142 protein-coding genes, 1 tRNA gene and 4 pseudogenes are annotated in these 164,398 nt (G+C 41.7%); 107 read left to right on the plus strand and 40 right to left on the minus strand.

All coding sequences use genetic code 11. From position 1 onward, the window contains the following. Nucleotides 1-267: 267 nt before the first annotated feature. Together HA044_RS06615 and HA044_RS06620 are read left to right on the plus strand one after the other, a co-directional pair. Entirely contained in the window at nt 268-837 is a 570-nt protein-coding gene (locus HA044_RS06615; RefSeq protein WP_187540382.1) for a GNAT family N-acetyltransferase, read from the plus strand. Nucleotides 838-887: 50 nt separating this feature from the next. After that, a tRNA-Thr gene (locus HA044_RS06620) sits at nt 888-960 on the plus strand. A 794-nt stretch (nt 961-1,754) separates the two neighbouring features. Here the strand turns inward: HA044_RS06620 and HA044_RS06625 are convergent. Further along, entirely contained in the window at nt 1,755-2,600 is an 846-nt protein-coding gene (locus tag HA044_RS06625) for a helix-turn-helix domain-containing protein (protein WP_187540384.1), read from the minus strand. A gap of 281 nt (nt 2,601-2,881) precedes the next feature. On the opposite strand from HA044_RS06625, the gene HA044_RS06630 reads away from it, so the two are divergent. The 14 genes and pseudogenes from HA044_RS06630 (at nt 2,882) to tehB (ending at nt 16,900) form a co-directional block, all read left to right on the plus strand. After that, entirely contained in the window at nt 2,882-4,096 is a 1,215-nt protein-coding gene (locus HA044_RS06630) for an MFS transporter (protein WP_187540386.1), read from the plus strand. A 455-nt stretch (nt 4,097-4,551) separates the two neighbouring features. Beyond that, nucleotides 4,552-6,276: pseudogene (gene tetA(46), locus HA044_RS06635) on the plus strand (tetracycline efflux ABC transporter Tet(46) subunit A). 1 nt (nt 6,277) lies between these two features. Continuing rightward, nucleotides 6,278-8,014: a tetracycline efflux ABC transporter Tet(46) subunit B gene (tetB(46), locus tag HA044_RS06640; RefSeq protein ID WP_187540388.1), complete on the plus strand. Its 1,737-nt coding sequence runs from the start codon at nt 6,278-6,280 to the stop codon at nt 8,012-8,014. Between the two features lie 97 nt (nt 8,015-8,111). Further along, the gene (ybeY, locus tag HA044_RS06645; RefSeq protein ID WP_187540391.1) at nt 8,112-8,609 is read left to right on the plus strand and encodes an rRNA maturation RNase YbeY; all 498 of its coding nucleotides are present in this window, start codon (nt 8,112-8,114) and stop codon (nt 8,607-8,609) included. Beyond that, nucleotides 8,590-8,988 (plus strand): diacylglycerol kinase family protein, encoded by a 399-nt coding sequence (locus tag HA044_RS06650; protein WP_187540392.1) that lies wholly within the window; start codon nt 8,590-8,592, stop codon nt 8,986-8,988. Before ybeY ends, HA044_RS06650 begins: the two co-directional genes overlap by 20 nt. A gap of 29 nt (nt 8,989-9,017) precedes the next feature. Further along, nucleotides 9,018-9,917: a GTPase Era gene (gene era, locus HA044_RS06655; protein WP_187540394.1), complete on the plus strand. Its 900-nt coding sequence runs from the start codon at nt 9,018-9,020 to the stop codon at nt 9,915-9,917. Nucleotides 9,918-9,962: 45 nt separating this feature from the next. Next, nucleotides 9,963-10,787 carry a DNA-formamidopyrimidine glycosylase gene (gene mutM / locus HA044_RS06660; RefSeq protein ID WP_187540396.1) on the plus strand — a complete coding sequence of 275 codons (825 nt, stop codon included), beginning with the start codon at nt 9,963-9,965 and terminating at the stop codon, nt 10,785-10,787. After that, complete coding sequence (gene coaE, locus HA044_RS06665) at nt 10,788-11,384, plus strand: dephospho-CoA kinase (RefSeq protein WP_187540398.1); 597 nt, start codon at nt 10,788-10,790, stop codon at nt 11,382-11,384. Nucleotides 11,385-11,481: 97 nt separating this feature from the next. Next, the gene (locus HA044_RS06670) at nt 11,482-12,600 is read left to right on the plus strand and encodes a multidrug efflux MFS transporter (RefSeq protein ID WP_222935346.1); all 1,119 of its coding nucleotides are present in this window, start codon (nt 11,482-11,484) and stop codon (nt 12,598-12,600) included. Then, nucleotides 12,590-12,739 (plus strand): 50S ribosomal protein L33, encoded by a 150-nt coding sequence (gene rpmG / locus HA044_RS06675; protein WP_003005699.1) that lies wholly within the window; start codon nt 12,590-12,592, stop codon nt 12,737-12,739. Before HA044_RS06670 ends, rpmG begins: the two co-directional genes overlap by 11 nt. A 41-nt stretch (nt 12,740-12,780) precedes the next feature. Further along, nucleotides 12,781-13,014 carry a preprotein translocase subunit SecG gene (gene secG, locus HA044_RS06680; RefSeq protein ID WP_187540399.1) on the plus strand — a complete coding sequence of 78 codons (234 nt, stop codon included), beginning with the start codon at nt 12,781-12,783 and terminating at the stop codon, nt 13,012-13,014. 116 nt (nt 13,015-13,130) lie between these two features. After that, nucleotides 13,131-15,482: a ribonuclease R gene (rnr, locus tag HA044_RS06685; protein ID WP_187540401.1), complete on the plus strand. Its 2,352-nt coding sequence runs from the start codon at nt 13,131-13,133 to the stop codon at nt 15,480-15,482. Beyond that, nucleotides 15,445-15,912, plus strand: a complete 468-nt coding sequence (gene smpB / locus HA044_RS06690) for an SsrA-binding protein SmpB (RefSeq protein ID WP_187540403.1) — start codon at nt 15,445-15,447, stop codon at nt 15,910-15,912. Before rnr ends, smpB begins: the two co-directional genes overlap by 38 nt. A gap of 127 nt (nt 15,913-16,039) precedes the next feature. After that, nucleotides 16,040-16,900 carry an SAM-dependent methyltransferase TehB gene (gene tehB, locus HA044_RS06695; RefSeq protein WP_187540405.1) on the plus strand — a complete coding sequence of 287 codons (861 nt, stop codon included), beginning with the start codon at nt 16,040-16,042 and terminating at the stop codon, nt 16,898-16,900. Between the two features lie 67 nt (nt 16,901-16,967). On the opposite strand, the gene HA044_RS06700 is transcribed toward tehB, so the two are convergent. Continuing rightward, nucleotides 16,968-17,510: a TetR/AcrR family transcriptional regulator gene (locus HA044_RS06700; protein ID WP_187540407.1), complete on the minus strand. Its 543-nt coding sequence runs from the start codon at nt 17,508-17,510 to the stop codon at nt 16,968-16,970. A gap of 329 nt (nt 17,511-17,839) precedes the next feature. Beyond that, nucleotides 17,840-19,186, minus strand: a complete 1,347-nt coding sequence (locus tag HA044_RS06705; RefSeq protein WP_187540409.1) for an Nramp family divalent metal transporter — start codon at nt 19,184-19,186, stop codon at nt 17,840-17,842. A 233-nt stretch (nt 19,187-19,419) separates the two neighbouring features. On the opposite strand from HA044_RS06705, the gene HA044_RS06710 reads away from it, so the two are divergent. Both HA044_RS06710 and HA044_RS06715 read left to right on the plus strand, forming a co-directional pair. Beyond that, the gene (locus tag HA044_RS06710) at nt 19,420-20,262 is read left to right on the plus strand and encodes a metallophosphoesterase (protein WP_187540411.1); all 843 of its coding nucleotides are present in this window, start codon (nt 19,420-19,422) and stop codon (nt 20,260-20,262) included. Between the two features lie 82 nt (nt 20,263-20,344). Further along, nucleotides 20,345-20,794 (plus strand): Rrf2 family transcriptional regulator, encoded by a 450-nt coding sequence (locus HA044_RS06715; protein ID WP_187540413.1) that lies wholly within the window; start codon nt 20,345-20,347, stop codon nt 20,792-20,794. Between the two features lie 227 nt (nt 20,795-21,021). On the opposite strand, the gene HA044_RS06720 is transcribed toward HA044_RS06715, so the two are convergent. The 5 genes from HA044_RS06720 to HA044_RS06740 form a co-directional block, all read right to left on the minus strand. After that, on the minus strand, nt 21,022-21,681 hold the full coding sequence (locus HA044_RS06720) for an amino acid ABC transporter permease (RefSeq protein WP_187540415.1): 660 nt from the start codon (nt 21,679-21,681) through the stop codon (nt 21,022-21,024). An 11-nt stretch (nt 21,682-21,692) separates the two neighbouring features. Beyond that, nucleotides 21,693-22,367: an amino acid ABC transporter permease gene (locus tag HA044_RS06725; protein WP_187540417.1), complete on the minus strand. Its 675-nt coding sequence runs from the start codon at nt 22,365-22,367 to the stop codon at nt 21,693-21,695. 15 nt (nt 22,368-22,382) lie between these two features. After that, a complete protein-coding gene (locus tag HA044_RS06730; RefSeq protein WP_187540419.1) occupies nt 22,383-23,177 on the minus strand; it encodes a transporter substrate-binding domain-containing protein in 795 nt (264 codons plus the stop codon). Nucleotides 23,178-23,188: 11 nt separating this feature from the next. After that, on the minus strand, nt 23,189-23,947 hold the full coding sequence (locus HA044_RS06735) for an amino acid ABC transporter ATP-binding protein (RefSeq protein ID WP_187540421.1): 759 nt from the start codon (nt 23,945-23,947) through the stop codon (nt 23,189-23,191). A gap of 152 nt (nt 23,948-24,099) precedes the next feature. After that, entirely contained in the window at nt 24,100-25,182 is a 1,083-nt protein-coding gene (locus HA044_RS06740) for a Xaa-Pro peptidase family protein (RefSeq protein WP_187540423.1), read from the minus strand. Between the two features lie 160 nt (nt 25,183-25,342). On the opposite strand from HA044_RS06740, the gene ccpA reads away from it, so the two are divergent. From ccpA to thrS, 5 genes and pseudogenes are all read left to right on the plus strand, one after another. Then, complete coding sequence (ccpA, locus tag HA044_RS06745; RefSeq protein WP_187540425.1) at nt 25,343-26,347, plus strand: catabolite control protein A; 1,005 nt, start codon at nt 25,343-25,345, stop codon at nt 26,345-26,347. 293 nt (nt 26,348-26,640) lie between these two features. Continuing rightward, nucleotides 26,641-27,639 carry a glycosyltransferase family 4 protein gene (locus HA044_RS06750; protein WP_187540427.1) on the plus strand — a complete coding sequence of 333 codons (999 nt, stop codon included), beginning with the start codon at nt 26,641-26,643 and terminating at the stop codon, nt 27,637-27,639. 1 nt (nt 27,640) lies between these two features. Further along, the gene (locus tag HA044_RS06755; protein WP_187540429.1) at nt 27,641-28,963 is read left to right on the plus strand and encodes a glycosyltransferase family 4 protein; all 1,323 of its coding nucleotides are present in this window, start codon (nt 27,641-27,643) and stop codon (nt 28,961-28,963) included. Nucleotides 28,964-29,075: 112 nt separating this feature from the next. Further along, nucleotides 29,076-29,221 (plus strand): annotated as a pseudogene (locus HA044_RS06760) (AAA family ATPase); the annotation flags it as partial. A 68-nt stretch (nt 29,222-29,289) separates the two neighbouring features. Beyond that, nucleotides 29,290-31,233 carry a threonine--tRNA ligase gene (gene thrS, locus HA044_RS06765; protein ID WP_187540431.1) on the plus strand — a complete coding sequence of 648 codons (1,944 nt, stop codon included), beginning with the start codon at nt 29,290-29,292 and terminating at the stop codon, nt 31,231-31,233. 213 nt (nt 31,234-31,446) lie between these two features. Here thrS and HA044_RS06770 read toward each other — a convergent pair whose 3' ends face one another. Beyond that, complete coding sequence (locus HA044_RS06770; protein ID WP_187540433.1) at nt 31,447-32,496, minus strand: DUF389 domain-containing protein; 1,050 nt, start codon at nt 32,494-32,496, stop codon at nt 31,447-31,449. Nucleotides 32,497-33,000: 504 nt separating this feature from the next. Here HA044_RS06770 and yycF point away from each other — a divergent pair. From yycF to HA044_RS06785, 3 genes are read left to right on the plus strand one after another with little or no spacing between them, the layout of a single operon-like run. Continuing rightward, nucleotides 33,001-33,702 (plus strand): response regulator YycF, encoded by a 702-nt coding sequence (gene yycF, locus HA044_RS06775; RefSeq protein ID WP_187540435.1) that lies wholly within the window; start codon nt 33,001-33,003, stop codon nt 33,700-33,702. Continuing rightward, complete coding sequence (gene vicK, locus HA044_RS06780; RefSeq protein WP_187540437.1) at nt 33,695-35,050, plus strand: cell wall metabolism sensor histidine kinase VicK; 1,356 nt, start codon at nt 33,695-33,697, stop codon at nt 35,048-35,050. The genes yycF and vicK overlap by 8 nt, the downstream gene beginning before the upstream one ends. A 7-nt stretch (nt 35,051-35,057) precedes the next feature. Then, nucleotides 35,058-35,867 carry an MBL fold metallo-hydrolase gene (locus HA044_RS06785; RefSeq protein ID WP_187540439.1) on the plus strand — a complete coding sequence of 270 codons (810 nt, stop codon included), beginning with the start codon at nt 35,058-35,060 and terminating at the stop codon, nt 35,865-35,867. A gap of 104 nt (nt 35,868-35,971) precedes the next feature. Here HA044_RS06785 and HA044_RS06790 read toward each other — a convergent pair. Both HA044_RS06790 and HA044_RS10175 read right to left on the minus strand, forming a co-directional pair. Continuing rightward, nucleotides 35,972-36,959: pseudogene (locus HA044_RS06790) on the minus strand (IS30 family transposase). Nucleotides 36,960-37,241: 282 nt separating this feature from the next. Beyond that, nucleotides 37,242-37,703: a hypothetical protein gene (locus HA044_RS10175; RefSeq protein ID WP_262407548.1), complete on the minus strand. Its 462-nt coding sequence runs from the start codon at nt 37,701-37,703 to the stop codon at nt 37,242-37,244. 330 nt (nt 37,704-38,033) lie between these two features. Here HA044_RS10175 and rnc point away from each other — a divergent pair, with 330 nt between their 5' ends. From rnc to ftsY, 5 genes are read left to right on the plus strand one after another with little or no spacing between them, the layout of a single operon-like run. Then, nucleotides 38,034-38,735 (plus strand): ribonuclease III, encoded by a 702-nt coding sequence (rnc, locus tag HA044_RS06800; protein WP_187540441.1) that lies wholly within the window; start codon nt 38,034-38,036, stop codon nt 38,733-38,735. Then, nucleotides 38,726-42,262 (plus strand): chromosome segregation protein SMC, encoded by a 3,537-nt coding sequence (smc, locus tag HA044_RS06805; RefSeq protein WP_187540443.1) that lies wholly within the window; start codon nt 38,726-38,728, stop codon nt 42,260-42,262. The genes rnc and smc overlap by 10 nt, the downstream gene beginning before the upstream one ends. Next, nucleotides 42,252-43,058 (plus strand): Cof-type HAD-IIB family hydrolase, encoded by an 807-nt coding sequence (locus HA044_RS06810; RefSeq protein ID WP_187540446.1) that lies wholly within the window; start codon nt 42,252-42,254, stop codon nt 43,056-43,058. The genes smc and HA044_RS06810 overlap by 11 nt, the downstream gene beginning before the upstream one ends. Then, the gene (locus tag HA044_RS06815; RefSeq protein WP_187540447.1) at nt 43,055-43,876 is read left to right on the plus strand and encodes a Cof-type HAD-IIB family hydrolase; all 822 of its coding nucleotides are present in this window, start codon (nt 43,055-43,057) and stop codon (nt 43,874-43,876) included. The genes HA044_RS06810 and HA044_RS06815 overlap by 4 nt, the downstream gene beginning before the upstream one ends. Then, nucleotides 43,877-45,466: a signal recognition particle-docking protein FtsY gene (ftsY, locus tag HA044_RS06820; protein ID WP_187540449.1), complete on the plus strand. Its 1,590-nt coding sequence runs from the start codon at nt 43,877-43,879 to the stop codon at nt 45,464-45,466. A gap of 87 nt (nt 45,467-45,553) precedes the next feature. On the opposite strand, the gene zwf is transcribed toward ftsY, so the two are convergent. From zwf to HA044_RS06840, 4 genes are all read right to left on the minus strand, one after another. Next, nucleotides 45,554-47,020 carry a glucose-6-phosphate dehydrogenase gene (gene zwf / locus HA044_RS06825; protein WP_187540451.1) on the minus strand — a complete coding sequence of 489 codons (1,467 nt, stop codon included), beginning with the start codon at nt 47,018-47,020 and terminating at the stop codon, nt 45,554-45,556. A gap of 439 nt (nt 47,021-47,459) precedes the next feature. Then, a complete protein-coding gene (locus HA044_RS06830; RefSeq protein ID WP_187540453.1) occupies nt 47,460-48,275 on the minus strand; it encodes a TIGR03943 family putative permease subunit in 816 nt (271 codons plus the stop codon). Then, nucleotides 48,272-49,177, minus strand: coding sequence for a permease (locus tag HA044_RS06835; protein WP_187540455.1), 906 nt, complete (start codon nt 49,175-49,177; stop codon nt 48,272-48,274). Before HA044_RS06835 ends, HA044_RS06830 begins: the two co-directional genes overlap by 4 nt. Before the next feature lie 2 nt (nt 49,178-49,179). Next, nucleotides 49,180-49,329: an SPJ_0845 family protein gene (locus HA044_RS06840; RefSeq protein ID WP_187540457.1), complete on the minus strand. Its 150-nt coding sequence runs from the start codon at nt 49,327-49,329 to the stop codon at nt 49,180-49,182. Nucleotides 49,330-49,478: 149 nt separating this feature from the next. Here HA044_RS06840 and HA044_RS06845 point away from each other — a divergent pair, with 149 nt between their 5' ends. The 8 genes from HA044_RS06845 to HA044_RS06880 all read left to right on the plus strand — a co-directional run bounded on the left by HA044_RS06845 (nt 49,479) and on the right by HA044_RS06880 (nt 55,837). Beyond that, nucleotides 49,479-51,635: a Tex family protein gene (locus tag HA044_RS06845; protein ID WP_398588486.1), complete on the plus strand. Its 2,157-nt coding sequence runs from the start codon at nt 49,479-49,481 to the stop codon at nt 51,633-51,635. Beyond that, nucleotides 51,622-52,077 (plus strand): SprT family protein, encoded by a 456-nt coding sequence (locus tag HA044_RS06850; protein ID WP_187540461.1) that lies wholly within the window; start codon nt 51,622-51,624, stop codon nt 52,075-52,077. Before HA044_RS06845 ends, HA044_RS06850 begins: the two co-directional genes overlap by 14 nt. A 74-nt stretch (nt 52,078-52,151) precedes the next feature. Next, nucleotides 52,152-52,427 (plus strand): PspC domain-containing protein, encoded by a 276-nt coding sequence (locus HA044_RS06855; protein ID WP_187540463.1) that lies wholly within the window; start codon nt 52,152-52,154, stop codon nt 52,425-52,427. A 12-nt stretch (nt 52,428-52,439) separates the two neighbouring features. Next, complete coding sequence (locus tag HA044_RS06860) at nt 52,440-52,838, plus strand: hypothetical protein (protein ID WP_187540464.1); 399 nt, start codon at nt 52,440-52,442, stop codon at nt 52,836-52,838. Nucleotides 52,839-53,270: 432 nt separating this feature from the next. Then, complete coding sequence (gene hprK, locus HA044_RS06865) at nt 53,271-54,203, plus strand: HPr(Ser) kinase/phosphatase (RefSeq protein WP_187540465.1); 933 nt, start codon at nt 53,271-53,273, stop codon at nt 54,201-54,203. Then, complete coding sequence (lgt, locus tag HA044_RS06870) at nt 54,200-54,982, plus strand: prolipoprotein diacylglyceryl transferase (protein ID WP_187540466.1); 783 nt, start codon at nt 54,200-54,202, stop codon at nt 54,980-54,982. The genes hprK and lgt overlap by 4 nt, the downstream gene beginning before the upstream one ends. 3 nt (nt 54,983-54,985) lie before the next feature. Further along, nucleotides 54,986-55,369 (plus strand): DUF948 domain-containing protein, encoded by a 384-nt coding sequence (locus tag HA044_RS06875; RefSeq protein WP_187540467.1) that lies wholly within the window; start codon nt 54,986-54,988, stop codon nt 55,367-55,369. 18 nt (nt 55,370-55,387) lie between these two features. Continuing rightward, nucleotides 55,388-55,837 (plus strand): YtxH domain-containing protein, encoded by a 450-nt coding sequence (locus HA044_RS06880; protein WP_187540468.1) that lies wholly within the window; start codon nt 55,388-55,390, stop codon nt 55,835-55,837. Nucleotides 55,838-56,255: 418 nt separating this feature from the next. Here the strand turns inward: HA044_RS06880 and HA044_RS06885 are convergent, their stop codons facing one another. Continuing rightward, entirely contained in the window at nt 56,256-56,549 is a 294-nt protein-coding gene (locus tag HA044_RS06885) for a DUF3270 family protein (protein WP_187540469.1), read from the minus strand. Between the two features lie 129 nt (nt 56,550-56,678). Between HA044_RS06885 and HA044_RS06890 the strand changes: the two genes are divergently transcribed. Both HA044_RS06890 and HA044_RS06895 read left to right on the plus strand, forming a co-directional pair. Further along, entirely contained in the window at nt 56,679-57,608 is a 930-nt protein-coding gene (locus HA044_RS06890) for a peptidase U32 family protein (protein WP_187540470.1), read from the plus strand. A gap of 95 nt (nt 57,609-57,703) precedes the next feature. Then, complete coding sequence (locus tag HA044_RS06895; protein ID WP_187540471.1) at nt 57,704-58,990, plus strand: U32 family peptidase; 1,287 nt, start codon at nt 57,704-57,706, stop codon at nt 58,988-58,990. Between the two features lie 242 nt (nt 58,991-59,232). On the opposite strand, the gene HA044_RS06900 is transcribed toward HA044_RS06895, so the two are convergent. Then, nucleotides 59,233-60,603 carry a DHA2 family efflux MFS transporter permease subunit gene (locus HA044_RS06900; RefSeq protein ID WP_187540472.1) on the minus strand — a complete coding sequence of 457 codons (1,371 nt, stop codon included), beginning with the start codon at nt 60,601-60,603 and terminating at the stop codon, nt 59,233-59,235. 40 nt (nt 60,604-60,643) lie between these two features. Further along, nucleotides 60,644-60,769, minus strand: coding sequence for a 3-hydroxyacyl-ACP dehydratase (locus HA044_RS06905; RefSeq protein ID WP_187540473.1), 126 nt, complete (start codon nt 60,767-60,769; stop codon nt 60,644-60,646). Nucleotides 60,770-60,871: 102 nt separating this feature from the next. Here HA044_RS06905 and HA044_RS06910 point away from each other — a divergent pair, with 102 nt between their 5' ends. Then, a complete protein-coding gene (locus tag HA044_RS06910) occupies nt 60,872-61,201 on the plus strand; it encodes a helix-turn-helix domain-containing protein (protein ID WP_187540474.1) in 330 nt (109 codons plus the stop codon). Between the two features lie 252 nt (nt 61,202-61,453). Here HA044_RS06910 and HA044_RS06915 read toward each other — a convergent pair whose 3' ends face one another. After that, a complete protein-coding gene (locus HA044_RS06915) occupies nt 61,454-61,786 on the minus strand; it encodes a hypothetical protein (RefSeq protein WP_187540475.1) in 333 nt (110 codons plus the stop codon). An 89-nt stretch (nt 61,787-61,875) separates the two neighbouring features. Between HA044_RS06915 and HA044_RS06920 the strand changes: the two genes are divergently transcribed. Beyond that, nucleotides 61,876-62,091, plus strand: coding sequence for a YdbC family protein (locus tag HA044_RS06920; RefSeq protein ID WP_187540476.1), 216 nt, complete (start codon nt 61,876-61,878; stop codon nt 62,089-62,091). 172 nt (nt 62,092-62,263) lie between these two features. After that, nucleotides 62,264-62,995: a cyclase family protein gene (locus HA044_RS06925; RefSeq protein WP_187540477.1), complete on the plus strand. Its 732-nt coding sequence runs from the start codon at nt 62,264-62,266 to the stop codon at nt 62,993-62,995. A 350-nt stretch (nt 62,996-63,345) separates the two neighbouring features. Here the strand turns inward: HA044_RS06925 and HA044_RS06930 are convergent, their stop codons facing one another. Beyond that, complete coding sequence (locus HA044_RS06930) at nt 63,346-65,112, minus strand: LPXTG cell wall anchor domain-containing protein (protein ID WP_187540478.1); 1,767 nt, start codon at nt 65,110-65,112, stop codon at nt 63,346-63,348. Nucleotides 65,113-65,560: 448 nt separating this feature from the next. Further along, the gene (gene gorA / locus HA044_RS06935; RefSeq protein ID WP_187540479.1) at nt 65,561-66,910 is read right to left on the minus strand and encodes a glutathione-disulfide reductase; all 1,350 of its coding nucleotides are present in this window, start codon (nt 66,908-66,910) and stop codon (nt 65,561-65,563) included. Between the two features lie 174 nt (nt 66,911-67,084). Between gorA and HA044_RS06940 the strand changes: the two genes are divergently transcribed. The 6 genes from HA044_RS06940 (at nt 67,085) to lysS (ending at nt 75,269) form a co-directional block, all read left to right on the plus strand. Beyond that, nucleotides 67,085-68,242 (plus strand): efflux RND transporter periplasmic adaptor subunit, encoded by a 1,158-nt coding sequence (locus tag HA044_RS06940; RefSeq protein ID WP_187540480.1) that lies wholly within the window; start codon nt 67,085-67,087, stop codon nt 68,240-68,242. Beyond that, nucleotides 68,226-68,921, plus strand: a complete 696-nt coding sequence (locus HA044_RS06945) for an ABC transporter ATP-binding protein (RefSeq protein ID WP_187540481.1) — start codon at nt 68,226-68,228, stop codon at nt 68,919-68,921. Before HA044_RS06940 ends, HA044_RS06945 begins: the two co-directional genes overlap by 17 nt. After that, complete coding sequence (locus HA044_RS06950; protein ID WP_187540482.1) at nt 68,921-70,264, plus strand: ABC transporter permease; 1,344 nt, start codon at nt 68,921-68,923, stop codon at nt 70,262-70,264. Before HA044_RS06945 ends, HA044_RS06950 begins: the two co-directional genes overlap by 1 nt. Nucleotides 70,265-70,503: 239 nt before the next feature. After that, nucleotides 70,504-71,879, plus strand: a protein-coding gene (locus HA044_RS06955) for an IS3 family transposase (RefSeq protein ID WP_398588493.1) whose coding sequence is annotated in 2 segments (ribosomal slippage) — nt 70,504-70,966 and nt 70,966-71,879 — 1,377 coding nt in all. Because the reading frame shifts where the segments join, the coding sequence is not laid out codon by codon here. A 173-nt stretch (nt 71,880-72,052) separates the two neighbouring features. Next, nucleotides 72,053-73,255, plus strand: coding sequence for an IS110 family transposase (locus tag HA044_RS06960; RefSeq protein ID WP_316250441.1), 1,203 nt, complete (start codon nt 72,053-72,055; stop codon nt 73,253-73,255). Nucleotides 73,256-73,778: 523 nt separating this feature from the next. After that, nucleotides 73,779-75,269 (plus strand): lysine--tRNA ligase, encoded by a 1,491-nt coding sequence (gene lysS, locus HA044_RS06965; RefSeq protein WP_187540484.1) that lies wholly within the window; start codon nt 73,779-73,781, stop codon nt 75,267-75,269. Between the two features lie 190 nt (nt 75,270-75,459). Here the strand turns inward: lysS and HA044_RS06970 are convergent, their stop codons facing one another. From HA044_RS06970 to HA044_RS06980, 3 genes are all read right to left on the minus strand, one after another. Continuing rightward, nucleotides 75,460-76,083, minus strand: coding sequence for a histidine phosphatase family protein (locus HA044_RS06970; RefSeq protein ID WP_187540485.1), 624 nt, complete (start codon nt 76,081-76,083; stop codon nt 75,460-75,462). A gap of 23 nt (nt 76,084-76,106) precedes the next feature. After that, nucleotides 76,107-76,580: an aminoacyl-tRNA deacylase gene (locus tag HA044_RS06975; protein ID WP_187540486.1), complete on the minus strand. Its 474-nt coding sequence runs from the start codon at nt 76,578-76,580 to the stop codon at nt 76,107-76,109. Nucleotides 76,581-76,733: 153 nt separating this feature from the next. Continuing rightward, a complete protein-coding gene (locus HA044_RS06980; RefSeq protein WP_187540487.1) occupies nt 76,734-77,597 on the minus strand; it encodes a GH25 family lysozyme in 864 nt (287 codons plus the stop codon). A 246-nt stretch (nt 77,598-77,843) separates the two neighbouring features. Between HA044_RS06980 and ftsW the strand changes: the two genes are divergently transcribed. From ftsW to tpiA, 4 genes are all read left to right on the plus strand, one after another. Then, nucleotides 77,844-79,085 (plus strand): cell division peptidoglycan polymerase FtsW, encoded by a 1,242-nt coding sequence (gene ftsW / locus HA044_RS06985; protein WP_187540488.1) that lies wholly within the window; start codon nt 77,844-77,846, stop codon nt 79,083-79,085. Nucleotides 79,086-79,123: 38 nt separating this feature from the next. Next, nucleotides 79,124-81,949, plus strand: coding sequence for a phosphoenolpyruvate carboxylase (gene ppc, locus HA044_RS06990; protein WP_187540489.1), 2,826 nt, complete (start codon nt 79,124-79,126; stop codon nt 81,947-81,949). 433 nt (nt 81,950-82,382) lie between these two features. Further along, nucleotides 82,383-83,579 (plus strand): elongation factor Tu, encoded by a 1,197-nt coding sequence (gene tuf, locus HA044_RS06995; protein ID WP_187540490.1) that lies wholly within the window; start codon nt 82,383-82,385, stop codon nt 83,577-83,579. A gap of 166 nt (nt 83,580-83,745) precedes the next feature. Then, nucleotides 83,746-84,504 (plus strand): triose-phosphate isomerase, encoded by a 759-nt coding sequence (gene tpiA, locus HA044_RS07000; protein ID WP_187540491.1) that lies wholly within the window; start codon nt 83,746-83,748, stop codon nt 84,502-84,504. A 233-nt stretch (nt 84,505-84,737) separates the two neighbouring features. Here the strand turns inward: tpiA and HA044_RS07005 are convergent, their stop codons facing one another. From HA044_RS07005 to HA044_RS07015, 3 genes are all read right to left on the minus strand, one after another. Continuing rightward, nucleotides 84,738-85,973, minus strand: a complete 1,236-nt coding sequence (locus HA044_RS07005) for an aminoacyltransferase (RefSeq protein ID WP_187540492.1) — start codon at nt 85,971-85,973, stop codon at nt 84,738-84,740. A 6-nt stretch (nt 85,974-85,979) separates the two neighbouring features. Further along, nucleotides 85,980-87,191, minus strand: a complete 1,212-nt coding sequence (locus HA044_RS07010; RefSeq protein ID WP_187540493.1) for an aminoacyltransferase — start codon at nt 87,189-87,191, stop codon at nt 85,980-85,982. Nucleotides 87,192-87,289: 98 nt separating this feature from the next. Continuing rightward, nucleotides 87,290-88,603, minus strand: a complete 1,314-nt coding sequence (locus tag HA044_RS07015) for an HD domain-containing protein (protein WP_187540494.1) — start codon at nt 88,601-88,603, stop codon at nt 87,290-87,292. A 115-nt stretch (nt 88,604-88,718) separates the two neighbouring features. Between HA044_RS07015 and HA044_RS07020 the strand changes: the two genes are divergently transcribed. The 3 genes from HA044_RS07020 to HA044_RS07030 all read left to right on the plus strand — a co-directional run bounded on the left by HA044_RS07020 (nt 88,719) and on the right by HA044_RS07030 (nt 92,789). Continuing rightward, entirely contained in the window at nt 88,719-89,102 is a 384-nt protein-coding gene (locus HA044_RS07020; RefSeq protein ID WP_187540495.1) for a DUF1934 domain-containing protein, read from the plus strand. Between the two features lie 212 nt (nt 89,103-89,314). After that, the gene (locus HA044_RS07025) at nt 89,315-91,999 is read left to right on the plus strand and encodes a cation-translocating P-type ATPase (protein ID WP_187540496.1); all 2,685 of its coding nucleotides are present in this window, start codon (nt 89,315-89,317) and stop codon (nt 91,997-91,999) included. A gap of 121 nt (nt 92,000-92,120) precedes the next feature. Further along, complete coding sequence (locus HA044_RS07030) at nt 92,121-92,789, plus strand: MIP/aquaporin family protein (RefSeq protein ID WP_187540497.1); 669 nt, start codon at nt 92,121-92,123, stop codon at nt 92,787-92,789. A gap of 34 nt (nt 92,790-92,823) precedes the next feature. On the opposite strand, the gene HA044_RS07035 is transcribed toward HA044_RS07030, so the two are convergent. Then, complete coding sequence (locus HA044_RS07035) at nt 92,824-93,681, minus strand: metallophosphoesterase (RefSeq protein ID WP_187540498.1); 858 nt, start codon at nt 93,679-93,681, stop codon at nt 92,824-92,826. 174 nt (nt 93,682-93,855) lie between these two features. On the opposite strand from HA044_RS07035, the gene prfB reads away from it, so the two are divergent. The 3 genes from prfB to ftsX all read left to right on the plus strand — a co-directional run bounded on the left by prfB (nt 93,856) and on the right by ftsX (nt 96,607). Continuing rightward, nucleotides 93,856-94,951 (plus strand): peptide chain release factor 2 gene (gene prfB / locus HA044_RS07040; protein ID WP_187540499.1). Its coding sequence is split into 2 segments (ribosomal slippage): nt 93,856-93,927 and nt 93,929-94,951, totalling 1,095 coding nucleotides; the frame shifts between segments, so codons are not numbered across the junction. A gap of 44 nt (nt 94,952-94,995) precedes the next feature. Then, nucleotides 94,996-95,688 carry a cell division ATP-binding protein FtsE gene (gene ftsE / locus HA044_RS07045; RefSeq protein WP_187540500.1) on the plus strand — a complete coding sequence of 231 codons (693 nt, stop codon included), beginning with the start codon at nt 94,996-94,998 and terminating at the stop codon, nt 95,686-95,688. Then, complete coding sequence (gene ftsX / locus HA044_RS07050) at nt 95,681-96,607, plus strand: permease-like cell division protein FtsX (protein WP_187540501.1); 927 nt, start codon at nt 95,681-95,683, stop codon at nt 96,605-96,607. Before ftsE ends, ftsX begins: the two co-directional genes overlap by 8 nt. Before the next feature lie 365 nt (nt 96,608-96,972). Here ftsX and HA044_RS07055 read toward each other — a convergent pair whose 3' ends face one another. Continuing rightward, the gene (locus HA044_RS07055; protein WP_187540502.1) at nt 96,973-97,614 is read right to left on the minus strand and encodes an MBL fold metallo-hydrolase; all 642 of its coding nucleotides are present in this window, start codon (nt 97,612-97,614) and stop codon (nt 96,973-96,975) included. A 118-nt stretch (nt 97,615-97,732) separates the two neighbouring features. On the opposite strand from HA044_RS07055, the gene HA044_RS07060 reads away from it, so the two are divergent. From HA044_RS07060 to HA044_RS07100, 9 genes are all read left to right on the plus strand, one after another. Then, the gene (locus HA044_RS07060) at nt 97,733-100,195 is read left to right on the plus strand and encodes a bifunctional DnaQ family exonuclease/ATP-dependent helicase (protein ID WP_187540503.1); all 2,463 of its coding nucleotides are present in this window, start codon (nt 97,733-97,735) and stop codon (nt 100,193-100,195) included. Then, entirely contained in the window at nt 100,192-101,172 is a 981-nt protein-coding gene (locus HA044_RS07065) for a YeiH family protein (RefSeq protein WP_187540504.1), read from the plus strand. The genes HA044_RS07060 and HA044_RS07065 overlap by 4 nt, the downstream gene beginning before the upstream one ends. A 37-nt stretch (nt 101,173-101,209) precedes the next feature. Then, on the plus strand, nt 101,210-102,439 hold the full coding sequence (locus tag HA044_RS07070) for an FtsW/RodA/SpoVE family cell cycle protein (RefSeq protein WP_187540505.1): 1,230 nt from the start codon (nt 101,210-101,212) through the stop codon (nt 102,437-102,439). A gap of 15 nt (nt 102,440-102,454) precedes the next feature. Then, nucleotides 102,455-103,006 carry a DJ-1 family glyoxalase III gene (locus HA044_RS07075; protein ID WP_187540506.1) on the plus strand — a complete coding sequence of 184 codons (552 nt, stop codon included), beginning with the start codon at nt 102,455-102,457 and terminating at the stop codon, nt 103,004-103,006. 166 nt (nt 103,007-103,172) lie between these two features. Continuing rightward, the gene (locus tag HA044_RS07080; protein ID WP_187540507.1) at nt 103,173-103,736 is read left to right on the plus strand and encodes an HAD-IA family hydrolase; all 564 of its coding nucleotides are present in this window, start codon (nt 103,173-103,175) and stop codon (nt 103,734-103,736) included. Nucleotides 103,737-103,748: 12 nt separating this feature from the next. Continuing rightward, nucleotides 103,749-105,698 (plus strand): DNA topoisomerase (ATP-hydrolyzing) subunit B, encoded by a 1,950-nt coding sequence (gyrB, locus tag HA044_RS07085; RefSeq protein WP_187540508.1) that lies wholly within the window; start codon nt 103,749-103,751, stop codon nt 105,696-105,698. An 87-nt stretch (nt 105,699-105,785) separates the two neighbouring features. Next, on the plus strand, nt 105,786-107,510 hold the full coding sequence (gene ezrA / locus HA044_RS07090; RefSeq protein WP_187540509.1) for a septation ring formation regulator EzrA: 1,725 nt from the start codon (nt 105,786-105,788) through the stop codon (nt 107,508-107,510). Between the two features lie 56 nt (nt 107,511-107,566). Then, nucleotides 107,567-108,283 carry a phosphoserine phosphatase SerB gene (gene serB, locus HA044_RS07095; RefSeq protein WP_187540510.1) on the plus strand — a complete coding sequence of 239 codons (717 nt, stop codon included), beginning with the start codon at nt 107,567-107,569 and terminating at the stop codon, nt 108,281-108,283. Further along, nucleotides 108,268-109,377: a glycerate kinase gene (locus HA044_RS07100; RefSeq protein ID WP_187540511.1), complete on the plus strand. Its 1,110-nt coding sequence runs from the start codon at nt 108,268-108,270 to the stop codon at nt 109,375-109,377. The genes serB and HA044_RS07100 overlap by 16 nt, the downstream gene beginning before the upstream one ends. 40 nt (nt 109,378-109,417) lie before the next feature. On the opposite strand, the gene HA044_RS07105 is transcribed toward HA044_RS07100, so the two are convergent. Further along, entirely contained in the window at nt 109,418-109,870 is a 453-nt protein-coding gene (locus HA044_RS07105) for a DUF1694 domain-containing protein (protein WP_187540512.1), read from the minus strand. A gap of 210 nt (nt 109,871-110,080) precedes the next feature. Here HA044_RS07105 and eno point away from each other — a divergent pair, with 210 nt between their 5' ends. Continuing rightward, complete coding sequence (gene eno, locus HA044_RS07110; protein ID WP_187540513.1) at nt 110,081-111,385, plus strand: surface-displayed alpha-enolase; 1,305 nt, start codon at nt 110,081-110,083, stop codon at nt 111,383-111,385. A 420-nt stretch (nt 111,386-111,805) separates the two neighbouring features. Here the strand turns inward: eno and gap are convergent, their stop codons facing one another. From gap to HA044_RS07130, 4 genes are all read right to left on the minus strand, one after another. Next, nucleotides 111,806-112,822, minus strand: a complete 1,017-nt coding sequence (gene gap, locus HA044_RS07115; RefSeq protein WP_187540514.1) for a type I glyceraldehyde-3-phosphate dehydrogenase — start codon at nt 112,820-112,822, stop codon at nt 111,806-111,808. Between the two features lie 62 nt (nt 112,823-112,884). Continuing rightward, nucleotides 112,885-113,403, minus strand: coding sequence for a galactose-6-phosphate isomerase subunit LacB (gene lacB / locus HA044_RS07120; protein ID WP_187540515.1), 519 nt, complete (start codon nt 113,401-113,403; stop codon nt 112,885-112,887). A gap of 11 nt (nt 113,404-113,414) precedes the next feature. Beyond that, nucleotides 113,415-113,843 carry a galactose-6-phosphate isomerase subunit LacA gene (gene lacA, locus HA044_RS07125; protein ID WP_187540516.1) on the minus strand — a complete coding sequence of 143 codons (429 nt, stop codon included), beginning with the start codon at nt 113,841-113,843 and terminating at the stop codon, nt 113,415-113,417. A 153-nt stretch (nt 113,844-113,996) separates the two neighbouring features. Further along, nucleotides 113,997-114,473 (minus strand): Rrf2 family transcriptional regulator, encoded by a 477-nt coding sequence (locus HA044_RS07130; RefSeq protein WP_187540517.1) that lies wholly within the window; start codon nt 114,471-114,473, stop codon nt 113,997-113,999. 185 nt (nt 114,474-114,658) lie between these two features. Between HA044_RS07130 and HA044_RS07135 the strand changes: the two genes are divergently transcribed. Then, entirely contained in the window at nt 114,659-115,561 is a 903-nt protein-coding gene (locus tag HA044_RS07135) for a DMT family transporter (protein ID WP_187540518.1), read from the plus strand. A 256-nt stretch (nt 115,562-115,817) separates the two neighbouring features. Here HA044_RS07135 and HA044_RS07140 read toward each other — a convergent pair whose 3' ends face one another. Both HA044_RS07140 and HA044_RS07145 read right to left on the minus strand, forming a co-directional pair. After that, the gene (locus HA044_RS07140; protein WP_187540519.1) at nt 115,818-116,003 is read right to left on the minus strand and encodes a hypothetical protein; all 186 of its coding nucleotides are present in this window, start codon (nt 116,001-116,003) and stop codon (nt 115,818-115,820) included. 95 nt (nt 116,004-116,098) lie between these two features. Further along, nucleotides 116,099-117,109: a lactonase family protein gene (locus HA044_RS07145; protein ID WP_187540520.1), complete on the minus strand. Its 1,011-nt coding sequence runs from the start codon at nt 117,107-117,109 to the stop codon at nt 116,099-116,101. Nucleotides 117,110-117,283: 174 nt separating this feature from the next. Here HA044_RS07145 and HA044_RS07150 point away from each other — a divergent pair, with 174 nt between their 5' ends. The 3 genes from HA044_RS07150 to budA all read left to right on the plus strand — a co-directional run bounded on the left by HA044_RS07150 (nt 117,284) and on the right by budA (nt 120,465). Then, nucleotides 117,284-118,459: an AI-2E family transporter gene (locus tag HA044_RS07150; RefSeq protein ID WP_187540521.1), complete on the plus strand. Its 1,176-nt coding sequence runs from the start codon at nt 117,284-117,286 to the stop codon at nt 118,457-118,459. Continuing rightward, the gene (locus HA044_RS07155) at nt 118,449-119,678 is read left to right on the plus strand and encodes a tetratricopeptide repeat protein (RefSeq protein WP_187540522.1); all 1,230 of its coding nucleotides are present in this window, start codon (nt 118,449-118,451) and stop codon (nt 119,676-119,678) included. Before HA044_RS07150 ends, HA044_RS07155 begins: the two co-directional genes overlap by 11 nt. Before the next feature lie 70 nt (nt 119,679-119,748). Then, nucleotides 119,749-120,465 (plus strand): acetolactate decarboxylase, encoded by a 717-nt coding sequence (budA, locus tag HA044_RS07160; protein ID WP_187540523.1) that lies wholly within the window; start codon nt 119,749-119,751, stop codon nt 120,463-120,465. 36 nt (nt 120,466-120,501) lie between these two features. Here the strand turns inward: budA and HA044_RS07165 are convergent, their stop codons facing one another. Then, entirely contained in the window at nt 120,502-122,163 is a 1,662-nt protein-coding gene (locus HA044_RS07165; protein WP_187540524.1) for an NFACT family protein, read from the minus strand. A gap of 520 nt (nt 122,164-122,683) precedes the next feature. On the opposite strand from HA044_RS07165, the gene trpX reads away from it, so the two are divergent. From trpX to HA044_RS07245, 16 genes are all read left to right on the plus strand, one after another. Continuing rightward, a complete protein-coding gene (gene trpX / locus HA044_RS07170) occupies nt 122,684-123,685 on the plus strand; it encodes a tryptophan ABC transporter substrate-binding protein (protein WP_187540525.1) in 1,002 nt (333 codons plus the stop codon). Nucleotides 123,686-123,763: 78 nt separating this feature from the next. Continuing rightward, nucleotides 123,764-124,168, plus strand: coding sequence for a chromosome partitioning protein ParB (locus tag HA044_RS07175; RefSeq protein ID WP_187540526.1), 405 nt, complete (start codon nt 123,764-123,766; stop codon nt 124,166-124,168). Between the two features lie 315 nt (nt 124,169-124,483). Beyond that, entirely contained in the window at nt 124,484-125,530 is a 1,047-nt protein-coding gene (pheS, locus tag HA044_RS07180; RefSeq protein WP_187540527.1) for a phenylalanine--tRNA ligase subunit alpha, read from the plus strand. Between the two features lie 2 nt (nt 125,531-125,532). After that, complete coding sequence (locus HA044_RS07185; protein ID WP_187540528.1) at nt 125,533-126,063, plus strand: GNAT family N-acetyltransferase; 531 nt, start codon at nt 125,533-125,535, stop codon at nt 126,061-126,063. A gap of 67 nt (nt 126,064-126,130) precedes the next feature. Further along, nucleotides 126,131-128,536, plus strand: coding sequence for a phenylalanine--tRNA ligase subunit beta (gene pheT, locus HA044_RS07190; protein ID WP_187540529.1), 2,406 nt, complete (start codon nt 126,131-126,133; stop codon nt 128,534-128,536). A gap of 473 nt (nt 128,537-129,009) precedes the next feature. Then, nucleotides 129,010-129,318 (plus strand): hypothetical protein, encoded by a 309-nt coding sequence (locus HA044_RS07195; protein WP_187540687.1) that lies wholly within the window; start codon nt 129,010-129,012, stop codon nt 129,316-129,318. 12 nt (nt 129,319-129,330) lie between these two features. Next, entirely contained in the window at nt 129,331-129,540 is a 210-nt protein-coding gene (locus HA044_RS07200) for a helix-turn-helix transcriptional regulator (protein WP_003002675.1), read from the plus strand. Beyond that, nucleotides 129,537-130,316 carry a DUF3169 family protein gene (locus HA044_RS07205; RefSeq protein WP_187540530.1) on the plus strand — a complete coding sequence of 260 codons (780 nt, stop codon included), beginning with the start codon at nt 129,537-129,539 and terminating at the stop codon, nt 130,314-130,316. The genes HA044_RS07200 and HA044_RS07205 overlap by 4 nt, the downstream gene beginning before the upstream one ends. An 11-nt stretch (nt 130,317-130,327) precedes the next feature. Further along, nucleotides 130,328-131,221 carry an ABC transporter ATP-binding protein gene (locus tag HA044_RS07210; protein ID WP_187540531.1) on the plus strand — a complete coding sequence of 298 codons (894 nt, stop codon included), beginning with the start codon at nt 130,328-130,330 and terminating at the stop codon, nt 131,219-131,221. After that, entirely contained in the window at nt 131,218-132,432 is a 1,215-nt protein-coding gene (locus HA044_RS07215; protein ID WP_187540532.1) for an ABC transporter permease, read from the plus strand. Before HA044_RS07210 ends, HA044_RS07215 begins: the two co-directional genes overlap by 4 nt. A 97-nt stretch (nt 132,433-132,529) precedes the next feature. After that, nucleotides 132,530-133,453, plus strand: coding sequence for an aldo/keto reductase family oxidoreductase (locus tag HA044_RS07220; RefSeq protein ID WP_187540533.1), 924 nt, complete (start codon nt 132,530-132,532; stop codon nt 133,451-133,453). Nucleotides 133,454-133,601: 148 nt separating this feature from the next. Next, on the plus strand, nt 133,602-134,177 hold the full coding sequence (locus tag HA044_RS07225) for a TetR/AcrR family transcriptional regulator (protein ID WP_187540534.1): 576 nt from the start codon (nt 133,602-133,604) through the stop codon (nt 134,175-134,177). Next, nucleotides 134,174-134,854 (plus strand): ABC transporter ATP-binding protein, encoded by a 681-nt coding sequence (locus tag HA044_RS07230; RefSeq protein ID WP_187540535.1) that lies wholly within the window; start codon nt 134,174-134,176, stop codon nt 134,852-134,854. Before HA044_RS07225 ends, HA044_RS07230 begins: the two co-directional genes overlap by 4 nt. Nucleotides 134,855-134,857: 3 nt before the next feature. Continuing rightward, complete coding sequence (locus HA044_RS07235; RefSeq protein WP_187540536.1) at nt 134,858-136,003, plus strand: FtsX-like permease family protein; 1,146 nt, start codon at nt 134,858-134,860, stop codon at nt 136,001-136,003. A 484-nt stretch (nt 136,004-136,487) separates the two neighbouring features. Next, entirely contained in the window at nt 136,488-138,233 is a 1,746-nt protein-coding gene (locus tag HA044_RS07240) for an ABC transporter ATP-binding protein (RefSeq protein WP_187540537.1), read from the plus strand. Continuing rightward, nucleotides 138,223-140,091, plus strand: a complete 1,869-nt coding sequence (locus tag HA044_RS07245) for an ABC transporter ATP-binding protein (RefSeq protein ID WP_187540538.1) — start codon at nt 138,223-138,225, stop codon at nt 140,089-140,091. Before HA044_RS07240 ends, HA044_RS07245 begins: the two co-directional genes overlap by 11 nt. 169 nt (nt 140,092-140,260) lie before the next feature. Here HA044_RS07245 and HA044_RS07250 read toward each other — a convergent pair whose 3' ends face one another. Beyond that, nucleotides 140,261-141,613 (minus strand): MFS transporter, encoded by a 1,353-nt coding sequence (locus tag HA044_RS07250; protein ID WP_187540539.1) that lies wholly within the window; start codon nt 141,611-141,613, stop codon nt 140,261-140,263. Between the two features lie 157 nt (nt 141,614-141,770). Here HA044_RS07250 and HA044_RS07255 point away from each other — a divergent pair, with 157 nt between their 5' ends. Continuing rightward, the gene (locus HA044_RS07255) at nt 141,771-142,868 is read left to right on the plus strand and encodes a DUF5937 family protein (RefSeq protein WP_187540540.1); all 1,098 of its coding nucleotides are present in this window, start codon (nt 141,771-141,773) and stop codon (nt 142,866-142,868) included. Nucleotides 142,869-143,230: 362 nt separating this feature from the next. Next, on the plus strand, nt 143,231-143,488 hold the full coding sequence (locus HA044_RS07260) for a transcriptional regulator (RefSeq protein WP_187540688.1): 258 nt from the start codon (nt 143,231-143,233) through the stop codon (nt 143,486-143,488). Between the two features lie 110 nt (nt 143,489-143,598). Here HA044_RS07260 and HA044_RS07265 read toward each other — a convergent pair whose 3' ends face one another. Then, entirely contained in the window at nt 143,599-144,081 is a 483-nt protein-coding gene (locus tag HA044_RS07265) for a glutathione peroxidase (protein WP_187540541.1), read from the minus strand. A 159-nt stretch (nt 144,082-144,240) separates the two neighbouring features. On the opposite strand from HA044_RS07265, the gene rexB reads away from it, so the two are divergent. The 3 genes from rexB to HA044_RS07280 are packed head-to-tail and all read left to right on the plus strand — an operon-like array spanning nt 144,241 to nt 151,490. Continuing rightward, a complete protein-coding gene (rexB, locus tag HA044_RS07270; protein WP_187540542.1) occupies nt 144,241-147,507 on the plus strand; it encodes an ATP-dependent nuclease subunit B in 3,267 nt (1,088 codons plus the stop codon). Then, the gene (gene addA / locus HA044_RS07275; RefSeq protein ID WP_187540543.1) at nt 147,504-151,169 is read left to right on the plus strand and encodes a helicase-exonuclease AddAB subunit AddA; all 3,666 of its coding nucleotides are present in this window, start codon (nt 147,504-147,506) and stop codon (nt 151,167-151,169) included. The genes rexB and addA overlap by 4 nt, the downstream gene beginning before the upstream one ends. Nucleotides 151,170-151,172: 3 nt before the next feature. After that, entirely contained in the window at nt 151,173-151,490 is a 318-nt protein-coding gene (locus HA044_RS07280; protein ID WP_187540689.1) for a DUF4298 domain-containing protein, read from the plus strand. 313 nt (nt 151,491-151,803) lie between these two features. Here the strand turns inward: HA044_RS07280 and HA044_RS07285 are convergent, their stop codons facing one another. After that, nucleotides 151,804-151,974 carry a DUF3042 family protein gene (locus HA044_RS07285; protein ID WP_003014881.1) on the minus strand — a complete coding sequence of 57 codons (171 nt, stop codon included), beginning with the start codon at nt 151,972-151,974 and terminating at the stop codon, nt 151,804-151,806. 83 nt (nt 151,975-152,057) lie between these two features. Here HA044_RS07285 and miaA point away from each other — a divergent pair, with 83 nt between their 5' ends. The 12 genes and pseudogenes from miaA to HA044_RS10020 all read left to right on the plus strand — a co-directional run. Beyond that, complete coding sequence (gene miaA, locus HA044_RS07290; RefSeq protein WP_187540544.1) at nt 152,058-152,945, plus strand: tRNA (adenosine(37)-N6)-dimethylallyltransferase MiaA; 888 nt, start codon at nt 152,058-152,060, stop codon at nt 152,943-152,945. Continuing rightward, nucleotides 152,938-154,185, plus strand: coding sequence for a GTPase HflX (gene hflX, locus HA044_RS07295; RefSeq protein ID WP_187540545.1), 1,248 nt, complete (start codon nt 152,938-152,940; stop codon nt 154,183-154,185). The genes miaA and hflX overlap by 8 nt, the downstream gene beginning before the upstream one ends. Beyond that, complete coding sequence (locus HA044_RS07300) at nt 154,169-154,798, plus strand: cystathionine beta-lyase (RefSeq protein WP_187540546.1); 630 nt, start codon at nt 154,169-154,171, stop codon at nt 154,796-154,798. The genes hflX and HA044_RS07300 overlap by 17 nt, the downstream gene beginning before the upstream one ends. A 3-nt stretch (nt 154,799-154,801) precedes the next feature. Continuing rightward, complete coding sequence (gene rnz / locus HA044_RS07305) at nt 154,802-155,731, plus strand: ribonuclease Z (protein ID WP_187540547.1); 930 nt, start codon at nt 154,802-154,804, stop codon at nt 155,729-155,731. 1 nt (nt 155,732) lies between these two features. Next, nucleotides 155,733-156,488 (plus strand): SDR family oxidoreductase, encoded by a 756-nt coding sequence (locus HA044_RS07310; protein WP_187540548.1) that lies wholly within the window; start codon nt 155,733-155,735, stop codon nt 156,486-156,488. 10 nt (nt 156,489-156,498) lie between these two features. Continuing rightward, a complete protein-coding gene (locus tag HA044_RS07315) occupies nt 156,499-157,209 on the plus strand; it encodes a bifunctional 2-polyprenyl-6-hydroxyphenol methylase/3-demethylubiquinol 3-O-methyltransferase UbiG (protein WP_187540549.1) in 711 nt (236 codons plus the stop codon). Between the two features lies 1 nt (nt 157,210). Beyond that, on the plus strand, nt 157,211-157,615 hold the full coding sequence (locus HA044_RS07320; protein ID WP_187540550.1) for a GNAT family N-acetyltransferase: 405 nt from the start codon (nt 157,211-157,213) through the stop codon (nt 157,613-157,615). A gap of 789 nt (nt 157,616-158,404) precedes the next feature. Beyond that, on the plus strand, nt 158,405-158,608 hold the full coding sequence (locus tag HA044_RS10015; RefSeq protein WP_262407550.1) for a transposase: 204 nt from the start codon (nt 158,405-158,407) through the stop codon (nt 158,606-158,608). A 158-nt stretch (nt 158,609-158,766) separates the two neighbouring features. Beyond that, a complete protein-coding gene (locus tag HA044_RS07330; RefSeq protein WP_187540551.1) occupies nt 158,767-160,554 on the plus strand; it encodes an LPXTG cell wall anchor domain-containing protein in 1,788 nt (595 codons plus the stop codon). Between the two features lie 116 nt (nt 160,555-160,670). Continuing rightward, nucleotides 160,671-162,143 (plus strand): DUF4352 domain-containing protein, encoded by a 1,473-nt coding sequence (locus tag HA044_RS07335; RefSeq protein WP_262407551.1) that lies wholly within the window; start codon nt 160,671-160,673, stop codon nt 162,141-162,143. A 187-nt stretch (nt 162,144-162,330) separates the two neighbouring features. Then, the gene (locus HA044_RS07340; protein ID WP_187540553.1) at nt 162,331-163,716 is read left to right on the plus strand and encodes a hypothetical protein; all 1,386 of its coding nucleotides are present in this window, start codon (nt 162,331-162,333) and stop codon (nt 163,714-163,716) included. A 149-nt stretch (nt 163,717-163,865) separates the two neighbouring features. Further along, a pseudogene (locus tag HA044_RS10020) lies at nt 163,866-164,398 on the plus strand (hypothetical protein); the annotation flags it as partial.

A 164,398-nucleotide genomic window follows, 5' to 3' on the forward strand; every position in this document is an offset into this window, starting at 1 on the left:
GGCCCACTCAACCACTGCGTCTTGCTCGACAATCCAAAGACAATTGAGAGGCTAGGACTTTTGTCCCAGCCTCTTTTAATGTTTGAAATTAAAGCAATTCATCAATTGGTGTGAGATTTCTCTCTTGACTCAATGACCTTTTTACTCCTTATCCGATTGTTTTAATTGATTTTATTGTATAGAAAAGTTGGTTAAAAAGCAGGAAAAATTTGAGCTTGCATTCCTTTAGGTTATTTGCTAAACTAATCCCTAAAGAAGGAGTGTCAAATGGAAAATTTATATGTGAAGTTAGCGGCTTATCGTGAAGTGGAGACAGAGCGTTTGCACTTGCGTCCGGTCACTCTTGAGGATGCACCGGCTATGTTTGAGTATGCTTCTGATGAAGCTGTTACGCGCTATACTTTTCCAACCAATCAAAGTCTTGAAGAGACGCGTAATAATATTGCCCTATTTTACCTGGCCAGTCCACTTGGAAGATGGGGGATCGAGCTCAAAGAAAATGGAAAATTTATTGGGACGATTGATTTACTGGACTTGGATCTTCGTCTGAAAAAGGGGAGTATCGGCTATGTTCTCAACAAAGACTATTGGAACCAAGGTCTTGCGACAGAAGCTACCAAGGCAGTCATTGCCCTAGCTTTTGAACAGTTAGGAATGAACAAGCTCATTACCGTTCATGACAAGGACAACCCAGCTTCTGGCCGAGTGATGGCCAAATCAGGGATGCAATTTTCCCATGAAGAAGCTTATGCGATGCTAGACCTGCATGAAGAGGGACGAATGGTGACGAGAGTCCACTATATCCTCACAAAGGAAGAATATTTGGCAGAAAAATGAGTCAAGATATTGACAAAAGGCCTATCTCCATGATATAGTAGATAGGTACTGCTGGTTTAGCTCAGTCGGTAGAGCGCATCCATGGTAAGGATGAGGTCGCCGGTTCAATCCCGGCAACTAGCATAGTAGAAGAGAGAAGCTTAGAGAAGATCTAAGCTTCTTTTTCTTGTCTTTAAATGTTCAAAAAACTTAATGGCTACTTTAAACGTCTTTATAGGCTATCGAATTAAGGGTTAGTTAATAGGTTTTAAATTTGCTATATCAGAACCAATTCCCATACCGTATTTATCAAATTTTTTGGAAACAGTACAATGATACAATTCACAATTTAATTTACCCGAAGTGAGTCTTGAAAAGATTATGACTTATTTTTAAGTGATAAAAGTCATATGGATATTAAACTTATTAAGATCAGTTATTTATTGGACAAAGGAATCTATATTATCAGATTGAAGAAAAGGTCTTCTTAAAAACTTTCCTTAGGTGAGTACGGACGTCAGCGAACTTCTACGAAGTTCCATGACTAATTATTGAGCCTAAGGTCTCAATAATTCCGAGTGAGGCTGGGACAAAAGTCCTAGCCTCTCAATTGTCTTTGGATTTTTGAGCAAGACGCAGTGGTTGAGTGGGCTCTATTACGCTGATTTCATCATCTTATACAGCCCTACTCAACTGTGCGGAGGTGGGACGACGAAATCGAATTCTAACGAATTAGCGATTTCTGTCCCACTCTCACTTTTCTCACGGCGGAAAGTTTCAGTAGAAGATTGAATAATTCTAACAAATTAATTCTTTTATTTTGATAGAATTTATTAGATTTGTAAAACAGAACAGTTTTTCTACGCCCTATATTATACATCCTGTTTTAAGATATGAGTACAGAATTTTTGTGCGAACCATTTAATTTATAAGAGTTATTATTCCACATGCTCATTGTAATGTTGCTGATACTGTGACCTGATACTATTTTCTCCCAAAATTTCAAACACTTCAATAGCTTGTTGCATTTTTTCTAGCCCACCTCTGTTATTTATTTTAAATTCATAATAGCCCGTAGCATATAGAAATACAGTTTGTTCATAGTAGTTGAACTCATTATTTAATAATTTTTTTATCTCATAAATTAGATAAGAACAATTTTGAAATTTTCCTTTGTCAATACTTACAATTAGGCAGTTAATTGCCAGTTGAGTAACAAGTTTTTTATTAGTCTTGTTCGATGTTGAGTAAATAAAATTTTTAATCATTTCCTTTGTTAATAAAAAAGCAGAATTATATTGAATGGTTCGGATACAATTTGCTAATAGTATAATTTCGTAGTATCCCCAAGTTTCAACTTTAAACAAATAATCAGTCAAAGATTCTAATTCTGCCTCGGATGGTGAAATCGTATTATCCAATGTGTAGATGATTGATTTTACCATAATTCGTTCCAATGAATTGAGTTGATAAATTGTAGAATTAGTGAGTAAGGCTTTAATGTTCTCAACATTTTGTAGGGAATACTCTTTACGGATATATTGCATTAAGTTACTAAATGATATCGTTTGGGTGTATTCAGTGTCATGAAGAATAAGAAATTCATCCAATGAGATATGTAATTTATCTAAAATATTGATAAGTCGAATACAAGATATTTCAGATTCCCCACGTTCGAATCTGGAAATCTGTGATTTAGAGAGATGTTTATCTGCGATAGCACAGATGCTTACTTGTTTACTCTTTCGTATTTTTCTAAGTGTTTGACCAAGTTTAGATTTCATTTTTCCCACTTTCACAACAAAAGTCTAAATAGTTTTTATTTATTATACAATACTTAACAGAGAAAAGGAAAATGGATATGAAAATTTGTATAAATTTATTCCAATTACAAATCGATAGTTTAATACTGTCTAATGTAGAATTAGTATTTAATAATATAAAATCAAATAAGCCAAATTAAAAATATCTTTGTTGTAGAAAAAGTTTTTTTTTCAAAAGTAATCAAATTTTTTAAGTACACTAGATCTTTATTAATCAAATTTTGAAGGGAGATTGTAGAGTTATGAGTAAAAAAAATATAATATTACTTATTTCTAGGGGACAAACTAATAATTTTGGAAATAGAGTATATGACTACGCAAATAAAATATTCATTGCTGCATTACCAAAATCGTCAGTATTTTTTATGTCAGTTTATCAATCAACAGAGGTAATAGCACAAATATTTTTTAATTTAATAGGAGGTTTTATTGCAGATTTCGGAAATAGGAAAAAAATACTTATTTTAACGGATATCATTGCTGCTATTTCAACATTTGTTGCTTTTTTATTTCTAGATATTCCTAATAGTACAATAGTGTTAATAATAGTCAATATCATATTAGCTATTCTAAATTCTTTTAATAATCCTGCATACAAAGCAATAGTTAGAGACTTATTGGATAAAAACTCGATATACATATATAATTCATACAGTAGGAGTATAGCAGAGATTTTTAATATAATAGTTCCATTTTTTGGAATTTGGATTATTTCTCTATTTGGTTTCAAAGTTTCAATGTTACTAAATTCATTAAGTTTTGTCATCTCTGCGATTATAGAATCGAAATTTGTTATTAAAAGACAAGGTATTAAAGATCAGAAAACTGCTAAAAAAGCAGATATAATGAAAAGTATTATTGAGGGATTTTGTTATATCCTTCAAAGAAAAGAGTTCTTTATTATTTTGATATTGGTATCTGTATTAAATTTTTTCGTCGCGGGCATAGAACTTTATTTGCCATTTATAAATAAATTTTTAAATGTTTCCTATATGTATGGATATATATTAGCGGTTCAAACTATTGGGAAAATACTTGGAGCGTACATCAATAAGTTTTTTAAGAATGATTTCACAATGTCTGAATGTTGTAACTTTTTACTTATGTATTCAATTGCATTGGTTCCAATTGCTTTTATTAATAATATTTATTTAATAATATTGCTTTTTGGAATTAGCTCTTTGTTCATTATGATATTCGATGTTCAAATATTTTCAAAAATTCAATCAGAGATCTCAGAAGAATTTTTAGGTAGAGTTTTTAGTACTGTTTCATTACTATCCTTGGTCTTATCTCCAGTTGGAACTTTCGTTTTTTCTATTTTGAAATTTCATTCAGCTGTGATTTTTTCTATTATTGCATTATTCCAAGTTTTGTTCTGTATTTTTATAAAAATATTGCTTTCTTTTGTTAATTCTAAACTGTCATCAGAAAATGAACCTAATGGTTTGAAATGAAAATTAAATATAGTCTCACAAATAGTTCAGAAATATTTAATTTATCAAAAAAATAATCACGATAGCAAAACAAGAATTATTTAAAGTCGAATATAAGAAGAACCCATCATGATTTGATGTAATAGTTTTGCCTTTTTCAACAATTTTCAAAAAAACGTTGACAAGCACGGAAATAAGTGGTAAAGTTAGAACAACAAAGAGAAAGGAGAAAACCATCATGAACAAAGTAGATGTTTTGATGACACAATTGAATACACAACTTCTCCAATCTCAGTTGAGTTCCATTTAAAAAATGAATGAAACCCAAGATGGAGGAGTCTGTCTTGGGTTTTTTGTGTGCATTTTTGCCTGCCTTAACTGAATTGGTGATAGGCATCAGAAGGCCCAAGTGTGGACTGAGACTGCTCTCAGCTCCTTACTTGGGTTTTTCTGTGTCGTTTTGAAAAGGAGAGTAGATGATAAGAGCTATTTGGGAGTATATCAGAGAGCGCAAGTGGCGCTATATTAGCATTGCTGTGGTCCTGATTCTTTATGATTATACCTTATTGATCCCGACGCAAGTTATCCAGCGTTTAGTGGATCATTTGAGTCAGCAAACGCTGACGCAATCCAACTTTGTATGGGATATGGTCCTCTTGGTAGGATCAGCCATCCTCAATTACCTGACGGCTTTTTATTAGCAGTTGCGCCTCTTTCAGTCGTCCATCCATTTTAAGTCGATCCTTCAGGGACAAGCTTTTCGTAAACTAGTAGCTATGCGGCGTCCCTTTTTTGAGAAATTCCGTTCAGGAGATCTCTTGACGCGCTTTACGACAGATGTCGATGGCATGGCCGATATGGCTGGTTACGGAATGATGATCATCCTTTATGGTGGCGGTTTATTTACCTTTATTATATTGGCCATGTTTTTCCTTTCTTGGCAATTGACCTTGATTTGTTTTATCCCCATGATATTTCTTCTCGTATCCACCTATTTTTTGAGTAAAAAGCAGGAGGACTACATTGAGCAAAACCGGGAAGCGGTCGCTCAGTTAAACGATGAGGTCTTGGAGTCTATCGAAGGGATTCGGGTCATGCGTGCCTATAGCAGACGGGACCAGCAGGTCAAACAGTTCCAAACAAAAACAGCTAGTCTTGCAAAAACAGGAGATAGAATCGCCTCTATTCAATATTCTTTTGGTCCCTTAGCCCTTTTGTTTATTGGTTTTTCGACTGTCTTACTCTTAGTATTTGGAGGTCAGTCATTAGCAAGTGGGCAATTGAGCTTAGGAAAACTCTTGGCCTTGCAACTGTATTTGGTCTTCTTGGTTGAGCCTATGTGGATGCTATCAGATTTTATCTTGGTCTATCAGACAGGGCAAATGTCCTTTAAGAAGTTAAAAGAAGTGATTGATGAAACAGATGATTTAGAGCCAGATGGTCCGCATTTCTTGGAACAAATTGATTCGGTAGAGTTTAAGGATTATTCCTTCTGCTATCCTGGTGCTGAGCGAAAGAGCCTGTCAGGTATTGATTGGACCGTTCAGAAAGGTCAAACAGTAGGGATTGTTGGTCGTACTGGATCAGGAAAGACTACCCTGGTACGGCAATTCTTGCGGCAGTACCCAGTTGGTGAGGGGGAATTCTTGATCAACCAGCAACCGATTGTAGCCTACAACCGGCGCTCCATTGAAGACAAAATTGGTTACGTTTCCCAAGAACATATTTTATTCTCAAAATCCATTCGTGACAATATCGCTCTGGGTAAAAATGGTGCTAGTGAAGAGGATTTAGTGGAAGCTGTAGCCCAAGCTGCTTTTGCGGATGATCTCGAGCGGATGTCTCAGGGAATGGACACCATGATCGGTGAGAAAGGGGTCTCTGTATCAGGAGGTCAAAAACAACGGATCTCTCTGGCGCGTGCCTTTTTAAGGGATGCAGAGCTCTTGCTGTTAGATGATTCCCTTTCGGCGGTAGATGCCAAGACCGAACAGGCCATTATTGACACCATTCAAACAGAACGAAAAGGCAAGACGACCCTCATTGTTTCTCATCGCTTGTCTGCGGTTCATCAGGCGGATTGGATCATTGTCTTGGATCAAGGACAGATTGTCGAAGAAGGCAGAGCTAGTGATCTGCTGGCTCAAGAGGGTTGGTACTACGAACAATACCAACGGCAACAAAAACAGGAAGGAGAATAAGATGAAAGTATTGAAACGATTATTATCTAGGATCACGCTTTTTCCTACAGTCTTTCTTGTTGGCTTTATTTGTCTCTTATTAGCGACCATCTTTTCTGAGTTGTCTCCATTCATTCTTCAAAAGATGATTGATGGGCCTTTGACCGCACTGACCCATGGTGGAGAGCAAGGTCAGCTACTCCAGATGGGAGGTTTTTATCTCTTGGTCTTAAGCATTGGGCAGCTGATTAGCTACCTAGGGAATCGGATCTTGCTACATGGAAGCAATCAAGTGACGGCTAACCTAAGAGACCAAGCCTTTCAAGTCATGCAAGGTCTACCGATCTCTTATTTTGATGATAAGCCGGCTGGAAAGATCGCGACAAGAATTGTCAATGATACGGAAACCTTGCGGACCCAGTTTTATAACTCCTGTATGGTGTTGATTATCTTTTTAGTACGTTTTCTCTTTGTTCTAGGGATTCTCTTTTACCTGAGCCCTATGATGGGCCTTCTCTTGTGTTTGGTCTTTCCGATTTTCTACGGGATCCAGTATCTCTACAAGGTCATGACGGACCAGCCGATGAAGGATTTCTTTGATGCGCGAAGCGAGGTCAATACCCAGGTCAATGAACTCTTGCATGGTGCCAGCATGATCCAACTCTACGGGCAAGAGCCCCATGTTATCGAGGAGTTTGAAGCCACTACACAGAAGATGCTAGGGGCTAATGACCGGATCCTTTTAGCTGATTCAATCGCTTCTTGGACCTTGACGGAATTGCTCAAGTATTTGGTCATTGCAGGTATTTTGACCATCGCTGGCATGTCTTACTTAAAAGGGAATATTGGTGTGACGGCTGGTTTCTTGTTTATTAATATCAACTATGTCATGAACCTCTTTGAACTAATGGCTGCCCTTAGTCGTCAATTTCCCAATATTCGGCGATCACTAGAGACGGGGAGTCGTGTCCTTGCCTTCTTAGATCAACCCTTAGAGGCCGATGGTGTATCGGAACTGAAGATAGAAAAGGCCCAAGTCGTGTTTGACGACGTTCAATTTGCCTATGAAGAAGGCAAGCCAGTTCTGCGGGATATTGCCTTTCAGGCTAGCCCTGGGGAAACCATCGCCCTTGTGGGCCATACTGGATCGGGTAAGTCTTCGATTATGAACCTGCTCTATCGTTTCTACGATCCTCAAGAAGGAGCAATATTGATCGATGGGCAAGATATTCGCCAAGTCTCTCGTGAGAGCCTACGAAGCCACATGGGAATTGTCTTGCAAGATCCTTATCTATTTACAGGAACCATTGCGAGTAATGTGGCTATGAGCCAGGATCACATTGATCGGGATGCGGTCAAAGAGGCGCTGAAAAAAGTCGGAGCATGGCCCTTTGTAGAGCGCCTTGAAAAGGGCATCGACCATCCAGTCGTAGAAAAGGGATCCGCTTTTTCAAGTGGCGAGCGACAGTTGATTTCCTTTGCGCGGACGCTCTATATGAATCCGAACATCCTAATTTTAGATGAGGCGACCTCTCACATCGATACAGAGACGGAAGAAGTCATCCAGAAGGCCATGGCAGTCCTGCAAAAAGGACGGACGACCTTTATCATTGCCCATCGCTTATCGACCATTCAAGATGCAGATCAGATCTTAGTCTTATCTGAAGGACGCATTGTAGAGCGTGGTCGACATGAGGATTTGATCGCACAAGGTGGAATCTATGCCCAGATGAATGCCATCCAGCAAACGGTAGTGTAAGATGATCGTGCAAAGAAAAAGTTTGAAAACCAGCCTGTATCTAGTCTATAGGCTGGTTTTTGTGATATAATAAAGTGATAATAGTGAGGTGATCCAGATGTATATTGAAATGGTCGATGAGACGGGCCAAGTCTCTGACGAAATCTTAAAACAAACACGAGAAATTTTGGAATTTGCGGCCCAAAAGATTGGGAAAGAAGACAAGGAGATGGCGGTAACGTTTGTGACCAACGAACGTAGCCATGAACTCAATCTTGAATACCGTGATACGGATCGTCCGACAGATGTCATCAGTTTAGAATACAAGCCAGAGATGGAGATTTCTTTTGATGAGGAAGACCTTGCAGAAAATCCAGAATTGGCAGAGATGATGGCAGAATTTGATACCTATATCGGTGAGCTCTTTATTTCAATTGACAAGGCGCGGGAGCAGGCGGAAGAATATGGCCATAGCTTTGAGCGCGAAATGGGATTTTTGGCAGTACATGGTTTTCTTCACATCAATGGCTATGATCACTATACGCCGGAGGAAGAAAAGGAAATGTTTGGCTTACAGGAAGAGATTTTGACAGCCTATGGACTCACACGACAATAAACGAAAATGGAAAAACCGGGACTTCACTTCTAGTTTGGAGTTCGCAATTACAGGGATTTTTACTGCCATTAAAGAGGAGCGCAATATGCGCAAGCATGCTCTTTCTTCATTAGGAGCCCTTCTTGCGGGTTTGCTTTTTCGGATTTCTGCAACAGAATGGCTCTTTTTATTGCTCAGCATCACCTTGGTCATTGCTTTTGAGATTGTGAATTCGGCTATTGAAAATGTGGTGGATCTGGCCAGTGACTATCATTTTTCAATGCTAGCAAAGAATGCCAAAGACATGGCGGCTGGGGCTGTTCTGGTCGTATCAGGTTTTGCCTTGGTGACAGGATTGATCATTTTTGTGCCCAAATTCTGGGCCTTGGTATTTGGATAAGAGGGAGCATGCCCTCGTGAAAGGATAATATGACATTTAAATCAGGCTTTGTAGCCATTTTAGGACGTCCCAATGTCGGGAAGTCAACATTTTTGAACCACGTCATGGGTCAAAAGATTGCCATCATGAGTGATAAGGCGCAGACAACGCGCAACAAGATTATGGGGATCTACACTACCGATAAAGAGCAAATCGTCTTTATCGATACTCCGGGGATTCACAAACCCAAGACAGCTCTCGGGGACTTCATGGTGGAATCAGCCTACAGCACTCTTCGAGAAGTCGATACGGTCCTCTTTATGGTGCCAGCGGATGAAGCGCGTGGCAAAGGCGATAACATGATTATGGAGCGCTTAAAAGAGGCTAAAGTACCTGTCATTCTTGTGGTCAATAAGATCGACAAAGTCCATCCAGATCAACTCTTAGCACAAATTGATGATTTTAGAAATCAAATGGATTTCAAGGAAATTGTGCCGATTTCAGCCCTTCAAGGCAATAATGTCTCGCGATTAGTGGATATCTTAAGTGAAAATTTGGAAGAAGGCTTCCAATATTTCCCAGAAGACCAAATCACCGATCACCCAGAGCGTTTCTTGGTTTCTGAGATGATTCGTGAAAAGGTGCTTCAATTGACCCGCGAAGAAATTCCGCATTCGGTAGCGGTCGTGATTGATTCCATGAAGCGAGACGAAGAAACGGACAAGGTTCATATCCGTGCGACCATTATGGTCGAGCGGGATAGCCAAAAAGGAATTGTCATTGGAAAGCAAGGTTCCATGCTTAAGAAAATCGGAACCCTTGCGCGGAAGGATATCGAGCTGATGCTAGGGGACAAGGTCTTTCTTGAAACCTGGGTCAAGGTCAAGAAAAATTGGCGGGATAAGAAATTAGACCTTGCTGATTTCGGATACAACGAAAAAGAATATTGAGAAGAGGTGGGCAGGGGCCTGCTTCTTGTTTTTGAAAGGAGCCCTATGCCGGAATTACCAGAAGTAGAGACCGTTCGACGAGGTCTTGAGAAATTAATTCTTGGAAAAACTATCCAGTCAGTGGAAGTAAAGTATCCAAAGATGATCCATACAGATCTAGATGCCTTCCTTCATGATCTACCGGGGCAAGCGGTTCGCGCCATGGGACGACGGGGCAAATACCTTTTGTTTTATCTGACGGATCTGGCCCTCATCTCGCATTTGCGGATGGAAGGCAAGTATTTCTTTTATCCAGAGGAAGTCCCTCTTCGCAAACACGCCCATGTCTTCTTTCATTTTACAGATGGCAGCACCCTGGTCTATGAAGATGTCCGCAAGTTTGGGACCATGGAAGTCCTAGCACCTGAGCTTCTAGACAGCTATTTTTTGAATAAAAAACTTGGCCCAGAACCTACGGAAGAGGATTTTAAAGAACCAGCCTTCCAAGCAGCCCTTAAACAGTCCAAGAAACCTATTAAATCAGCTCTTTTAGACCAAAAAATGGTGGCTGGGTTGGGCAATATTTACGTGGATGAGGTCCTCTATCGAGCCAAGGTTCATCCGGCCCGTTTAGGTCAAAGTTTGACGGCTAGAGAAGTCAAAGCCATTCGCAAAGAAACGATTGCTGTGCTAGCTCAGGCCGTCGAAAAGGGAGGATCCACCATTCGCTCCTACAGCAATGCTTTTGGAGAGGATGGCACCATGCAGGAAGAGCATCAAGTCTATGGCAAGACAGGTCAGCCTTGTCTTCGCTGTGGGACACCGATTGAGAAAATCCAGCTGGGGGGACGCGGGACCCATTTTTGCCCCCACTGCCAAAAGGAGAACTAGATGGCGAGAATCATCGGATTAACAGGAGGGATTGCTTCAGGAAAGTCCACTGTCACCTCCTATCTAAGAGATAAAGGTTATATGGTCATCGATGCTGATCGAGTAGTTCATGACTTACAAGCACCAGGAGGAGCCCTTTACCGTGTCCTAGTAGACCATTTTGGGAAGGAGATTCTCACAGAAAATGGAGAACTGGATCGCGTCGCTCTCGGCCAACGGATTTTTTCAGATCCTAGTGAACGAGACTGGTCCAATCGCGTCCAAGGCCAGCTGATTCGTGAGGCTCTGGCAGAGGCAAGAGACAGGCAAGCAGCTCAATCCGGCCTCTTTTTTATGGACATTCCGCTCTTAATCGAGCAGCATTATGAAGAGTGGTTTGAGGCCGTGTGGTTGGTTACAGTATCGAAAGAAATCCAGATCAAACGCCTGATGGAACGCAACCACTTATCAGAAAAACAGGCTCAAGAGCGCATTGCAGCTCAAATGCCGTTAGACGAAAAAAGAGCCCATGCAGATCTGGTTCTAGACAACAATGGAGATCTAGCTGTTCTCTATACTCAGTTAGATGTAGCTCTACAACAATTAGAAAGAAGATGATTTTATCACAAGAGAAGTCAATTGGCGTAAAAATTTATGGATCGCTTGGATTGGTTGTTTTTTCATCGGAGCTAGCCTTTCCTTAGTTGTACCGTTTATGGCCCTTTTTGTGGAAGAGCTGGGCGTTACGGGGAAGGCTGTTCCTTTTTATGCAGGGATTGCTGTTGCGAGTTCTTCTGTCACCTCTGCGATCATGTCTCCTATCTGGGGAAGCCTGGCTGACCGCTTTGGTCGCAAACCCATGATGCTTAGAGCTTCTATTGCCATGACCCTGACCATGGGCGGGATCGCCTTTGTGCCGTCGGTCTTTTGGCTTTTGGTTTTGCGCTTACTCAATGGTGTCTTTTCAGGCTTTGTTCCTAATAGTACAGCCTTGATCGCAAGCCAAGTCCCCAAGGACCAATCGGGCTATGCACTAGGGACCTTATCGACCGGTGTCGTGGCGGGTACCCTGATGGGACCCTTGATCGGGGGCTTCATTGCGGAGAATTTGGGAATGCGTAATGTCTTTCTTTTAGTAGGACTCTTCTTATTTCTGGTTTCCCTTTTGACCTTCTGGGGGATCGAGGAAGACTACGAGCCCCTTCCAAAAGAAGAACAAAAATCCAGCTGGGAATTGGTAAAATCTATTCAGCAAAAAGATATCCTCTTGGGCCTCTTTTTAACCAGCATGACGATTCAAATGATCGCCCAATCTATCTCACCAGTCCTGCCACTCTATGTGAGGGCTTTAGGGCAAAAAAACAATCTCATTTTCGTGTCGGGGATGATCGTTTCAGCCATGGGAGTCTCTAGCATGCTCTTTGCAGGTTGGATGGGGAAATTAGGAGATCGCATAGGAAATCACAGGCTTTTATTGATTGCTCTTTTTTATAGTGGTTGTCTTTATATGCTGTGCGCCCAAGCACAAAATCCACTACAATTGGGGATTTTACGCTTTCTCTTTGGGATTGGAACCGGAGCCTTATTGCCAGGCGTTTCCGCTTTGTTAAATCGCTTAACTCCTCCAGAGGGCATCTCACGGATCTTTAGCTACAACCAACTCTTTTACTATCTAGGAGGCGTATTAGGACCTATGATGGGATCTGGAATTTTCATGCATTTTGGTTACCATTGGGTCTTCTATGGAACGGCGCTCCTGGCCTTTACAGACTTATTGTTCCTCTTGTTCTTATTTAGAAAGTATTTGAAAGTGAGAGAAATTCGTGCGAATTAAAGTTCAATTGACTTGCACCAGCTGTGGCAGTCAGAATTATTTAACTAGTAAAAATACCAAAACCCATCCCGAAAAGATTGAGGTTCTGAAATACTGTCCTAAGGAAAGAAAAGTAACCTTACATATTGAATCGAAATGAATTTCATGGTATAATAGTAAGGATTTTAAGGAGTTTTGAATATGAGCGGAGTATTAACAACTATTTTACTAGTATTATCAGTATTGATTATTATCGCAATTTTTATGCAGCCAACTAAAAACCAATCGAGCAACGTCTTTGACGCCAGCTCAAATGACTTGTTTGAACGTTCAAAAGCACGTGGCTTTGAAGCCGTGATGCAGCGTTTGACAGGAGTCATGATTTTCTTCTGGCTGTTGATCGCGATGATCTTGATGGCACTTTCTAGTAAATAATATAGGCTCAGACAAGTTCTTTGCCTATTTTTATTTTGCAAAAGTTCCCTTTAATCAGTAAAGTACGAGATCAGAAACGTTAGAAAGAGGAGGCTGGCTAGCCAGCAAGAACCAAAATGAAAACAAAGATTATAGACTATTTACAAGAGCACGGCAAGGTCCAGATCAATGACCTAGCAGTGGCTCTACAAAAAGAAAGCTCCAAGGACTTCCGTGAGTTGGTGAAGACCATTTCTTTGATGGAACGCCGCCATGAGTTGAAGTTTGAGGACGATGGTTCGCTGAGTCTGTCCAAAAAGAAGGCAGCAACCATCACACTCAAGGGAATCTTTCATGCCCATAAAAATGGCTTTGGTTTTGTCAGTTTAGAAGGCGAAGAAGACGACCTCTTTGTCGGTCGAAATGATGTCTCCTATGCCATTGATGGGGATACCGTTGAGTTTGTCATTACCAAGGTTGCAGACCGAAACAAGGGAGCTGCAGCAGAAGCCAAGATTATCGATGTCTTGGAGCATAGCATCAAAACGGTGGTCGGGCAAATTGTTCTAGATGAGGAAAAACCTAAATATGCCGGCTACATTCGGTCCAAAAATCAAAAGATCAGCCAGCTGATCTATGTGAAGAAACCGGCGCTTCAATTGGAAGGAACTGAAATCCTTAAGGTCGAAATTGACCAATATCCGAACCGCAAGCACAATTATTTTGTAGCGACAGTACGGGATGTGGTCGGTCACGTGACAGATCCGGGGATCGATGTCTTAGAAGTCTTGGAATCCATGGATATCGTCTCAGAATTTCCAGAAGAAGTGCTGAAAGAGGCTGAGCAGGTTCCAGATGCACCGTCTGAAAAGGATCTAGAAGGACGGTTGGATCTGCGAGAGGAGATTACCTTTACGATCGATGGGGCAGATGCCAAAGACTTGGATGATGCTGTCCATATCAAGCTACTGAAGAATGGCAATTTTGAGCTGGGGGTTCACATCGCAGATGTCTCTTATTATGTTACAGAAGGCTCAGCACTCGACAAGGAAGCTTTAAATCGTGCAACCTCTGTCTATGTGACTGACCGGGTAGTCCCTATGCTTCCAGAACGCTTGTCCAATGGGATCTGTTCTTTGAATCCCAATGTGGACCGCCTGACCCAGTCTGCCATTATGGAGATTGATCCTCATGGCAAGGTCGTCAAGCATACCATTACCCAAACAGTGATCAATACGACCTTCCGAATGACCTATAGCGACGTCAATGATATCTTAGAGGGAGACGAAGAAAAGGCTCAAGCGTTTAAGAAAATTGTTCCAAGTATTCATCAAATGGCCACCTTGCACGGTATTCTAGAAAGCATGCGGATTCGCCGTGGAGCCCTCAATTTTGATACCAATGAGGCTAAAATCTTAGTCAATAAAGAAGGAAAGCCGGTCGACATTGTCCTCCGTCAAAGAGGAATTGCGGAGCGGATGATTGAGTCCTTTATGCTGATTGCCAATGAGACCGTGGCGGAGCACTTTACGCGACTGAAATTGCCCTTCATCTACCGGATCCACGAAGATCCAAAAGCTGAAAAAGTACAGAAGTTTATCGATTATGCTTCCAGCTTTGGGATCCAAATCTACGGAACGGCTAGTGAGATGAGCCAAGAAGCCCTGCAAGAAATTATGCGCAAGGTTGAAGGAGAACCCTATGCAGATGTCCTTTCGATGATGTTGTTGCGCTCGATGCAACAGGCCCGTTACTCAGAGCACAACCATGGCCACTATGGGCTTGCTGCGGAATATTATACCCATTTTACTAGTCCCATTCGCCGGTATCCGGACCTGATGGTTCATCGAATGGTGCGCGAATACAGTAAATCCCAAGAAGTGGCAGAACACTTTGAACAAGTCCTTCCAGACATTGCCAGTCAATCCTCTAGTAGGGAGCGCCGGGCTATTGATGCCGAGCGTGAAGTCGAAGCTATGAAAAAAGCCGAATACATGGAAGACTATGTTGGGGAAGAGTACGATGCCGTGGTTTCGAGCGTTGTGAAATTTGGCCTCTTTGTGGAGCTACCCAATACGGTCGAAGGTTTGATCCATATTACCAATCTTCCTGAATTCTACCATTTTAACGAACGAGATCTCACCCTTCGTGGGGAAAAATCGGGAGTGACTTTCCGTGTTGGTCAGCAAATCCGGATCAAGGTGGAAAGAGCTGACAAGATGACAGGAGAGATCGACTTCTCCTACATTCCAAGTGAGTTGGATGTCGTCGAAAAAGGCCTCAAGTCTAAAGGCCGTGACCGAGATGGCAATCGCCGGGATCGCAGACGCAAAGACAAAAAAGTTTCTAAGGGTTCGACCGTTAAAAGAGATGCAAAAGGAAAAGAATCCTCCAAAAAGAAAAAAGGAAAGAAACCATTTTACAAGGAAGTAGCAAAGAAAGGAGCCAACCATGGCAAAGGGCGAAGGAAAGGTCGTCGCGCAAAATAAAAAGGCGAGACATGACTATACAATTGTAGAAACCATTGAAACAGGAATGGTGCTAACAGGGACCGAAATCAAAAGTGTCCGTGCTGCACGGATCAACCTAAAAGACGGTTTTGCACAAGTAAAAAATGGCGAAGTTTGGCTCAGCAACGTCCATATTGCCCCTTATGAGGAAGGCAATATCTGGAACCAAGATCCAGACCGTCGTCGCAAGCTTCTTCTTCATAAAAAGCAAATCCAAAAGCTGGACCAAGAAACAAAAGGAACTGGGATGACCCTGGTACCTTTAAAGGTCTATCTCAAGGATGGCTATGCCAAATTGCTTTTGGGACTCGCTAAAGGGAAACATGATTATGACAAGCGTGAATCCATCAAACGTCGGGAACAAAACCGGGATGTCGCACGGGTCATGAAACAATACAATACACGTTAAACTAAAAAGGCAATTCTGAAACTTGTTTCAGAATTGCCTTTTTCTCGGAGAGGGGCCTTTTTTCTAACTTGTAAAAAGGGGCTTTTTCTTGTATGATAAGAGTACTGAAAGAATAAGGAGAAGCCACATGACACAAAAATTGATCGCATACAAGCGCATGCCTATCTGGACCAAGGATACCATGCCAGAAGCTCTTCAAAGAAAGCACAATACCAAGGTAGGAACCTGGGGGAAGATTACGGTTCTAAAAGGTCAGTTAAGATTTATTGAATTGACAGAAGATGGGGAAGAAATCGCGAGCCACATCTTTGAAGCAGGTGCAGAGAATCCCATGGCAGAGCCCCAGGCCTGGCATCGGGTCGAAGCTGTGACAGATGATGTGGAGTGGTACTTGGAATTTTACTGTGAACCCAAAGATTATTTTCCAAAAAAATACAAGACCAATCCTGTTCATTCAGAAGTGTTAGAAGCGGTAGGAATCGTTCCAGCCGGAAAGGCCTTGGATCTTGGATGTGGTCAAGGACGTAATGCCCTCTTTTTAGCCCAACATGGTTTTGATGTGACAGCCGTGGATCAAAATGAGCTGGCCTTAGAGATACTCCAAAGTATTGTTGCCGAAGAAGATTTAGAGATGCCAGTCGGGCTTTATGATATCAATGCTGCTGCACTCACTCAAGACTATGACTTGATTGTGTCCACAGTCGTATTCATGTTTCTAGAAGCCGATCGGATTCCAGCCATCATCCGCAATATGCAAGAGCACACCACTCCAGGTGGCTATAACCTCATTGTCTGTGCCATGGATACAGAAGATTATCCTTGTCAGATGCCCTTCTCGTTTACCTTTAAAGAAGGCGAATTGGCAGACTATTACAAGGATTGGGAATTGGTCAAATACAATGAAAATCCTGGCCACCTCCATCGTCGAGATGAAAATGGAAATCGGATTCAACTACGCTTTGCGACTATGTTAGCAAGAAAACCCTAATCAAATAAGAAAAAGCTGGTTCTTTTGTCTGTAGGACAATTGAGCCAGCTTTTTTGAAATGAACTGTTTAGTTCCAGCTTGCAAAGTCTGAGATACTGAGAATAATGGTTGCAATCTCAATCGGGTCTTCCTTGGCTCCAGATTCCAGCCAAGTCACAATGACGGATTCGATGGTCGCAATGAAGATCTCAAGACCATATTTATATGGAACTTGAAAATCAGCGATGATATGCTCCTTAGCATGAGGAGTATCTTCCAAGGCATGAAGGGTAAAACTTCTGACAAGTTTACGGAAATCTGGACAGCTAGATTGTGAAAGGGCATAGATAAAATCATAATTCTCTTTTATCGCTGCCAAAACATTAAGGAAATTGACCTTGACGGGGCTGCCTTCAATAAAGAGACTGTCCAATTCCTGCATCATTTCCAATTTCATTTGATTAAACATGTCGTTTTTATCGACATAATGCAGGTAGAAGGTTCCTCGGTTTATCCCAGCTGTTTCCGTCAATTGGCGAATGGTAATCGTATCAAAAGGTTGCTCTAACAACAATTTAGAGAGTGCATTTCGTAAGTCTAGCTTGGTAGTTGTTTGTCTTTGTCGTGCCATAAATTCCTTTCTATTTTTTTATGAATCAGTTTCATTCTATTTATTTGAAGATGAAATCATTTCATCTTACCAACTAGTACATTATACGCTAGTTAGAGGAAATGAACAACAAAACCCTTTTTTGTACAAATAAGGAAAACTGTATAAAAATTTTACAAGGTTAGAAAGGACAAGTGTTTACAGAATTTTGGACAAATTTGGAAATTCTTTTTTATTTAAAATAATTCCCTCCTCAAAAAATGGTCAGGAAATTTTTAGGAACACAATAGAAGGCAAGAAAAAAGGAGTGGGACAGCAGCGCTTTGCTGACTGTTCCACTCCGCCTTATTTTATTTGATAAAGGTGGTGTAGATCAAATTGAAATTTAAGACCGTTAAGACGATGGCGACCAGATAGCCTAATAAGGTATTCCATTTGGCGTTGACATGTTCTCCCATGATTTCTTTATTAGAGGTAAAGTATACCAGAGGAAAGATGGAGAAGGGTAGGGCAAGCGATAGGAAGACTTGGGAATAGACCAAGAGGTCATCCAAGACATGCTCTTGATCTCCAAATAAAATAGCTACAATAATCACAGGAATAACAGCAAAAATCCGGGTTATAAGCCGTCTCATCCACTGCGGTATACGGAATTTCAAGAAGCCTTCCATAACGATTTGACCGGTCAACGTTCCCGTAATGGTCGAGTTTTGACCACTAGCCAACAAGGCTATGGCAAAGAGGGTCGACAAGAATGGACTGGCAATTGCCCCTGCGATTTGGTTGTCCTTGAGAGCATTGTACATGCTGGAGAAGGCATCGATCTTATCACCATGTCCAAAGAAGAGAGCAGCCCCAAGGATGAGGAGTAGAGAATTGACGACAAAGGCCAAGCCCAACTCAATATTGGAGTCCCAGGTCATAAAGCGTACGGCACGCTTGATATCAGCCTGGTCCTTGTAGTCCACTCGACGGGTTTGAGAGATGGATGAGTGAAGGTAGAGATTGTGGGGCATGACAGTAGCTCCGATAATCCCAAGAGCCAAGGTCAAGGCTTCATTTCCTTTTGGAAGCCCGATCCCTAGTACTTCTTTTTGAGGTAGATAGCCGGAAAAGATCCCACCGATATCTGGTTTCGATAGAAAGACCAGATAGGCAAAGATGACTAGAATCGTTAAGATCAGAGTCAAAACGATGGCTTCAATTTTCCGAAAACCAAGGTGCATCAATCCCAATAAGAGGAAGACGTCAAAAATGGTGATCAGAATGGAAAAGAGCAAGGGCCATCCAAAAAGGAGGTGGAGAGCGATCCCAGATCCGATAACTTCGGCTAAGTCTGTAGCCATAAGGGCTAATTCAATAACGACCCATAAGGTATAGCGAAGCCATTTAGAGAGGTGATGAGCGGTTGTTTGAGCTAGATCCTTACGATGAACAATCCCTAATTTTCCAGCCATTTGTTGCAATTGCATGGCAATCAAAGAAGAGAGGAGAACGATCGATAAGAGAAGGTAGCGATATTGGGCACCGCCGACCACACTGGTAATCCAGTTACCAGGGTCCATATAGCCAACGGCCACCAGACCACCTGGTCCTGAAAAGAGAAGAAGGGTTTTCCAAAAAGAGATTCCTTTTGGCACCTTGATGGATTGATTGATTTCTTGAAGAGATTTCCTTTCAATATGTTGTGAACTCATAATGAGCCTTCTTTCTAAGAAATAATTTAATTTCACTTAAGAAATAATTTAATTTCACTTTAATTATAGCATAAAATTTATAATTTTCCATTAGAATTAGAAGTTTTCTTGCCCTTTTTAGTGAAAAATCCTTTGAAACTCAAAGAAATAGAAAGAAAAGAACTTCCTATAAATCGTTGCTTCAGGCTGAAAGATTTTTGAGGCTCTGTTATAATGGAAGAAAGGAGTAGATTATGACGAAAATTGCTTTACTTTCGGATATCCATGGGAATATGACTGCTTTGGAGGCAGTCCTTGCGGATAGCCAAAGAGCCAAGGTGGACGAATACTGGCTTTTAGGAGATACCTTAATGCCTGGTACAGGTAGACGTGCGCTGTTGGACTTGCTGGAGGAACTACCGATTACGGTTAAAGTCCTCGGTAACTGGGAAGATAGTATGTGGCGGGCCATGAAGGGAATGCTAGACCCTAAGAGATCGAGCCATCGCTACCTCATGCGCCAGTGTCAATATATTCTCGAAGAAATCAATCCCCAAGAAATCGAAGCCATGCAGGAGATGCCTATGCAGGTCCACCGAGAAATGAGTGGCTTGAAAATCGGGATTACCCACCATTTGCCGGATAAGAATTGGGGGCGTGAACTGATCCATATTGGAGAGCAGAAAGATTTCGACCGTTTGGTGACCAATCCTGCCTGTGATATCGCAGTCTATGGCCACATTCACCAGCAGTTTTTCCGCTATGGTTCAGGTGGAGAACTCATCCTCAATCCTGGCTCGATTGGCCAACCTTTCTTCTTAGAAAAGAACTTGCGCAAGGATCTTCGGGCTATGTACGCTATTCTTGAATTGGATGAAGTAGGGCTTAAGGATGTTGATTTTAGACGGGTAGATTATGACGTCGCTAGGGAACTCCAACTCGCCAAAGACTTGCATCTGCCATACTACCAAGTTTATTATGAAAGTTTGGTCAATGGCATTCACCATACGCACAACCATGAGCTTCTTCATGAGATCGAACACAGAGAAGGTCATGATCTCGAAATCGATGCTTGGTTACAGACCTTCTTTTCATAGTGTAACTATTGACATTACATCTAAAAAGAGTATAATGAAGAGAAAGAAAATGCTTTGCTGACTAGATTGAGAGGAATGAAGGATGCAAATTTCGAGTCGGTTTACCATCGGGACCCATGTCATGATCATGATTGCCCTTCGAGGGGATAAAACCAAAGTAACCAGCGATTTTTTAGCAGAAAGCGTTGGGGTGAACCCTGTGATTATTCGGAAAACCTTGTCTCAGCTAAAGAAGGCAGGCTTGATTCATGTAGCGCGTGGGACAGGTGGAGCAGCCCTAGCAAAAACAGTCGACGAGATTAGCTTATTGGATATCTATCGGGCTGTAGAATGTTTAGGAACGACAGGTCAGTTATTCGGCTTTCATGACCATCCCAATCCAGACTGTCCGATTGGTCACAACATCCACGACATCTTAGACGGCAAGCTCGCAGCTATTCAAATCGCCATGGAAAAAGAAATGGCTCGGACCAGCCTGAAAGAAGTTGTCATCACGACCCAGAAAAAAATAGACCAGGTATCAGTATCTTAAAAAAATAGAGAGTGGGACAGAAATTGGTCATTCGTTAGAATTCGATTTCGTTGTCCCACCTCCGCACAGTTGAGTAGGGCTGTAAAAGCTGATGAAATCAGCGTAGTAGCGCCCACTCAACCACTGCTTCTTGCTCGACAATCTAAAAACAAGAAGAGGCTAGGACTTTTGTCCCAGCCTCTTCTTGTTTTTAGATATGGGCACGCTGCAAGAGCAATCGTTTTCTATCAGTCTGTCGCATTTTCCCATTTTTTAGCTAAATGGTGAGAGAAACTGGAGAGTGCGAAGTTGAAGAGAAAATAAACCGCAGCGATTAATAGATAAAGGGTAAAGACCTGAGAGGGTTCAAAATAGCGTCCCATCAGAATTTGGCTACTTCCAAATAATTCTTGTAAGGCAATGACCGAATAGAGCAAACTAGTATCTTTAATGACGGTCACAAACTGAGAAATGATCGCTGGAAGCATCTTACGAATAGCTTGTGGCAAGATAATATAATACAGAATTTGGAAGGAAGTAAAGCCTTGAGACATCCCTGCTTCGACCTGATTGTGGTGAACTGCATTGAGACCACCACGAATAATTTCCGCGAGAGCTGCAGAAGTAAAAAGGGTAAAGGCGATGATCCCTGCAGGAATCGATTTTATTTGAAAGACAAGAAAAATGGTGAAAATCCACAAGAGATTGGGAACGTTTCGAACAAACTCAATGTAAATGCTAGCAATAAGTTTGAAAAAGCGATTTTTCCCGTTGCGCATAATTGCTAAAATAGTCCCAAAAATCATCGATAAGACAATCGAAATGAGTGAAATAAATAGGGTTAACTCGAAGCCTTGCAATAGAAAGAGAAGGTTTGTGGGAGTTAAAACTGTTAAGATATCGTCCATGAAAATCCTCCTTACATTGTGTAGGCTTTTTTATTGGCTTCTTCCATTTTGCGGCCAAACTGAGCGACAGGGTAGCAAAGTAGGAAGTAGAGAAGGGCTGCTCCTAAAAAGGATGGGATATAGTTTGCGTTCAAGGCAGACCAAGATTTCGTCACAAACATCAAATCTACCCCTGAAATAATTGCCACAGTGGACGTGTTTTTAATGAGATTTACGATTTGATTGGTGAGTGGGGGGAGGATAATGCGGAAGGCTTGTGGAAGAATAATCAAGCGCATGGTTTCAAGGTAGGTAAATCCTTGGGACAAGGCAGCTTCCATTTGACCATTGGGAATCGCTTGAATACCAGATCGAAAAACTTCAGCGATATAAGCCCCATGATAGAGACCGACGCATAAGACCCCTGTCCAATAGATCGGAATCATGACCACATAGTTTGTAATCAAGGGGAAACCATAAAAAATAATCATGAATTGAACGAGAAGGGGTGTATTTTGATAAAACTCAACGAAAATTCGAGCAATCAAGCGGTAGACCTTCTTCTTACTGGTTGATAAGGCTCCAAAGAAGATCCCAAGTATCATGGCAAGGATAAAAGCTCCGATAGAAAGAGCAATGGTAAATAGAAAGCCATTCAAAAATTGAGGAAAATCTTTGAAATAAGCGGACCAAGATGAGAGATTCATGTTGAGGGCTCCTTTCTATTCTGTCGTTGTGGAAGGCTTCAGACCGTAGCGGTCATAGAGTTTTTGAAGGGTTCCATCTTTTTGCCATTTTTGAATCAACTGATTGACATAGGTGTTTAGTTCGGTATTCTTTTTGTTGGTCACAATCCCGTATTCAGCCCGCTTGAAGCTATCATTCAGCAGTGTAGTTCGTTTGCTGGTATAGCCGGATAGGATGGAGCGATCGACCGAAAAGGCATCGATACGATGGGCATGAAGAGAGGTAATCAACTCAGGGTAAGATCCCAATTCGACAAATTTGAAGGACAATCCCTTTTCTTTTGCAATCGACTTGAGCAATAATTCGGTAATCGATCCTTGAGCCACCCCAATGGTTTTCCCATCGAGATCCTCAATGGTTGAAATATTGGCTGAACGGTTCACCAAAAATCCGGAAGCATCTACATAGTATGGGTCTGTAAAGTTGTAGATTTTTTTTCGTTCATCTGTGATGGTGAAAGTCGCAATGTCCATATCTACCTGCTCATTGTCCAAAAGTGGACCACGTGTTTGCGCAGTGACAGGAACGTAGGTGACCTTGACATGTAACTCTTTGGCAATTAATTTTGCAATGTCAACTTCAAGACCGGTGTAACGTCCGGTCTTAGGATCTTTGTAACCAAAGTTGGGAACATCTTGCTTGACCCCAACAATGAGTTCGCCTCGTTTTTGGATATCCTTAACGGTTGTTTGAGCCAAGGCCATCTTTGAAAATGCCAGGCTACAAAATAGAATGAGGGCTAATAGCCATGCTTTTTTATGTCGTTTCATTGTTTCCTTCCTTAATGAACAGTATCACTTTCGTGGTTGATAATTTTACTAAGGAATTGTTTGGCACGAGACTCTGTAGGATGATCGAAGAACCCAGCAACATCTGTGGTATCGACCAAGACTTGGCCTTCTGCCATAAAGATAATACGGTCAGCAACTTCTCTGGCAAAGCCCATTTCATGAGTGACGACAATCATATTCATCCCTTCTTGGGCCAATTTTTGCATAACAGTTAGCACATCTCCGATGGTTTCAGGGTCTAAAGCAGAAGTGGGTTCATCAAAGAGCAAGAGTTCAGGATGCATGGCCAAACCGCGTGCAATGGCAATCCGTTGCTTTTGACCACCCGAAAGCATACTGGGATAAGAGTCTTTCTTGTCCCACATATTTACAAATTCTAAGTATTTTTGAGCCGTTTCTTTGGCTTCTTTCTTATCAATTCCAAGAACTTTCACTGGGGCAAGTGTTACGTTTTCTAACACTGTTTTGTGAGGATAAAGGTTAAAATGTTGGAAGACCATCCCGACCTTTTTACGCAAGGGAACCAAATCCTTTTGACTGGCGCCAGCAACTTGGTGTCCATCGACCACAAGACTGCCTTTGTCGATAGCCTCTAGTCCATTGATGGTCCGGATAAGGGTTGACTTACCAGATCCTGAAGGTCCAAGTAAAACAACAACCTGCCCTTTTTCAAATGTTAGATTGATGTCGCGAAGGGCGTGGTAGTCTCCATAATATTTTTCGACATGTTTAAATTCTACAAGTGGCATAAGGTTCTCCTTTTCGTCAATTGATTTTTTCTATTATAATCGCTAAGAGAAAAAAAGTCAAGTGTTTATGTTAGGTTTTCTAACATGAAAAGGAAATAAAAAAACTCAGAACGAGCCTGTTCTGAGTTTCTAGTATATGACTGGCAAAGTGTTTAGTCGAAGTAGAGTAAGTCTTTGCTAGTTTCGGTGAAGAGTCCAAATCCGTCTTTGGTAACGTGGCCACAGTCTTCGATACGGACACCGACTTTTCCTGGAATATAGATCCCTGGTTCGACAGAGAAACACATTCCTTCTTCAAGGACAAGATCGTTTCCTTCCATAATAGAAGGGAATTCATGTACATCCATTCCGATACCATGTCCAAGACGGTGATTGAAGTATTCTCCATATCCGGCTTTTTCAATGACGCTTCGAGCAGCTCGGTCCACTTCATGAGCTGTCACGCCTGGTTTGATCATAGAGATAGCTGCTTGTTGCGCTTCGAGAGTCAGGTGGTAGATTTCTTTTTTGAAGTCATCTGGTTTCCCAACAGCCACTGTACGCGTCATATCAGAGGCGTAGCCATTGACCATACAACCAAGGTCAAAGAGGAGAAGCGCATCGTTTTCGAGCTTGTTACTTCCAGGAATTCCATGAGGATTTGCAGCATTGTTTCCTGTCAATACCATGGTCTCAAAACTCATTTCTTGGCCGAGGCGTTTAATGCCAAAGTCAATTTCAGCGACGATATCTGTTTCGGTTTTATCAAGAGAAATGGCGTCAAAACCAAGATGAACCGCCTTGTCTGCATATTGACCAGCGACCAACATTTTTTGGATTTCATCTGCTGATTTGATCAAGCGCATACGGTTGATTCGTGGGGTCAGGTTAGTGAATTGGGCTTTTTCAAAGACGGTTTGCAACCCATGGTATTTGGTAAGGATCAAGTTATCAAACTCAAGGGCAACTGTTTTGGCATCTGGTTTTGCAATGGCTCCTTTGATCTTTTCCCATGGGTTTTCAGAATCGACATAGCCAAGAACTTGGAAGTCAACGACAGCTGTTGCACGCTCTACTTCCAGGGCAGGAACAAAAAGAAGTGGTTCGTGGTCTGTGTAGACAAACAAGAAGAGTTGGCGTTCATGAGGGTCACTGTAAAATCCAGTCAGGTAATTGATCGTGACAGGGTCGGAAATGACAGCGACATCTGTTTTTTCAGTTTCAAGAAAATCGACGATTTGATCTAATTTAGACATAATGCTACCTTCTTTCTATGGATCTATTTTGTCAAATTTTCCTCAAAAAAGCAAGAGTTTACAAAAACTTGTCAAAATGCTTGAAAGTGTTTACAATAAGTGATAAAATAGGATTAATGAGAGAGTGAAAACGAAGTTTTCAAAAATGAAAGGAAATCTTATGAATACAGACGATACAGTAACGATTTATGATGTCGCCCGTGAGGCAGGGGTTTCAATGGCAACCGTTAGCCGGGTTGTGAATGGAAATAAAAACGTAAAAGAAAATACACGTAAAAAAGTTTTAGAAGTGATTGAACGCTTGGATTACCGTCCAAATGCAGTTGCTCGTGGACTGGCTAGTAAGAAGACAACGACAGTTGGAGTTGTGATTCCAAATATCACCAACAGCTATTTCTCTACACTTGCAAAAGGAATTGACGACATCGCGGAAATGTACAAGTATAACATCGTCCTTGCAAATAGCGATGAAGACGATGACAAGGAAGTTTCGGTTGTCAATAACCTCTTTTCCAAACAAGTGGATGGGGTCGTTTTCATGGGCTATCATTTGACTGAAAAGATTCGTTCTGAATTTTCACGCTCTCGTACGCCAGTTGTGCTTGCTGGAACAGTGGATATGGAGCACCAATTGCCAAGTGTCAATATTGATTACAAGCAAGCGACAATTGATGCTGTGACGCAACTTGCAAAGCACAACAAGAAAATTGCCTTTGTAAGTGGTCCATTGGTAGATGATATCAATGGTAAGATCCGTTTATCAGGTTATAAAGAAGCTCTAAAAGCTAAAAAATTGAGCTATAGCGAAGGTCTGGTATTTGAATCCAAATACCGCTATGAGGAAGGCTACCATTTGGCAGAACGTGTCATTGCCTCAAAAGCAACTGCTGCTTTTGTGACGGGAGATGAGTTGGCAGCTGGACTTTTGAATGGCTTGTCTGATCAAGGTGTCAAGGTGCCTGAAGACTTCGAAATTATCACGAGTGATGATACACAAGTAACGCGTTACACTCGTCCAAATCTATCCACAATTGGCCAACCACTCTATGATCTTGGAGCCATTAGTATGCGGATGTTGACCAAGATTATGCACAAAGAAGAATTGGAAGAACGTGAAGTAGTATTGTCACATGATATTACGAAACGTGGAACTACGAAAAAATAAGGATGAGTAGACTAGAGTCTCGACTTGGGAAGACGTGTCTACTCGTCATGGAAGAGGCTGGGACAAAAGTTCTAGCCTCTTAATTGTTTTTGGATTGTCGAGCAAGACGCAGTGGTTGAGTGGGCTCCACTACGCTGATTTCATCAGCTTTTACAGCCCTACTCAACTGTGCGGAGGTGGGACGACGAAATCGAATTCTAACGAATGACCGATTTCTGTCCCACTCTCTCTTTTTTATACCCTATACAGGTAGAGACTTGCTGGGCACTCTTTATTTCGGTATAATAGAAAGTATGAAAGTTTTACTGTATTTAGAAGGAAAATCCGTACTACAAAAATCAGGAATTGGTCGAGCCTTGCAGCACCAAATGCATGCACTTGATTTGGCTGGAATTCCCTATACGACAGATATTTTGGGAGATTATGATGTGGTGCATATCAATACCTATGGACCTCGGAGTTTTCTCTTGCTCCATGCAGCAAAACGTCGTGGAAAAAAAGTCATCATGCATGGCCATTCAACCCGTGAGGATTTTGAGAATTCCTTTATTGGATCTAACCTTTTTGCGCCCTTGTTTGGAAAGTATTTGGCTCATATGTACCAAAAGGCAGACTATGTCATCACGCCTTCTGAGTATTCCAAACACTTGATCCAGTCCTATGGAGTGACGACTCCGATCATTGCCGTCTCCAATGGAATTGATTTGGAAAAATACAAAAAAGATCTCAAGAAAGAAGAAGTCTTTCGTAAGCATTTCAAGATACAAGAAGGTCAAAAGGTTGTCATTTGTGCGGGACTTTATTTTAAACGCAAAGGAATCGAAGATTTCGTCGAAGTCGCTCGTCGTATGCCGGATGTGCGCTTTATTTGGCTAGGTTCTATCAACAAATGGATCATTCCGCGTAAGATCCGCTGTTTGGTGGAAAAGGATCATCCAAGTAATGTGGAATTCCCTGGCTATTTTAAGGGAGCGGTCTTCCAAGGGGCTATGACGGGAGCGGACGCCTTTTTCTTCCCATCCTATGAGGAAACAGAAGGAATTGTTGTTTTAGAAGCCTTGGCTAGCCATCAGCATACGGTCTTGCGGGACATTCCCGTTTACAATGGCTGGATCGACGAGAGCTCATCTGAATTGTGCCACAATGTGGATGAGTTTGTGGATTCCTTGAACAAGGTCTTGAACGGACAAGTAGACAAGCGGGAGGCCGGCTACAAGGTTGCTGAAAGTCGCTCGATCGACTTAGTGGCCCATCAATTGGTCGAAGCCTATCAAACAGTTTTGGAGATGTAAGATGCGTGTAGGGTTATTTACAGATACCTATTTCCCACAAGTTTCGGGAGTGGCGACCAGTATTCGGACGCTCAAAACAGAATTAGAAAAATTGGGTCACACGGTCTTCATTTTTACAACGACCGATAAAGATGTGAACCGCTATGAAGATTGGCAGATCATTCGGATTCCAAGTGTGCCCTTCTTTGCCTTTAAGGACCGTCGAGTTGCCTATCGTGGCTTTTCAAAGGCACTTGCCATTGCCAAGCAATACCAGTTGGATATCATCCATACCCAGACAGAGTTTTCATTGGGCCTTTTGGGAGTGTGGATTGGACGCGAGTTGCGGATTCCAGTCATCCACACCTACCATACCCAGTATGAAGATTATGTTCGTTACATTGCTCGAGGCATGGTCATTCGCCCAAGTATGGTCAAATACATTGTGAGAAGTTACATGAATGATCTGGACGGAGTGATCTGCCCGAGTGAGATCGTCTATGACTTGCTTCAAAAGTACAAGGTTAAGGCGGAAAAACGCATTATTCCGACAGGGATTGATCTGGCTAAATTTGACCGACCAGAGATCACCTCGACAGAGACAGCGGCTCTGCGTGAAAAATATGAAGTAACAGAAGATGAAACACTCTTGTTGAGCCTGTCGCGGGTCTCTTATGAAAAGAACATCCAGGCCGTTATTGCAGCTCTTCCTGATGTCCTCAAAGTCAATTCTAAGGTTAAGTTGATCGTTGCTGGGGATGGTCCTTATCTGGATGATTTGAAAAAGCAGACAGCCAAGCTCGAAGTTTCAGATGCGGTGATCTTTACAGGGATGATTCCGCCAAATGAGACGGCTCTCTACTACAAGGCGGCGGACTTCTTTATTTCGGCATCTACTAGTGAGACCCAAGGCTTGACCTATTTGGAAAGTATCGCTAGTGGTACACCAGTGATTGCCCATGGCAATCCTTATCTGGACCATGTGATTGACGATCCCATGTTTGGAAAACTTTTCTATGAAGAAAGTGATCTAGCAGCCGCTATCATAGAAGCGATTGAAGCAAAACCTGCAATCGATGAGGCCAAATGGGCTGCAAAAATCGATGATATTTCTGCAGCGACCTTTGGTCGTCGGGTCTACGAATTTTACCTGGATAAAATCATTTCCAAAGATTTTACAAATGATATCACTCCAGAACAAAGTCGTATGAAACGGATGTCCAAGAAAATTGTTAAAATTCCAACCAAGGTCATTGCTCTTCCGGTCAATGGATCGGTGAAAATGATGAAGGCTTCGGTCAAACAAGTCAAGAAAATCCGTAAAATCACGCATTTCTTTGATTGAAAATAAAACTTTTTCTTGCAAAATTTTTCAATCGTGCTATAATAACTGTCAGAGACATATCAAATCTAGGAAATCTTATAGAGAGCGCGTGAAGCTGGAAATCGCGTAGAGGATAGGTTTGGGACTACTCGTATTCCTTTTATGCAAACATAAAACGGTGGCCACGTTAGAGCCAATCAGAGGTGTCCCTCTTTTTTGAGGAACATAAATGAAGGTGGAACCACGTTGCGACGTCCTTTTGAGGATGTCGCTTTTTTCTATTCATCCTCTGCTTGCAGGCACCTCTTTCCAAACATTACTTACGAAATTAATTTAAGGAGAACATCATGATTCAAATTACTTTCCCAGATGGCGCTGTTCGTGAATTCGAATCTGGCGTGACAACTTTTGACATTGCTCAATCCATCAGCAATTCTCTAGCTAAAAAAGCTCTTGCTGGTAAATTCAACGGCAAACTCATCGACACAACTCGTGCCATCACTGAAGATGGAAGCATCGAAATCGTGACACCTGATCACGAAGATGCTCTTTCCATCTTGCGTCACTCAGCGGCTCACTTGTTCGCTCAAGCAGCTCGTCGCCTCTTCCCAGATATCCACTTGGGTGTCGGCCCAGCTATTGAAGATGGATTCTACTACGATACAGACAACCAAGCGGGTCAAATCTCTAATGAAGATCTTCCTCGTATCGAAGAAGAAATGAAGAAAATCGTGAAGGAAAACTTCCCATCTATTCGGGAAGAAGTGACTAAGGATGAAGCGCGTGAAATCTTCAAAAACGATCCTTACAAATTGGAATTGATTGAAGAACACTCTGAAGATGCGGGTGGCTTGACCATCTACCGTCAAGGTGAATACGTAGACCTTTGCCGTGGCCCTCACGTGCCATCAACTGGTCGTATCCAAATCTTCCACCTCTTGAATGTTGCGGGTGCTTACTGGCGTGGAAATAGTGACAATGCTATGATGCAACGGATTTACGGTACAGCTTGGTTTGACAAGAAAGATTTGAAGGACTATCTTCAAATGCGTGAAGAAGCCAAAGAACGTGACCACCGTAAACTTGGGAAAGAACTTGATTTGTTCATGATTTCTCAAGAAGTTGGTCAAGGTCTTCCATTCTGGTTGCCAAACGGTGCAACAATTCGCCGTATCCTCGAACGCTATATCGTGGACAAGGAAGTCGCTGCGGGCTACCAACACGTCTACACTCCACCAATTGCTTCTGTTGAACTGTACAAGACTTCAGGCCACTGGGACCACTACCGTGAAGATATGTTCCCTCCAATGGATATGGGAGATGGGGAAGAATTTGTCCTTCGTCCAATGAACTGTCCACACCACATCGAAGTCTACAAACACCATGTTCATTCTTATCGTGAATTGCCAATCCGTATCGCTGAAATCGGGATGATGCACCGTTATGAAAAATCAGGTGCCCTTACTGGTCTTCAACGTGTGCGTGAAATGTCACTGAACGATGGACATACTTTCGTTGCTCCAGAACAAATCGAAGATGAATTCAAGAAAATCCTTCAATTGATCATTGATGTTTATGAAGATTTCAACTTAACTGATTACCGCTTCCGTTTGTCTTATCGTGACCCTGCAGATAAGCACAAATACTTTGACAACGATGAAATGTGGGAAAATGCTCAACGCATGTTGAAAGCAGCCGTTGACGACATGGGCGTTGAATACTACGAAGCTGAAGGGGAAGCCGCATTCTACGGACCAAAATTAGATATCCAAATGAAGACAGCTCTTGGGAAAGAAGAAACCCTCTCTACTATCCAGCTTGACTTCTTGTTGCCAGAGCGCTTTGATCTCCACTATATCGGAGCTGATGGCGAAGAACACCGTCCAGTTATGATTCACCGTGGGGTTATCTCAACCATGGAACGCTTCACAGCTATCCTGATTGAAAACTACAAGGGAGCCTTCCCAACATGGCTTGCTCCTCACCAAGTAACTGTGATTCCTGTTTCAAACGAAAAACACGTGGACTACGCTTGGGAAGTGGCGAAGAAACTTCGTGACCGTGGTGTCCGTGTCGATGTCGATGAACGCAATGAAAAAATGCAGTTCAAGATCCGTGCTTCTCAAACGCAGAAGATTCCTTACCAATTGATCGTTGGAGACAAGGAAATGGACGAGAATGTTGTCAACGTCCGTCGTTATGGTCAAAAAGAAACAGAAACTATGCCAGTAGATGCATTTGTAGAATTGATTCTTGCAGATATTGCAAATAAATCTCGTGTTGAAAAATAAGAAATAAAAGCTGGATTAAGATTTCCAGCTACCTAAAAAAGCAACAACTGAAATAGTTGTTGCTTTTTTACATTTTGACTAAGCTGATCTAGTAGTGATTGGTTAAACTACCACAAATGGCAGCCTCATCAACAATCCTTTCTATCCACTAACTTTTGGTTATAAGATATCCTCCCAAGATTTGCTTCCATGAGTTAGATAAGTTGACTATCCTCAATCCTTGTCTGCCTCATTTTCTTTTACGAGATCGTTTTGTGAATCTTTTTCAGAGAGTTTTTGATCGATATACTTGTTAATGGTTTCATAAAATTCCTTGGTCATCTCACTATCTAATTTTGTCGAATTATGGACTTGATTGACTTTTAATTGAACAGATTGAATACCGTAAGAGGCTTGTTTTTGGCGAATGGTTTCTAATTCTTCTTCTGAAATCGGATCTCCAACAACTGTCAAGACCAATTCATTATCCCTAGACTTGTAGACTTGATTAATGACCGTATGATTGGCGAACTCTTTTCCTACAAACTGTTTGATCCCTTCTTTTCGTGCTTGATCCATCGTCAGAGTGACTGCTGAATAGCTGGCTGGAAGAACCAATAATACAATTAAGAATATCAACCCAATTCTCATTTTAATGTTTAGCTCTTTAAATGAACTTAAGGGAGATTTTCTCATCAAAATTCTTGTTCCAACAATGTTGGCTAGCATGATAAAGACACAGTTAATCAAGAAAAGATAGAGAGCCCCAAATAAAAATCGCACATTTCCATTAGCTAAACCATAGCCTGCAGTACAGATAGGTGGCATCAGAGCTGTTGCAATGGCTACTCCAGGCACGATATTGTTTGCTTCTTTTTTCCTTGAACCAATGACACCTGCTATCCCACCAGCAATAGCAATGAGAACATCCCAAATGGTTGGAGAGGTTCGTGCAATCAACTCGCTACTTGCATAAGATAAGGGAGAAATCCAGAAATACAGAGTCGAGACAAGCAAACTGACCAATACTTGAGTAAATAAAACCTCTAGAGATTGCTTGATTAAACGCGTATCAAAAATAGCTAAACCAAACCCCAGTCCAACAATCGGTGTCATAAGAGGGGAAATCAGCATGGCTCCAATAATGACAGCTGTTGAATTCATATTTAGACCTATAGAGGCAATAAAAATCGCACACATTAAAATTACTGTATCTCTTAATCGAACATGAAGGTCATCATATAGTTTCTCTCGGAATTCACGTGTTGAATAGTTTCCGGTCATTGGTTATTCCTTTTATTTCATATAATCTTGTTTCTACATGGATGATGGTAGAGAGACTTCTGTCCAAACTGACATATTTTTAATTCTCACTTATAATTTTTTTGAACATTATCTTTTAAATATCCATCAGTCCATCCTACATATTATATCAAAAATTTTACAGTCTTTCTCTGAAGAAATCTATCAATTGAACAGATAGAGAAAGCCAGAAATTTTAGATTCCTTATTCAAAGAAGGAAGAACGGTATCTCCTCTGAAAGAAGATACCGTTTTAATGTTTAAACATGATGAGTTTGTAGCAGCAATCCTAGCTGATATCGCCAACAAATCTCGTGTTGAGAAATAATGAACAAAGAAAAGATTGAGATGGAACGATCTCAGTCTTTTTTTCATGCTTTTATTTGAAAGTCTAGCCATTGAGGCTCCACATTTCTGCATAAGTTTGATATAATAAGAAGATAGAGATTTGATTAGGAAAAGAAGCATTAGAAACAGGTATGTAAGATGAAAAAAATATTAGTAGTTGATGATGAAAAACCGATTTCAGATATTATTAAATTCAACATGGCGAAAGAAGGCTATGAAGTCTTGACGGCTTTTGATGGTCGGGAAGCCTTGGAAGTTTTTGCTGCTGAAAATCCAGATATTATGATTTTGGACTTGATGTTGCCAGAGATTGATGGTTTGGAAGTGGCGCGTACGATTCGTAAGACTAGCAATGTTCCGATTATTGTCCTTTCTGCCAAGGATACGGAGTTTGATAAGGTCATCGGTCTTGAGATTGGGGCGGATGACTACGTGACTAAGCCGTTCTCAAATCGTGAATTGCAGGCGCGTGTGAAGGCCTTGTTGCGCCGTTCTGAATTTGCTGCGGATCCTCAGCTTGAAAATGATGCCGACACTGAGATTGTCATTGGAGATCTTCACATTCTTCCAGATGCTTTCTTGGTTCAAAAAGGCAATAAAGAATTGGATCTAACCCATCGGGAGTTTGAATTGCTCTATCACTTGTCGACCCATGTTGGACAAGTGATGACACGGGAGCATCTTCTTGAAACCGTTTGGGGCTATGATTACTTTGGAGATGTTCGGACAGTGGACGTGACGGTTCGTCGCTTGCGTGAAAAAATCGAAGACACACCAGGACGTCCTGAGTATATCTTGACCCGCCGTGGTGTTGGGTATTACATGAGAAACAATGATTGATCAATTAAAACAATTTGTTATGTCATCAAACTTCGTGTTTGTCCTGATTACGATTGGTTTTATGATCGTCGTAGCCTTGTTCTTACTGGAGAACCGCAAGGACAATGTAAAGTTGAGACAACTAAATGCCAAAATTAAGGATTTGATCGCAGGGGACTATTCCGAAGTTGTTGACATGCAAGGAAGCCCAGAATTGACCGATATGACCAATAGTATCAATGATTTATCAGAGGTGATTCGGCTCACGCATGAAAACTTGGAGCAGGAAACCAAGCGCTTGACCAGTATCCTTTCTTATATGACAGATGGGGTGCTTGCGACCAATCGTCGTGGGCAGATCATTATGGTCAATGAAATGGCTGCCAAGCAATTAAATATTCATCCAGAAGAAGTCTTGAATACGAGTATTTTGGATTTGCTCTCGATTGGGCAGGACTATGATCTGCGAACCTTGATTACCGAAGTGCCTGAGTTGACCATCGATTCCCAGGATGAAAATGGGGAATATTTGAGCTTGCGTGTACGGTTTGCTTTGATTCGTCGGGAATCAGGATTTATCTCTGGTCTAGTAGCGGTCTTGCATGACACGACAGAGCAGGACAAGGAAGAACGTGAACGGCGTCTCTTTGTCTCCAATGTCAGCCATGAATTGCGGACCCCATTGACCAGTGTCAAATCTTACTTGGAAGCCTTGGACGATGGAGCTATATTTGAGCCCGTTGCACCGGACTTTGTCAAGGTTTCGCTCAATGAAACCAACCGGATGATGCGGATGGTGACAGACCTTTTAAGCCTGTCTCGCATTGACAACGAAACCAGTCAATTGGAGATTGAGTTAACTAACTTTACAGCCTTTATCACCTTTATTTTGAACCGATTTGACAAGATCAAGAGTCAATCGCAAGAGGATACCAAAAAGTATGAACTCATTCGAGAGTATCCAATTACACCGATCTGGGTCGAAATTGATACTGACAAAATGACGCAGGTGATCGACAATCTCTTGAATAATGCGATCAAGTATTCACCGGATGGTGGGACGATTAGAGTCGGGATGAAAACGACAGATGCTCAGTTGATTATTTCCATCTCTGATGAGGGATTGGGAATTCCCAAGAAAGATTTGCCTCGTATTTTTGACCGCTTTTATCGAGTGGATAAGGCGCGCAGCCGGGCTCAAGGTGGAACTGGTCTGGGGTTAGCCATTGCTAAGGAGATCATTAAGCAACACAAAGGCTTTATTTGGGCCAAGAGTGAGTATGGCAAGGGCTCGACCTTTACCATTGTCTTGCCATATGACAAGGATGCGATCAAAGACGATGACTGGGATTCAGAAGAGGAAGAGTAAGGAGTCAATGACAGAAAAGGGATTTAAGTATAGTATTTTAGCATCTGGTTCCAGTGGAAATTCTTTTTATCTGGAGACACCAAAGAAAAAACTGCTCATTGATGCAGGCTTATCTGGGAAAAAGATTACGGGGCTACTGGCTGAAATTGATCGCAAACCAGAAGACTTAGATGCTATTTTGATTACGCACGAACACTCAGACCATATCCATGGTGTGGGTGTTTTAGCGCGGAAGTATGGAATGGATCTCTATGCTAATGAAGCTACTTGGAAGGCCATGGAAGGAACCAAGTATCTAGGCAAGGTCGATGATGCTCAAAAGCATATCTTTGAGATGGGCAAAACTAAGACTTTCGGAGATATTGATATTGAGAGCTTTGGTGTTAGCCATGATGCAGCAGCCCCTCAATTTTATCGCTTGATGAAGGATGGGAAGAGCTTTGTCTTGCTGACGGATACGGGCTATGTGAGCGATCGCCTAGCTGGAATCGTCGCGGATGCAGATGGCTATTTGATTGAGTCCAATCATGATGTGGAAATTCTTCGAGCAGGTTCCTATGCTTGGCGCCTCAAGCAACGGATTTTATCTGATCTGGGTCACCTTTCAAATGAAGATGGGGCAGATGCCATGATCCGGACCTTGGGAAATCGCACCAAGAAGATTTATCTGGGGCATTTGTCAAAAGAGAACAATATCAAAGAATTGGCCCATATGACCATGGAGAACCAACTGGCTCGGGCAGATCTAGCAGTCGGTCATGATTTTGAAGTGCTGGATACCTCGCCAGATACCGCGACTCCTTTGACGAAGATATAAGACGGAAAAACCAACAGAGGAGAATCCTGATTAAAATTGAAGAATTCAGCCCCTAGAACTAGGAAAAGAAGTGCGTTCGTGCTTCTTTTTTTGATCTTGAATTGTCAAAATAAGTGCACATTTTCTTCATAGAAAACTTCATAAGGTGTTTTCCAGTTAAGACATTTTCGAGGTCTATTATTAAGTTTGTTCTCCCACAACTGAATAGTCTTATCATCAACCAATGTTAGATCACTACCTTTTGGAAAATATTCTCTTAGTAGTCCATTCGTATTCTCATTAGTCCCTCGTTGCCATGGAGCATGAGGGTCAGGAAAATAGACTTCAATTTTTAATTGATCACTCAATTCCTGGTGATAGGTAAACTCTTTCCCTCTATCAGGAGTCACAGTATGCTTGGTCAAGGGTTCTAACATTTTTACCATAGCTTCTATCACCAACTTGCTTTTCTTAACAGCTACCTTCTGGATTTTTAGAAAACGAGAATATCGGTCAGTTAGAGTCACTAAACAAGCTTTTCCAGTTTTCCCTGCAACAGTATCGGCTTCCCAATCTCCTATCCTAGTTCGGTTATTAGCGTCTTCTGGTCTTTCGTGAATCGTATGAGAAATAGAGATTTTCCCTCTATTTTCGACATAACCTTTTGTATGACGCGTTTTTCCACGATGGCGGAGCTTGCGAATGACACCACGAGCACCATGAGATAGTTGAGTTATCATCAAAATGTCCTCTATAAATGGCCCTATAAATTGTTTGATAACTAATAACAGCTTTTCCAAACTCTAATCTCAACCGACCTTCTATTTCTTCAGGAGACCATTGATACTCGAGAAATAGATGTTTGACAGTATTGCTTAAATTGTGATCTAGTTCAAGTATCCGTTTCCGCCCACAGTGTGATTTAGCAATATAATAAGATTCCTGCGCATGACTTGGAGAATAGTTCCCTTCTCTTAGATGTCGTTTCCACTCGCGACTAATACTAGACGGATGACGATGAAGTAACTTACCAATTTGAGAAAAATTTAGGCCTTGCGTACGATAAATGAGAATACTTTCACGCTCGTCTATGGTAAAATGATGGTAGCTCATAAGATTTCCTTTCGTAACTAGTTCGTTCAATTCTATTTTACTAGAAAATCTTATGAGTTTTTATTGTGCACTTATATTGTATATTCAAGATATAAAAGTAAAAACCCTTGTGTATCAAGGGTTTTCGTGTACTGACTACGCTTCAATATATTTTAATTAGTGATCGACTTTCGGATTTTTAGTTTTCTATAAAAGAATCAACTCTTAAATATGATTAAAGTATATTTAAGAGTTGATACATCTTTTGTTAAATACCTTTTATTGTGATATATACCTATTATATCATTGTTCTAACTCAGTTATCTTTTCTAACATTTCTTGTATGTCCTTTTGTGTCTTGAAAGGATTATTTTTTATTTTCTTAACAAAGAGAATTAGTGTGATAATCAAAAAAATACAAGCAATGACAGGGTTGATGGTAAAGTATAAAAGGCTACAAAAAGCGGACAACCCTACAGGAAAATACCAAGAAGAAGCTGGATATACCTTTGCCTCTCTATATGTATAAAGGCCCTGATTTGTACGTTGGAAATTTATATTTCCTTTCTTAACACTACTGAGAGCATCTACAGTGGTTTTGTGGTATACCTTATTATACATAGCACGTTTAGGATCTTTAATAAGGCCCATCCCTTTTTGGCCATAAGTTGGTATAACTGCTCGTTTAACCTGCCTCTTTACCTTAGATGTTGTCCTAGCTTTTAAACTCTTTGAAAGATTGGGTTTTCTAACTCCTATTTTCATAGTAATACTCCTTATTATTTCAATTCCAAACTTTTTTGTTTTAATTATATCAAATAATGATTTGGAATGAAATAATAAGGAAATGAAGAGATAGAACCTAACATAAGAAATGAGTGTTATGTTGGTAAGTTATAGAAATACGAAAGTTGAAGAAACTTAAAATTCATGGAGCAAACTTACAAAACGTGATATTCAACTTATTTGATCGATATCTAAATACATATAAAATATGTTAAAAGTAATCAACTGTATCTAATGGATATCTAATAGCAATCATCATAAAATTTTGGTATACTTAAAGGTATGAATTTATTAGAAAGTAGGCTTCCTATGGAGAAATTACAAGCCCTGTTATTGGAACGGTTTCAGATCGTTTTTTCAGATAGCAGTTTATTAGAAACCGCCTTTACGCACACTTCTTACGCTAATGAGCATCGCCTCTTAAAAATTTCACATAACGAACGTTTGGAATTTTTAGGAGACGCTGTTCTTCAATTAGTTATTTCCGAATATTTGTATAAGGAACACCCAAACAGACCGGAGGGGGATTTGTCTAAATTCCGTTCTATGATTGTCCGTGAAGAAAGTCTGGCTGGCTTTTCTCGGGATTGCCAATTTGATCGCTATATCAAACTGGGCAAAGGCGAAGAAAAATCAGGTGGCCGGGATCGTGATACCATCCTTGGTGACTTATTTGAAGCCTTTTTAGGTGCTTTGTTGCTGGATAAAGGGGTGGACGCTGTCAAACGCTTCATCTATCAGGTCATGATTCCTAAGGTTGAAACGGGTCAATTTTCCCAAGTTATTGACTACAAGACCCGTCTGCAAGAACTGTTGCAGGTTCACGGGGATGTGGAGATCCAGTACCGAGTGATTAGTGAGTCGGGTCCTGCTCATGCCAAAGAGTTTGAGGTGGAAGTATTCGCTAACGGCAAAACTCTAGGTCGTGGTCATGGTCGCTCCAAGAAATTAGCGGAACAAGAAGCAGCCCGCAATGCAGTTGAAACGAGGAATGATGGGCCATGTATCTAAAAGAGATTGAAATCCAAGGCTTTAAATCCTTTGCGGATAAGACAAAAGTCGTATTTGACAAAGGGGTCACTGCAGTGGTAGGGCCGAATGGATCTGGAAAATCAAATATCACGGAGAGCTTGCGTTGGGCCTTAGGGGAATCCAGCGTTAAGAGTCTACGTGGGGGCAAGATGCCCGATGTCATCTTTGCAGGGACAGAATCGCGTAAACCGCTGAATTATGCTTGTGTCACGGTTGTTTTAGACAACCAGGACAGTTTTATCCAGCAAGCGGGGAAAGAAATTCGGGTCGAACGTCATATTTATCGCTCAGGAGACAGCGAGTACAAGATCGATGGTAAGAAAGTACGTCTCAGAGATGTGCATGATTTGTTCATGGATACTGGCTTGGGACGAGATTCCTTCTCCATCATCTCTCAAGGTCGGGTGGAGGAGATCTTTAACTCCAAACCGGAAGAACGCCGTGCCATCTTTGAAGAAGCAGCTGGTGTCTTGAAATTTAAGACGCGTCGCAAGGAAACAGAGACCAAGCTGAATCAAACTCAGGAGAATTTGGACCGTCTAGAAGATATTCTCTATGAATTAGAAGGACAGATCCAGCCTCTTGAAAAGCAAGCGACGGTTGCTCGTCGTTTCTTGGAATTGGATCAAGAACGCCAGGTACTCTTGCTGGATGTTTTGGTTGCCCAAGTCGATCTGACAAAGGACCTTTATGAAAAGGCTGATCAAGAAGAAAAAGCCATTCAAGAACAGTTGTCCTCTTATTACCAACGTCGTCAGATTTTAGAAGAAGATAATGTCCGCATTAAGAAAGCCCGCCATCAGTTGGATGAAAGCTTAGCTGAGGACCAGGCGAGCTTGCTTGAGGTCACTCGTTTGATCAGTGATTTGGAAAAGCAAATCGAAGTCGCTAAGCTGCAATCGAGTCAGGCAGCCCATAGTCGTAAGGAAAATCTAGAGCGACTGGATGCTGTTTTGGCCCGTCTGGAAGAAGCGAAGCAAGAGCTGGCTCAAAAACAAGAGACGCTAGCAACTCTTCAACAAAGACTGACAGGAAACCGTCAGCAACAAGAGCAGTTGGAAAAAGAATTAGCCAACTACGAAGAAGATCCGGAACAAGTCATTGAGCATTTACGCGAGCAGTATGTGGCGCTCTTACAGACAGAAGCCGAAAAATCCAATGAGCGCACAGCGATTGAGAGCCAGATCCAAGCGCTCCTACAAGAATCGAGCCATCGTCAAGAGGACTTGACCAAGGCCCAATCCAATTTTGAAGCTGCCAAGGAAAAAGAAGTCCGACAATTGGAAGAGGTAGAGCAGGCACAAGCGACGGTTAAAGGCCTACTAGCAGAATACCAAGATCAGCTAGTAAAAGTGGAGCAGGCCAAGGCTGCCTACCAAGAGGCTCAAGCTGCCATGTTTGATTTGATGGATGAGAGCAAAAACAAACGGGCACGAATCAATAGCTTGGAAGCCATTCAGAAAAATCATAGTAACTTCTATGCAGGTGTCAAGAGCGTCTTACAAGAAGCAGAACGTCTAGGAGGTATCTGTGGAGCTGTTAGTGAGAATTTAAGCTTCTCAAAAGACTACCAGACAGCGCTTGAAATTGCACTGGGAGCTAGTAGCCAACAGATCATTGTCGAAGATGAAAAGGCTGCAACACGAGCGATTGATTTCTTGAAACGCAATCGCTTAGGACGGGCAACCTTCCTTCCGCTAACGACGATCAAAGCCCGTCAACTCTCTCCGCGGAATATGGAGTTGATTCAAACTAGTGCAGGATTTTTAGGAATTGCGAATGACTTGGTGACCTATGAGCATCGTTTTGAACAGATTTTCCAAAACTTGCTTGGAGTAACGGCCATCTTTGACACGACGGAGCATGCGCGTGAGGCGGCTCGTACAGTCAACTATCAAGTTCGGATGGTGACCTTGGATGGGACCGAATTGCGGACCGGAGGATCTTACGCCGGTGGTGCCAATCGTTCCCAAAATACGGTATTTGTCAAACCAGAATTGGATAGCTTGAAACAGGAAATGGAGACTCTGGACGCACGTTTGAGAGAAGCTGAGCAGGGGGTAGAGACCAAAGATAATTTACTCAAGCAGGCACAAGAATATCTGGCTTCCATTCAAAGTCAAGGTGAGCAAGCGCGTCTGGAGCAACAGCGGGCCCAATTGGCTTACCAACAAAGTCAAGAGCAACTGCAAGAAATTCAGGAACTCTTAGAGGCTTTGAAGTCAGAATTGGCAACAGATGCGACCCAATCTCTTCAAGAAGAGCAGGAGTCCCTTACTGAGCAATTGGCAGCGATTGAGCTTCAAAAAGAAAATTTGAATCGCGACATTGAAACCATGAAGTCGGATAAAGATGTCCTACAACAAAAGGTGCAAAACCTGCAAGAGCAATTGGCAGAACTGCGACTCCAACAGACGGAATATAAAAGTCAACAAAATTACGAGCAAACAGATGCTCGTCGTTTGGAAGAAACAATCACTCAGTTGGAAGTAGAAGAGCATCAGTTGCAATTGCTGATTGAACAAGGCGAGGCCCAAGTTCAGACAGTCGATGTAGGGCAGCTAGCCAACCAATTGACGCAGGCTCAAGCCAAGAAAACGGACTTGGAACAAGGGATCATTCGAAAACGCTTTGAGCTGGATGATTTAGAAGGCCAGGCCGAAGATGTGGCAGAACAGATGGAACAAGCGCGCAAGAAAAACGAAGAGTGGATTCGTCAACAAGCTAAGGCTGAAGCGACACGTGAAAAGCATGCAGACCGCTTGAACAAGCTCTTAACGCAAATTACTGATGAATTCATGCAAAGCTTTGACCAAGCTAAAGAACAGGCCAAACCGATTGAAAATCTTGCGGCAGCTGAAAACCAGCTCAAGAGCATCGAAAAAGACATTAAGGCGCTGGGTCCTGTCAATGTGGACGCGATCGAGCAGTACGATGAGGTGAAGGGGCGCTTTGATTTCCTTTCTAGCCAACGAGAGGACGTCTTGGAAGCTAAAAATATGCTCATGTCTACCATCAACGACATGAATGATGAAGTCAAGGAACGCTTTAAATCAACCTTTGAAGCCATTCGTGAATCCTTTAAGGTTACTTTCCGTCAAATGTTTGGTGGGGGTTCTGCTGATTTGATCCTGACAGAGCCAGATCTTCTGACAGCTGGTGTTGAGATTTCTGTGCAACCACCTGGTAAAAAGATCCAATCCTTAAACCTCATGAGTGGTGGAGAAAAAGCCTTGTCAGCCTTGGCCCTCTTGTTCTCGATTATTCGCGTCAAGACCATTCCATTTGTGATTCTAGATGAGGTAGAGGCGGCTCTGGATGAAGCCAATGTCAAACGATTTGGTGATTACCTCAATCGCTTTGATAAGGAAAGCCAATTTATCGTCGTGACCCACCGGAAGGGAACCATGTCAGCAGCTGATTCCATCTACGGTGTGACCATGCAGGAATCAGGAGTTTCTAAAATCGTCTCAGTAAAATTGAAAGACTTAGAAAATGAAGAATAATGATATCAAATTGATCGCTACGGATATGGATGGAACCTTTCTAAATGACAAACATCAGTATGATCAAGCCCTATTAGGCAAGGTATTAGCGAGTTGCAAGGAAAAGGGAGTGTATTTTGCTGCAGCAAGTGGGCGTGCCCTGCTTTCGCTAAAGACCCTTTTTAAAGAGTTTCAAGACCAAATGATTTTTATCGCTGAAAATGGCAGTGTGGTGGAATTTCATGGAGAAGATCTCTATGAAGCCACCATGTCCAAAGACTTTTATTTGGGTGTTTTTGAAGCTTTGAAATCCTCTCCCTATGCGGATCCCAACAAGGTTCTCTTGACAGGGAAAAAAGGGAGTTATGTTTTGGAAACGGTAGACTCTGACTATCTGACCTTGAGTCAGCACTACAATGAAAACATTCAAAAAGTGAAAAGCTTAGCAGATATTCAGGATGAAATTTTCAAATTGACCACCAACTTTGATGCAGCTCTTGTCTTTGAAGGAGAGCAATGGGTCAATGAGCATATCCCAGGCGTCAAAGCAATGACGACAGGTTTTGAATCGATTGATATTGTCCTCGATTATGTCGACAAAGGCGTGGCGCTTACGGCCTTAGCAGATAAATTAGGAATTTCGATGGATCAGGTCATGGCTTTTGGAGATAACCTAAATGACCTCCATATGATGCAGGTCGTCGGTCATCCCGTTGCGCCTGAGAATGCCCGCCCTGAAATCTTGGCCATTGCTGAAAAAGTGATTGGCCACCATGCGACTGGTTCTGTTCTGCGTTATATGGAGGAAGTACTATGAGTCAGATTGCCTTGATTGCACTGGATTTAGATGGGACCCTGCTTAATTCTGAAAAAAAGATTTCTACTCGTAATCGGGCGGCCCTTGCTGCTGCACGGGCTCAAGGTATCAAAGTGGTATTGACCACTGGTCGTCCCTTGAAAGCCATGGATTTTCTTTTGGAAGAATTGGGAACAGCCGGTCTCAAAGAAGAGTATACGATTACCTTCAACGGTGGCTTGGTGCAGCGAAACAATGGGGAGATCCTTTCGAAAATCGTTTTTACGAAAGAAGATGTCGATCGTATCCATGATGAAACAGCTCGTCTAGGCCTTCCTCTTGATGCCATCAGTGAGGGAACCGTTTATGAGATTCATGCGGATCGGAAGTCTCTATACTCCCGTTACAATCCGTACTTGAACTTTATTGAGGTGGATGCGAATGACTTGCCAGCGACCATCTCCTACAACAAGTGTGTGACCGCTTTTGATCAAGAATTTTTGGATTCAGCTATTGCACAGATAAAGCCGGAGCTCTTTCAAAACTATGAAATTTTTAAATCTCGGGACATGCTACTGGAATGGTGCCCCAAAAAAGTTCACAAGGCAAGGGGATTAGCAGCATTGTCTACCTTCTTGGGCTTTGAGGCGGATCAAGTCATGGCCTGTGGAGATGAAGCAAATGATCTGTCCATGATCCAGTGGGCTGGTCTAGGGGTAGCTATGGGAAATGCAGTGCCAGAAGTAAAGGAAGTCGCAGCCCTTGTTGCCCCTATGACGAACGACCAAGACGCTGTCGCATGGGCAATTGAAAATTATGTGCTAAAGGAGAGTGAATAAATGGGATTATTTGATCGTTTATTTGGTAAAAAAGAAAAGACAGAAAAAGTCCTTCCGACTTCTGAAGAAGTGACGGAAAACAAAGAGCAAGAAGTAGCTGATACAGAGGAGCCAAAAGCTGTTTCCCAAGACCGGGACGAGCAAAAGATCTCTGACATGGAGGCTTATTACCAAGAGCTTAAAGAGCGGATTGCAGCCACACATCAACCTGTTTCAACCGTCACTCAAGAAGAGTCATCAGAGGAACCTCTTGTTGAAGAAAAAGAGAGTGTAGAGGCTAGTGAGGACCAAGCGCCAGTAGAAGAAATTGCAGAAGTGGAAGCTCCTGCTGAACCAGCAGAAGAAATTGCAGAAGTGGAAGCTCCTGCTGAACCAGCAGAAGAAACTACTGAAGAGGTAGTCTCAGCTGAGCCGGTAGAAGCAATCACTGAATTTGTAGCAACTCCGGAGTCGTCAGAAGCCCCTACTGAAGTGGAAATCCCTGCTGAGCCAGCAGAAGAAATTGCTGAAGAGGTGGCCTCAGCTGAGCCGGTAGAAGAAATTACGGAAGTAGTAGCTCCTGTTGAACCAGCAGAAGAACCCGTTGAAGTGGAAGAACCGGTTGTTGAACCAGTGGTGGAAGCTCCAGATCAGGAAGCTCAATCCGAGGTCGCACCTCAGCAAGAGACCATTCAGGAAAAATATGATCGTAGCTTGAAAAAGACGCGGACTGGATTTGGAGCCCGTCTCAATGCCTTCTTTGCCAATTTCCGTTCAGTCGATGAAGAATTCTTTGAAGAATTGGAAGAACTATTGATCATGAGTGACGTTGGGGTTCAGGTTGCCTCCAATTTAACTGAAGAATTACGATATGAAGCCCGGTTGGAGAATGCCAAAAAACCAGATGCTCTCAAGCGCGTGATTATCGAAAAATTGGTAGACTTGTATGAAAAGGATGGCCAATTTAATGAAGCCATTCGTTTTCAAGATGGCCTCACGGTTATGCTCTTTGTCGGGGTTAATGGCGTCGGAAAAACCACTTCTATCGGGAAATTAGCGCACAAATACAAACAAGAAGGCAAAAAAGTCCTATTGGTTGCGGCGGATACCTTCCGTGCGGGAGCAGTGGCTCAACTTGTAGAATGGGGACGTCGCGTGGATGTTCCAGTTGTGACAGGCCCTGAAAAATCGGATCCAGCAAGCGTTGTCTTTGATGGAATGGAACGCGCCATTTCCGAGAATGTCGATATCTTGATGATTGATACGGCTGGCCGTCTGCAAAACAAGGACAACCTCATGGCGGAGCTTGAAAAAATCGGACGGATTATCAAGCGTGTTGTGCCAGAAGCACCGCACGAAACCTTGCTTGCGCTCGATGCTTCGACAGGTCAAAACGCCTTGGTGCAAGCCAAAGAGTTTTCAAAAATCACGCCTGTAACTGGGATTGTCTTAACTAAGATTGATGGAACGGCTCGAGGTGGGGTCGTGCTTGCGATCCGTGAAGAATTGGATATTCCAGTGAAGTTGATTGGATTTGGAGAAAAGATTGATGACATCGGACCATTTAACTCAGAAAACTTTATGCGTGGCCTTTTAGAAGGATTGATTTAACCGTACAATAGAAAAAGACAAATTGTTATTCCGACAATTTGTCTTTTTGTGTCATTGAAATAAAAAACCACCCGAAGGTGGCTTGTTTTAATTCTTAGGCTCAGGTTTCCACACCCATTCTGCTCCGTATTCTGTAAGGAGATCATCAGAAGCAGTTGGTCCCATGGATCCTGACTTGTACTCATAGAGGGGTGCTCCATTTTCAGCCCAGAGTCTTTCAATTCGATCAATTAATTGCCATGAAGCGCGAACTTCGTGCCAATGGCTATAATTGGTGGAATCATTGTTCAACACATCATAAATCAATTTTTCATATGGCTCTGGTGAAGCTCCAGTTGCCGTTGCATCCGTTTCATAGTCGAAAGAAATCGGCGCGATACTGAACTGCTCGCCCACTTCTTTTCCATTGATGCTCAATGAAAAGCCTTCATTTGGCTGAATATAGATGGTCAAGACGTTAGGTCGTAAACTGTCTCCAAAGATAGAATCTGTTTGCTTAAAGACCACATTGACCATGGTTCCTTTCTTAGTTAGACGTTTCCCAGTACGGAAGAAGAAAGGTACTCCTTGGAACCGATCGCTATCAACAAAGAAAGCTCCAGAAGCATAGGTTTCCGTAGTAGATTCAGGATCGACATTTGGTTCACTGCGATAAGAGATATCTTTTTTTCCTTCGATGGTTCCAGAATGGTATTGGCCACGGATGAAGAATTTCTTTAATTCCTCATCAGTAGGATTGTGCATTTGCTCGAACACTTTAACTTTTTCAGCACGAATCGCATCCTTGGTAAAGGTAGCAGGCTTATCCATAGCAAGCAAAGACAAGAGCTGAAGGGTATGGTTTTGCACCATGTCCCGAAGGGCTCCAGAGTGATCATAGTAGCCACCGCGTTCTTCAACACCCAAGCGTTCTGCAAAGGTAATTTGGATGTTGTCAATGAAGTCTCGGTTCCATAGGTTATCAAAAATCAGATTGCCGAAACGAATGGCAAAAATATTTTGGATCATTTCTTTTCCAAGGTAGTGGTCGATCCGGAAGATTTGTTCTTCATCGAAAGTTTCTTCCAATTCCTTGTTGAGTTGACTGGCCGTTTCTAGGTCTGTACCAAAAGGTTTTTCAACGATCAAGCGCTCAAAGCCTTGTCCATCCACAATGCCTTCTGATTTCAGGTGTTTGGCAATGGTTCCAAAAAATTGAGGAGCCATGGATAAGAAGAAGACCTTGTTGTGTTCTGTTTGGTATTTCTCATCCAAGCTGCTTTGCAATTCGCGCAGAGCGATGTAATGCTCTGTATCATTGACGTCATGACTTTGGTAGTAGAAATGACTGGCAAATTCTTGAGCTTGCTGTGGGCTATCTGCCAGATCTGTGATGGATTCTACCACGACCGATTCAAAGTATTCCTTGCTCCATGGTCTGCGGGCTGTTCCGATCACTGCAAAGTGTTCAGATAGATTTCCTGATTTATAGAGTCTAAAAAGGGATGGATAGAGTTTGCGCTTAGCTAAATCTCCACTGGCCCCGAAAATGGTTACAATAACTTTTGAAGACATTTAAGTACCTATTTCCTATTTTATTAACCATATTTTACCATAAAATCTACAAGATTTCCTATACAGAAACTAAGTTCCTCACAATTTCCAATTGAGTGTGACTCGGTGAAAGAAAAAGAGGCTGGGACAAAAGTCCTAGCCTCTCAATTGTCTTTGGATTGTCGAGCAAGACGCAGTGGTTGAGTGCTCAAAGCACTGCTTTGAGGTGACGGATAGAACTTGCGAAGCAAGTATCCTAAGTCTTTGTTCGCTTTTTAAGCTTCAAAGATGCCCTATGTTGACGGAAACTATGTTTCCTTTATCTGCAACCTTCAACAGTCTCCCAGACTGTTGAAGCTGTGCGGAGGTGGAACGACGAAATCGAATTCTAACGAATGACCGATTTCTGTCCCACTCTCTTTGACTGGTATAAGATATTTGACTCACAACCCAAGCTCCATCAGAATACGCGATAGACATAAGGATTGTCGGGTTTTGTAATGGTCTGGCAATCTCTAATGTGGAGGACTGGCAAGCTTTGTTTGAGTTGCTTGTGGTATTCAATGGACAAGATTCCTTTGGCCTGGATCCAAGTATTGTTTTCGAAATGCTGAGGGGCCCCGGTCGTTAAGAGGCCGTAGACGCCGGAATCTGCAATACAGTGGATGATCCCAAAGCGAAAGAGGAATTGACTGTCTTTGTTATTAGGGTCATTGTAAACAAAACCAGTCAACTCGATGGTCTTTCCTGCAAATTGGTCAGGATAATCATAAATCACTTCCATGACTTCCATGTAATTCTCAGTAGTCACCTGGATCACCTTTTTATCCACATATTTCTTTGCTGCCTGCTTCATTTCTGATTCATAGGCAGACTTGGTGAAATAGCTACTGGTATCCGGTTTGAGATACTGAGTGGTTGTGCCTTCGTCTTGCTGGATTTCCTTGGAGGAACCAGCTGCCACTGGGAAATGGTAGCCTTTGGCAGAGACTGTTTGGGAATCTAACGTTACGGTTGGGAAAAATAGACCGACAAACAAAGGGATGCAAAGCAAGAAGATACTAGCTACTTTAGCCCAGAAGCCAGAGAGATGACTGTGGAGCTTCATTTGCTTGACCCAGATAATCAGCTGCACAAGAGCTAAAACAAAGGACAAGAACATGGAAATATATGCCAAGTAAGAGTAGTGTAAGTTGATGTATTGATTGAGCTTACCAGATAATTGCAAATACATGGTGAGTTCAAAATAGCCAGCTAATATCAAGAAACGAATCATAGCACTACCCCCACAAACCAAGCATAAAGGAGCACAACTCCACAAACAATTCCGATAAATTGCCAGATGAAACGAGCCTTGAGATAATTTTTCATCATGAGGAGATTTTTGACATCCAGCATGGGACCAATCACCAAAAAGGCTAGAACAGGCGCTAGTCCAAAACTGCTCAGAAGAGAGGATCCAACAAAGGCGTCCGCCTCGCTACAAAGTGAGAGGAGAAAGGACAAGGCCATAAGGAGGAGAATAGCAATAATCGGTGTCGCACTGATTGAGGTGAGAATCCGCGTTGGAACATAGACTTGGACGAGGCTAGCAAAGAGGCAACCAAATACCAGGTAGCGTCCTGTGTCAAAGAATTCATCAATGGCCTGCACCAAGACTTGGAAGAGTTTTTTCCCTTTGCTCAAGCCACTAAAATTATGCTCATGCACAGCCTTGCGCTGTTCTTTTTGGATTGAGTCGGTCTGTATAAAACCAAGAAAGATCCCAAGCACCGTTGCGACAAGAAGGGATCCCAAAGCGCGGTAGAGAGCCATCTTTAGGGAGTTCCCAAATGCGGAATAGGTTGCAAAGAGAACGATGGGATTGATAACGGGCGCCGTTACCAGAAAGGGAACAGCAGTATAACTAGGAACCTTCTTCTCTAAAAAGCGATTGATAATAGGAACAATCCCACATTCGCAGGAAGGAAAGATGAAACCGACAAAAGTCCCAAAGAAAATCCGTCCAAATTTATTTCTGGGGAGAAAGCGGTAGACCCTCTCGGGGGTGATATAGACCTCAATGATCCCTGAAATGATACTTCCGATTAGGACAAAGGGCAGGGCCTCAATGATAATCGAAAGAAAAATAGCCCCAGCCTGCAAGACGCTTGAGGGTAGGTGTTGAAAGAGGGCCATAGTTATTTAGCCTTCTCGTCTTCTTTTTTAAGAGCTTTTTGAGCCTTTTTTTTCTCATCTGGGAAATCGACTTTTTTTTCTACATCTGGAAAACTTGCAAAGTTTTCAAACATTTTATCAAGATCATCTGTCTTAGAAAATTTAATAGCCATTTTTGGGCCTCCTTATTCATTTTCTATCATTATAACAAAAAGAAAAGAGCAAGGGGGAAATGGAGCATAAAAGGAAAGATCAATAGGGTCAAAATTATTCTATGGAAAACCCCTGAAACAGGGACCAGAACAGGCGATCTCACTCCTTGATGGCAGCAAAATATGCTATAATAGAAGCTATGGATAAATATGAAAAAATAGCCCAAGAATTGGGTGTTAGCTTAAAACAAATCGATACCGTATTGAGCCTGACCGCGGAAGGCTCAACCATTCCCTTCATTGCCCGCTATCGAAAAGATCTGACGGGAAATTTAGATGAAGTAGCGATCAAGGCCATTATTGATCGGGATAAGTCCTTAACAGCCCTAGCCGAACGGAAGGAAACCGTCCTAGCCAAGATTGCTGAACAAGGCAAGTTGACGGATGCGCTTAAGCAGGCCATTGAAGCTGCTGAAAAATTAGCGGATGTCGAAGAACTCTATCTGCCTTATAAGGAAAAACGGCGGACCAAGGCTACGATTGCCCGAGAAGCAGGTCTTTTCCCCTTGGCGCGTCTTATTCTACAAAATAGTCCAGACTTGGAAGCGGAGGCACAGAAATTTACCTGTGAGATCTTCCCAACTGAAACCGCTGCTTTAGCTGGTGCAGTAGATATTTTGGTCGAGGCTATTTCAGAGGACACCCAACTGCGGGCTCTCACCTATCAAGAAATTCATGGGTATTCCCTCATGACCTCAACTCTAAAGGATGAAAGCTTAGATCCTAAGCGAACTTTTGAAATCTACTATGATTTTTCTGAAAAGATCAAGAGTATGCAAGGTTACCGGACGCTTGCTCTCAATCGTGGGGAAAAATTGGGCGTTCTTAAAGTCGGATTTGAGCACCATCTGGATCGAATCATTCGTATTTTTGAAGCTCGATTTAAAACGAAAAATACCTATATCGATGAGGTGATTCAGCAGGCCGTCAAGAAAAAAATTGTACCAGCGATCGAACGCCGGATTCGAACAGAGTTGACTGAGGCTGCCGAAGACGGTGCTATCCAATTATTCTCTGAAAATCTACGGAATCTATTGCTCATTCCTCCATTGAAGGGTCGCGTGGTCCTTGGTTTTGACCCAGCTTTCCGTACTGGTGCTAAATTAGCCGTTGTCGATGAAACTGGAAAGATGCTCACAACCCAGGTCATCTATCCAGTTGCCCCTGCAAAACCAGCTCAGATCGAGCAAGCTAAGAAGGATCTGTCCTCCTTGATCAAGGAGTTTGACGTAGAGATTATTGCGATTGGAAATGGAACCGCCAGTCGTGAAAGCGAGGCCTTTGTCGCAGAGGTACTCCATGACCATCCAGGGGTCCGCTATGTCATTGTCAATGAAAGCGGAGCTTCTGTTTACTCAGCTAGTGAGTTGGCCCGTCATGAGTTCCCAGAATTAACCGTTGAAAAACGCTCGGCTATTTCTATTGCCCGCCGCCTGCAAGATCCCTTGGCTGAGTTGGTTAAAATCGATGCCAAGTCGATCGGTGTGGGTCAATACCAGCACGATGTCAATCAGAAGAAATTGACCGAAGGCTTGGACTTTGTGGTGGATACGGTCGTTAACCAAGTTGGGGTGAATATCAATACAGCTGGTCCCTCTCTCTTAGCGCATGTAGCTGGGCTCAATAAAACTATCTCTGAAAATATCGTGAAGTACCGGGAAGAAGAAGGAATGATCCTCTCACGGGCGCAGATTAAAAAAGTCCCTCGTCTCGGAGCCAAGGCTTTCGAGCAGGCGGCGGGATTCTTACGCATTCCTGAAAGTAAAAACATTTTGGACAATACTGGCGTCCACCCTGAAAGTTACAAGGAAGTTGAAAAGCTCTTTCAACTTCTTGAAATTACCGAACTGGATGAATCTGCTCAGGAAAAATTAAAAGCTGTCAATATAGAGGAAATGTCGACCCAGCTTGATCTGGGACCAGAAACTCTAAAAGATATTATTGCTGATCTCTTAAAACCGGGTCGCGACTTGCGGGATTCCTTTGATGCACCAGTGCTCCGTCAGGATGTCTTGGATATTAAAGATCTCCATATCGGTCAAAAATTAGAAGGGGTTGTGCGCAATGTGGTTGATTTCGGAGCCTTTGTCGATATTGGTATTCACGAGGATGGCTTGATTCATATCTCCCATATGAGCAAGCAATTCATCAAGCATCCAAGCCAAGTCGTCTCAGTAGGTGATTTGGTAACCGTCTGGGTGAAGAAGATTGACGTGGAACGCGAAAAAGTCAATCTCAGTTTGGTAGCACCGAATGAATCTAACTGAGTATGTACGCCAAGTATCTATAGAAGATTTTGGGAGAAAATTCCGTCATCAAGCAGTGTGGAATTCACGTCTCCAAACCACTGGAGGTCGTTTCTTTCCCAAGGATCGACACCTTGATTTTAACCTAAAAATATACCAAGCTTTCGGGTTAGAGGTCTTTCGCAAAATTGTCCGCCACGAGCTCTGCCATTACCATCTTTACGATCAAGGTAAAGGCTATCGCCACAGAGACCCAGCTTTTAAGCAACTCCTTCAGCAAGTGGATGGTCTTCGTTTCACTCCCTCTCTACCAGATAGGACTAGGCGAGTCAAGTGCATCTATCTCTATCAATGTCCCCATTGTGGTCAAGAGTATAGACGAAAGCGAAAAATCGATCTGCAGAAATATGCCTGCGGTCGCTGTCGCAGCCGCCTGCAATTCCTTGAAATGAGACAAGAATAAGAATCGGTCTGTAGGCGGATCTCTTTCCAGTTAGACTCTGCTAAAATAGGTCTAACTAGAAAGAGGAACATCTAATGAAATCATCATTTTATAAATTAAAACACCGCCGCCTGGTTTCAGGTGTGCTAGCTGGCCTAGCTGATAAATTTGATATTAGCGTGGCCCTACTTCGCTTTTTGTTTATTCTCTTTATCTTCTCTAGCGCCTTTTGGGCTGTCGTGATCTACTTTCTACTAGATGCTATCTTACCCTACAAGGAGGAAGAAGAGCAAGTAAGGTATAGGAATGGCCCCCGTAGGAGAAAAGAAGCCGAACCCATCTATGATCAAACGGACAAGCCATTTTTCTAAAGGGAGGTCCTTGTGAAACAACGATATTATTATCTTGCCTTTATCGTATACGTCCATATCAGTTTTATTGCTCAATTCTTCATTTTAAATCGAATTCTTGGGGACGGACTTGGGACGGGTCTGATCACACTATTTCTTTTCTCACTAGGTCTTGGAAATAGTCTCTTTTATCTCTTGTTTCTTCCGGCAAAAGGTAAGATAGAACCAAAAATTGTTCGATTTTTTATCTTATTTTTGCCAGGCTTTTTCCTCGTTTCCTCCCTACTGGGAGGTGGACCGACCTTTTTCCTATTAGGCTTGCTCGCAATTCCATCAAACGCATTGGTCTACGGAATCTCAATGGGTCTAAAAAGAATGTTGATCGATCTGCTGGAGTCTAGGAAAGCAAAAAAGTCTTCATCGCTTGAGTGAGAGTGGGACAGAAATCGGTCATTCGTTAGAATTCGATTTCGTCGTCCCACCTCCGCACAGCTTCAACAGTCTGGGAGACTGTTGAAGGTTGCAGATAAAGGAAACATAGTTTCCGTCAACATAGGGCATCTTTGAAGCTTAAAAAGCGAACAAAGACTTAGGATACTTGCTTCGCAAGTTCTATCCGTCACCTCAAAGCAGTGCTTTGAGCACTCAACCACTGCGTCTTGCTCGACACTCCAAAGATAATTGAGAGGCTTGGACTTTTGTCCCAGCCTCATTTTTTACTCTTGATAGGGCGGATCATTGTTTTAAAGCGAACTGTGAAAAGTAAGAAAGAATGGAAATTGAATCGAGCAAACAACACTTCAGTCTCTCGTCTGAAGAGAAAATTTGCTATAATAGAGAGAGAATTTGAAAAGGGAGAATGCTATGGCAGTTACTGTTCGCGATTTACAAGCAAAGCTTCGTTTATCGGTTATTTACGGAGAAGATCATCTCTTGGACAAGGAAATCACCACTTCGGATATTTCCCGGCCAGGTCTTGAGATGACAGGCTATTTTGATTATTACACCCCAGAGCGGATTCTTCTTGTAGGGATGAAAGAATGGTCCTACTTGATCAAGATGAGCTCCCACAATCGCCACCAAGTTTTACGAAAGATGTTTCAGCCAGAGACTCCTGTGATTATCGTAGCACGAAATTTGGAAATTCCTGAAGAAATGTTACGGGCAGCAGAAGAGAAGCAAATTGCTATTTTAAGTAGCAATATTGCGACCAGCCGTTTGTCCGGGGAACTTTCCAGCTATCTGGATAGCCGTCTAGCTGAGCGTACCAGTGTTCATGGTGTTTTGATGGACATTTATGGGATGGGGGTCTTGATCCAAGGAGATAGCGGAATCGGAAAAAGCGAGACCGGCCTTGAGCTTGTCAAGCGTGGCCACCGTTTGGTCGCAGACGATCGGGTTGATATCTACGCCCGTGATGAGATGACTCTTTGGGGAGAGCCGGCTGAGATCTTACGCCATTTACTGGAGATCCGCGGAGTTGGAATTATCGATGTGATGAGCCTTTATGGAGCAAGTGCGGTAAAGGATTCTTCACAAGTCCAAATCGCCGTTTATCTGGAAAATTACACCACGGATAAGGTCTATGACCGTCTTGGAAATAACGCAGAAGAAATAGAAATCGGCGGGGTGACCATTCCTCGTATTCGCATTCCTGTCAAAACAGGTCGGAATATTTCCGTTGTGATTGAAGCTGCAGCCATGAATGTACGTGCTAAAGAAATGGGCTACGATGCAACCAAAACCTTTGAAGAAAGATTGACTCAGTTGATCAGTCAAAATGAGGTGAAGGAATGAATCCAATAGCTCTTCAATTAGGCCCTATTAGTATCCGATGGTATGCGATTTGTATTGTGACAGGTGTGATCTTGGCGGTCTATCTTTCCATGAAAGAAGCCCCTCGCAAACGCATCAATCCAGATGATATTATTGATTTCATTTTGATCGCCTTTCCACTAGCCATTATTGGGGCTCGATTGTATTATGTGATCTTTGAATGGGGCTACTATAGCCAGCATCCAGCTGAAATTTTTGCCGTCTGGAATGGAGGTATTGCCATCTATGGTGGTTTGTTAACAGGGGCACTCGTCTTGTATCTCTTTTCTCACAGACGAATGATTGATACGATCGACTTTTTGGATATTGCAGCACCTAGTGTCATGATCGCACAAAGTATTGGGCGCTGGGGAAACTTCTTTAACCAAGAAGCCTATGGTCGAGCCGTTAACAGTCTCAACTATCTCCCATCTTTTATCCGTGATCAGATGTATATAGACGGAAGTTACCGTCAGCCAACCTTCCTATACGAGTCCTGCTGGAATCTATTAGGCTTCGTCTTGATTTTATTGTTACGCCGAAAACCCCAATTTTTAAGACAAGGTGAAGTTGCAGGTTTTTACCTCATCTGGTACGGTTTTGGCCGGATGATCATTGAAGGTATGCGGACGGATAGCCTGATGTTTGCTGGGATCCGGGTTTCCCAATGGTTATCGATCTTATTGATTTTAGTTGGTCTCGGTGTATTTGTTTACCAGAGACGCAAAAAAGCCCCTTATTATGTAGAAGTAAAGGAGTAACCTATGTTTATTGAAATTACATACGGCCTCTTAGGCCTAGCTCTCGTGGCTCTCGTGATTTACATGATTTTCTTTCTTTCAAAGATTGGAAAAGTTGTGGATGAGACACAAAAAACCATCCAGGTATTGACGTCAGATGTCAATGTTACCTTACACCAAACAAATGACCTATTGGCAAAAGTCAATGTCTTAACGGACGACTTGAACCAAAAGGTTGCGACGATTGATCCCTTGTTTACAGCTGTAGCGGACCTTTCTGAATCTGTATCAGATCTAAATGACCAAGCCCGTCAATTAGGTTCCAAAGCTGTATCAGCTGGTGGGAAAACAGTGAAAGCCTCTATTGGATTAAAGGCGATTCGAATGGCTTCAAAATTATTTAAATAGAAATGAGGATGAAAACAAATGGGACGTTTATCTAGTTTATTAATCGGTGTTATTTCAGGTGCTTCGGCAGCCTACTATTTATCAACAGAGAAAGGAAAGAAGGTCACTAAAAAGGTCGTACGCTTTGTAAAAGACTATCAAGAAGACCCTCAAGAAGTCCATGAATCTGTGAAACAAACTGCTAAAGATGTTTCCAAACAAGCAGCGGAAGTGATCCAACAAACCAAAGAAAAAGTTGGTTCAGGCGAAATTACAACAGGAACCGTTTTAGAATCTGTCAAAGAAAAGACGCAGGATGTGGTTGAAAAGTCACAAGAAGTTTATCATTCATTAAAAGATAAACTCCACAAAGAAAATTTAGCAGGAAACGACTTGGTTCAATCCATTCGCAAACAAACTGAGTCAGAAGACATTGTCCTTGATCTGGATGAAAAAGACTCGGAAGCAGTAGAAGAAACGAAAGAATAAAAAAGAGAGTGGGACAGAAATCGGTCATTCGTTAGAATTCGATTTGGTCGTCCCACCTCCGCACAGTTGAGTAGGGCTGTAAAAGCTGATGAAATCAGCGTAGTAGAGTCCACTCAACCACTGCGTCTTGCTCGACAATCCAAAAACAAGAAGAGGCTAGGACTTTTGTCCCAGCCTCATTTTTCTCACATCGGAAAGTTTAAGTATTTCTTGATTTGTTCAAAAAATTAGAATACATTTATATTTTTTTGCAGAATTTCTTAACTTATTTTGCTTTGATAAAATAGCTTATCTATGTTCTAAGGCTCTCTATGCCTCATTTTTTTGAAGTTAAATGATTAATTGCTCATTATATTTTATTTTGAAATATCATTTTCTATTAAAAATTTGTACAAAAAAATCAGGCAGACCTGATTTTTTATTTTCTTTTTTTATTGAAGTAGATTCTAAATCCTTGAATACTAGCAAAGCTAGAAGCAATCGCTAAAGCAAAGGCGAAGAAGGTATTCATTTTTGTTGCTAAAAAGACAAAGCTAAAAACAACTGTCAATACACAGAAAATCGCAATATTCAAAAAGTACAGCAATTCACTTAATTGGGGTGCAGGTTCAACTTCAGGCATATAATCCTGAATAGGGGTTATTTCTTGATCTTTTACTAATTCGAGATAATCGAATTCTTCATCATAGTGTCTTAAGTTTCTTACGGGCATATTCTCTCTCCTAACAGTTCTCTACTATTCTACCATGAATTCATGCAGTTGAATGTTACAAAAATGTTACAAATTTTACAAAATGAAGAAATTTTTTATGAATAGGGGAATTTTTGTTATAATGGATCTATGAAAAATATAATTATTACAGCAACAGCGGAGAGTGTGGAGCAAGCCCAAACCCTGATCAATGCAGGGGTTGACCGGATCTATGTTGGCGAATCAGACTACGGATTACGATTGCCTCAAACTTTAAGCTATGACGAAATAAATCGAATTGCCCAATTAGTCCATGCTGCTGGCAAAGAATTGACAGTAGCTGTAAATGCACTCATGCACCAATCGATGATGGATTCAATCAAGCCTTTCCTTGATTTTTTGAAGGACATTCAGGCAGATTATGTGACCGTCGGAGATGCGGGCGTTTTTTATGTCCTGAAGCGTGACGGCTATCCGTTTAAAACTATTTATGATGCCTCTACCATGGTCACTTCAAGTCGCCAGATTAATTTCTGGGGAAAACAGGCAGGTGCTTCGGAAGCTGTTTTGGCTCGTGAAATTCCATCTGCTGAACTGTTTATGATGGCAGAAAATTTACAGATACCAGCTGAAGTCTTGGTCTATGGTGCCAGCATTATTCACCATTCGAAGCGTCCTTTGCTTCACAATTATTATAATTTTATCAAGACAGAAGAATCGGTTACCAAGGAGCGTGATTTGTTCCTAGCGGAGCCGGGAGATCCGGATTCTCATTACTCTGTCTATGAAGACAAGCATGGAACACATATTTTTTCAAACAATGATTTGGATATGATGACCAAGCTCTCTGAGTTGGTGGAGCATGGGTATGATCATTGGAAACTGGATGGTGTCTACTGTCCGGGTGAGAACTTTGTCAAGATTACAGAATACTTTATCAAAGCCCGTGATTTGATCCAAAAAGGAACCTTCACGCAAGATCAAGCCTATCTCTTTGATGAAGAAATCCGTAAATTGCATCCTGCCAATCGGGGACTTGACACTGGCTTTTACGATTATGCGCCAGATCGTGTAAAATAATAGAAACAATAGCAGCTTCTTCGTTTGAGAGTTTCCCATTTTCAGGGAACGAAGAGGCGATTCATAAATCGACAATCTTGTAAATTGGAGAAAACATGACAAATACAAAAAAACGTCCAGAGGTCTTGGTACCTGCTGGAACCTTAGAAAAATTAAAAGTTGCTGTGAATTACGGGGCAGATGCTGTCTTCGTTGGTGGGCAAGCCTATGGCTTACGTAGCCGAGCAGGAAATTTCACCATGGATGAACTTCGCGAAGGGATTGAATACGCTCATGCCCATGGGGTAGATGTACACGTTGCGTCGAACATGGTGACACATGAAGGAAATGAAAAAGGAGCTGGTGAGTGGTTCCGCGAATTGCGTGATATGGGACTGGATGCTGTGATCGTATCAGACCCAGCCTTGATTGAAATCTGCTCAACCTATGCGCCAGGTCTTCATATTCACTTGTCTACTCAAGCTTCCGCGACCAATGTAGAAACCTTCCATTTCTGGAAAGAATATGGCTTGACTCGTGTCGTCTTGGCTCGTGAGGTGTCCATGGAAGAGTTAGCTGAGATCCGTAAGCGTACAGACCTTGAGATTGAGGCCTTTGTGCATGGAGCCATGTGTATTTCCTATTCAGGACGGTGTACGCTTTCCAACCACATGTCTGACCGAGACGCCAACCGTGGGGGCTGTTCCCAATCTTGTCGTTGGAAATACGATCTTTATGATATGCCGTTTGGTCGAGAACGCAAGAGTGTGAAAGGCCAAATCCCAGAAGAATACTCTATGTCAGCTGTGGATATGTGTATGATCGAACATATCCCTGATATGATTGACAATGGAGTTGACAGCTTGAAGATTGAGGGTCGGATGAAATCAGTCCATTATGTATCAACGGTTGCCAACTGTTACAAGGCCGCTTGTGATGCTTATATGGAAAGTCCAGAAGCCTTTTATGCGATCAAGGATGATTTGATAAATGAATTGTGGAAGGTGGCTCAACGTGAGTTGGCGACTGGTTTCTACTACCAAACACCTACTGAAAATGAACAATTGTTTGGAGCACGTCGGAAGATTCCTCAATATAAATTTGTAGGAGAAGTCGTAGATTTTGATCCATCTACCATGACAGCGACGATTCGTCAACGGAATGTGATCAATGAAGGGGACCAAGTGGAATTCTACGGACCAGGCTTCCGTCATTTTGAATGCCATATTCAGGATTTGCACGATAAAGACGGTGTTAAAATTGATCGTGCACCAAATCCGATGGAACTCCTTACCATCACCGTTCCACAGGAAGTCAAACCAGGAGATATGATCCGTTCTTGCCAAGAAGGTTTGATCAATCTTTACTCAAAAGATGGTGCAAGCAAAACTGTTCGAGTATAACAAAAAAAGAGAGGGTTAAACCTCTCTTCAGATTGTATACAAACTCTATCAGGACTAGAAAAATTTCTCCTCTATAGTTTGGTTACCATATAGTAAAAACTCTTAGGAATGCCTATTTAGTAGCATTTGTAAGAGCTTTTTCTTTATAAGATTATAAATAAAGATTGAAGGAACTTGTCCAAAACGGACTTTTTCTTCAATCTGTATAATCAACTTTTAAATTGAATGCATTCTGTTTAGTTTTATTCTTTTCCATAAAGGTAACGACTAGCAATTAACCAAATAGCAATATACATTATCACGTTAACAAAAAATGCGACAACGATGACTATATTCCAATCATGGGATAAATTAGTAGTTACAATTCCCATGATTGTTGTACCAAAAAGGCCACCAATCTGTTTGTTGGCGTTTAAAGTTGCACCAGCAATTCCAGATAATTCTTGACCAGCAGTTTCCATAAGAATGGTTGTAGTTGCTGGAGTTAAGACACCGATACCTAGACTCATTAAAGAAAATAAAGGGATTAGGATATATAGTTGAATTTCATGAAAAAGGACTCCCATTCCAAAAATTCCTGCTGCTCCTACAATGGCAAAAATAATTGAGACAGTAGCGAGGCTTCCCACAGAAAATCGTTTTACAGCACGTGCGTAAAATAAATTACCAATAATTAAGACAATCATTCCTGGTAGAATGAGGAGTCCAGAAACCATTGAGGAGAGGTTTAAATAAGTTTGAAAATAAAGTCCTAGCACCAAAACAATGCCATATAATGAAATGTTAACTACTAAACCTAACAGATTAGAGACAATAAACTTAGCATTTTTTAATAGTTGGTGGGGAACAATAGGTGCTTTACTTTTTTTATCTTGGACTATTAAACCAATAGCAAATAATATAAACAGGAGAAGAAACAATAAAAGATTTGAGTTACTATAACCATATTGATTCCCTTCAACAAGGTAAATAACTAGACTTCCGATAGTTGCAACTAGAAATATATTACTAAAAATGTCAATTCTGGTCTTTGGATTGGCAATATTATTTTTCACGAGAAGTAATATTGAAATTACTGTCAAAATTCCAAATGGAATATTGACTAAGAAAATACCCCTCCATCCGAAGTAGTTAATAATCAGTCCACCAATAAAAGAACCAGTACCGGTTGCAACAGAAATAATTGCTGTCCAGATTCCTAACATACGTGCTCTTCTAGTAGAATCGGGGTATGAAATGAATAAAAGTGCTAATGAACTTGGCATAAACAAAGAAGCACCGAAACCTTGAATGAATCTAAGTATAATTAATGTTTCAATATTTGGTGAAAAAGAGCACCCTAACGAGGCAAGTGTAAAAATTGTCATTCCAATTAATAAAATTCGTTTAGCGCCATATTTTGTTGTTAGATTTCCTGAAAGTAGGAGCAAAGAACCTAAAGCTAGTGTATAGGCGTTAATAATCCAAATGGATTGCTCTAATGAGACGCTCATAGCTGTTTCAATATGGGGAACAGCAAGAACCACTCCGGTTGTATCTAGGACCGCCATAATGTATCCTAGTGAAAGAATAAAAAGTAGATAAGCTGGCGCTTTTGTATTTGTTTTTTTCATCAAGTTTCCTCCGTTATTTCATAAAACCAATTTTCATTTATCAATCAAAAGCAATATGTTTAACTTTCTGAAAATATTTTACTTGAGTATATCCAGCACCAAAGTATCTTTCATCAACGAAATCGAGAATATCTTCGATACGGTCAAACCTAGTTATAATATTCATAGTAATTTCCACTTTCAAGTGATATAATTAGCTTATCATGTAATTATTTCTGAAACAAGAAGGGAAAAAAAGTATAGTAACTATCAAAAAAGGAGGAAACGAATGGAGACTTGCAAGATGCAACCTTTGAAAAAAACAAATTGTCCAGCAAGAAGGGTCTTGAATTTACTAAAAGGTAAATTTACTCTTGAGATCTTATCTGAAATTATTGATGGTAATATACATTATAGTAGTCTTTTGCGTAGTGTAGAAGGCATTAATCCGAGAATATTAGCTCAACGGTTACATGATTTCGAGGAAGAAGGTATTTTATCAAGAAAAGTTTTACCGACATCGCCTCCACAGGTTGAATATAAAATGACAAAGAAAGGTAATGCTCTAAGAAGTATCGTTGAAGAAATGAAAAAATGGGAGCAAACTTATGGTGATTAGATTAAATTGATATAATTTATTGCTATTATTTTTTTTAAACCTAGAAAATGTAATTATGAAATATTTGGGAACCTCGTTAATCAAGGTAGCGTAAAATACTAGTATTGTGTACTCTAACTTTTTGCTAGTTTAAAAAGTTAAACTTTGATAGAATTTTTTATGATATTTTTACAAATTTAGAAATTTAGAAATTAGATTGAGGGTAATAAAAAAACGCCAAAAATGACGTTTTTTCTTCAATCTGAGAGAGGCCTAAACCTCTCTTTTTTGCTGAGCGATGCGAATATTGTTGGGAACCAGACTGATTTTCTGGATCTCAGCAATACGGATAATCGTGGACATACTTTTTTTGAAGTTCTTGACGATCAATTGTTGGCGATCTTGGTCATATTTTACAATGTCACCTGTAAAACTCTTATTTGAAAAGATCACGTGAACCCCTTGTTTTTTTCGTAGTGCTTGTTGAATAATTTCAGTAATTCGCTCATCTTCTAATGGGGCAGGTGTACTGACTTTTCCATTAAAAAACTCATTCGCGCGGTCTTTCACGATCTTGAGAAATTTTTTCATAGCTAAATTCTCCATAACTTGATACAATATATTATAGATAATTTCCACGAATTTGTAAATAATTTACGAATAATAGAGATGAGAAGGAAAGAAAGGAGATAAAAATGGCTGAATTTTCGTTTCAAATCGAAGAGCATCTGTTGGTTTTGTCTGAAAACGACAAGGGTTGGACCAAAGAACTCAATCGTGTGAGCTTTAATGGTGCACCTGCAAAGTATGACCTTCGGACATGGAGTCCTGATCATACAAAGATGGGCAAGGGGATTACGCTCACCAATGAAGAATTTCAAGTGCTATTGAATGCTTTTAAGAATGAATAGCTAAAGGGAGTTGGGGGCTTGTCCTCTACTCTTTTTTTATTTAGATATAGGTTAAAACTATAGATAGATCAAAGATATTAGATTATCCTAACCCCTTGTTTATCAAGCACTAGAGTGTTACAATGTATTCATTCATTGCTTAATGTATAACTATAAGCAGGAGGAAGAAAGAATGTCAGATTTACTAAGTATTTACAAGGAATTGCAAGCTAAAAAATGGGTGGATTTGAGTCACCAAATCAATGCAGAAAGCCCACACTTTCCAGCTCTTCCGGCCTTGAAGCAAGAAGACCTCTTTACACTTAAAGATGGTTTTCATGTTCAAAAATTCACGGTTGTGGGGCAATACGGAACACATATTGATGCGCCGATTCACTTTGTAGAAGGAGGCCGTTGGTTGGATGAGATTGCTCTCAAAGATCTCCTCTTGCCACTTTATGTCATCGACAAATCGAAAGAAGTTGCAGCCAATCCAAACTTTATCTTGAGCAAACAAGATATCTTAGACTTCGAAGCAGAGTATGGACAAATTACTGAGGGGGCCTTTGTCGCTTTCCGTAGTGATTGGTCAAAACGTTGGCCAGATCAAGATGCTATGCGTAACCTAGATGAAAATGGGGTTCAACAAAGTCCAGGTTGGAGCCGTGAAGCTCTAGAATTCTTGATTCATGAACGTCATGTTAAAGCAGTAGGCCATGAAACCTTTGATACAGATGCAGGTATTCCAGCAGCAGAACATGGTTTGGTCAATGAATATTATCTCTTGGAACAAAACATCTACCAAGTAGAAGTATTGAACCAATTGGATCAAGTACCAGCTGTTGGCGCTTTGATTTCGATTGCTTTCCCACATTGGGACAAGGCAACTGGCTCACCAGTTCGTGCCATTGCCATCTTACCATAAACAAAGAAAAAAGCTTGGGACAATCGTCAAATATGGCGTTTGTCTTTTTTGAACCTATTAGCTTTATCATCTAGTAATCCATCCGAAAACCAAATTTAGAGTAAAATAAAGAGAGACCGTCACTATTCATTTCACCAATTTTTGATATGTAAATACGTTAAAGTGAGAATAACCTTTATGCGACTTTATACAAAGAAAATCCCTTAGAAACTTGTTTTCTAAGGGATTTTTCTTCAATCCGAGGGAATCAATCTGGTTCCCTATTTTTAGGTTGAACATCTACTTGAGATTATAGAAGTTCATGTTCTTATGGTTACGCTTTAAGATACGACGATCCATCTAATTCTAGATTAGTTTTTCGTCAATTTGCGTTTCATAACGACAGAACCTGCCAAGACAAGAGCACCTGTCAATACAAGTCCAGTTGCAACCATTTCACCAGTATTAGGTAAGATCACTTTGCGATCTCCCTTGATGTCCCCATTTGAAGCTGGTCTTTTAGAAGTTGCGGTAGTACCAGAAAGGTTTGGTTTAGTAGTAGACTTTGTAGGAGTTGACTTAGGTTCTTTGGTTGAAGTAACGGTAGTCTTAGGTTCTTTGGTTGAAGTAACGGTAGTCTTAGGTTCTTTGGTTGAAGTAACGGTAGTCTTAGGTTCTTTGGTTGAAGTAACGGTAGTCTTAGGTTCTTTGGTCGAAGTAACAGTAGTCTTAGGTTCTTCAGTCGAAGTAATAGTAGTCTTAGGTTCTTCAGTCGAAGTAACAGTAGTCTTAGGTTCTTCAGTCGAAGTAACGGTAGTCTTAGGTTCTTCGGTAGAAGTAACGGTAGTCTTCGGTTCTTCAGAAGAAGTAACGGTAGTCTTAGGTTCTTCGGTAGAAGTAACAGTAGTCTTAGGTTCTTCAGAAGAAGTAACGGTAGTCTTAGGTTTTTCGGTAGAAGTAACAGTAGTCTTAGGTTCTTCGGTAGAAGTAACAGTAGTCTTCGGTTCTTCAGTTGAAGTAACAGTAGTCTTAGGTTCTTCAGAAGAAGTAACGGTAGTCTTCGGTTCTTCAGTTGAAGTAACAGTAGTCTTAGGTTCTTCAGTCGAAGTAACGGTAGTCTTAGGTTCTTTGGTTGTTGTTGAAGTCATATCGCCATCCACACCACCATTTGCATTTATATTTGCTACAGAGGCATTGACTTCTTTTGCAACGACTGCTTGTTCACCTTTCACTTGATACCATACTTTAGTATTATTCAAGAAATTCTTTTGTTTGTCATTCTCTACCTTAGTTTGGTAAAAGATAAGGACGCCAGTCTTGTTGATTTCACTTTGAGGCAGTGTAACCGTAATTTTTCCTGATGCCTCGATTGTAAAAGTAGCTCCAGGAAAGGCTGCTAAGAAATCGTCGATAGCAGTCGAACCACTGTAATATCCTGGCTTGTTACCAGTTGTAGTAATACTGAAGCTATCTTTCACAAGTGAATGTCCGCCTTGAATTTCATCTTCAACACGAACGTTTCCATCAGCTTCTAAGTTCATAGCGTTAATGGTTAGTGTCCAAAGAATGTGTTCAGGATCGTTAGCATGCATATCACCTGCTTTGAGATAGAATGGGGCACTATTAACACCAGTAGCCATTTTCTTAACGTTTAAATCGACGGTTCTAACTCCACTAATAATAGTGAATTTTCCAACATGCTCCTTATCGGTTGCTGTATCGTTATGACCTTCAATTTCAAATTCACCCCAACCATGGATGTTTTGAATGTTTTTGATACCTTCATTGAAAGTAACTGTCGCAGCACCATCTGTAATGACCATGTCTCCAACATAAGTACCATCAATACTTAATGGAATGGTCTTCTTGAATCCTGTCCCGTAGATCGTTCCAGAGCTTGTCCAGTTCACTCGTAGCGTATCTCCTGGTTGGATTTTTTGTGCGTGTTCATCAAAGGTAAACTTAACGGTTGTTTGTCCACCATCTGTAATTTCTTCGGATGAAACAGTTAGTGAGCTAATATTGTTGCTCACATCTCCAGCTTTTACCATATCAGATTGCGAAAATAGTATGAATAATAATGGTAAAAACACAAGAAAGAAGAGTTTCGAAAGCCTTCTTAAATTACTTTTTTTCATTTTCTTCTCCAATTATTTAGATCAGTTTGTATGTTTTTGTTAAAAACTTACAAAAACATGCATGACTTTATAGGTTGGTTTTTTAAAGACTGCACCATTATAAATGCACCTCCCACTAGTCTATATTAAAAAACATCCTATAAAATGAATTATATCACAAATTAGTGAAATTTAAATTATAAAAAATAATTTATCTATGAAATTTTTAGCATTTTGCTATAATTGGATAAATGAAAAAGAGGCTGGTCAGAAACTGTCCAGCCTTAGATGTTTGAAAGAAATAACAGTATGAAGCAGAGGTTGCTTACTTAAAGCACTGCTCCATACGGCAGATAGGACTTGGGAAGCAAGTGTCTAAAGTCTTTGTTCGCTTTTTAAGTTCCAAAGATGAACTATGATGAGGTAAATAGTGTTTCCTTTATTCACAAACTTGAAGTTTAAGCATTTTTTATCGCATGGTTACGAATTCTTCTGATCCAGTTGGGTGAATGGCAACGGTAGCGTCGAAATCGGCTTTTGTCGCTCCCATCTTGATAGCAACTGCAAATCCTTGGATCATTTCGTCCACTCCATATCCAAGTCCATGGAGACCAACGACTTTTTCTTCTGGACCCGCAGTGATGAGTTTGAATTTTGCCTGTTGGCGGTGCTGGGTAACGGCGGTATACATGGAAGCAAATTGAGAAGTATAGACGTTAATATTCTCTTTTCCATATGTTTGTATGGCTTCTTCCTCCGTTAAGCCAACCGTTCCTATAGCAGGGTGAGAAAAGACAACGGTAGGGATACTTGTATAATCCATTTTGGCATTGACTTTTCCATTGAATAGTCGTTCAGAAAGAGTGCGTCCAGCTTTAATCGCGACAGGGGTTAATTCTTTTTCTCCTGTGACATCGCCAAGGGCATAGATGCCCGGAACAACGGTGTTTTGGTATTCGTCCACTGCAATAAATCCTTTTTCATTTAAGGTGACACCTGCAGCTTCCAAATTGAGATCCTGAACGTTTGGTTTGCGTCCGGTTGCCCAGATGACATGTTCTGCCACATGGCTGGTCATATCTTCAAAATAGATCTTCACACGACCGTCTGCTAATTTTTCAAGCTTCATGGGAACTTTCTGTTTGTGAAGTGGAAGGTTTTGTTTTTCCATCTCTTCCATTAAGCCATCGACAATATAGGAATCAAACCGACGTAAAACCCGGTCTTTCCGAATGAAGAGGTCTGTCTGAACGCCTAAATGGTGGAGCACACCGGCTAATTCTACCGCAATGTAGCCAGCTCCAATGATCGCAACAGACTTTGGAAGTTCCTCCCAAGCAAAGACATCATCCGATGTTTCACCAAATTCTGCTCCAGGAACAGAAGGAATATGAGGATGGGCTCCTGTCGCAATCACAATATGCTTGGCCTTGATGGTTTCTCCATTGACCTCAACCGTATGAGTATCCACAAAATGAGCACGACCTTCAATGAGTTCGACTCCATTTCGTTTGAAACTACCATCATAAGAATTCCGAGAACGATCAATATAGGCTTCGCGATTTTTTCTTAACGTTTCAAAATCAAATTTGGTCTGTTCAGAAGTAAAGCCATAGTCTGGCCCGTAATCACGAATGGCTTCTGCAATCTGTGCTCCGTACCACATGATTTTTTTAGGAACACAGCCTCTGTTAACACAAGTTCCACCCAATTGTTTCTCTTCAATGACAGCAGCACGAGCTCCGTGTTCACCAGCCCGATTCATCGTAGCGATTCCTCCGCTACCGCCACCAATTGCAATGATATCGAATTCTTTCATACTGTCCTCCTTAGTGACTGATCAGTTTGATTGTAATATCTATTGTTACAAAAGTCAAGAGTAAAGATTTTACTACAAAATATGTTATTTCTGATGTTATTTTTGGATAGAAAAGGAGGGATATATGGTATACTATAGTATAGAAAAAAACGCTTTCTTTTATGGAGAAAAACGATGAAGAAATTTAAAAAATGGCAAATTTGGACAGCTGCAGGTGCAGCCATTGCGGTGATCGGAACAGGAAGTGTGATGATGTTTTCGCACCCAAGTACTTCTGATCAAGCAGTCACTAAAGAAACTCCGATGGTACAAACAGTTAAGGATGGTTCCATTGCATCTTCTGTCTTATTAACAGGGAAGGTAACTGCAGACCAAGAACAGTATGTTTATTTTGATGGGACTAAGGGGGATTTGCAATCAATTTTGGTCAATGTTGGAGATCAAGTGACAGCCGGCCAGCCTATCGTCCAGTACAGCAGTACAGAGGCCCAGACTGCTTACGATGCTGCTATTCGTGCCGTCAATAAGGCCGATCGCCAATTAAACGATTTAATGACCAATGGGGTGAGTGTGGATACGACCGGCGACGATGAAGAGGATGCTAAGTCAGCCTCCCAAACGCAAAGAACAGTGGATTCCCAAGCGAGTGATTTGCGAGATGCAAGAGCTGATGCAGTTGATAATATGAATAAGGCCAAGGCATTGCTGGATGCAACAATAGTCAAAAGTAGTATTGATGGGACAGTGGTAGAAGTCAATAAAGATGTTTCAAAATCAACCACAGGTACTAATCAAACTCTGGTGCATATTGTCAGCAACGGCCATTTACAAGTAAAAGGGGAATTGTCCGAATACAATTTGGCCAATATTTCTGAAGGCCAAGAAGTGGTCCTTACTTCCAAAGTTTATCCGGATAAGACCTGGACAGGAAAAATCTCTTATGTGGGTAGTTATCCAACCGATTCTGGGCAAGCCAACAACAATACAGCTGGCGGAGCGCAAGGAACTGCGGGGACCAAATATCCATTTACAGTAGATATCACCAGTGAGATTGGGGAGCTTAAGCAAGGTTTTTCTGTCAATATTGAGGTCAAAAGTTCAACTCAACACCCCCTTGTTCCAGTGACGAGTGTGATGGCTGATGGGGATACGAGTTACGTATGGACCGTCGAAAAGGGCAAGGCCAAGAAAGTGAAGGTCACTCTGGGGAATGCCGATGCTGAAAACCAAGAAATCGTATCTGGTCTGAAGAAAGATGCCCAAGTCATTGTAAACCCTAATGAGAAACTGGAAGATGGAAAAGAGATCGGTAAATATGACAAAATTGATTGAACTAAAAGGCATCAATAAGACCTATAAAAATGGGGATCAGGAACTTCGCGTGTTAAAAGATATCGATCTAGAAGTTGAAAAGGGTGAATTTGTGGCCATTATGGGCCCATCCGGTTCAGGAAAATCAACCTTGATGAACGTGATTGGCCTGTTGGACCGCCCGACCAGTGGAGAGTACTTTCTAGAAGGCCAGGAAGTTGGAAATCTGAGTGAGAAAAAGTTGGCACGTGTTCGAAATGAACAGATTGGTTTTGTCTTTCAACAATTCTTTCTTCTCTCTAAACTCAATGCCTTTCAAAATGTAGAACTGCCTCTCATTTATGCAGGGGTGCATCCTGCTAAACGCAAGGAAATAGCGGAGCAGTATCTCGAAAAGGTAGAGCTTGGTTCGCGCATGCACCATTTGCCTTCGGAACTCTCTGGAGGTCAAAAGCAGCGGGTGGCGATTGCTCGAGCTCTCGTAAATCAACCGGCTATCGTCCTTGCAGATGAGCCGACTGGTGCTTTGGATACCAAGACAGGCGAGCAAATAATGGATTTACTAACCAAGCTAAATCGAGAAGGAAAGACCATTATCATGGTTACGCACGAACCTGAGATTGCAGCCTTTGCCAATCGACGCATCGTCATTCGTGACGGGGTGATCTCTTCAGATAGCAAGTTGGAAAGGAGGGACTGATGCAAAATTGGAAATTTGCAATGAGCTCCATCATGAGCCATAAATTACGGTCTTTCTTAACGATGGTGGGGATCATTATTGGGGTTGCTTCTGTCGTTGTCATCATGGCTCTTGGAGATGGCATGAAAGCTGGTGTTACTAAGACCTTCACTAAGGATCAAGAATATGTACAAATCTCCTATTCTCCAAATAAGAGTGGTTATGTGACCGGAATTAATGTCGGCCCTTCTGATGAGACTGGAGAAGGAGGAGGTGGAGGCGAAAGTGGCCCTGCAGCTGAAGATCGAGGGATGGCAGCTCCATCGGATATGGATGGAGAAAATGCTGAAGATATTGATGGTCAAGTACAAGAAGCACCACCAGTTGTTCAAGAATCCTGGGTCAAGGAGTTAACCAAGATTAAAGGGATCGATGGCTATTACGTTGGTAACACTTCTAACGCAACCATTGCTTTTCAAAAGAAAAAAGCAGACGGGGTGAATATCCAAGGGGTAAATGAGACCTATTTTTCTGTCAAGAAGGTGGAACTCCTATCTGGACGAAAATTAACGCCTGCAGATTATAGTAATTTTTCACGGGTCGTGCTGCTAGATGAAGGATTAGCACAACAATTATTTGGGCCTGAGAATCCACTGAACCAGATTGTCTCTGTTGGAGACAATAATTATCGGGTTGTTGGTGTGTTTAAAGATCCAAATGCGGGGACAGCCCTTTATGGAGCTTCTTCAGGTGGTAGTGCGCTAATGGCCAATACCCAGCTAGCTTCTGAATTTGGAACAGACGAGATTCAAAATATTGTCGTCCACGTTCCGAATGTAAAACAAATCAAATCTGTTGGGATTGAAGCAGCTCAAAAGTTAACAGAAATTTCAGGTGTTCGTCAAGGAGAATTCCAGATCTTTAATCTAGATAGTATCCTAGAAGAAACCAATAAAGTGGTTGGAATCATGACCACAGTAATCGGTGCCATAGCGGGGATTTCCCTCTTAGTTGGTGGGATAGGAGTCATGAATATCATGCTTGTCTCTGTTACCGAACGGACGAGAGAAATTGGTCTTCGCAAAGCTTTGGGAGCAACTCGAGGTAAGATTCTGGTTCAATTTTTAATTGAGTCTATGGTCTTGACCATCATTGGAGGGTTGATTGGGCTTGGTCTTGCCTATGGCGTTAATAGCTTAATCACAACAGTTGCTGCAAGCACCCTAGAAGGACCACCGATTATTTCCCTGAAAGTTGCGATTGGAAGTATTATTTTCTCAGCTTTCGTAGGGATGATTTTTGGAATTCTACCAGCTAATAAAGCCTCTAAACTGGATCCGATTGAAGCGCTACGCTACGAATAACAAAAGAAAAAAATGGATAGAGAGTGGGACAGAAATCGGTCATTCGTTAGAATTCGATTTCGTCGTCCCACCTCCGCACAGTTGAGTAGGGCTGTAAAAGCTGATGAAATCAGCGTAGTAGAGCCCACTCAACCACTGCGTCTTGCTCGACAATCCAAAAACAATTGAGAGGCTAGGACTTTTGTGAACTGCACCCCAAAAGTTAGACAGAAAAATCTAACTTTTGGGGTGTTTTTATTATGAAATTAACTTATAAAGATAAAGTTCAGATCTATGAACTTAGAAAACAAGGGCGAACCTTCAAAGAGATTTCAAATATATTTGGGATAACAATTCCCAATCTTCAGTACATGATTAAATTGATTGATCGTTATGGAATAGAAATCGTCAAAAAAGGAAAGAATTGTTACTATTCACCTGAACTAAAACAAGAGATCATTGATAAAGTTCTACTTGAAGGTCGTTCTCAAATAAGGGTGTCTCTAGATTATGCTCTTCCAAGTGTTGGAATGTTGCCTAATTGGATAGCACAATATAAGAAAAACGGGTATACTATTGTTGAGAAAACAAGAGGGAGACCATCTAAAATGGGACGTAAACCAAAGAAGAAACCCGAAGAGATGACAGAATTAGAACGTCTTCAAGCAGAAAATGAGTACCTGAGAGCGGAGAATGCCATTCTAAAAAAGTTGAGAGAACTCCGATTGAAGGAGGAAAAAGAGCTAGAAGAAAAACAGAAATTGTCCGAGAATTGGTAACAGAGTTTGCCTTAGAGATTCTTCTAAAGATTATTAAGCTAGCACGTTCAACCTATTATTACCAGCTAAAGCAGTTAGATAAAAGCGATAAAAATCATGATATTAAAGATGAAATTCAAGCTATTTTTACTGAGCACAAAGGAAATTATGGTTATCGCCGAATGACTCTAGAATTGAGGAATCGTGGTTTTGTAGTGAACCATAAGAAAGTCCAACGTCTGATGAAGATCCTTGGTTTAAGTGCCCGAATTCGTCGTAAACGCAAGTATTCTTCATACCAAGGAGAGATTGGTAAGAAAGCAGATAACCTTATTCAACGCCAGTTTGAAGCTTCAAAACCAATGGAAAAGTGCTACACAGATGTGACAGAGTTTGCCATTCCGGCAAGCAGTCAAAAGCTCTATTTATCACCAGTTTTAGATGGTTTTAACAGCGAAATTATCGCCTATAATCTTTCTACGTCACCGAACTTGATACAAGTGAAAGATATGTTAGACCAGGCTTTCGGTGAGGAACATTACGAGAATACCATTCTTCATAGTGATCAAGGATGGCAATATCAACACGATTTTTATCACAGATTTTTAGAGGGTAAGGGAATTCAGCCATCTATGTCACGTAAAGGTAACAGCCCAGACAACGGCATGATGGAATCCTTCTTTGGTATTTTGAAATCCGAAATGTTTTATGGTTATGAGAAGACGTTTTACTCACTTGAGCAATTGGAACAAGCTATTGTAGACTATATTGATTATTACAACAACAAACGAATTAAAGTAAAACTAAAACATACTAAGATTAGTAGTGAGAAAATCTCCGACGGGAGAAAGTACTCACTACTTTTTTCGTTATGTTAAAGTAGAGGTGTCTTGTTAAGTCGATGAGTCCTTTGGCGCTAGACGTCGTAACTAAAACTGGCAAGACACCTGTTTTAGGAAGAATGTTATCAAAGTATGTGGGACGAAAAACGTCGAGTATTGAAAATGACATCACTAAAGCAAGGAATCATTCAAGACAAAGAGGTAATATCATGCGAGTAGTTTTTGGGATTGACGTGAGTAAAGCAAGTTCAGAAGTAGCCATCTTGATCAATGGAGAGAAAGTACATGGCTATACCATACCAAATGATGCCATCGGATTTAATCGACTACTTGGGGACTTGAAGACTGTTCACCAGCCAGAGATTGTCTTCGAGGCGACTGGTGTCTATTCTCGTCGTCTTCAGGCCTTCTTTGAGGATAATAGTTACGCTTATACACGCCTCAATCCCTTAGAATCCAAGAAACAACTAGATAGCTTACGAGTACGTAAAACCGATAAGATTGACGCTGAAAAACTAGCTATGTCTCAGTTCATCCTCAATCGTAAACCAAGCTATGTCCAAGAAGCGCTTTATCAAGAATTACGCGACCTCAGCCGTTTCTATCAGAATCTTACTGAGGATATTGTCTGCTCTAAAAACCGTCTGCACAAGGTTTTACAGGTCACTTTTCCTGAATTGGAAAACATCTTGTCGGCACCAACTGGGGAACAATATTGGAACTTGGTCATGACTTTTCCATGTAATAGTTTTGTACTGGAGTTGGATGACGCCGCATTAAGAGCTATCATCCGTCAGTCTACATCAAAACGCATCTCTGAAAAACGTGTGACTTACTTAGTAGATAAGCTTACAAAACTAGCTAATCAGTCTTATTGTGCGGTCAAGAAAACCTCTCCAATGATGGAAGAGGTCAAATACTATGCAGGGGAGTTACTTAGGCTTTCTGAATATAGACAAAGTGTTTTAGAGGAGATGGTAACATTGGCTCAACCTTTGCCAGAATACGAGATTCTTCTCTCTATTCCTGGAATAGCTGAAACCACAGCGACAAGCATTATTGGTGAACTTGGTGACATTCGTCGATTTCACTCTGCCAATCAAATCAATGCTTTTATCGGCATTGACCTCAGACACTATGAATCTGGGGACTTTCTAGCTAAGGAACATATCACCAAACGTGGGAATCCCTATGCTAGAAAGATTCTCTTTAAGTGCATTCATAACATAGCTTCAGCTAGCCACACCAATCCTTGTCATATCGCAGACTTCTATGATAAACGGAAAAGACAATCGCAAGTGACTTCAACCAAACCACACACGATTGCCTCTATACATCGTCTCATCAGAACAATGTATTACCTCATAACGCATAACAAACTTTACGATTATACTTCTACCCAAAATCGGTAAAATTGTTTATGCCCTATTATTGTAACACCTTATCAAAAAAATCACTAGGTAAGGTGTTGGTTTTGTGTACACTTTTTACACTAAACTTTAGCTCAAAAAAAGACAATTTCCTTCGTTTGACATATGGAACTTAAACTATTTTTTATCAAATACCTTGATATACTTGACAAATGGTAGAAAAGGACTCAGTCCTGTGCAATACAGAACTAAATCCTTTGGATAAATTAATTGTCTAACTTTTTGGGGTCAGTACATTGTCCCACTCTCTTTTTCTTTTAGAATATATAGTGCAAAATTCTATTCCATGCCCTAAAATCAGTATTTCTAGGAGGTTTCACTATAGGGGAGGCAACTTCTAAAAAGGCAATTTCCTACTCTTGATCGGGATTGTCTACACATTGAAGGAAACAAGTTTAATGAGGGATTGATTTTTCCTAGTCTCATTTTTACTGAAATGGTAATTATTAGTGAATTTCTAGTCTAAATATGGTAGAATAGGAAAGAATAACTTAGGAGGGTCCAAATGACTACTGAACATATGGAAGAATTAAATGACCAGCAGCTTGTCCGTCGTGAAAAGATGGCGGCACTTCGTGAACAAGGAATCGACCCATTTGGTAAACGATTTGAACGTACAGCTACCTCTGGTCAATTAAAAGAAAAATATGCTGATAAAACGAAAGAAGAATTGCATGAAATCAACGAAACTGCTACTATTGCAGGTCGTTTGATGACGAAGCGTGGTAAAGGGAAAGTTGGTTTTGCCCACATCCAAGACCGTGATGGTCAAATTCAAATCTACGTTCGTAAGGATGCTGTTGGAGAAGAAAACTATGAGATCTTCAAAAAAGCGGACCTTGGTGATTTCCTTGGTGTTGAAGGGGAAGTCATGCGGACAGATATGGGAGAACTTTCTATTAAAGCTACCCACATCACTCACTTATCAAAAGCCCTTCGTCCCTTGCCTGAAAAATTTCATGGCTTGTCTGATGTGGAAACCATCTACCGCAAACGTTACTTGGATTTGATTTCAAATCGTGAAAGTTTTGATCGTTTTGTCACACGTTCACAAATTATCTCTGAAATCCGTCGTTATTTGGACGGCCAAGGTTTCCTTGAAGTAGAAACACCTGTTCTTCACAATGAAGCTGGTGGTGCGGCTGCAAAACCTTTTATTACTCACCACAATGCCCAAAATATTGATATGGTACTCCGTATTGCGACAGAACTTCACTTGAAACGTTTGATTGTTGGTGGGATGGAACGTGTCTATGAAATTGGACGGATCTTCCGTAATGAAGGGATGGATGCTACTCATAACCCTGAATTTACTTCTATTGAGGTCTACCAAGCTTATGCAGATTTTCACGATATCATGGACTTGACAGAAGGCATTATCCAACACGCGGCTAAAGCGGTTCGTGGAGATGGTCCAATCGATTATCAAGGAACAGAAATCAAGATCAACGAACCATTCAAACGGATTCACATGGTGGATGCGATTAAGGAAATTACAGGTGTTGATTTCTGGAAGGAAATAAGCTTTGAAGAAGCCGTAGCCCTTGCAAATGAAAAACATGTACCGGTTGAAAAACACTACACAGAAGTGGGACAAATTATCAATGCCTTCTTCGAAGAATTTGTCGAAGAAACGTTGACCCAACCAACCTTTGTTTATGGACATCCAGTAGCGGTATCACCTCTCGCTAAGAAAAATCCAGAAGATCCACGCTTTACGGATCGTTTTGAGCTCTTCATCATGACCAAAGAGTATGCGAATGCCTTCACGGAATTGAATGATCCAATTGATCAGCTTGGCCGGTTCGAAGCCCAAGCTAAAGCAAAAGAATTGGGTGATGATGAAGCGACAGGTATCGACTATGATTATGTTGAAGCCCTTGAATATGGTATGCCACCAACAGGTGGACTTGGAATCGGGATCGACCGTTTGGTTATGTTGTTGACCAATGTAACAACCATTCGCGACGTTCTTCTCTTCCCAACTATGAAGTAATTTAATAAGAAAGAGAGTGGGACAGAAATCGGTCATTCGTTAGAATTCGATTTCGTCGTCCCACCTCCGCACAGTTGAGTAGGGCTATAAAAGCTGATGAAATCAGCGTAGTAAAGCCCACTCAACCACTGCGTCTTGCTCGACAATCCAAAAACAATTGAGAGGCTAGGACTTTTGTCCCAGCCTCTTTTTAGTCTTCCATATAAGACGTGTCATTCCATGTATCTAAGTGAAATTGTTCAAAATCTTCTGTTGTCAAAATGGTGACACTGGCATTGTCCAGACCACCATTTTTTCGGAGTTCCCCAGTATCATACCCAAGAAGGGTACGAATAGAAGCTGTCAAATTAGCCCCGTGTCCAACGATGAGTACGGTATCGAGCTCTTTTCCTTTCAAACTTTTCACAAAATCGCAGGTCCGTTTGGTTGTTTCACAGACAGATTCTGCATCAAAAATTTCATTGTCAAAGCGTGCCAAGTTATGGCGAAAGGCCTGCATTTGTTGGGGATAGATAGATGTGATTGTAGCAATCTTAGCCCCTTCTAATTTTCCTAAATTCCACTCCCGTAGAGTAGGAGTTGCTTGCAATTTTAGCGGGTGTTCCAACTGATGAAGGATGATCTGGGCAGTATGGACCGCCCGAGGAAGATCACTCGCATAAGCTGCATCAAAAGGAACAGTTGCCAAGTGCTTACCTAATTTTTCGAGTTGCTCAACCGATGCAGGTAGGAGCGGGGAATCCCCATTTGCCCCTTGCAACCGTCCTTCTTCATTCCATTCTGTTCGTCCGTGCCGGATAAAATATAGTTTCACTTTCTTTTCTCCTTGTTCTGTTCTTATTCTAAGATATCTGCAAATGTTGCCTTCACAAAGTCTGCCAGTAGCTGTGGCTTGATTCGGATACTATGACCAATTTCACCAGCAGAGACGATCATAGACTCTAATTGTAGGGCAGATTCATCGATAAAGATGGGAAAAGCATGCTTTTGATGAATGCCCACCGGATTATTAGCCCCATGAATATAACCAGTTGTTTTTTCTAGATCTTTTTGCGGAATCATGGCAACTTTTTTATTTCCAGATATCTTCGCCAATTTCTTCTCTGATAGATGCTCAGTAATAGGAAGGATTCCAATCACAGGCCCGGTTTTATCTCCTTTAAGTGCTAAGGTTTTGAAAATGGTCGACCGATCGATGCCTTCGGGTAAGACACCTTCTAGCGCGTTGATCTGTAAGCCTTGATGTTCAACCTTGGCCTTGGTTAAGATTTGCTCAACCAATGTTTTTTTAACTTTATTCTTCTTGGCCATTGTTTCCCCTTTTCTATTTCTTATCATTCAGCATTAGGTTTCATTCAATCATTATATCATAGATAAGAATGAAATTAACGAATGGTATTGGAATAAAAAAACAGCAGAAGAAGTGAAGACACTTGAACTGCTGTTTGATAGCTATGAGGAAGATTAATCTTTTTCTACTTTAAAAAGTTTCTGATAAATAGCTTCCTGGTTTTGTGTCGGAGCAATTTGGTTGAGATCCAAGTAGTGAGAGAACCCATTTAATTGCCCTTGGGAAGTGTATTGATGCAAATCATATTCCGTTGCAGTATCTGGTGCGGCGTTATAAAAACCATCATCAAATCCATAAGTCGGAATCCAGAGTGCGGTAAATTTATCAGTAGAGATACTATGTTCTTCCATGAAGTAAGTTCCGATATACAGTCCAATATTTTTAGCGCCTAGGGATTGTAATTTTGCCCGAAAGGCTTCCACTCCTGCATTCATATCCTTCATTGTTTTTTCCTCAACGTCTAGCCAATAGTAGGTTGGCTTGTAGGGAGAAGCAGCTTTATAAAATTCTTCTGCTTCCTTTTCCATCTCTTTTTTGTCCTTGGCAGCGACATAAGCATAGACTGCTACAGGGATATTGCGCTTTTGGAATTCTTTGATATGGGTTTGATAAGACTTATCCAGACCATTTAGATAGGTTGCGGCGTTTTCTTTTTTGGCTTGGGCCCCACTGTGTACGCGAACGATGACGCCCCCAACATTTTGAGAAAGGATATCATAATCGATTTCGCTAGGCAATTGCCAACCTGAAATATCAATGATCGGTCGCCCAACTAGTTCTGGATTGATGCTCTCCTCTTTTTTAGAAGAAGAACTTGAAGTAGTGGTTTTTGAATGTGAATTGGATGTCGGAATCGTTTTGATTGTTTGTTGTTTTTCTCTTGCTTGAATATCGGCAATTGTTCGTGACAGAACTAAAAAAGAAATGATACCAATAAAAAAAACTAAGAGAACAACGGGTTTTATCCTTTTTCTCATACAGAATCATTTTACCCTAAAACTAACGAAAAGGCAAAACTTAATACTCAAATGGGCACTTTTTCAGCATATTTTTTTAAAATAGGAATCTTTTTACCAAAAATGAATCAAAAAAACTGAAAATAAGAAGGATTAAGCCAATTTTTTGCCAATAGAGAGAAGAAACCGAATCTTTTCAAACCTTTCCTTGGTTTTGACTTGTAAAAATGATATAATGAAGGATGAAAATTAGGAATATGGTAAATTATGAAAATTGAAAAAAGACGTCTATTAAATTATTCCATTCTCATTCCCTATTTGATTTTATCCATTATCGGGTTGATTATGGTCTATTCGACAACGAGTGCCTTAGCGATTCAAAGTGGCGGAAGTTCAATTCGGATGGTGTTGACACAAGGGGCCTTCTTTGTTCTCAGTCTCTTTACGATCGCCTTAATTTATAAATTCAGTTTAAACTTTCTTCGAAATAAAAAAGTATTGGCTCTAGTGATTTTTGTAGAAGTGATTTTATTGCTTCTTTCAAGATTTGTAACAGCTACTGTCAATGGAGCTCATGGCTGGTTAACCATACCAGGAGGCTTTAGTATTCAACCGGCGGAATACCTCAAGGTTATTTTAGTCTGGTACTTGGCTTTGACCTTCTCCAAACGGCAAGAAGAAATTCAAGATTATGATTACCAAGCCCTCACCCATAACGAGTGGATCCCTAGGAATTTAACAGATTGGCGCTGGTTGACCCTGATCCTTATTGGGATTGTTGCGATCATGCCGGACTTAGGGAATGCGACGATTTTAGCCTTAACTGTCCTCATGATGATTACAGTTAGTGGAATTGGTTATCGATGGTTTACTTCTTTGCTCGGATTGGTTGTTAGTGGCTCCACGATTGTCCTTGGGACTATCTGGATAGTCGGTGTAGATCGCGTGGCAAAGGTTCCTCTTTTTGGGTATGTAGCAAAACGCTTTAGTGCCTTCTTTAATCCCTTTAAGGATTTGTCGGGTGCAGGACACCAATTGGCCAATTCCTATTATGCCATGAGTAATGGTGGTTGGTTTGGCCTTGGATTAGGAAATTCTATTGAAAAGCAAGGCTACTTACCAGAGGCCCACACAGACTTTGTGTTTTCGATCGTCATTGAAGAATTGGGATTTGTAGGAGCTAGCTTGATCCTTGCTCTACTATTCTTCTTGATCTTACGGATCATCTTGGTTGGCATTCGAGCGAAGAATCCCTTCAATTCGATGATGGCCATAGGTATTGGTGGGATGTTGTTGGTGCAAACCTTCGTGAATATCGGTGGTATCTCAGGTCTGATTCCTTCTACTGGAGTGACTTTTCCCTTCTTATCACAAGGTGGAAATAGCTTATGGGTTATTTCTGTTGCTATTGCTTTCGTTCTAAATATTGATGCAAGTGAAAAACGGGCACAAATGGAAAAAGACGGAATGGTGTTTGAAGAAAAAGGGAAAATAACCTCCTATTACTAATACAGGATGTTTTAGCTGACCTTTTAAAAGGAGAGAAAATGGTCTTACAAAAATTAGAAAACTTCACTCATAAAGAAATTATCAAAGAAGAAGCAGAAATCTTAACAGATTTATTGGATGATATTACAAAGAATTTGGTCCGTCCTGAAACGTTTGACAAGATTTCTCAGTTGAAAGATTTATCAAAAACAAAAAATTATCGTGAATTAAATCAAATAGTAGAAAAATTATCAAATGAAGAGATGACGGTCATCTCGCGTTATTTTGCGATTTTACCCCTCTTGATCAATATTTCAGAAGACGTTGATTTAGCCTTTGAGATTAATCACCTCAACAATGTTGATGGAGAATACCTAGGGAAGCTATCATCTACAATTCAAGAAGTAGCTAAACACGAAGATGCCCAAGAAATTTTGGAACATCTTAATATTGTGCCTGTTTTAACTGCTCACCCAACTCAAGTACAAAGAAAAACCATGTTGGATTTGACCAACCATATTCATGCCTTGCTTCGCCAACATCGCGATGTCAAAGCAGGTATGATGAATGAGCAGAAGTGGTATAGTAACCTTCGTCGCAATATTGAAATCATGATGCAAACCGATATGATTCGGGATAAAAAGCTAAAGGTTACCAATGAAATTACGAATGTGATGGAATATTACAATAGTTCTTTCTTGCAAGCTGTTCCAAACTTGATGTTGGAATACAAACGCTTGGCGAAAGAGCATGGTCTTAAGTTGGAACATCCACGCCCTATCACCATGGGAATGTGGATTGGAGGTGACCGAGACGGGAATCCTTTTGTAACAGCAGATACCTTGAAACGGTCTGCCACTATTCAAAGTGAAGTAATCTTAAACTATTACATCGATAAGATTTCAAAACTCTATCGTCATTTTTCTCTTTCAACAAGTCTTTCTAAGACGAGTGAAGCAGTTGCTGAGATGGCGGCTCTATCTAGTGATACATCCGTCTTTCGTGAAAAAGAACCCTATCGTCGCGCTTTCCATTATATCCAGTCTAAACTCATTCAAACTTTGGTCAACTTAAAAGAATGGATTATGGTTGGGGAAACGAGAGAAGATCGCTATGCCGTTGAGAGACTTTTGGGGGCAAGTGCTCATCAACAAGGTCCAGTTTCTGATTATATTGGCAACCGTATTTCAGGTGCCTTAAAAGAAATCAATGCTAAAGAAGCTCCAGCCTATGCATCAGCTAAAGAATTTAAAGATGATCTTGAAAAAATTAAAGAATCCTTGTTGGAGAATAAATCAGAATATTTGATTTCTGGGGAGTTTGCTGAACTCTTAGAAGCGATCGATGTCTTTGGATTCTATTTAGCTTCGATTGATATGCGCCAAGATTCAAGTGTTCATGAAGCTTGTGTCGCTGAATTGCTGAAATCTTCAGGCATCAATGACCATTATTCAGACTTGACCGAGGAAGAAAAATGTCAAGTTCTGATGAAAGAACTCTTAGAAGATCCACGTATTTTGTCAGCAACCCATGTTGAAAAATCGGAGCTACTTGAAAAAGAATTAGCAATTTTCCAAACAGCGCGTGAATTGAAAGACCGCTTGGGTGAAGAAGTCATCCGCCAAAACATTATCTCCCACGCAACCAGTGTATCAGATATGCTGGAATTGGCTGTGATGCTAAAAGAAGTGGGCTTAATCGATACTGAAAAAGCACGCGTACAAATTGTACCTTTGTTTGAAACGATCGAAGACTTGGATCATTCGGAAGAAACCATGAGAAGCTACTTGTCTCTTCCAATTGCAAAACGTTGGATTGCATCGAAAAACAATTACCAAGAAATTATGTTAGGTTACTCAGATTCTAACAAAGATGGTGGTTATTTGTCTTCTTGCTGGACCCTCTTTAAAGCCCAACAACAATTGACTGCAATCGGTGATGAATTTGGGGTGAAGATCACCTTCTTCCATGGTCGTGGTGGAACTGTTGGCCGTGGTGGAGGTCCTACTTATGAAGCCATTACCTCTCAACCCTTGAAATCGATTAATGACCGCATTCGTCTAACGGAGCAAGGAGAAGTAATTGGCAATAAATATGGGAACAAAGATGCAGCCTACTACAACTTAGAGATGCTGGTGTCTGCAACCATCAACCGAATGATTTCTGAACAAAAGAGTCCATTTTCAATGTTTGATCGGTTCGGAGAAGTGATGGATAAAGTTGTTGATCGTAGCTACAACATCTATCGAGAACTTGTATTTGGAAATGAACATTTCTATGATTATTTCTTTGAATCAAGCCCGATTAAAGCAATCTCTAGCTTTAACATTGGCTCCCGTCCAGCGGCTCGTAAAACTATTACAGAAATCGGTGGTTTGCGCGCCATTCCATGGGTCTTCTCTTGGTCACAAAGTCGGGTGATGTTCCCGGGTTGGTATGGTGTAGGTTCTAGCTTTAAGGAATTCATCGATGAAGATCCCGAAAATATTGAAACCCTTCGCTATATGTATAAGACTTGGCCTTTTTTCCAATCTTTGCTGTCAAATGTAGATATGGTCTTGTCAAAAGCCAACATGGACATTGCCTTTGAATATGCTAAATTGTGTGAAGAAGAAGAGGTAAGAAACATCTATCAAATCATTTTAGATGAGTGGCAATTAACCAAGGATGTCATTTTAATGATTGAAGAGCATGACGAGCTACTAGCAGAAAATCCTTATTTAAAAGAAAGTTTGGATTATCGGATGCCGTATTTCAATGTGTTGAACTATATCCAGTTAGAATTGATTCGACGTCAACGGACGGGTCAATTGTCAACGGATCAAGACAAATTAATCCATATTACCATTAATGGAGTGGCTACAGGACTTAGAAACTCAGGTTAAGAAAGAGAGTGGGACAGAAATCGGTCATTCGTTAGAATTCGATTTCGTCGTCCCACCTCCGCAAAGTTGAGTAGGGCTGTAAAAGCTGCTGAAATCAGCGTAGTAGAGTCCACTCAACTACTGCGTCTTGCTCGACAATTCAAAAACAATTGAGAGGCTAGGATTTTTGTCCCAGCCACTTTTTCTGTATAAAAGAAGCAAGGAGAAGTTCCTTTATAAACTTGATTAGAGAATGAAAAGCAGGGCCTTTTTAGAAGCCGATTCTTAAATTTTCTTGAGATCACAAAATATGAGAAAAGAAGAGGAATAATTAAGAAAATATAGGTAAAAGGCTTGCATTTTCATCTGAAATTCGATAGAATAGTAAGGAAAGTTAGACTGTATTGCCTACTGTCTATCTATAAAATATATTTTATTGGAGGCTTTTACTCAAATGGCAAAAGAAAAATACGATCGTAGTAAACCGCACGTTAACATCGGTACAATTGGACACGTTGACCACGGTAAAACTACCCTAACTGCAGCTATCACAACTGTTTTGGCACGTCGCTTGCCTTCAGCAGTTAACCAACCAAAAGACTATGCGTCTATCGATGCTGCTCCAGAAGAACGCGAACGCGGTATCACCATCAACACTGCACACGTTGAGTACGAAACTGCAAAACGTCACTACGCTCACATCGACGCGCCAGGACACGCGGACTACGTTAAAAACATGATCACTGGTGCCGCTCAAATGGACGGAGCTATCCTTGTAGTAGCTTCTACTGACGGACCAATGCCACAAACACGTGAACACATCCTTCTTTCACGTCAGGTTGGTGTTAAACACTTGATCGTCTTCATGAACAAAGTTGACTTGGTTGATGATGAAGAATTGCTTGAATTGGTTGAAATGGAAATCCGTGACCTTCTTTCAGAATACGATTTCCCAGGTGACGATCTTCCAGTTATCCAAGGTTCAGCTCTTAAAGCTCTTGAAGGTGACACTAAGTACGAAGATATCATCATGGAACTGATGGATACTGTTGACGAATACATTCCAGAACCAGAACGTGATACTGACAAACCATTGCTTCTTCCAGTCGAAGACGTATTCTCAATCACTGGACGTGGTACTGTTGCTTCAGGACGTATCGACCGTGGTACTGTTAAAGTCAACGACGAAATCGAAATCGTTGGTATCAAAGACGAAATTCAAAAAGCAGTTGTTACTGGTGTTGAAATGTTCCGTAAACAACTTGATGAAGGTCTTGCAGGGGATAACGTTGGTGTGCTTCTTCGTGGTATCCAACGTGATGAAATCGAACGTGGACAAGTTATCGCTAAACCAGGTTCAATCCACCCACACACTAAATTCAAAGGTGAAGTTTACATCCTTACTAAAGAAGAAGGTGGACGTCATACTCCATTCTTCAACAACTACCGTCCACAGTTCTACTTCCGTACAACTGACGTAACTGGATCTATCGAACTTCCAGCTGGAACTGAAATGGTAATGCCTGGTGATAACGTGACTATCGACGTTGAGTTGATCCACCCAATCGCCGTTGAACAAGGTACTACATTCTCTATCCGTGAAGGTGGACGTACTGTTGGTTCAGGTATGGTTACTGAAATCGAAGCTTAATTCGATCTAGTTCCCAGATTAACAATTATATAGACAGACAGAAAAAGCCCCGTGAAAACGGGGTTTTTTTCTTTTGTAAAAGGAAATGAGCTTGTACGCCCTTTTATTATGACGAAAAATATGGTAAAATAGATGATATAAAAAATAGAAAAACGAGGTATGTGAAATGTCACGTAAACCATTTATCGCTGGTAACTGGAAAATGAACAAAAATCCAGAAGAAGCAAAAGCATTTGTTGAAGCTGTAGCATCTAAACTTCCTTCATCTGACCTTGTTGAAGCAGGTATCGCAGCTCCTGCAGTTGATTTGACTGCTGTTCTTGCTGCTGCTAAATGTTCAAACCTTAAAGTTGCTGCACAAAACTGTTACTTCAAAAATTCAGGTGCTTTCACTGGTGAAACTAGCCCAGAAGTTTTGAAACAAATCGGTACTGACTATGTTGTAATCGGTCACTCAGAACGCCGTGACTACTTCCATGAAACAAACGAAGATATCAACAAGAAAGCAAAAGCAATCTTTGAAAATGGTATGCTTCCAATCATCTGTTGTGGTGAAAGTCTTGAAACTTACGAAGCTGGTAAAGCAGCAGAATTCGTAGGTGCTCAAGTTTCAGCTGCTTTGGCTGGTTTGACTGCTGAACAAGTATCTTCAACAGTCATTGCCTACGAACCAATCTGGGCTATCGGTACTGGTAAATCAGCTTCACAAGATGATGCACAAAAAATGTGTAAAGTTGTTCGTGACGTTGTAGCTGCTGACTTCGGTCAAGAAGTAGCTGACAAAGTACGTGTACAATACGGTGGTTCAGTGAAACCTGAAAATGTTGCTTCATACATGGCTTGTCCAGATGTTGATGGTGCCCTTGTTGGTGGCGCATCACTTGATCCAGAAAGCTTCTTGGCATTGCTTGACTTTGTAAAATAATTATGAAAAGAGAGTGGGACAGAAATCGGTCATTCGTTAGAATTCGATTTCGTCGTCCCACCTCCGCACAGTTGAGTAGGGCTGTGAAAGCTGATGAAATCAGCGTAGTAGAGCCCACTCAACCACTGCGTCTTGCTCGACAATCCAAAAACAATTAAGAGGCTAGGACTTTTGTCCCAGCCTCCTTTTACTTGTATAAGAAAAGTCCAGCTAATCGGCTGGATTTTTTGTAGTTAGGAACGTCCTAATAGTCGTTTAATGAGTGAGATGACTTTGTGTTTTAAGGGACGTGGATAATAGCGGAAGGTTCCCATCTTACGAACAATGTAGCCGTTGAAATTCTGTTTGAAGCGTAAAACACCATCTGAACCATCGAAGATACCTTGGATACCGAGAAAATTGTATCGTGGGATTCCTCGTTTGATTGTTTCAAGCATCATGTATTCCTGAAGAACTGCAGGAGCATAGAACTTATTAAATTCCGTATAGGAACCACTAAATAAATAGGTGGATTCTTGTGGCATATAGACAAATAGACTACCTGCCAGAATTACGTCCTGGTTACCATATTTTTCAATGTATTCTTTTGCTTCATCCATTCGAACCGATAGTGTATTCATTTGTTTGTCTAATTGTGCCTTAAGTTTATTAACTTTAGCGGAATTGATCCCCTCTGAAATTTTTTCTATTAGAGGGCCAAGCTGAGATTGAAGATCATTCCATTTTTCTTGTAGATTTGAAAGGTAGAGTTCAAAATTTAGTGTTGCGATCATAAAATCCACTTTATCGCCAAAACTATCATAAAAATTTTGGTAATAATCTAAGGACTTATCCTGATAGTCTCGACGGTCACTTGTAGAAGAAGTAATTTCCTTGAAAATATATAGCTCATCTCGGTTTAACTGCTTAAGTTGAATACCAAAGGATTTTGCTCTTTTTACAAGTGGTTTTCCTTTTTTGCTAAAACTGTTGAGAAGATTTTTCTCAGTAATGCCATCCATGTCTTTCACATAGTGCCAGTCCGGCTCCCCTCCTGGATAACCAGTTGTTAAACCATCATGCTGATAGCCCAAATTTGTAAGGGTATCCATGAAATGCGTTTGTTCTTCGGTTGTAGGGTTTCCGTCACTATCAAAAGTTTGATAGGTATCATAGGGCTTGATAACTAGTTCAATAGCTCCATTCTCTTTGGCATAGTCTTTTAAGGCTGCATAAAAGGGTTGGAGCATAGCTTCGTTTTGGTATAGTGGACCGGAATTGATCTCCATATGGAGACCACCTATCATGGGTAGACTATACAGGATAGCTGCTACTTGGACTTGATCATTTTGTTTCCAGGCTATCAATTGAACGGTATTTCCTCTGCGTTCAAGGAGATCTGCCATCTCAACAGACTGGATAAACGAGCGGTGAGAAACGGCATTGGCAAATGAGGTAAATTCTTCTTTTGAAATTGTCGTAAGTGTCATATGACTTTATTTACTCCTTAATTTTTTCCGGATCTTGTAGGCCTTATTTACAAGTGGATAGAGTGGACTGGTTGGAAGGTTGAATTCCCCAACAAATTCTTCAATGACAGGATTAAATTTAGATTTGAAATGATAAAGTCCGCCATCTAGTGAATTTTCAATGCCTCCCATATTTTGCCAAGAAGCACCACGGTCAAAAGCGTGTTGAGCGGTTTCGTACCAAGTGAGAATGGCAGGTTGGTAACGACGAAATTCTTCATCCATTCCCGCATAGACATTTTCAGATGTTCCACCAAATTCAAGAGTCAAGGTACCAGATAAAGGTACGGTTCGCAATCCTGCTTGAAGATGCTCTTCAAGGAATTGCAGCTCTTCTTCTAAGCGTTCTTTTTCTTTCTGGTTATTCTCTACCTTACCAGGTTTGGTTTTTTCTGTGAATTTTTCAGCTTCAGCCTTGTTTTTTTCAAGATCCTGCACTAGTGAAGTTTTTCTTGCTTCTAGATCCAGAGTGGACAAGGTAATGTAGGATTGCCCTTGATAGGTTGTGAGTAGTTTTTCATAGTAGTCTCTTCCACGAAGATGGATACTTTTACGCGCTTCTGTTTTTTTCATGAGAGATGCAAAATCATCTAGTAATTCTGTCCCGCCAAATTGCACCTGAATCCCTTTGTTTCGGACAGTTCGGATGGCTTGTCGAGTAGATTTTGAAAGATTTTGTTCAGTGAAAAACTCTTTGTGAATATTGGCTTGAAAACGAGGTTGGATATTTTCAGCCATGTCCTTTGTAGGACCGGTCCATTCAACACCTTGTTTTGTCAATGTAGTAATGACGGCTTCTACATCGCTCGCTTCTGTTTTTTCTTGGCCAATCATTTGTTTACTTAGAAAAAGACTGGGATCAAATTTTACAAACAAGGCTTTGTGCTGCTTGGCTATTTTTTTCAGAGAGCCGATGACAAAGGTAACTAGGTCTTGATTTTGATAATCCATAATAGGACCACGAGGAATGTAGAGCATGGAAAATCCTAGTGGAAGTGGTTGGATCAAGATACTGGCAACACCAACCAATTGGTCCTCTTGATAAAAACCAACTCGCTCATTTCCCCAATTATCTTTGATTTTTGCCCACGCGCTACTTTGTAATAGGTTGGTTTGGTCGCTTTGAATCACAAAATGATCATGTTCAGAGGCAGAAATTCCTAGTTGGTAATGGTACATGTTGTTGAAATACCTACTTTCTAATGGCAATGGCGAATGCACGCCAGTTTTTTCATTTGTTTCAGTGAGGGGAAACGTTTTACAAAAAATTGCTACAACTATTCCTTGCTGTCTTTTTTACCTGTAAAATAATCATTGGAGATATAGGAAGTAAACTCCTCGACTTGTTTACTGAAAAGGTCAGTTGCCTGCAGCATTTCCTTAGGGAAATAGAAGCGGTTATCTCCATAGCGTGTTCCTGCAAGAGCAGCAACTAGTGGAGACAATTGAGACAATTCGGCTAGGTGTCCATCTTTGCGGATCATCTCGATCTGAGTACGTGGCTTTTCAAGCTCTGGCCGATAAATATCGTAGGGCAGGTCGAAATTTTGATGGATAGCTGTGTAGTAGGTTGGATTAAACCCAACCTCTTTAATCAGTTTTTCAAGGATAGCTAAGTCTTTCCGTTTATCTTCGGTAAAGAGAATCGATTTAAAGACTTTCCGATTAATATAGCGCTGAGCAAGATCAGACAAGATGGTATCTGGGCTCTCCATCCAGACTTGGAAATAGGTATTCATCACACCGTCATCTAGATTTAGATAGTCTTGAATGGTTACCTCTTCTTCAAAAAATGGAATTAGGCGAGGTGAAGTCAGTTGAAAATATTCTTTCTGATCTGGATAAATAGTTCTAGCGCGTTTGAGTAGATTTTGAAGGAGGACTTCAATGGCACGAGTAGCTGGGTGGAAGTAAACCTGCATATACATTTGGTAACGGCTGACCACGTAATCCTCGACAGCGTGCATGCCATTTTGTTGGAAAGCAATGCCGTTTTCGATGGGGCGAATAACGCGCAAAATACGGGTTAAATCAAATTTCCCATAGGAAGCACCCGTAAAGTAGGCATCTCGTAGCAAATAATCCATTCGGTCCACATCTATTTGACTGGAAATCAACTGCACCACCTGTTTATTGGGATAGGTATGATCAATGACACTAGCCACGCGATTTGGGAAATCCGGTGCCACTTGTATGAGGATCTGATTGACCTCTGTCTCCGGACTGGTGATGATCAGCTGGGTCATTTTTTCATGATCTGTTCCAAATAGTCCCTCGAAGGTATGGGAATAGGCCCCGTGCCCGATGTCATGGAGGAGGGCAGCTGCCATGGTCAATAAATTTTCATCAGAATTCCATTGATCCGCATACTTTTCCTCAAAAATAGACAGAATCCGTCTTGAAATTTCATAGGCGCCAAGACAGTGAGAAAAACGACTATGCTCTCCACCGTGGAAGGTAAAACCAGATGTTCCCAGTTGTTTGATGCGGCGTAGTCGTTGAAATTCTTTACTATTAATTAATTGATAAATGATGGGATGATCCACATGAACGTAATCATGTACGGGATCGCGAAAGACTTTTTCATTCATGGGTCTATTATAGCAAAAAAAAGCCTATTTTGCGATCTTGAGACGAATAGAAGCAGTCAAAATGAGTAAAATTTGATAAAATAGGAAAGCAAGGAAAGATGAGAAGGAGAGAAAGATGCAGATTCGCATTCAAAATACCATTCGATTTGGAGAAGAAATGGAAATCGTTGATCAGTACTATCAAGGCGAATGGAAGGAAAAAGCAGGGTTTCAATACCTCTTGTATACCAATGAAGAAGATGAAAAGGTTGCTTTGAAATTTTCCAACGATGAATTGGTCATGACACGATTTTCAACTCCTAAATCCATCATGCGCTTTAACAAAAACGAAGAGGGTGGAGCGATCATACCGACCCCTATGGGGATTCAGCAATTTTTGATTACAACAGACCTCTTTCAATTAGAACCAAGTCGTTTGCAAGTGACTTATCGTTTATTAACACTTGATGGAGAGCAGGAATTTGCCAATTACCAATTGCTAGTAGAATGGGCAGAATAAGCCCTACTAAATTTGTAAAGATCCTGCTTGCTTTATTCCGTAAAAATGATATAATAAAACCACTCAAGGGAGTAGCTGGCGGTTTTCCGCGATAGTGTCGTCATTACGAAATTATTTCCGGCACTATATTAAACGGCGAGACTTGTTTTTTCAAACAGGTCTCTTTTTTGTGCAAAGGAGATCTGGAAGAACGTTATAAGGAGGAAGTTTTTTTGTCCAAAGAACAAAATAAAGCTTTGTTTTATACACAAAGTGAAGAGGAAGTCTTAAAAACACTAGACTCTTCGATCGAAGGTTTGTCTTCAGCACAAGCCCAAGAACGCTTGGCGACTTATGGCCACAATGAACTAGATGAAGGTGAAAAACGTAGTATCTTGTCTAAGTTTATTGACCAGTTTAAAGATTTGATGATTATCATCTTGTTAGTAGCCGCAGCTCTCTCTGTGCTCACAGAAGGAATGGATGGTCTGACAGATGCCATGATCATCTTAGCCGTTGTTGTTTTGAATGCCGCTTTTGGTGTCTATCAAGAAGGACAAGCCGAAGCAGCCATCGAAGCACTGAAAAATATGTCCAGTCCATTAGCGCGTGTTCGTCGGGATGGGCATGTCATTGAAATTGATTCCAAAGAATTGGTGCCTGGAGACATCGTCTTGCTTGAAGCCGGAGATGTGGTCCCTGCTGATATGCGCTTGTTTGAAGCAGCCTCCCTTAAAATCGAAGAAGCAGCTCTTACTGGAGAATCTGTCCCAGTTGAAAAAGATGTGACTCAAGTGGTGGAAGCAGATGCTGGTATCGGAGATCGTGTCAATATGGGTTACCAAAACTCAAACGTGACCTATGGTCGTGGTATTGGTGTCGTGACCAACACGGGTATGTATACAGAAGTCGGTAAGATTGCCGATATGTTGGCCAATGCCGATGAGACAGAAACACCATTGAAACAAAGTTTGGAACAACTTTCTAAAGCCTTGACTTACTTGATTGTTGTGATTGCGATTATCACCTTCTTAGTTGGTGTCTTCGTTCGTGGGGAACATCCATTGGAAGGCTTGCTGGTTGCGGTTGCTCTTGCGGTTGCTGCAATTCCAGAAGGTCTCCCTGCTATTGTAACCATCGTTCTATCTTTAGGAACTACAACCCTTGCTAAACGCAATTCAATCGTTCGTAAATTGCCAGCAGTTGAAACACTTGGTTCTACAGAAATCATCGCATCTGATAAAACAGGTACTTTGACCATGAACCAAATGACGGTTGAAAAAATTTATACCAACGGTCAATTGCAAAGCTCGGCAGCTGAAATCGCTGCAAGCAACAATACTCTACGTATTATGAACTTTGCCAATGACACTAAAGTGGATCCATCTGGCAAGTTGATTGGGGACCCAACAGAGACTGCTTTGGTACAGTTTGGTTTGGATCACAACTTTGATGTTCGTGAAGTCTTGAAGGGCGAGCCACGTGTGGCGGAATTGCCATTTGATTCGGATCGTAAGCTCATGTCTACCATCCACAAAGAAGCAGACGGTTCTTACTTTATCGCTGTTAAGGGTGCACCTGACCAATTGCTTAAGCGTGTGACGCGTATTGAAGTCAATGGGGAAGTTCGTCCTATCACGGATGAAGATAAGAAAGCTATCCTTGCAACCAATAAAGACTTGGCCAAACAAGCCCTTCGTGTCTTGATGATGGCTTATAAGACAAGCCATGAAATTCCAACCTTGGAATCTGAAATTGTTGAGTCTGACCTTATCTTCTCTGGTTTGGTCGGCATGATTGACCCTGAGCGTCCAGAAGCTGCAGAAGCTGTTCGTGTCGCTAAGGAAGCGGGTATTCGTCCAATCATGATCACAGGTGACCACCAAGATACAGCAGAAGCTATTGCCAAACGTCTCGGAATCATCGATCCAAATGACACCGAAGACCATGTCTTCACGGGTGCTGAGTTGAATGAACTCACTGATGAAGAATTCCAAAAAGTCTTCAAACAATACTCTGTCTACGCACGTGTATCTCCTGAGCACAAGGTTCGTATCGTGAAAGCATGGCAAAAAGAAGGTAAGGTTGTTGCCATGACTGGTGATGGGGTTAATGACGCGCCATCACTTAAGACAGCTGATATCGGTATTGGTATGGGGATTACAGGTACAGAGGTTTCTAAGAGTGCTTCTGATATGGTCCTTGCTGATGACAACTTCGCAACCATTATCGTAGCGGTTGAAGAAGGACGTAAGGTCTTCTCCAATATCCAAAAATCCATCCAATACCTCTTGTCTGCCAATATGGCTGAGGTCTTCACGATTTTCTTCGCAACCCTCTTTGGTTGGGATGTATTGCAACCAGTGCATCTTCTCTGGATTAACTTGGTAACAGATACGCTTCCAGCCATTGCTCTTGGTGTTGAACCAGCTGAGCCAGGCGTTATGACCCATAAACCTCGTGGACGTAAATCTAATTTCTTTGATGGTGGTGTCTTCGGTGCCATTTTGTATCAAGGTGTCTTCCAAACTTTACTCGTTCTTGGTGTTTATGGTTGGGCCTTGTTATGGCCAGAACATGCGACTCGTGCGGAAATCCATGCGGATGCACTGACCATGGCCTTTGCGACTCTTGGTTTGATCCAATTGCTCCATGCCTTTAACGTCAAATCGGTTTACCAATCCATCTTTAAAGTGGGACTCTTCAAGAACAAGACTTTTAATTGGTCCATTCCTCTTGCATTCGTTCTTTTAATGGCAACGATTGTTGTTCCTGGATTTAATAAACTCTTCCATGTCTCTCATTTGAGTTTGACCCAATGGTTAGCTGTTTTAACAGGATCCTTCTTGATTGTTGTCCTCGTTGAAATTGTAAAAGCTATTCAGCGCGCACTTGGAAAAGATAAAAATGCGATTTAAGCATTGAGAAAGTCATCTTCGGATGGCTTTTTTTGCTAGCAGAAATGTCCGGGCAAATTTCTTGAGGTAAGTGTGGATTTTTGGTAAACTAATCAACAGTTTGAAGAAAGGAAACTATATTATGAAAAAGTTTTTTGCTGAAGTAATCGGCACATTTATGCTTGTCTTTATCGGGACAGGCTCAGTTGTTTTTGGGAACGGGACAGAAGGTCTCGGACATTTGGGAATTGCCTTAGCATTTGGTTTGTCCATTGTTGCAGCGGCTTACTCGATTGGGACTGTATCTGGTGCCCACTTGAACCCAGCTGTTTCGATTGCCATGTTTGTCAACAAACGCTTGTCTTCAAAGGATTTGGTTAATTATATTGTAGCGCAAGTTGTGGGAGCTGTTCTTGCATCTGCTACAGTATTCTTCCTCTTGTCCAATTCAGGTATGTCAACAGCTAGTCTTGGTGAAAATGCCTTGGCTAAAGGTGTGACTCCTTTGGGAGGATTCTTGTTTGAAGTGATTGCCTCCTTTATCTTTATCTTGGTCATTATGACCGTGACATCAGCTTCTAAGGGAAATGGAAAAATCGCTGGGCTTGTAATTGGTTTGAGCTTGACCCTGATCATTCTTGTTGGTTTGAACATTACAGGTCTTTCTGTTAACCCAGCTCGTAGCTTGGCGCCTGCCCTCTTTGTAGGTGGTGCAGCCCTTCAACAACTTTGGATCTTTATCTTGGCTCCAATTGTCGGAGGAGTCCTTGCAGCCTTTGTTGCGAAACAACTCTTAGGTACAGAAGAGTAATAAAAAATTGGTTCCTCTGGGACCAATTTTTTTATTATAGTTCAAGAATCGTCATGGCTTGTGAGAATTCATGAGCGAGTTGTTTTTTCTTGTAGGCTTGAAATTCGGGGAGATTTTTTATTTTTCGATAGCGCTTGTAGGGATCATAGCGTTTTGGAAAATCAAATTCTGGAAAAACATCAAAGAATTGTTTACAAAGCTCCCATTCTCGGATATAACCTAAAGGTCTGGCATGATAGGTGATCGTGTCAATCGTTGTCGCTGGTATTCGGTGGTGGCTATGGCCAAAAATCACCTCTCTAACAGGAAATTGTCTAAAAAGTTCATGAAAGTCTTGGCTCCCTAGAAACGCATTGAAGCGTTCAAAATAAGGGTGGCGCAGGAGAAACTGACCATGGGGAACAAAGTGCATGGCGATGACAAGCGGTTGATGTATTTCCTGTAGTTCTTGTTCAAGCTCCTGTATAAGCTTTTGGGTGATTGCTGGATCAGACCCTATTCGTTTGAGGCGTCTATCAAACCAAAACAGATTCTTAGTTTGAAGATGTTTTTGTGGAGAGATGGTCGGGACAAAGCTGTAATCATACCAACCCGAAAAGGCGAGGAGAGTATGTTTGGAAAAGGAAATTTTCTGAAATTCAAATGGTTTGATGGCTTCTTCTGATAGGTTCAGCATATCATGATTTCCCAAACTAAAGGTTACGGGGAGCTGACATTGGAGTTGGGCTAAAAATTCTTGAGATCTCTTTTCATAACCATTCGCAATATCTCCTGCAATATGGAGGTGTTGAATTTTTTTCTGCTCCATGAGAGTGAGAAGGGTTTTTACTTCATCTTTTCCGAAGTCGTTGGAATCAATATGTAAATCGGACATAAAAGCTACTCTTGTCATGCTACTAGTCTAGCATAAGAGGAATCTTTTTACTAACAATTAGGTTACAAATGAATTGAAAAATACTGAAAAATAGCTGGATTGGTGGTGGTGAAGCAGTTGATCCAATATCAGAAGGTGGGAAAATGGTAAAGATTATGGTATAATAGACCAGATACATAGAAAGAGGTACATATGGACATTTCAGAAATTCGTCAAAAAATTGACGCAAATCGTGAAAAATTAGCTTCTTTCAGGGGGTCTCTTTGACTTAGAGGCATTGGAAGAAGACATTGCCATTTTAGAAAATAAAATGACAGAACCTGATTTTTGGGATGATAATATTGCGGCGCAAAAGACATCTCAGGAATTAAATGAACTCAAGCAAACCTATGAAAATTTCCATCAGATGCAAGATCTATTTGATGAGTCAGAAATTTTACTAGACTTTTTGGCTGAAGATGATTCGGTCAAGGATGAGTTGATCGAAAAGTTGGATGAGTTGGACAAACGGATGACCAGCTATGAGATGACCTTGTTGTTGTCTGAGCCTTATGACAATAATAATGCCATTTTAGAAATCCATCCGGGTTCAGGAGGAACCGAAGCTCAGGACTGGGGCGACATGCTTCTTCGGATGTATACCCGCTTTGGAAATGCTCACGGTTTCAAGGTTGAAGTCTTGGATTACCAGGCTGGAGATGAGGCTGGAATTAAATCGGTGACCTTATCCTTTGAAGGGCCTCATGCCTATGGTCTTCTCAAATCTGAGATGGGCGTCCATCGCTTGGTTCGCATCTCGCCATTTGACTCTGCTAAACGGCGTCATACTTCCTTCACTTCTGTTGAAGTCATGCCAGAATTGGATGATACGATTGAAGTTGAGATTCGGGATGACGATATTAAGATGGATACCTTCCGCTCAGGTGGTGCTGGTGGACAAAACGTCAACAAGGTCTCTACAGGGGTGCGTTTGACCCACATTCCTACAGGAATTGTCGTGGCTTCAACAGTGGATCGGACCCAATATGGGAACCGCGATCGAGCTATGAAGATGTTGCAAGCTAAACTCTACCAATTGGAGCAAGAGAAAAAAGCAGCAGAAGTGGATTCTCTAAAAGGGGATAAAAAAGAAATCACCTGGGGCAGTCAAATCCGCTCTTATGTCTTTACCCCTTACACCATGGTCAAGGATCACCGAACAAACTATGAAGTTGCTCAAGTAGATAAGGTGATGGATGGAGATATCGATGGTTTTATCGATGCCTACCTCAAATGGCGTCTCCAATAAGCTATAGGGGATGACCCAAAAACGAATGAAAGGAATTTCATTACATGTCAATGATTGAAATGAATGATGTTGTCAAAAAATATGACAACGGGACAACAGCCCTTCGTGGGGTATCTGTCCAAATTGAACCAGGAGAATTTGCCTATATTGTAGGTCCTTCTGGAGCTGGGAAGTCGACCTTTATTCGACTTTTATACCGTGAAGTAAAACATGATAAAGGAAAATTGAAAGTAGCAGGTTTTGATTTAGATAAAATCAAAAAACGTGATGTTCCGATGTTGCGACGCAATGTAGGTGTGGTTTTCCAAGACTATAAATTGCTTCCAAAGAAGACCGTTTATGAAAATATTGCTTATGCGATGCAAGTTATCGGTGAACGTCGCCGGAACATTAAAAAACGTGTGATGGAAGTCTTGGATCTGGTTGGGTTGAAACACAAGGTTCGTTCATTCCCGAATGAATTGTCAGGTGGGGAACAACAACGGATTGCCATTGCACGGGCCATCGTAAACAATCCTAAGGTTTTGATTGCGGACGAGCCAACAGGAAACTTGGACCCAGATAATTCTTGGGAAATCATGAACCTTTTGGAGCGAATCAATCTGCAAGGGACTACAGTATTGATGGCAACCCACAATAGCCTGATTGTAAATACCTTACGACACCGGGTTATTGCGATTGAAAATGGTCGTGTAGTGCGTGATGAAGCGGAAGGAGAGTACGGATACGATGATTAGAAGATTTTTCCGACACTTAATCGAATCGCTTAAAAGCTTGAAACGAAATGGCTGGATGACGATTGCAGCGGTCAGCTCGGTTATGATTACGCTTAGCTTAGTTGCCATCTTTGCCTCTGTTATTGCTAACACTATCAAGCTTTCAGACGATATTCAAAATAGTGTGCGGGTTGTAGTATACATGCGCAAAGATATTCAAGATCAGAGCGAGCAAATCGAAAAAGATGGTCAGATGGTTAGCAATGAAAACTACCATAAGGTCTACGATGCTCTGACAGCTATGAAACATGTTGATAAGGCTGATTTTTCTAGTAAGGAAGATCAGTACAACAAATTGATCAAAACAGCTGGGAATAACTGGAAAATTTTTGATGGTGATGCCAATCCTTTGTATGATGCCTATTATGTAGAGGCAACTGCCCCTAAATATGTTAAACAGGTTTCAGCAGATGCTAAAAAAATTGAAGGGGTTTCTGAAGTGAAAGATGGTGGGGTTGATACCCAACGCTTGTTTGCTCTTGGAACCTTCATTCGGAACTGGGGATTAATCGGTGTTGGTTTGTTGATCTTCATTGCTATCTTCTTGATTTCAAATACCATTCGGATTACCATTATTTCACGTAGTCGCGAGATTAAAATTATGCGACTGGTAGGTGCAAAAAACGGCTATATTCGTGCTCCATTCCTCTTAGAAGGTGCTTGGATTGGCCTTTTGGGAGCCTTGGTTCCTTCAATCTTGGTCTTCTATGTTTACAACCTCGTTTATACTTCTATGAGCAATAACTTGGCGGATCAAAATTTATATCTTTACAGTCCTCATCTCTTAATTCCTACTATGGTTGGTGGTTTGTTTGGATTGGGAATTTTGATTGGGGCGATTGGTTCTTCGATCTCTATGAGACGCTTCCTGAAAATCTAGCAAAAAAAAAGCAAGTTCGCTTGCTTCAAATTGAAGATAAAATCATATTAAAAACTTTCCTTAGGTGAGTACGGACGTCAGCGAACTTCTATGAAGTTCCATGACTAATTATTGAGCCTGAGGTCTCAATAATTCCGAGTACCTGAAACTTTATTGTTTCAGGTACTTTTCTCACGGCGGAAAGTTTTGGTATTTTCTTGATTCATTTTAAAAATTAGAACTTACTTTATTTCTTTGCAGAATTGCTAAATTTATTCTACATTAAAATAGATGGTCTACATTCCAAAGCAAGTTCGCTTGCTTTTTTGTTTGTTCTAAATTCTATTTTAATCTTGGAATCGGAAGTTGCAATAGGATGTCCGTCCTTAGGGCTGTCTAAAGAAGGGGTTGAACATTTTTTCATGTCCGATAGAGGTTTCGGATCCATGGCCTGGATAGACTGAGTATGAGGATGGGAGGGTAAAGAGCTCTTCTTTGATGCTGGTAAGAAGTTGGTCGGTATTTCCAGTGGGTAGATCTGTCCGTCCGATCGTTTCCCGAAAGAGCGCATCACCAGATAAAACGAAGTGGTCGTCAGGGAAAACAATGGAGACACCTCCTGCTGAGTGTCCTGGTGTCTCAAGGATATAAAAGTGGAAATCAGCCAATTGATAGTCGCTTCGAATGTCGTAAAGAAACTCGGCATCTTTACAAATAACATCTTCCAAATCTGCATGGCGATCCAAGCCAGATAAATTATCGATAGGAGAAGATAACCAGCTAGCTTCAGCCTGGTGGACATAGACCGGAGGAAAATGGTAGTGCTGACGGACGTTTTCAAGACTCATGATATGATCGTAATGGGTATGGGTCAAGAGAATAGCTGCGATGGGTTTCCCAATTTGCTCAATTTTTCTTTGGATACTTGGCCAGTCACTTCCTGGGTCTACAAGGATGAGAGAATGGTCGTTTTCTAGGTAGTAGGTGTTTTCGTAAGCTACTGGATTGACAGTGCGATAAATTTTCATAGGAACTCCTTTCTAGTATAGTGTATCAAATTAAGAGGGAAATAAGGAGATAGAAGTTCTTATTTTCTCATAAAAAAATATGCGGAGCTTGCTGAAACGTGGTATAATTTTAAGTACTATGACAAGACAGAAACGAAAATATGCCATTGTGGATCTGGAAGCAACCAGTGCTGGAAGCAATGCGAAAATCATTCAGGTTGGGATTGTCATCGTCGAGAATGGGGAGATCACTCAGTCCTATGAGACGGACGTCAATCCTCATGAGCGTCTGGATGAACATATCAAACAATTGACTGGCCTGACAGATGCTCGTTTGCGAAAAGCCCCAGAGTTTGCACAAGTGGCAAAAGAGATTTTTGAATTGATTAACGATGCCGTTTTTGTGGCCCACAATGTTCGGTTTGATGCGAATTTATTGGCGGAAGCCCTTTTTTGGGAAGGGTTTGAACTGACAACTCCGCGAATTGATACGGTTGAATTGTCTCAAATTTTCTATCCTACCTTTGAGCGTTATAATTTAGGAGCACTGGCTTTTGAACTAGGAATTGAGCTGCACCACGCCCATTCGGCGCTGGCGGATGCGACTGCTACAGCCCAGTTGCTCTTGAAATTGAGAGAAAAAATTGCGGGCTTACCAAGAGGCTTGCTTGAGGAACTTCTTTCAATGGCGGATTGTTTGATTTATGAGTCACGTTTGTTGATCGAAGATGCCTATGAAGAGAGTTCAGCCTTTTTGCCCCCCTCCCTTAAAGAAGTCCATGGCTTATATGTAAAAAAACAGCGCCGGCCCTTAGAAAGTCGTCATTTATCAGAACAGTTTGACCTCAATATGCAGTTGCTAGGAATGGAAGCTTATCCTGAGCAAAAGCAGTTTGCATCCTACATTGAGGAAGGCTTGAAGCATGGTTCTCCAAGCTTTATTGAAGCGCCGACAGGGATTGGAAAGACCTATGCTTATCTCTTAACACTTCTTGTGAAAACCTCGAAGCGCATCCTTGTCAGTGTTCCGACTAAAATCCTTCAGGACCAACTAATGAAGAAGGAAGCCCAAGCAATTCAAGATCTGTTTCAGGTTTCTTTTCATAGTTTAAAAAGTCCTAAAGAATATCTGCAATTGGATAAATTTTATGAGACCCTCCACAGAGAATCCGACAATCGGATGGTGCAGCGTTTTAAGATGCAGCTTTTAGTCTGGCTAACCATGACAGAGACAGGGGAGTTGAGTGAGGTTGGACAACTCTATCGCCATACCCATTTTGTGGCGGAGATTTGCCATGATGGGCAATTGTCCAAACGTTCACTCTTTTATCAGGAAGATTTTTGGCGTTTGGGTCAGGAAAAAGTGAAAACAAGTCGGGTCATTCTCACCAACCACGCCTATCTCTTAACCCGTTTAGAAGATGATCAGAGTTTACTGGAAGATGCAGTTCTAGTGGTGGATGAAGCGCAGAAACTGTTCTTTGCACTGGAGCAATTTTCACAGAAAGAACTGTCCTTAACCTCTCTTCTTATAGATATCCAGCATTGTCTCGATCAGGAAAAAGATCTCTTGCAACGGCGCCTGTTAGAAAGTATACAGTTTGAATTGAATGCTTGTAGCAAAGAAGTAGCGCAAGGGAAACGAGCGGTGTTATCTGAGCAAACTGTAGCGAAAATGCGACAGGATGTGAGGGAATTAGCGAATGAATCCTTAGAAAATTTAAAGGAACTCTTTGCTGAACGTTACCAGAGTTATTGGATAGATAAGGAAACTTTTGAGGACCATCACATCATGCATCTCCATGCAGGAGTGGAGGGACTCCTTTCGTTTCAGGACTTTCTGACAGAGGATGTACCGGTCTTCTTCGTATCGGCAACGATCGGCATTAGTCGAAAGGTTGATCTTCCTTCTCTATTGGGCTATCGGAACCAGCAAATGTACCAGGTTCCATCAGAACGAAAACAGCATCAGGAGTTGTTGCTACCGATTGATTTTGCAGACGTTGTTTCCTTGTCTGCATCAGAATATGCGCTTGAACTTAGCCAACTTGTTGAAGACTTGCTTCCTCTTGGAAAATCAATCTTTCTTTTATTTACTTCAAAAGAATTGCTGCTAGAGACTTCAAATGCCCTAAAGGTTCCTCATTTAGCCCAGTACCGAAATGGGGATGCTGCCAATATAAAACGGCGGTTTGATCGTGGAGAGAGTTCGATTTTACTGGGAACTGGAAGCTTTTGGGAAGGGGTGGATTTCTCCCACCAGAACGAAGTGATTCAAATCATCACGCGCCTTCCCTTTGACAATCCTAAAGAGTTCATGGTGCAAAAAGTTAACGCCCAATTAAGAGATCAGGGAAAGAACCCATTTTATGACTATAGTTTGCCAGTAGCGATTTTACGAATAAAGCAGGCAATCGGAAGGACCAGTCGTTCAGATGAGCAGGAATCTTTGGTGCTCTTATTGGATCAGCGTGTCCTCACCAAACGATATGGAAAACAAATTTTAGATGGGCTGAAACAGGTCTTGCCCCTTCAGACAACTCTGAGGAGTCAACTAGTGGATCAAGCCCAGCACTTTTTTGAAAGGAATACAGAAAAATGAAAACAAAAAGTTTAGGAATTGCGATAGCTGCAGGATTTGCTCTTTGCGCTATGTTTTTAGGGAATATGTTTCCCATCATTGGATCAAGTGTCTTTGCCTTGATTTTAGGAATTTTACTCAATGAATTGATTGATTTACCGGAGAATTCTCGCCCAGGCTTAAATTGGTCCGGTAAGAAATTGTTGCAGTATTCGATTATCTTCATGGGATTTAGCTTGCCCATTGCAACCGTAGCCTCTACTGGTCTTTCATCTTTAAAAATTAGCTTACCAACGATTACAGTAGCCTTTCTTGCGGCCATCATTTTTGGGAAGGTCTTTCATCTCAAGTCCCATCTACGGACCCTTATTGGCTTTGGTACAGCTATTTGTGGCGGATCAGCCATTGCTGCTGCAGCTCCGATCATCGAAGCAGATGAAGAAGAAATTGCCCTTTCAATGTCGACGATTTTCTTCTTCAATATCTTAGCAGTCTTTATCTTCCCAGTATTGGGGCATTTATGGCATATGTCTAATTTCCATTTTGGGCTCTGGTCAGGAACGGCCATTAACGATACGTCATCTGTTGTGGCTGCTGGTTTTTCATACAGTAAAGCCGCTGGTGAAATGGCGACGATCGTTAAATTATCACGGGCTCTCATGATCGTGCCGGTTTGTCTTGGATTAATCGGTTTGAAATTGTATCGCACGAAACAACAAGGAAGCCAAAAAGGCATGTTGAAAAAAATCGTACCTTGGTTCATCGTTTGGTTTATTGTCGCCTCTATTCTTTCTTCAATTGGGCTAGTTCCAAAAGTCGTCATTCCTTATCTCAAGGAAATTTCTCAACTCTTTATGGCGATGGCCTTGGTTGGTATTGGAAGTAAAGTTTCCTGGAAACAATTTCGTTCAGCTGGATCAGCTCCACTATTGGTGGGCTTGATTGCCTGGTTCTGCGTAGCAGGTTCTAGTTTAATTCTGCAAATGTTACTCTATTAATGAATCCGTCATTAAATCATCATAGAAAGGAACGTGAATGAAGCAAAAGCATTTCTTTGAGGTGCAATTTGATTTCCCAATAGTAGGAATCGTGTCTGCCCTGCTCCTCATTGGGATTTTATCGGTTTATGTTGCCGTTTCTCATGATTACCCTCAGATGGTCTGGTCCTTTTTAGGCCAACAATTAGCCTGGATTGGCATGGGCTGTTTCATCTGTCTGATCGTAACAATCTTTAACACCAAATTTCTTTGGCAAATCACCCCTTTTCTATATGTACTTGGACTAGCCTTAATGGTGCTTCCCTTGATCTTTTATAATCCAAGTCTGGTAGCCTCTACAGGGGCAAAAAACTGGGTGGCTTACGGGAATATTACCCTATTTCAACCGTCGGAATTTATGAAAATTCCTTTTATTCTGATGTTGTCTCGTTCCATCGTCCAATTTTTGCAACGAAATAAGGGGCGTGAACGTTTGTTGCGCCAAGACTGGTTTTTGATCCTTGAGTTAACGATCTATACGATTCCCGTCTTTGTCTTATTAGCCCTCCAACAAGACTTGGGAACTGCCCTTGTTTTCATGGCTATTTTTGCAGGTCTGGTCTTGGTTTCAGGAGTTTCTTGGAAAATCATTCTACCAGTTGTCTTTGTTCTGGTAGGTGGCGTTGCAGGCTTTCTCTTTCTCTTTTTATCAGAAGGTGGTAGAGCCTTTCTTCATCAACAATTGGGCATGCCGACCTACCAAATGAACCGGATTTTAGCCTGGTTAAATCCATTTGATTATGCACAAACCACAACTTACCAACAAGCTCAGGGTCAATTGGCCATTGCCAGTGGAGGCCTCTTTGGACAAGGTTTCAATGTTTCAAATTTGTTGGTGCCTGTCAGAGAAAGCGATATGATCTTTACCGTTTTAGGGGAAGACTTTGGCTTTGCTGGCTCTCTTGTATTTTTGATTTTGTATGTCTGTCTTATTTACCGAATTTTAAAGATTACCCTCCAGTCTAATAACCAATTTTATACGTATATTTCCATTGGGTTTATCATGATGCTGGTTTTTCATATTTTTGAAAATATCGGTGCAGTGACGGGTATTTTGCCATTGACAGGGATTCCGCTTCCTTTTGTTTCACAGGGGGGATCTGCTATTATCAGTAATTTGATCGGTATTGGACTGGTCCTTTCGATTCACAATCAAAGTGTGAAAAAGAAGAAAGTCGATCCTCCAGCTCCGGTTCGTAAAAAAGTCGTCTTGAAAAAGGCGCAATAGAAAGAAGGTATGAACATGAAAAAAGTAGCCGCTATTCTAGCAAATGGTTTTGAAGAAATTGAAGCCTTAACCATTGTGGATGTTCTCAGACGCGCAGGAATCGATTGCGATACCATTGGTTTTGAAGAAAGTGTCACGGGGTCTCATCAGATCATAGTGGAAGTCGATCGCCTCTGGAATGGCGATTTGTCCGATTATGATGCCATCTTTTTACCAGGTGGGATGCCAGGCGCAGCCAATTTGCGGGATCATGAAGAGTTGATTGCAGCTCTTCAAGCAGAAAGGAACAATGGGAAAACCATCTCTGCCATCTGTGCAGCACCTATTGTATTGGCACGTGCAGGCTTGCTAAAAGGAAAAAACTATACCTGCTACGATGGTTTCGAACAAGAGATCCAAGATGGTCACTATCTTAAAGAGACAGTGGTAAAAGACGGTAATCTTCTGACTAGTCGTGGCCCTTCAACAGCCTTAGCCTTGGCCTACGCCTTGGTGGACCATCTCGGTGGAGATGCCCAAAGTCTGCGTGAGGGCATGCTCTATCAAGACGTTTTTGGAGACAAGTAAGAGTCCCTTTTCTTGAATGAAAACAGGTCAAGATTCGTAGCGCTTTCATTCAGTCAGTAGATCAGCTGTGATGCTACTGATAACATACGAAAGAAAATGGCTAAAATCCCTCCTAAATGAGGGTTTTAGCTTATTTTTTTTGTTCATTTGTGGTATAATTAAAATTATGAATTATCGTGATTATATATGGGATCTTGGCGGAACGCTCTTGGATAATTACGAAACGTCCACAAATGCCTTTGTGGCTACCTTAAAGGACTTTCAGATTCGAGCTGATCATGATTCTGTTTATGCAGCATTAAAAGTTTCAACTCAGAATGCGATTGAGACCTATGCGCCCCACATTCCGAATTTTCGAACGGAATACAAGAAAAAAGAAGCCTTGGGGCTGCAGAATCCAATTTTGTTTGAAGGCGCAAAAGAGTTGCTTCAAGAAATTCAATCACATGGAGGTCGTCATTTTTTGGTGTCCCATCGCGATCGCCAAGTTTTGACACTTCTGGATCAGACGGGCATTGCACCCTTCTTTACAGAGATTGTAACAGCAGACGAGGGCTTTCCTCGTAAGCCGGATCCAGCATCTATGTTGTATTTGAAGGAAAAGTACCAGATTCAAAATGGTCTGGTGATCGGAGATCGTCCGATCGATATCGAAGCCGGAAAGGCAGCTGGGCTCGCTACTTATTTATTTGATTCCATGCAAGCTCTCCACCAGTTTATTTTTGACTAGAAAAGGGAAATTATGACAGAGGATAAACAGCAAGAAATGCAAGCGCAAGAATATGATGCGAGTCAAATTCAGGTCTTAGAAGGTCTTGAAGCGGTTCGGATGCGTCCAGGTATGTATATTGGCTCAACCTCAAAAGAGGGTCTTCATCACTTGGTTTGGGAAATCGTTGATAACTCGATCGATGAAGCCTTGGCCGGTTTTGCCAGCCATATTGAAGTATTCATTGAACCGGATAATTCCATTACCGTTGTCGATGATGGACGTGGGATCCCTGTAGACATTCAGAAAAAGACAGGCCGTCCGGCCGTTGAAACCGTCTTTACAGTCCTTCACGCCGGAGGAAAATTCGGCGGAGGCGGCTACAAGGTTTCTGGCGGTCTTCACGGCGTAGGCTCATCTGTTGTTAATGCCCTATCGACCTCGTTGGATGTGCGTGTCTATAAAAATGGAAATATCTATTATCAAGAATACCAACGTGGGCATGTGGTTGATGATTTGAAGATTATCGGGGAGGCAGATCGGACAGGAACCACTGTTCACTTTGTACCAGATCCTGAAATCTTTACAGAAACAACAGTGTATGATTTTGATACATTGAACAAACGGATTCAAGAATTAGCATTCTTGAACCGAGGCTTGCGTATTTCCTTAACCGACAAGCGTGAGGGAATGAACCAAGAAAAGCATTACCACTATGAAGGTGGGATTGCAAGTTATGTGGAATACATCAACGAAAATAAAGATGTCATTTTTGAAACACCGATCTACACAGACGGTGAAATGGATGACATCACCGTTGAAGTAGCCATGCAATATACCACAGGCTACCACGAAACCGTCATGAGTTTTGCCAACAATATCCATACGCATGAAGGTGGAACCCATGAGCAAGGTTTCCGAACAGCTTTGACGCGTGTCATCAATGATTATGCTAAGAAAAATAAACTTCTAAAAGAAAATGAAGACAACCTGACAGGTGAGGATGTTCGGGAAGGGTTGACAGCTGTTATCTCAGTCAAACATCCAAACCCACAGTTTGAAGGGCAAACCAAGACCAAGCTCGGGAATTCTGAGGTCGTAAAAATCACCAATCGTCTCTTTAGCGATGCTTTCTCTGATTTCCTTTTGGAAAATCCACAAATTGCAAAGAAAATTGTTGAAAAAGGGATTTTGGCTGCCAAAGCTCGCGTAGCGGCCAAGCGTGCACGGGAAGTAACCCGTAAGAAATCAGGCCTTGAAATTTCCAATCTGCCTGGTAAATTGGCAGACTGTTCGTCAAACAATCCGCAAGAAACAGAACTCTTTATCGTCGAAGGGGATTCAGCAGGAGGATCTGCTAAATCAGGGCGTAATCGGGAATTCCAAGCAATCCTTCCAATTCGCGGGAAAATCTTGAACGTTGAAAAAGCAAGTATGGACAAGATTCTTGCCAATGAAGAAATTCGTAGCTTATTTACTGCTATGGGAACTGGTTTCGGTGCTGAATTTGATGTGACAAAGGCTCGTTACCATAAGTTGGTGTTGATGACGGATGCCGATGTCGATGGGGCCCACATTCGAACTCTTCTCCTAACCCTCATTTATCGCTATATGAAACCAGTTCTAGAAGCTGGTTATGTCTATATCGCTCAACCACCGATCTATGGCGTCAAAGTTGGAAGTGAAATCAAAGAGTATATCCAACCTGGTACCAACCAAGAAGCTCAATTGACAGCAGCTTTAGAACGATATTCAGAAGGTCGTTCAAAACCAACAATCCAACGCTACAAAGGTCTGGGTGAAATGGATGACCATCAATTATGGGAAACAACCATGAATCCTGAGCACCGCTTGATGGCGCGTGTATCTGTAGATGACGCGGCAGAAGCCGATCGGATTTTTGATATGTTAATGGGAGATCGAGTGGAACCTCGCCGTGAATTTATCGAAGAAAACGCTGAATATAGTACACTTGATGTATAAAATTCAACGATATTTCACCATTTATGGATATTTTATGGTATAATGACAAGGATTACATTCAAGTAATACGATGAAGGAGTTTTTTATATGTCTAGTGGACTAATTATTCTCATCATTATTGTTGCCCTTATCTTGATTGTCGGATATGTCGTCGCAGTAATTTTGAGAAAACGAAATGAAGCCTTACTGGCAGCACTGGAAGAACGAAAAGAAAAGTTATACAACCTTCCAGTCAACGATGAAGTAGAGGCTGTAAAAAACATGCATTTGATTGGTCAAAGTCAAGTTGCATTTCGCGAATGGAATCAAAAATGGGTAGATTTATCCTTAAATTCATTTGCAGATATTGAGAACAATCTCTTTGAAGCAGAAGGATTTAACAATTCTTTCCGTTTCTTGAAGGCCAAACAAGCGATTGACAATATCGAAAGCCAAATCCAATTGATCGATGAAGACATCAAAGCCATTCGCCAAGCCCTATCAGATCTTGAAGAGCAAGAACAAAAAAATAGTGGGCGCGTGGTTCACGCTTTGGATTTGTTTGAAAACCTTCAAAACGATGTGGCTTCAGATGTTGAGCGCTATGGAAGTGCCCTTCCTGAGATCGAAAAACAAATCAGTAACATCCAATCTGAGTTCTCTCAATTTGTGACCTTGAATTCATCAGGAGATCCAGTTGAAGCGGCAGAAATTTTGGATACAGCTGAGAACCATATCGTGGCGTTGTCTCATATTGTTGAGCGTGTTCCTGAAATTGTAACAGCTCTTCAATCCGAACTTCCAGACCAGTTGGATGATTTGGAAAGTGGTCACCGCAAGCTGTTAGAATCTGGTTATCATTTCGCAGAAACAGATATCGAATCTCGCTTCCAACAATTGCATTCTTCCTTGAAGAACAATATGTCAAATGTCTCTGCGCTTGAATTGGACAATGCCATTTATGAAAATGAGCAAATCCAAGAAGAGATTGATGCCTTGTATAGCATCTTTACACGTGAAATTGAGTCGCAAAAAGTTGTGCACAAATTAGTTAAGCAATTGCCAGGCTATTTAAAACACGCAAAAGAGAACAATAGCAATCTTGCCTCTGAGGTAGAACGCCTTGAAAAAGCTTTTGAAATCAATGATATGTTCAGTCGTCAATTGAAAGATTTAGAAGCTGAGTTGGCTGCCCAAGAAGGTGTTGTCGAAGATGCGGTTAGTGATTCATCTGAAACACAAAAAGCCTACTCTATCTTAGAAGAAGAGTTAGAAGCAATTGAAGATCGTTTGAAAGAGATTGAAGATGAACAAATTAGCTTGAGCGATTCCCTTTCAAAAATCGAAAAAGACGATGCCAATGCACGTCAAAAGGTTAATATTTATGCCAACCGTTTGCATGCGATCAAACGATACATGGACAAGCGCAATTTGCCAGGTATCCCACAAGAATTCTTAGAAATTTTCTTTACAGCAAGCAATAATACCGAAGCCTTGGTAGCAGAATTGGAAGCTGATAAAGTCAACATTGAAAATTCAAACCGCATGTTGGAAATCTTGACCAATGACATGAATGAATTGGAAGAAGCCGCTTATCGTATTGTTCAAAATGCTACCTTGACAGAGCAATTGTTGCAATACTCCAACCGCTACCGTTCATTTGATGATCATGTACAAGCAGCCTTCGACCAAGCACTCTATATTTTTGAACATGAATATGATTATAGTGCCTCTTTCAAAGTGATCTCAGATGCTTTGGAAATGGTTGAAATGGGTGTAACAGAACGTTTTGTCACATCTTACGAAAAAACACGCGAACAAATTCGCTTCTAAGTACTGAAAACGACTTCATTAGAGGTCGTTTTTTTAGTCCTATAGTTTATTGAAACTTGAAATTAGGGCCCTATTTTTGTATAGTAAAAGAGAGATTGGAGAGGATCATGGATGTAAAGGGATTGCTTGTCATGGATGTAGATGGGACCTTGGTGCAAGAAGAAGGAATTGATCTTTTAGCGCATCAAGCTGGTGTAAGAGAGAAAGTCGCACGTCTCACCTCCAAAGCCATGAATGGCCACCTAGATTTTTCATCTTCTTTGCATGAACGGGTGGCCCTTCTGAAAGGACTTGAGACCTCGGTATTCGCTGATCTACAGAAACAAATAAAAGTGAACCCAGGTGCTGAGCAACTCATCACGGAATTGCATCAAAGGGGCTACAAAGTCGGTCTTGTATCGGGTGGCTTTCATGAATTGATTGATCCACTTGCATCCGCTTTAGAGATTGATCTGGTTTGTGCCAATCGTCTGGAATCAAAGCAGGGCTACCTGACAGGACGTGTCTATGGTCCGATCGTTACGCCTGAAGGGAAGAGGGAAAAACTCCTGACCTGGGCTAATCAGTACCATCTTAGGCTGAACCAAACCGTCGCCATGGGAGATGGAGCCAATGACCTTCCCATGATAGAGGCTGCGGGTATTGGGATAGCCTTTATGGCAAAGCCCATTGTAGCTGAAAAAGCTCCCTATCACATTGAAAAGAGAGATCTTAGTCAAGTTCTAAACATCATAGACCAACATGGAAAGGACAAGAAATGCACATCCTTTTAGCACCTGATTCGTTTAAAGAATCTTTATCCGCAAAACAAGTAGCAGAAGCCCTAGAAAAAGGCTTTAAAGAGTCCCTGCCGGAAGCAACTTTCGACCTGCTCCCTATTGGAGATGGGGGAGAAGGAACCATGGATACCTTGGCAGATGTGTTAGCCTTAAAAAAAGAGCAGGTCTCCGTCACGGGACCCTTTGGAAATCCAGTCCTAATGCCCTACTACCGGAGAGAGCAGATGGCTTTTTTTGAGATGGCAGCACTAGTCGGGTTAGAGTCTATCCCAGTTGATCAACGTCATCCTCTAGAACTAGAAACTCGGGGAATTGGTGAACTGATATTGCACCTAGTCGATCAAGGTGTGCAAACGATTTGTGTGGGAATTGGCGGTTCTGCGACGAATGATGGTGGGATTGGAATGGCAGCTGGACTTGGGGTAGCCTTCTATGATGATCAAGGCCATCTGCTTCGTCCTGTGGGGGCTTCGCTCGGTCGTGTGGCTAGAATAGATACCAGTGCGGTTCCAAAAGCTTTACAAAACATCGAACTCCAAGTCTTAACGGATGTGACCAACCCCTTATGCGGACCTCAAGGAGCAACCTTTATTTTTGGTGGTCAGAAGGGTCTAAATCCTCTCTTAATTCCAGCGGTTGATCAGGCCATGCAAAGCTTCTACCAATTAGTAGATCCTTGCATCTTATCAATGCCATGTGCTGGTGCTGGAGGAGGGATGGCTGCAGGTTTAGTGGCCTTTGCAGGAGGTCACATTTCCTCTGGAATTGAAAAGAGTCTCGATTTAATTGATTTTGACCGCAAGGTTCAAAGGGCTGATTTAGTGGTAGTTGGTGAAGGAAGAATGGATCAGCAATCCCTTTCAGGGAAGGCTCCAGTTGGCGTAGCGAAACGAACGCCAGCCGGCATTCCGGTCATTGCTATCTGTGGTAGCTTAGGGGCTGATTTACCTAGCTTTCCAAGTCACAATATAAGCGCTGCTTTTTCTATTGTACCAGGTCCTTGCCAGGTTTCTGAAGCCCTCGGAAATGCAGAAAAAAATCTAATTTCTTGTGCACGAAATATTGGCCAATTACTAAATATTCAGTAAAAAGAAACCCAATGGATTGGATTTTTCCATTGGGTTTTCTTTAGCCAAAGAGCCGTTTCCATAAGGATGGTTTTTTGCTTATAGGAGCTTTGTTCTCCTCTTCAAATAACTGGGAATACTGGAGTCTCATATCAGTTGGATCGATTCCAGACGGGTGGTCTGTATGGATGATGAGGCCGAAAGGAGAGTTCTTGCAATCATCCGAAACAATACTTGCAACAATTTCTTGTTCTTTTGTCATTTTTAAATACTGAAGTTGGTAGGATTCATCCAAGGAAGGTGAAATCTTGACAAAGACAGGTTGGAAATGATCAGAACTATCCGTCAGGATGGTTGGAAAGTTTTGGAGAAGGGCCTTCTCGCGTGCGTCAGCTAGACTACAAGAAGCGATGACCCGCTCGCTATAAGTCTCTAAAAAACGACGCTGCTCATCGGGATGAAGTCGACTAGGCCCAGCAGCTTTTTCTAAAATAGTTTTATTGATATCTGTCATACCTTTAGTATAGCATAAAGGAGGGAAGAAAAGGAGAAGGAGAACGAAAAAAATGGAAAGGATCAAAATTCCATTTGGATCCATCGATGAAACCGTTTTTATGTTAAAAAGTTCTCAAATTTCAAAGATTTCCTTGTTTTTTCTTGAAAAAATAAGCTAATTAAGGTATGATAGAGGTGTAAAAAATATAACTCATAAGGAGAGTAGAAAATGTCAATTATTACTGATGTTTACGCTCGCGAAGTCCTAGACTCACGCGGTAACCCAACACTTGAAGTAGAAGTTTATACTGAATCAGGTGCTTTCGGACGTGGTATGGTTCCATCAGGAGCTTCTACTGGTGAACACGAAGCAGTTGAACTTCGTGATGGTGATAAATCTCGTTACGGTGGTCTTGGTACTCAAAAAGCTGTTGACAACGTAAACAACATTATTGCTGAAGCTATTATCGGTTATGATGTACGTGATCAACAAGCTATCGACCGTGCTATGATCGCTCTTGACGGTACTCCTAACAAAGGTAAATTGGGAGCTAACGCTATCCTTGGTGTGTCTATCGCCGTTGCTCGTGCAGCTGCTGACTATCTTGAAATCCCACTTTACAGCTACCTTGGTGGATTCAACACTAAAGTTCTTCCAACTCCAATGATGAACATCGTTAACGGTGGTTCTCACTCAGATGCTCCAATTGCTTTCCAAGAATTCATGATCGTACCTGCTGGTGCACCATCATTCAAAGAAGCTCTTCGTTGGGGTGCTGAAATCTTCCACGCTCTTAAGAAAATCCTTAAATCTCGTGGACTTGAAACAGCCGTAGGTGATGAAGGTGGTTTCGCTCCTCGTTTCGAAGGAACTGAAGATGGTGTAGAAACTATCATCGCTGCTATCGAAGCTGCTGGTTATGTTCCAGGTAAAGATGTATTTATCGGATTTGACTGTGCATCATCAGAATTCTACGATAAAGAACGTAAAGTATACGACTACACTAAATTCGAAGGTGAAGGCGCTGCTGTTCGTACTGCTGAAGAACAAATCGCTTACCTTGAAGGATTGGTTGACAAATACCCAATCATCACTATCGAAGATGGTATGGATGAAAACGACTGGGAAGGTTGGAAAGCTCTTACTGAACGTCTTGGTAAGAAAGTTCAATTGGTTGGTGACGACTTCTTCGTAACAAATACTGACTACCTTTCACGTGGTATCAAAGAAAAATGTGCTAACTCAATCCTTATCAAAGTTAACCAAATCGGTACTCTTACTGAAACATTCGATGCTATCGAAATGGCTAAAGAAGCTGGTTACACTGCCGTTGTATCACACCGTTCAGGTGAAACTGAAGATTCAACAATCGCTGACATCGCAGTTGCAACAAACGCAGGACAAATCAAGACTGGTTCACTTTCACGTACAGACCGTATCGCTAAATACAACCAATTGCTTCGTATCGAAGATCAACTTGGTGAAGTTGCTGAATACCGTGGATTGGAATCATTCTACAACTTGAAAAAATAATCTAGTTTACTAGCTAGACTAAAAAGAGGCTGGGACAAAAGTCCTAGCCTCTTCTTGTTTTTGGATTGTCGAGCAAGACGCAGTGGTTGAGTGGGCTCTACTACGCTGATTTCATCAGCTTTTACAGCCCTACTCAACTTTGCGGAGGTGGGACAACGAAATCGAATTCTAACGAATGACCGATTTCTGTCCCACTCTCTTTTTTTAAAAATCTAGCCAAACAAAAACTCCCCAACACATGGTTGAGGAGTTACTCTATTCTTAGAACAAATCTTTCAGTTTGTCCAAGGCACCGCTGACCATTTCGTTTCCTGAAACCAGGCCTTTTGCTTGTTCAAGGTAGTCACCGAGGTTGTCTTAAACAATTTACGTGATTTGTTTTATAGCTATTTACAAGTTGAAGCATATAATAGATAGATTTTATGACTTAGAGATATTAGAAAAATATTCTAGGGTGCGGATTAATTGGGCTGTGAAACTCATTTCATTATCGTACCAAGCTACCGTCTTCACAAGATAATTTTGTCCATCTGTAGTGACTTCTGTTTGCGTTGCATCGAAGATTGAACCATGGGTATCACCGATAATATCACTAGAGACAATGAAATCTTCATTATAGGCAAAACTTTCATTTTGTGCAGCTTTCATTGCTGCATTTACCTCTTCGACAGTAACGGGTGTTTTTACGAGACTAACTAGTTCTGTAAGAGAACCAGTAGGAGTTGCCACACGTTGTGCATGGCCTTTTAGCAAACCATCTAATTCTGGAATAACAAGCCCAATAGCTTTGGCAGCACCAGATGAAGTTGGAACCGTATTTACTGCAGCAGCTCTCGCACGTCGTAAATCACCTTTGCGATGAGGAGCATCAAGCGTCATTTGATCTCCAGTATAGCTATGAATAGTTGTCATAGTCCCAACTAGAATTCCGAATTTCTTATTTAAAGTGTTAGCCATGGGTGCGAGACAGTTCGTTGTGCATGAACCTGGTGAAATGACTGTTTCTTCACCAGTCAAGGTTTTATGATTGACATTAAATACAACGGTTTTGACATCATTTCCACCAGGTGCGGTAATAATTACTTTCTTTGCACCACCATTTTTATGAAGATGTTTTTCGGCTTTTTCTTTTGTTGCAAAGAAACCTGTTGCTTCCAATACAATGTCAACTCCTGAAGAAGCCCAATCAATTTTTTCAGGATCAGGCTCACTCGTGACTTTGATAAACTTGTTGTTAATGACGAAACCATCTTCTTTAACATCAATTGTTCCCTCAAATTTCCCTTGGGTACTATCATATTTTAAAAGATGAGCTAACATTTTTGAATCAGTTAAGTCATTGACGTGAGTAACTTCTATATTATCAAGTGTTTGGATTCGACGCAAAGCTAAGCGACCAATACGACCGAATCCATTTATTCCAACTTTAACAACCATTTTATTCTCCTCCTTCATCCTATTTCAACATCTGAGTAAATTGTTAAAAATGGTTGAGAAAACTAATCGTGATATTCCCCACGAGCCCATTTTGCATTTTCTTCGTCAAAGATATGATCATTAGCAGCTACATCTGGAGTCACTTCAGAAAGCTTATCAATTTTGGCAATCAACTTTTCTTTTTCAGGATTTGGATTATATTTAGTATTGATAAATTCATCTACAATGTTATTAATAAAATTAATACCGAGAATGGCTCCACCAAAGGCTACAATATTTGCATTGAGATTTTCACGTGCAGCACGAGCTGTTACTACGTCTCCAACAAGGGTTACTCGAGTACCAGGGACTTTATCAGCAGCAACTGCAATACCAACACCTGTACCACAAAGGGCAACACCAAAGTCAGCATTTCCCTTCACAACTTCTTCAGCAATCAAGCGGCCGTAAATAGGGTAGTGGGTGCGGACAAAGTCGTAAGTACCGACATCAATAACTTCATGTCCTTGTTCTTTGAGGTGTTTAGAAATCTTCATTTTTACATCTGTTACAATATGGTCACAACCGAGTGCAATTTTCATAGTATTCCCTCCTAGCAGAGTTTGTTTAGCATATCAATGCGGACTTGGTGACGTCCAGCGTCATAGTCATGTTCCAAAAAAGTTTTTACAATTTCAACCGCAAGAATATCTCCAGTAATTCCAGAACCGAGATTAATAATTGGAGTGGAATTGTGTCGAATGGTCATCATGGCTGAGTGTTCATCGGAAACCGCTGCACAGATAATCCCCTTAAACTTATTGGCAGCCATAAAAGAATGACCATACTTATCGAAAAGAATCGCACGAGCGTATTCATGTTTGCGAAATTCTTGAACAGCATTGACAGTAGAGTCTACAAAATCCTCTGAACCATGTGTAGAGTTGAGATCAATAACTTCATAACCGGAATGAAGCAAAAAGTTTTTGACAGTTTCTTTTAATTGGAAACCATCTCGGTCAGTAGCTAAAATGACTTTCATAAGAACCTTCTTTCTTTACTTTAGCTATAGAAAGGATGCAAGAAGCATCTTTTTAACGATATAGAAGATAATCTTTATCTTCAATTTAAGTATAGACCCTCTGAAAATATTTGTCAAGAATTTATATAAAAAAGTTGAGGAAAAATTCCCCAACTATTTTTGATGATGATTGATCCAGTTTCGAACATCTGTTAAATCATAGTTCATTTCAGCCTGAAAAGCAACTTGACTGAGGGTGATAGAAGTGAGAGTGGAGACCAACGTATTTTCAATAACATCCAGTGAATTGGTGACAACGCATCTCTTGGCTTTTTTTCCTTCTTCCTCTCCCAAGAATCTTTTTAGAAGGTTTTGACTTTCAAAAATACGATTTTTCCCTTCGATAGCAACAAAGACATCATAAAAACTAATCTGGCTCAGAGGTCTTGAAAGAGCAATGCCTCCATTTTTTCCTCGAACGGATTTTACTAATCCTTCATTATCTAATAGTTTAATAATTTTTTTTAAATAGGAATCCGAAACCCCTAATCGTTCACTCAAGAAAATCGAATTGATATATTCTCCTTCTGGTAGTTGATCAAGCATGAGTAGAACGTAGATAGACTGTTCCCATCCAGATGATAAATGCATCTGTGTACCTCCGTATATAAAGATAATTCACATCCATAATACCAGTATAGACTTTTTTTTATGATTTCTCAATATACAGTGGGATAAAAGATTTTTGAAATTATTTGGGGATTTCTTGACATTTGTTTTAAAACGAGTAAAATAAAAGACAAAAAATATCTTTAATATCTTTTAAAGGAGTAGTCATGAAAAATAAATCGAATTTTATCTTTTTGTCAGCCATATTATTGACAACGATTTTTATGGGATCCTCTTTTCCAACGGGGAAGTACTTGATCGCTGTTGAACAGACACCCCCTCTATTAATTGGAGGTGTGCGGTTCATGATTGCGGGAGCCTTGATGTTAGCTTTAAAATGTTTACATGGGAACTGGTCCTCTATTATTCCTAAGAGTGGAGCAAGAATAGGTAAGGGTTTTGTTCTTGTAATGATAATCGGACTCTTGCAAACTGCTGGAACTATGGGGTTTTTGAATCTTGCTTTAGCTTATGGCCTGTCGTCCTCTATGTCATCGATTATCCTCTTTACCAATCCGCTTTGGTTAGCCTTGTTAGCTCATTTTCTTCTAAAGGATCAACTGACCTTCAAAAAAATTAGTGCGCTACTATTAGGAGTTGCAGGAGTTGTGACATGCATTGGATGGGATGGTTCTGCTTTTAGTTTAGGAGCCTTGTTTGCCTTACTAGGTTCTTTTTGTTGGTCTGTCAATACGATTATCACTAAAAAAGTCCCATTTGATAATGGACCTTGGATTTTTACCGGTTGGCAATTATTGCTTGGAGGTATTTTCCTCTATCTATTTTCATTACCCCTACATGAAAGTTATGATTTTTTGCATTTAGGATTTTGGGGCTGGATTTGGTTTGTTTGGTTAATTATACCTGCTTCTGTAGGCTCTTTTGGATTGTGGTTCTTTAGTTTAGGTCAAAAAGGAGCAACGACAGCTAGTAGTTTCTTATTCTTGGTTCCGGTATTTTCTACACTCTTTTCAATTATAGGTTTGCATGAAGCCTTTACGTTAAACTTGTTGATAGGTGGAGCAATGGTAGTATTTGCTTTAATTTTGGTAAATTGGAAGCAGCAGTGAAATTAAGTATACAATAAAAAGAGAGTGGGACAGAAATCGGTAATTCGTTAGAATTCGATTTCGTCGTCCCACCTCCGCACAGTTGAATAGGGCTGTAAAAGCTGATGAAGTCAGCGTAGTAGAGGCCACTCAACCACTGCGTCTTGCTCGACAATTCAAAGACAATTGAGAGGCTAGGACTTTTGTCCCAGCCTCTTTTTGATCAGAGAATTCTTCCTTAAAATGGAATCATTGTGAGTTTCATAAAAATAATTTCTTAGAACAAACCTTTCAGTTTCTCCAAGGCACCGCTGACCATTTCGTTTCCTGAAACCAGCCCTTTTGCTTGTTCAAGATAGTCACCGAGGTTGTCTTTGTTGTCTTCAACAAATTTCTTTGCAGCATCGAAATCTTTCTTTTCGATCATTTCTTTTACTTGATTAAATAAGTCCATTGGATTCATGCTTGGATCTCCTAAAATATAATGTATGAAGTCGGGCGTCTGCCGTTTTCTCATCTATTTAATCATTTTTTGAAAGGTTTGACAACTGAAACGACTTAGTGAAAAACGGTACAAACGGCTTCTGGAACGTAAAAGTCATGGGATAATGAAGACAACCGTCCAGTCTCTGGATCTCGTTTGAAAACAGTGGCATTTGGAGAATCCTGATGGGCTGCAATGAGGTAGTGTTGATCGGGACTGAGGGTGAAATCACGAGGATTGAGGCCATCTGTTGGGACAATCTCGATGAGTTTTAAGCTTCCGTCAGCGATCACTTCAAATACAGCAATGGAATTGTGTGCACGATTAGAGGCATAGAGGAATTTTCCGTCAGCTGAGTGCTTAATGGCGGAAGCCCATTTTTGGCCGTCATAATCTTCAGGGAGGGTTGAAACGGTTTGGAAGTGTTCAAATTCACCCATACCATCATAGAAGAGCACATCGATGGTAGCATTTAATTCATTGATCAGATAAGCGATCTTATGATGGGGATGAAAGACAAGGTGTCGAGGTCCTGCCCCTGGTGCCGTTTGGTAGTGATGGAGAAGGGTTAACTTTCCTTGATCGCTAACCTCATAAGTATGCAGGCTATCGGTACCCAGATCACAGGTAATCAAGTACTGATCTGGTGTCAGATCAGCGAAGTGAACATGGGGACTGGCTTGATTTTCGTGTGGTCCCTTGCCTTCGTGAGTGTCTTGGTCGATGAGGCTCAGCTGGCCATCGCCTTCTATCTTGTAGACGAGGACTTGGCCTTTATGGTAGTTGGCCCCGTAGACGAGTTGGCGTTTGTCATCTACTGAGACGTAACAAAGAGGAGCCCCCTCTTCAACAACGTGATTGAGCGGTTGAAAATCTGCTGTGAAACTGGCAATGCCACCTTTTCCGTCTTGGGCACCGACACTGTAGAGATTCCCTTTTTCTGAAAATGCGATAAAGGTTGGATTAGGCTCGGCTGCCACTAGTTCAAGATCGCTCAAGTTCCCTGTTTCAGGGTCAAATTGCGCCTTGTAGATTCCTTTGGATTCTTTTTTGGTATAGGTTCCGAAATAAATTGATTGAGACATAGGTCACCTCGCTTGATTTGTTAGCTTTATTATATCAAAGCTCCTATGGGAAGGCAATTGCTAGTTGGATGTTGGAAAACTGGCTTCCTTCTTTCTGAATTTGCAAGTTTTTTCATAACTTCAAGCTCAAAAAATGCTAAAATAGAAGCATGTTGAAATGAAAAGGAGTTTTCTGTGGAAAATAAAGAGAAACAGTTTAGTCTATCTTGGTTTTTTAGATGGTTTTTAGATAACAAGGCGATCACGGTATTTTTAGTCACCTTACTCTTGGGCTTGAACCTCTTGGTTTTAAGCAAAATCACCTTTATTTTTATTCCGGTTTTTGAGTTTGCAGGAGCAGTCATGTTGCCTGTCATTATTTCTGGTTTGCTTTATTACCTGCTTAACCCTATTGTTGATTTTCTTGAAAAGAAGGGGCTCAAGCGAATTTTTGCGATTTCCCTTGTTTTTTTCTTGATCGCTGTGCTCTTGGTTTGGGGGCTTGCAGTGGTGATTCCAGCTGTCCAACGACAAGTGGTGAGTTTCTTTCATAACCTGCCAACTTATTTGGAGAAGGCCAATGCAACTATTGACGATTTTCTAGACAATCGCGTCTCATCTGATATCAAACCCCAGTTGGATGAGATCACCAAAGAATTGTCTGCAAATATTACGGCTTGGGCGAGCACGATTTCGGGCCGTGCGGTCAATTGGGTCAGCAATTTGATTGGCATCGCCTCACAAGTGATTGTGGCCTTGATCATTATGCCTTTTATCGTTTTTTATCTTCTTCGAGATGGAAAAAATCTAAAGGGTCACATTGTTCGGTTCTTACCAACCAAGATTCGCAAACCTGCTGAACAAGTTCTCTCAGATGTCAATACGCAACTTTCCAACTATGTTCGGGGGCAAATCACGGTGGCTATTGTCGTGGCCATTATGTTTATCATCTTCTTTAAGATCATTGGCTTGCGCTATGCCGTGACACTGGGGATCTCTGCGGGGATTTTGAATTTGATCCCTTACTTGGGTAGTTTTCTAGCCATGTTGCCAGCTCTAGTCTTGGGCTTGGTGGCAGGACCAGAAATGTTTATTAAGGTCTTGATTGTATTTGCCGTGGAGCAAACCATTGAAGGACGTTTTGTATCACCTTTGGTTTTGGGAAGCCAGTTGAATATCCATCCCATCACCATTTTATTTGTCTTATTGACATCAGGTTCGATGTTTGGGATCTGGGGCGTTTTCCTTGGGATTCCAGTCTATGCGTCTGCCAAGGTGGTGATCGGAGCCATCTTTGAATGGTACAAGGAAGTCAGTGGTTTGTACGAAGAAGAGCATGAAATAGTAGAGGAAAAACACAGTGAGTCATAGTCAACAAATGGTAGAGGCTCTTGAAAAGCAAGAGCTAAATGAAGCTGAAGAACAATTTCAAAAAGCCTTGTTAGAGGATGATCAAGCAGAGCTATTAGATTTGGGGCAATACCTTGAAAGCATTGGATTTTATCCTCAAGCGAGAGAAGTCTATGAACAAATTGCAGAAACCTATCCAGAAGTATATCTGAGTTTGGCGACTATTCTGGCAGAGGATGGTCAGACGGATCAGGCTTTTGCTTATTTGGAAGAAATTGGTCCGGAATCAAACTGGTATGTGGCCAGTCTCTTGGTTAAGGCCGATCTCTATCAGTTGGAAGGTTTAGCGGACGTTGCGCGTGAAAAATTGGTCGAGGCAGCCAGCCTCTCGGATGATCCTATTATTCAATTAGGGCTTGCAGAGATTGATTTGGAATTGGAACATTACCAAGAAGCTATTCAAGAATATGCCCAGTTGGACAATCGGGAAATCTTGGAAGCGACAGGAATTTCTACTTATCAACGGATTGGGTTTGCCTATGCCAATCTTGGTAAGTTCGAAGCGGCTGTGCCCTTCTTAGAGAAAGCTTTGGAAATTGAGTTTGATGATCAGATTGCTTATGAATTAGCGACTTTATTGTCCGACCAAGAAGAATACCAAAAAGCCCTGATCTACTTCAAACAAATTGACACCTTGTCGCCTGATTTTGAAGGCTATGAGTACGGGTATGCCTTGGCCTTGCAGGCAGAAAATGATCGCGAAAAAGCACTTGAGATTGCCAAACAAGGGATTGGGAAGAATCCCTTTGATGCACAGTTGAAGCTTCTTGCCTCTCAGCTTTCATATGAATTGCACCAGACAAAGCAAGCAGAAACTTACCTGTTAGAAGCCAAAGAAATAGCGGAGGATGTGGAAGAGATTGCTCTGCGTCTGACTACCCTGTATCTGGAGCAGGAACGTTTTGACGAAGTCTTAGATTGGCAACATGAAGAAATTGAAACGGTTGTCACCCGTTGGAACATTGCCCGTGCCTTAGCTGCCTTAGAGAAAACAGAAGAGGCGGTTTCTGCCTACCAAGAGCTTTATGAAGACTTGAAGGACAATCCAGAATTCCTCGAAGCCTATGTTTATCTGTTGCGTGAGGCTGGAGATGTGACAAGGGCGCGTGAAGTGGCCAATCAGTATTTGGCGATTGTGCCAGACGATGTGCAAATGCAGTCCATCTATGATAGTTTATAAGAAAAACTAACTAGTGAAGTTTTGGGACAGTTTGTGGTATACTGGTAGAAGATAGAATGAGGAGAGAAACATGGAACCAGTGAAACTTTTTCAATACAATACTTTGGGGGCCCTGATGGCTGGTCTTTATGGGGGATCCTTTACCATTGGAGAGCTTTTAGAACATGGAGATCTGGGAGTTGGAACGCTTGATTCTATTGATGGGGAGTTGATCGTGCTAGATGGCAAGGCATATCAGGCCAAGGGATCAGGCGACCATCCTGAAATTGTCGAAGTTTCTCCGGATGCCAAGGTTCCTTATGCAGCAGTCGTTCCCCACCAAGCTGAGGTGATTTTCCGCCAACGCTTTGAAATGACGGACGAGGAATTGGAAGCTCGTATTGAATCTTATTACGATGGGGAAAATCTTTTCCGCTCCATTAAGATTCATGGTGACTTTGCCAAGATGCATGTCCGCATGATTCCAAAATCAACACCAGAGATGAAGTTTGCAGAGGTTGCAACCCATCAGCCAGAGTATACATGTGAAAACGTGACGGGAACCATCGTCGGTTTTTGGACACCTGAGATTTTCCATGGTGTGAGTGTAGCGGGTTATCATTTGCACTTTATTTCGGATGACCATACCTTTGGTGGTCATGTGATGGATTTTGTGATTACAGAAGGGATCGTAGAAGTCGGAGCGATCGATCAGCTGGATCAACGTTTTCCAGTCCAAGACCGTCAGTACCTCTTTGCCAAATTCAATGTCGATGAGGTCAAAGAAGACATCAATAAAGCAGAATAAAAGGTTGAGCGTCGCCCAACCTTTTTGCTTTTGACATCAGTCTGTTAGTTTCATGGCTTTGATTTTTTCTTCTTCTGGGGTAACCCGCAGAGTTTTCTGGCCGGTATAGGTCACAAAGCCTGGTTTTCCGCCAGTTGGTTTATTGAGTTTCTTGGTTTCGATCATATCGACTTGGACCAGGTTGGAGAGGCGACCTTTGGAGAAGTAGGCTGCCAACTCTGCGGCATCGGTCTTCACTTCATCTGTTGGATTGAGATTTCCGGTAATGACCACGTGGCTGCCTGGGATATCTTTGGCATGGAACCAGAGTTCGTCTTTTTTAGCGATCTTAAAGGTCAGTTCATCGTTTTGCAGATTATTACGACCCACTAAAATGATGGTTTTTCCATCACTGGCCAGATATTTCTCTGGTTTTTTTCGCTTATGGATTTTCTCACGGTGGCGCCGTTTGATAAAGCCAGTCTGGATCAACTCTTCACGAATCTCTGCCACCTCAGCTAGGCTCGCTTGAGAAAGGGCTGTTTCAACCGTTTCAAGATAAGAAATGGTTTCCTTGGTTTCTTGAATGAGGATGGTTAAATGTTTGACGGCTTCCTTTAACTTCTGGTAGCGTTTGAAGTAGCGTTGGGCATTTTGGTTGGGGGTCAGAGCCTTATTGAGCTGGATGGTGATGGGCTCGTTGGTATAGTAGTTATCCAAAACCACCTGATCTTGGTCGTTTGGCACTTGGTGGAGGAAGGTTGTCAGGAGTTCCCCCTTTTGACGAAATTCTTCCGCATTGTCGGTCGCTGCTAACTCAGCTTCTTGCTTGGCTAATTTTTTTCGGTTCTTTTCAAGATCATTTTCGACCTTCCGGATCAATTCGCTGGCCTGTTGTTGCACCCGATCGCGCTCAGCCTTATCTCGGTAATAGTCATCTAGCAGATCTGAAAGTGTCTCAAACGTTTGACTGGTCGCATCTGCAAAGGGAATAGCCGAGAAGGATTTGGTGGTGAGGCGAGGCTCAGTAGGAGACTCGAAAAAGGCACGAAAGGTCTTTAATTTTTCATCGGATTCAAGTCGCTTGGCTAATTCTTGGGCAGTGTCTCGACCAAGACCTTGAAAGTATTTTTGAAGGTTTTTGGGGCTTAACTCTTCCTTGTGAAGAAGGGCAAAAAGGGCTTCATCCTTGATTGTAAAAGGATTGACCGCATCCGTTTTTGGAGGTGCAATATAGGTAGAGCCGGGGAGAATGGTCCGATAACTATTTTGCGAGAAGCCCACATGTTTGATGGCTTCGATGATTTTATTGCTGGTCCGGTCCAGGAGAATAATATTACTGTGCTTGCCCATGATTTCGATCATCAAACTGACAGAAATGGCATCTCCGATTTCGTTTTTATTTGAGACTCGGATTTCGAGAATTCGGTCGTTCTCTAATTGCTCGATCCCTTCAATGACGGCACCCTGAAGATACTTGCGCATCACCATGATAAAGGTGTTGGGAAAGGCAGGATTTTCAAAGTTGGTCTGGGTCAGTTGGATCCGTCCAAAAACAGAATGGGCAGAGAGCAAGAGTTTTTGGTTTTTCCGATTGCCTCGGACTTGGAGCACCAATTCCTGCTCGAAGGGTTGATTAATTTTTTGAATGCGTCCACTTAGGAGTTGAGCCTTCAATTCTTGCACCATATGGTGTAAAAAAAATCCATCAAAAGACATGGGATTCCTCATCATTCTAGCGTTTATTCTAGTAAATTATATCAAAATTAGAGAGGAAAGCCCAGAGAGAAGATGGGGACTAGAAAGAAAATGAATCAGAAATTGCGAACGTTTTCAAAAAAATGCAGAAAAAGTATTGACATTTTTGAAAGAAAACTTTAAAATGTAAGAAATTAGAAAAGTAGTAAATGAAAGTTTCAAGAGAGCCCACGGTTGCTGAGAGTGGGTAGCGGCAGTTTATGAAATTGGACTAATGATAATAAGATGAATTTGAAACAATAAAAATTCGGTTGGCACACCTTATCGTGCAACTTGTTGTTAGACAAGACTGAGATATGGGAGGAGACTATCCTTTTCCCATAAGTGAGGTGGCACCGCGATGACACGTCCTCACATAGCTTTTGCTATGTGTGGGCGTGTTTTTTGTTTTAGATGAGAAGGGAGTAACTGATGAAGAAACGATGGCGTCGCAGTCTTTAGAAAACTGTAAAGAAGAATAAAAAAAGTAGAGGTAGGAAACATGAAAAATAAACGCTTAATGGGAATTATTGGTTTGATTGCAGCGGCAGTCATTGGGACAGCGATCTATTCAGCTACAGCAGGTAAAGGCAATAAGGCGGCTACTGGCAATGAAAAGGCCAAAGTTGGGGTCTTGCAGTTGGTCAGCCACCCTTCTCTTGACTTGATCTACAAGGGAATTCAAGATGGTTTGGCTGAAGAAGGTTATGACAAGGACAAAGTGGACATTGATTTCCTCAATGCAGAAGGCGATCAAAACAAGGTTGCAACCATGAGTAAACAATTGGTAGACAAGGATAACCAAGTCTTGATTGGGATTGCAACCCCATCTGCTCAAGGTTTGGCTAGTGCTACAAAAGACAAACCCATCGTCATGGGAGCTGTTACTGATCCGGTCGGCGCGAACTTGGTGAAAGACCTGAAGAAACCAGGTGGGAATATCACGGGGGTTTCTGACCATAATCCAACGAAGCAACAATTGAAATTGATCAAAGAGTTGACTCCAAACGTAAAAACAATTGGGGTTCTCTACTCAACCAGTGAAGACAATTCCAAATCTCAAGTAGAAGAATTTACAAAATTGGCTGAAAAAGCAGGCTACAAGGTGGTTCCGTATTCTGTCCCTTCAACAAATGAAATTGCTTCTACCGTGTCTGTTATGTCAGGCAAAGTCGATGCCATTTGGGTTCCAATCGATAATACCATTGCTTCAGCCTTCTCTACGGTTGTCGAAGCAAACAAAACAGCTAAAAAACCAATCTTCCCAAGTGCGACGGCCATGGTAGAAGCAGGTGGTCTTGGTTCAGTCGTTGTTGACCAACACGATCTTGGTGTGGCAACTGGTAAAATGGCTGCCAAGATTTTGAAAGGTCAAAAACCTGCAGACACACCTGTTGAAATCTTCTCAAACGGTAAGTCTGTCATCAACAAAAAAGTCGCAGATGAATTAGGCATTACCATTCCTGAATCTGTCTTGAAAGAAGCTGGACAAGTCATTAAATAAAAACCAAATGAATAAGAAGAATGGAAGGGGAATTTGGCTTTGGCAGGTCTTTCAATCGGGATCTTTGAGGAGAAAGAAATGAACGTTAGGATAACAGATCTTCATCCGACCCAACTATACTTATCAGAAAAGAAGTTACAAGCTATCCAGATGCTTGATCAGTCGGCAGAAATCATCAATGTGGATCCAATTAGTATTCTTGCATATGGAAATCGCTTCTTGATTACAGACGGGCATCACAGGGCTTATCAGGCTTTATTGGCAGGTCGGGATATGATTTCTGCTGAGTTTGATAGAGATGGTGGCGATGCCTTGTATGCTCTCTATGCGCAAGCTTGCGAGGAAAGAAAGATAGACTCTATTCTGGATTTAAAAAATCGTATCTTACCCCAAGATGAGTATGAAGCAAAATGGTATAACTGGTGTGATGGTTTTAACCAAGCCGCAACTCTTCTATTGAAAAGAAAAGCAGATGAAGAATAGAGAATGCCCTGAGTCTTGTTCCCTTTTCTATTGAAATTAGTCTCATCTAACTTGTTTTTTAACTAAAATTCTGCTAAACTAGATAATAATCGAATAGAAATCTGCAAGACCAGTAGCTCAAGGGAAGTGCATCAGGGAGAAGGGCCGTGACTGAAAGCCCTTTGCATGAAAGCTGAGTGAATTCACTTGCGTAAAGGATTTAGAATTAAGGTCTGGTTTACAGATAAAAACGGATGGTACCGCGTGGCAACGCTCCGATCAGGAGCTTGCGCGCGGTTTTTTCTATGTCTGTAGAGGGACTGTGATGGAGGAACTATGTCAACGATTGAAGAACAATTAAAAGCGCTTCGCGAAGAAACGCTGGCAGCTTTGAAGCAGATCTCTGCTGAAAATGAAAAAGAGATGCAAGACCTACGGGTCTCAGTCCTTGGGAAAAAAGGATCTCTGACGGAAATTCTTAAAGGAATGAAGGATGTCTCAGCTGAGATGCGTCCGGTTATCGGGAAACACGTTAATGAAGCCCGTGATGTTTTGACTGCTGCTTTTGAAGAAACAGCCAAACTCTTGGAAGAAAAGAAAGTCCAAGCTAAGCTAGCTAGCGAAAGCATTGATGTGACCCTTCCAGGTCGTCCGGTTGCTAGTGGTTACCGGCATGTTTTGACCCAAACCAGTGAAGAAATCGAAGATATCTTTATCGGGATGGGCTATCAAGTCGTAGATGGCTTTGAAGTGGAACAAGACTATTATAACTTTGAACGGATGAACCTTCCAAAAGATCACCCAGCACGGGATATGCAGGATACTTTCTACATCACAGAAGAAATCTTGCTTCGTACCCATACCTCACCAGTACAAGCACGTGCCATGGATGCACATGACTTTAGCAAGGGGCCTTTGAAGATGATCTCTCCAGGGCGTGTTTTCCGTCGGGATACGGATGATGCGACCCACAGTCACCAATTCCATCAAATCGAAGGTTTGGTTGTTGGGAAAAATATCTCTATGGCCGACCTTCAAGGAACGCTTCAATTGATCGTGCAAAAGATGTTTGGTGCAGAACGTCAAATCCGTCTGCGTCCATCTTACTTCCCATTTACCGAGCCATCGGTTGAAGTGGACGTTTCTTGCTTCAAATGTTGTAGAGCGGGATGTAATGTCTGTAAGAAGACTGGTTGGATTGAAATCATGGGGGCCGGTATGGTTCACCCACGCGTCCTTGAGATGAGTGGCATTGATTCAACTGTTTATTCAGGATTTGCCTTTGGTCTTGGTCAAGAACGTGTTGCCATGCTTCGATACGGAATCAATGATATTCGCGGTTTCTACCAAGGCGATGTCCGTTTTTCAGAACAGTTTAAATAAGTATGTTAGTAAAAGTTAAGGCGAAAGAATTTCAATTTTTAAGGACATTAGAGGTAGAAACCTACGGGGACACCTTTGGTGCCTATATTTCGGATGATGATTTGGAAGACTATTACCAAACAGTCTTGTCACCAGAGCAGGTCCAGAAGGACTTGGAGAATCCGGAATCTGAAACCTATTTTGTTCTTGATCATGACCAAGAAGTTTGTGGTTTTCTCAAGTTTAACTGGGGAAAGGCGCAAACAGAGTCTGTTGAAATGAACAATGCCTTTGAAATTCAGCGAATCTATGTCAAAAATGAACACCATGGCAAGGGATACGGCAAGGAAATGTTGCTCTTTGCCTTGCAAGAAGCTCAGAAACGTGGATTCGACTGGGCCTGGCTTGGTGTTTGGGAACGAAATTTTAAGGCCCAAAACTTTTACAAACAATTCGGATTTGAACGGTTTAGCGAGCACCACTTTATCACAGGGGAAACTGTGGATACCGACTGGTTGCTGCGCAAGCATTTGAAGGAGGCTCCACAAACTTAATTGTGGGTTCATATTGAGAGAAAGGAATTGAGAAGATCTCGCTAACTGAGGTCTTACGATCAGTATTATGTTAGTATCATACAAATGGTTAAAAGAATTGGTGGACGTGGATGTGCCATCAGAAGAGTTGGCTGAAAAAATGTCAACCACAGGGATCGAGGTAGAAGGTGTCGAATCACCGGCTGCTGGTCTCTCAAAAATTGTCGTCGGAGAAATCTTGACTTGTGAAGATGTGCCAGAAACACACCTCCATGTTTGCCAAGTCAATGTGGGGGAAGAAGAAGCTCGTCAAATCGTCTGTGGAGCACCAAATGTGCGTGCAGGCATCAAGGTCATGGTGGCTCTTCCGGGTGCTCGCATTGCAGATAACTACAAGATTAAAAAAGGGAAAATCCGTGGTTTGGAATCCCTTGGGATGATCTGTTCACTTGGTGAGTTGGGTATTTCTGACTCCCTTGTACCGAAAGAATTTGCAGATGGCATCCAAATCTTGCCAGAGGATGCTGTTCCAGGTGACGAGGTATTCTCTTACCTAGACTTGGATGATGAAATCATTGAGCTTTCCATCACTCCAAACCGGGCAGACGCCCTTTCTATGCGTGGAGTGGCTCATGAAGTGGCAGCTATCTATGACAAGACAGTCCATTTCAAAGAATTTACTTTAACAGAAACAGACCAAGTTGCGGCGGATGCTCTTTCTGTCAGCATTGATACAGACAAGGCTCCTTACTATGCAGCTCGTATCTTGGACAATGTGACCATCGCGCCAAGTCCACAATGGTTACAAAACCTTCTCATGAACGAAGGCATTCGTCCGATCAACAATGTCGTCGACGTGACCAACTATATCTTGCTTTATTTTGGTCAACCCATGCATGCCTTTGACTTGGATACCTTTGAAGGAAACGACATCCGTGTGCGTGAAGCGCGTGCTGGGGAAAAATTGGTGACCTTGGATGGAGAAGAGCGTGAACTTGCAGAAGCTGACTTGGTCATCACTGTCGCTGACAAACCAGTAGCCCTTGCAGGTGTCATGGGTGGAGAGGCAACAGAAATCTCAGAAAAATCCACTCGTGTTGTCCTTGAAGCCGCCGTCTTTGATGGAACTTCAATCCGTAAGACCAGTGGTCGCCTTAACCTTCGTTCTGAATCGTCTTCTCGTTTTGAAAAAGGCATTAACGTGGCTACTGTCAATGAAGCCTTAGATGCGGCAGCGAGCTTGATTGCAGAGCTTGCAGGTGCAACTGTGCGGAAGGGCATCGTTTCAGCAGGCCAGTTGGATACTTCGGATGTAGAAGTTTCTTCCACTCTTGCAGACGTTAACCGTGTCCTTGGAACAGAGCTTTCCTACGCCGATGTAGAAGATGTCTTCCACCGTCTTGGATTTGGCCTTTCTGGAAATGCAGAAAGCTTTACAGTGAGCGTGCCACGTCGCCGTTGGGATATTTCGATTGAAGCAGACCTCTTCGAAGAAATCGCTCGGATCTATGGTTATGATCGTCTGCCAGCTAGTCTTCCCGTTTCTGATGGTACAGCTGGTGCCTTGACAGCGACTCAAAAACTCCGTCGTCAAGTTCGGACTATTGCTGAAGGAGCGGGACTGACTGAAATCATTACCTACGCTCTGACAACTCCTGAAAAAGCAGTAGAGTTCACAACTGCGCCAAGTAATTTAACGGAGCTCATGTGGCCAATGACTGTGGATCGTTCAGTCCTTCGTCAAACTATGATCTCAGGAATCTTGGATACTGTAGCTTACAACGTAGCTCGTAAGAACAAAGATTTGGCCCTCTACGAGATCGGAAAAGTCTTTGAACAAAAAGGCAATCCAAAAGAAGACTTGCCAAATGAAATCAATAGCTTTGCCTTTGCTTTGACTGGCTTAGTTGCTGAAAAAGACTTCCAAACTCCAGCTGTTCCAGTTGACTTCTTCTATGCCAAGGGAATCTTGGAAGCCCTCTTTGCTCGCTTGGGTCTTGAAGTGACTTATACAGCAACACAAGAAATCAAGAGCCTCCACCCAGGACGGACAGCCTTACTCTCACTTGGTGACCAAGTCATCGGGATCTTGGGGCAAGTGCATCCTGTAACAGCTAAGGACTATGATATTCCAGAAACCTATGTGGCTGAAGTGAATTTGTCTGCTATTGAAGCAGCTCTTCAACCAGCTGCAGCCTTTGTGGAAATTACCAAGTTCCCAGCGGTGAGCCGTGATATCGCCCTTCTCCTCAAAGCAGAAGTGACTCACCAAGAGGTAGTCGATGCCATCCAAGCTGCTGGCGTGAAACGCTTAACAGACATCAAACTCTTTGACGTCTACTCAGGTGAAAAACTAGGGGTTGGCATGAAGTCCATGGCCTACAGCCTGACCTTCCAAAATCCAGAAGATAGCCTGACGGATGAAGAAGTCGCTCGCTATATGGAAAAAATTCAAGCATCCCTTGAAGAAAAAGTCAATGCAGAAGTTCGTTAATATGTAGTTCAAAGCATCTTAGAAACTTTCCTTAGGTGAGTACGGACGTCAGCGAACTTCGAAGAAGTTCCATGACTTAGTTTTGGACCTAAGGTTCCAAAACTCCCGAGTGCTAGAAACAATCGTGTTTCTAGCACTTTTCTCACGGCGGAAAGTTTCAATTTATTTTTACATTAGTCTGATAGTATAAAATCATTCAAATTTTTTCAGCCTTACTTCGGCAATTTTATGTAAAAAAGTTTGTTTTCACTCTAAACAGTTGAGAATTTCTCAGCTGTTTTTTCTTACGAAACTTGTATGTTTTAGGGCCTAAAACCCTATAAAAATAAAGAAATTGTTTTAAGTGCTCAAAATATCCATGTCAATCATCTTGCTATTTTTGACAACTATTTTTATTTTTTTGACAAATATACTTGTCAAAAAGAAAAAGAAGTGTTACAATGATTTTAGTTGAAAGAAGGGAAGGTTTTCTTATGGGAGCCATATGGATTCTGTTTATCCCTTTTCTGTTTATCATTTATGCAAGCTCAGAAAAGAAGATAAAAAGGTTGAACAAACGCATCAAAAGATTGGAAAAACAAGTGAAAGGAAATCAAGACATGTCTAGACTTTTAGAAGAATTGAAAGGCCAAACGGCCACTGTTACAGTAAATGGTTTTGGAACCGAATATGAAATTGTGGATATCGATGAAGATTGGGTCAAATTGACTCGTGTGAATAATAAACAACAAAGCGAGACAAAATTAGTTCGCATCGAAGATATTCAAGGTGTTCAGCTATAGGAGGCGAAAGCCATGATCTTAAAAAATCGATTGAAAGAGCTGAGGGCGCGTGATGGGCTCAACCAATCCGAGCTAGCCAAGCTAGCAGGAGTCTCGCGCCAGTCCATCAGTCTCTTGGAGCGGGGGGAATACACCCCCTCGGTTATCATTGCGATCACCATCGCCCAAATTTTCAAGGAACCGGTGGAGAATGTCTTTAGTCTAGTAGAGGGAGAGGAATGAAAGTGAAAAAGAAGTTAAAAGAGAGGTCATCCCGTTTTCGTTTTTGGAGAAACATGGCCATGTTCCTATCAGGTGTCATCGTCAGCTTTTTGATCGAATTAGTTGGTTCAGATCATCCTATTGAAATCCAAAAGCTATTTGATCGAGATATGCTCTATATAGGGTCAATCATTTTATATCTGGTGAGCTTCGGAATTGCGTCTACCTACCTCATCTCATCCCGCCAGTCTTATCAGATGATGGAGGAGACAGAAGATGAGGATGAGGCCTACCGTTATGAAAGTCAAACGAGAAGAATCTATGACTTGGCTACGATTTTCAAAGGCGTTATGATTGTTCCCTATCTATTAGTGATTTTCTTCTCTTGCCAAAAATTAGTCTATGAAGAAAAACTGACAGGTACCCTTGGGAAATACACCATCCCGTTTGTTTTCCTTGCTTTGCTCTTCCTTACTTTTGGATTGGAACATCAGTTTCGAAAAACCTTTAAACAGATTTATGGAAAAGCGATCCCACGCAATTCTAGTGGTGCAGAAGTCCGTGAATTAATGATGAGTATGATGGATGAAGCAGAAAAACAAATTTGCTATGAGGAGAACTTCGATATTGTTTTCAAGTTAAGCAATTATGTCTTACCGATTTCCTTGATGGTGATAATCTTAGTTGGCATTACTTTCCAGACCGATATCTTGTTAGCCTTAGTAGTTGTATCACTGATTTATATCTATATCTTGGTCTCACAATACAAGATTACCAAACGTTATTATAAAGAGTAAAGGAGTCATTCATGTTAGAAATTAGACATTTAGAAAAAAGCTTTGGGGATAAGCAGGTCCTCTTTGGAGTGGATCTGACAGCTCAACAAGGGCATATCCTTGGCTTAGTTGGGAAAAATGGGGCCGGGAAAACAACTATTTTCCACAGCATCCTGCGTTTTTTGGACTACAGCGGTGAGATCTGCCTAGATGGCAAAGCGATTACGCAAGAAACTTACAAAGAAATTGGCTATTTGCCGGAAGAGCGTAGTCTCATGCCAAAACTCACGATTTTTGAGCAGGTCCGCTATTTGGCTGCCTTAAAAGGAATGAGCACTGCCGAGGTCAAGGAAAAATTACCGACCTGGATGGAAAAACTCCAAGTAAAAGGGAAATTGACTGATAAAATCAAGAGTCTCTCAAAAGGGAACCAACAGAAGGTGCAACTGATCATCACCTTGATTCATGAGCCTAAATTGATCATTTTAGATGAACCCTTTAGCGGCCTGGATCCGGTCAACACAGAAGTGCTCAAGCAGGTCATCTTTGAAGAAAAAGAGCGTGGGGCCACCATTATCTTTTCTGACCACGTCATGACCAACGTCGAAGAGTTGTGTGATGATATCCTAATGATCCGTGATGGTTCGGTTGTCCTTTCAGGGCCTGTTCAAGAGGTCCGGAATAGCTATGGCAAGACTCGCCTCTTTGTCTCTAACGACTTTAGCAAAGAAGAGCTAGAAGCTCTGCCACACGTGACTAAGGTCAGCATGACCAAGCAAGGGACTTGGAAGTTGATCTTGGATGATGCGTCAGCTGGTCCAGAATTATTTGACCGCTTGACCAAAGGCCACTATCTTGCGACCTTTGACCACCAAGCCCCAACTATTGATGAGATCTTTAAACTTGAATCAGGAGTAGAAGTATGAAACAGATGTTTGTCGTAATGAAAGAAACCTATATCAGACAAGTGAAATCATGGAGTTTTCTCTTCATGGTCTTGGGCCCTTTCCTCTTTTTAGGGTTGGGCATTGGAATCGGTTATCTAACGGATTCTTCTACAGATGCGAAGAATCAGGTGGCCTTGGTGACAGAAGTTCCAGCTGTCAAAGAAAGTCTCAAAGGAACCGATGGCTTGACCTTGGACTACAAAGATGAAGCTGCAGCAAAAAAAGCCATCAAGGATGAAAAAGCCGCTGCTTACCTAACGGTCGATGAAAAAGATGGCCAGCTAGAAGCGACTTATGTGGGTGACCAAGCCATGAAAACAGAATTGAAAAGCCTTGTCTCTGCGAAATTAAGCCAGGTCCAACAAGGGATCAATCTAGCGCGTGCCAATCTAAGCAAAGAGCAAGTCACAGCCTTGTCTCAACAGGTTTCTCTCAAAGAAAAAATTGATGAGAAAAAAGAAGGCTTGAAAATGGTGCAAACCATGGTTGCAGGTGGTCTGGGAATGTTGCTTTATATGATTTTGATCTTCTACTCTAGTATCACAGCCCAAGAAGTGGCTAGTGAAAAGGGAACTAAGATCATGGAAGTGGTCTTCTCTAGTATCAAAGCAACCGACTATTTCTTCGCACGCATGCTCGGACTCTTCGGAGTGATCTTTACCCATATATTTGTCTATGTGATTGGTTTAGTAGCTGTTTGGATCTTTAGAGCAGATATCCCAGTTGTCAAGGATATTCTCGCTCCCAACTCTCCGATTACCCAACACCTTGCAGAGTCGATCTCGCTCAATACCGTCTTCTTCATTATCCTTGGGATCTTTATGTATGTGGTGCTCTCTGCCTTATTAGGCTCAACAGTTGCACGACCTGAAGATTCAGGAAAAGCGATTTCGCCACTAATGATGTTAGTTATCTTTAGCTTCCTTGGGGTAACCACCTTGGGAAGTGCCGGTGATGTCTTCTTATTGAAGATCGGTTCCTACATTCCATTCTTTTCAACCTTCTTCATGCCTTTCCGTACCATCAATGGCTATGCGACGGGTCTTGAATCTTGGGCTTCATTGGGAATTGCGGTCCTCTTTACCATCGTGGGAACAGTGCTCATTGCTCGAATCTACGCGAGCTTAATCCTCCAGACCGATGACCTCGGACCGTGGAAGACTATCAAACGTGCTCTCAGCTATCGCTAATCAAACAAGCTCTCAGATACAGCTGAGGGCTTTTTGATTTCAAATTGACTTTTGCAAGCCTTTTCACTACAATAGAACTACAGAAAAGGAGGCGGACATGAACTATATTGAGTTTGCTGAAAATGAGCGTCTGTCCACGATTGTCCTTGGGATGATGCGGATCAGTCAGATGAGTGAAGATGAGGTGGAGGCCTTGGTGGAGGCGGCCTTGTCGATTGGGATCAACACCTTTGACCTAGCGGATATCTACGGCGATGGCCAGTGTGAGGTCCTGCTGGGGAAAGTTCTCAAGCGCCGTCCGGATCTTCGGGACCAGATGTGGATTCAGTCCAAGTGTGGGATTCGCAAAGACGGTTTTACCTATTTTGATTTTTCGAAGGACTATATTTTGGACTCCGTCGATGGCATCCTCGAGCGTCTGCAGATCGAGCGCTTAGATAGTCTCCTCCTTCACCGACCGGATGCCCTCATGGAGCCGGAAGAAGTGGCGGCAGCTTTTGATCACTTGGAGCAAGCGGGTAAGGTTCGTCATTTTGGGGTGTCCAATCAAAATCCTATGATGATGGAATTGCTCAAAACAGCTGTCAAACAACCACTCAAGGTCAACCAGTTGCAGTTGAGTGCCGCCTTTACGCCTAGCTTTGAAGCTGGTTTTCATGTCAATATGGAAGGTCCAAAAGCAGCTGTGCGAGATGGCAGTGTCTTTGAGTATTGTCGCTTAACCGATACGGTGATTCAAGCCTGGTCCGTCCTCCAGCATGGCTATTTCAAGGGGAATTTTGTGGGCAAGGAAGAGTTTGCCGCCCTCAATCACGTCCTCAATGACTTGGCGAAAAAATACCAGGTCACTCCGACAGCTATCGCCCTTGCTTGGGTCCTCCGCTATCCAGGTAAGATGCAGGCTGTCATCGGCACGACCAAACCCCAGCATGTCCTTGAAGCAGGGAAAGCAGCAGAGGTGAATTTGACCCGCAAGGAATGGTACCAAATCTACTTGGCTGCAGGTAATGATTTACCTTAGAATCTTATTAGTAGACCAGACTTCACTTGGATCAGTGGGCTGGTCTTTTGTTTTATACTTTACGAATTTTTCTTGACAAGTCTTACTTTGTTATGGTATTCTTTATACAACATATGTTGCGTAACAACTGTTGCGCGAAAGGAGTCTTATGCCACCCAAGGTTAAATTTAGTAAAGAGACTATGATTGGGACAGCTTTACAATTGGTGAGAGAAGAGGGCTTGGCTAGTTTGACGGCTCGAGCATTAGCGGAAAAACTGGGAGCCACACCAAGGGTCATTTTTGGGCAATTTGCAAATATGGCTGAGTTACAAGCAGAGGTGATTATTGCTGCGGAAATGGTAGTGGTGGGGTATATTCGCAAGGCCCTAGAAGATGAGAAGCCTTTTCGATCTGTCGGGGTTGCTTATATCCTGTTCGCCTCAAAAGAGCCCCAACTCTTTCAGTTGCTTTTCCAAAATCCTAGCAAAGATCCGATTCGTCGCTTTCAAGATTTTCTTCCCATGAAGGATCATAGCTACCAATTGGTTCTGGATTCAATTGTCGCAGACTATCCTTTGACTGTAGAGGATGCTAGTCGCTTGTACCAGCATCTATTTATCTACTCGCACGGGATGGCCTCTATGGTTGCTTCTGGTATTTACCAGTTCAGTATGGAAGAAGTGATTGGATTACTGACAGAGGTTTGTCAATCTCTCATCAAAGAAATGATAGGAAAGAAATGATTCAACTAAAAAATGTTCACAAAAGTTACGGCCAAACCAATGTTTTAAAAGGGATTGATTTGCAGATTCAAGACCAGAATGATGTGGTTATCCTAGGTCCTTCTGGATCAGGAAAGTCAACCCTCTTAAACGTATTATCCGGATTAGAAAAGGTAGATGAGGGGCATATCCTCATTCAAGGGCAGGATTTATCGCAGCTCACGGATACTCAATTGACAGCCTTTAGACGTGAGAAGATTGCCTTTATTTTTCAGCAGTATTATTTATTACCGAATCTGACGGTCAGACAGAATGTAAAGATGGGAGCTGATTTGGCAAATAATCATGATTTTTTGCAGATTATCGAAGATTTGGGGCTTGGCGATAAGCTAGACAAGTATCCAAGTGAATTGTCTGGTGGGGAACAGCAGAGAGTCTCCATTGCCCGTGCCTTGGCTAAAAAGCCAGAGATTCTTTTCTTAGATGAGCCGACGGGAGCCCTGGATGAAGAAACAGGACGCAAGATTCTGGACTATATCTGGAAGTTGAAGGAAAAGCTAGGCTTTACCCTCATTATGGTGACGCACAACCAAAATATTGCGGATATGGCCAGAACCATCATTCGCGTCAATAGTGGCAAGATTACCCAAGTTGTGATCAACGATCAGCCTCAGACTGCCTATGAGATTGGATGGTAAGCCATGTTTTCAGTAAAAGATATTCGAAAATTAGTTGTCGTCAGTATCATTGGGGCTTGTGCGGTATTTGTGGCCAATCTTTTCTTAAATTTTTACCTGGATATCGAGCAGTTGGAGATTTCTAAAACCAATCCGATGATTCAGACCTACTATGATGCCCAGGTTTCGCTCTCTTGGATGGTGGCCATGGTCAGTGGGGTTGTCTTGTCCTTGACGTCGATACTTCTCATGTGTTTTTATATCAAACAATTTGTCGATGACCACAAGGAACAATTAGGAATTTTAAAGGCTTTAGGCTATAGCAATGGCCAGTTGGCGAAACGATTTTGGGCTTTTGGACTCAGTTTTGGAGTTGGAGCGCTTCTTGGCTATTTAGCTTCTTTTCTAATGATGGGGCATTTTTATGACTTTCGCAATGAGAAGGGGATTTTGCCAGAAATTATCATTCATTTTCACTGGCAGCTCTTAGTTGCTTTGGTGATACTGCCAACGACTTTCTTTATGGTCCTTGCGATTGGCTATGCTAGAAGACAACTACAAACGCCGGCCCTTCGCCTATTGAAAAAATCCCCAAGTCCAATCAAGGTCAAAAGGAGAAAAAGGGTTCCTAAGAAAGAGAAATCCTTCCTAAAAGAGCTGTCTTCGTCGCTGATTTGGGGGAGAAAATCGATCCTGTTTTTTGTGGTCTTTGGCTCCATGTGTTTTGCGGCCATGGTTCAATTGTCTTTTGGTCTAAGGGACTACACAGATGACATCATCCAAACCATGATGATCATGATTGGGCTGATCCTTTCTTTCTCGATTCTCTTTTTGTCATTGGGAATTGTGGTCTCAGAAAGTCGCGAAACCTTGGCTCTTATGAAGGCATTTGGCTACACCGATCGTGAATGCCAAAGTCATCTTCTCGCTCCTTATCGTTTCTGGGCTTATCTAGGATTTGCCCTTGGGACGGCTTATCAATATGGCATCATGGAAATCTTGATTGGTGTGATCAAAGACACGGTACCTGAAAAGATTGAACACAACTTTGACTGGAACGTTTGCTTTTGGACCTTGCTTGGTTTTGCGGTGGTTTATGAAAGCCTCTTTTATCTATCCAACAGAAAACTCCAAAAACAAACCATCAAAGAAGTACTCTTAGCAGAATAACTAGAAGAGAGAGTGGGACAGAAATCAGTCATTCGTTAGAATTCGATTTCGTCGTCTCACCTCCGCACAGCTTCAACAGTCTGGGAGACTGTTGAAGGTTGCAGATAAAGGAAACATAGTTTCCGTCAACATAGGGTATCTTTGAAGCTTAAAAAGCGAACAAAGACTTAGGATACTTGCTTCGCAAGTTCTATTCGCCACCTCAAAGCAGTGCTTTGAGCACTCAACCACTGCGTCTTGCTCGACAATCCAAAGACAATTGAGTTTTGTCCCAGACTCTTTGTACAGGATCAACAGAAAAACGGATGCTGTTTAAAAATCTTGCTTTTTTTGCGAAATTAGTTTACAATGGTACTTAATCAATATACATGCGTCATCCCTAGGGTCTTTCCCTCAGGGAATTTTGTGTGTTTTGACCTGTTTTTAGTGGGAGGAAACCTTGTTTCTACCACGGGTAAAAGTATGAAACTTATTGGAGGTAATGATGATTCAATCCTTAATTTCCGAGATCAAAGAATTCAAGAAGCCCTCGATTTTGGCTTCCTTGTTCATGGTCTTTGAAGTCATGTTTGAGATTTCAATTCCCTTTGTCATGGCGAGCTTGCTAGACCAAGGTGTGCTACAAAGAAATATGCAGAATATCTTGTTTTATGGTGGACTCATGCTGATCTGTGCCTTTTGCTCCCTCTTTTGTGGGATTCAGTCGGCCCGTTATGGCGCCTATGCATCAGCTGGTTTTGCCAAAAACCTTCGTCGTGCCATTTTCAAAAAGGTCCAAACCTTCTCGTTTGAGAATATTGACCAGTTTTCATCAGGTGGGCTGGTTACTCGGATGATGACGGACGTGACCAATGTGCAGAATTCTTATCAAATGATCATTCGGATTTGTGTGCGGGCACCGCTCAATTTGATCTTTGCCATTGTGGCTTGTTTCATGATCAATGCAGAGATGGCCATGATCTTTGTCTACGTGACCATCTTTTTGGCAGCAGTTCTCAGCATCATCATGAAGATTGTGTATCCGCTCTTTACGGAGGTTTTTGAAGCCTACGATAATTTAAATAATAGTATTAAAGAAAACATCACCAATATGCGGGTGGTCAAGTCTTACGTTAAGGAAGCGGACGAAACGGTTAAGTTTAAGAAGGCTTCACGCTTGATTTACAACATGTTTATGAAGGCCATCCGTATCGTTGTCTTTAGTAGCCCAGCTATGATGCTTTCCATGTATGCTTCCTTCCTTTTGATCTCTTGGATCGGGGCTCATCTGATCGTTGGAGGGCAACTCTCTACTGGAAATTTGACCTCTATGTTTAGCTACACCATGACCATTCTCATGTCGCTCATGATGTTTATGATGATCTTTGTCATGTTGTCCATTTCCATGGCTTCTGTCGAGCGGATCAATGAAGTCTTGACGACCAAAACGACGATTGACTCTCCCCAAAATGGCCTCAAAGAAGTGGCCAATGGGGCGATTGATTTTGAAGATGTAACCTTTGCCTATACCGATGAAAACGGCGATAAGACCCATGTTTTACAAGGGTTGAATCTCTCGATTTCATCCGGTGAAGTCATTGGAATCCTGGGTGGAACAGGTTCTGGGAAGTCTAGCTTAGTGCAGTTGATTCCTCGTCTCTATGATGTCGAGTCTGGTCGAGTGACAGTAGCAGGCCACGATGTCAAAGAATACGACCTCGATGCTCTTCGTAAGCAAGTGGCCATGGTTCTTCAGACCAATGTCCTTTTCTCTGGTACGATTAAAGAAAATATGCGCTGGGGCAAGAAAGATGCGACAGATGAAGAAATCATCGAAGCATGTAAGATCGCCCAAGCCGATGAATTTATTCAAGATTTCAAAGAGGGTTATGACACCAAGATTGAGCGTGGGGGATCCAACGTCTCCGGTGGACAGCGCCAACGTCTTTGTATCGCGCGTGCCCTTCTCATGAATCCGAAGATTTTGATTCTGGACGATTCGACTTCTGCGGTCGATACCAAGACCGATAGTTTGATCCGTCAGGGGTTGGCCACCAGCTTGAAAGAGACGACTAAAATTATCATTGGTCAACGAATTTCCTCGATTCAAGATGCAGATCGTATCATCGTCATGAACGATGGTCAGATTGATGCCATCGGTCGTCACGAGGAACTGCTTGTGACCAACGCTATTTACCAAGAAGTATACGAAATGCAAACACAAGGGAAAGGAGAAGCAGATGAAAACTAAGAAAAAAGCAAATCTAGGCTCGCTCCTTCGCTTGCTCAACTTCCTTTGGAAGAACTATAAACTTGCCCTGATCATCTCCTCTATCTTGATCGTTCTATCGTCTCTTGCGACGGTCAATGTGATAGCTTCGATTCAATCCTTGGTCGATGTCTATGTGGAGCCCATGCTGACAAGCAACAGCCAGGATTTTGGACCGCTCTTGTCCTTTTTGATGCGGGTTGGTTTGATCTGTTTGATCGGGGTTCTTGCCAACTATGGCTTTACCTTGATTATGGCGACGGTTTCTCAAGACTCGCTTAGAAGTCTTCGGAATCAGTTGTTTGCTCGCATGCAAAAACTGCCGGTTCGTTACTTTGATACCCACCAACACGGGGACATCATGTCCATCTATACCAATGATATTGATGCCCTTCGTCAGGCCATTGAACAATCCATTCCCCAACTCATCTCTTCAGCCATTACCATCCTTGGAGTGACGATTACCATGCTGACGGTTAGTCCACTCTTGTTCTTGATTGTTCTGGTGATGGTCCTTGTTATGTTCTTTATTATCAAGGATGTTTCTGGCAAGTCTGGTCGTTACTTTGGGGCCCAACAAAAGAACTTAGGGATTGAAAATGGCTTTATTGAAGAAATGATGTCTGGTCAAAAAGTGGTCAAGGCCTTTGTTCATGAAGCAGAAAGTATCGAAGATTTTGACCGTATCAATGACCAACTCTTTGAATCTTCTTACCAAGCCAACCGCTATGCCAATGTCCTCATGCCGGTTCTTGGAAATCTAGGAAATGTTTCCTTTGTTTTGACAGCCTTGGTCGGTGGACTCTTTGCCCTAAACGGCGTCGGTGGGTTGACCATCGGTGGACTGATGGCCTTTCTTCAATTGAACCGCTCCTTCACAGGTCCTATTGCTCAAGTCTCTCAACAGTTGAACTTTGTCCTCATGGCCTTGGCTGGTGGAGATCGTGTCTTTGATCTTTTGGATGAGGAAGAAGAAGTCAATCAAGGGAAAGTCACCTTGGTCAACTATGAACTGGTCGATGGAGAAATGGTCGAAACTGATCAGAAAACCAACAAATGGGCTTGGAAACATCCTCGTCCAAATGGCAGCTACCAATTGGTCAAACTGGTGGGGCATGTGGTCTTTGACCATGTTGATTTCTCCTATGATGGGAAAAAGCAGATCCTTAAAGGCATCAATCTCTATGCGGAAAAAGGTCAAAAAGTGGCCTTTGTCGGTGCGACCGGTGCGGGTAAGACTACCATTACCAATTTGATCAACCGTTTCTATGATATTCAGTCTGGAATGATCACTTATGATGGCATCGATGTTAAATTAATCGATAAGGATTCCCTTCGTCGCTCCCTCGGTATTGTTTTGCAAGATACGCACTTATTTACGGGAACCATTGCGGAAAACATCGCTTATGGCCGTGCTGATGCGACTCGTGAGGAGATCCTAGAGGCAGCTCGGATTGCCAATGTGGATTCCTTCGTCAAACACTTGGATCAGGGCTACGAAACTGTCTTGACGGATGATGGAGCTGGCCTTTCAAATGGTCAACGGCAATTGATCGCCATTGCCCGTGCAGCCCTTGCCAATGCGCCAGTCTTGATTCTGGACGAAGCGACGTCTTCGATCGACTCTCGGACTGAGAAGATGGTGCAAGAAGGGATGGACCGCTTGATGGAAGGTCGGACAGTCTTTGTCATTGCTCACCGCCTGTCGACGATTGTCAATTCCGATGTGATCATGGTGATGGACCACGGACGCATCATCGAACGAGGCAACCATGCTTCCTTGATGGCAGAACGTGGCACCTATTATCGCCTCTACACCGGTGGACTTGAAATTGATTAAGAAAAAAAGCTTGAGCGTTAGCTCAAGCTTTTAGATTATGTGACTTTTAGTCCGTCTCGCTCCGTTAGGTGCGAGACGGACTAAAAGTCACATAACAAAAAGACAAACGCCAAAAATGACGTTTGTCTACTTTCTGAGATTTCAGTAGTCACTGAAATCCTTTTTATAGTTAATTATTGTGTTTTGAAAAAATCATGTCCTTTAAACTCATAATAACTAACACTAATGTAATTCCCCATCCAATCCGAGCAGCTAATAATAGATTGTTTGGCCAAAGATTTAGACAGGTTGAACCGACTGCTGAACCAGCCGAAATGGCAATATTTTGTACCATTCGTTGTAAAGCTCCCGTGCTTCCTTGCATTTCCATGGGACTGGCTTGCATAATACTAGCGATATTTGCAGGCTGAAAATAGCCACCACCAACACCATAAATAAAAAGTTCAAAAGTTAGAAACAGATAAGACCATTTGGTGTTAAGAAATACTAAGAAAATTAAAGACAGGCAAATAATACCCAAACCTAAGCGGCTAAAAGTTATGTTTTTACTCCCATCGTTCAATTTTCCTGATACTCGTGAAAAGATAACTAATCCAGCTGGAGCTCCCAAAACAAGAAATCCAGTAACTCCTACTCCTAAATGATATAACTGTTCAAAAATAAATGGAGGTAGTAAAAATATCATGGCAGAGGCAAAACCAAAAGCAATCGTCTGTAAAAGGTAAGAAATTACTTTAGAATTCTCCTTAAGTCCCTTAACATTGACAAGTGGATTTTTTTGGATAAATTCAATTCGATAAAATAAAATACCGATCAATAAACTAATTATTATTAGAATAAGACTGATTATTTGTAAATGACTCTTACTTAATAATGATAGTCCTAACAATAGGCAAATTAACATTATTGCATTAACAATTGTTCCAGATGTGTCTAATTTTTGATTGTTAGTCTGCTCAGAAACTTTGTTAAGAAGATAGTGATTGCAAATAATACCAATAATTACGAAAGGGACATTTATCCAAAAAATAAACCGCCAAACATTTAAAGATAGCAATATGCCACCTAAAGAGGGACCTAATACAGGACCTAAACCTATCATAACTCCTAAAATACTAATAGAGCTATTTTTTTGTTCTTCTGATACTAATGTTGTAATCAAAGCTGCAGAAGTAGCTTGTAAGGCAGCTGACCCAATTCCTTGAATTACTCGTCCAGCGATAAGCCAACCAATACTATTAGCAAACCCACAAAAAAGCGAGCTAAGTCCAAAAAGAACGAATCCTAAGTAAGAAATTTTTAGTTTGCCGAATTTGTCACTAAAAATGCCTAAAGGAAGTATGAATATTGCCAATGCCAGTGCATATCCAGTTATTGTAAAAGCTGCAGTATTAGCTGTTGTATGGAATTGCTCTTTTAGGAAAGATAGTGCAACATTGATAATACCAGTATCTAAAGTTGACAATAACATTCCCATACCTGCGATAACTGTTATTAGTAAATCCTGCAACCGTCTACTCATAAAATTTCCTCCTTGGGTTTAGCTGTGTAAATTAAATGTTTGGTATCGTGTATCATAAATATAACCTCTTTTCTAAAAATTATAAATATGATACAATGTAATAAAATTTTAATCAATCGATTCTAAAAATATCGAATCGTTTAGAAGGAACATGCACATGACTATTACAGTTCAATTTAGTAACTATGCTCTGAAAACGGATGAAACATTAACACAAAGGATACAATTTGTGTACTCACCCTTAAATGAACTTTTTAGAAGCTTACATATCTTATTGAACCCGCGTCATCATGGTACAAATATTGATTGGGTCATTGAGATACAAGATAGATTGACAGATGATTTCTATGAGAAGCTTCACTATTTTCAACTTTTTTATGAACTTGGTGTTTCTCCTATTTTACTTTGTAATTTTCGCTATCATGCGACAACGATTGAAGAAGAGATAAAAAATTTAAAGAAATTTCTTGATGAATTCCCAACTATTCAATTAATTGAGCATTTAGAGAAAGTGTCCAGTGACAGAGAAAACTCCTTCATTCCAACATTAGCAAAAGGATTAGAATGGAAGGATTTTTCTTTGAATGAGGATAATCAGTTACTTATAGACTTGAGGAAGAATGCCTCTGGTGTTTATCAACATCTTTTCTCTTTTATTGATTGGTACCGCCAAGAAATATTTGATGAAACTTGGAAAAGTAAAGGTATTCAACGAAAGCTCTTAACAGAAATCCAACATCAAGCTTCTTTTTTAAGGGAAAATGGTTTTGAAGAAATGTTTAATCATTTGCAAATTGACCGCATTCATTGGAGAAAGGACAGGCTGGCCATCATTAAACCTTTTGACCAAGAAATCCAACTGCAAGATAGTGATTCTATTATGTTATTACCAAGTTATTTTATTTGGCCTCATCTGTTTGTTGAATCTTTCAACCAAGGAATTGCTATTACCTATGATATTACAGAACAGCCAAGTTACTATAACTCCACACCGGAAAATTTGATTACTATTTTTAAAGCTTTGAGTGACCCTGTCCGTTTACAAATTATGAATTATGTTATTGATAAACCAAGTACGACACAATCTTTGGCTCAAATTTTATTAATGAGTAATTCAAGTATATCCAGACATTTACAAATTTTAAAGGATGCTAACTTATTAACGACAACTAAAGCTAAAAAATTCGTTCTTTATGAGCCAACACAGCTCATTACACAACTTATGCCGAATTTCTACCATTTCTTTAAAAATTGAGGCTTTAATCATTAAAAAGGTGGTGAACTACTATGTCAACGTCACAAATTATCTCGGTTTTATCAGCTAACCGTTTTCTCACCCAAAATGAGATTGAAAGAACTTTAGGGTATTCTTTATCGAAAAGTGAAATTGCTTTTTTAAAGGCTAGTCCTAAAATAGTTTTATTTAACTTTTACGGCCGAATTTACTATAAATTAAATAATGATAATACTCTCACCACGGAGCAAGGAAGACAAGCTATTGCAAAACTGTCTAGACGTCCTCAAGCAATTAAGCTTGGTGAAGCACGGACATGTTTTCACCATTTAGCAGGGAAAGCAGGAGTTTCAATATTTGAGTGGTTTATTCAAAATAAATTAATGGAACAGGAATCCCCTATCAGCTACTCTTTAACTCAAGCAGGAAGTAATGCTATACAGCAATGGTTGGGTTATCAGTCTAATCCTAATATCAAATTATGTTTAGATTTTTCTGAAAGAAAGTTTCATATTGGTGGAGTATTAGGAGAAAAGATATTAGAAAAGCTAATCCATGAGGAAAAATGTCAATTAACTCAAGATAGGCAAATTATTCTAAAAACTGACTTAAATAACTTAATGAAGGATTTTTATAAGTAAATTACTATCAAATTTTTGCTTGAAACTATTGGTTGTGTGTTGTACCAATAACTTATTATTGATTTAATTAATAAAAGACGCTCTAGTTTTATGATTAACTAGAGCGTCTTTTAGTTATCAAGCAATTCTTGGATCAAGTCTTCCATGGATGCTGGTTCTGTTTTGGAGGAGAAGCGTTGGGCGACGTGGCCTTGTCGGTCGATGACAAATTTTGCGAAGTTCCATTCGATGCGTTTGCCCAGTGGTCCGGCTGCTTGGCTTTTGAGCCAGTCATAAAGAGGAAGGGCCTCTTTGCCATTGACCTTGGCTTTGGCGAATCGTGGGAAGGTGGTCTGGTAGTTGAGGCTACAGAAATGATTGATTTCTTCGGCAGTTCCTGGGGCTTGCCCCATGAATTGGTTACAAGGGATGTCTAGGATTTCAAGCCCCTTTTCCTGGTAGCGCTGGTAGAGATCTTGTAGTCCTTGGTATTGTGGGGTTAGGCCACAACCGGTCGCCGTATTCACTACGATGAGGACCTTACCTTGGTAGTGGGAAAGAGAAATTTCTTCCCCTTGTTGGTTTTCTAAAGAAAAATCATAAATGCTGGTCATCGGGATCATCCTTTCTGTTTCTTTAGCCTTTATTGTAGCACAAATGTCCTAAAATTGGGGCAAGAGGAGCATGACTTCTTGCTTTAGTCCCTCCTGCGAAAATGATATAATAAGAAGATAATAAGCTCTCAAGAAAGTGCCAAAAGGAGAACGGATCGGATGAAATTACTCTATACGGATGTTCGGACCCCCTTGACCCAGGTCCTGACGCAAGAAGCCGTAAGGTTAGTAGAAGATGGTAAGCGTGTGTTTTACATTGCCCCTAACTCTCTTTCCTTTGAAAAAGAAGCCAAGGTCTTGTCCTATTTAGAAGGTCAGGCTTCTTTTGCCATAACCATTACGCGCTTTGCTCAAATGGCCCGTTATTTCATCCTGAATCAGGTTTTTGAGGAGCAACCGTTAGATGACATCGGTCTAGGCATGCTGTTTTTTAAAGCTCTTTCCCACATGAAGGACCAGGATCTTAAGGTTTACGGAGCCCTGCGCAAGGATCCTCAGTTTATCCAGCAACTGGTTCAGCTCTACCATGAATTACAGACATCCCAGATGGATTTTACAGATTTAGAGTTGCTCGAGGAAGCTGAAAAAAGAGAGGACCTCTTGGCGCTTTTTGAAGCTGTCTCTGAAATGCTGGTTCAGCACCGGTATGAATCCCAGTCCAAGATTGCCATTTTCCTCCACCAGGTTGAAGAGGGGCACTTGGAAGAGCAATTGAAGGATGTGGCGATCGTCGTCGATGGCTTTACTCGTTTTTCTGCGGAAGAAGAGGCCTTGATTGGTCTACTTCACCGAAAAGGAGTGGAGATTGTTATCGGGGTTTATGCCAGTGAAAAAGCTTATCGAGCAACCTTTAGAGAGGGCAATCTCTATCAGGCTAGTGTTGACTTTCTCCTCCGGTTGGCAAAGACTTTTCAGGTTCAGCCTCAGTATCGTGGGCAAGCGATCGAAGACTCCTTTAGTCGCATGACCCGCATGTTAGAAGCGCGCTACGATTTTTCACAAGTGGAAGATGAACTGGAGAACCAAGATCGAACCGCTGTTCAACTCTGGCAAACCAATACACAAAAAGAAGAATTGGAATTTGTCGCTAAATCCATCCGTCAACGTCTTCATGACGGAGCGCGCTATCGGGATATTCGGGTCTTGCTAGGCGATGTAGAAGCTTATCAACTGCAACTCAAGACCATTTTTGACCAGTATCAGATCCCCTTTTACTTAGGACGAAGTGAGGCCATGGTCCACCATCCTTTGATTCAGGTCATTGAATCGCTAGGGCGGATCAAGCAGTTCAATTACCAGACAGAAGACGTCATCAATCTGTTGAAAACGGGTCTGTATAGTGATCTGACGCAAGAAGAAGTCGATGCTTTTGAGCAGTACCTTGGCTTTGCGGAAGTAAAAGGTGCTACAAAATTTCACAAGCCTTTTACCAGCAATCGTCAGGGTAAGTTTAATCTAGAAGCACTCAATGCCCTCCGAAAACGAGTCGTAGAACCTCTAGCTCCCTTCTTTTCACAGCGCAAACAAAAGGTTTCCCAACTGTTAACAGTCTTTACAGAGTTTCTGCAAGAGGCTCAGCTTTCTCAGAATCTACAAGCTTTGATCAAGGATCTAGCTTTGGAAGAGCAGGAGCGCTATGACCAGGTCTGGAAGGCCTTTCTCCATGTTTTGGAGGAGTTGAACGTGGTTTTTGAGGACCAAGAACTGACAGTGGACGACTTTCTAGCTCTTGTCTTATCCGGCATGCAATTGTCACAATACCGGACAGTTCCTGCTACAGTCGATGTGGTGACGGTTCAGTCCTATGACTTGATTGAGCCTTTGACAGCCCCTTATGTCTACGCGATCGGGCTGACCCAAGAACGTTTTCCAAAGATCGCGCAGAATACCTCACTTCTCAGTGAAGAAGAACGACAACAGCTTAATGAGGCCACCCAAGAAGGAGCAGAGCTCCAGGTGGTGACCAGCGAAAATCTCAAGAAGAATCGCTTTGTGGCGGTTTCGCTCCTCAATGCGGCGACCGAACAACTGGTCCTATCGGCCCCTAGCTTGGTCAATGAAACGGAAGATAGTGTCTCTCCTTACCTTCTAGAATTGGCCAAGGAGCCCATTGCTATCGAGTGGATAAGCAAACAAGCCCAAGCCTCAAGTGATGATATCGGGACCTACCGAGCCCTCTTAACACGCGTGATCGAACTCCATCAAGAAGAGATCACGAGTGAGTTGTCTGCTGAAGAAGCCAGCTTTTGGGGTGTGGCCGTACGGGTCTTGCGCAAGAAATTGGCCGCTGAAGGCATTCAGATTCCTCAGATTTCAACGGAATTGAAGAGTCGCCAGCTCCAGTCGGATACGCTTCAAGCGCTCTATCCAGAAGGCAAAGCCTTGACCTTATCTGCTTCTGCCTTGAATGAATACTACAAGCACCAGTATGCCTTTTATCTGCGCTATGTATTGGGGCTACAAGAAGACGAAACCATCCGGCCAGACGCCCGCAGTCATGGGAATTTCCTGCACCGGATCTTTGAACGAGTCTTAAAAGACGGCTCCGATCAAGCTTTTGATCAGCGTTTAAGCGAGGCAATTCGAGAAACCAGCCAGGAAGCGGAATTCCAGCAATTGTATGGAGAAAATGGAGAGACCAAGTTTATTCGCAACTTGCTTCTTGATACCGCAAAAACAACGGGGCGTGTCCTCGCCCAGCAAAATGGTATCGAGACCATCGGTGAGGAGACCCTCTTTGGGGGGAGCACCCACACCTCTTATCCTTTGTCTGATGGCAGGCTCTTACAGCTACGTGGAAAGGTGGACCGGATTGACCAATTGAGCGAACAAGGAGCTCTTGGCGTTGTGGATTACAAGTCCAGTCTGACACAATTCCACTACGACAAGTTCTTTAATGGCCTGAATTCTCAATTGCCAACCTATCTTTCTGCGATTCAGGATTTGAAGGAATACCAAGAGGAGCAAGGGATTTTCGGAGCCATGTATTTGGAAATGGGAGATCCCCTAGTAGATCTGAAAAAGACCAAGACAGTCGACGATGCCATCAACCAAACTATGAAAAGTCAACAGTACAAGGGGCTCTTTATGGCAGATCAGGCGCCTTATCTGGGCGAGGCCTATGATAAAAACAAGGCCATGATGTTGAGTAAGGAAGAGCTGGACCTGCTCCTCTTGTACAATGCTTATCTCTATAAAACAGCAGCAGAAGGGATCCTCAAGGGGCAATTTGCCATCAATCCCTATAGTGAAAATGGGCGCAATATCGCACCATATGTGGAGCAGTTTAAATCTATCACAGGTTTTGAAGCCGATCGTCACCTCGGTCAGGCACGATTCTTGACCAAACTAGAACAAAAAGGAATACGCGGTGAAAAGGTGAAAGCCGCTTGGATCGAGAAGATGAAGGAGGTCTTGAACAAATGATCAAACAAGCATTTTTGACAAGAGAAGAAATCAAGGCCCTTCAGGCCCAAGAAGCAGCTTCTAGCAAGGAGCAAAAGCGGACACCGGAACAGATCGATGCCATCTATAGTTCGGGGACCAATATCTTGGTGTCGGCCTCTGCTGGTTCGGGGAAGACCTTTGTCATGGTGCAGCGGATACTGGATCAGATCCAGCGAGGCATTTCGATTAAGGAGCTCTTTATCTCGACCTTTACGGTCAAGGCAGCAGGAGAGCTCAAGGAGCGTTTGGAAAGTGAACTTGGTAAAGCTTTGCAAGCGTCTGATGATCCAGAACTCAAGCAACACTTGGCCCGTCAAATCGCAGATGTCGCCACAAGTGATATCGGAACCATGGACTCCTTTACCCAAAAGGTCCTAACGCGCTATGGCTATTTGCTTGGGTTGGCGCCCCAGTTTCGGATTTTACAAAATGCCAGTGAGCAGCGTCTCTTGCAAAATGAAGTCTTTCAGACTGTTTTTGACCGCTATTACCAAGGAGAAAACCAAGAAGCTTTTGTCCAGATGGTCAAGAATTTCACGGGACAGCGCAAAAATTTGACCTTGTTTAAAGAGCAAGTCTACCAAATCTATGACTTTCTTCAGTCGACTAGTGATCCGGAAAAATGGCTGGAGGAGCATTTCCTAAAAGGCTATGAAGAGACTGATTTTGACCAGGTTGAAGGCGAATTAATGGAGAGCATCCAGCAAGCCCTCTATGAGGCAGAGAGCTTTTTTGCCTTTCATTTGTCTAATGAAGGCCAAGCATTTGGTAAGGCCAAATATTTGGAAGCCGTGCAAGAGGTGCTGGATCAGATTGGAAGCCTCACAGAGCGCCCTAATAAAGCGCAACTGACCACTGTTCTAAAGGCGGTCGTTGCAATTAGCCGGGCTTCAAATGGGGGAGCCTTGACCAATAGAGCCCGTAAAGAAGAGCTGAAAGACCTAGTTACGGCTTATAACCAGGACAAAAACATTCATATCAATCGCCTCAGAGACTTGGAAAATCAGCTCTATCAGCTGGAATTTCAACAAACCTTCCACCAAGAAGAAGGCCCCATGCTCTCTTTGCTGCGGGATTTTATCAGAGACTTTTCTCAGGCTTATCTGGAGCGAAAAATCCAAGAAAAAGCTTTTGAATTTGGGGATATTAGTCATTTTGCCATTCAAATTTTAGAGCAATTCCCAGAAGTGAGACAAGCCTTTCAAGAGCGCTATCATGAGGTCATGGTCGATGAGTACCAGGATACCAACCACACCCAAGAGCGGATGTTGGACTTGTTGTCAAATGGGCACAATCGCTTCATGGTGGGGGATATCAAGCAATCCATTTACCGTTTCCGTCAGGCAGATCCACAGATTTTCAATGATAAGTTTAAGGCCTACCAAGAAGAAGGGGCAAAAGGGCGGTTGATCCTCCTCAAGGAAAATTTCCGGAGTCATGTGGAAGTGTTAGATGCGACCAATGATGTCTTTCGCCATTTGATGGACGAAGAGGTAGGAGAGATTGACTACAATCAAACCCACTATCTAGTTGCAGGAAGCGACAAGCAGCGGATGGCCTTGCCACAACATCGGGCAGAGTTTTTGCTCTATGATGGCAGCCAGGACCAAGAAGAAAAGACCGAAGACGAGGAAGCTCTCTCTGGTCTTGAGACCATTTCCAAGGGAGAGATTCTTCTGGTTATCAAAGAAATTTTACGCCTCCATCGGGTGGAAAAAGTGCCTTTTAAAGAGATCACTCTCTTGACCGCGACTCGAACGCGAAATGACGCCATTCTGGAAGCCTTTGACCACTACCAGATTCCGATTGTGGCAGATAGCGGACAGGCGCATTATCTAGAGTCGCTGGAAGTGATGGTCATGCTGGATACCTTGCGGACCATTGACAATCCCTTGCATGATTATCCATTAGTGGCCCTTATGAAATCACCCATGTTTGACTTTGATGAAGATGAGCTGGCACGGATTTCCTTGCAGTCGCTTCCAGAGCAAAAGCAAGTGGACTTCTACCACAAGGTCCAGTTAGCCCTTGAACAGACTGCAGAGCATGCCAATCTGATGGATGCTAAGCTCTTCGCTAAAATCGAGAACTTCCTCAAGGTTTTATCTACTTGGCGGGCTGCTGCCAAGACCTCTTCGCTTTATGATTTGTTGTGGAAAATCTATGAGGATCGCTATTACTATGACTATGTCGGTGCCCTTCCAAATGGGGCCCAGCGTCAGGCCAACCTCTATGCCTTGACACTTCGGGCCAATGATTATGAGAAGGCCAGTTTTAAGGGCTTGTCGCGCTTCATTGCCATGATCGACAAGGTGATCGAAAATGAACACGATTTGGCCAGCGTCCCTCTGGCGGCACCAAAAGATGCCGTTCAGCTCATGACCGTTCATAAGAGTAAGGGGTTGGAATTCAAGTATGTCTTTCTTCTCAATATGGACAAGGCCTTCAACCGCAAGGATCAATCGGGGCCAATCATCCTCAGTCGCCAAAAAGGGATTGGTTTTAAATACATTGCCAACCTGCCGGTTGAGACAGAAAATCCAGCTGCTCCAGAATCCATTCGCCTGCAGATCGAAACACCTTGCTACCAAGGTAATGTGGAAGAAACAAAATTAGCCACGATTTCAGAGCAGATGCGTCTTCTATATGTTGCTATGACACGGGCCGAGCTCAAGCTCTATCTGGTCGGAAAAGGCCGGGAGGACAAACTGCGCGATACAGATTGGGGGACCAGTCGCAATGGCAAGCTGGATCCGGAAAAACGAAAAGAATGGACCTCTTATCAGGACTGGCTCTTTGCTATTCAAGATGTGTTCGCCAAGAATACACTGGCTTATGACACGCGTTTTGTGACAGATGAAGACCTGACAACGGATCAGCTGGAGCCACTAGAGAAGGAGAAGGATTCCCGCCTGGATCAGCTCAAGGATGTCCGCCAGTCAGAGGATATTCGTCGGGCTTTGGATATCTTGGAAAATGTTGATCGTCTCAATCAGCTCTATGCTCCGGCCATTCATTTACCTAGTGTCCGTACCCCTAGCCAGATCAAGAAATTCTACGAGCCTGTCATGGATGCCAATGGCGTCCAAATCATGGATGCCAAGCTTGTTGCGCCTGAGTTTGAGCTTCCAACTTTTGGTCAAGAAAAAGCGGTGACAGGAGCCCAAGTTGGTAGTGCTGTCCATGAACTCATGCAGCGCGTGCCTCTTGAAGAAGAAATCACTCTTGATACACTACATCAAGCCTTGGAGCAGGTTCAAGCAGAGCCAGCGGTCAAAGCGCGCATCAAGCTGGAGGCCATTCTCGCTTTCTATGAGACGCCTTTGGGGACCTTACTTCAAAGAGAAGCACCTCGTGTTCATCGTGAAGCCCCCTTTGCTATGCTGAAGAAAGATCCAGCTAGTGGAGAGGACTTTGTCGTGCGGGGGATCTTGGATGGGTATATCGTGCTAGAAGATCGGATCCTGCTCTTTGACTACAAGACAGATCACTACAAGGTCCCTAGCCAATTGGTCGAACGCTACCGAGATCAGCTCGATCTCTATGCAGAAGCTCTTCGCCGTTCCTATGGTCAAGAGGACGTTGAAAAATATCTGGTACTTTTAGGTGGCCCTCATCTAGAAGTAGTGAAAGTGGAGTAAATGATGGCAATTGCAAAGGAAAAAATCGAACGCATCCAAAGGATGGAAGGTTATTTGAATGACTATGCTAAGACTTTGGAAGGTACAAAAAAAGCAGTGGATCGACTAAAAGAGCATCAAGAGAGCTATGCCCAACTGCGCGATTATTATAGTAGTCAGGCCTATTTTGACGACTTAGATCTGTCCAATCAAGCTGACTTTCCAGCCGATCTTCCTTGTGGTGTTTTGTCTGAAGATGCCGTCTATGATTTGTTAGACGAGCACTTTCAGATGGGAGTGGAGCTCTTGGAAATCGCAACGAAAATGATCAAAGAACGGTGAAATCATTCTTTATATTTTATCTTTCCTTAGGTGACGACGGACGCTAGCGAACTTCTACGAAGTTCCATAGCTAATTATTGAGCCTAGGGTCTCAATAATTCCGAGTACCTGAAACAGATTCTGTTTCAGGTACTTTTGTCACTGCGGAAAGTTTCAGTATATCTTTGAATAAACACAACATATATCATTCTAATTCTTTTAGCATTACTTGTGTTAGCTTATCTTGACAAGCCCTACCAGCAATAGAAAATTTTCCAAAATGGACTTTTTCTTCAGCAAAAAAAGCTCCGGTTTCCCGGGGCTTTTTGTTGGATTAGTGTGATACACGGCGACGTGCTGCTTTTTTGCGGTTTTCTTCGATGAAAGCTGCTTTCTTTTCTTCTGGCTCGATTACTTTTTTCTTGAATGTGTAAACTGCACCTGCGACAGCAGCAACTGTACCAGCAACACCAGTAACAAAACCTTTACCAAATCCTTTAGCCATGAGAATTTCTCCTTTTCTGAACTTTAAATATTTATGTTATAATATATGGTAACGAAAAAACGTGAATTTTGCAAGGAAAAACGATGAAAACCAAGATAATTGTGATTGTGGGACCGACCGCGGTTGGAAAGACAGCACTTGCGATCGATTTGGCCCAAGCTCTCAATGGTGAAATCATCAGTGGTGATAGCCAGCAAGTCTATCGCAAGCTGGATATTGGGACAGCCAAGGCGACACCAGAGGAGCAAGCTGCAGCTCCCCATCATTTGATCGATGTGCGGGAAGTAACCGAGTCTTACTCGGCTTTTGATTTTGTAAGAGAAGCTAAACAGGCCATCGCGGAGATCACAGCCCGAGGCAAGCTCCCCATCATTGCAGGTGGGACGGGCCTCTACATCCAAAGTCTTCTTGAAGGCTATCATCTTGGTGGTGAAATTCCTCATGAAGAGATTCTGGCCTATCGGGCTCAATTGGACTTGCTTTCGGATGAAGACTTGTACCAAAGAGTGGCGGAGCAAGGACTTGTGATTCCTCAGCTCAATCGCCGTCGGGCCATGCGGGCTCTTGAAATTGCGCATTTTGGGAAAGACCTAGCAAACGAAGAGACCGATTATGAACCCTATCTGATCTGTCTAAATGATGAACGCTCCTTGATCTATGATCGTATCAATCGTCGAGTAGATCGCATGCTAGAGGAGGGCTTACTGGATGAAGCTCGGTGGCTCTATGACCATTATCCAGATGTGCAAGCCAGTAAAGGCATTGGCTACAAGGAACTCTTTCCTTACTTTAAGGGAGAGCAGAGCCTTGCGGAAGCCAGTGAGATCCTCAAGCGCAATACGCGTCGTTTTGCTAAACGGCAGCTGACCTGGTTTCGAAATCGGATGGAAGTAACCTTTTACGCCATTTCTGCCCCCCACTTCAAGGAGCAGGTTCTTGCAGATGTAAAGGAGTTTTTAGAGCATGATTGAAACAGAAAAGAAACAAGAACGCATCCTATTGGTTGGTGTGGAACTACAAGGCATGGACAATTTTGAGATGTCGATGGAGGAGTTGGCGAGCCTAGCTAAAACAGCCGGTGGAGATGTCCGGGGCTCCTATACACAAAAGCGGGAGAAATACGACACTAAGACCTTTGTTGGTGCAGGAAAACTCGAAGAAATCGCTCAAATGGTCGAAGCAGATGAGATTACAACGGTAGTGGTCAATAACCGCTTGACCCCTCGGCAAAATGTCAATTTAGAAGAAATCCTAGGAGTTAAGGTCATTGACCGGATGCAGCTGATTTTAGATATCTTTGCCATGCGGGCTAGGAGTCATGAGGGGAAGTTGCAGGTGCACTTGGCCCAGCTTAAATATCTCTTGCCACGCCTTGTCGGTCAAGGGATCATGCTTAGCCGTCAGGCCGGGGGAATTGGTTCACGTGGACCAGGGGAAAGCCAGCTGGAGTTGAACCGCCGGAGCGTCCGCAATCAAATCACCGATATCGAACGCCAGCTCAAGGCTGTTGAAAAGAACCGGGAAACCCTTCGTGAAAAACGCTTGGAATCACCAGTCTTTAAGATTGGTTTGATCGGCTATACCAATGCAGGGAAGTCGACTATTATGAATCAGCTGACCAGTAAGAGCCAGTATGAAGCCGATGAACTCTTTGCAACCTTGGATGCCACAACCAAGAGCATCCATCTAACAGGCAATCTGCAAGTGACCCTGACCGATACGGTTGGCTTTATCCAAGACCTGCCGACAGAGTTGGTATCGAGCTTTAAGTCGACCCTGGAAGAAAGTAAGAATGTGGATCTCTTGGTCCATGTCATCGATGCTTCTGATCCCAATCATGAAGAGCATGAAAAGACCGTGGTCTCGATCATGAAGGACCTAGATATGCTAGAGATTCCTCGCTTGACCCTCTACAACAAAGCAGATAAAGTAGCAGACTTTACCCCAACCCAGACACCTTTTAGCTTGATTTCAGCACGCTCTGAGACAGCCCGAGAGGACCTTCAAGCTTTGTTACTAGAAAAACTGAGAGAACTCTTTGTTCCTTTTACCATTCGCGTTCCCTTTTCAAAATCCTATCGAACTCATGACCTAGAGACGGTCGCAATCATTGACCAGCGCGATTTTGAAGGTGACGTCGAGGTCATTCAAGGCTATATCGCAGAGAAAAATAAGTGGAAGTTGGAAGAATTTTATGACGGATTATGTTGATTTAGCGATAAAATATGGAGGTTATACCAGCCTCGATCGGGTCTATCTGACTAATCTTTTAAGCACGATCCCTGAGGACTTGCGTCTCCGTGTGATTACGCCTCCCCCAAGTGTGATCAATGCCTATTTCGCTGAGCTCTATCAAAAGAAGAGCCCCAAGGAGGCTATGGAATATTTCTTGGACTTGAGCCGGGTATTTGACTTATTCACCGTTCAGCAAAGCTTTGATGAAGGCAAGCCCTTTATCCGCCTCAACTTATCAGGGAAGTCTTATGGCTTGGCCTATGTAAATGAAGAGATGGCCTGTGTTTTTGCTGAAAATCCAGCGGCGGAAATCACCCCTTCGATTTTATTCGAAATTTCAGAGATCTTTCCGGATTGTTTGGTCTTTGAAAAAGATGGCAAGATCTGTTTGCAAGAGGCCGGCTCAGAAGTGGTGACCAAAACAGAAGCGCTCACAGCCCTGACGGACTTGATGACCTTGGAAGATGGACGCTTCAAACTGTCAGGCTATAACCAAGAAGAGCTGCTTGAGCAGGCTCACGCCTATTCTGGCAACCTTTCGTTTCGTTCAGAGAACCGGACGGCTATGATTTATATAGATAGAAAGTAGACAATGGACATTCAATTTTTAGGAACGGGAGCTGGGCAACCCTCAAAAGCCCGTAATGTATCGAGCTTAGCGCTCAAATTGCTAGATGAAATCAATGAAGTCTGGCTCTTTGACTGTGGCGAAGCGACCCAGAATCAAATTTTAGAGACCACCATTCGCCCGCGAAAAGTTAGCAAGATCTTTATCACTCACCTACATGGGGACCATATTTTTGGTTTGCCAGGTTTCCTCTCTAGCCGGGCCTTCCAGGCCAATGAAGAGCAGACGGATCTGGATATTTATGGTCCAGTAGGGATCAAATCCTTTGTCATGACCAGTCTTCGGGTATCGGGTTCTCGCCTGCCTTACCGCATCCATTTTCATGAATTCGATGAACATTCTCTGGGCAAGATTTTAGAAACCGATAAATTCACGGTCTATACGGAAGCTTTGGACCATACTATTTTTTGTGTGGGCTACCGGGTCATGCAAAAAGACCTCGAAGGAACACTGGATGCAGAGAAGTTGAAGGCGGCAGGAGTTCCTTTTGGACCGCTCTTTGGGAAAGTCAAAAATGGCCAGGATGTTACGCTGGAAGATGGCACCAAGATCATTGCAGCAGACTACATTTCAGCCCCTCGACCGGGTAAAGTCATCACTATTCTGGGAGATACGCGTAAGACCAATGCCAGCGTCCGTCTGGGGGTCAATGCAGATGTCTTGGTCCATGAGTCCACCTATGGCAAGGGTGATGAAACGATTGCTCGAAAGCACGGGCACTCGACCAATATGCAGGCGGCAGAAGTGGCGCGTGAAGCTGGCGCAAAACGTCTTCTTCTCAACCATATCAGTGCCCGGTTTTTATCAAAAGACATCAGCCAATTGCGCAAGGATGCGTCCAGCATTTTTGAAAATGTCTATGTCGTCAAAGATTTAGAAGAAGTGGAGATCTAAAATGCAAACCATCATCATCACAGGAGCAAGCGGAGGCTTGGCCCAAGAAATGGTCAAACTCCTCCCTGAAGACCGGCTGATTCTTTTAGGTCGAAATCAAGAAAAACTGGAAGACCTCTATGCTAGCCATCCTCAGGCTGAATGCATCGGGATCGATATCACCGATCCATCAGCTGTCCAACAGCTAGTGGAGGACCTTTATCAGCGCTATGGACAGATCGACGTCTTGGTCAACAATGCAGGTTATGGCATCTTTGAGGCCTTTGATCGCATTTCTGACCAGCAAGTTCGGGAAATGTTTGGGGTCAATACCTTTGCCCTCATGCAGTTTTCACGTTTGATCGGTGCGCACATGAAGGAAACAGGCAAGGGGCACATTGTTAACATCGTCAGCATGGCGGGCTTAGTTGCAACTGCTAAATCTAGTCTCTATTCGGCCACCAAGTTTGCGGCCATCGGCTTCTCTAACGCTCTGCGTTTGGAACTCATGCCCTTTGGTGTCCATGTGACGACGGTTAATCCGGGTCCCATTCGGACTACTTTCTTTGACCAGGCAGATCCTGACGGAAGCTATGTCAAGGCTGTGGACCGCTACATTTTGGAACCAGACTTTGTGGCCAAGAAGATCGTGAAAAACTTTGGAAAACCAAAACGCGAGCTCAATTTGCCTTGGCTCTTGAACCTAACTCACAAACTCTATATCCTTTTCCCACGTATCTCGGACAAGCTCGCCAGCAAGATGTTCAACTACAAATAGGAGGAGCCAGATGGCCGCCAATATTCAAGCTTATTTAGAAAACATCCGGCAACCCTGGGGACAGCTCTATTATGATATCCTTTTTGAGCAATTACAGGACATTAAGGGAAAGCGAGTGCTTGACTTCGGCAGTGGCTTTGGCCTTGTGGCCAACCACCTGGCGCAAGACAATCAAGTCCTTGCTGTGGAGCCCAATCAAGAAATGGTGGCCTTACGGGCCCAGGACCATCCCTACCAGCAACTCGTCGGAAGTCTAGATCAGTTAGCAAGCCTTGAAGAGGCTAGCTTTGAGGTCATCCTCTGCCACAATGTTTTGGAGTATGTAGAAGATCGCAAGGTGATTCTCAAGGAATTCACCCGTCTCTTGAAACCAGGAGGCCTACTCTCTATCGTCAAGCACAATGAAGTTGGCCGTGTCCTGCAGACCGTCGTCTTTGAAAATGATACTCAGAAAGCGCTTGATCTCCTAGCAGGTCAGGACTTAGAAACCCACTCCATGGGCTTGGCTCAGGCCTATGATCTAGATAGAGCAGTAGAAGACCTAGCCCTCGAAGTTCAGGATTACCAAGGAATTCGTATCTTTTATGGCTTGCAGGGTAACCGCTTCAAAAGCCAAGAAGGCTGGCGAGAGTCTATGCTCAAAATGGAGCTGGCCGTTTGCCAAGAGTCCCCTTACAGAGATATCGCCTTCTTCCAGCACTATAGCTTAAAAAGGAGTTAAGATGTTACATTATAAAAAAGAAATTCCAGCGATGACAGACCTACTCGCACTCTACAGCTCAGTCGGCTGGACCAATTATACTAACAAGCCAGCTATGCTAGAAGAAGCTGTCAAAGCCAGTCTCTGGCAGTTGGCAGTATATGATGAGAAAGAGCTCGTAGCCTACATTCGCTTAGTAGGAGATGGCCATTCTGTCATTTTTGTACAGGACCTCTTGGTGCGACCAGATCACCAGCGCCAAGGCATTGGCACGAAACTCTTAGAAGAGGCTTTAGCGACCTTCCCCAATGTCTATCAACGGCTCCTTGCCACTGATCGTAGCGAGAAAAATTTAGCCTTTTACCAGTCCCTGGGCTTTGTCGAACTATCTGAGCAAGCCTGTACAGGGATGATTTATATGAAATAGAGTCTGGGAGAATAGTCTTATAGCTCCAAAAAAAAAACAACGGGTTTTCCGTTGCTTTTTTTGTATAGTTGCGGTAGTCTTGGTAAAATAGAATTGCACAAAAAAGCTATCTCATGCATATTCACTATAACACAAGTCAAACAACATTATCACTAGAAATCAGTTCTTTCTTGCCACACGACCATCTGGTCTTTACTATTGAAAAAGGGTGAATACCTTGGAAGAGCATCATTTCCACGTCTTCTATCATGACTTTGGTCACCCGTCTTATCACCCTAAAATGCTTTTATCTACTCTTCTATTTGCTCATTCACAAGGAATTTTCTGTGAACGAAAAATTGAAAAATGATTGAAAATCTCGCTATGCAGTACCTAACAGGACAGTTGGTTGTCATCTAACGCACCATCAATCGGTTTCGAGTCGCTAGGGGGATGAAAGAACTCATTTTGATTTTTTTATCGATCTCAATTTTCGTTTAAAAATGGAAAAGTTAGTAACTTTAGATCGTTTGTTTATTGGCGGGAATAAGATTGAAGCGAACGCCAACAAGTATAGTTTTGTTTGGAAAAAGGCAACGGACAAGTTTTCCGCCAAACTTCAAGAACAGATACAGGAGGAAAGCTACACACATCCTGACGGGTGATGCAATCGTTTCACCATGTCAAACATCAGAAAAAACAGATGAACTGTCAATAGAAAATCAAGGTTTACTACGCTAATGAACCTGAAGCAGCTCCTCAAAAGGGACTGTATATTAACGAACACTATCAGCACTTAAGAACTAAAGAATGCCAGGCGTTTTTATCTCCGATGGTAGACAGATTTTCGCTCAACGTAAAATTGATGTGGAATCTGTCTTTGGGCAGATAAAGGCTTGTTTAGGTTACAAGAGATGTCATCTGAGAGGTCAGAGTCAAGTGATAATTAACATGGGATTCGTACTCATGGCCAACAAGCTCCTAAAATACAATAACTGTTTTTTGTATCTCTAGTATATCAGATGAACATTTTGTTGCACTTCTTTTACAACATAGCCCAATAATTACACTAATTATTGACAAGAAATCGATGATTGTATATAATGTTGGCGTAATAAACTTTTAGATAATATCGGTTGTTTTTTTATAGTTGATTTTAGGAGATTTATCAAATGAAAAAGTTAACGAAATTAGGTCTTGTATCCTTTTCTATTTTTGTATTAAATGCTTATTCACAGACTGTTGTTAAAGCTGATGAAAATGGGGATACAGATACTCCTGTAGCATTAGCACCATCAACAGGTCAAGCAAACTCATCTAGTAGTAGTACCTCGTCAATAAACACACCACAAAATGGAAATTCCACAGTTGCTAGCAATGTTACCCCTACTACTGAGGAAGCAACTTCTACGAGTAATTCTACTAATACTTCAGCTTCTGAAAATGGTAGAGAAAGTGATACAGGAGCAGCTACTTCAAAAGATGGAAATATCATTGATGAAGGTGGCTATGTCAATGTGGAAGGACAGCCAGCTTACTTTAGTGAAGATGGTAAAAGTGTAGTATATAATTATACTGTAGCATATAAAGCCATGCACTCAAGTGATCATGGACAGTCAGTAAGTGATCTTACATTTCGCTTACCCAATATTCCAAACGCAAAAGTAGATTTCACATTGGTAGGAACTCGAGATGAAAAAGAAAATCCCGTCACTGTAAATGTTCCAATGAAAAAAATCAATCCATATGATGATAATAAACCATATCTCACTGTTATACCTAGAGCAGAAGAATTAGCAGCAGGGAAGATACCTCTAGTATTGGAATATGAGGATACCGATGGATTTATTGGCTTAGATTTTGATAGAATCAAAGTTTATGCTATTTACACAGTATTTGCGAAAAGTCAAGCAGTACGTGTAAGTATCGCGATTCCTTTAGAAGAGGCAAAGAAAATAAAATATTTCCCTCTCGATGCTCGTATGGATTGGAAATCTAGTCAAGAAGGTGTTGGTTCCTTCGAAGCTGGTTCTCAAAATCTTCAAGAGTATAGAAATCATAGAGCAATTTTTAGAGATCAAAACGGAAATCCTTCATATGGTGGTTTAGAAAATCCAGCCTTGATTGATGATAGTTATGTGAAAAACGGTCATCTGATTAAGTCTGTCGCAAATCCAAGTACTTATATCACACCTAACAATGGCGATTGGACTAGTATTCCGCACGATACCAATATTAACCCTGAAACTTTCTTCAATTATGTTAAAATTTTTACTTTGAAATACAATCGTGCCGTTAAATATTATGCTTCAGAATTTGAAGATATGGCAGACCAAGATGTTTCAGTGCTTCACTATGGTGATGTTGTTGTCGACTATGTGATCAAGGGGACAAACCAATCCCTTAATCCAACCTATACAGATACACCAAAGACTTCTATTTACGGGTCTGATGGAAAACTTGTGACCTATAATACCGGTGAGGACATAAATGAGCGTCCGTCTTCTATCACTGTAGATGGTCAAAAATACAATCTAGTTGGTATTTCTTCAACTTCTGCACCAGAAACAGGTCAGTTAAAAGAAGGAACAACTCATGTTGTCTATGAGTATGAGAAGGAGCCAGATCCAGAGCCAACTCCGGATCCAAAACCAACTCCAACTCCAGCTCCAACACCAAGTCCAGAGCCAAATCCAGATCCAAAACCAACTCCAAATCCAGAGCCAACTCCGGATCCAAAACCAACACCAGATCCAAAACCAACTCCAAATCCAGAACCAGCTTCAAAACCTGTTCAACCAGAAAAAATTCAATCATCTGAGCAAAAATCAGCTCCGGAAAAAGCTCAGTTGCCAAATACAGGAACTTCTGATTCACCATCAGCTATGAATCTTCTTGCTATTTTAGCTGGAATCCTTGGTCTTTCACTTTTCAAAAAAAGTAAAAAATCAGAGAGCTAAGTAAATAGTTTTATAAAAGAGGCTAGGACTTTTGTCCCAGCCTCTTATCTATTTGACTGACAAAAGAGGGGATTGATGGTAAAATGAGGATGAGATTAGGAGGAGATGGGATGAAGATGAAAATAAAATGGAGCTTTTTGTTATGTTCGGTACTTATATCTTTATGTCTGAGTGCTTGTCAACAAGGACATATAGAAAAACATGGTTCTTCAAATAAAGAAGCACAGAAGAAAATCGATCAAACAAATATTCATTTTGACAAGACAGGACCCGCAGCATCATTCGATTGGAATGCAAAGAACAGTATCAGATACATAACGTTTGAAAAACTTCCACAATATATGAAGCCAGATGATAGCGATGGAATCTCTATATATAGTCTGCAACAAAATGAAGCTCCTCTCGATGAAGATGGAAGAGTTCAAAAAGCTTTGCAGGTTGTTGAAGGAGTCTATGTAGATCAAAGTAAAATAGATACAGTAATTAAGGCCAGTGGGGCAACAAATCAAGAGAACATGTATACTCACCTCTGGAATGATTATATTATCCCGAAAATAGAAAAAAACAGTAGTACTTTTGATCCAAATACTTATGTGGAATATCTTGGTGAGAAGTACCCCCTAAAAATATATGGTCCTATGTATTTAAAGCTCATGACGAATGCACTAGGTTACGAAAAAAAATATGAATTAAAAGGCTATGAAGTTAAGGGCAACAAAGTATTCATTTGCATTCAGGTACCAAAATACTTCCCAGAGCCTTTACCAAGATGGGATAAATATTCTGGAATGCCTAATGAGTCGGATTTCAATCAAGCCTTCTATGATTGGCTCGATAAATTGCATCAAAGATATGCTGAAAAAGAGATGAATCGAGATGATCATATTTCCTATATTATGCTTTCGACAGTTTTAAAACAGTTAGTTAAAAAAAATTTCGACGCAACCTCATCATCTGGTTATACTGAAAGTGGGTTTTACAATACAGAATTCACGGTTGAAATGGAAGTGACAGATCAGGGTGATATTCGAATAGATTCAAAAAACTTGGCTACTCTCTTACAAATCCCTCGACAAATGAAGGGGAAAAATCAGTATGGTACGGAAGATGAAAATAATATCTTTTGGACGATTCCTTCAGGAAATAATAGTGATGGCCAAAAGATAAAAGAAAAATTAAAGAATTTTAATCCAAAAGATCCGGTTAAAAAATATGCAATTGGAGAGCCAGTTGTATTTGCTAATGGATTAGAAGTTACACTAAATAGTGTAACAGACGATCCAAATTTGGATGTTCAGGATGATCAAAATCGTATCGATAAATCGAAAAATCAACATCGGCTGATAGTCGAATTTACATTATCGAATCCAACACCTCTTCGTATTGAAAGTTCTCCAAATTATTCAAATGTAGATCTCTATGATGGCCAGGGAAAATCTGCTTATATGCTGAACAATACTTTAAATTACAAACAGCCAACAGTTCTTGAAGCAGGAGAATCAGGTATATATAAAATTAACTATTTAACAGATGGGGATGGACCATTTACGGTTGTTTATGGGGATGCAAAATGGGTTATTCAAAAATAGAGAAAAACCCTAATTTTTAGCCAGCCTATTGTAAAAACTAGTTAGTTTAAGAAATGATAAGAAGTTTTAGTTATCAATGAATTATTAAAAAATTTATTCATATGCGGTTGGAAAAGTCGGAAGACTTTTAAAGAAAACTGACGAACAAATAAGGTAAAAGAAGCGTACAGAAAGTAGAGAAGAGAGAATGAAGAAGGTTTTTAAATCAATTAAGTTTTGGATATTTGTATTACTCGTTATCTTGGCAGGAGGCTGGTTCATCCAGTATGAAATTCATAAGCGTGATATATCACAATTTGTAACTTGGAACCCTCGTCCACACATAGTTGATTCCCAATTTATTGCAGGTGGGAAAGCAGTAGCCATTCAATGGGATAATAAAGAGGAAGTGGATGAGGCGATGGAAGCATATTCGTATAATTCAAAAGTTAAAGTATCATGGTTTATAAATGGTGGAAATAGTGAACGGTACATTGCACAAGAAAGTTACAAATTAAAATCTGACCCACGTCTCTATTTTCAATATTATGTTCGTGGTAATCAAGTTCCTTACTTAACTACAAATAAAGCACAAAAGGGAGAGTACTGGCTCATTGATGTCTATGATACCAAGGACAAGCGCTTAGTGAAGAAGACGTATGATGTTTTTAAGATAGTACGAGATATGAATAAAAATTATATCCCTTTATATGTTAGAGTTTCTTCGATGATGTTGGATACAGATGATGGAGAAACATACATTCCGATTGATATTCTTGTCGATAAGAAAGACAAATATATTGTAGAACCTGGAAATATCTATGTACAAACAGAGTATCAATCTCGTGAAGGGTTAATGAATGTTAAGGATGGAAAGATCGCTTGGAAAACCTCATCAGGCAAAGGTTATGAACAACTTCAAAAAGATAGTCGAGAAAGCGACAAAGACTTGCATCCATTTGAATACAATTTTGGAGAAGGACAATTGCAGCTCCAACATTCACGTTTGTTATATACAGCTCGTAGTGATGAGGCTAAGTACATCCCATTGAAAACACTCTATCCGAAAGTATATTCGATTTTGCGCAAAGGGAATGATTTCACTACTGTAAAATGGGGTGAAGAATATACAGAAGGGGAGAATGCCTATCTATACTTTCTCGGACCAGAAGATCTCAACTTTGATATTTCATTTTTGGAACTGCTTTATCCAGGGGATCGTTCAGGTGGATGGTATGATGTCCTACAGTATCATAAGATACCAGCAGAGCTTTCAAAAGATGGGCAAGAACATCATGTGAATAACAAAAAGGAGTTTTTCCAATATTTTAAAAAGGAATTAAATCAAAGTAACGATGCTACAGAGTTCTCATTATTGCGACGCTTGTATGAAGTACAGAATTACGTGGTCTCTAGAGATTTTGGTAAGTCTTTCGGGAACCTTACCATACCAGCTGATTATTCAAAAGATGGGAAGGTTCATGTCGTTCAAAATGATGAAGAATTCTTCAAATATATGGATTTAGAGAAAATTCCTAATAAAAAGATGAAAGAAGATATTATAAAAAGGTTCTCATATGATATAAAAAAATAATCGATTAGGTCGAATTTCGCAAGGAGGTCAAACTAACCTATCGTTTGTCTTGTTTAAATAGGCTGGATGAAAAATCTAGCCTATTATATATTTGACTGACAAAAGAGGGGATTGATGGTAAAATGAGGGTGAGATTAGGAGGAGATGAAATGAAGAAGAAAATAAAATGGGTCCTTGTCTTATGTTCGGTACTTATACCAGTATATTTGAGTACCTGCAAACAGGGAACTGTAGAAAAACAAGGTTCTTCGAATAAAGAAGTACAGAAAAAAATCGATCGAACAAATATTCATTTTGACAAGACAGGACCCGCAGCAACATTTGATTGGGAGGCAAAAAACAGTAGCAGATACATAACGTTTGAAAAACTTCCACAATATATGAAGCCAGATGATAGCGATGGAATTTCTATATATAGTCCGCAACAAAATGAAGCTCCTCTCGATGAAGAGGGAAAAGTTCAAAAGGCCCTGCAGGTCATTGAAGGGGTTTACGTAGATCAAAGTAGAATAGATACAGTAATCAAGGCTAATGGGGCAACAAATCAAGAGAGCATGTATACTCACCTTTGGAATGATTATATTATCCCGAAAATAGAAAAAAATAGTAGTACTTTTGATCCAAATACTTATGTGGAATATCTTGGTGAGAAGTACCCCCTAAAAATATATGGTCCTATGTA

The organism is Streptococcus sp. IMAU 99161, from assembly GCF_014435245.1.
Classification (GTDB): domain Bacteria; phylum Bacillota; class Bacilli; order Lactobacillales; family Streptococcaceae; genus Streptococcus; species Streptococcus lactarius.

What these genes read in the sequence shown, in the direction of transcription:
- HA044_RS06930 (WP_187540478.1), bottom strand. Translation starts at nt 65,112, where the DNA reads ATGAAAAAAAGTAATTTAAGAAGGCTTTCGAAACTCTTCTTTCTTGTG.
- HA044_RS06630 (WP_187540386.1), top strand. Translation starts at nt 2,882, where the DNA reads ATGAGTAAAAAAAATATAATATTACTTATTTCTAGGGGACAAACTAAT.
- HA044_RS06975 (WP_187540486.1), bottom strand. Translation starts at nt 76,580, where the DNA reads ATGGCCAAGAAGAATAAAGTTAAAAAAACATTGGTTGAGCAAATCTTA.
- HA044_RS07210 (WP_187540531.1), top strand. Translation starts at nt 130,328, where the DNA reads ATGTTAGAAATTAGACATTTAGAAAAAAGCTTTGGGGATAAGCAGGTC.
- HA044_RS07075 (WP_187540506.1), top strand. Translation starts at nt 102,455, where the DNA reads ATGAAAAAAGTAGCCGCTATTCTAGCAAATGGTTTTGAAGAAATTGAA.
- ybeY (WP_187540391.1), top strand. Translation starts at nt 8,112, where the DNA reads ATGTATATTGAAATGGTCGATGAGACGGGCCAAGTCTCTGACGAAATC.
- HA044_RS06770 (WP_187540433.1), bottom strand. Translation starts at nt 32,496, where the DNA reads ATGACCGGAAACTATTCAACACGTGAATTCCGAGAGAAACTATATGAT.
- HA044_RS07035 (WP_187540498.1), bottom strand. Translation starts at nt 93,681, where the DNA reads ATGACAAGAGTAGCTTTTATGTCCGATTTACATATTGATTCCAACGAC.
- HA044_RS06740 (WP_187540423.1), bottom strand. Translation starts at nt 25,182, where the DNA reads ATGTCTAAATTAGATCAAATCGTCGATTTTCTTGAAACTGAAAAAACA.
- hflX (WP_187540545.1), top strand. Translation starts at nt 152,938, where the DNA reads ATGATTGAAACAGAAAAGAAACAAGAACGCATCCTATTGGTTGGTGTG.
- HA044_RS07195 (WP_187540687.1), top strand. Translation starts at nt 129,010, where the DNA reads ATGGGAGCCATATGGATTCTGTTTATCCCTTTTCTGTTTATCATTTAT.
- smpB (WP_187540403.1), top strand. Translation starts at nt 15,445, where the DNA reads ATGGCAAAGGGCGAAGGAAAGGTCGTCGCGCAAAATAAAAAGGCGAGA.
- HA044_RS06700 (WP_187540407.1), bottom strand. Translation starts at nt 17,510, where the DNA reads ATGGCACGACAAAGACAAACAACTACCAAGCTAGACTTACGAAATGCA.
- HA044_RS07300 (WP_187540546.1), top strand. Translation starts at nt 154,169, where the DNA reads ATGACGGATTATGTTGATTTAGCGATAAAATATGGAGGTTATACCAGC.
- HA044_RS07250 (WP_187540539.1), bottom strand. Translation starts at nt 141,613, where the DNA reads ATGAGTAGACGGTTGCAGGATTTACTAATAACAGTTATCGCAGGTATG.
- HA044_RS06750 (WP_187540427.1), top strand. Translation starts at nt 26,641, where the DNA reads ATGAAAGTTTTACTGTATTTAGAAGGAAAATCCGTACTACAAAAATCA.
- HA044_RS06710 (WP_187540411.1), top strand. Translation starts at nt 19,420, where the DNA reads ATGACGAAAATTGCTTTACTTTCGGATATCCATGGGAATATGACTGCT.
- HA044_RS06900 (WP_187540472.1), bottom strand. Translation starts at nt 60,603, where the DNA reads ATGAAAAAAACAAATACAAAAGCGCCAGCTTATCTACTTTTTATTCTT.
- HA044_RS07330 (WP_187540551.1), top strand. Translation starts at nt 158,767, where the DNA reads ATGAAAAAGTTAACGAAATTAGGTCTTGTATCCTTTTCTATTTTTGTA.
- HA044_RS07285 (WP_003014881.1), bottom strand. Translation starts at nt 151,974, where the DNA reads ATGGCTAAAGGATTTGGTAAAGGTTTTGTTACTGGTGTTGCTGGTACA.
- HA044_RS07130 (WP_187540517.1), bottom strand. Translation starts at nt 114,473, where the DNA reads ATGCATTTATCATCTGGATGGGAACAGTCTATCTACGTTCTACTCATG.
- lysS (WP_187540484.1), top strand. Translation starts at nt 73,779, where the DNA reads ATGACTACTGAACATATGGAAGAATTAAATGACCAGCAGCTTGTCCGT.
- HA044_RS06950 (WP_187540482.1), top strand. Translation starts at nt 68,921, where the DNA reads ATGCAAAATTGGAAATTTGCAATGAGCTCCATCATGAGCCATAAATTA.
- tpiA (WP_187540491.1), top strand. Translation starts at nt 83,746, where the DNA reads ATGTCACGTAAACCATTTATCGCTGGTAACTGGAAAATGAACAAAAAT.
- HA044_RS06945 (WP_187540481.1), top strand. Translation starts at nt 68,226, where the DNA reads ATGACAAAATTGATTGAACTAAAAGGCATCAATAAGACCTATAAAAAT.
- vicK (WP_187540437.1), top strand. Translation starts at nt 33,695, where the DNA reads ATGATTGATCAATTAAAACAATTTGTTATGTCATCAAACTTCGTGTTT.
- HA044_RS07015 (WP_187540494.1), bottom strand. Translation starts at nt 88,603, where the DNA reads ATGAATGAAAAAGTCTTTCGCGATCCCGTACATGATTACGTTCATGTG.
- hprK (WP_187540465.1), top strand. Translation starts at nt 53,271, where the DNA reads ATGGCAGTTACTGTTCGCGATTTACAAGCAAAGCTTCGTTTATCGGTT.
- rnc (WP_187540441.1), top strand. Translation starts at nt 38,034, where the DNA reads ATGGAGAAATTACAAGCCCTGTTATTGGAACGGTTTCAGATCGTTTTT.
- tuf (WP_187540490.1), top strand. Translation starts at nt 82,383, where the DNA reads ATGGCAAAAGAAAAATACGATCGTAGTAAACCGCACGTTAACATCGGT.
- HA044_RS06940 (WP_187540480.1), top strand. Translation starts at nt 67,085, where the DNA reads ATGAAGAAATTTAAAAAATGGCAAATTTGGACAGCTGCAGGTGCAGCC.
- HA044_RS07215 (WP_187540532.1), top strand. Translation starts at nt 131,218, where the DNA reads ATGAAACAGATGTTTGTCGTAATGAAAGAAACCTATATCAGACAAGTG.
- HA044_RS07265 (WP_187540541.1), bottom strand. Translation starts at nt 144,081, where the DNA reads ATGACCAGCATTTATGATTTTTCTTTAGAAAACCAACAAGGGGAAGAA.
- HA044_RS10175 (WP_262407548.1), bottom strand. Translation starts at nt 37,703, where the DNA reads ATGAAAATAGGAGTTAGAAAACCCAATCTTTCAAAGAGTTTAAAAGCT.
- HA044_RS07100 (WP_187540511.1), top strand. Translation starts at nt 108,268, where the DNA reads ATGCACATCCTTTTAGCACCTGATTCGTTTAAAGAATCTTTATCCGCA.
- HA044_RS10015 (WP_262407550.1), top strand. Translation starts at nt 158,405, where the DNA reads ATGCCAGGCGTTTTTATCTCCGATGGTAGACAGATTTTCGCTCAACGT.
- rexB (WP_187540542.1), top strand. Translation starts at nt 144,241, where the DNA reads ATGAAATTACTCTATACGGATGTTCGGACCCCCTTGACCCAGGTCCTG.
- ftsY (WP_187540449.1), top strand. Translation starts at nt 43,877, where the DNA reads ATGGGATTATTTGATCGTTTATTTGGTAAAAAAGAAAAGACAGAAAAA.
- HA044_RS07135 (WP_187540518.1), top strand. Translation starts at nt 114,659, where the DNA reads ATGAAAAATAAATCGAATTTTATCTTTTTGTCAGCCATATTATTGACA.
- HA044_RS07005 (WP_187540492.1), bottom strand. Translation starts at nt 85,973, where the DNA reads ATGACACTTACGACAATTTCAAAAGAAGAATTTACCTCATTTGCCAAT.
- HA044_RS06720 (WP_187540415.1), bottom strand. Translation starts at nt 21,681, where the DNA reads ATGGACGATATCTTAACAGTTTTAACTCCCACAAACCTTCTCTTTCTA.
- HA044_RS06980 (WP_187540487.1), bottom strand. Translation starts at nt 77,597, where the DNA reads ATGAGAAAAAGGATAAAACCCGTTGTTCTCTTAGTTTTTTTTATTGGT.
- ppc (WP_187540489.1), top strand. Translation starts at nt 79,124, where the DNA reads ATGGTCTTACAAAAATTAGAAAACTTCACTCATAAAGAAATTATCAAA.
- lacA (WP_187540516.1), bottom strand. Translation starts at nt 113,843, where the DNA reads ATGAAAGTCATTTTAGCTACTGACCGAGATGGTTTCCAATTAAAAGAA.
- HA044_RS06755 (WP_187540429.1), top strand. Translation starts at nt 27,641, where the DNA reads ATGCGTGTAGGGTTATTTACAGATACCTATTTCCCACAAGTTTCGGGA.
- HA044_RS07080 (WP_187540507.1), top strand. Translation starts at nt 103,173, where the DNA reads ATGAATTATCGTGATTATATATGGGATCTTGGCGGAACGCTCTTGGAT.
- HA044_RS07260 (WP_187540688.1), top strand. Translation starts at nt 143,231, where the DNA reads ATGGAACAGGAATCCCCTATCAGCTACTCTTTAACTCAAGCAGGAAGT.
- rnz (WP_187540547.1), top strand. Translation starts at nt 154,802, where the DNA reads ATGGACATTCAATTTTTAGGAACGGGAGCTGGGCAACCCTCAAAAGCC.
- HA044_RS06785 (WP_187540439.1), top strand. Translation starts at nt 35,058, where the DNA reads ATGACAGAAAAGGGATTTAAGTATAGTATTTTAGCATCTGGTTCCAGT.
- HA044_RS06875 (WP_187540467.1), top strand. Translation starts at nt 54,986, where the DNA reads ATGTTTATTGAAATTACATACGGCCTCTTAGGCCTAGCTCTCGTGGCT.
- HA044_RS06850 (WP_187540461.1), top strand. Translation starts at nt 51,622, where the DNA reads ATGAATCTAACTGAGTATGTACGCCAAGTATCTATAGAAGATTTTGGG.
- HA044_RS06715 (WP_187540413.1), top strand. Translation starts at nt 20,345, where the DNA reads ATGCAAATTTCGAGTCGGTTTACCATCGGGACCCATGTCATGATCATG.
- pheT (WP_187540529.1), top strand. Translation starts at nt 126,131, where the DNA reads ATGTTAGTATCATACAAATGGTTAAAAGAATTGGTGGACGTGGATGTG.
- lacB (WP_187540515.1), bottom strand. Translation starts at nt 113,403, where the DNA reads ATGAAAATTGCACTCGGTTGTGACCATATTGTAACAGATGTAAAAATG.
- HA044_RS06735 (WP_187540421.1), bottom strand. Translation starts at nt 23,947, where the DNA reads ATGCCACTTGTAGAATTTAAACATGTCGAAAAATATTATGGAGACTAC.
- yycF (WP_187540435.1), top strand. Translation starts at nt 33,001, where the DNA reads ATGAAAAAAATATTAGTAGTTGATGATGAAAAACCGATTTCAGATATT.
- HA044_RS07165 (WP_187540524.1), bottom strand. Translation starts at nt 122,163, where the DNA reads ATGTCTTTTGATGGATTTTTTTTACACCATATGGTGCAAGAATTGAAG.
- HA044_RS06855 (WP_187540463.1), top strand. Translation starts at nt 52,152, where the DNA reads ATGAAATCATCATTTTATAAATTAAAACACCGCCGCCTGGTTTCAGGT.
- eno (WP_187540513.1), top strand. Translation starts at nt 110,081, where the DNA reads ATGTCAATTATTACTGATGTTTACGCTCGCGAAGTCCTAGACTCACGC.
- HA044_RS07205 (WP_187540530.1), top strand. Translation starts at nt 129,537, where the DNA reads ATGAAAGTGAAAAAGAAGTTAAAAGAGAGGTCATCCCGTTTTCGTTTT.
- HA044_RS07185 (WP_187540528.1), top strand. Translation starts at nt 125,533, where the DNA reads ATGTTAGTAAAAGTTAAGGCGAAAGAATTTCAATTTTTAAGGACATTA.
- HA044_RS07235 (WP_187540536.1), top strand. Translation starts at nt 134,858, where the DNA reads ATGTTTTCAGTAAAAGATATTCGAAAATTAGTTGTCGTCAGTATCATT.
- addA (WP_187540543.1), top strand. Translation starts at nt 147,504, where the DNA reads ATGATCAAACAAGCATTTTTGACAAGAGAAGAAATCAAGGCCCTTCAG.
- HA044_RS06670 (WP_222935346.1), top strand. Translation starts at nt 11,482, where the DNA reads ATGGCCCTTTTTGTGGAAGAGCTGGGCGTTACGGGGAAGGCTGTTCCT.
- rnr (WP_187540401.1), top strand. Translation starts at nt 13,131, where the DNA reads ATGAAAACAAAGATTATAGACTATTTACAAGAGCACGGCAAGGTCCAG.
- HA044_RS06880 (WP_187540468.1), top strand. Translation starts at nt 55,388, where the DNA reads ATGGGACGTTTATCTAGTTTATTAATCGGTGTTATTTCAGGTGCTTCG.
- HA044_RS06890 (WP_187540470.1), top strand. Translation starts at nt 56,679, where the DNA reads ATGAAAAATATAATTATTACAGCAACAGCGGAGAGTGTGGAGCAAGCC.
- era (WP_187540394.1), top strand. Translation starts at nt 9,018, where the DNA reads ATGACATTTAAATCAGGCTTTGTAGCCATTTTAGGACGTCCCAATGTC.
- HA044_RS07220 (WP_187540533.1), top strand. Translation starts at nt 132,530, where the DNA reads ATGAACTATATTGAGTTTGCTGAAAATGAGCGTCTGTCCACGATTGTC.
- HA044_RS06725 (WP_187540417.1), bottom strand. Translation starts at nt 22,367, where the DNA reads ATGAATCTCTCATCTTGGTCCGCTTATTTCAAAGATTTTCCTCAATTT.
- HA044_RS06845 (WP_398588486.1), top strand. Translation starts at nt 49,479, where the DNA reads ATGGCAGCAAAATATGCTATAATAGAAGCTATGGATAAATATGAAAAA.
- HA044_RS07055 (WP_187540502.1), bottom strand. Translation starts at nt 97,614, where the DNA reads ATGAAAATTTATCGCACTGTCAATCCAGTAGCTTACGAAAACACCTAC.
- HA044_RS06650 (WP_187540392.1), top strand. Translation starts at nt 8,590, where the DNA reads ATGGACTCACACGACAATAAACGAAAATGGAAAAACCGGGACTTCACT.
- HA044_RS06920 (WP_187540476.1), top strand. Translation starts at nt 61,876, where the DNA reads ATGGCTGAATTTTCGTTTCAAATCGAAGAGCATCTGTTGGTTTTGTCT.
- HA044_RS07230 (WP_187540535.1), top strand. Translation starts at nt 134,174, where the DNA reads ATGATTCAACTAAAAAATGTTCACAAAAGTTACGGCCAAACCAATGTT.
- HA044_RS07010 (WP_187540493.1), bottom strand. Translation starts at nt 87,191, where the DNA reads ATGTACCATTACCAACTAGGAATTTCTGCCTCTGAACATGATCATTTT.
- ezrA (WP_187540509.1), top strand. Translation starts at nt 105,786, where the DNA reads ATGTCTAGTGGACTAATTATTCTCATCATTATTGTTGCCCTTATCTTG.
- HA044_RS07310 (WP_187540548.1), top strand. Translation starts at nt 155,733, where the DNA reads ATGCAAACCATCATCATCACAGGAGCAAGCGGAGGCTTGGCCCAAGAA.
- HA044_RS06730 (WP_187540419.1), bottom strand. Translation starts at nt 23,177, where the DNA reads ATGAAACGACATAAAAAAGCATGGCTATTAGCCCTCATTCTATTTTGT.
- mutM (WP_187540396.1), top strand. Translation starts at nt 9,963, where the DNA reads ATGCCGGAATTACCAGAAGTAGAGACCGTTCGACGAGGTCTTGAGAAA.
- HA044_RS06905 (WP_187540473.1), bottom strand. Translation starts at nt 60,769, where the DNA reads ATGAATATTATAACTAGGTTTGACCGTATCGAAGATATTCTCGATTTC.
- thrS (WP_187540431.1), top strand. Translation starts at nt 29,290, where the DNA reads ATGATTCAAATTACTTTCCCAGATGGCGCTGTTCGTGAATTCGAATCT.
- HA044_RS07065 (WP_187540504.1), top strand. Translation starts at nt 100,192, where the DNA reads ATGAAAACAAAAAGTTTAGGAATTGCGATAGCTGCAGGATTTGCTCTT.
- HA044_RS07320 (WP_187540550.1), top strand. Translation starts at nt 157,211, where the DNA reads ATGTTACATTATAAAAAAGAAATTCCAGCGATGACAGACCTACTCGCA.
- HA044_RS06915 (WP_187540475.1), bottom strand. Translation starts at nt 61,786, where the DNA reads ATGGAGAATTTAGCTATGAAAAAATTTCTCAAGATCGTGAAAGACCGC.
- HA044_RS07340 (WP_187540553.1), top strand. Translation starts at nt 162,331, where the DNA reads ATGAAGAAGGTTTTTAAATCAATTAAGTTTTGGATATTTGTATTACTC.
- HA044_RS07030 (WP_187540497.1), top strand. Translation starts at nt 92,121, where the DNA reads ATGAAAAAGTTTTTTGCTGAAGTAATCGGCACATTTATGCTTGTCTTT.
- HA044_RS06960 (WP_316250441.1), top strand. Translation starts at nt 72,053, where the DNA reads ATGCGAGTAGTTTTTGGGATTGACGTGAGTAAAGCAAGTTCAGAAGTA.
- HA044_RS07245 (WP_187540538.1), top strand. Translation starts at nt 138,223, where the DNA reads ATGAAAACTAAGAAAAAAGCAAATCTAGGCTCGCTCCTTCGCTTGCTC.
- HA044_RS07255 (WP_187540540.1), top strand. Translation starts at nt 141,771, where the DNA reads ATGACTATTACAGTTCAATTTAGTAACTATGCTCTGAAAACGGATGAA.
- zwf (WP_187540451.1), bottom strand. Translation starts at nt 47,020, where the DNA reads ATGTCTTCAAAAGTTATTGTAACCATTTTCGGGGCCAGTGGAGATTTA.
- tehB (WP_187540405.1), top strand. Translation starts at nt 16,040, where the DNA reads ATGACACAAAAATTGATCGCATACAAGCGCATGCCTATCTGGACCAAG.
- HA044_RS07315 (WP_187540549.1), top strand. Translation starts at nt 156,499, where the DNA reads ATGGCCGCCAATATTCAAGCTTATTTAGAAAACATCCGGCAACCCTGG.
- ftsX (WP_187540501.1), top strand. Translation starts at nt 95,681, where the DNA reads ATGATTAGAAGATTTTTCCGACACTTAATCGAATCGCTTAAAAGCTTG.
- HA044_RS06885 (WP_187540469.1), bottom strand. Translation starts at nt 56,549, where the DNA reads ATGCCCGTAAGAAACTTAAGACACTATGATGAAGAATTCGATTATCTC.
- HA044_RS07060 (WP_187540503.1), top strand. Translation starts at nt 97,733, where the DNA reads ATGACAAGACAGAAACGAAAATATGCCATTGTGGATCTGGAAGCAACC.
- HA044_RS07175 (WP_187540526.1), top strand. Translation starts at nt 123,764, where the DNA reads ATGAACGTTAGGATAACAGATCTTCATCCGACCCAACTATACTTATCA.
- HA044_RS07280 (WP_187540689.1), top strand. Translation starts at nt 151,173, where the DNA reads ATGGCAATTGCAAAGGAAAAAATCGAACGCATCCAAAGGATGGAAGGT.
- HA044_RS06810 (WP_187540446.1), top strand. Translation starts at nt 42,252, where the DNA reads ATGAAGAATAATGATATCAAATTGATCGCTACGGATATGGATGGAACC.
- HA044_RS06835 (WP_187540455.1), bottom strand. Translation starts at nt 49,177, where the DNA reads ATGGCCCTCTTTCAACACCTACCCTCAAGCGTCTTGCAGGCTGGGGCT.
- ftsE (WP_187540500.1), top strand. Translation starts at nt 94,996, where the DNA reads ATGTCAATGATTGAAATGAATGATGTTGTCAAAAAATATGACAACGGG.
- HA044_RS06895 (WP_187540471.1), top strand. Translation starts at nt 57,704, where the DNA reads ATGACAAATACAAAAAAACGTCCAGAGGTCTTGGTACCTGCTGGAACC.
- miaA (WP_187540544.1), top strand. Translation starts at nt 152,058, where the DNA reads ATGAAAACCAAGATAATTGTGATTGTGGGACCGACCGCGGTTGGAAAG.
- pheS (WP_187540527.1), top strand. Translation starts at nt 124,484, where the DNA reads ATGTCAACGATTGAAGAACAATTAAAAGCGCTTCGCGAAGAAACGCTG.
- lgt (WP_187540466.1), top strand. Translation starts at nt 54,200, where the DNA reads ATGAATCCAATAGCTCTTCAATTAGGCCCTATTAGTATCCGATGGTAT.
- HA044_RS07335 (WP_262407551.1), top strand. Translation starts at nt 160,671, where the DNA reads ATGAAAATAAAATGGAGCTTTTTGTTATGTTCGGTACTTATATCTTTA.
- HA044_RS06625 (WP_187540384.1), bottom strand. Translation starts at nt 2,600, where the DNA reads ATGAAATCTAAACTTGGTCAAACACTTAGAAAAATACGAAAGAGTAAA.
- gap (WP_187540514.1), bottom strand. Translation starts at nt 112,822, where the DNA reads ATGGTTGTTAAAGTTGGAATAAATGGATTCGGTCGTATTGGTCGCTTA.
- HA044_RS06840 (WP_187540457.1), bottom strand. Translation starts at nt 49,329, where the DNA reads ATGGCTATTAAATTTTCTAAGACAGATGATCTTGATAAAATGTTTGAA.
- HA044_RS07240 (WP_187540537.1), top strand. Translation starts at nt 136,488, where the DNA reads ATGATTCAATCCTTAATTTCCGAGATCAAAGAATTCAAGAAGCCCTCG.
- gyrB (WP_187540508.1), top strand. Translation starts at nt 103,749, where the DNA reads ATGACAGAGGATAAACAGCAAGAAATGCAAGCGCAAGAATATGATGCG.
- budA (WP_187540523.1), top strand. Translation starts at nt 119,749, where the DNA reads ATGGAACCAGTGAAACTTTTTCAATACAATACTTTGGGGGCCCTGATG.
- coaE (WP_187540398.1), top strand. Translation starts at nt 10,788, where the DNA reads ATGGCGAGAATCATCGGATTAACAGGAGGGATTGCTTCAGGAAAGTCC.
- HA044_RS07200 (WP_003002675.1), top strand. Translation starts at nt 129,331, where the DNA reads ATGATCTTAAAAAATCGATTGAAAGAGCTGAGGGCGCGTGATGGGCTC.
- ccpA (WP_187540425.1), top strand. Translation starts at nt 25,343, where the DNA reads ATGAATACAGACGATACAGTAACGATTTATGATGTCGCCCGTGAGGCA.
- trpX (WP_187540525.1), top strand. Translation starts at nt 122,684, where the DNA reads ATGAAAAATAAACGCTTAATGGGAATTATTGGTTTGATTGCAGCGGCA.
- HA044_RS07105 (WP_187540512.1), bottom strand. Translation starts at nt 109,870, where the DNA reads ATGACAGATATCAATAAAACTATTTTAGAAAAAGCTGCTGGGCCTAGT.
- gorA (WP_187540479.1), bottom strand. Translation starts at nt 66,910, where the DNA reads ATGAAAGAATTCGATATCATTGCAATTGGTGGCGGTAGCGGAGGAATC.
- HA044_RS07225 (WP_187540534.1), top strand. Translation starts at nt 133,602, where the DNA reads ATGCCACCCAAGGTTAAATTTAGTAAAGAGACTATGATTGGGACAGCT.
- HA044_RS06615 (WP_187540382.1), top strand. Translation starts at nt 268, where the DNA reads ATGGAAAATTTATATGTGAAGTTAGCGGCTTATCGTGAAGTGGAGACA.
- HA044_RS07020 (WP_187540495.1), top strand. Translation starts at nt 88,719, where the DNA reads ATGCAGATTCGCATTCAAAATACCATTCGATTTGGAGAAGAAATGGAA.
- HA044_RS06830 (WP_187540453.1), bottom strand. Translation starts at nt 48,275, where the DNA reads ATGATTCGTTTCTTGATATTAGCTGGCTATTTTGAACTCACCATGTAT.
- HA044_RS06925 (WP_187540477.1), top strand. Translation starts at nt 62,264, where the DNA reads ATGTCAGATTTACTAAGTATTTACAAGGAATTGCAAGCTAAAAAATGG.
- HA044_RS07145 (WP_187540520.1), bottom strand. Translation starts at nt 117,109, where the DNA reads ATGTCTCAATCAATTTATTTCGGAACCTATACCAAAAAAGAATCCAAA.
- HA044_RS06815 (WP_187540447.1), top strand. Translation starts at nt 43,055, where the DNA reads ATGAGTCAGATTGCCTTGATTGCACTGGATTTAGATGGGACCCTGCTT.
- secG (WP_187540399.1), top strand. Translation starts at nt 12,781, where the DNA reads ATGAGCGGAGTATTAACAACTATTTTACTAGTATTATCAGTATTGATT.
- HA044_RS07070 (WP_187540505.1), top strand. Translation starts at nt 101,210, where the DNA reads ATGAAGCAAAAGCATTTCTTTGAGGTGCAATTTGATTTCCCAATAGTA.
- HA044_RS06910 (WP_187540474.1), top strand. Translation starts at nt 60,872, where the DNA reads ATGGAGACTTGCAAGATGCAACCTTTGAAAAAAACAAATTGTCCAGCA.
- ftsW (WP_187540488.1), top strand. Translation starts at nt 77,844, where the DNA reads ATGAAAATTGAAAAAAGACGTCTATTAAATTATTCCATTCTCATTCCC.
- HA044_RS06705 (WP_187540409.1), bottom strand. Translation starts at nt 19,186, where the DNA reads ATGAGTTCACAACATATTGAAAGGAAATCTCTTCAAGAAATCAATCAA.
- HA044_RS07140 (WP_187540519.1), bottom strand. Translation starts at nt 116,003, where the DNA reads ATGAATCCAATGGACTTATTTAATCAAGTAAAAGAAATGATCGAAAAG.
- smc (WP_187540443.1), top strand. Translation starts at nt 38,726, where the DNA reads ATGTATCTAAAAGAGATTGAAATCCAAGGCTTTAAATCCTTTGCGGAT.